Raw genomic sequence first — 228,983 nt, forward strand, 5'->3', positions numbered from 1 at the left:
GCGAAGGAAAAATTTGAGCGCAACAAGCCGCACGTTAACATTGGCACGATTGGCCATGTTGACCACGGCAAGACGACGCTGACCGCTGCGATCACCATGACGCTTGCAGAAGCAGGTGGCGCAGAAGCAAAAGCTTATGACGAGATTGACGGTGCCCCTGAAGAAAAGGCGCGCGGTATTACGATCTCCACGGCTCACGTTGAGTATGAGACGGAAGCCCGTCACTACGCACACGTTGACTGCCCTGGTCACGCCGACTACGTGAAGAACATGATCACCGGCGCTGCTCAGATGGACGGCGGGATCCTGGTTGTGTCTTCCGCAGACGGCCCGATGCCGCAGACCCGTGAGCACATCCTGCTTGCGCGTCAGGTTGGCGTTCCGGCTCTTGTTGTTTTCATGAACAAGGTTGACCAGGTCGACGACGAAGAGCTTCTTGAGCTTGTCGAGATGGAAATCCGTGAGCTTCTGTCTTCCTACGAGTTCCCGGGCGACGACATTCCGATCGTCAAGGGTTCTGCTCTTGCAGCTGTTGAGAACCGTGATGCGGCGATTGGCCGTGATGCGATCCGCGAGCTGATGAACCAGGTTGACGAATACATCCCGACGCCTGAGCGTCCGAAGGATCAGCCGTTCCTGATGCCGATCGAAGACGTGTTCTCGATCTCCGGCCGCGGTACTGTTGTGACCGGTCGTGTTGAGCGCGGTGTGATCAATGTGGGTGAAGAAGTCGAGATTGTCGGCATCAAGGACACCACCAAGACCACGGTTACCGGCGTTGAAATGTTCCGCAAGCTGCTGGACAGCGGTGAAGCAGGCGACAACATCGGTGCTCTGATCCGCGGTGTTGCCCGTGAAGACGTTGAGCGTGGCCAGGTTCTTTGCAAGCCGGGTTCAGTTACCCCGCACACGAAGTTCAAGGCAGAAGCCTACATCCTGACGAAGGAAGAGGGTGGCCGTCATACGCCGTTCTTCACCAACTACCGTCCCCAGTTCTACTTCCGTACGACTGATGTGACCGGTGTTGTTTCCCTTCCTGAAGGCACTGAAATGGTTATGCCCGGCGACAACGTTTCCGTTGACGTTGAGCTGATCGTGCCGATCGCCATGGAAGAAGGCCTGCGCTTCGCGATCCGCGAAGGTGGCCGTACCGTCGGCGCCGGCGTCGTCGCATCAATTACTGAATAATCGACAGCCGGGCCTGCCGGTGCATCAAATCGAAACGCGGGCAGGCCCGCAGTCTTATTGGGAACAATAACAATGAACGGTCAGAATATCCGGATCCGCCTCAAGGCGTTTGACCACCGTATTCTGGACGCCTCCACTAAGGAGATCGTCAATACGGCCAAGCGGACCGGTGCTCAGGTACGGGGTCCCGTACCGCTGCCGACGCGGATCGAGAAGTACACAGTGCTTCGCGGACCGCACATCGATAAGAAAAGCCGCGATCAGTTCGAGATGCGTACACACAAGCGCTTGCTCGATATCGTTGATCCGACGCCCCAGACGGTGGACGCGCTGATGAAGCTCGACCTTGCCGCTGGTGTCGACGTCGAGATCAAGCTTTAAGCCGGGTCGAAGGGGACACATCCATGCGTTCTGGAGTGATCGCTCAGAAAGTGGGCATGACCCGCATCTATAATGATGCAGGCGAGCATGTTCCGGTCACGGTTTTGCGGCTGGAAAACTGCCAGGTGGTTGCCCACCGTACTGAAGAAAAGAATGGTTACACTGCGCTGCAACTTGGCGCTGGTACCCGCAAAGTCAAAAACACGCCGAAGGCTCTGCGCGGTCATTTTGCCGTCGCAAAAGTCGAGCCGAAGCGGACTGTGGCTGAATTCCGCGTTTCCGCGGACAACATGATCGACGTCGGCGCTGAGCTGACCGCAGACCATTATGTTGAAGGCCAGTTCGTTGATGTGACGGGCACTTCCATTGGTAAAGGTTTTGCCGGTGCGATGAAGCGTCACAACTTCGGTGGTGGCCGTGCAACACACGGTAACTCGATCTCGCACCGCTCACACGGTTCTACCGGTCAGTGTCAGGATCCGGGCCGCGTGTTCAAGGGCAAGAAAATGGCCGGTCACATGGGTGATGCCCGCGTGACCACGCAGAACCTGAAGGTTGTGCGCACTGATGTTGAGCGTGGCTTGATCATGGTCGAGGGTTCTGTTCCGGGCGCCAAGGGCGGCTGGATCCAGGTCCGCGACGCGGTCAAAAAGGCGCTGCCGGAAAATGTTCCGGTTCCGGGTGCTTTCAAGGCAACCGAAGCGACTGAAGCTGCCGGGAAGGAGAGTGAGTGATGGAACTCCAGGTCAAGACCCTCGCAGGTGGGGCGGCCGGTTCGATCACGGTGTCTGACGAGATCTTCGGTCTCGAGCCACGCACCGATTTGATCCACCGTGTGGTGCGTTGGCAGCTGGCGAAGCGCCAGGCCGGCACCCACCAAACGCTGCAGCGCGCAGATATTTCTGGCACGACGAAGAAATTCGTTCGCCAGAAAGGTTCCGGCGGTGCCCGTCACGGCAACAAGAAAGCTCCGCAGTTCCGCGGTGGTGGCAAGGCGTTCGGTCCGAACGTTCGCGATCATAGCCATGATTTGCCGAAAAAGGTACGTGCGCTCGGTTTGAAGCATGCCCTGTCGGCAAAAGCCAAAACTGAGAGCATTGTCGTTGTCGAGGATGCCAAGGCAGCCGAGGCAAAAACCAAGGCCCTGAAAGACCAGCTGAGCAAGCTTGGTCTGACGAGTGCTCTGGTTATTGACGGCGCTGAAATCGACAACAACTTCGCACTGGCCTCACGCAACATTCCTCATGTGGATGTACTGCCGGTTCAGGGCATCAACGTATATGACATCCTGCGGGCCAACACTCTCGTGTTGACCAAGGCCGCGGTGTCCGCACTTGAGGAGCGCTTCAAATGAGCAATCTTCCTCACTACGACAAGATCGTCGGCCCGGTAATCACCGAAAAGTCGACGATGGCTTCTGAAGAGAACAAGGTTGTCTTCAAAGTTGCTAACGATGCAACGAAGCCGGAAATCAAGGCCGCAGTCGAAGCGCTGTTCGGTGTCAAGGTCACGGCAGTGAACACTCTCGTCCGCAAGGGCAAGGTCAAACGCTTCCGCGGACGTCTTGGCCGTCAGTCTGACTTCAAAAAGGCCGTCGTTACGCTGCAGGAAGGTCACGCAATCGACGTGACCACCGGGCTCTAAGACGGGGACTTAAGAAAAATGGCACTTAAGACATTCAACCCGACGTCCCCAGGTCGCCGTCAGCTTGTTCAGGTTGACCGCTCTGGTCTGTACAAAGGCAAGCCGGTCAAGACTTTGACCGAAGGCCTGTCCAAGAAGGGTGGTCGTAACAACACCGGTCGCCTGACCTCACCGAACCGTGGTGGCGGTCACAAGCGGTCCTACCGTCTTGTGGACTTCAAGCGCCGCAAGTGGGACGTACCGGCAACGGTTGAGCGCCTGGAATACGATCCGAACCGGACCGCATTCATCGCGCTGATCCGTTATGAAGACGGTGAGTTGAGCTACATCCTGGCGCCTCAGCGTCTGGCCGTTGGCGATACTGTTTCCGCTGGCGAAAACGTCGACGTCAAGCCGGGCAACGCAGCGCCGCTGTCGCGCATTCCGGTCGGTACGATCGTACACAACATCGAACTGAAGCCGGGCAAGGGTGCCCAGATCGCTCGCTCTGCCGGTGCGTTCGTTCAGATCGTTGGCCGTGACCAAGGCTACACAACGTTGCGCCTGATGTCAGGCGAGCAGCGCCGTGTGCTCGGTACATGCATGGCTTCGATTGGCGCGGTGTCCAACCCGGACCACGCCAACGTAAACCTCGGCAAGGCAGGCCGTTCCCGCTGGCTTGGTATTCGCCCGCATACGCGTGGTGTTGCCATGAACCCGATCGACCACCCGCACGGTGGTGGTGAAGGCCGGACCTCAGGCGGTCGTCATCCGGTTACCCCTTGGGGTAAACCGACCAAAGGTAAGCGCACCCGGCGTAATAAGCAGACTGATAAGTTTATCGTCCGCAGCCGTCACGCGCGTAAGAAGTAAAGGACAAGGATCGTGGCACGTTCGATCTGGAAAGGTCCGTTTGTCGACGGGTATCTGCTGAAGAAAGCTGACAAGGTTCGCGAGTCCGGCCGGAACGAGGTCATCAAGACCTGGAGCCGCCGCTCAACGATCCTGCCGCAATTCGTCGGTTTGACCTTCGGCGTCTACAACGGTCAAAAGCACGTTCCGGTGCTGGTGTCTGAAGAGATGATTGGTCACAAGTTCGGTGAATTTTCTCCGAGCCGGACCTACTACGGACACGGCGCCGACAAGAAGGCGAAGAGGAAGTAACGATGGGCAAGCCGAAGCGTGAGCGGACGCTCGCTGACAACGAGGCTCGGGCAATGACCCGCATGCTGCGCATCTCACCGCGCAAGCTCAACCTCGTTGCGGCTGCTATCCGCGGCAAAAAAGTCGGCTCCGCCATTGCGGATCTGACATTCTCCCGCAAGCGCATCGCGCAGGACGTCAAGAAGACCCTGATGTCTGCCGTTGCAAACGCGGAAAACAATCATGACCTGGATATCGACAACCTGGTGGTTGCCGAGGCTCATGTTGGCAAGGCTTTTGTCATCAAGCGCTTCCAGGCCCGTGCACGCGGACGCGTCGGCCGGATCGAGAAGCCTTTCTCGAACCTGACCATCGTTGTGCGCGAAGTTGAGGAGACTGCCTGATGGGACATAAAGTAAATCCGATCGGCATGCGCCTTGGGATCAACCGCACCTGGGATTCCCGCTGGTTCGCTAATAAAAACGAATATGGCGATCTTCTTCATGAAGATTTCCGCATCCGTGAGTTCCTGTTGAAGGAACTTAAGCAGGCAGCTGTTTCCAAAGTGGTTATCGAGCGCCCGCATAAAAAATGCCGTGTTTCCATTCACTCCGGTCGTCCGGGTGTGGTCATCGGTAAAAAGGGTGCTGATATCGAGCGTCTTCGCAAGAAGATTGCCGACATCACCAATTCGGAAGTGCACATCAACATTGTTGAAGTTCGCAAGCCGGAAATCGATGCGACCCTTGTTGCCGCTTCGATCGCTCAGCAGCTGGAACGCCGTGTTGCCTTCCGCCGCGCCATGAAGCGGGCCGTTCAGTCCGCCATGCGTCTCGGCGCCCAGGGCATCCGGATCAACTGCGGTGGTCGTCTCGGTGGCGCAGAAATCGCTCGTATCGAATGGTACCGTGAAGGCCGCGTGCCGCTCCACACTCTTCGTGCAGACATCGACTACGGTGTCGCCAGTGCACACACGGCTTATGGCGTGTGCGGTGTGAAGGTCTGGATCTTCAAGGGTGAAATTCTGGAACACGATCCAATGGCGTCTGAACGCCGTGCGAGCGCTGCGTCAGAGGGAAACCAGGGTGATCGCGGCGGACGCCGGGATCGGGGCCGCGAGCGCGCAGCTTAATTCAAGCTGCCTGCCACTCGTAAGACAAGAAAGACGAGAGAAGAACGATGCTGCAACCGAAGCGCACAAAGTTCCGCAAGCAGCACAAAGGCCGCATTCACGGCTTGTCGAAGGGAGGCACCGACCTCAACTTCGGCGCATTCGGTCTGAAGGCTTTGGAGCCAGAGCGTGTTACTGCACGTCAGATCGAAGCGGCCCGTCGTGCTATGACCCGCCACATGAAACGTGCGGGTCGTGTTTGGATCCGTATCTTCCCGGACGTTCCGGTTTCTTCGAAGCCTGCTGAAGTCCGCATGGGTAAGGGTAAGGGTTCTCCGGATTACTGGGCTTGCCGCGTCAAGCCGGGCCGGATCATGTTTGAAGTTGATGGTGTGTCGGAAGACATTGCGCGTGAAGCGATGCGTCTTGCTGCTGCCAAACTGCCGATCAAATGCCGGTTCGTTCAGCGTATCGGCGAGTAAGGCAGTCGAGGAGTTAATGCCATGAAGGCGACCGAAGTACGGGCAAAAACCGTTGATGAGCTCCGCACGGAACTCGAAGGTCTGAAGAAGGAGCAGTTTAACCTGCGTTTTCAGAAGGCGACGGGTCAGCTCGAAAACACTGCGCGTGTCCGGCAGATCCGCCGGGACATCGCGCGTATCCAGACGATCATGCGCGAAAAGCGTGTGACGGCGAACGCGTAAGGAGACGGCAATGCCGAAGCGTATCCTGCAGGGCACCGTTGTCAGCGACGCCAATGACAAGACGGTGACGGTGAATGTGGAGCGTCGCTTCACACACCCACTGCTGAAAAAGACTGTGCGCCGGACCAAAAAGTACCGCGCACACGATGAAGGCAACCAATACAAGGTTGGCGACTCTGTTCAGATCGAAGAGTGCGCGCCGATCTCGAAAAACAAACGTTGGACTGTGGTCGCTCAGTGACCACGCTCCGATCAAGTGAGCATCAGGCGCCCGTCATTCGAGCGCCAATAGAAGAACAAGGCAGCCAGTCATGATTCAGATGCAAACAAACCTCGACGTCGCCGACAATTCCGGCGCGCGTCGTGTCATGTGCATCAAAGTGCTCGGCGGCTCCAAGCGTAAATATGCCCAGGTCGGCGACATTATCGTTGTCTCCGTCAAAGAGGCTATTCCGCGGGGGCGCGTCAAAAAGGGCGACGTGATGAAGGCTGTCGTCGTGCGCACGGCAAAGGATATCCGCCGTCCCGATGGCAGCGTGATCCGGTTCGACCGCAATGCGGCCGTGCTGATCAACAACAATAAGGAGCCGGTCGGCACCCGTATCTTTGGTCCGGTGCCGCGCGAACTCCGTGCAAAAAACCATATGAAAATCATTTCGCTCGCGCCGGAGGTGCTCTGATGGCTGCGAAAATTAAAAAAGGCGACACGGTGGTCGTACTGACCGGCCGTGACAAGGGTAAGTCCGGCGAAGTCATCAAGATGCTTCTCGCCGATAACAAGGCCCTGGTCCGTGGCATCAACATGGTTCGCCGCCACCAGAAGCAGACCCAGACCCAGGAAGCTGGCATCGTTGCTAAGGAAGCACCGATTCATCTTTCCAACGTCTCCCTGGTTGATCCGAAGGACGGCAAGGCGACACGCGTCGGCTTCAAAGTGCAGGACGATGGCACCAAGGTTCGTGTGGCCAAGCGTTCGGGAGACCTGATCGATGGCTGAGTCCACTAATGTGCCGCGTCTCCGGACGCATTACGAAGAAGTCGTGCGCAAGCAGCTTCTTGAAAAGTTTCAGTACCAGAACGTTATGCAGGTACCGAAACTGGAAAAAATCGTCCTGAACATCGGTGTCGGTGAGGCAGTTGGCGATTCCAAGAAAGCGCGCATCGCAGCAGAAGACCTGGCAGCAATCGCCGGTCAGAAGCCGGTCATTACCAAGGCAAAGAAATCCATCGCGACTTTCAAAGTGCGTGAAGGCATGCCGCTTGGTTCCAAGGTGACCCTGCGCCGCCAGCAGATGTACGAGTTCATGGACCGTCTGATCACCATCGCGCTTCCGCGCGTTCGTGACTTCCGTGGTCTGAACCCGAAGAGCTTCGACGGTCGCGGAAACTATGCCATGGGCATCAAAGAGCACATCGTGTTCCCGGAAATCGAGTACGACAAGGTCGACCAGATTTGGGGCATGGACGTGATCGTTTGCACGACCGCATCGACGGATGACGAGGCGCGCGAGCTTCTGCGCGCGTTCAACTTCCCGTTCACGAAGTAACGGGCAAGGAAGGGAACGACGATGGCGAAGAAAAGCGCAATCGAGAAAAACAAGCGCCGCGAGAAGCTTGTCAAGAAATACGCTGAGAAGCGCACCGCTCTGAAGGCAATGGCTAAAGATGATAGCCTGTCTCTGGAAGAGCGTTACAACGCCCGCCTGAAGCTGGCAAAACTGCCGCGGAACTCCGCGCCGAACCGCGTTCGCAACCGTTGCGAAGTGTCCGGCCGTCCGCGCGGTTTTTACCGCAAGCTGAAGATGTCGCGTATTGCGCTTCGTGAACTGGGTTCCCTGGGTAAGATCCCGGGCCTGGTCAAGTCGAGCTGGTAAGGAGAAACTCCGATGGCAATTTCTGATCCGTTGGGGGATATGCTGACCCGCATCCGTAACGCGCAATTGCGCCGCAAGAGCAAGGTCAGCTCACCAAAATCCAAATTGCGTGCACACGTACTTGATGTGCTTGCAAAAGAGGGTTACATCCGTGGCTACACATCGGTTGACTACGAGGGCGGCAAGTCCGAGTTGGAAATCGAACTGAAGTATTTCGACGGTGAACCGGTTATCCGCACGATTGAACGTGTGTCCAAACCGGGCCGCCGTGTGTACTCCTCGGTGAAAAACATCCCGCATGTCTCTAATGGGCTGGGCGTGTCGATTATTTCGACTCCGCGCGGTGTCATGAGCGACCATCAGGCGCGGGAAGAAAACGTAGGTGGTGAGGTTCTTTGTCGCGTCTTCTGATGCGGCATCCTCATTGTTAAAACAACGACAAGGTTGGTCACATGTCTCGTATTGGCAAAAAGCCAGTCCCCGTGCCAAGCGGGGTAACGGCATCGATCGACGGTCAGATGGTTACGATCAAGGGCCCGAAAGGCGAAAAGTCTTTTGTGCTCAATGATCTTGTTCTGGCCGAAATGACAGATGACGGGATCAAAATCGATCCGCGTAACAACACCAAGCCGGCTCGCTCCATGTGGGGTATGAGCCGTACCATGGTGTCGAACCTGATTACCGGTGTAACCGATGGTTTCAAAAAGGACCTCGCGATTACCGGTGTCGGTTACCGTGCACAGGTCCAGGGTCAAAACCTTCAGCTGGCGCTTGGTTTCTCGCATGACGTCGTCTATCCGATCCCGGAAGGCATCGATATCAAATGCCCGAAACCGACGGAAATCAACATCACCGGAACCGACAAACAGCGTGTCGGCCAGGTGGCTGCTGAAATCCGTGAATTCCGCCCGCCGGAGCCTTACAAAGGCAAAGGCGTACGTTATGCAGACGAGTTCATCGTCCGCAAAGAAGGCAAGAAGAAGTAACGGACCTGGATCATGGCGAACAGCAAACAAGCTTTCGAGCGCCGCCGCGATCGCGTGCGTCGTTCGATCAGGAAAGCCGCCGGCGGACGTCCGCGCCTTTCTATCTTCCGCTCGTCGAAGCAGATCTACGCCCAGATCATTGACGACGCGAAGGGGCATACAATTGCCTCTGCATCAACGATCGAAACAGATCTCAAGGGCAGCCTGAAAACGGGCGCCGATGTCGCAGCAGCTGCTGCCGTCGGCAAGCTTGTGGCCGAGCGCGCAGTCGCCGCCGGCATCAAGCAGGTCGTGTTCGACCGGGGTGGGTACATGTATCATGGGCGTGTCAAAGCGCTTGCCGATGCGGCCCGCGAAGGTGGACTTGAATTCTGACCAGCGCCCGTTGGCGCTCTTAAGAACGGAAGACGTATAAAATGGCGAGACAAGAAAATCGCGATCGCGACGAGCGAGACAGCGAATTCGTCGACAAGCTCGTTCACATCAACCGCGTTGCCAAAGTGGTCAAGGGTGGCCGTCGTTTCGGCTTCGCCGCTCTGGTAGTGGTTGGTGATCAGAAGGGCCGTGTCGGCTTCGGTCATGGCAAGGCGCGTGAAGTGCCGGAAGCCATCCGGAAAGCAACTGAAGCTGCAAAGCGCACCATGATCCGTGTGCCGCTGCGCGAAGGCCGGACCCTTCACCACGATGTGGAAGGCCGTCACGGTGCGGGCAAGGTTCTGCTGCGCGCTGCACCGGCAGGTACGGGTATCATCGCAGGTGGCCCGATGCGTGCTGTCTTTGAAACGCTTGGCGTTCAGGACGTTGTGGCAAAGTCGCTGGGGACCTCCAACCCCTACAACATGGTTCGTGCAACTTTTGCTGCGCTGACCAAAGAAGACAGCCCGCGCTCCGTCGCAGCTCGCCGTGGCCTCAAGGTCTCTGTGCTGCAGTCGCGGCGTCGTGACAACAACGATGAGGCGGCTCCGGCTGCCGCTGAGGCTTGACCTTAGCGGCTCCGGTCCCCAGCTGAAAGAGGGTAGGTTCCATGGCGAACACCGAAAAGACTGTTACGGTCGAACAGATCGGCAGCCCGCTGCGCCGTCCTAAGGACCAGCGCGCGACGCTTGTCGGTCTTGGCCTGAACAAGATGCACCGCCGTTCCACGCTGAAGGATACTCCTGAAGTGCGCGGCATGATCAATAAGGTCCAGCATCTCGTTCGCGTCGTCGAAGACAACGCATAAGAACGGGGTGAGGAGAGAAAACATGAAGCTCAACGAACTTCGTGACAACGAAGGCGCAACACCAGAGCGCACCCGCGTTGGACGCGGTATCGGTTCTGGCAAGGGCAAGACCGGCGGCCGTGGTGTCAAAGGTCAGAAATCCCGTTCCGGCGTCGCTATCAAAGGCTTTGAAGGCGGTCAGATGCCGCTTCACCGCCGTTTGCCGAAACGCGGCTTCACGAACATTTTTGCCAAGGACTTCAATACTGTGTCCGTTGGCCGTGTTCAGAAGGCGATTGATGCCGGCAAATTGAACGCATCCGAAACCGTGACCGCCGAAGCCCTCAAAGCAGCTGGCGTCGTCAAACGGATCCGTGATGGCGTGCGCATCGTTGCAAACGGTGAACTCACCGTTGCAGTGACATTTGAAGTGGCCGGTGCCTCCAAGGGCGCTGTGGCTGCGATCGAAAAAGCGGGCGGCAAGGTTGCCGTTCTGGGAGCTCAGGCTTAACAGCCTGGGCTTTTCCCATTTTTGGGCAAGCATCTGACCGGAGTAGGGCATGGCATCGGCCGCCGAGCAACTGGCGTCAAATCTAAATTTCTCAGCTTTCGCCAAGGCTGAAGAGCTCAAAAAGCGCATCTGGTTCACGCTAGGGGCGCTTTTGGTTTATCGACTGGGCACTTACATTCCGATGCCCGGCATCAATCCGGTAGCCTTTGCGCAAGCCTTTGATCAGGCGCAGCAAGGCATTATCGGCATGTTCAACATGTTCGCCGGTGGTGCGGTCGAGCGGATGGCGATTTTCGCCCTCGGCATCATGCCGTATATTTCCGCTTCCATTATCATGCAGCTGATGACGACGGTCGTACCGACGCTTGAGCAGCTGAAGAAGGAAGGCGAGCAGGGCCGCAAGGTCATCAACCAGTACACCAGGTACGGAACCGTCATTCTGGCGGCGTTTCAGGCCTACGGCATTGCCGTTGGGCTTGAAGGCGCAACCAATGTGGTTACCGATCCGGGCTGGTTCTTCCGTGCATCCACCGTGATCACGCTTGTCGGCGGCACCATGTTCCTGATGTGGCTTGGTGAACAGATCACGTCGCGCGGCATCGGCAACGGTATTTCGCTGATCATCTTTGCCGGCATTGTCGCCGGTCTGCCTTCAGCGGTCGTACAGACACTTGAGCTTGGACGTCAGGGCTCCCTGGCAACCGGCATCATTCTGGCGGTCATCATCCTGGCCGTTGTGGTTATTGCGTTCATCGTCTTCATGGAGCGTGCGCAGCGTCGCCTTCTGATCCAGTATCCGAAGCGGCAGATGGGCAACCGCATGTTTGAGGGCAACACCTCGTTCCTGCCGTTGAAGTTGAACACCGCGGGTGTCATTCCGCCGATCTTCGCGTCGTCCCTGCTGCTCGTACCGGCAACCCTCTCCGGTTTTGGACAAGGCAGCGGCAATGAATGGCTGACATACATCACCGCGGCTCTTGGACACGGACAGCCGCTGTTCATGGTGTTTTATGCTGCCATGATCATTTTCTTCTGTTTCTTCTATACGGCGATCGTGTTCAACCCGAGTGACACGGCCGACAACCTGAAGAAACACGGCGGTTTCATCCCAGGTATTCGTCCTGGCGAACGCACTGCGCAATATATCGACCATGTGCTCACACGCATCACGGTTGTTGGTGCGCTCTACATCACCGTCGTTTGTCTATTACCCGAATTCCTAATATCGGCCACTGGCGTTCCGTTTTACTTCGGGGGCACCTCTTTGCTAATTGTTGTTAGCGTGACAATGGATACCGTATCGCAGATCCAGGGCCACTTGCTTGCACATCAGTACGAGGGGCTCGTGAAGAAAGCGAAACTCAGGGGGAAACGTAGATGAGGCTAATTCTGGTAGGACCGCCAGGAGCGGGGAAGGGAACGCAGGCCATTCGGCTTGTTGAAAAATACGGCATACCGCAGCTCTCCACGGGAGACATGCTTCGGGCCGCCGTAGCTGCCCAGACCCCGGTCGGCCTCAAAGCCAAGGAAGTGATGGATTCCGGCGGGCTCGTCTCTGACGAGATCGTCGTCGGAATTATCCGCGACCGGATCGCAGAAGACGATGCCAAGAATGGTTTCATTCTTGACGGCTTCCCGCGCACCGTCGCACAGGCTGAGGCGCTTGATGAAATGCTCCAGGCAGGCAGCTACAAAGTAGATGCCGTCATTGAGCTGCGTGTCGACCAGACCAAACTCGTTGATCGTATCGTGAAACGTGCTGAAGATGCCAAAGCAGCCGGCGAGCCGGTTCGCAAGGATGATGATCCGATTGTCTTCAAACAAAGGCTCGAAGCATATAACCGCGATACCGCCGTTGTTGTGCCTTATTACGAGAAGACAGGCCTGCTTCATGTCATCGATGGAATGCAATCCATTGAAGAAGTTGCAGCGTCTATAGATTCCGTACTTCAAGGTCTTGACGAAAGGGTTTAGAGCCGGTAAACGACGCGCTCTATCTTACAGTTGAGCCGGTTCCATGGACGTGGGACCGGCATTCTCTGTGCCGGGGCCACCCCGGCATTTTCATACCCGCAAGGGCCGGACTCCACCGGACGCGGGCACTACCCACTGCGGACGGCACCTCAGGTTCTGCCGCTTAACATGGAGACAAACGTGGCACGTATTGCTGGCGTTAACATCCCGACGAACAAGCGCGTTGTCATCGCGCTTCAGTACATTCACGGCATTGGCAAAAAATTTGCCCAGGAAATCGTTGAAAAAAACAACATCGACGCTTCCCGCCGTGTGAATGAACTCTCCGATGCAGAAGTTCTGCAGATCCGCGAAACCATCGACCGTGACTACATGGTTGAAGGTGACCTTCGCCGTGATACTGCAATGAACATCAAGCGTCTGATGGATCTTGGCTGCTACCGCGGCCTGCGTCACCGCCGCGGCCTGCCGGTTCGCGGTCAGCGGACGCATACAAACGCACGTACCCGCAAGGGTCCGGCGAAACCGATCGCAGGTAAGAAGAAATAATCAACACTCCGCGATTGGTGGTGGAGCTGCCGGCATTACGGCAGTGACGAGATCAAAACAAGGACAACAAAATGGCTAAAGATACGACGCGCGTGCGTCGCCGCGAACGCAAGAACATCTCGTCTGGCGTTGCGCATGTGAACTCGACATTCAACAACACGATGATCACGATCACGGACGCCCAGGGCAATGCTATTTCCTGGTCTTCCGCTGGTGCGCTTGGCTTCAAGGGCTCTCGTAAGTCCACGCCGTATGCGGCTCAGGTTGCTGCTGAAGATGCTGCGAAGAAAGCTGCCGAGCACGGCATGCGCACTCTCGAAGTTGAAGTGCGCGGTCCGGGTTCCGGCCGTGAATCCGCTCTGCGTGCACTGCAAGCCGCCGGTTTCCTGATCACGTCCATCCGTGACGTGACGCCGATACCGCACAATGGCTGCCGTCCGCGCAAGCGCCGCCGCGTCTAAGGCTTATTCAGTCTTAGGTACCTGTTTCTCCAAATGGCAAAGAATAGCCTGGCCGCAGAGCCGGGCGGGATAGCCGAAGGGACGCAAACGTGACCATTCAAAAAAATTGGCAGGAACTGATCAAGCCGACCAAACTCGAGATCAAGCCGGGTGATGATCCGCGCTTCTTGGCAACGGTTGTTGCCGAGCCGCTCGAGCGTGGCTACGGCCTGACACTGGGCAACGCCCTGCGCCGTATTCTTCTGTCTTCCCTGCAAGGGGCGGCGGTAACAGCGGTTCAGATCGACGGCGTTCTGCATGAGTTCTCGTCGATCCCGGGTGTCCGGGAAGATGTCACCGACATCGTACTCAACATCAAGGAAATCGCCATCCGCATGGAAGGCGAAGGTCCCAAGCGCATGGTTGTGCGCAAGCAGGGTCCAGGTGTTGTGACAGCTGGTGATATTCAGACAGTCGGCGACGTAGAAGTGCTCAACCCGGAACTGGTTCTCTGCACACTCGACGAAGGCGCTGAAATCCGCATGGAATTCACCGTCAACACCGGTAAAGGCTACCATTCTTCCGACCGCAACCGGCCGGAAGATGCTCCGATCGGATTGATCCCGGTCGACAGTCTTTACTCACCGGTCAAGAAGGTCTCCTACAAGGTGGAAAACACCCGTGAAGGCCAGGTTCTTGACTATGACAAGCTGACCCTGACCGTCGAAACCGATGGTTCCGTCAAGCCGGATGATGCCGTGGCTTTCGCAGCGCGTATTCTGCAGGATCAGCTTTCCATCTTCGTCAACTTCGAAGAGCCGCAACGCGAAGTCGCCGAGGACACTGTCCCGGAACTGGCTTTCAACCCGGCGCTATTGAAGAAAGTCGACGAGCTGGAGCTGTCTGTCCGGTCTGCAAACTGCCTGAAGAACGACAATATCGTGTATATTGGCGATCTCATTCAGAAGACCGAAGCGGAAATGCTGCGGACACCGAATTTCGGCCGCAAGTCGCTCAACGAAATCAAAGAAGTTCTCGCTCAGATGGGTCTCCATCTCGGCATGGAAGTTGCCAACTGGCCGCCTGAGAACATCGACGATCTCGCCAAGCGCTACGAAGACCATCAGTATTAAGGGCGCAAGCGTCCTTTAGGGAACCACCGGGCAAGTGCTCTTGACAGAAACAGAGCAGACTTCCCGATAGAAAAAGGAGAGGGCCATGCGCCACGGTAAAGCCGGCCGCAAGCTCAATCGGACTTCTAGCCACCGCAAGGCTATGTTCGCAAACATGGCAGCGTCGCTGATCAAGCACGAGCAGATCGTCACGACCCTGCCGAAGGCCAAAGAAATGAAGCCGATCATCGACAAGCTCATCACCCTGGGCAAGCGCGGTGATCTTCATGCACGCCGCCAGGCTATCTCGCAGATCCGCGATACAGCCATGGTTGCCAAGCTGTTTGAGACGCTTGGCGAGCGTTACAAGGATCGCAACGGGGGGTATTCCCGCGTCTTGAAAGCCGGTTTCCGCTATGGTGACAATGCTCCGATGGCAGTCATCGAGCTCGTCGACCGGGATCCGGAAGCGCGCGGTGCAGACGACCGCGCTCGCACTGAAGCAGAAGAAGCAACTGAAAACGCAGCGTAAGTTGGGTTTTCATGGCGAATACTGAAAGGCGGGCATTAGCCCGCCTTTTTCTTTAAATGAAACATCTTCAAATACTTTTCTGCAGCATACAAATAGTATAATTGCCGATTATCAATGATTTAAGAAACTCAAGCCTATCTTTCCTCAGCCTCCTGGAGATGGATTCGGGGCTGGGGAGAATTATTGTGATCGGCAACAAGAAATCGGGATCGAAGAAGGCTGGGCCTTCTCTTCGTCTTTCCTTTGTCATTCCTGCATTGATGATTGTGATCACTGTCGCTGCCTGTGCAGCGGTTGGTGTGATCGGTTATATGACCGGTAAAGACGGTCTGCAGAAAGCAGCTGAAGCTGAACTTGGAATGGTTATCACAGCCAGGTCAGCACTGCTCGACGCGAAGCTGGACACCGTCGAGGCGGAAATTGTCAATCTTGCCTCCAGTGTCGCTGACCCCATCAGCAACCTTGGCAATGCGACCATGAACCTTGAAAAGGAAAAAGAAGAGATTCTGAGCCTTTTCCACGCTCCGCAGTCAGCTGAAGAGCGTGCCCAGCTGACCGGTGCTGAGCAAAAGACCATGTATGCCTGGCGTCACTCGGAAGCGCATCCAGCCTTTTACAATGTCTGGAAAAACGGCGGATATGCAGATGTCTATCTGATTGATCCTTCAGGCCTCATTCTTTACTCCGTCACCAAAGGGGATGAATTCCTCTCAAAACTGGGCGAAGGAAGTGCTGCCGACGGAACGGGTCTTGAAGCTGTCTTCAACGCTGCAAAAGAGCTTGAAGAGGGCAAAGTCGCCGCAACGGGGTTTGAAGCTTATGGCCCTGCAGGTAGCGAAGGGACACTGTTTCTTGCTTCTCCGGTCTATATGAATTCCTTCGGGTCCGTCAGTCTGAACGGGGTGGCTGTCGTCCGGTTGAACACCAAGTTCTTGAACAAGATCGTTGCAGGGCGCGAAGATCTTGGCAACACAGGCCAGGTTTACGTCATCGATGAGGACGGGCTGGTTCTCAGTGATATGCCACTTGCCGGTTCGCCGACTGCTTTGAGCGCAACTGTGGATGCAGCTCCGGCTCGTGAAGCGGCAAACGGCTCGGAAGCTGCCGATATCGTAACCGGTGCTGACGGCGTTGCGGATCTTATGGTCGCACGTCCGCTGTCCTTCCAGGGCCAGAACTGGGCAATCGTTGCAGAAAAGAGCGTTGAAGAGACGCTTTCTGCAGTCACCAACATGCGCGATCAAATGTTCATTTGGTCCTTGGTGACCATTGCGGTTGCCGCCGTCATCGCACTGTTCTTCTCCCGTTCGATCACTGGACCGCTGACCACACTGGTTGGTGCTCTCAATGCGATTGCGTCCGGTGATCTTGGTGCTGAAATCAAGGCAGCGAAACGCAAAGACGAAATTGGCGATATCGGCAGAGCCGTCCTGCAAATCCGTCAGAATGCAGCAGACGAAAACGAACGGAGGGCTGCAGAAGAAGCCGACGAAGCTCAACGTCAGGCAGCGCAGCGCCAGGAAATGCTTGCAAGTCTGGCTGGTGACTTCGAAGCGACTGTCGGCACTGTGGTCGACAAGGTTGCCCGTTCTGCAACGAAGCTCCGTGAAAGTGCTAACAACATGCGCAGCATGACTGATAGCGCCGGAGAAACTTCCACCAATGCTGCGGAGATGTCAGAAGGCACGCTCGCCGAGGTGGAATCGATTGCAGCTGCATCCGATCAGCTTTCCAGTTCGATCCAGGAAATCTCCACTCTGATTGAACGGTCGTCCGGTGTGGCTGCTGAAGCGACAAAGCGCGCGGAGACCACCAACGAGACCGTTAGGTCGCTTGCTGAAGCTGCGAACCGGATTGGAGAAGTGGTCACGCTCATCTCTGACATCGCAGACCAAACCAACCTGCTGGCTCTGAACGCGACCATCGAGGCTGCGCGCGCCGGTGAGGCGGGCAAGGGCTTTGCGGTCGTGGCATCCGAAGTCAAGGACCTTGCCGCCCAGACAGGCAAGGCGACCGGTGAAATCCAGCAGCAGATCGATGCGATCCGCGGAGCGACGGACGATGCCGTTGGAGCAATTGGCGATATTCAAAAAACGATTGACGACATCACGCAATCAGTCAGTGAAGTCGCGGCTGCGGTGACCGAGCAAAGCTATGCGACGCAAGGCATTGCAGAGAATACGCAACGTGCAGCTGGTGGAACATCCAAGGTGGTTGAGGACATTCGAAACGTTGCCTCACTTTCCAACGACACAAACATGGCCGCTCAGAACTTCACAGATGAAGCTGGCGACATGGCCTCGGAGGCTGAGCAGCTGGACACCGAAGTCCGCAGCTTCCTTGATCAGGTTCGTTCTGCCTGATCAAACACCGTATTTTGATCGAAAGCCGCCGGATTTCCGGCGGCTTTTTGCTTTTGTATTTGCCTCTGTTCCACCCTATCTGCCATGTATCGGCATTCAACCTGACGAGATCTGAAATGAGGGCATGGCATGCGCCTGGCACAAACCTTTAAAACGACAAGACTGTTGTGCTTAGTTCTGACAGGGTTTTTGGGCCTTTGGTCTGTGAGCGCATTCGCCCAGACCACACCAACAACCCCCGCTGACCTCAGGCTGGTTCCACAAAGCGAAACGCAGATAAAGCTGTCTTTCGCACCGATTGTGAAAAACGTCGCTCCGGCCGTCGTCAACGTCTATGCCAGTCGCAAGGTCGTACAGCAGCGGCGTGTATCACCGTTCTTTGACGACCCTTTTTTCAGACGATTTTTCGGCCAGCCGGGCGGTGGTGGTTTTGATCGTCCGCGCGAGCGGGTGGAATCCTCCCTCGGGTCCGGCGTGATCATCAGCCGGGACGGAACCGTCATCACCAATCATCATGTCATCAAGGATGCAGATGAAGTCCGCGTCGCACTTAGTGACAGGCGCGAATTCGATGCGGAAATCGTTTTGCTGGATGAACGAACCGATCTTGCAGTTTTAAAGATAAAGGGCGAGGGCCCCTTTGATCATACGACCTTTGCCGAGTCCGACAGTCTCGAGGTTGGAGATATTGTGCTTGCCATCGGCAACCCTTTCGGGGTCGGGCAGACCGTGACACAGGGCATCGTGTCTGCGACGGCCCGCACCCAGGTCGGTGTTACAGATTTCCAGTTTTTCATCCAGACGGATGCCGCGATCAATCCGGGCAATTCCGGTGGAGCGCTGGTGGATATGGAGGGGAAGCTTGTCGGGATCAACACCGCTATTTTTTCCCGCTCTGGCGGTTCCAACGGAATTGGTTTTGCGATCCCTGCCCATATGGCAAGGTTCGTTGCGCGTGCAGCTGATCAAGGCGGCAAGGTCCAACGGCCCTGGCTCGGCGCGACCGTACAGATGGTCAATTCGGAGATTGCCGAAGCTCTGTCACTCGATCGTCCGCGCGGAGTATTGGTGACCGCCGTTTTCGACGAGTCGCCGGCACAGGATGCCGGGCTGCAAGTGAGCGACCTCGTTGTCGCCATTGGTGGCAAGGAGGTCACCGATCCGAATTCCTTCGGCTATCGCTTTGCGACCAAGATGATCGGTGATGAAACCGAGTTCATGATTATCCGTGGCGGCAAGGAAATAGCCTTGCCAATATCCCTGGTGCCGGCTCCGGAGACAGTGCCGCGGGATACGCGAGAGCTCGTCGAGTTTTCGCCGTTCGAAGGGGCAACAGTCATGAACCTTTCCCCAGCCGTCTCGACTGAAATCGGCTTGGAAGGTGTCTTTGAGGGTGTGGTGATCACCGCCGTGCGGCGGGGAAGCACAGCAAATCAGGTGGGCTTGCGTCCTGGAGATGTCGTTCGCGGTATCAACGAGCAGGTTGTTGAAAGCACGCGGATGCTGGAAACCGTGACCAAAACACCCCCGCGGGTTTGGCGGCTTGAGATCGAACGCGATGGCAAGGTGTCCCAGCTTATCTTGAGGTAGTCGTCCTTTTGAGCGATCTGTTCGAAGCTTCGGGCCTGGCACAGTCCGGCCCTCGCCCTTTAGCCGACAGAATGCGTCCGGCAAAGCTGGCAGATGTTGTCGGCCAGGATCACTTGTTGGGTTCTGAGGGCACATTGTCCAGGATGCTCAAGACGCGCACGCTTGGGTCACTGATATTTTGGGGACCTCCAGGGACAGGTAAAACCACAATTGCACGCCTGTTGGCCAACGAGACTGATCTTGCCTTTGAACAGATCTCTGCGATCTTCTCCGGTGTTTCTGAACTGAAGAAAGTCTTCGAGGCTGCCAGGGCACGGCGCATGGGCGGACGCGCGACGCTTTTGTTCGTGGACGAGATCCATCGCTTCAATCGTGCCCAACAGGACAGTTTTCTGCCTGTCATGGAAGACGGTACGATTACGCTGGTCGGAGCCACCACCGAGAACCCTTCATTTGAGTTGAACGCAGCGCTCCTGTCGCGCTCGCATGTCATGACGTTTCAGTCCCTGTCGGGCGATGCTATTGAAAAACTTCTGACCAGGGCGGAGGAGACTGAAGATAAGGACCTGCCGCTTGATGCAGAGGCCCGGCAAGTGCTCATCCGCATGGCCGATGGTGATGGCCGATCCGCACTGACGCTGGCTGAGGATGTATGGCGGGCCGCCGATATAGATGAAGTCTTCGACGCGGAACGTTTGCAGCAGATTGTGCAACGTCGCGCACCGATCTACGACAAGAGTGCGGACGGTCACTACAATCTGATCTCAGCGCTGCATAAATCGGTGCGCGGGTCGGATCCAGACGCCTCGCTTTACTGGTTCTGCCGCATGCTCGATGGTGGCGAAGATCCCATGTATCTTGCCCGACGCTTGATCCGCATGGCGGTGGAGGACATTGGTCTTGCAGACCCCAATGCGCTGGTACAGGCGAATGCGGCCCGCGATGCCTATCAGATGCTGGGATCTCCAGAAGGTGAACTGGCTCTCGCGCAGGCTGTCATCTACCTCGCCACAGCGCCAAAGTCCAACGGCGCGTATGTCGCCTATAAAGCTGCAATGCGTTCAGCCAAATCCAGCGGCTCGCTGCTTCCGCCCAAACACATCCTCAATGCACCCACCAAGCTGATGAAGGAAGAAGGCTACGGTGAGGGGTACAGCTACGATCATGACGCCCCAGATGGATTTTCCGGCCAGGACTACTTTCCTGAAAAAATTGGGCGGCAGACTTACTACGATCCGCCGCAACGTGGATTCGAACGTGAGCTCAAAAAGCGTTTGGAATACTGGGACAAATTGAGAAAAGACCGTGGTTGATTTGCCAACCTCCGTGGCCGTCAGATCATTCGCCAGATGACTTCAGCCGATCCACTGCGTTTTGCAGTGTCCTGATCAGTTTTTCCCGCTCGCCCGGCTCCAATTCCTTCGGCAGGTCAAATGCGAGCTCATTCAGCTTTTCGGAAATTTTCGAAAGATCTGCGCCAAGCGTGTCAGCTGATTTGTCTTTCAATCCCACCACCTGGAAAGTGTTCACCGGGTAGGCAATGCCTTTAACCGTGACGTCGCCATGGCCTGTACAGGCAACATGTTGTTTCACTTGCGAGTAGGTTTCAAAGGAAATCAGGATTGAACCTGGGTCAGACAGGGCTTCTAGTCTTGATGCAATGTTTACGCCTCTGCCAATGATCGTATAGTCCAGGCGATCATCGCTGCCGAAGTTGCCTACGGTACAGTAGTCGGTGTGGATACCCATCCGGCATTTGAGCGGATTGGAAATCCCGGCTTGCCGCCAGACATCCTGCAGCTCAGACATGCGTTCGCGCATCTCGATTGCCATCTTCACGCAGGCAAGCGCGTCTTCCGTCACCCCACGCGTTTCCGGATCACCGAAGAAGATAACGATGGCGTCACCTACATATTTGTCGATCGTCGCGCCATGCTTCAACGCGATCCTGGACATCTCGGTCAGGTATTGATTGAGGACACTTGTGAGCTCTTCGCTCTCCAATCGGTCAGCGGTTTCAGTAAAGTCTGCGATATCGGAGAAAAAGACAGTCAGTTTTTTGCGCGTGGAGGCGATTTTGACTTCCTGGCGACCCTCGAAAATGGACTGATAGACTTGAGGAGGCAAATATTTTGCCAGCTGTCTGGAGAGCTCTTCGAGTTTTTCTGACTGCTCGGAAAGCTGGTCTTCAATAGCCTCGCTATGCTCAATCGTCGCTTCATAAAGAACGCGAAGGTCTTCCAGTTCTGCACGCAAGTCCTTGTTTTCCTCTTCGAACGAGCGAAGGGGAAGGTCCTCTTTTTCGTTTTTGATCTCGGAGGAGGGCTGCGTTTCTTTTTCCAAGCTGAGTGCCATTTTGATCGAGTTGACGGAGGTCTCTGCTGTTGCTGTTTGGGCTTCCGCCCAAGAATCACCTTCGGCGGGTGTTTTATCTTAGCGTAAGAGGCCTTCAGCACGCGCTAAAAAGTGAAGCGCAGCTTTCCAGAACCAGGAGCGATGTCAAATCTTGATCACGCACCGAACGCCCAGACGTGAGTTGGTATGATCACATTGTAATTGCGAAGCTCTTCGGTATGGAGGGGCGATCGCCACATAAACATTTGAAACCTTTTATCGTGCTAGACTCGCGAATGGTTCGTTGAGTCCCAAACCGGAAGCTGGCGGCAGCCCATGAAGGAAATCGAACTCAGATTAGCTCTTGTGCTCTACGGGGGGTATCCCTGGCCATCTACATGCATGGCGTGAGCCGTGAAGTTCTGAACCTTGTCCGTGCTTCGAATTTTCGCTTGGATCGCAATGCGGGCAAGGCTGCTGGGAATGAGCCGTCAGAGCTGCCACCGGTTCAAACCGCGTTTCGTGACCTTCTCGATCTGATTTCTTCTGTCGCCGACATTAGAGTAGTCGTCGATGCAATCGCCGGCGCTTCGGCCGGTGGTGTAAACGGGATCATGCTGGCTCGAGCCATTGCCCATGACCTGCCGCTCGACAGCCATAGCGAGATGTGGCTTCAAAATGCGGATGTCACGCGGCTTGCAAGACCTCAGTCGGGTCTTTCTCGCTATTTGAAGCTTTCGGTTTCGCCAGTTTTGGACCGCCTCATTTCCTCAAGACTCAACAAGCAGATCGAGAGTTCTGAGACGCGTGAGAAGCTGCGTCAATTCATGCAGTCGCGCTGGTTTTCGCCGCCATTTTCAGGCGAACGTTTTATCGGCTGGATGCTCGATGCGTGCCAGAAAATGGAAAACGGGGACGGCACCGGACGGACGCTGATACCGCGGGGGCAGACGCTCGACCTATTCGTCACCATAACCGATTACAACGGTATGAAACGCCGAATACATCTGGATGACCCGGCCTTTGTGGAAGAGTGGGATCATCGCCGGATCCTGAATTTTCATGCGGTCCATCGGGCACCAGGTTTTGTCGACAGCCAACTCGACAAGGATAACATCCCGGACATTGTCTTTGCGGCCCGCGCAACCTCTTCTTTCCCGGGCGCCTTTCCTCCTGCCACCGTGGCGGAGATGGAGAGGGTGCTTTCAAGGAAGGAGCTGTCCTGGAGCAATCGAGATTCGTTTCTGGCTCAGGGGCTTGATCTAAGATCCGAAACCTTCGGCAATCACTGCTTCGTCGATGGCAGTGTCGTGATGAACAAGCCATTTGCGCCGGTAATTGAGGTCATTCAGGGTCGCCCGGCAGCTCGTGAAGTTGCAAGGCGTCTGATTTATGTCGATCCCGCACCGGTGGAACCGCAAGAATCGGGCAGCGGCCCCGTCGAGTTGCCCGGGTTCTTTCGGGTTATTCTGGCTTCACTTGCGCATATTCCTCGAAATGAACCGATTGGCGATGATCTGCGGGAACTGGAGCAGAACAACAGGCGAAGCCGGTGGTTGTCGCAGCTGATCGACGCAGCGGGACCCATGGTGGAGCAGGCGGTTTCGGGACTGCTTCCGAAGCGGCGCAAGGTGAATGCTGCGTTGCTGGCCAAGTGCCGCCAGGATGCGACGGTTGCCGCATTCCAGCAGGCAGGCTTTGCTTTCCTGAATTACCAATCGCTGAAACTACATGCACTTGCTGAACGGGTTGCCGGTTTAGCGGCGTTATTGAGTGAAGATGAGGGCGCACGGGCGCACGAAGAGGCCATGTTGGCCCTGTTTGCCAACCATTTCGCGGATCTCACGAAAAACAGCAAGGATGTTCTTGGCCGCACCGACCCGGAGATCGTCGCTCTGCTACGTGGTCTTGATGTCGACTATCGGGTGAGGCGGCTGCGCTTCGTCATTCGCAAGCTCAACGGGTTCTACCACTATCAGCCCGAAAGCAATTTGCCGCCGCCGGATACAGCTGCGCTCGATCGCCTGAAAGGTTTGCTTTATGAGCAAATCGACCATTTGAGCTGGCGCTGGACCCGCCGATTTTTTGGCGGCAGAAGCCAGTCAATAACACGGAAATTCGTTCAGGACGTTTCGGTTGGCGCGTCAACTGCAGGTGATCATGTTGCTACTCTCCTGGACAACCTCATCGGCATGATGGGGCTCGCAGATCTCGACAGATTGCAGGACGAGCTGTTTGCTGAAACGGCACTTGAGCTGCTCGACAAGGAACGACACGCTACCCTGATGCGAACCTATATTGGCTTTGCGTTTTACGACCTCATTACGTTTCCAGTCCTGCAACGAAACGATTTCTCAGAGGTCACCGAGATACTGGTCGACCGGATCAGCCCGCGGGACGCAACGAGCCTTTTCACACAAGGGTTTGACCTGAAGGGCAAACAGCTCAACACCTTTGGCGCTTTCTTCAATCGAGGCTGGAGGGAACATGATTATCTCTGGGGACGCTTGAACGCAGCTGACAGGCTGGTGAGCATAGTCTTGTCTGCGGCTCATGAGGGCACTTTGCCGCAGCCGCAGGTCAATCAGGCCCGCGCACGAATTTTTCTGGCAGTCTTGGAAGAAGAACGCGGAAAACTCACTGAAATACCTGATGAAATTGACCGTATCGACGCATTGGTCAGGTCCATTTATCCCGACTTTGCTCATGTTGAGGAAGAGGTCTAGGCCTTTCTGTCCATAAATTCTGCCCGTGTTTTCTTGACGCGGCGTTTCAACTTTCGCTACGCACTGCTATAGCGAAGGCCTCACGGATGGATATTGCTTTATGAGCTTCGTAACCGACACGTTTGGAACTGGGATTGGCGCGCTGGTGGCAATGTTTGCCGGACTGTATCTGGCGAGCCTTGTCGTGCTGTTCACCACAGGTCTTGCAATGACAGCGCTCAATGGCAGGCATCCTGACCGCAAGATTCAAAAGCGCCAGCCGACCCATGACGCAATCCGGGATATCAAGTCGTCGACAATCCAACTGCTGATCACCAGTTGCTGTCTGTCCGTCGGTCTTTATTTCCAGATGCGCGGGTGGACGCTTTTTGCACCGGTTGCGCTGTCCTGGTGGTCAGTGCCGTTGTTTTTTGTCATTTCACTGATGCTGCACGACACCTGGTTCTACTGGGGCCACCGGATCCTGCACACAAAACTGTTCTACCGGTTCCACAAGCCGCACCACATGACCGTGACGCCCACGGTCTGGTCAAACGATGCCGGTTCCAGCGTCGACACGTTTTTTGCTCATTCCTACTATGCACTGGTGCTTCTGGTCGTGCCGATGCCGCCACTTGTCTTCCTGGGCCATCGGCTGTTCGATCAGGTGTCTGCCGCCATCGGTCATTGTGGATATGAACATTTCGCCAGCCCGAGTGCGCGCAAACCCTGGCCGCTGCTGTGCACGCTCTATCACGACCAGCATCACCAGTACTTCGTCTATAATTACGCCAACTACTTCTCATTCTGGGATCGGCTGTGCGGAACCATTCATCCGACCTACGACAAGCGTGTGGAAGGCTTTGAGGCACTATATGCCGGCAAGCAGGATCAATCCCAATGACACTTCTGCTTGAGTACATCACTGTTTTTGCTGCCATCTACGCCGTCATGGTGGCTGTCTACTTTGCGACCGGTTTCGCCTTGATGGCGATCAACGCCCGTTTTCCCGATAGACGCATTCAAAAACACCGCGACGGATTGAAACGCCAGGCGGAAGAAATTCGCTCGTCTATGAAGGCGCTTGCAACCTCTTCAGTCTTGATGTCCGCCGGATACTTCGCTCAGACGCAGGGCTGGACCTTGTTTTCACCACTGACGCTTTCCTGGTGGTCGTTCCCGCTGATGTTTGCGGTCTGTTTCGTTCTGTTCGACGCCTGGTTCTATTGGGGGCACCGGCTGCTGCATGTTCCGGCACTCTACAAGTTCCATGTGCCACACCACCGCTCGATAGCCCCGACGGCCTGGAGTAACGACAGCTCCACCTTCGTTGATACGCTCATTGAGCATTTCTTCTATTTTATTGTGTGGTTTGTGCTGCCGGTTCCTGCACTGAGCGTTTTTGCACTGCGCCTGTTTGATCAGATTTCGGGAATGGTCGGGCATTCCGGGTTCGAGTATTTTGCTTCCAAATCGTCGCGCTACCCGTCGCCGCTGATTTGTACGACGTTCCATGATCTGCATCATTCGCAGTTTCACTACAACTACGGTAACTTCTTCTCATTCTGGGATCGTGTTTGTGGAACAGTTCATCCGAAATATGATGATCTGGTGCGCGCGATGGAAGAAACCGGTGAGATCCCGGACACTGAACAAACCAAAGTCAAGGCAACCGGATAAGCCCGCACACCAGATCAGCTGTGTCAGCCAACCGACAAACTGGATGAAATAGACGATATGCTCGATCAAGCGTTGACAGTATTGCTCGAATTTCTGCCGATCTATGCGGCTTGTTATGCCATCAATGTGTTTTTGTATTTCGCGACTGGCTGGGTGCTCATTCAGATTCAGAATCGTCACCCGGAGCGCCGGATTCAACAGAACCGTCGCGGCGAGAAACGCATGTGGAAGGAAATTCGCGCCAGCGTCTCCTCGCTGACCGTCACAGCCGGATGCCTTGCCGGTGGTATTTTCCTGTCAATGAAAGGCTGGACGCTGGTTGCACCGCTGGAGCTGACCTGGTGGTCCGCGATATTGATGTTTGTCGTCTCCATTATTGCCTTTGACACCTGGTTTTATTGGGGTCACAGGCTGATGCACACCAAGTGGCTTTACCGTTTTCACGCCGAACACCATCGGTCGGTCGCCCCGACGGTCTGGAGCACTTATTCCGATGACCTGGTCGATGCCTTCGTCATGCAGAGCTACTATTTGTGGGCAGTCATCTTGCTTCCAATCCCAATCCCTGTGTTGATCGTTCACAGGCTTTGGGATCACTTCAACGGCACGATCGGGCACTCGGGTTACGAATTTTGGGCATCCCCCATGTCCCGCATGCCGTCGCCCATGGTTTGCGTCACCTTCCACGATCAGCATCATTCGCGCTTCAAATACAATTACGCAAATTTCTTTTCCTTCTGGGACCGGGTGTGCGGAACCATCGACCCCAAATACGATGACCAGGTCAAGGTCTTTGAGAAACTGGGCCAGGAAGCTGAGCAAAAGCCAGTAGCCCCTGGTGAATAGTTGATTGACTAAAGCCCCCGAGTTCAGCGGTAAAGACGTGCGGCGTCTCATTCAGGTCCGGGCATTTATGTGATAAACGCAAGAAGACCGTTTCCTGCCTGCGAAAGCTTGGCAGGGAAGACATGTTCGCTGGGGCGAAAGAATTGAAACATCTTCTACTGGTTATGCTTGGTGGCGGACTTGGGGCGGGAGGCCGTCATCTTGTGTCGCTCGTGACATTGCGTCTCTTTGGACCGGGCTTTCCTGTCGGCACTCTGACCGTAAATGTCATCGGATCTCTGGCGATGGGGCTTCTCATCGGGTGGCTGGTCAAGCACGAAACAGCGAATATCCAGACGCTTCGCTACTTCTTTGCAACAGGCGTCCTTGGCGGTTTTACGACGTTTTCTGCCTTTTCCCTTGATACCTCAGTTCTTTGGGAACGGGGGGACACCCATCTGGCGTTGGTCTACATCCTCGCCTCTGTTGTTCTTTCCATTGGCGCTGTCTTCGCTGGTCTGATGATCATGCGCCAAATGGGATCTTAAGGTTTTTCTTCCTTTCCCTGACGATTCCGCCTATACGCACCGGAACGAATTATCGTCCGCTTGCAAAAAGGGCGACGACCGCGCGGGCTCTGAAAGCGCGCTGACCTTGAGAACAAAATGTCCGCAATTGAACAGAAACAAGTGACCGCCGATGAAGCGGGCATGCGCCTCGACCGTTGGTTCAAGACCCACTATCCGGGGCTGGGTTTTGGCCGCCTGCAAAAGCTGCTGCGCACCGGTCAGGTGCGGCTTGACGGAAAACGTGTAGAAGCCAGCACGCGGATAGCCAAGGGCCAGACGGTACGCATTCCGCCATTGGGCGTGGAACTGCCGGCCAACGACAAGAAGAATGCTAAGCCGAAGTCCACGAAATTGATCGCAGATGATCGCAAGGCGATCGAGGACATGCTCCTATTTGAGGACAATCAGGTGATGGTTCTCAACAAGCCGGCTGGGCTGGCCGTACAAGGAGGTTCCGGCCTGAAACGGCATCTGGATGGCATGCTGGACGCCTTCACTGACCGCAAGGGCAACAAGCCGCGGCTCGTGCACCGGCTGGACCGGGAAACGTCAGGGATCATTCTTGTGGCTCGCACCCGGCAGGCGGCACAGGAGCTTACCAAGGCCTTCCGGCATCGGAATACGCGCAAGATCTATTGGACGATGCTTGCCGGTGTTCCAAAGCCGCGTCAGGGCCGTATCTCAACCTTCCTGGCTCGCAATGAGGGGGAGGAGCGCATGCAGGTCGTGCGGCAGGGCGATGACGATGCGCAACATGCGGTGTCGCTTTATTCGGTGTTCGAGCAATCAGCGCAGAAGCTGTCCTGGGTCACAATGAAACCAGTGACAGGCCGAACGCACCAGTTGAGGGCTCACGCAGCTCATATCGGTCATCCGATCATCGGTGACGACAAGTATTTCAACATCGAGAACTGGGAACTTCCCGGCGGTATCCAGAACAGACTTCACCTTTTAGCCCGCAGGATCGTCATTCCGCATCCTTCCGGTCATGGCACGATTGACGTGTCCGCGCCTTTGCCTCCTCATATGCAGCAAACCTGGAACCTTTTGGGTTTTGATGCAACGGACTACGATCCGGAGGCAGACGACCCGGACGAAAGCGTTATCAAGCGCTAGAGTGCATCCAACAAATGTTGGATCATTTGACTGGTGTGCCTTCTTTTACCGGCAACCTGTCTTTGCCTATGTGTTCAAGTTTCGCATTCTCATTGCGCCTTCTGCATTAAGAACCTGCGCAATGCATGGTGCTACCGTCGAAAGGGCTCTGTCCTATCTGTAAGACATACGGAGGTCGCATTTTTGACTTCAAATCACTTTGCACAGGTTTGCTGTTCAGGAATAGTCGTCGCGTTGTTGAGTTCCATCCTGCTTTGCTTTCCAGCGATTTCACAGGATGGCGGTCTGCACAACAGTTCCAAGGTGTTCTCGGCACCCGCTGACCTCTCATGGCAGGACTGGGAAGCTCCGGAGGAACTGGAGCGAACATGGCGCGCGGCTATTGTTCGCGTGCCTGTCGGGCCTGGACACTCAAAACAAGTGACGACCGAAGATCTGCAACAGGGAACAATTGCGATCGAACGCAAACTCCCCACCGTCATCTATCTTCATGGCTGTAGCGGATTTTGGCCGGGTACCTTTGAACGAATTAAATTCCTTTCAGACAATGGATTTCTTGTTATTGCACCCGCGAGCTTGGCGAGAAAAACCTATCCTCGTTCCTGCAACGTGGAAACACGTGAGGGCGGCCTGTTTCGCGGCACTTTGGTGTTACGAAACAATGATGCCGGTTACGCCATTGAAAGGGCGCGTGAAATCAAGATTGTTGATGATGAGAAGATTGTTCTAATGGGGTTCAGCGAAGGCGCTCTGGCTGCGGTGACCTTTCAGGCACAAAACCCTCAACAGCATGTCAGAGCCAGGATTGCGGAAGGCTGGACTTGCCACGCGCCTTGGACCGAGTACCGAGGCGTTAACGCGGCGGCCGACGAACCGGTTTTGACCCTCCTTGGCGCAGCGGATCCGTGGCATCAAAATAAGTGGACCAAAGGGGAATGCGCACCGTTTCTGAATACGGAAAACGGCAGTAAATCAATTGTTTATGATACTGGCGAGTTGTCAAATAAGCACGGATTGCTGGAATTCCAATCCGCGCAACAGGATGTTCTTGAGTTCCTGCACGAGAGTTTATTCGATTGAGGACACAATTGCTTTTTGTATCCGCAAACCTCATCTGCAGATGCAGAAGAAAAATTTTCGGTTGGCAGCAACCAGTCCGTCCATACGGTAATTTGAAAGTCTAACTCCACGGGCGATATTGCGATTGGGCGCATGAGATCGTGCTGACGACCAATTTCAAAATCGCGGATTTTTATGGTGTTTTCTTGGTCGTAGGCGGCCTGCAGAGCTTTACCTAACGGGGCGAATTTCCAGATCAAAGGCCTCGTCTGGCTGAGGGGGCTGGAAGTAGCTGCTGATCTTGTCGAAGACGTCTTCACTTACCAAAAACGTGTGAGTTCCAGAGGCATTGCGCGCTTTCAGGCGTGCCTTGCAGACCTGGTCAGGAACGTCGAAATAATGCAGCTTGTGATGACAGCCAGCTTCCTCGAAAAGATGTCTCATCCATAGTCTCTGTTCCCGGGTATTGGCCGGAAAATCGAGCACGACAGAAAGACCTGACTTGAGAAGCGCGACGATATGGGGCGCGATTTTCTGCTTCAAACGCTCGGAACATCGTACATAGTCTGCAATGCTGACCAACTCGTCGCCGTAAAGACCGGACAGCCAGAGATCCTCGCTGATCATGATTGTATTCGGATCAGCCGACAAGGTTTTTGCAAAAGTTGATTTTCCGGAGGCGATCTTTCCGCAGAGCATGTGAAGCGTTGTTGCAACGGGCATGGACTGTCCCACCGTTCCCCTGGGTTTGTTGAATTTCTGACCGCGGCCTTTGGATCAGAGCCCCTGAAACAATGCACTCAAAATAACGGATGCCACAGTGACTGCTGCAACACCGGCAACAAGTTTCCAGGCATCAGAACGTTTTTTGAGACCAGGCCAGCCGAGCGGCTTTATCACCTGGATTGCAGCAATCAGGATCAAAAACAGCGCAAGTATTTTTGTCACGGGAGGCTCCTGGCCGGACGGGAGTGGCTATACTCTAGGGCATAGCCAATCGGGAAGACACTCGCAAGAGATCTCAGGCGCCGCTTTGCCTCTGAAGTTTCGCCATATAGGTCGGCAGCTTGTTCATGGATGGAACAACGATCAGAGTTTTGACCTTGCCGCTCTTATAGGCACGCAGAAACTTGTTGTAATCCTTGAAGGCGACACAGCCATGAGATCCGATGCTGTTCCTCAGGAGGCGGGTATGGGTCAGCATACCGTCCCGGCCTTTCATGGCAGACTTGTCGAGCGGCAGCATGCGTATTGCCTCTACACCGTGAAAACGGCGTTCGCGCATGCGCAATTTGTAGACATTCGGGGGTGTCGGCCCGAGGTTCTTCACATATGCGTATTTGGGATTGTCCATGCGATGACCGATCCCGGAATGTGCTTCAAGCTTCGTGCCGTCTGGCATATGAACTGTTGCGGCGCTGATGTCGTAAACGGCGATCCCGCTTCCTCGACCAGGCAATCCGCCTCGAGCGCCGTTGAAGAGTTTGCCAATTCCACTGAAAACACCGGCTTCCTCGTTTTTAGGATCGCCGGGCGCCGCATATGCAAGGGCGGGCGCAGTGTTACGTGGTTTCACATTGTCGTCCGCGGTAGCGCGAGAAGCCGGTTTTGCGCGTCGCGGCGGATTTGGCTTTACAGCTGGGGCAGGGGGAAGGATTGCGCCCGGTTTGATAGGGGAAGATGTGGCAATTGAGGCGACGACGCTAACTGGGGCCTCTGCACTTGCCGTCACCAATGCTTCGGCCAAAGTGCCGACGCTTTGGTTCGCCGCGACTGTGACTGTCGGTGCAGGCAACGCTTCTGCCAGTTGAGAAGCCTTTTGAGCGGCCAAAAGGCTGCGTGTCAGCTTCATGTGCGCGAGTTTTGCTGCCAAAGCTTCTTTGGCAATCTTTTTTGCGGACGCTTCACGTTCGGCTGCGACATCGAAAGAGGCCGTCGCCGATGAAACAGCGACCGTGCCAGCTTGCCCTGTCAGAGTGATGCCAATTGTTGTTTGATCTGAAATCTGCGCAACTGGGTGTTGAGCGTCTTTATCCAACGAAGCAAACCCTGAATGCTGCGCGGAGACCAGTTCGTCAACAGAACCGAGGAGTTTGGCAAATTGAGCGGGTGCCATTGCCGGGTTCATAAAGGCGGCAATGGTGGCAAATCCGGCGATAAGCAGTGTTGCACCACCAAGTGCCGTCAAAAAAGCGCGCTGGATTGTCTTGGGTGTCACATGCCTACGGCGGCTGGTGCATTGTTTGTTCTGAGGCATTCAGACAAAACCACTCTCGTTCGCGCAGCTTTTTCAAGCTGCGTCCCAAAATCCGTGTTCTTTGGTGACAAAGCTGCCCCAAATAGTCATGCCCACCCGGCCTGACGATTATTACCGTTCATGGTAACCAGGGCGTTTAGAAACGTGGTTAACCGAACGTTAAGTGCGTCCGGGTGTGCGATAACCAAGATAAAGAGGCAATTTTCAGGCGCTCAGCTAAATTCGGCGTTATCCAAAACAAGAAGTTGGAAAGAAGGGGATTGGGCAGCTTTTGCCGATCGGTATTTCTGCCAGCATGCGCGGTTCCCCGGTGCTGCTCTTGACCGCAAAGCCAAAACGCTGCACATGCGGGAGAGCAAACTCATCTTCGATTTCCGGTTCCCTCCGGCGCCGGCAAGTCTTCCTTTTGGGGCCCTATGTATCTGATCCTTTTTGATGTCGACGGCACATTGGTGGACAGTCAAAACACCATCTTTCATGGACTAAAGGTAGGTTTCGCCGCAGTTGACCTTCCTATGCCCGATCGAAAGACGGCGTTGTCAATTGTTGGTCGGTCGCTTGAAGAAGCGTTTCTGGATCTGGTTGGCACAACCCATGCTGACAAAGTTCCCGCGATGGCCGCAGCGTACAGAGAGGCGAAGGTTTCAAGACGCAGTCAAGGTCTGGATCTCGATCCACTCTATCCGGGCGCTCGCAAGGCGATTGACCAGCTTCATGCACGTGAAGACTTCTTGCTCGGGATTGCAACAGGAAAGGCGATGCGTGGCGTTCGGCATATGTTTGACAGTCATGACCTTCATGGACGGTTTGTGACGATCCAGACTGCCGATACATCTCCCTCAAAACCACATCCGGACATGGTGCTTCGCGCAATTGCAGAAACGGGAGTCGAGCCTGAGAACACCGTCATGCTTGGCGATACCGGATTCGACATGGCTATGGCCAAGGCGGCCGGTGCGCATGCCATTGGCGTCACATGGGGCTATCATGACCATTCCCGTCTCGTCGAAGAGGGGGCGGATCAAATTATTCAAAACTTTGAAGAGCTCAAATTCGCAGTGTCAGAGGTTATGAAAATTCACAAGGAAACAATGTGATGCGTGACTTTCTTGAAACCTTACAAGAAGAAGCGGTCAAGGATCCGGAGCAGCGTGCGCGTGAACTCTCCAGGCGGGAGTTGCCCAAGCGGTTTTACAAGGATGCAAAGCATATTGCGGGTGATAGCGGATTTGAAATTCACCTCGATGGCCGGCCGGTCAAAACACCGGGTCGTGAGACACTGGTCTTGCCGTCAGACGCCCTTGGCGCGGCTGTTGCCGCTGAATGGAACGCCCAGGAGAAGGAAATCAATCCTGCGAACATGCCTCTCACACGGATTGCCAATTCGGCGCAGGACGCAGTGCGTGTCCGGTTCGGTGAAGTTGCTGACGATATCACCCGGTTTGCAGGCAATGATGCGCTTTGCTATAGGGCAGACGAACCCGAAAGCCTTGTAGAAACGCAGCGGACCATCTGGGATCCGGTCGTCAATTGGGCAGGTGGGCTCCTAGGTGGCAGGTTTGTCTTGATCGAAGGCATTGTTCATTCACCACAAGCTGACAATCTGCTTTCGGCATATCGAAATCATATTGATGCAGTTACACCCTTGCAGCTTGCAGCCCTTCACACAATTACCAGTGTGACAGGGTCCGCGTTGTTGGCACTTGCCCTAAAAGAAGGGCAGCTGGATGCAGAAAGCGCATGGACTGCGGCGCATGTGGAAGAAGACTTTAATATCGAGCGTTGGGGCGAGGACGCGGAAGCTGCGCAAATTCGGACCTACAAGCGAGCAGAGTTTGATGCCGCCGTTTTAGTCCTCAAAGAGGGCTAGTCCTCAGGCCAGATAAAAAGTCGTTGCCATAAGGAAAAAGATCAACACTCCCAGCACATCGTTTGATGACGTAATGAAGACACCGATTGCCATGGCAGGATCAATGCCGATCTTGTCCAGCACAATGGGGACCGTTGCTCCGACCATTGCCGCAAGCGTGGTCACGCACAAGAGTGAAAGCGATGTGGCGAGCGCAAGTCGCACCGGATCTTCAAGAGGTACGATCATTGATGCGCCCAAGACCAGACAGCCGAGCAACGTTCCGGCAATGGCGCCGTTGAATAGCGCTGCAACAAATTCCTTCATGAGCCGGAAAAAGATGTCGCCGGACCAAAGTGCGCCGGTAGCGATGCCTTGAACCGCAACAGCCGATGCCTGTAGACCGGCATTTCCGGCCATGGACATTGTTACGGGGATGAAAGCTGCAAGAATGGCGGCTTCCGCCAGCTGATCTTCATATGAACCGACCACGGTTGCTGCAACGCTCGCACCGACAAGGCCGGCAAGAAGCCAGGGCAGGCGTCCCTTGACGATCCGCAAAACGGTATCATCCGAGCGGGCTTCACCTGACACACCACTCATAAGCAGCATATCCTCGTTGGCTTCGTCTGCCGCAATCCGGGTCAGCTGTTTCGGAGTAATCCGGCCAATCAGTTGACCATCCCCGGACACCACCGGGACGGTGCGCATGTCGCGTTTGCGCGCGAGTCTGAGGACTTCTTCCTGGTCCGTGTCGGCCGAAACAGCGATCACGTCCTTGTTCATGATCTTCTTGAGCTGCGTCTGGTTGGGGGCCAATAGCAGCTTGCCGATCTCGACAGTGCCCGTCAGCCGGCCTTTCGCATCTGTTACATAGACCGTGAACACCTTGCGGATCCTGCTTGCTTCTGCTCGCATCTGGGCGACGGCGTCGCCTGCAGTACACTCCTCCGGTAGGGCAACAAACTTTCTCGCCATCACGCGCCCGGCCGTGTCGTCGGCATAGGACCCGCGCGTCCCGATATCTTCGATGTCGGGCAATCTTGCGATCAGCTCTTCGGCGGCGTCATCTGGAAATTCGTTTAGAATTTCCACCGCGTCTTCCGGGTCAAGACCTGCAAGAATATCGCGAAACTGTTCGAGAGTGCTTTCCTCCATCAAAATGGAACGAAACTCGGGGCGAAGCTCTGCAACGACCTTGATCGATGGATTGGCCGGAAGCCATTGAAAGAGTTTTCGAGCGTGTTTAAGCCGGAGGCGAACGAGCAACTGCATCACGTCCAGTGGGTCCCATTTTTTCAGGAGATCCACCAATTGAATTCGCTCACCGGCTTTGATCATCTCGCGCACGGCTCTCAAGGCGTCGTCGTTTTCCTCAAGCGGCTCTTGCGCCGGTTCCCTGGTCCAGGAAACAGGTTTGAGATCCAATGTGGTGCTGGCATTGCTCATGGACATGAACTCCGGAATTTCCGGTACGCATCTACTGCGGATTTATGACGGCAGCCTGACAGGCTGAATGGAGGCTAGACCTCAAACTCATCGATATCGCTGAACGCTTCCCGCAACTTGTCTGACCAGCTTTGAGAAAGCTTCCGGAAATAAGGGTCGTTCTGCTCAATGCGAACCTGACGCTCGGTCGAGAAGGTATCGGTATTGTAGAGAAGCATGTCGATCGGCATGCCGACGGACAGGTTGGAACGCAAGGTTGAGTCGAAAGACAAAAGGACAAGCTTTGCCGCTTCGCCGAGGCGCATGTCAGAGCGGGTCACCCGGTCCAGAATAGGTTTTCCATACTTGTGCTCACCGATCTGCAAAAACGGCGTGTCCTCAGAGACTTCGATGAAGTTTCCGGCAGCATAGATCTGGAACATGCGCGGCTCTTCGCCCCTGATCTGCCCGCCCAGAATGAAGGTTACGAAAAAGCTTTCAGCACTGGTCGCCAGCGCTTCGCCGTCGATTTCCTTGACCTCGCGCACAGCACTGCCGACCAGGCGCGCAACCTGAAACATTGTCTTGGCCGTCATAAGCGTGGCCCGACTGTCTTCAACAGACGTGATGTGTTCGCTCAGCAGTGAGACGACAGCCTGAGTAATGGCCAGATTGCCAGCCGACAACAACGTTATGACGCGTTCGTTGGGTTCTTCCCAGGTGTGCAGCTTCTTGAACGTGGCTATGTTGTCGACACCGGCATTGGTTCGGGTGTCCGATGCAAACAGCAGCCCACGGTCCAATTTCAAACCGACACAATAGGTCATTCCAAAGCCCCGCCCATGCTTCAATTCCGGGCTTCAGAAACCCGGCTTAGGTCTTTGCCTTATGACAGCTATTGCTGCTGTTGCAAAGCAGCCTGTGCGACATCCACTTCTACTTGAAGATTTTCTTCAAGACCGCCGAAACGAAGTCCTTTGATGGGCGCTGCGGAGCGCGAGATCGAGCCCGGTCGTGAGGCGAATGTAGCGGTCGGTCGGGCACATGGCATTGGAGATGTCGAATCCGGTCCATCCCAGTCCATTGATCAGAACCTCGGCCCAGGCATGATGTGCTTCGGAGGCCTGTTCTTCTTCCAGAAGCAAATATCCCGAGACGTATCTGGCTGGAATGCCGATCGAGCGAGCGGCCGCTATGAATATATGCGCGTGATCCTGGCACACGCCTTCGCCAGCAGCCAGTGCAGCGGTGGCGGATGCATGGGTCTCGGTGACGCCGATCCTGTATTCCACCTTATCGCGAATGGCATGCATGAGGGCGTGAAAGCCTGCGATCTTGTCATGGCTTTCGGCAAGTGTTGCAAGTTTGCGGATCGCCTGATTGGTCTGGGTCAACGGTGTCACGCGCGTATAGAGGCGGGTGGGAGCCCCTGCATCCGGTTCGTGCCCGATGACACCATTCGTATCGATGGTGTCGACGGTGCCCGACGCCGTTATCTCGACCGTCTCCACCGGCTCGCTTCTGGAGACCATATGCACCCGGTTCTCGAAGGCGTCCTTGTAAGTGGTGGCACGCTCAATGCCGGGAGCGTCGATGGACCATTCCACGATCGTCTGTGAGGGACCATCTTCAGGTGTCAGCCTGAGTTGCTGCATGGCATTGGCCAATGGCGTGTCGTAGCGGTATCGGGTCGTGTGTCGGACAGTCAGTCTCATGGGGTCGGTCCGGGGCTCAGGTCAGGCAAAGTTGTAGTCTTCGGAAAGCTGTTGGGCGAACTGGTTGTTCTTGCCGATGAAATCGGTCAGGAATTCATGGAGGCCTTCCTGATAGATTTCCCGCATTTGCTTTTGCCGTAACTCTTTTGCGATGTCGGTTGCAAGCTGTAGGCTCGGCTCGCTTGAGCCATAGAATTGTTCCAGGTCTTCCGCGGTATCGCTTATCCAATCGTAACAGTGCGCCAGAGACCGTGGCATTTCTTTCCTGAGCACGAGAAACTCGGTGATATTGAAAGCCTTCAGGTGGCCATTTGAATAGGCGAATCGGTAGCTTCTGCGACCGGAAAGCGCCCTGAGGATCGCGGACCACTGGAAACGGTCCGTCGAACCGTCTTCGATAATATCGTTGTCCGGCAGAAGTACCCAATATTGTGTGTTCAAGATGCGGGCCGTGTTGTCGGCACGCTCGACGAAGTTGCCCATCTGGCTGAAGCAATAACCGTCATCCCGCAGTACTGTGTTCAGGAAGGCTCCCCGGCAGAGATGTTCGCGATGGATCACCCAGGCCATGAAGTCGGGGAGTTTTTCCTGCGTTATCGATTGCGGATTGACTTCGGCAAACTCGATCCAGGTTGTGTTGATTGCCTCCCAAAGCTCAGCCGTGATGCTGGTACGCACAGCGCGGGCATTATTGCGCGCATGTTCCAGGCTGTTCCTGACACTTGCCGGATTGTCTTTGGAAAAGATCAGATAGTTGGTGACATTTCGAAGAGCCAGTTCGTCGTATTTGGCCTGAAAACCGCTTTCACAGCCGGCGCAGGTAAGTGCGAAAGTCCAATGTGTGCCGTGCTCCTGGCCCATGTGAGACATGATGGCGCCACGGTAGCCCACTTCCAGCAGGCGTGTGACGTTTAGCGCGCGCTCTTGATAACGCGACATCCAAAACAGCGAAGAAGCGGTTCTTCCGAGCATCTAATCCTCAAGTACCCAGGTGTCTTTGGTGCCGCCGCCCTGACTGGAGTTCACGACAAGCGACCCCCTTTTCAGTGCAACTCGGGTCAGGCCGCCGGGAGTGATGCGAACCCTGTCTCCGATCAGGACAAACGGGCGCAGGTCCACATGGCGCGGGGCAACGCCCGATGCCACATGTGTCGGGCAGGCCGACAGGGCCAAGGTTGGCTGCGCAATGTAGTTGGACGGATTGGATTCCAAAACCTTCCGGAATTCAGCAATTTCCCGCTTCGACGCAGTTGGACCTATCAGCATCCCATAGCCGCCGGATCCGTGAACTTCCTTCACCACAATCTCTTCAAGATTGTCCAAAACATAGGCAAGGTCGTCGGGGCGGGAACAGTTCCAGGTCGGCACGTTGTTCAAAATAGGCTTTTGACCTGTATAGAACTCGATGATGTCGGGCACATATGCATAGATCGCCTTGTCGTCCGCGATGCCGGTTCCGGGTGCATTGCAGATCGTGACATTGCCGGCCCGATAGGCGTCAAACAATCCCGGTACGCCTAGCATGCTGTTCGGATTGAAGGTGAGGGGGTCCAGAAACGCATCGTCTATGCGCCGGTAAATGACATCGACCTGCTTCGGTTGACGCGTCGTACGCATGAACACCTTGCCTGCATCGACAAAGAGATCTCGGCCCTCGACAAGCTCAACGCCCATTGAATCTGCCAAAAACGCGTGTTCAAAATAAGCGGAATTATAAATGCCCGGTGTCAGGACGACCACAGTCTGGGTTGACTTGGACAAGTCCGGAGCGACGCTTTCCAAGGTGCGGCGAAGGCTTTCCGGATATTGCTCGACCGGGGCGACACGATGCATCTGGAAGAGTTCGGGAAACAGGCGCATCATGGTTTCCCGGTTCTCCATCATGTAGGAGACGCCGGACGGTGTGCGGGTGTTGTCTTCAAGAACGTAGAATTCGTTCTCTGACACCCTGACGAGGTCGGTACCAATGATGTGCGCGTAAACTTTGCGTGCGGGTGTGAACCCGGCCATTTCCGGTAGAAACGCCTCGTTCTGCAAGATCAGATCGGCAGGTATTCTGCCGGCTCTCAGGATCTCCTGCCGGTGATAGATATCATGCATGAACGCATTCAGCGCCCGTACACGCTGATCGATGCCGGCTGACAGGCGCCGCCATTCCCCAGCCGATATCACACGCGGGATCGGGTCGAAGGGAATCAGGCGCTCGGTTGCCTCTTCGGCACCATAGACCGCAAAAGTGATGCCGAGACGTCTAAAGATCGTTTCGGCATCTCGGCTCTTTTTGGAAAGGAAGTTGGCGGGCTTGTCTTCAAGCCAATTTGAGAGCCTGGCATATGGAGTGCGAGGGTTCCCGGTCTCGTCGAGCATTTCATTGAAGAAAGTGCGAGCGTCCGCCATTGCCTCCCCTTTGCGTGTGCTTCGTTGTTAAGCAATCATTGCAAATTTCTGAAGGCTGTCAAAGTACAAACTGGCGGCGCTCTTGCTCACTCTTTAGGCAACTTCACATTCTAGTCTCTATAGGAAGTCGTTCCATCCACCTTTGTGAAGCGTCCTTTACCGTCAACATGAACGGTCATGGTGTCATCTGCGGACCAGTAGGGATAGTTGGTGAATTTGAAGATGCGCGGGTAGATCTTGAGTTTGCCGTTTTTCGCGACTTCCTTGGTGTTGGAGACCGTCAGCATGCCGGCTTCACTTCGCCCTGCCGGCTGCAACTGACTGAGATTGATGCCAGGCTGCTCATTGCGGTTGAAGCTCTGATAAAGCTCACCACCATAAACTGCACAGTCAATATGCAGTTTGCTGCGACCGATCCGCGGCCCTGAAGAAGTCGGAGCCCACTTGATGTTGCCGTCGATCCCCCATTCGTCCACCCCAAAACCGAGATGAATAGTCGTACCGTCTTTGACCGGGATGTTTTTCATACGCATATAAACGTTTCCGGAACGGTTCTCGACTGAGTACTCCGGCGAAATGTAGTTCCAGCCGATTTCACCATCCAGAACGTGAAGTTTTTGCCATTCATAGAAGATCCCGGCACCGATGGATGCCGATATTGGTGTGGGAAGGAGGTTGAATTGTCGTCCCTGCTGAACAACCCCGAGGTCGCCAACAATATACTGTGCGAGACGTTTACCGGATTCATGCAGTGCCCATTCGCCGGTCTGCTTACCAGCGGCTTTCATGACTTCCTTGAAAACGCTTGCTCCGGACTTGACGACCGCATCGGCGTCACCGCCAAAGGACAGTTCCCAGTCAAGACCGGAAGATGTAATGCCGTCCATCTCTCTTGCGGTGCGGCACCCTGTGACCAGAAGAACCGCCATGGCAGTGCCGGCTTCCGCCATCAAACCTGCGCGTTTGCCGGTCACCAGTACCTGTATGGGTAGTTTCTTCGATCCCATATTCCAGAGATCAAACTGAAAAACGCTTCCACCGGCGAGTATCGAACCGGAGAAACCGCCGCCTAAGATGGCAATCCATGTTGTTTCGGGACTGTATAAAGTCATCGCAAATGCTCCCAGCCGGCTTGCACTATTAAGCCATAAAAATGCATTTTGATTTCAGGGCAAAATCCCTTCGGTGCCCGGACCCAAACAAAAAAAGCGGCCCGTTCACAATCGCCGAACTTAGTATGAAATAACGTTAGGGGATGTGTCGCAAATCATATTTTTGCCGTTTTGTGGGTGCCGTCCGCGTACTTCCCCATAATCCCAAGTGCTGACTATGCCGCGACTGGGGGGCATGTTAGAGCCTCAGCTGACGTATTTTTGGAGGACCGGATGAAAGAAGTTCTGGCCGAATTGGAAACCCGCCGGGAAACCGCCCGGCTTGGTGGCGGGCAGCGTCGCATCGATGCGCAGCACTCGAAAGGCAAGCTGACGGCGCGTGAGCGGATCGAGATCCTTTTGGACGAAGGCTCGTTTGAAGAGTTCGACATGTTCAAGCAGCATCGGTGCACCGATTTCGGCATGGAAGAGCAGCACATTCCCGGCGACGGTGTTGTGACCGGTTGGGGTACTGTCAACGGTCGAACAGTCTATGTGTTTTCGAAAGACTTCACGGTTTTCGGAGGCTCCCTGTCGGAAGCCCATGCTGAAAAAATAACCAAGCTGCAGGACATGGCACTGCAAAATCGCGCGCCAGTCATTGGTCTCTTCGACGCCGGTGGGGCCCGTATTCAGGAAGGTGTCGCCGCGCTGGGCGGATACGGCGAAGTGTTCAAGCGCAACGTGCTTGCATCAGGTGTTATTCCCCAAATATCGTTGATTATGGGACCTTGTGCCGGAGGAGATGTCTATTGTCCGGCCATGACCGATTTTATCTTCATGGTCAGGGACACGTCCTACATGTTCGTTACCGGACCTGATGTTGTGAAGACGGTCACCAACGAAACCGTGACAGCAGAAGAACTCGGCGGCGCGTCGATCCATACGACAAAGTCTTCCATCGCGGACGGGGCGTTCGACAACGATGTTGAGGCGCTGGATGAAATGCGGCGTCTGATCGATTTTCTACCCATGAACAATCAGGCCGATTTACCTGAACTGACGAATTACGACGATCCGGAGCGTATCGACAACAGCCTGGATACCCTCATTCCGGACAATCCGAACAAGCCTTACGACATGAAGGAACTCGTTCTTAAAACAGTCGATGAGGGCGACTTCTACGAACTGCAAGCCAGTTTTGCGGGAAACATTATTACCGGGCTCGGGCGTATCGAAGGGCGGACGGTTGGCATTATTGCCAATCAACCGATGGTGCTTGCCGGGGTTCTGGATTCTGATGCGAGCCGCAAGGCTGCACGGTTCGTGCGGTTTTGCGACTGTTTCGGCATTCCGATCGTCACCTTTGTCGATGTACCTGGTTTCTTGCCTGGGACGTCGCAGGAATATGGTGGCCTCATCAAACATGGAGCGAAGCTGTTGTTTGCCTACACGGAAGCGACAGTACCGAAAGTGACCGTGATTACGCGCAAAGCCTATGGCGGCGCTTATGACGTCATGAGTTCGAAGCATATCGGTGGCGACATCAACTATGCCTGGCCGTCTGCCGAAATTGCGGTCATGGGGGCAAAGGGTGCCGTTGAGATCCTTTATCGGTCAGAACTTGGCGATGCGGACAAGATTGCACAGCGCACCAAGGACTACGAAGACAGGTTTGCAAACCCGTTTGTTGCTGCCGAACGTGGGTATATCGACGATGTGATCCGACCTCATTCAACCCGTCGCAGGGTTGCCAAAGCACTTGCTTTGCTGCGGACGAAGAATGTTGAGATGCCATGGAAGAAGCACGACAACATCCCGCTGTGAACAGAGACGGAATGCTAGGTTGCGAGACGACAAAGGGCCGGTTTTCCGGCCCTTTCTTGGATCTGGAATTGGTGATCAATTCCAGCGATTAAAGCCGCCGCGTCCGAATAGTGGTTCTTTGCACTGGTAGGCCACAGGACATTTGCGGTTGTCGCGCGTCGGGCCGTACTGCACGAACAGCTCCTGGTTCCAATCGCAATAGCTTCTGTTTGAAACGAACATGGAATAGGTGTGCTGGCCTGTCGTGAAGACGACGGCGCCATGCCGAACCACCATGTTCTGTGCTTGTGCGCAGGTCATTTGACGAAGGTCCGGGCGCGCCTCTGCGGCGGTGGCCATGCAAATACCGGCAAGAGCGAGCGTTGCGCTGAAGAGTTTGCCTTTACGCATTGATATCTCCTTGCGATGCCGGAAAACTTTGTTGCGTTTGAAATCCGGCGAGAAGCAATAGTTTAAAGAGTGACTCTTGAACTTAACCTAGGGTAAGAGCTTGACGAAGTCTGTATCAATTCGCCTTGCGGAGATGTGACGCCGGACACTTAAATTCAGCTTAGCTCCCGTTTTGCGAATAGGTCCTATTTTAAGAAGTCGGGCCCAAGAAGAGCTTCGATCATAGAATTGTGTAGCGAATTTGCCTGAAGTTCCGGGTGCGAACGGCAGATTGCCTAAATTGCTTGAATGGCTGAAACGCACGCGTCGAAAGATTACCTGAAGCAACAATCAGCAGGCTGAGTTGGCTCAATCGCAATCCATGGGAAAATGGTGTTGAGGGACGGGCTCCCAAACACTGATCAGGAATGTATCTTCCCGAAATCCGTCGGGCAGACGGGGCCGGGCAGGATCTGTTGGACGCCTTTGAGCGAAAATCCAGCGTAACGGTTGTCTTCGAATTTGACCGCCAAAGTGCTGGCCGCCCGCAGGCGATGCCAGACATAGCTGAAACTGTCGGAACAAGCGGCGCAATCGCTGCCGATATATCCCTGTTTGTTGACCGGCAGATCAAGGATCTCACGGTCCAGGATCAGCTTAACGTGGCTGTTCGGCTTTGGTGTTTGACCATCGATTTCGATATGGAGAACGGTTCCGTTGACCTTGCGCGCCGGATGGCACCAAATGATGAAGTTGGCGCCGACATTGTTTGTGGTCCAGTAACGGGTGAAACCGTCGACGTCGCCTCGGTTCCACTTGGCGAACGTCTCTGCGTTCCCGGTCTGAGACAACAATGTGACTGCAACGAGTGCAAAAGCAAAAAGCTTTGCCATGGGTTCTCCTCCAAGCATTAGTATTTACTGCAGTAGTTTTCTTAAGATTGAGATAAAAGCGGCTTGCAATTTTCTGCCGGAACCGGCTGAAAAGCATCACATTTCTGTCAGGGGCATTCCGTTGATGTATCAGGAGCCAGATGGAGAGCGATGCAAGGTGTCCGCAATACTCCTCTCGCCCTTTGGATAAGTTGCGCAGGGCAGTGGCCCAGCCTACAACTCTGGAAACGATCCAGCTGGGTGGAATTCAATGTTCTCGAAAATTCTTGTCGCCAACCGGGGCGAGATCGCTTGCCGGGTTATCAAGACGGCACGCCGCATGGGCATCAAGACGGTTGCAGTCTATTCAGACGCAGACCGGGACGCGCTGCATGTTGAGATGGCTGACGAAGCGGTTCATATCGGACCGGCTGCCGCTGCTGAGTCCTATCTGCTGGCTGACAAGATCATAGCTGCGTGCAAGGAAACGGGTGCCGAGGCTGTTCACCCGGGATATGGGTTCTTGTCCGAACGCTCGAGCTTTCCAGAGGCACTGGCCAAAGAAGGAATTGTCTGGATCGGCCCAAACTCTCGCGCTATCGAGGCTATGGGTGACAAGATCGAATCCAAAAAGTTCGCAAACAACGCCAATGTCAGCACGGTTCCCGGGTATCTCGGTGTGATTGAATCGGCAGATCAGGCCGTTGAGATAGCAGGTGACATTGGCTACCCGGTGATGATCAAGGCCTCTGCCGGCGGCGGCGGCAAAGGAATGCGTATCGCCTGGAATGAGGAAGAGGCCAGGGACGGGTACACGCGTTCCAAGTCCGAAGCGGCATCTTCATTTGGCGACGACCGCGTCTTTATCGAAAAGTTTATCGAAAACCCCCGTCACATTGAAATTCAGGTTCTTGGTGACAAGCACGGAAACGCGATTTACCTGGGAGAGCGCGAATGCTCGATCCAGCGCCGCAATCAGAAGGTCATCGAAGAAGCTCCGTCGCCGCTGCTTGACGAGGAAACGCGTCGCAAGATGGGCGAGCAAGCCGTCGCACTTGCGCAAGCCGTCGATTATGACAGCGCGGGTACGGTTGAGTTCGTTGCCGGTCAGGACAAGAGCTTTTATTTTCTGGAAATGAACACCCGTCTTCAAGTCGAACACCCGGTCACGGAACTGATTACCGGTGTTGACCTGGTTGAGCAGATGATCCGCGTTGCAGCGGGTGAAAAACTGTCTCTTGAACAGGATGATGTGAAGTTGAAAGGCTGGTCGGTCGAAAGCCGGATCTATGCTGAAGATCCCTATCGGAATTTTCTGCCGTCGATCGGACGTTTGGTGCGCTATCAGCCGCCAGAAGAGGTCTCTGCTGACGGTTTGACGATCCGGAACGACACCGGTGTTGTCGAAGGGTCGGAGATCTCCATGTTCTACGATCCCATGATTGCCAAGCTGATTACCCATGCTCCAACCCGCGAACAAGCCATCGACGCAATGAGCACGGCGCTAGATGCATTTTATGTCGATGGGATCCAGCACAACGTTCCATTCCTGACCGCGCTGATGAACCATCCGCGTTGGCGATCCGGGGAATTGGCAACGAGTTTCATTGCCGACGAATACCCGGACGGGTTCTCACCTGCCGTTCCAGACGAAGCTGCCTATTCTGTGCTTGCGGCTGTCGCTCTTTCTATGGGAGCCCTGGAGCGTGAACGTCTGGACCATCTGCCAGGTCGCTTGCGGCCTCATTCAGGCGCTGTTCGGGAAGACTGGGTGGTCCGGCTCGACAAGACTTATGTGCCGATACGTCTTGCCGCAGGTTATCCCGGGACACCTGTCGAACTCGATGTTGCCGTCGGTGATGGCCCTTTGATGAATGTTGAATCGGACTGGGCCCCTGGAGCCCCGCTTTGGTCAGGTAAAGTCGGCGATCAGCCGGTAACAGTGCAAATCCGAAAGGTAACCGGTGGCCATCGACTGGACTGGCAAGGTTATTCCGTCGTTGCAAAAGTAATGACACCGAGGGTTGCCGAACTTGACGAACTGATGCCTGAAAAGCTGCCGCCGGACACGTCCAAGATGTTGTTGTGTCCAATGCCGGGGCTCGTTGTCTCGATAGCCGTTGACGAAGGGCAAGAGGTGAAGGCTGGTGAACAGCTTGCGGTAGTCGAAGCCATGAAGATGGAGAATGTCCTGAGAGCTGAGAGGGACTGCACGATTTCAGCCATCAAGGCAGCTCCAGGTGACAGCCTCGCCGTGGACGCGGTGATCATGGAGTTCTCGTGATTTGAAGCTTGATTGACACCTTGAGCGGACAAACGCTAGTGCTGCGGCCCATGGCATTTATGCCATGGGTCGTTTTGATTGTTTAACAGGAAAGCTGGATGTCCGTTACAACCGTATTGTTTGACCTGGATGGGACGCTTACAGACCCTTTTGAGGGCATTACTCGTTCGATCCAATACGCCCTTGAAGGGATGTCATCGAAGGTTCCAGACGCAAAAGATCTCCTTTGGTGTATCGGCCCCTCGCTTTGGGACAGCTTCCGCGTTCTTCTTGACACTGATGAAAAGGCAGAGCTCGACCGGGCCGTTGCTCTTTATAGAGAGCGTTTCACTGACGTTGGTCTTTACGAGAATACGTTGATCGAGGGGATACCCCAGGCGCTGAGTGAATTGCGCAGATTGGGTTTTGAATTGCATGTCTGCACGTCCAAACCTCATGCCTATGCGGGAAAAATAGTCGAGCACTTCGAACTGATGCCGTATTTCGGCAAGGTGTACGGTTCGGAACTTGACGGCAGACGTTCTGCGAAAGCCGACCTGATCTCTCATATTCTCGATGAAGAAGGCATCACATCCACGCAAGTCGTTATGATTGGCGATCGCGAACACGATCTGATTGGTGCAAAGGCGAATGGTGTTGACAGTATCGGGGTTCTTTGGGGATACGGCAGCCACGATGAGCTCCACAAGGAAGACCCGGTGCTGATTGCTCGAAAGCCTTCGGAAATTGTCCAGTTCCTTGAAAGCAGGTTCGTGCGCGTCTGAAGCGTTTTTTGCAGTCGGGTCGGCACTATTGACTTACAATCTTTCAGTGACACTGAATTTTTAGCCGCTAAGGCGTTGCCAAGGCCGAAAGCACCGGCTAGATAAACCGACAGAGAACAGTTCTCGGGGCGGGGTGCAATTCCCCACCGGCGGTATCAGGGAAACCTGGAGCCCGCGAGCGCCTTGAAACAACCGTTTCAAGGGTCAGCAGATCCGGTGAGAGGCCGGAGCCGACGGTTACAGTCCGGATGAGAGAGAACTTGAACGCTGGTCTGACACTCAGGCCTGCGGGCGCGTGTCTTTTGAGACTGTTCTGGATTGAACGAACCGGACAGGATCAAACGAAATGACTTCATCTTCCAGCGGAGCCTTTTCCGGCCCCTTGTTTGCCGCCCTTGCGATGGTTGGGGCAGGGGCATGTTTTGCCCTGGTCAATGGGGCCCTCCAGGCCTCTACAATGCAATTGGGTGTGCCTTCAACATCGGCTGCTTTCTGGCAATACGCCCTTGGCTTGCTCATTGCCTTGCCCTGGGTATTGCGGCGCGGACTGTCATCCCTGAAAACGCGCCAGCTCGGTTGGCATCTGTTACGCGCAGCGCTGGCTGTCGTCGGTATTCAGTTATGGGTGGCCGGTCTTGCCAGAGTGGAAATTTGGCAGGCGATTGCTCTCGTAATGACGTCGCCGTTCTTCGTCATCATCGGTGCGAAACTGTTTTTCTCCGAGAAAGTAGGCGCGGTCCGCTGGCTGGCGACCATCGCAGGTTTCTCGGGTGGTATGATTATCCTCCAGCCATGGACGGAGGCATTTCATTGGGGGGCTGTGTTGCCCGTTGCCGCTGCAGCTTTCTGGGCGGGTACGTCTCTCGTCACCAAGAAGCTGACCGCGACCGAACAAGCAGATTCCATTACGGTTTATCTGCTGCTGCTGCTGACACCGGTCAATGCCCTGCTTGCTCTTGGTGATGGTGGAATTGTGCCGTCTGGGATTGCTCTTTGGTTGTTGATCGGCGCCGGTGTTCTGACCGTCGTGGCAAACTATCTTCTGACGCTGGCTTATAAACATGCCGACGCCACCTTTGTGCAGCCGTTTGATCACTTGAAGCTGCCACTCAATATTGCCGTTGGTTTTCTGGCATTTGGATTTGCACCTTCCGGAGCCTTCTGGCCCGGTGCACTCGTTATTGTCGGTGCATCGCTGCTGGTCATGCTGGATGAACAAAAGCGAAGTGCGGCCATGTCCCGCGCAGCGTGAGTACGCGCTCACTCAAGGGTGCCAAATGAGTGCTGGTTCACAGAAGTATGCGGTGTTCAACCTGCCGAAGCGGTGAGATGGACATTTCCATGTGCTGGCAAGGTCGTGTTGCGTGCTTCGTCCGATTGGAGCAGCGCTTCAAAGGCAGCTTCTTCAATCGGACGGGAAAAATAGTATCCTTGAAGCAGCGTGCAGCCTTGCTCTGTGAGGATGTCTGCATGCTGGCTGGTTTCCACGCCCTCTGCTACCACTTCAATGGAAAGGGTTCGGGCGATATCGAGAATGCTGGCGACGAGGCTTCGTGCCTGCTCCGACTCGACAACCGGCGCTGTCAGATTTCTGTCGATTTTCAATCGGCGAGGTTTCATTTCCAAAAGGCTCAGGATAGAGGCGCGTCCGGACCCGAAATCATCGATCTCAACTTCAACACCAAGCCCTTCCAGGGCATCCAAATTGAATTTCGAAACGTCGTCGAGTTCTTCAAACGTCACCGCTTCGCTTATTTCAAAAATGATTGTGTTCGGTTGAACGCCCGCGGCTTGAACCGTACTCAGGAAACTTGGCGACTTTAGTCTCTCCGCTGAAATATTGACCGAAATGCGCGGCGGATTTTGCAGCATCCGCTCCCAGGTCTTTCTCTTCTTTACAGCTTCTTCGAACATGGCCTGGTCGATATCGGCAAGCACACCAAGAGTTTGAGCCAGATCCATGAAAACGGCAGGCGGCAGCACGCCGCGTGTTGGATGTCTCCATCGCACAAGCGCTTCAGCTCCAACGATTTTTTTCGTCGATGAGTCCACCAGCGGTTGGTAAACAGGAAAAAATTCTTTGTTTGCAATGGCCCGCAGCAGATCGTTGGAGAGAACCGTGTTCTTTTCGAAATCGGACCGGAAAGAAGGTTCAAACACTTCGATCCGGTTGCGCCCACCGACTTTGGCTCTATGGAGCGCGATATCGGCATTCATGAGCAGGGTTTCCGGGTCGGTATCATCGCCGCGCGAATTGATGTCGTGAACAGCCACACCAATGCTAACGCCGATCGTGCACTCGGTGTTTTGATAAATGAAGGACCTGTTGAGGGTTGTAGCGAGCTCTGTGGCGATCGCCTTGGCGTCGGCTTCTTGTTGCACGTCTGCGGCGATAACAAATTCGTCCCCGCCGATACGCGCGAGCATCCAGTCCTTCGAAGTGTTTTCAGCAAGTAGATGCGCAACTTGTTTGAGAATGTGATCACCGAAGGCAGGGCCCAACCTGTCATTGACGTGTTTGAAGCGATCCAGATCCACTTGAATGAGTGCAAACGGAAGGCTTGAACGTGTTTGCGGGTTTAATCGCTTTTGAAGCGCATCGAAGAAGAAATGGCGGTTCGGCAATCCTGTCAGCAAATCTGTCTGTGCAAGATGCCTCAAATCGGCTTCTGCGGTTACACGTCGTTTAATTTCTTTCTTAAGGTCATTTAGGCGCCGGAACGTGAAGACCAGCAAGATGACGGGAGACGCAAACAGCGCCGTAATGATCTCATCAAGTTCGTAGTCTTCATGTGCCCGCGAAAAACCGTAAATCCGCTCAAATGCATCCAGCTCCGCAAGAATGAGCGTCAAAGCTGCAAGACCAGCCAGTGTCATTGCAACTTCCGGCAATAGTCTTTTGCGTATGTTAGACGCGAAGGCTCTTTGTCTGAAAGGCATTTGGAAGGACTCGCCTAGAATTACTTGACAGTAAATCTTATTGGCAAATGTTACTAAATTATTAGTTGCATTGTAGGATCTAGCTAATTGATCAACTTTTCTATTTTATTTGGTTTTATTGGACGGGTTATGATGAACTATTTGTTTATGTCGAATAAAATACAACCGCACTTCAATTTAAGGTGGAGTGCGGCTTCGTCCGTTCGAATCAGTTTCAATTGCACCGGCTGTGGTCGTGGCCTTTGGATTGTCCACGAATACCTCGATCCTTCAGTGGAACCGCCGTCATGATTGTGCTTCATTCAACTGCGGGTGAAATGAGGTTCGAATGACGAGTGATCCATTGACCGTTCATGTTCTGGTCGAGGGAAGGGTGCAAGGTGTCGGCTATCGAGCGTGGTGCGCAGCCGAGGCTGAGCGACGTCAGCTTTCCGGTTGGGTGCGAAACTTGAGAACAGGCGCTGTAGAAGCCGTTTTTTCAGGCCCTTCGGATACGGTCGTCGATATGCTGGATGCGCTTTGGAAAGGTCCGTCCTTAGCGCGTGTTCGCTCCCTCAAGGACCTTGCGCCTGTCAGTCCCTGTAGCGGCGGTTTTGAAATGCGTGAAACAGCCTAACTGCCGTCAAACACGTTGCGAAGGTCACATTGGACCGTCTTCGCCCCCGTTTGGATCGGACGCATCCGAGAAACCCATGGCGCTGCGGTATAGTGTATCAATCTGTAAATTCACCGTTGAATTGTCACGGAAAAATCGCAATGATCTGATCTCTCATATAGCACAATTTGAGTGAAACACTCTTGTGCCGAATTGTGTAACTCGGGGAGATGACTTTTGAAAATTGCGATACTTGGCGGTGACGGTTTTGTCGGCTGGCCTACATCCTTGCATTTGTCGGATAAAGGCCACGAGGTTCACATTGTCGACAATCTCAGCCGTCGCTGGATCGACGCCGAGCTGGGCGTCCAGTCACTGACGCCGATGGATTCCATTCAGGAACGAACACGTATCTGGAAACAGGAAACCGGCAATACCATCAATTTTCATTTGATCGATATTGCCGAAGACTACGAGGTGTTCAAAGGCTGGCTTGCGGATTACCGGCCTGACGCAATCATTCATTTCGCCGAACAGCGCGCAGCGCCGTATTCGATGAAATCCGATCAGCACAAGAACTACACGGTCAACAACAACGTCAACGCCACTCATCACTTGCTCAACGCCATGGTGGAGCTGGATCTGGATGCGCACCTTGTTCATCTCGGCACAATGGGTGTTTACGGCTATTCCAATGTCGGTGCCGCAATCCCTGAAGGATATCTGTCGGTGGATGTGGACACCCTAGCCGGGCACAAGGCTAACCAGGAAATCCTTTATCCGGCAAACCCGGGCTCCATCTATCACATGACCAAGTGTCTGGATCAGTTACTCTTCCAGTTCTACGCAAAGAACGACGGCATGAGGATCACCGATCTGCATCAGGGGATCGTCTGGGGCACACACACGCAGCAGACACTGCGCCACAAACAGCTGATCAACCGGTTCGATTACGATGGTGATTACGGCACTGTCCTGAACAGGTTTCTGATCCAGGCGGCCATCGGCTACCCGCTCACGGTTCATGGTACGGGTGGACAGACAAGAGCTTTCATTCACATTCAAGATTCGGTTCGTTGTATCGAACTGGCTCTCAAGAACCCGCCTGTGCGTGGCGATCGGGTGAAGGTCTTCAACCAGATGACTGAAACCCACCGTGTGCGCGATCTTGCGGAAATGATCTCGCGCCAGACAGGGGCCAAGGTTGCCTATCTGCCAAATCCACGCAAGGAGGCGGCTGAGAACGATCTTGTTGTCGAGAACAAGCAGTTTCTCGAGCTGGGCCTGGATCCGATTACCCTGGAAGAGGGGTTGCTCGATGAAGTCGTCGATGTTGCCAAAGCTTACGCCTACCGGGTCGACCGCAGCCGTGTACCTGCCGTTTCTGCCTGGACAAAGGAGATTGCCGGTGAAGTCGAGCATGATCCTGAACATCCTCGGCTGAAGTCAGTTTCCTGACCAGAGCGATGAACGATGCTCCTGCGTTCAACCGGGCGCCCTCAGCCAGAGTTGCCTATGTCACTTTGGTGACCAATCAGGACTATATTCTGGGAGCGAGCGCCTTGTTGCGCTCGCTTCGCCGAACCGGGACCGAAGCCGACCTGGTGGTGCTTCACACACCTGGTGTCGACGAGGCGGATCTCGCCGTGCTTGAAAACTTCAAACCAAGGCTTGGCCGCTGTGAAAGGCTTGCAACCTCTGCAGCCTTCAACGAACGCCACGAAAGGGGACGCCTTCACAAGGCAGCACCGTTTTCAAAGGGCGGCAAACCCCAGTTTCACACGCCGCTGGACAATTTCGTCAAACTGCGGCTCTGGCAACTGCGCGACTATGAAAAGGTTGTTTTTATCGACGCGGATGCATTGGTCTTGAAAAACTGTGACAAGCTGTTCGAGTATCCGGAGTTCTGCGCCGGGCCAAATGTCTATGAGAGTCTTGCAGATTTTCATCGCCTGAACAGTGGGGTTTTCACGGCCACGCCGAGCGCCGCGACCTTTTCCGCAATGGCAGCTGCGCTGGACCGGCCGGATGTGTTTTGGCGGCGGACCGACCAGACGTTCCTGGAAAGCTATTTTCCTGACTGGCACGGCCTGCCGGTTTTCTACAACATGCTGCAATATGTCTGGTTCAACCTGCCTGAGCTATGGGACTGGAACCAAATTCACGTTCTGCATTTCCAGTATGAAAAACCGTGGCAAACCGATCATCCCAAGGCTGAGTTGTTGCGTCCGCTCATTGATCTGTGGCAGGCCTTTGCGAGCGGGACGGGAATACCGGAAGACATTGGGTGTTTGCGCGGGCCTGCGGTACTTGTAACCTGACAGGCTGTTTAAATGCACGTTCTGATAACCGGTGGAAGCGGTCTTGTCGGCCGTTTCATCGCTGATCGTCTTCACCGCGATGGCCACCAACTGACTGCGCTGGGCCGTCAGCCGCTAGATTGGCTTCAGGCAGGTTACCAATCCTGGAACCTTTCAGAGACGCAGTTTGTGGTGCCACAAGCCGATGTCCTGATCCATTGCGCCTTGTCACATGTACCCGGCAAGTACAGGGACGGTGAGGGTGATGACCCGCATGGCTTCATCGAACGCAACGCGGAAGGAACTGTGCGCCTGTTGGAAAGGTCAAAGGCGGCTGGAATTTCTCACTTTGTGTTCTTGTCGAGCAGGGCTGTCTACTCCGAGGTTGTCAACTGGGCTGTGCTTGGCGAAACAGCTGAAACAGAACCGAACACCCTCTATGGCCAGGTGAAACTGGTCTGTGAACAGGCGCTTCAATCTCTGTGCGATGACCGTTTCAAGGGCACATCCTTGCGAGCGACGGGTGTCTACGGGAAGGCGCCAGGAACCCAACGGCACAAATGGTCTGACCTTTTCGCGGCGTTTGAACGCGGCGAAAGCATCGGTCCAAGGCTAGGAACGGAAGTCCATGGTGAAGACCTTGCCGACGGCCTTGCCAGAATTCTGGACAATGGTTCTCAAAGGAAAAGACCCTTTGAGGTCTACAATGTTTCCGACTTGCTGCTCGACCGTCAGGACCTCATAAAACTCTATGCCGAGCACAAGGGAGTGAAAGGAGCAGCCTTGCCGCCGCGTGCTGAGGGACCCGTAGGTGTGATGGAGCCTGGCAAGCTGAAAGCACTCGGCTGGACACCGGGCGGCAAGGAGCGCCTTCAGGCGTTTATCGGTTCGCTCAGCTGAAAGGTTTCAAGTCAGCGCAGCTACCTGGTGTCACCGAAGATCTTTTCAAATTCCGCCCGCAACACGCTGTCGTTTTCTGCAAGGCCAACAGGGATACCGAGGTCTACGAGGCTGGTGACGCCATGCTCCTCCACGCCGCAGGGAATGATGCCGGAAAAATGCTCCAGGTCCGGCTCGACGTTGAAGCTGACGCCGTGAAAGGTCACCCATTTGCGCACGCGAATGCCAATGGCAGCGATCTTGTCCTCGACCTGCGCACCGCGGTCCGGCCGGCGCACCCAGACACCGACCCGGTCTTCGCGCCTTTCGCCGCGAATATGATAGTGCCACAGGCTGTTGATCAGCCAGGCTTCCAAGGCCGCGACAAAGGCTCTGACGTCCTGTTGCCGCCTTTTCAGGTCCAGCAAGACATAGGCGACCCTTTGGCCCGGCCCGTGATAAGTGTGCTGGCCGCCACGACCGGTGCGGTAAACAGGAAACCGGTCGGGCGAAACGAGGTCGCCGTCGTCCGCGCTGGTACCGGCGGTGTAAAGCGGCGGGTGTTCGAGCAGCCATACTTGTTCGGGCGCATCGCCTGAAATGATTCTCTCAACACGTTCGTTCATCGCGGCGAGCGCGGTTTCGTAGTCGACGAGCTTGTCGGAAATTGTCCATTCGACGGGTGCTGAGCCCGATTCTGGCAGAAATTTCAATGCGAGGCTGTCGCGGTCGGCAGGTGACATGTGGATGACACTTCTTTGTTTTTTGAGCTGGCTGGCCGAGCCGTGGTATGGTTAAGCGCTGGCGGCGTTCGCCCTATTTAAGGATCGATGTGTCTGATGACCACCTTTGATGAGATCAAAGTCGATATATCCGTTGTTCTCGGCGAGTCCGAGATGCCTGTCCATCAGCTGTTGCGCATGGGCCGTGGCGCGGTCATCGATCTCGACGTTGCTGAAGATGACGACGTCAAGATTTACGCCAACAACACGCTTGTCGCCAAGGGGCAGGTGGTGCTTTTGGGCGAAAGGATCGGGATCTCAATCACCGAGGTTCTGATGCGTCCGCCTGAAGTCCGTCCGATGAGGACCGACGGTCCGCTTTAGGCTTCCGGACAGGCCTCAAGAATATTTCCATGCCCTTGTGAATTAATGTCACTTCGGCCCTTGCGCGCCCAAAGCCCTTTTGCTACATGGAGCGCCTCGACGCTGACAGGCGCCGAAAACAATCGAATATGCGGTCGTGGCGGAATTGGTAGACGCGCAGCGTTGAGGTCGCTGTGGGGTAAAACCCGTGGAAGTTCGAGTCTTCTCGACCGCACCAAGATCACTTTACTAAGTGATTGTTTTTAAAGGCGTCCTTCGGGACGCCTTTTAAGTTTCAGCACCTTTTTCCAAAAAGATATAGCAAAAGACATAGCAAAAGACATAGCATTTGCCTAAAATGGGCATCGCTATGACCAAGCCTGACAGATATCTGCAGATGTTTCGCGGTCGCTGGCGCTATTGGCGCAGAGTGCCGAAATCCGTTGCCCATATCGACAAGCGCGGTGTCATTCAGGTGGCCCTGAAGACCGATTCCATCGAAACAGCCCGTATTCGGCGCGATGCCATGGAAGATGCCGATAACCTTTATTGGGCGTCTCTGGTGGCCGGTGGTGCGAAACAGGCCGAAGCCCGGTATGAAGCCGCCAGAGAGCGCGCGAAGGTGCTGGGGCACGCTTACAAGCGCCTGGACGATCTGGTGCAGGATGCGCCCCTTGAATAAATCATCGAAAGAATCATCGCCCTTAAAGGCAAATCGGACATGCAGGAGATCGTCGATGCCGAGGCGGTCCTGGGCGGGGCGCCGGCGCCGAAGATGAGCCTTTCAAAAGCCTGTGATGTTTTCATCGAAAAATGCGCTGCTGAAGAACTCACCGGCAAGAGCGCAAACCAGATCAAGGCCTACAAGAAGGTCAAACACCGGGCGGTCAACAATTTCATTAAGGTGGTTGGCGACAAGTACATCGATACGATCACGGTCGAAGATGCCGTCAGGTTTCATGACTGGTGGCAGGACCGGATCACCGGAAAGTCGTCAGAGAAGAAACTTTCAGGCAATTCCGGCAACCGGGATATCGGAAACCTGAGGCGGATCTATCGTGAGGTCTTTGCCCGTCTCGGAGAACGAAAGCGGCCGAACCCGTTTGACGGGCTGTCCTTCCAGGACCCGAAGCGCCTGCGCGAAACACCACCGCCGTTTCCAGTCACATGGATCAGGGATAAGCTGCTTGCTGCGGAAAGCTATGGCGCTGTTTCTGGTAAATTCCGGGCGCTGAATCCGCAGGCGATGATTATCTTCCTGACCTGCATTGAAACCGGCTGCAGACCTTCGGAGCTTTGCAATCTTGAACCCGGGCGGATCCATCTGGACTACAAGATCCCGCATATCGTTGTGGATTTCGATGACAACCGCGAAATCAAGACCGAGTCCAGCACGCGCCGGATTCCGCTGGTGGGGATCGCCCATGAAGCCATGAAACGCGCGCCGGACGGCTTTCCGAAATATCGGGACAAGGAAAACGCATTCTCGGCGGCAATGCTGAAGCACCTGCGCCGCCGCGGTTTGCTGCCGTCCGTCCGGCATGTTGTCTATTCCCTTATTCATTCCTTCGAGGACCGGATGAAAGCGACGCATGTCGATCCGGAAATGCGCCGCCTGTTCATGGGACACGCGATCAACCGGCCGGAATACGGCGAGGGCGGAGACCTGAAACTGCGGCTTGAGCTTCTGAAGAGGATCGAGCTGCCCTACGACAACGGCTTGCTGAGTCTTTTCTGACGCTTGGCGTTTTTTTCTAAAGTGCTTTCTCGCAAGAATTCACCGTGCTGACCGCTGGTTTCGTATGCGCCGAAGACGACTTTAAGCTCAAAGATTGAACAGCGCCGGATTGCGTTTTGCCGCCATGATGAGCAGGCGAGCCTGGTTCGGATCGGTCTCAAGCATCTTTGCCTGGCGAGCAAGGTCCGATTTTTTCAAATCGAAGGAGTTGGGACCTCTATTGGCCGTGGGCCTGCGTGCAGGCGTGGCGGTTTGGTCGTTTTCAGAATTGGTCAGCCGACACCTGCAGGGCGAGCGCGACGAAGACGAATTCCGCTCGGAAGCCGCTCCGCTGATCCTGGCAATCCTGAAAGACTTCACGACGCTGAAACAGCAAGCGCTGACCGTGCGGGGGGACGCCGAATGAGCCTGATCACAGAGATGGAAACGGGCGTTCAAGACGTCCGCGTTTATCGGCTCATTTTGGGGTCAATTCTAGGCGTACGCGATTTGCTTTCGTTCACCGACTTTCTGGTACTCGTGGCCATCGTAAGAAAAGAACCAGCCGAAGGCCTTGTGTGTCCAAGGAATGACGAGCCTTTCGTCGCGTGGCCATTCGACAGCGTCAATTGCATCGTTGTAGGACTTGGCGTCGATTGCCCGCAGAACAGGCGGTTCTTCTCCGCTTAATCATCAGGTTGAAAGCGGAATGCAGTCGCAAGACAGGTATCCGGATCCGCTTTGCCATGCGTGGCGGTTTCTAGGCTCTGGTTTTATGAAGTGATCTAAAACAGAGTTCGAGAAAATGTCTCAAACCGGCCCAAATTCGACGTTGAGACAACTGATTTCTGTTGCAGAGGACCCTTCGCAGAGCGGACCTTGGATGTCCAATAAATCGAATGCTCGTACGGTCTCTGCATTGCTTAGTTAAACCGAGTATCGGCAACTGGAAATTTCTTGCTGCTGGACGGAGTACAGGTTCAAGACGTATTTCAGACTTCTTTGATCGCACGACGAAGTTCTGTATCTGTCAGATAGCATTTCTCGGATCGAGCCCTGCTAACTGGCATTCTCAGCACAAAAAACAGACTTAAGATCGACCATTTTTCCAACATTTATTGAGTTGGAGGATTCGCATGTTCGGTTGCGGCACAGTTAGGCGTTTGGCTGAGACGGACCTTCATATCGTTCGTGAGTTGGTTTAGGACGTAATCGAACTTTTCGTCTGAGTCTTTGAACGTTCCGGTCTCGGATATCTGAGACATACTGTCAGCGATCATCCAGTTGCATTGCGTTCCAAAGATGGTGGCCACACGACAGAATGTTCGGTCATCTTTCCAAATGTCTGGCTTTGCGTATAAGGATCTGCAGAACTCAAGGTTTTCCGCCTTATTGTCTGTTATTGCTCGGTTGCCCGCACCTGTCGCATAACCGAGGCCGAGGGCCAGTGCGAACGCCGCAGCGCAGAAGGATGCGACGAGGCCTTGGGACCGGTCAACGCCGAACAGGTATGCGGCCACGCCGCCAACCAACGCGAGGGCCGCTGGAATAACGTCGCCTACGACGCCGTCACGGCTCGTACCGCCAGCGATGCCCGCGACCGCGCCGAGGGTCGCGAGCCCGAAGATTAGAATGATAAGGCTCTTCCGTTCCGACGGTCTCGAGAAAAAAGGCGACCACGCCTACCAGTGTCACTGACAAAGCAATGGAGATGATGATCAGTGGCAAGTCGAACATTAGACTTTGTAAAATCGTGTCGAAATTTATCATTGTTTCCCTGTAGCCGAAATCGGATCGAATTAGAGATGGTTAGATGGAAATAACACCTTCACTGAGCCGAGGGGATTGCAGTGAAGAACATTTCAGGTCCTTCGTATTTTGATGAAGGAACACCATCGCCACCAGACCGTTTGATCGGGAGACGGGCCCGAGGGCATTCACAGCTCGCAGCGTTCGAGCTACTGGCCTGCATGGCGTAGAGCGAAGAGGCGTAAAACCCAGGCTCTGCAACCCCAGAATCGCGATATAAATTCCGCAGGTTGCTCTCGTAAACAGTTTCATCTGCAGGGGCCGCGCTCCAATCCTCAAGGTTTACGTCGGCCATTCGAGCCAATACGTTGGCAGCCTTTTGCTCGGTTCCAAAGGGCGCCACCTTCCACATTTGCATATGATCGATGGCGTCTTTTATTTCGGCGAAGCCTTTGCTCCCCTCCGCAATCACTCCGCCGAGATTGAAGGTGACGTAAACGTCTAATGCTTCTTTTTTCTGTGGGCTGTTTGGGTCACCCGGCGATCTGGTAGGCACGGTTGTGGGACAGGTGCATTGGCGTCGCGATATCGCGGGAACAAAACCGCCGGCTATTGCCAATGATGTCGGAGGGGGCAAGTCGCCAATTTCGACGACGTTACTTTGGCCGAACAGACGGAAATGGGTCTTGTTTGACCAGTTCACGTAGTTTGATGGGGCTTGGTTAACAGCTACGTAAGCGTCGTCTGAGAGACAAAGCAACAACGTATGCCGTGTGACACTTATGTCGTCGTCGTTCGATGCTTGCTGGAAGTTTGCAATCTCTAACATGCACTTCTCGTTGTAGATTGCTGGGGTATCTGCACTGGCTATGCTAATGCTCAGCCCCACCCAGCAAACCGTCAGCGTCGACACCCTGTGACTTATCCGCATTTTCGCATTCCTCTTACCAAGCGAGGCTGGTTCATTCGTTGATGGTGTCACAAGTCCGCTCTTCCGTTTTGCTCAAGCCCATCAACGCCGCTCAGACTTTCAGAACTGGTAGTGCAAACCGATTTGAACTGGGTGCCACTATTCTGTTGGTCGGATCGATCGTGCCTATAGTGGTGTCGTCCACTCGAGCCTTCTCCACGTTACTTGCGTTAACGTTGTCCCCAATCGCCGCTTGAAAAATGAGGAAGTTGTGTCGGACTGCGCTGTCGCGTACTAAAAAATAGCTTCATGCTGACTACCAAAAACAGAATCTAATACCCAAAGTATTACCTAGCTAAGAGTGCATGTCTAGATTGAAACTCCATTTGTTCCCTTAGGCCGATCCGGTGGCAAATAGAAGAGCCCGCTTCTAACCTTTGATGCTAGCGAGTTCCCTCAGTGTTCGGCAACCAAAAGAAGATCCGATTCTCGCTCCCGTTAACGACGACTAGAAGGCTAGTTGGGTGCTTCGCGCAGTGCAGGTCCGGATCGAGCACGTTCGAGACTTTTCTTATAGTTGCAGTTGGCATTATGGGGTTGGAACTGTATGCGCCACCAAGAATGCTTCAAAGGCTTAGTTTCGGTCATCTGATAACATTTTCGGATGACGCGGTCGTCATTCTCCACCCGACGTTGAGCAGTTGATCACCCGCCTGAAAGCGGAGTGTGACCGCCAGGGTGGAAAGCGTCGCCGTTTTGCCGTGCGCGGTGGATTCTAATGATTGGATTTTCCATGCCAGAACTGAACGATCTTCAATACCTGCGAGCGGCCTCGCAGGTGTTCGACACACCCTTGTTGCTTTCAGAAACCCAAGGGCTTCTGATCGGTGAGTATCTTGCCGCGCGTATGCACGGACTGACGCCGCCTGAACCGCAGGGAAACCGTTTCCGGGGTGAAGAGGCGTTTGAACCGGGTAACGATGGACCTGAATGGCAGGGTTACGCCATGGTCGGAAGTGTTGCGAGGATCGGCCTCATGGGCGAGCTAGTCAATCGAGGCAGCTGGATGGGGTCGCACTCTGGCATGACCTCTTACGAGGGTTTTGCCGAACAGATGAACCGTGCCAGCGCTGACAGTGCCGTGGCTTGCTGTGAAAATGCGTTCGGTAACCGGTCGGTTTATCCATCAGGTTGTCGATCGCGTCGCAGACATCCCCGGATAGCGGTATTCCCTTGAGCAGATCTTGGCCTCACGCATGACCTGGACAGCGTCATTGCTGCGAAATGTCCGTAACCGTCTGGATGCTGTCGCGTATACCGACTCAGTCTTTCTTGCAAAAATAGAGGGCAATATATGGGGGCATGTTGTTGTGAGCCTGCCCACCGCCTGTCGGCGCGATAGCAAGATCTGCCACTTGTTTGGGATCGGGAGTTTCTCCTCCGAGGCTCAAAGTGGTGGTATAGTCGCCTTCACGTGACCCAACAGTAACTCGAGGATATGTGTTCTCATCAGGCACATTGCCTCGTAGTTGTTTGAATTCGTGATCATGATCCGGCAACTGATCGATAGTGAGCATGTGGTCTTCTGCACCCCCATGTTGTCCACGAATGTAGTACGTCAGGGGTTCGCCTTTGGCATCATATCTCATCTTGCCAGGAGCCTTTTGTGGATCTCCGGCACCAATGATCACACGCCCATGCGCACTTCTAAACGAATGCCAACCAGATGGGCATTGCACGCTATCACTTAAGTCAAATGCTACCACGATTCCTTGCGGAAGATTTGCGTCGCTACCCCGCGGGCCAACCTCACCCTGTTTTCCCGGAGGTCCAGGAACCGGAGCTTTCGCCTCCAGAACAGTAATTTTTTCCTGGAGTTGCTTATTCTCATTTTCCAATTGGACCAAGCAACTGATGATCGCTTTCGGTACATTGGTTGCCGTGTGAATTGAATTTGCGCATTCTGTAGCCTGTGCAGAAACAGAAAAACAGACACCAATAATTGCCGCCATGGACAGCGCTAATTGTTTGCGCAATCTCGCCACTCCTCTAGTGTCTCAGGATTGGAGCAATCAGAACTTGATTGCTGTGTAAACATCCAAGCAACGATTTGCTTTCCGAACGTAGATCCAGCGCTAAAAAGGATAACTAAGAATAGACCGGCGAGGACAAATAAGAATGTTCGACGAGGATTTTCCCTAGCTCCTTGCCACCAACTTTCGATGTCACCAAATTTCATTCATCCAACCCGATGCTCGACCAGAATCAAAAGCCTTATATGCTAACGCCGGTCCCAGAAAGCATTTCGGCCGCGGGTGTCGATATGAACAAAGTTACTGTAGATCCCGATTCCTCCCTTGAATTCTCCGCTGTCGCGCAGCCTTTTGGCAATTTTGTACCAGTCGAAAGAATTGCCCGCGTTGGGACCGAGGACCGTGAAATCTGCGGCGTCAAAATACATGTGCCGGCTGTCATCTGCGCCACCAACATCCCGGTTGTATGCAGGGCTGCGATAGATGCTCGTCAACTTGACTGGAGCACCAACTTCCTTACGGATTTTATCCAAGACCTCAACTAGAGGTACTACATTTTTGTAGAGGCTTGGGTCCGGGTCGGTGTTCGACTTGTGTGTCTTGTTCCCATTTCCCTTGAATAACAGTTCTTTCCAATTGAAATGGTCGATATGAGACAGGTTTTTAAGCCAAAACGCTTCAAAGGGGTGGCTGGCCTGGCCGCCGGGATTCGAGAAATCGTTTTGAAGGTTTGAAGTCGGTTCTTGGGTGGCGATATTTCCTGGGAACTTGGAAGGTGATGCCGCTCCTCGGGTGCCATAATAGCGTTGCATCTTGGTTTTTCTTTTGGATCCCGAAGAAGATCCGAAATGAAAGCCAACAACTGTTGCAAAAGCTGCAGCAAGGGCCCCGAAGGCAACCAGGAATACTTCTTTAGTATTGTTGTCTACGGTTTTGGTGTCATTGGCATTGGTTTTCGTCTTTCCGTTTGCTTGATCGGTTGGTTTCGGAGTCGCGTCGACAACAGGCGCACCCGGAACAGCCGGTTCAACGGGTGCTCCGGAATCTGTTGGATTGGGCTGTGCTCCCGCAGCAGCAAGATCTGGCTCTGCTCCTGCAGCAGCAGGATTTACTGGTGTTTCCTGAGCGTTGGAATCGGATTTTTCGTTAACAGTGACCTTATCGAGCGGTTTGGTAGCAATGATGAAAATGAAGCCGATAAATGCGGTGGTAATGATGACTGAAAGAGCCGGATTGAGCCACGAAACCCATGGAGATTCGGAAGTTGCAGCTTTGAGCGCATGAGCCCGTGCTGCGTTTGTGCTTTCGAGGTTTTTTTCTAGCAATTCAAGGTCATATTGGTGCTGCTTTTCATTTGAATCCAATTCTCTTTGCTTGGATTCAAGTGCATCGCGCATTCGTTTCTCTTGAGCCTGATTGTCTTTTTCGGCTTTCTGATTTGCAATTTCGGCGAGCTGTATCCTTAGCTCGGCAATCGCCTCCGGACTGTTTTCAATATTTGATTTAGCTTGCGCAGCGTCATCCACGCCGGCGATTTTTTTCACGAGCGTCACAACTTCGTTCGCCAATTCTTCGGATTTGTCGTCTTTTACCAGTGACCCAATAGCTGGAATAATGGAGGCGGCAAAATCGATCAGATCCAATAGTTTTTTGTCCATAAGAAATCTCCCAGTCTCAAACCGAATTGTTGCGGCTAGCCTTGAGCGCTTCTTGAGCCCATTTCAGACGGCTATCAAAGTGTTCAATTCCAGGACGTTCAAATTTTTTCATAAAACTCAGCGTTGAGTCTCTTAGGGACTGGGTCTGACGCAGGTGCGCAAGTGCACGCTTTTCTGTCGTGCGAAGTTCGTGGACCAGGAAGCCGTAGTTCGCTTCATCGCTGGTCCAATCTTCGATGTTTTTACTCTTGCACCACGCGTCGAACGCACGCCTACGGGGTCCGGTCCATTGGGCCCAACCCTTTCCACCTTTACTCCCTGCAACGATTGGATTTTCTTCCTGTAACTTGCGGAAGCCGAAACATTCTTGGCCTAAATTGCCTAAGATTCCAGCCGATTGATTAAGCGTTAAGCCAAACTCAGTCATCAGGTCTTGCATGATTTTGGGAGCTTTTTGCCTGAACAGTCCAAATGTCCCGCCGGGATCAGGCAAGTTTATCGCGGGTTTTGGCCGTGGGATCGGTTGTGTTTGGTTGGTCCCCTGGCTATCTGTAGAAGGTCGGTTGTATCCTGTCTCTGTTGCAACATTTACATCACCGGGGATTGCGCCGGTTTCAGGATTGGCTGGATCCGAAAGGATCATGTCATCTTTGTCACGGGAACCTGTCGACGACCCAAAATGAAACCCCACGACAGTTGCAAATGCTGTTCCGAGAGCGCCGATCGCGGTATAGAAGATTTCGATATTTTCGATCGGGCCTTGCGAATAAAAGATAAAAAGGAGTGTTCCTAGAAATCCAATTGTTATCCCGATGGACAGCACCGGATTAATTCCAGCAACCCACCACTTGTCAGACTTCGTCATCTCGAGCGCGTAGTCTCGTGCAGCTTGAACGCTTTTGAATTCAGAATTTAGAAGATCAAGTTGTTGTTTTTGTTTCTGCTCGCGTTCTGCGCTTTCTAGCTCCAGGAACGCTTTTTCAATCTGCTCTTGTTCCTTCTCAGCTCTTTCCTGTTCCTCACGCGCTCGAAGTTCCAGAGCGCTCAATTCGCTTCTGAGATTGGCAGCAATTGTCTTGTCGTTTTCAACTTTTTGAAGAGCTGCTTGTTCATCGTCGGTTTCAAGCAGACGTTTGACGATATCTTCCGCCGCTTCCCTGATGTCGCCGCCATCCCGGTCAGCGGCGAGAATCTTAAAAAGGCTGGGTACAACTGTAACGGCTACTCCAAGTAGCCCGGTAATCAGGACACTCACGAGACAATCTCCGAAAAAATAGATTTCGCGTTAAACGTTAAACTGTCAAAATTACGCTTACACTAAAAATTGCGTTAACTCAAACAAAGTATAGTTAGGGTTGCTTTTTACCTGTCACTTTTATCATGTGAAATTGAGCCAATGGTACTATGTTCAAAGTAATGCGTTCAGAGCGTTGACCCTCAAGTTTGAGAGGGACTGTGCATATTTTCTGGTGGCAAGGTTCTATTTGAGAAACTGGCTCTGAGCAATGAGATGCATCACAGTTTGAATTGGTGAAGCTAATTCAAGGTGTGCAGGTCTTTGGCTTTTGCCAAAACACCGAATTCGTCCACCTGCCTTGAACGCAAAACTCAGATTAGCTCACATCTCTACCGGTCAGCCGTTACCGAGTGCTGCACGTTTTTGCTCTTACGTTGTTTTATATCGAACACTAGGAATTCATTCGCGAAAAAGTCAAATTTTTCAAATTAAGTTCGATGCGGCCTATATGGCAAATGACATAGCAAATGAGATAGCTTTTCAAAGAGGATTCAAATTTTGGCATTGATTTCTTTGGAATTTTGCTACTCTTTGAGTCTTCTCGACCGCACCAAAAACAATCAGACTACTGATTGATGAATAGGCGTCCCTCGGGGCGCCTTTTTTGGTTGTTACGCAGGTTTCAGGCACACTATTTTCAGACCAAGTCTTTCAGAAGCAATGTCAGGACAATTATTGCCAGTCGCTGTGCAACAGCCGGTGATGTGCTGTCGCAGCGATCGGGCGAGCAGGCATTGGGAATGCGTCATGCTACGTGCAGGCTCCACCTAGTCTCCGATTGGGGTGCGACAGAGTTTTCTGGTTCCTCAATTGTGCACGGAAAGCGCGCCAACTCTCTCAGCCGATCCATATCCCAAGTGCCTACTTTGACCTGCATGCATTGCCTTGAATGGTCGGAAGCCAAGGAAGTGCGAAAACCCGTTTTTTTTAATTTTTACTTATAATATCGATTTTTTTGGATTCTTTGCTAAAATACCGTAATAATGGCTTCGGTACCAGGGAGGATTTCATGATCAAATCACTGAAGACAGTCGCAGCCGCTGCTGCGGTATCGCTCATAGGCTCGGCATCGGTGGCCGAAGAGTTGCGCATTGGCACTGCGTCGCTGGGCGGTGCGTTTTATCCTATGGGGCAAGCCATCTCCAACGTCGTCAACAAGCATGCCGGCGAGGGGATTTCGATGGTTCCGATCGTGACCGGCGGTTCGGTGCAGAACCCCAATCTGATCGCTTCCGGTGAAGTCGAGATTGCCATCACGAACAACAATCTGGCGGTCCTTGCGACGAAAGGGGCTGGACCCTACAAGGCGGCCGGACCGATCGACATCGGCGCGGTGGCTGCGCTTCACCCGTCTGTTCTGCACATGATGGTTCTTGCCGACAGCGACATTCAGACGCTTGAGGACCTGAAGGGCAAGCGCGTTGCAGTTGGTCCGGCCGGTGGCGGGACACTGGGATTTGTGAACTTTCTGTTCCCTCTGCATGGCATGTCCATCGATGACATCACGCCCAGCTTCGTCTCTTATTCCGACGGTTTCAGCCAACTCACCGATGGCACGGTAGATGCCACGCTGGCTCTTTCCGGCTTTCCGGCAGGCGCGGTAATGCAGGCTACAGCCGGTGCAGATCTCCGTTTCATTTCGTTCTCTGAAGGAATGCTCGACAAGGCGCTTGAAGCAAACGGAGCATTTGTGGAGGTTGAAGTGCCGACGGATGTCTACGGTACAGCTGAACCGGGAACCGTGATCGGTGTCAACAATATGCTGATCGCACCCAACGACATGGATGCCGCGACCGTTCAGGCAGTGACCTCGGCGATTTTCGAAAATCTTGATGAACTGAAGGCTGAAAACGCCAACGCACGTCAGATTGACCCGGCAATGTCGTTGAACCTGGCAATCCCGCTGCATCCGGGTGCCAAGGCTTATTTCGACAGCAAGTAGTCTCTCTTCAATGGTTGGGGGAAGCGCCCCCAACCAGTCAGGATCCAGCTTTGACTTGGCTATCCCGCTATTTGACCGTGCAGAACGGCGTCTTTGCCGCTGGCTTCGCGCTTGGGGCCTATCATTTGCTTGTCGTCTCGGGCGTGATTGCGATCTCGACCATGCCGATGCGCGTGACGCATGTGATGCTCGCCTTGTCATTGCTGTTCGTCATCAAACCAGCTAGCCGGAAACTGGCAGGGACCAAGGTCAATGCCGTTTTCACTGCGGTACTGGTTGTTGCAGCGATCGGGGCAAGTTTATGGATGTTGGCCCGCTGGAAAGCGATTGCTTTCAGCGGTGGCATAACCACCGACGCTGATTTTGCTGCCGGTGTGGTGCTTCTGATCATTGTCTTCGAGGCTGCCCGGCGCGGGATCGGGCTGATCCTGGCCGCGATCACTTTCCTTTTTTCCTTTATCCCTTTGCCGCGCCGTATTTGCCGGGAGTGCTGGAAGGGCGCGGGTCGACACTGGAACGGATCGTTGTGGTTCTGACGACCGATACGGCCGGCATCTATGGCATTCCAATCGGTGTGGCGGCGACCTATATCATCGTCTTCACGATCTTTGGTGCGCTTCTGTCGAATTTTGGCGCGGGCGACTTCTTCTTTCAATTGTCGGTGCGCTGCACACGCGGCCTTCGAGCAGCGTCCGCCAAGGCCGCTGTTCTGTTCTCGACGCTCATTGGCATGGTCAGCGGGTCGGCTGCGGGCAATGTTGCAGTGACGGGTACCGTAACGATCCCAATCATGAAACGCGAAGGCTATGCGCCCCATCAGGCAGCATCGATCGAAGCTGTTGCTTCCACGGGCGGGCAGATCATGCCACCGGTGATGGGGGCGGCGGCATTCATCATGGCTGAGATCGTGGGAGTGCCATACACCTCAGTGATGGCAGCTGCGATCTTGCCGGCGCTTTTGTTCTTTGGATCGGCCTTTGTAGTTGTACACCTACAGGCGGTAAAGTCCGGGATAGCACCGAACACGGGTACAACAGCGAGTGAAGAGCCACTGTTGAACGTGGTGTTGAAGGGCGCGCCGTTCATCGCAGCCTTTGGTACGCTGATCACAATGATGCTGATGGGCTTTTCGCCGTTCATGGCCTCTCTTTGGGCGATGCTTGTCCTGGTTACCGGCGATATCGTTCGCAATCGCCGGATCGACAAGGTCTTTGCCTGGAAGGTCGTCACCTCCATTTCCGAAGGCGCACGCTCGGTGGTCACCATTTCGGCTGCCTGTGCCGCTGCTGGAATCATTGCCGGAGTGCTGGGCGTGACAGGGCTTGGATCGAAGATCGCCACGCTGATCGATCTTGCGTCCGGCGGGTATCTCCTTCTGGCATTGTTCTTCACCATGGTGACGTCCATCATTCTCGGGATGGGGTTGCCGACGACGGCGGCATACCTGATCCTGGCGACGGTTGTCGCGCCAGCCCTGGTGAAACTTGGTGTGCCGGTCCTGACGGCCCATTTCTTTGTGTTCTACTACGGCTGCATTTCGACCATCACGCCACCTGTGGCCCTTGCTTCGTACGTGGCAGGCGGTATTGCCGGAGCGGACGTCAACAAGGTTGGCTGGACCGCGGCAAGCTACGCTGCGACTTCCTTTGTTCTGCCGTTTGCGTTTGTCTATGGCCCAGGGCTCCTGATGAACGGTTCCTTGGGTGCCAATGCAATCGCGGTCGTCACTGCTGCGATCGGAACCTTTGCTGTTGCGGTTGCCATCATAGGCACGCTCAGTCGGCCACTATCAGCTTCGGTTCGCGCATTGGCTGCCGTTGCAGGGCTTTGCCTTTTGTTCCAGGGGTGGCTCAGCGCCGCCATCGGTATTGTTCTGTTCCTTGCGGTTGTCGCAATAGACCGCGCTCATCCTGCAACCTCAAATCCGAAGAGAACCTGATGCAGCACAGAGAGTTTCGACGCGTTGTCACCGGGCATGATGCCAATGGTACTGCCGTCATTGAGAGCGACGAGATCGCCACACAGATCCTTGAGCGGCCAAATCGCCCTGGCGTGCGTCTGACCAACTTCTGGCTGACCGATCAGACACCGGCAGAATATGACGGGTCGACCGAGACGTGTACGGGACCGTTCATTCTGCACCCACCCAAGGACGGCACGGTTTTTCGTTGTGTCGAGTTCATGCCGGAAGACCCGGAGGTTATGGCAAGGCTCTCCAGCGAGGATGGTGCAGCGGCCTTTGCGGAGATGGGGGCAGGCGCCAATGTTGTGCAAGGAGGGCGTCATCCCTGGATGCATCGCACCGATTCAGTGGATTATGGGATTGTTCTGTCCGGTGAGATCTGGATGCTGATGGATGAGGAAAAAGAGGATGTTCTTCTCAAGGCCGGTGATGTCGTTGTGCAGCGTGGAACCAATCACGCCTGGGCCAACCGCGGGACGGAGCCGTGCACGATCATGTTCATCCTGATCGATGGTGTCACCAAAGCCGGTGAGGGAAAGGGTATTCCGCCGCGTTGAATGATCAAGATGCGAGTTGCCTTTCACTGGGAGAGGCCATTCTGGACGCTGATGTTTCCTTGAATGTCAGTTGCGGGAGCGATAGCCGTCAAGCACACAGCGTTGCTGACTTCCTCAATGATTTGCGCGGCCACCATCAAGTTTCAGCAAACTCAAGTTCCAATTCCAGTGCCGCTTTCCTAGAATTGAGATCACAAGATTCACGTTGTGAAAAGGACTGCCTGCTTAAGGCTTGAAACAGTCAAAATAACGAGGTGGGTTCTGTGAGCAAGAAATTGAAGCGGAGGCAGTCCCTGGAAGAAATCCTGGCGTCTTGTTCCGATACACTCTTTCCCGCGGATCTTGGCGCTGCACCGGTGACGGTCGACAGCCGCGATGCCGATGGGGATACACCCCTTCATGTACTGGCTCGGCGTGGAAACAACTATGGCCTTGAAAGGCTGATTGAGGCAGGTGCCGACGTCAATGCGATCGGTGACATGTCTGAGACGCCATTGCATGTCGCCTTGCATCAGAAAAACCTTGTTGCGGTTGAATTGCTTCTGAATGCAGGCGCAGTTGTCTCGTTGGTCTCGGAGTTCGACCAATCACCTCTGAGTATCGCAAATGATCTCGGTGGCGAGTTTAGAGCCTTGATGAGGCAAAAAGCCGGTGCCGGGTCTGTCAGCCAAGGGGAATAGTGGTTTGGCTCCTTTGGCATGCCACGCATTTCCGTCAATGCGAACGGGACGGTTGCCTTGAAAACGGCGACGTGGCGAATGACCAGTGCAGCTTCATTCTTACCGGGTTTTGGTGCGAGGCTTTCTTGTGTTTAGTATCGCCCTGCAATAGGGACTTCAAAGCCACTTGAAGGTGCGTTTTTTTAGGAGGTCGTTATGCCCAACTCTGTTTCTTGGACGGTTCTGTCCGTTGTGCTTGCTGTTTCCTCATTTGCGTTTGCTTCGCACGCTGGTGCTGAGACCGGGGCGATCGCTCCAAGTGCTGTTTCGGGCATGGAAACGGCTCCCGTGGACGGTGACATTTATCGCTACAAGGCAGTGCTGGCAGACAGTGAAGAGGGAGCTGATCTCTATATCTTCACGGATGCAGGGGATGGATGGACGCAGGATGTCTACGCAAAGGACATCGTATGGCGCGGTGGCATCGGGCAAGAACCCTGGATCGAGACGACCGAGAAAGGTGCACTCAAGGTCTATTCGGAGAACAGTTCAATTGGGCGCAACCGCTGGGAACAGATCCTGACCATCGCCTATCGCAAAGGCCGGTTTCTGGTCGCCGGCTACACCTATACGTATTACGATACGCTGGATCCGGAAAGTAACGGCATTTGCGATGTCAATTTGCTGACAGGCAAGGGCGAGTTGAATGACAAGACCTTTCGAACGAGTTTGAAAGCTCTGCCGGTTGAAGAGTGGACGATGGACACCAGGCCGCCTGAATGTAACGAAAACTAAGGTTCTGCTTCCATCGACAGATTGAGGTCCACAATCTTTGAAAGAACAAGCCCAATGCACGCAAAGCGGATGCGGCGGTCTCTGGCACTGTCCCTTGTCCTGTTGACAGGTCTCGCAGCAGGCTCGTCGGCGATTGCCCAGAGCCTGTCGACCAATCCAGGGCGTTTCGGTGCAATGACCTGTCAGCAGCTCTGGTACGTGGAGCAGGAAGTTCTGGCTGAAGGGCGCGTGTGTCTGAAAACGCAAAGGGCGCGACGCGCATTCAGCCGGGCCGAGCGTTGTATTTCAAATGACGAGGACATCTTGCCGACAAAAGCGCGAGACTATCTGGAGAACCTCAGAAGTGTGGCGCGAGGCAAGAGTTGCCGCGGCTTTTAAAACTGAAAAGATCTGTTGCTGAAAGTGCCGTTTCACGCCGAGCCGTTCATGAATTTCTGTCCAAGTCTGTGGACCGGTTGAGTTTTTGCGGTGGCGCTTCGTGCCGTCTGACGCTAGTTCTTGACGGCAGTGCGGCGCTGGGCGCTGCGGGCAGTTCGTCTAAGGAGTGGGAGGCGCCGGATGAGTGACGCAGCTGAGCTTGACGTTCGAACCTCACCCGTTCCTGCCATTCCTGTTCGCGACGGGGACGAGCGCCTTAATCCTGATTTTATCGTTGCCGTCGAAGCAGCCATCAAGGCGCATGATGCCAATGACCTGAGACAGCTTGCAGGCGATTTGCATGAGGCTGATACCGGCGACCTGCTGGAGACGCTAAACGGCGACGACCGGGCGGAATTCATTCAACTGCTCGGAGATAATTTCGACTACACGGCGCTGACGGAAACCGATGAAGCCGTGCGCTTGCAGGTATTGGAGGACCTGCCGCACGAGGTTATCGCAGAAGGTCTGGAAGATCTCGATTCAGATGACGCCGTCTACATTCTGGAAGACCTCGATGAGGACGATCAGGCGGCAATTCTGGAAGAACTGCCTTACGCCGACAGAGCCCAGCTGAAAAAGGCGCTGGATTATCCTGAAGACAGTGCGGGCCGACGCATGCAAAGCGAATTCATCGCGGTTGCACAGTTCTGGACCGTCGGCCAGACCATCGACTACATGCGCGAAGCCAGGGACCTTCCGGACAGCTTTTATGAAATCTATGTCGTTGATCCTGCTTTCAAAATGCTTGGATCGGTTCATCTGGACAAGATCCTGCGCACCAAACGGGCGCGGAAGGTGACAGATATCATGGAAGAGAACCGTCAGGCGGTTCTCGCGACAGAGGATCAGGAGGAAGTTGCCAGGCGGTTCGAGCGTTACAATCTTGTTTCCTCAGCTGTGGTGGATGAAAACGACCGCCTGGTCGGGGTGCTGACGGTCGATGACATTGTCGACGTCATTCAAGAGGAGGCAGAAGAAGACCTTCGAGCGCTCGCGGGTGTCGGTGATGAGGAAATATCCGACGACGTGGTCACGATTGCGCGCTCTCGCCTTGCCTGGCTGGTTGTCAATCTTGGAACAGCTGTCCTGGCGTCTGTGGTTATTGCGTTGTTTGAGGAAACGATCGAAGCCATGGTCGCTCTTGCCGTTCTGATGCCGATTGTGGCGTCCATGGGCGGGAACGCTGGAACGCAGACCATGACTGTCGCAGTGCGCGGTATTGCCACCCAGGAACTCAGCGCGCGAAATCTTCTGCGCGTTCTCAATCGCGAAATCCTTGTGAGCGCGGTCAATGGGCTGGCATTGGCCTTCCTCATTGGCATCACTGCATGGCTCTGGTTTGCCAGTCCCGGTCTTGGGGTCGTGATCGCCGGTGCCATCATCATAAATATGTTGTTTGCCGGTTTCTCCGGACTGTTGATCCCGATTGTGCTTGACCGGATAAAGGTCGATCCGGCAATTGCGTCCAGCGTTTTCGTCACCACCGTGACGGATGTTGTTGGCTTCTTTGCTTTTCTCGGAATTGCGGCGCTGTGGTTTGGATTGCCGCTTTAGCCATCATTCACGCTGCTTATGCACTGGTGCGATCAATGGAAAAGGCTGCGCTCTGGTGAACGCAGCCTTTCTTTCTCAGTCGCCGCACACCAGCACCTTTTGGCGTTCGCAGGCGGCTGTGCGGTGGTGAAACGCACTGCGGTAGGTTTCGTCGGAATATAGCGCGATCAACGCATCAAGGTTCGGATAGGACCCGATTGCGATCAGGTCCCAGTCTTCGTCTTCACCCATGAACATTCCCTGATAGGGGCCAACATAAAGGAAACTCCCGCCAGCCTGTTCCATGGCGGGCATGCTGACGGATGCATAGTCCGAGAAGGCCTCTTGGCCGGTCGGAGCGGCGTGGCCCTCGGAGTATTCGGCGTTCGCCCGCAACTTGAAGAAGTTGATCAGGGTTATTGGTTGATCAGCAGGCCTTTGCAGGAGTTGAGACCATTGGCTTTCGGTCGGGCAGGCACCATCGCTGCCGGATCCATACCAAGACGTGAATTGGGTAACCTGTTGGTTGACGTTCATGAGCAATCTCCATAACTTTACATGTGTCAAATTGCAGGAAACTTTACACGTGTCAAGTCAAGCTAGGTTGCAGCGAACACGCGCAGAAATTCTCGACAGTGCCTGGACCCTGATTTCAAAGAGGGGAACAGAGGTCTCAATTGCTGAAATTGCCAAGGCTTCAGGCATCAGTCGGCAGTCCGTCTACGACCATTTCGGATCGAGAGGAGGGTTGATTCTGGCATTGGTGCGCAGGGCCGATGAGCGGCTCGATATTGAAGCGAAACTGTTTTCAGCGTTTAAGACCGAGGATCCGGAAGATCGCCTGAAGGCAACCGTCAGTGTCTGGATCCACTTCGTTCAGGAGATTTTTCCCGTAGCGACCGATCTGATACGGCTGAGAGCGACCGACGAAGACGCCTCTCTTGCCTGGGAAGACAGAATGTCGGAACTGCGTGAATGGCTGCTTGAACTCACGCGAACCCTGGAAGAAGACAAGGCTTTGCAACCGGCATGGTCTTCGAAAGAAGCCTCAGAATATTTGTGGGCGTCTTTCAGCGTTCAGATGTGGGGACTGCTGACGCAGGATTGCGGCTGGCAAAGGGAGGCTGCTCAGGACGTTCTGACACGTACGATTTGTCAAGCCTTGTTGCGCCCAACAACAAGGCCTGACTAGTTTTCCGAAATCAGACTTTTTGAACGATGTCAGGTGCCTGCATCTTTATCCCTTAAATTGTCCCGAAGCCTCATGATCCTGGACTGGAGATCTGTAATTTCTTCAAGGTTCAATCCGGTTGATGCAAAAATGCAGGAGCCGAAATGTTCGGTTTTCTTCTCAAGGGCGCGTCCCTTGCGTGTCAGTTTGAGGATGACCTGACGTTCGTCTTTGACGTTACGTGTCCGGGTGACCAGCCCCATGACTTCCAGCCGTTTCAGCAGCGGGGTCAGCGTGTTGGTGTCTAGCTGAAGCTTGGCCGTGATGGCGCCGACCGGCACATTGTTGGTTTCCCAAAGCACTGTCATTGCAAGAAACTGCGGGTAGGTAAGACCGATTTCCTTCAGCAGTGACTTGTAGACGCCATGCATTGCGTGATTGGCAGAATAGAGCGCGAAGCAAATGTATTTGTCGAGCGTGATTGGCTCGCTTCCGACAAGATCGTCCGCGACTTGGACAGCTTCGGCAGAAGTGTTCAACGGGCCATTGCTTTTGCCCGTATCATGCAGGCTTTGAGCAGGCGCTTGCTCGCTACCGACTTGTTGAGGCTCGGCGGTCTCTTCCGCAATGTCTTCACGTTTCTTTTTTGATGCCTTGGCGTTTTTCGGCCGTGCTTTTTTCTTGGAAGAAGGCGATTTCTTTTTTGGTTTTTGGGTCTCTTCAGATGCAGTCATTCCGAATGCATCCAGAAGCGACATCTGGTCGGTCGTCTCGTTCATGCGCGTTTTATAAATCGTGCGCGATATGATCGCAAGACATTGACTGCGTATATCAATGCCTATATGTGCACAAATTATGTCGTGTACGATAAAAACGTATGCGATTTAAAATTTCAAATCTTGCTAGCCAAAGGAACGAGCAGATGACAGTGGAAGTTCTTTATGAAACCAGGGCACGGGCGACAGGCGGACGCGACGGGTCCGCAAAGACTTTGAGCGGATCCTTTGAAGTGAAGCTTGCAACACCGAAGGAGCTTGGCGGAGCAGGTGGTAAGGGAAACAATCCGGAAGAACTTTTTGCCGCAGGCTATGCCGCCTGTTTTATCGGCGCGATGAAGTTTGTCAGCGGGCAGGACAGGATTACGATCCCTACAGAGACGGCAATCACCTCAACAGTAGGCATCGGCCCGCGTTCAGAAGGCGGATTTGGCCTTGAAGTTGCGTTGGAAATTTCATTGCCAGGTCTGGAGCGGCAGGTTGCCGAAGATTTGGTTGCCAAGGCTCACCAGGTTTGTCCTTATTCGAACGCAACCCGAAACAACATTGAGGTCAAGTTGACGGTCGTCTGACGACAAAGCGTTTACTCCCACCCAAAGTCCACGTTCAAGAAGAGGCTATTGGGTGAGTTTTGGCCCGGCCTGGTACACAAATTTTTGCCAGGACGGGTCAAGCCCCTCAATAAACGGGTTGCTCAAGCGGAAAATCCTGCGGTTGTCCAGTTTTGCGAAATCAACGCTGGCTCGGTACTTTTGGTCCCAGAGTTCGAACAAGGACCCGTCCTCGTGAGCAAGCAGCAATCCTTCGTGCACCCGGGCGATCAATTCCTTGTTTTCGCTTGATGTCACGAGAAAGCGCGGCAAGGGATAGTAGATGCAAATTGCTTCATCATATGCGAGGCCGTCTATTTCGAGATGGGACTGCCATTCGTTGAGGAGTTCGTTTGCACCGCGTAGAAACAGATCCGACCGGCCCAACGCGACCATTGAGAACATGGCCTCGTATTCAGCACCGGTCCTGACTTTGAAGCCGTGATGTTCCAGAATTCGTGTGTCTAGCCAACCCAGCCCTTGAAGTACTTCGAACTTCTTGAGCTCCTCAAGCGTTCTGACTTTCGAAAGCGCCAATTTCGTCTTGTTGGATACGAGGGCGACACGGTAGCCGACGACGCCAAGATCCACGGGAAAGGGGATTGCGGTCAGGCTGTCCGGTAAATCGTTGTTCATCGAGAACTTGATGATGAAATTTGTGTATTTGTTGTTTGATGCGTCAATCAGGGCGCGCTTTGAGTTTTGACCGACGGGCGTGTCTTGTATTTTGAAGTCGCCGTATTTCGTCCGGGTCTTGGCCAGGGCGAGTTCGATGACCGCACGGTCGTATTCATATCGCTTGTCGGTTGGCGATTCCGGTCCCTGCACGGTGACAGTCATTGCCGCATGCGCCGATGCTATCCATGCTGCCAATGCACCGATGCTGGCAAAAAATTTCGCGAACAAATAGATTTCTTTTCTGATCGGCAAGGATGTCAGATCCGATGTTATTGAATTCAAGATAAGCATAACTTACTCTTGATTCCGCCCCGTTTAAGTAAACTCTGTCACGTGCAGTGTCCGAATTGCAATTGAAAATCGGTGTATAATCTTGCTTGATTGTTTATTATTTCTTGTGAATTGCATCTTGTAGTTGTTTCTAGGTTGAATATACTTGTGACCTGTTAATAATTCTACTGTCGAAATGTGCAGTGTTTGATGTCCCGAAAGGGTGTTTGTTGATGAAGAGACCCGCAATAGCAGGGATTTTGGAGACAGCGGTCTACGTTGACGACATGGATGCGGCGCATGCCTTTTATTCCGAAGTTCTTGGATTGAAGCGTATGGTTGCCGGTGAACGCCTCTGTGCTTACGACGCAGGTCCTGCCCAGGTCCTGCTTGTCTTTCATCGGGGGCACACAGGGGAAGACGTTGAAACCAGTGGTGGGACCGTACCTGGTCATGACACCAATGGGCATAGCCATTTCGCTTTCAAAATCGCTTCAGACGAAATGAGAGCCTGGCGCAGGTATTTGCAGGAAACGGGGACACCAATCATAAGTGAGGTCACGTGGCCGGCCGGTGGTCGCAGTCTCTATTTCAACGATCCGGACGGGAATGTTCTTGAATTGGCAAGCGCTCCGCTCTGGCCGAATTTCTTAGCATGAAATTAGGGTCTCAAGCGTATTGGTGCGCACGCAGGATTGAACCAATCGGATGACAAAATGAATTTCTTGCAAGCGATTTTGCGCACCTTGTTCTACGTTGTGGTCGGCGGTGTCATTTCGATTGTCGGAGCAGCGTTTTTCTTCATGAACTGGGAACCAGATCAGGATGACTTCCCCGTGCGCGGCATTGACGTGTCCCACCATCAGGGGACCATCGACTGGACAAAGGTCGCGGACGACAATGTCGCCTTTGCCTATATCAAGGCAAGCGAGGGCGGTGACTTCAAGGACAGTGCATTCACCAAAAACTGGGCGGCAGCCGGTGCTGCCGGGCTTGAAAGAGGTGGCTATCACTTTTTCAGTCTTTGCAAGCCTGGTAGGGAACAGGCTGAAAACTTCTTGAGTGTCTTGCCGGAAGCGCCGGATATGCTCGCGCCGATGGTTGATCTGGAGTTTACCGGCAATTGTGCCCGCCGTCCGCCCGTTGAAGAAGTGCTTCGTGAAGTCAGCGATTTCGCGAACACAGTTGAAGCCGTTGTCGGCAAGCAGGTGCTTTTTTACGCGCCGGAAGACTTCTATCGCACGTACCTGAAAGGGCAGGGGCTGAACCGCCGGCTATGGACGCGATCCATCTGGCACTCACCGGCCTATTCCCAGGACTGGACGATCTGGCAGTTTCACAACAGAGGATCTGTGGACGGGATATCCGGGGATGTCGATCTGAACGTACTGAACAGCGATCTGACACTTGATGCTCTCAAGTCATAGATATTATCTAATTGAAAAATATATAATAAAATAGATGAGTTGACTTTAACGTAAAAAGGCTGAACTGTGCGCTCCAACGAGGAGCAGCCATGCAGCGCTATTTCACGATCACGCAACTAACCCAGGAATTCGACATTACGACTCGAACTTTGCGCTTTTACGAGGCGCAAGGATTGGTGTCGCCCACAAGACGCGGGCGGCAACGTCTCTACACACCTGGCGATCGAACCCGCATCAAATTGATCCTGCGTGGAAAACGCCTCGGATTTTCGCTGAATGAAATCCGCGAAATGATTGAGATGTATGCCAGCGCGCCGGGCGAAACCGGACAGCTGCGATTGCTCCTGGACAAGATTGAAGCGCGGCGCGAAGAGCTCCTGGAAAAGCAGCGTGATATCGAGTTGACCTTGTTGGAGCTGGATGAGGTGGAAGCCGGGGCTCGAACAAGAATAAGCGAACTTGATGTCAATGCGACATCGGAGGATGCCTGAATGGACCTGACACCACGAGATCCCAATTGGGAAAGCCGAGTTCGTGACAGTTTCAGCGCTCAGAAGTTCATGGCCCTAATCGGTGCCAGGCTTGTTCATCTTGCACCGGGTGGTGTCGATCTGGAGCTGAACCTTAGGCCCGATCTGACGCAACAGCACGGTTATTTCCATGCGGGCGCGACGTCGTCGATCGCCGACAGTGCGGCAGGGTATGCAGCTCTAACGCTTTTTCCGCCGGAAGCCGGTGTTCTGACAAGCGAGTACAAGATCAATCTGCTCAACCCTGCGGACCAACCTGTGTTGCTCGCCAGAGGCCGAGTGATCAAACCGGGCCGAACCCTGACGATTGCGCGGTCCGATGTCTATGGGCTGGACGACGGCACACAGGTGCATGTCGCCACTGGACTTTTCACCCTGATGAGCGTCTCCGGCGTGAAAGACTGATATGATGCACAACCTGACGATCAGGCCGCTGCAGCCCGCGGACAAGCCTTTTTGGCGCGCACTTTGGCAGGCCTATCTTGAATTCTATCAGCAAGACCTTGCCGCGGAGATAACCGACCACTTATTTGAACGGCTGCTTTCCAGTGACGGCCACAGAGCACTGGTGGCTCTTGACGGCGAAGAGATGGTTGGCCTGGTTCATTACCTTTTCCACGACAGTACATGGTCGTCGCAGATGACCTGCTACCTGGAAGATCTTTTTGTCGTCTCGACACTTCGTGGAAGTGGCGCTGGCCGCAAACTGATTGAAGCCGTCTACGCTGCAGCTGATGCCGAACCGCTGGCAAGCGGCAATGTCTATTGGCACACACATCAACACAATGAACGCGCGCGTCTCCTCTACGACCGTATTGGCGACTTGAGCGAGTTTGTCCGTTATGACCGCTCTCGATAGCTCGGGAGCCAGGGAGGTAAAACAATGATCCGCAACGATTTTCCGGGGTTCAATTTTGACCTGGGCGAAACTGCCGACATGCTGCGCGATACAGTGCGTTCCTATAGCCAGGATCGTATTGCACCGATGGCTGAAAAAATTGATCGCGAAGACTGGTTTCCGCGGGAAATCTGGCCAGAGATGGGGGAGCTTGGTCTGCATGGCATTACGGTTGAAGAGGAATGGGGTGGCTCGGGGCTCGGCTATCTTGAGCACTGCATCGCCATGGAGGAAGTCAGCCGTGCTTCCGCCTCTATCGGCTTGAGCTATGGAGCGCATTCCAACCTTTGTGTGAACCAGCTGCGACGTTGGGGGCGCGACGACCAAAAAAAGCGGTATCTGGAGAAACTTGTCACTGGTGAGCATCTGGGAGCACTTGCAATGTCGGAGCCTGGGGCCGGCTCAGACGTGGTGTCCATGAAACTGCGCGCTGACAAGAAGGGCGACAGATACATCCTCAATGGATCCAAGATGTGGATCACAAACGGGCCCTCGGCCGAAACAATGATCATCTATGCCAAGACGGACGCAAGCGCTGGTCCGAAAGGCATTACGGCTTTTCTTGTCGAAAAAGATTTCCCGGGTTTTTCGGTTGCTCAAAAACTGGACAAGCTCGGCATGCGGGGCTCTGAAACCGGCGAATTGGTATTTCAGGACTGCGAAGTGCCGGAAGAAAACGTGCTTGGAGAAGTGGGCAAAGGTGTCAACGTCCTGATGTCTGGCCTTGACTACGAGCGCGCTGTGCTGGCCGCGGGCGCAGTCGGCATCATGCAGGCCGCGATGGATGTTGTTATCCCGTACGTTCATGAACGCGAGCAGTTCGGGCAACCGATTGGGACATTCCAGCTGGTTCAGGGCAAGGTCGCGGACATGTATGTGACAATGAACGCTACAAAGTCTTACGTTTACGCCGTCGCCAGAGCCTGCGACCGCGGCGAAACAACGCGAGAAGACGCCGCTGGTGCAATCCTTTATGCTGCGGAAAATGCAACGAAAATAGCTCTGGATGCCATCCAGTTACTTGGTGGAAACGGGTATATCAACGAATATCCGACCGGCCGCTTGCTGCGTGATGCCAAACTCTACGAAATTGGAGCCGGAACATCGGAAATTCGCCGCATGTTGATTGGCCGCGAGATCTTCAACAAAACGACCTAAGGCTTCGCCAAGGAGTGGATCAGTGAAATACACCAGGCTGCCGGAGACGGCGGATGCCAAGTCTCCTGCTGGAGCCGATATCCGCTTTATCATGGATGGACTGGCCGGCAACATGATCCACTCGACAGTCCCTGCCAGTCAAATCAACAGGGCAACCCAGCACAACACAGTCAGCGAATTCAGGCTCATTCTTGAGGGACAGGGACAGATCTGGCGAAAATCCGGTGCAACGGAGATCATTGTTGATCTGAAACCGGGTCAGTTTTGAACGCGCATTGACAACACTGAGCGGGATCGAGACGATAAGAACAATCAAACTCGGTCACATCCAGGACAGAAATCCAGGGGCCTGCGGCGAGATCCAGTTCATCAGCCAGCTCTTCGAAATAACATGGTCCAATGCGCCGCATCGACAATCGCGCACCCTAAAAAACTGACGCAACAATCCCGGAGGACAACATGACAAAGATGGCTAAACTGGCCCTGGCTGCCTTACCCTTTGTGGCCATGAGCGGGCCGAGCCTTGCGCAGGATGTCACAATCACCCTGCAATCGGCTTTTCCGACCAGCCTTCCGGTCATCAACACGATCCGGCAGTTCGAAGCAGAGGTCGAGGCAGCCTCCGGCGGGACGATCCAGATCGAGCTGGCGGAACCTGGCGCGATTGTCCCACCGTTCGACATTCAACATGCGGTCTCTGACGGCGAGATCGAAGCGGGCTATACCGCTGCGGCCTACCTTCATGGATCCTTGCCCGTTGCGTCGTTTTTCACGTCGATGCCGTTCGGGCCGCAAGCGCTCGATTATATGGCTTGGTTCTACGAAGGCGGCGGGCTCGAGCTCAATCAGCGCATGTATGACGATGCGGGCTTTGACCTCGTGACTATGCCACTAACCTTCACAGGCATGGAATCGGGCGGTTGGTTCAACTCACCCATCGAAGGGACCAACGATTTTGCCGGGCTCAAGTTGCGCTGGTCGGGGCTTGCCTCGGAAGTGCTGGCAAGCCTAGGTGCGGATACCGTGCTGATCGCAGGCGGAGAGATCTTTCCATCGCTTGAAGGTGGCGTCATCGACGGGACCGAGTTCAGCTTTCCACAAGTGGATCTTGCGCTGGGTTTTCCGGACGTGGCTTCTTTCAACTATTTCCCTGGCTGGCACCAACCCTCGACGATGATTGAGTTGGTCATCAACCGCGACGTTTGGAACGGCCTGACAGACAGCCAGCGCACGATCATCGACATGGCGGCCAGAACCAACGCGATGCGTTCGGTCCTGCGGATGGAATACTCACAAGCCGCCGCCGTCGCGCAAATGGCAGAACAGGGCGTGGACGTCCGCCTTTACAGCCCCGAGACCCTGGACAGCCTCCGGGTAGCCTGGGACACGCTTATCTCCGAGATGGCCGCGGCTGACCCCTTTGTGGCAGAGGTCTGGGACAGCTTGCAGGCCGCGCGAACGCAAGAAGACACCTGGGACGCGTTAACCGTAGCACCTATGCAGCGCCCATGATCGGCCGTCCCAGCGCGATCCTTGGGCCTCTGCGCCCGAGGGGCTGAGATGAGTCTATTGCACAACATGAACCGGGCCACAAAAGACCTGGCCAATGCCTGCTTGTGGATTGCAGCGCTCTTGAACGGGCTGGCCGTTTTCGTGGTTCTGGTGATAGCGCGTTACGGCTTTAATGCTTCCCAAGCGGCCCTCGACGAGCTGCAATGGCACTTCGTCGGCGCCGCGATCCTGTTCGCGATCGTCAGCTGCATCGACGAGGATAGCCATGTGCGGATCGACAACGTCTATGCACGGTTTTCTAACCGGCTGCAGCGAACGACCTAAGTCTTCGCCAAGGAGTGGATCAGTGAAATACACCAGGTTGCCGGAGACGGCGGATGCCAAATCTCCTGCTGGAGCCGATATCCGCTTTATCATGGATGGACCGACCGGCAACATGATCCACTCGACGGTCCCTGCCGGTCAAATCAACAGGGCAACGCAGCACAAGACTGTCAGCGAATTCTGGCACGTTTTGGAAGGGCAAGGGCAGATTTGGCGCAAATCCGGTTCAACCGAAATCATTGTTGACCTGGAACCGGGCGTGTCGATTGATATTCCGGCCGGGACTGCCTTTCAATATCGCGCGACTGGTACGGCTCCGCTGAAATTCATTTGTATTTCGATGCCACCCTGGCCGGGAGACGATGAAGCAGAATATGTCGAAGGGGCATGGCAGCCCACGGTTTGAGGACATAGAGTGCGCGAGGATTATCAGTCGGGCACGCTTTTTAGTTTTGGCACAGGTTGTTTTGTCCAGCAGACTTAACGAGCAGTTGGTCCACCCGAAGGCGGGCTTAACTTCAAAGGTGTAGCGGCCAATGCGTTGATAATCGTTATGATTGCATTTGTTTAATTCAGTTTCTTTTAATTGAATTTCGCGTATGGGTAGCATCTCAATTGCAGGGGTGCACTATGGATCGATTACTACGCTACAGCCTCGACTTATTTGCGGGTCTGATTGGGTGCGTTTTGGGCCTGATTTTGTTGTTTCAGGGAATGTCGAAACTGATTCAGGGCGTTGTAATGTATTTGACGCTCTCAGGAATTGGAGCGGATCCGCGGGCTGAGTTGGTTGGCAAGATCATCGAAAAGTCCGATCTCCAGCTACCAGGTCCGGGCGTCTTCGCATTGTTCCTTCTCATGTTCGTGGGGCAAGTCGTTGCTGGTGGTGGGCTTCTATTCTTTGGTGGCAGGGGAATTTACAGAAGAATTTCAATAGGTTTTCCAACCGAGGAAGAAGGGAAAGCAAATACACTTGTCGGAAAATTGGCTTCAATAGGCGTGTTTCTCTTCGGAATTGGTATTGCCGGAGCAGGTTTGGTTGGTGGCACGGGCAACATGCAAAAAAAGATTCCGATAGTATTCTGGGGAGTAGAGGTAACTGGCAAGATCGACAGTCTCGTCAAAGCGCAAGATTCTGCTTCAATGAGAACACCAAGCTATCTTGCAACGATCTCATTTCCTGGGCCGGATGGCGAAATACTTACAAGAACAGAGCGTGTCTCGTATACGACTTATACAATTTTGAGACGCAGTAACGAAGTTGACCTCAAGTATGATCCGGCAAATCCGGAAACATTTAAGTTGAAGCAATTTGTTGCCAGTCCACTCGAATACATCTGGTATTTTGTCTGGCGCATTGCATTTGTCTATGTCGGTGTTTGCGGCATACAGAGAAATCTGAGGCCTGGAGGCCCAACATTGCCTGGACTGCAAATAGCTGCAGGGCGAACTTCAACAGCCATAAACAGCCACTCCCAAAACATTGCTCAACGGAGCTACAGCAAACCAACGCAGTTTGGACGGCGAGGTGTCTAATACGGTGCTTGGTCACAGGTTCTGAACCTTGAGACAAATCCTTCTGCGGTTTTTTTTCGTAGGTCCTTTGGAAGAAAATCGAGAGGCCAGAAATGAAACAGGTTGCTGTTGTCATCGGATCAAGAGGAGGGATCGGTTCAGCGCTCCAAACGAAACTTCGCGACGGGCAGCAGTTTGATACCGTCCTTGGCTTAAACCGAGCGGACACGCCAAAACTGGATCTGTTGAACGAAGCATCCATCAAGTCTGCAGCCGGTTGGGTGAAGGACCTGAAAGGTGAAATTCGTCTTGTGGTCGACGCAACCGGTGGCTTGACGGTGTCCGGAAGTCGACCTGAAAAGAGCCTGCGAGAAATCGATCCGGTGCATCTGGCGGAAGCCTATGCGATCAATGCTATTGGCCCTGCTCTTCTCATGAAGCATTTTTTGCCTCTTCTGCCGCGGCAGGGGCGATCCGTATTTGCCACTTTATCGGCCCGCGTTGGCTCTATTGGTGACAATCAACTTGGTGGTTGGTACGCCTATCGGGCTTCAAAAGCGGCGCTTAATCAACTCGTCAAAACGGCAGCGATTGAAATGTCGCGCAAGGCACCGGACGCCATATGCGTTGCCTTGCACCCAGGTACAGTAAAAACGCCATTGACCGACAGTTTTGCGAAGTCGGGTCTCGACGTTCAAACTCCGCATGAAGCCGCAGTGAAGATCCTGACAGTCTTGAGAACACTTGAACCGCAGGCAAATGGAGGTTTCTTTGACCACAAGGGCGAGAGAATTCCCTGGTAGACCGCTGGTTTTCGAGCGTCGGCCCAATTGAAATCAAAAAAACTATGAACATTGCGGGGGACACGTGTTCCATGCTCTTCTTGCTATCCAACCGGTTGCAATCGAGATGCTCAACGACATGGAATTTCGCCCGCTCACCCCTGATCGCTGGGACGACCTCGTCGACTTATTCGGACCGGAAAGGGGCGCAAATTCCGGATGCTGGTGCATGTGGCCGCTTTTAAGAGCAAAAGACTGGCAGGCCATGGCCCGAGAAGAACGCCGGGATGCATTCCACAACAGGGTGTCGATTGGATCTGAACCCGGGTTGCTGGGATATCACGACAAACCGGCGATCTGCTGGGTCGCGGTGGGACCTCGCGAAAATTATGTTCGATTCCAGATGAGCCGAACAACGCGTCCTTTGGAAGAGGACACGCGGGACCAAATTCGAAAAACATATGCATTGACGTGTTTTTTTGTTCGAAAGGGTTTTCGGAACAGCAGTTTGATGTGGCAACTCATCAAGGCAGCGTCCATCCATGCCAAAAGCAAGGGAGCCCACTATCTGGATGCCTGCCCGATAGAGACTGACAAGCCTTTGCAATGGGGTGAGGGGTTTGTTGGAATTGCGTCCGTGTTCCGCCGCTGTGGTTTTGAAGAGGTCGCTCGCCGTAGCCCTCGCAGGCCTTTGATGCGGCTTCGTTTAACTTGAACTGGAGGCAGTATGCCGGGTGAAACTGATTTGAGCGCGCTTATTTCTCATATGCGTCCGATGCTTGATCCCGAACATTATGTGTTCTGCACGTTTGAAACCATGGCAGCCGGAGATCTTGCGCAGTATGAGCCAATTGGGCTCTTTTCCGAGACGGAAGGAACGACGGCGATTCTTCCCGTTGAACGCGCCCGCGAGCTGGGCTTGGCCGATGCAGAGTGGTACCGCAGGATCACGCTGACGGTCCATTCCTCGCTGGAGGCTGTTGGCCTGACAGCTGCTGTTGCTGCTGCATTGGCAGAAAAAGCAATACCGGCCAATGTTGTTGCCGCCTTTTTCCATGATCATGTTTTTGTCCCGGCGGAGCGCGCTCAAGATGCATTGGAAGTCTTGAGGAACCTTGCTGACGGCGATTAGGTAGCGGCAGTGTTGGTTGCGGCCAATAGCCTGCCAATTGGCACCTGAGTGGATTTGCCCTTGCAATTTGGTTCTGGGCTTACCATTCCTAAGCTTGAGCAATCAGGGGTAAAATGATGCAACGGGTGAAGCGGCGTCTGGCGGCAATCATGTGCGCAGACGTTGCACAATATTCGAAGCTGATGGCGCGTGACGAAGACGGCACGTTGGATCGGCTGAAGGCCTATAGGTCTGTAATGTCCTCTATGACAGGGCGTCACAACGGCCGGATCGTTAATACCTGGGGCGATGCCGTCATCATTGAGTTCACCTCGGTCCTGGAAGCCGTTCAATGCGCGGTCGACATCCAGAACGAACTTTTGCACCGCAATTCCGAACTTCCCGACTTGAACAAAATGGAATTCAGAATCGGCATCAATCTCGGTGATATCATGGTCGAGGGCGATGACATCTATGGGGACGGAGTGAATGTCGCTGCCCGCCTTCAGGAAATTGCGCCAACAGGCGGGATCATGTTGTCGCAGTCGGTTTACGATCAGGTCAAAACGAAAATGGCGCTTGGTTTCGAGCCGCTTGGGCCGCAACAGGTCAAGAATGTCGCTGACCCTGTTGAAACCTATTCCGTACGAATGGGAGGCCGGAACACACCGCAGGAAAGCACTGCGGCCCAAAATGAAGATGGGGCCGACATGCCCGGTTCAACATCGGACAGACCGAATTGGGATAAGGATACGCAAGCCGTTGCCAACGGCTTTGAGCAGGCGCGGCGCTGGTTGCGCGCACAGCCGCGAAAGGTGCGCAGTTGCGTGTTCATGATCGGTTTTTTCTTCGTCCTCAATCTTCTGACGTCAGGGTTGTCCACACTATGGTTCGTCTGGCCTTCCTTGCCGTTTGCGGTCATGCTTGTCTGGCACTTCATTGTCGGACGTAGGGAAAAGGCGATTGACAGCCAACTTCCTCCTGGAGACTGAGGCACTGATCTGGTCAGGCGTTGCCTTTCTGATAACTCTTTTCACGTTATTGAGGATCACATCATTTGCGAGTGCCCCAGACTTCGCATACACATGACTGAATGCCGGGATGATGGACTTTCAGCCATCGTCCGTTGAAAACGCCGGTTCAATCGGCCCAACAGCCAAGGGAGCTTAATCCTGCGCATGAAAAACTATTCGACCACGGTGCCTGCACGCCTCGACGATGATGACGAGGACAAAGCCAAAAGCCAGCAGTCGATCCAAGTCGACAAGCATCTGTTCGAAGCGCGCACAGTTCTGATCACCGGTGCGGTGACACAAGAAATGGCCCGCGACGTCTGTTCCCGTTTGCTTGCCCTTGCGCAGGTCTCAAACGATCCGATCACGGTAATTGTTTCTTCGCCTGGCGGTCACGTTGAGTCCGGCGACATGATCCATGACACCATCAAGTTTGTTGCGCCTGAAGTGCGGATTCTTGGAATGGGCTGGGTCGCCAGCGCGGGTGCCTTGATTTACGTGTCCGTGCCGAAGGACAAGCGGTTTTGTACCCCGAACACACGCTTTCTCTTGCATCAACCGTCCGGCGGTGCCGGCGGCATGGCAACGGATATCGAGATCCAGGCCAAGGAAATCATCAAGATGCGTGACCGGTTGAACAAGATCTTCGCCGATGCGACCGGTCAACCGATCGAACGGATCGAAAAGGACACGGATCGCGACTACTGGATGAGCCCGGAAGAAGGCATTGAGTATGGTCTTGTCGGAAAAGTCGTGACCAGCGTTGACGAACTGGGCTGATCGAAGCCTAAAAGAGACTGTCACAGAACGCCGGTGGTTGGTTCCACCGGCGTTTTGTTTTGTGGGGGGACCTTAGGCGCTCAGCGTTTCCGGTTCGACTGAATAGACCAGTACCGGAGCAACAGGTTTCGGGCTGAGAACTTGAGGACGTAAGCGGTCCAGCAGTCTCCGAAACTCTGTTTCGTCTCCGGTGCCGGCTCGACCGCCAAAGAATGCGCTGACCAAGTGATCGACAAAACGCGCATACAGGTCGGAACATGTGCAAATTGGTGACAGTAACTCACATACCGGCTTTCCATCATAGAACGGCGCGCCGCCTGACAGGAAAATCAGGAATTCAGTCAGGTCATCGGAACGCTCGAACTCTTCGCGGAAACCGGAGAGATCGAAGCATTCATCCTGTTCCAGACGTTGCTTCAGACGTGGCATGGCCTGCATGACTGCCTTGCGTCCACCAAGTTTCATATAGAGTGTCATCTGGCTATCCTCGATTAAGCCTTCGAAACGATGCCTAGAGATTGCCGCATTTGATTTCAAAACCCTGTGACTCCGATCACGATTATTCCCTTTGCAAAAATTCCGATGAAATTCTGCATGGCTGTATTGTCTATTGTCGGAAGTGAATATCGGCAAACGGGCTCATAGCGGGGCGCAGAATGTCGGGTTTGTGTGTCAGTCTTTTTACAATTCAAACGCCATCACAAGCTTTGTACCCAGCTGTGAGTTGCCGCGGTAAAAAGCGGCAAACCGTGATGACCGAGTTCCATAGTTCGATGAATTTTGCAGTCTATTTCCAGCCATAACTGCCATTTACTCTTGTGATGAATGTGAACACTTTTGGGCAGTTTCGTTGCACGGGCGTTCAGCTATCTGTCGCCATCCGAGCGAGGCACTCGGCAAGCCTTGACTTGTTGGACGATGCTGGTCGTTGTTCTTTAAGAAAATGATTTCCTTGGGGGGCGGATGTTCTTCTACATTTCAAAAATTGGTCAGTTTTTCATTCAGCCTTCGAACTTCCTGATTGCTCTGGTTCTGTTTGGCCTGCTGCTGATGGCTTTCACCAGCCGCAAACGTATCGCAAAGCTGATGACCTGGGCCGGGCTTGCTGGACTTGTCATTTGTGGATTTTCACCAGCCGCAAACTGGTTGATCCAACCACTGGAGGACCGTTTTCCTCGTCCTGCAAACATCAGCGGATTTGACGGCATTATCGTTCTTGGCGGCGCTGTCGATACTGTCGTGACCGGTGTTCGCGGAGACACAGCTTTGACCATGTCGGCCGAGCGCATAACGATTACTGCGCGGCTGGCAAGGATGCTGCCCGACGCAATTGTCGTCCACACTGGCGGACAGGGCGTCATTATTTCTTCGCAGGCGACGGAGGCGGAGGGGGCCGGCCGGCTTTTCGCCGATTTTGGTATTTCACCGGAGCGCGTTGTGCTGGAGGACGAGTCACGGAACACCTGGGAAAATGCCACCTTGAGCAAGGAAATCGTGGATCCGCAGCCGGGACAAAGGTGGCTGCTCGTTACCTCCGCCTATCATATGCCCAGGTCCATGGGTGTCTTTGAGAAGGCAGGGTGGACAGGGCTGACGGCTTATCCTGTGGACTATCGAACCAGGGGGAAGTGGACAGGGGACTGGGATTCGATGGCGCGTCAAAGGGGCTGCGTCGATTCGACATCGCGTTTAGGGAATGGCTCGGATTAGCGATCTATTGGGTGATCGGGCGAAGCACGGAATTTTTCCCGCAGCCCTGAAGACGGCAAATCACTTTTAACTTACATCTCAATTTTGGGTTCAACCTCTTTTACAGACGGTTGCGTCGCACCATATATTGAGCGAACTCAGGGAATTGAAAGGACGTGGGCTGATGGTCCTCGAAGCGCCGATCGTCGCGGCAGACGTTGTACAGTGGCTCTACAGCGACGCTTCGCATTTGAATGATACTTTGGAAATCGTTTCAGAGCTTGCTGAGCGCCTGCGCCGCGGCAAAGTGCCGGTCGACAGGGCGACAACGGGCATCTGGGTCGTGCACCCGAACGTGCGCGCAGAAGCATCCATTTGGGCAAGTGACGGGACGCGGGAGCTCAGGCTCTATACGTCTGACAACAGTTCGGAAGAGGATTACGAAGCCAGTCCGATCAAGCGTGTCCACGAAACGAGTGCTGCAGTGCGTGTCCGGATCGAGAAAGAACCTTCGATTGTGGAGGAGTTCCCGGTCACGGTTGAATTGCGGGATGAAGGCTACACCGACTACATAGCGCTGCCGCTGCCCTTTTCGGATGGCTCCGTAAAGGTTGCTACCTTCGCAACCAAGGCGCCTGGCGGGTTCGTCAGTTCTCACATAGGTGTTTTTGAATCGCTTGTGCGGCCACTGGCACTGGTCTGTGAGCTTAAAACCCTGAAAAGGACTGCGGAAACTGTTCTGGAGACTTACGTTGGTCCACGAGCCGGATCGCGGGTTCTTGATGGTACGACACGCCGCGGTGAAGGCGAATGGATCAAGGCCGTTGTGAGCTTTGCCGATATTCGCGGGTTCACCAGGATGTCCAACACTTTGCCTGCCGACAAGGTCATCTTGTTCCTGAACAAGTATTTCGGCGCGATGACGGCAGCTGTGGAGGCCCATGGTGGCGAAGTGCTGAAGTTTATCGGCGACGAAGTGATGGCCATTTTTCCGTATGAAACGGATGGTGAGGCACGTGACGCAGCCAAGCGGGCGTTGCTTGCTGCACGGGAGACACTGCAGCGGATCGAAACGATCAACAGTGCCAGAACGTGCGCTACGACCCCGGATATGAGCGTCGGGATTGCGTTGCATGCCGGCGATGTCTTCTATGGCAATGTCGGCAGTGAAACGCGGCTCGATTTCACCGTGGTGGGACCAGTTGTGAACCTGGCTGCGCGTATCGCCGAACTGGCGAAGGACCTTGAGCGTCAGGTCCTGGTCTCCGACGCACTTTCCGACATCATGGGATGCCGTTCTGGTCTTTATGGACGGTATCAGGTGAAGGGATTCGATGATCCGGTATCGGTCTATTCTCCGGATTTGACGGGTGATCCGAGGTTTGGATATTGCCCTGAAAACACGGCTGAGCGGGCTCTGGAAGCAAACTGACGTCGTGTGAGCACGATCAGCACAGCAAGCGTGGCCCCTGCGAAAACGTAGGGGCCGGCAAACCAGCCAAGAAATCCGATTGCAAAGAAAAACGCGCGTTGACCTCGGTTGAAATGGCGTCCGGCGAGTACATTCAGTTCGCCGGCCTGCATAGCCATCTTTCGTACCGTTTTGTCTTCAGCCTGCCCCAGGTCCGGAACGGCACCCATAATGATGCTTGCATAGTTGAACAGCCGGTACGCCCAGCCAAATTTGAAGAAGGCATAGGCGAAAATCAGCATCAGGCCGAGAACCTTTATTTCCCATAAGGCGCGACTGTCTGCGCCTGGTATTGCCAGATCTCCGGCGACTTGGAGTATCCTTTCCGTAGCGTCGAGAAGTGCAAAACAGCCCCCCATTGCCAGAAGAGCGGTTGAGGCAAAAAAGGCAGTGCCTTGCTGAAGGCCCGCCATGATGGAGGTGTCCATGATGCGGACTTCGCGCATGCACATGGAGATCATCCAGCCACGTCGAAAGTCGTCCATCGCATTTGACAGGGTTCTTTGTCTTAAAGGACTGACATCAATCAATAAATTAAAACCGAACCAGGCAAAGAGAAACCAGGCGGCAGCGGCGATATCAATATTTGAGAGGGCCTGCATCACGAACCTTTTGACGATGCCGGTGGGTGAACTCCGGCTTCGAATTGTCATAACAGAGTTTATACAACAGCACTAAGGAACACTGTGGGAAACCGTAAGGTGCTGAAAAATTGAAAGGATTTAAGCTCTGCAAAAAAGCGATACCAGTTGCTCCTTTTTTGCGCTTGCGAAAGGGTAAGGGATCGTTTACCTCATCGCCCCAATGGCGCCACATTTGAGGTCGGTGGGACCCGGCGCCGAATAACAAAGTGTAGGGATTTGATGGACGAAAACGTGCAGAAATCTTGTTGGAGCGTCACTCTTTGGACTGTCGCTGTCGTTGGCGTCGCGTTGACGATGGTTCTTTTGTTCAATGATGTGGAAAGTGCCAAACAAGCCGTCGCTGTTGCTCAATAAGAACAGCTGGACGTGTTCAGAACAAAGGCGCAGCCGGGAGCTGCGCCTTTTTGTGTTTCTAGCCGGCAATACCCGCACGACGCCTATCAGCTGATCCTGACGATACCGGGCGATTGGACGGCCCGGAGATCTTTCTAAATTCCATTTGACGCACCACGATCTGGTCCGCCGGCCGGCTGACCAAGAATCCGGTATATGCGTTTTGCCGAAGTGGCAGCAGCACCATTTGCACTGAACCTGCACCTGGCCAGGCCAGGCTAGCGCCCCATACGGGTATGTTTTGCGGCGTTTCCTCGCCCAGAAGCGCTTGAATATCGATGCCATGGAGCAAATTTGTCCCGCTTGCATCCCATTCTATCGATGCAAGGCCTTCTTCGATCCGGAATAGATGCAGCTGTGTGCTGCCGATTGTCACACTCAGGCCGCCTTCAATCGCTGCAATTTCGGCAGTGCCGGTATTTCGGTCGACGCCAATCGTCCTGCGTATGTCGCCCTCCTGAACAAATCCGGCCGTATTGCGGACTTCAAATGCGCCGAGTGGCCAATCGCCGGCAGCAAGTGAAGCCGTCAATTGAAGAAACGCAAAAATTGCGAAAAATGACCTGATCAAAGCGAAGCCCCAAGTTGCCCTTGGTTTCAATTTAAGGTGGGAAACTTTAGAAAGTCTTTGTTCGAATTGAGAAAATCCTTACCGTGGCCTTGTGGAATTGCCAGTGTTCATTTTGACAGGGCAACGACCAGATCTTCGATGGTGGAGTGCTCGGGCTGCCATCCGGTTGTGCGACGGGCGTGATTGACGTCCACTTTCTGCGACAGCGCGTAACCCGCGCTCCAATCGGTTTCCGGATCAGTCTCTTCGGGGGCGGGTGTTGTGTCGATTTCCAACGGTGCGCCGTGCCTTGCGGAAATGTGCGATGCAAGGTGCCCGACTGAAATACCGTCAATGCAGCTGGCAATCAGGGACATTCTGAAACGGGTCTGTTGCAATATGCGCGCGTAAAAGTCTGCAAGATCGTTGACTTCGACCAGTGGCCAGAGCGTATCGCGCGTCGCTCTTGTTTTGAATGCATGGCCCTTCTTCAGGGCATCGGTCATTTCTGCAATGGGTCCGAATTCCCGGCTGCACACCAGTGCCGGATGAACCACCGCAAGGTTCATGTCTGTGCCGTGTGACAGGGTTCTGATTGTCTCGGTCATGTAGCGAAAGGCGGGCAGAGGTGAAAACGGAGTCTTTTCCGTAATCACGTTCCGCGCAGTCGTTTGCGGAAACAGCCAGACCCCGCCGGTGTAGATCACCTTGAGTGGTTGTTGCCGATGTTGCGCGGCCTTCTTCAGTGCCAGCATGGATTGCCTGTCGACACGGCCCATGTCGGCAGAAAATGTCGCGCCGGTGTGGACCACGGCGTCACAGGCAGCAGCACGGCTCACCCAGCTATCGGGAGAGCAAAGGTCACCCGGGTAGGCATTGGCGCCCAGAGCACGGAGTTTTTCAGCTGACGCGTCGGATCTGGCGAGGCCGACAATCCGTGCGTTCTCGTCGAGAAGTCGCTTTAGAACCGCTGAACCGATGCTACCGGTTCCGCCTGTGAGAAACACTTCCATGGGACTATGAGACCCCCGTTAAGCGTTAACCGCAAGCGTTACGTCACTCTTGCTGTGCAAAATCCACCGCCGTTTCCAGAAGTCAGCTTGACGGAACCGGCAGGCCTGCTAGGTCAAGTCTATGACCTTGCATCTTGTTAAATTGTGTGTGGGAGCAGACAGCGCAGAATCTCTTCAGGCCTGGATTGATTTCCGCGTTGAACAGGCGCGCCTTGCTGGTACGGAAGAGGTGACGACACACACAACCCGCATGGTTCCGACCCGCAAGGATGAGCTGCTGGACGGCGGGTCGCTCTACTGGGTCATCAAGGGGAAGATCCAGGCGCGGCAACACCTATTGGACATTCGCCCGTTTACCGATGAAGCGGGTATAAAACGATGCGATCTTGTGCTGGAACCCCGTCTGATATTGACCCAATACCGACCCAGGCGACCGTTCCAGGGCTGGCGGTACCTAAAAGTGGATGAAGCCCCCGGTGATATCCGGCTTGCGGGCGAGGCAGTGGCCATGCCGGATGCGATGCGCCGCGACCTGACCGAGCTTTGTCTCCTTTAACGGCGGGCTTACTCGCGGGTTTTGTCGGCGGACTGGGCGGCCAGCGCATTCCGCAAGTGTGAAAGCAGTGCGTCAAGATCAGGCCAGCCGCGACCCAGCTTCGGGTTGTCCTTCTTTCGGGTCATGGCCAAATGGGCGTAGCCGTGAACGAGTGACCAGACAAGGATCTCGGTTTCTTCAATTTCTGTGCCTGGAGGAACCAAAGGTGCGCACGTTTCTCGCAAGATACCGTATGCCTCTGAAGAGGCCACGCAGAAGTCTTGGTCGTTCTCGTTGAATTTCTGCCCTGAAAAGATGAACAGAAACAATTCAGGATGCCCCGCTGCATAATCCAGATAGCCGTGACAGATCGCGCTGAGGCGTTCAAAAGGGGCCGGGCCTGCCTTGTCTCGTCTTGCAAGCATGGCATTGCAAAAGAGCCGATACCCTCTGGCGGCGATGGCCGTTGAGAGCCCCATCAGGTTTTTGAAATGATAGCCTGGTGCCGCATGAGAGACGCCCGCCATCGCAGCGCATTCCCTCAGTGACAAACCATCAGGTCCCCGGTCTCTCAACAGTTGGACGCCGGCATCAACCAGTTTGGTTCGAAGCGTGCCGTCCCTAGGGCGACTTTTGGGGGCATTCATCATGAAGGTTTCATCCGTGATTGGCTTGACACTGTCAAGTTCGATCTTATCTTGACACTGTCAAGTTATGAGGAGAGAGACGAGATGGAACGGATTTCAAGGCTTGCGGGCAGCTCAGGGTTTTGGCTGGCCACGATAACTTCGGTCTTGGTTGCTGTCGTGTCTTATCGCTTCATACCCTTGGGTGTTCAGCAGGGAATGGAGTTCGTTGCCCATAACCTGGACGGCAACGCCCTTGCACTTTATGCACACATCGGGGTCGCACCGATCGCGCTCGCCCTGATGCCGTTTCAATTCATGTCTGGCGTGCGGCGACGCTGGCCAGCTCTGCACCGTTGGAGTGGCCGGGTCTACGTGGCAGCCATCCTGGTGTCAGGTCTTGCAGGTCTTCAGCTTGCATTCCACACAACCACCGGAGCCTTTGCCACACTTGGGTTTGCCTTGTTGGCATTCATTTGGCTCGGAACGACAGGTGCGGCCTTCTATTTCGCGGTGTCCCGTCAGATCGAGCGGCACAGACGCTGGATGCTTCGGTCGGCGGCACTGACCTTTGCCGCTGTCACTTTAAGGGTTTATCTGGGGTCTTCTATGGCCTTGGGTGCAGACTTTGCCATTGCTTACCCCATCATAAGCTGGGCGTGCTGGGTGCCGAACGCGGTCTTGGTGGAGCTCTATCTTCGCCGGGTGCACTCCTTGAAACTTCGAACCACGTAAACAGGCTCGACAAGAATACCGCCTGCGGCACTCAACTCCCTTGAGCACCTGAACTTGCCAAAGTCATCCAAGCGCTCCAAGTTGATTGTCAGAGACAGCCACTAGGACGAGGCAAGCATGGGTAAGACCGACGAACGCATGAAGGAAGCGCTTGTCCGGCAAAAATCAGAACTTCCGTCAGCGGATGCCGATGTCTCGGCTTTTCTGGAAAAGGCGCGAAACATCAAGCCGCAACCGGGGAGTGACGGCCGTTTGATTTTTGCGCTTGATGCCACAATGAGCCGACAACCGACGTGGGACCAGGCCTGTCATATTCAAGCCGAAATGTTTCAGGAAGCCGGGAGCATTGGCGGGCTGAACATCAAGCTTGTCTATTTTCGGGGCTTCGGCGAATGCCGGGCGTCGCGATGGTTCAATTCCAGCGATGATTTGGCTCGTGCGATGAGCCGAATATCATGTCAGGGCGGCCGCACACAAATCCGCAAGGTTCTGACAGCCGCACTTGAAGCGGCCGACAGGGAAAAGATTGCAGCATTGGTCTATGTCGGAGACTGCATGGAAGAAGATGTCGACCTGCTCTGCGACAAGGCGGGCCAACTCGGATTGCTTGGGGTGCCGATGTTCTTGTTTCAGGAAGGCCGCGATTCGGTAGCGGAAAGAGCTTTCCGGGAAATGGCGCGCCTGACAAAGGGGGCCTATTGTCCATTTGATGCAGGAGCGGCGCGACAATTAGCGGAGCTTTTGAAGGCGGTCGCTGTATTTGCCAGTGGCGGCCGATCGGCCCTACAAGCGCTGGAAAGAAAGGGCGGGCAGGGAGCGCGGTTGCTTTTGCAGCAGCTTCCGCCAAAGTCGTGACATGAAGCCCCAAGAAGCCTGATAACGACGTTCCTTCAAAAGTGCTTTGGAAAGCCCCATTTTGATGGCAGGAAGTTCGTGGCGGTGTGGAGCCGCCCGATGTTGTTTTTGTCAATCCAGTCCCAAGGGACCGAATGTTCTACCTTCTGATCGGAATTGTTCTTCTTGTCGCCGTTTTGACGCTTGCCAGGCAATTTGTGCACGCCAACCCGGCCGCGCTCGCCAGGCAACTGCGTACTTTCGCCGGTGTCTTCATGATTGCACTTGCCGGGTTTTTCGCCGTCACGGGGCGCTTCGCGTTTGCGCTACCGGCATTTGGCCTTGGCGTGATGTTGCTTCGACAACATGTTTTTTCAGGCCTATCTGGTGGCTACAAGCCACAGAAGTCATCCGGGCAGAGATCCCGTGTGCGGACGGCAATGGTTGAAATGGAACTGGATCATGACAGCGGGGCCATGACCGGGACCATATTGGCCGGCGGCTTTCAGGGCCGCGGGCTTGACGAACTCAACGAGCAAGAACTTGAAGCATTCTGGCGCGAAGCTGGCCAGGATGAGCAAAGCCAGAAGCTAGTCGAAGCTTATCTCGACCGCCGGCTTGCCGGATGGCGTGAACACTTCCAGACGGATGGAACAGAGCGGCAGGGAAGCTCGCCGGGCGCGGGCCCCATGACAGATGAGGAGGCCTACCAGATCCTGGGGCTTACGCCCGAAGCCGGGGACGCGGAAATTCGAGCCGCGCATCGCAGGCTTATGATGCGGGTTCATCCCGACCAGGGAGGTTCCGGTTTCCTCGCGGCGAAAATCAACGAGGCTAAAGACACGCTTCTCAGAAGACATTGACGGCATCCGTTACGCGGTTACTGATAGATGGCGAAGCAAGCATATTTTGCTTTTTGAGTGTTCTGCAGGCCCTTTTGGCTGCAGATTTGTTGTCGAAGCCGACAAACCTTGCTCGGTAGAGGGTCTGTCCGCCGGAATCGACCGGTTCGGTATAGGGTGAGCGGCCACGCAGGGCGCTACCGGTTTTGGCCTTGGCGTTCTTCAGCATACGGATTGCCTGGCCTTCGGTTTCTGTTGCTGCAATCTGGACCTGCCAGCCCGGCTCGATATCCTTGCTGTCGCTGGTCGCCACAGTGACCGTATCGTCGGCTGTTTCAGGCTCGATCGGCGCCAAAGCTGCTATCCTGGTGTCCGGCTGTTGCGCGACTGCCTGCTTTGCACTGATCGTCGCTACGGGCACCGTATTCAGTTGGATTGTTTCAACTTGAACGGACCGGGTCGCGGGAGCATTCGAAAGAGCCAGTTGCTGTTGCGAGGTTCCGCCGGAACGGGCTTGAGCGGCCTGAAGCAGTGCAGTTTTGGAGATGGAATTCGTGCTCAACGAACCGTCCGGGCTTTCCGGCGGGATGGGTGGCAGCGCAGTTGCAACCGCAAAGGTACTGTCGAAACGCTGCTTCACAAGGCGCGGCGGCAATGGCACAGCTTCACCAAAACCTGGAACGGTGGCCGGCTGCGGGGCAGGGACGACGCCAGCCTGTTTGGGCGCAGAAAATGCCAGTACCATCGGAGCACCGCTTGCAGGTTCAGGTTTGCTGCCGGGTTTTGAATTCGGCAATGGCGGGTTTTTCAAGTTTGCTGCAACGAATGTCGGCTGAACATTGCTCTTTGCGATTGCCGGCACGGTTTTTGGTCCGCGGCTGGCTTTGCGAAGGTAACGGCTGATGAGGTTGGTCATATGGGCGTTTCTGGATTTTCCAGACCTGCCGCCCATGACAACTGCCACTATGTGGCGTCCGTCGCGATTAACGGAAGTGACCAGATTGAAGCCGGACGCGCGAATGTAGCCCGTCTTGATGCCATCTACGCCCTTGACCCGACCGAGCAGCTTGTTGTGGTTGCCGTAGGTACGGCCTTTGTACTTGTAAGAGCGGGTTTTGAAGTACCCGTAATACTGCGGAAAGCGCTCCTGAATTGCCCGTCCAAGCCGCGCCATGTCTCTTGCAGTTGTCCGTTGCTTGGAGTTTGGCAGACCGTGGGGATTGCGGAAGGTCGTTTTGGACATGCCGAGCTGACGCGCAGTCCTGGTCATGCGTTCCGCAAACCTTTTCTCAGAACCGCCGATATTTTCCGCTACGACTGTTGCAACATCATTGGCTGACTTGGTAACAAGCGCCAGGATGGCATCCTTGACCCTGATCGTACGACCTGCCTTGACGCCTATCTTCGAAGGTGGCCGGCCGGCGGCATACTTGGAAACGGTCAATTTGGAATCAAGTGAAAGCCGACCAGCCTCAAGCTCTTCAAAGACCACGTAAAGGGTCATGATCTTTGTCAGCGAAGCTGGAAAGCGATAGGCGTCTGCCGAAGATGCGTAAAGGGTCTTGCCGGTTTTTGCGTCGACAACGATGCCAGCATATTTCGGGTTGGCTATCGCTATAGACGGAACGCTCAGCAAGAGAGCGCCTAGGACCAAAATCTTGCCTGCACGGGCAACCATTCTCGCATTGCGAAGAAAACGCATACCAAACACAATAACTATCCCATTCAGGGTCACGCGGTCAGTGTTTGAAGTTGCCTGGACTGGATCTTGAACCCCCGTGCGATTCAATCCGGCTACCCCGTCGACTACGTGTGTATTTGATGGAAACACGGTTACGAATGTGTAAATAGTTTGCGCAAAAAACACTTAAAAAATTTGATTTTGAATAGAGTTAATCAATAGTTAATTACAATATTTCTTGATATTTCTATTGCGGGTTAAGTTAACAAGTGAGAATGGCAAGAATATTTTCTTAAAAATGTCTTTCTTTTTTGTGGAATGTTGTTGCATATTGGAATTTATAGAGAAATAACTTGAAATGCCTTTGGGGCATTCCTGGAGATCGAGTTTTTATTCAATTGCTATTTTCACCTCATCGGGCACGTGCCTTTTGGTTTTATCGCATTGTTAATTTCTCGTAATGGTTGTTGTTGCGGTGCAAAATCACCTTGACACTTTTTGTGCAGTGCATTATGTGATGTTCATTAGGTAACGCGATTAGCGCACCGGCTGCCGAATGGAGCAACCACGAGGCCACAAAGACCGGTTCGCCGGATGAGGGCAGTTAGATGATGAATAACTTAGATGAGATCCAGAAGATGAGCAAAGACAACATGGATATGGCCATGGAGTCGTTCGGCACGATGAGCAAAGGCATGCAGGCAATCGCAGCCGAAGTTGCTGACTATCAGAAAAAGTCCTTTGATGAAGGCACTGCTGCAGTCGAGAAGCTCGTTTCTTCCAAGTCTCTGGATAAAGCTTTTGAAGCTCAGGCTGACTACGCCAAGAGCGCTTACGAAGGCTTCGTCGGTGAGATGACCAAGCTCGGTGAAATGTTCACCGACATGTCCAAAGACGCTTACAAGCCTTACGAAGGCGTGATGAGCAAATTGGCCAAGTAATTACCAATTTCTGCCTCTTCGAGGCAATGAATTGATCGAAACCCGGCTTATCTGAGCCGGGTTTTTTCGTATATGCACAGTTTTGCCCAGTCCTTTGCCGGTGTTGAACACATCGTCTTCACGGATTGGAAATGCGCTACCTCCCCATCTTTTAATCTCTTTTGAGAGACCTACATTCAGCATCACCGGCTGCACTTTATGCCGATTTGTGCAGTTCACCGGTTTGTTGATGAAATCGACCATTGCGCAAGGGCGGCTTGCGCGGCAGGATTACCGTAGAAGCAAAGCGACCGTGAACTCTTTTCAAAGCGGCGGTCCAGGTTACGGGCAGGCTTTCCAGGGTTAGTCAATGCCCGTTAGTATGAAATGAGTGATGGCCGGAGTGAATAAGGCGATAGACTGGGCAATGTCGGCAGGCTCTGATTATGACAATGACGGTGACGACGCCGGAACAGTCGTTGTCACCCGGACAAAAACAGTTACCAAGCGGCCAAATCTGTATCGTGTGCTGCTGCTGAATGACGACTACACGCCGATGGAGTTCGTCATTCACGTTGTGGAGAACTTCTTCCAAAAAAACCGCGAAGAGGCGACTCGCATCATGCTTCATGTTCACCACCACGGCGTCGGAGAATGCGGGATATTTTCTTACGAAGTCGCGGAAACAAAAGTGACACAGGTGATGGATTTTGCGCGAAAGCACCAACATCCCTTGCAATGCGTCATGGAAAAAAGTGAGGACCAACGCACGTGCCTTCCTTCTCACGCAGTCTTGAAAAAGCCCTTCACCAGGCTCTGGCATTCGCGAACGAGCGCCAGCAGGAATATGCGACGCTCGAGCATCTCCTTCTGGCGTTGCTCGATGACCAGGATGCTGCGGCCGTCATGCGGGCCTGCAATGTCGACCTGGATACGATTCGCAGGAACCTCCTGGAATATATCGAAACTGAATTGGACAATCTCGTCACTGACAGTGACGATGATTCCAAACCGACCGCTGGTTTTCAGAGGGTCATTCAGCGTGCCGTGATACACGTGCAGTCTTCTGGACGCGAAGAAGTCACGGGCGCAAATGTGTTGGTCGCAATATTTGCGGAACGGGAAAGCCACGCGGCTTATTTCCTGCAAGATCAGGATATGACGCGTTACGATGCGGTGAATTATATCTCACATGGTATCGCGAAACGCCCCGGAATGTCCGAAGCCAGACCTGTGGAAGGTGCGGAAGAAGAAGATGTGTTGCCGGGCGCGGAAACGGACAAGAAATCGAGCCAGAAAACCGATGCGCTTGAAGCTTATTGCGTTAATCTCAATGACAAGGCAACCGGTGGCAAAATCGATCCGCTGATAGGACGAGACAGCGAAATTCAACGCACGATCCAGATATTGTGCCGGCGATCCAAGAACAATCCGCTGTTTGTGGGAGATCCCGGTGTCGGCAAAACCGCGATCGCGGAAGGATTGGCCCATCGTATCGTCAATGGTGATGTGCCCGATGTTCTTAAGGACGCGACTATCTTTTCACTGGATATGGGCTCGCTTCTTGCCGGAACGCGCTATCGCGGCGATTTCGAGGAACGCCTGAAGCAAGTGGTCAAGGAAATCGAGGATTATCCGGGCGCCGTCATGTTCATTGACGAAATCCATACGGTGATTGGGGCAGGTGCCACATCCGGAGGGGCCATGGATGCGTCCAACCTTCTCAAGCCGGCACTCGCATCCGGGGCGATCCGTTGCATTGGGTCAACGACCTATAAGGAGTATCGCCAGTTCTTCGAAAAGGACAGGGCACTTGTGCGGCGGTTCCAGAAGATCGATGTCAACGAACCGTCGATACCCGACGCAATCGATATTCTTAGGGGTTTGAAGCCTTATTTCGAGGATTTCCATAAGGTTCGCTACACCAACGATGCCATCAAGACGGCTGTTGAGCTTTCAGCAAAATACATCTCCGATCGCAAGCTTCCTGATAAGGCCATCGATGTTCTGGACGAGACAGGCGCGTCTCAAATGCTCGTGCCGGAAGCGCGGCGGCGCAAAACCATTGGTGTGAAGGAAATCGAAAACACCATCGCCACAATGGCAAGGATCCCGCCAAAGTCCGTTTCCAAGGATGATGCTGAAGTTCTTGAGAATCTCGGCAAGGACCTGAAACGCGTCGTCTATGGGCAGGATGATGCGATTGAAACCCTGGCTTCGGCGATCAAACTGGCTAGAGCGGGGCTTCGCGAACCGGACAAACCGATCGGAAGTTACTTGTTCTCCGGACCGACGGGTGTCGGCAAGACGGAAGTCGCTCGACAACTGGCATCATCGCTTGGGGTTGAGCTGATCCGTTTCGATATGTCGGAGTATATGGAACGGCATACGGTTTCCCGTTTGATCGGTGCACCGCCAGGCTATGTCGGTTTCGATCAGGGCGGTCTGCTGACCGATGGTGTCGATCAGCATCCGCATTGCGTGCTGCTGCTGGATGAGATCGAGAAAGCCCACCCGGATCTTTTCAACATTCTGCTGCAGGTCATGGACCACGGCAAATTGACCGACCACAATGGCAAACAGGTCGATTTCCGCAATGTCATCTTGATCATGACGACGAATGCGGGTGCCGCGGACATGGCCAAGATGCCTGTCGGCTTCAATCGCGTGAAGCGAGAAGGAGATGACACTGAGGCGATCAACAAGCTGTTCACGCCTGAGTTCCGAAATCGCCTGGACGCGATCATACCGTTTGGCAACTTGCCGATCGAGGTCGTCCACAAAGTTGTCGAAAAGTTCGTCATGCAGCTGGAAGTCCAGCTCGCAGATCGCAACGTGACGTTCGAGTTGACAGACGAGGCCGTGAAATGGCTGGCGACTAAAGGATATGACGACCGGATGGGAGCTCGACCTCTGGGTCGAATTATCCAGGAGCATATCAAACGACCGCTGGCCGATGAGGTGCTGTTCGGCAAATTGAAAAAAGGCGGCATGGTCAAAGTGTCGGTATCGGAAGACGGCAAGGGTCTGCTCCTTGAAAGCGTCGAGGAGCGAGCGACACCGCCGAAGAGCAAAGCCAAGACCGAGCCCAAGCCGCGCCCTAAGCGCAAGCGCAAAGCTCCGGCCAAATCGGCGGGTACCAGCAAGGACAGCAAGGCGTCGTCGTCCGGCAAAGGTGGTTCTTCGAAGAAGAGCCTGGTGCCCAAGGTGCCGTTGGCGGACTGATCAACCTTTTCCAAGCTTGAAGAGCCCCGGCAACTGCTGGGGCTCTCTTTTTGACCAAAGGCCATCGAACTCAAGATGCACGGCGTGTTGGATGCTGCGCTGGTCAGACTTCGGCAAACAAAGTCGGATCTGGGAACACAACATCCGGAAAGTCAGCGATCGGCTTCATCATGCGCGCCTTGATTTCCGGCGTGAAGCGCTGCTCAAAGTTGATTGATCTCATAGGCTTTGTCTGCCCGTGCGCATGCCATTCGATGAGGCATTTGACTGTGTGATAAACTAGGTGGTCGAGCCCGTCCGTGAGTTTGCTGTAAAAATCTATAGGATCGTCCGGAAACTCTCCGTCGCTTCGACGAATGTTGATTGGAGGAGAGGTGCCAATAATGTGCCCGGCATCGATTTCCTCGTTCATCAAATGGACCGTCCAACGTGTCGTGTGTGCATTTCGTTGTTTTACATCTTCATGTGGCGCTGGACCGGCACCGTGTCCGCTGGCGAGGTCAGACGGGTGAAAGTTGTAGACACCGAGGTTCGGTATGCGCAGGAAAGGTTTGTCGATCAACTGGCCGAAGCCGCAGCACAGAACCGCATCGGGCTTCAGGTCTCGCAGTGTTTCACGAAACCAGTCTTGTTTTATGTCGCCGGTATAAACAGGTATACCTGCTGTCAGGGCGGTTTTGATCGTAGCTCTCTCAAGCTCGCGTTGCAGGTCTTGAGGATATAGGTGCCAAATGCGCTTGCGTGCACTGATTCTGGCATCCTGGTTTAGTGGGTCATCCGTCAAAAGGCATGAAATGTGCAGCTGTGCTGGAAAATGGCGCGCATAGGTCAGCAGTGTCTTGAGCGTCAGAAAACCGACTGGCAAGCTTGCGATTACGGCGATGCGCAGAGTGTCGTTAAACGGATGCGGCCTTGGATCAACGCTGGGTTCAATCAACTCTCCCCATCTGATTGATGCGTCGTTGTAAACGTGGTCGGCGAGACGCAACCCTTTTAGCCACCGATTTAACCAGAAGTCTTTTGAGAGGTCTGACATCAAGCTCAGTCCAGACAAAGTAATTTGCCAATTGTTGAACCAGAGAAATTGCTTGTCAGGAACATGTCAATATCGAACAGAGCCGGTTGTGGCGGCGCGTTGACATTTCGCAGGAAGAGGATCAGAAAATAAGGTCTCCTTACGAATTTCGTTTTGGTCTACGTTCATGTCCTCGCCAAACGGCGCTTCTGAAAAACAGTCTGAGCAAAGTGAAGCCATATCCTCGAGGAAATGGTTTGCCCGTGGTGCGCGTGCAGCAATCTCCATACCTGCGTTCATATTGACGGCAGCATTTGTCGGATATGCCGGACTGGCCCGCGAGACGGGCCTCACATTGCTGGAAACCCTTGCAATGACTGGTTTTATCTGGGCGTTGCCATCTGTGGTGGTTTTGACCGGCGCCCTGTCTTCCGGCATGGGTATTGTCCCGGCAGGCATTGCCGTGGCGCTTGCTTCCGTTCGGCTGATGCCGATGACAATGGCGCTGATGCCGATCATCAAAGTCCAAGGTAAAACCAAGAACTGGCAGCTTCTGATCGCATCACACTTCGTTGCGGTCACGGCCTGGGTCTATGCCATGAAACACCTGCCGGAACTCCCAAGAGAGGCGAGACTGCCTTTCTTCGTTGGCTTCGGCAGCTCGATTTCCACCTTTGTCTTTGTGTTGACGGGCATTGCCTATTTGCTGGTCGAGCGGCTTCCGGACGTTGTGGCCGGGGCCTTGTTTTTATTGACGCCAGTCTACTTTCTGTGCTCGCTCTGGGGCGCTGCAAGATTGAACGCAGACAAGGCGGCCATGGTGGCCGGTCTGGTGCTCGGTCCGGTTTTTTCATATCCCTGCCAGGGCTTGATCTTCTTTGGACCGGATTGATGGGTGGCACGTTGGCGTATCTGGCCACACGTTTCTGGCGACGGGGACTGTCGTGATGGACGGTCTCATGAGCAGCGGAGCTTATGCGGATACCTGGTGGTGGCCTTTTCTCATGATCCTGGTCGCAGGTTGGCTTGCAACGGACGTGTGGCGCTGGCTCGGTGTTTTCGCCGGCGGACGATTGCGTGAAGATGGTGAGCTTCTGATTTGGGTGAGGTGTGTCGCGACGGCGCTCGTTGCCGGGCTCATCTCCAAACTGATCCTTTTTCCGCAAGGTATTCTCGCTGAGACTCCGATGTGGCTGCGCCTCGCGGCAACAGTTTTCGGCTTTACCGCCTTTCTCATTTCCCGTCATCGCGTGGTCGTGGGAGTTCTGGTGGCAGAGGCTTTTCTGCTCGTGGGGTGGACAGCACTCGATCTTTTCTAGCTACCGGTTTCGCACACTTTTTTGCTGTAGCTGCTCATGGAGCTTGATACCATAGGTTGGGCACACTCCGTGTTTCAGCAAGAAGGAGAACACCGGAATGGCCGACCAAGTGGAACTCTTCTATGCACCACAAACCCGGGCGACCGGGGTGCGTGTGCTCCTTGAGGAACTGGGCGCACCTTACAAGCTGAATGTTCTGAACTTCAAACTTGGTGAGAACCGCCAGCCCAGTTATCTGGCAGTGAATCCATCCGGCAAAGTCCCTGCTTTGCGCAGTGGTGACGCAGTGATCACAGAACAGGTTGCGATCTACATCTATGCGGCCGATCTGTTTCCGGAGAAGGGATTAACTCCGGCGCTGGATGATCGGCGCCGTGGTCCTTACTTAAGATGGTTCGTTCACATGGCTTCCTGTTTTGAGCCCGCCCTGGTGGACCGCGCACTCAAACGGGAAGAGCCGCCACAGGTCATGTCACCCTATGGCAGTTTCGATACGGTGATGGAGAACATGAGGGCGCAGCTCGCGAAAGGCCCATATGTGCTTGGCGAACGCATGACAGCGGTCGATGTGCTTTGGGCTGTGGGACTGCGCTGGGGAATGATGTTCGGTATTGTTCCTGAATTTGATGAATTCAAAGACTTCACGCAACGCTATTTCGAGCGTCCCGCACCCGTCAAGGTGCTTCAGGAGGATCAGAACCTCGCTAAAGAACAGGAAGATGCAGCGGTCCAGGCGGGCTTGGACTGATCGATGCCTGATTGGCAGAAACGAATTCGCTAATACATTTCCGGGTTGATTTCCAATGGTTCGACTTTTCTGATCCACTCTTTCCTGATGTGAGGGATCAACGTCTGGATGGAACCTGGTGATTGATCGTCTAGTTGCCCGTTCACACAAAGCCAGGAGCCGTCATCCTCGATCTGTCCCGTCTCTATGGATTGAAATAGAAGTTCGCACCAATGGCCATAGGAAGAACGTAGGAGCTGGTTCTCCGGGACAACCAGCTCCAACGTCACGTATTCAAATTCGTTGAACTCGTGCTCTGAGAGGAGGCTTGCCGCCAGCAACTCAAGATCGTCCTCCCGGGATTCAAAGGTCCAGACTGGTGGTGTCCGGCCGTCGCACAAGCCATGTTCTTTCATGTGCTTGGCTGCATACTCGTAGGCTAGCCTGTATTGGGGCGGCGTTTGAATTCCGGTCCAGGAGGGTACATAGGTACCATCCCTGTTGAGAAGAGGCAGAACTTCAGTGCGCTGAAAGGTGAAAAGGCGGGCAAAACCCGTTGAAGCCCCGTTGGCTGAGTGGGCAATCAGGAGAGCGCTGCCCTGATTTTCTCCGCCTGAGCAGCAAGAACGTCATTGTCCGCCATATCGCCGGTGTGGGGTCGTAAGGAGACGCCTTCGAAACGCGGGATTACGTGGACATGTGTGTGAAAGACTACTTGACCGCCTGCGGGTTCGGAAAATTGCTGGATTGTGGTTCCATCCGCACCAAATGCCTTGATCACAATGCGCGCCATTTTCTGAACCGTTGCCATGACAGCGTTCAGGTCTTCTTCTGCGATGTCGAAAATGTTGCGTGACGGGCTCTTCGGGATCACCAGAATATGGCCGTCACCACGGGGCATGATGTCCATGATCACCAGCGTCTTATCGTCCTCATAGACCTTGTGACTTGGCAATTCACCTCGAAGGATCTTTGCAAAGACGTTTTGATCGTCATAAGCGGGTGTGGACATGGCAATCTCATTCCTCAAATCGACAACAGCGCTCCGAACCTGGAGCAGACAGCTGCGAGACTAGTCGTTTGAACCGGATCGGAGCAAGGGCGAAATGATTTGAGTTTCCAGGAAGTAAGCGCGAACTTCCGGTAGGTCGGCAAGCATCCCGCCGTTTGACGGGATGCTGTATCGATCAGGCGGCCTTGGATGCGTTTGAACCGTCTGCAACGAGCTTTGAAACACCGGCAAAATCCAGTTTGCCTGACCCCAGAACCGGAACTCTCGATACCACACGAACTTCCGCCGGTATCATCAGATCCTGAGCTCCGTTTGACTTGGCAACTTCGATAAAAGCGGACCTAGTTGCGTCGGGGTTTTCGGTCACCAATATCAGCTTCTCTCCTTTGCGGGGATCCTTGATTGCTGCAACAGCCGACAGATGATCCGGCCAGATCTTTCCAGCCAGCGCTTCAACGGCGGCGAGAGAGACCATTTCACCGCCAATCTTGGCAAAGCGTTTTGCGCGTCCTTTGATGGTAATGAAACCGTCCTGATCGATGTCGACGATGTCTCCGGTGTCGTGCCATCCATCGACGAGCGGTTCGATCACGCCGGGGTTGTCAGATCTCAGATATCCAACCATCACGTTTGGGCCCGATACGAGCAGGCGCCCACCACTTTCAACACCTGGTACTGGCTCAAGCCTTGCAGTCATGCCCGGCATCAGCTTGCCAACCGTGCCCGGTTTGTTGAACATGGGCGTGTTGATCGCAATGACAGGTGCGGTTTCCGTAACACCATAGCCCTCCAGAACGCGCAAGCCGAAGCGCTCAAGATAGGTCTCGCGTGTCGATGGCTTGACTGGCTCCGCACCTGCAAAGCAATAGCGCAGCGAACGGAAGTCATAGGCGTGGGCAGTCCGGGCATAACCGTTCAGGAAGGTATCGGTCCCAAAGAGGATCGTTGCGTTTGAGCCGTAGATAAGCTCCGGAATGATGCGGTAGTGCAGGGGAGACGGGTAAAGATATGCCGGTACTCCCGAGATCAACGGCAGAATTGTGCCGGCGGTCAGGCCGAATGAGTGAAACATCGGCAAGACATTGAAAACCTTGTCGGACGGGGTGAAATCAATCCTGGCGGCAGCCTGTGTCGCATTGGCCAGAATGTTTCTGTGCGTCAGCACCACGCCCTTCGGTTCTCCTTCCGAACCGGATGTGAACAGAATAACGGCTGTATCGTTGGCGTGCCGTGTGACCACAGGACGGGTCTTCGTGACGAGACCTCTGACTTTGTCGAGGAGCGTGATCTCTTTCCTGACTTCGTCAAGCCAGATGAAGCGGACATGAGGAGAGAGCTGCTCAACGAGGTTTTCCAATCTCGCCTGAGTAACAAAAGTGCGCGAACAAAGAATGGTTTTGACGTTTGCTGTCCGGCACGCCGACAAAACGTTGCTCGGTCCAGCGGTGAAATTGATCATTGCCGGGACCTTGCCGGCCGATTGAGCAGCAAGAAAGGTCACGGCCGAACCGTTGGCATTTGGCAACATGATCCCGACTGTGGTCTCGCCTCGTGTCAGCTTTGCAATCTTTCGCGCCAGAACGGAAACGCCCGTCAGGAGTTTGCCGTAGCTGAGCTTGCCGCTCAGCGGATCCTCGACGGCAAGTTGAGAATATCCGCGCTCTCTGGCGGTTTCGATGACCCGGTCAAGGATCGTGCTGTCTTGCGACAGACTGGTTTCGAACATTAGACCTGACATCACCTGATAGAGTTCAGCACCTGCCGCTGCACGGCGTTTGCGGCCCTTCAGGTCTTCGGACAGTTCAAGGCGTTTCGGTTCCATGATCGTCACCTTCACTTTCGGAAACAGTCGTTTGCGGATCTGGTCGGGTTTCAGATAGGAGAAAGGAGTTTTCTCAAGGCCTTCTATGCGGATGGGCACAATCATCGCCCCCGTCTTGTCGGCTACCATTGCGGCTCCGTCGTAAACCTTCATCAGGGAGCCGGTGACCGTCAGGCGGCCTTCCGGAAAGATCACAAGTGGCTCGCCTGACTGAACGGTTCTGATCAGCGCCCGTGTCGCCATCGGTTTTGACGGGTTGATCGGCAATGCGTTGGCTAGCCGCAAGAAGGGCCGCACCCACCAGCGCTTGGCGATGTCGTAGTCGATAGCGAATGTTGGGGTCTTGTCGCTCAGGGTCAATGCAAGGCCGGCGTCGAGAAGGCTGACGTGATTGAGGGCAAGAACGGGAGCCGGCCCTGCTTTTTCAAGGTTCTCGAGGCCGGAAATCTCCACACGAAATACTGAACGATAGAGTATCGAAACCGCATCCCGCATCGGGTTGGTCGGCAGGAACATCAGCATAGCAATTGCGGCGAACAAGTTGAGCGCAGACAGGGAAAGAAGGATCGTCGGCACAGAGGCGCCAAAATACTGCGCACCGGCAAGCGTCAGGCCGCCAAGCGTCATGATCGCCGCGCCCAGCGCATTGGTACCTGCAATTCTGCGTGCCCGGCAGTCCGGATCAGACCAGGTCTGCAGTGCGGTGAAAGTTGGAACCGCAAGGAATGCTCCAGAGATGGCAAGGCCTGCCATATCAATGGACAGGCGCAAGACGCCTTCGCGAGCAATGAATTCGCCCAGTGTTGCGGCCGGCAGCGAATGAGACACTCCGTTCAAGGTAAGTGCCGTATCCAGGCAAAAAACAGCCAACAGGAGTGTGCCGACCGGAACCGGCAGCAGCACGACGCGTCCGGCAAGCAGCCAGGCGGCGATGGCTGAACCAATTCCGATGGAAACTGCAAATACGGCCAGAAAATAGGTGACCGCAACTTCACCGCCACCAAGCAAAGATTTTACCATCAGCGGCAGGATGGCCAGGATCAAGGCACCGATCAGCCAGAACCAGGCATTCATAAGTGCGACGCGGATAAGACGCTTGTCAGCGACAAGGTCTGCAAGGACACGCCAGGTAGACGTGGCAACGTTCCAGTCGATCTTGAGATCGGGAGCTGCTGCCGGTGTTGATGGTATCAGGCGGCTCAAACCATAACAGGCTACGGCCAATGCGATCATGACCGGTGCGAACAACATGACGGGCGCACCCGTTGCGAAGACAAGACCGGCCGATATGGTTCCGCCGAGAATGGCCAGAAAGGTTCCAGCTTCTATCCAGGCGTTTGCTCGTGGCAGCTCGGTTGCTGGAAGGTGATCCGGCAAAAGCCCGTACTTGACGGGGCTGAAGAGGGCGGACATTGCCCCGAAAACGAAGAGAGCTGAAAACAGGATCGGAAGAGAGCTCAGGGCCATGCCTGTGACGGCAAGTCCTGCGCCGCCAATTTCCACCAGCTTGGTGATGCGGGCGATCCTGGACTTGTCATATCGGTCGGCCAGTTCACCGCCAATTGCGGAGAACGCCAGAAACGGAGCGATGAAGACTGCGCCGGCCAAGGCAATCAGGGCACCCGAGTTGCCTGCAGACGAACCGGCGACATTGAACAGGATCAGAAACACGAGTGCGTTTTTTAGGAAGTTGTCGTTGAACGCTGCAACGAACTGGGTCCAAAAGAGCGGCGCAAACCGCCGGGAAGTCATCAATGGCTTTTGCATTATCTTCTCCTGCGGGGCGGCTGTTTGCGGCACCCCACTTGAACGAATGTTGGTTAGGATTGCTCGGGCTGATTGATGTTGATCAGCAGTTTTTCGGATTTTGCGTGTTCCAGCCGGTTGCGCAATTTTGCGGCTTCTTCGCGGTTGTTCAGGGTCAGAGCGACCTGAGCACTTGCCGTGAAGAGTGCTCTCATTTGCAATATTAGCGCCTCAAACATGCTGCCTCCATAAAAGTGAACATTGTTCATTATTTGACAAAGCCACAGAGACTCGGTTAAGTCAAGAAGAAAATGAACTAAGTTCACTTTTGCGGAGAAAACTCACAGTGGCCGGATTGCAAAAAGCAAAGAGCGAAGAAACGCATCGCCGCGTTTTGGAAGCTGCCATCAGCGCCGTCGAGGCTGGCGGCCTGGATGCTGTGAACATAAGGAAGATCGCCGCGGAAGCAGGCTATTCGGTTGGCTCGGTTTACAAACACTATGCCGATCAGGACGAACTCCTGCTCGCGGTCAATTCCGTTACGCTCGGACGCATTCGAGAGAGGATGTCGGAAGCGCTCGAGGGCTCGGTTGATCCGATGTTTCAAATGAAGGTTCTGGCGCAGACCTACCTCGATTTTGCGCGTGAGAACCGAAATCTATGGACGACGCTTTTTGCGCACCGGCTGCCGGAGGGCAAAGCGGTTCCGGAAGAGCATATTCTTGAAAACATCGCACTGCTGGAATTCATCGCTGTCCCGCTCAAGGCACTTAATCCGGAGCTTGAAGGCGATGTTCTTGCGGCAAGAACCCGTACCTGCTTCGCTGCAGTTCACGGGCTCGTCACCATCGGTCTGGAAGCTCGATTTGTCGGCCTCAGTGGAGAAGAGATGGACCGCGAGATGATGTATCTGGTTGAGCGCGTTTCTGGGATGTAATTTCTTCAGCGCTCATGAGACTACGTACCGCAAAATGTCTGGTAAGGACCAAAGTCCTCAGGTGCAGGCAACGCATTGGCTTCAAATCCCGGACGCTCCTCAAATGGTCTTGAGAGAAGGTCAAGCAACAGCTCAACCTGGTCATAGTTGCCGCTTTCGGCTGCCGAGAGAGCCGCTTCGACCATGTGGTTGCGAGCAATATAGATAGGATTGACCGCATTCATCCGGTCCTTGAGGCCGGCAGTTTGCGCGTCCTCCAACTGTAATCGCCTCAGCCATTTGTTGTGCCATGTGACAAACGCGCCGGTGTTTTCAAAAAGTGCCGCCGCTGGATCTGCCTTCCCCTCGGCGGTCTCGGCGAGCCGGCGGAAGAACACAGTGTAGTCGACGGATTGGTCTTTCATCAGGCTTAGCAGTTCTTCAATCAGGTCCTGATCGTCTTCCGCGTCCTTTACCAACCCAAGCTTTGACCGCATGCCTGAAAGCCATAATTTTCCGTAGATGTCCGGAAAGCGAGCGAGTTCGTCGGCTGCAAGCGTGACGGCCTTGTCGAGGTCATCGGGCTCAATCAGCGCCAGAATCGCCTCTGCCAGCCGGGCGAGGTTCCACTGGGCAATGACTGGTTGCCTTCCAAAGGCGTAGCGGCCGCCGTGGTCAATGGAACTGAACACCGCAGCGGGATCATAGGCATCGATAAAAGCGCATGGGCCGTAGTCGATGGTCTCACCGGAAATGGTGGTGTTGTCTGTGTTCATGACCCCATGCACGAATCCGACCAGAACCCAGTGCGCGATCAGGCTGGCTTGCCGTTCTACGACACGCCGGAAAAGCTTCAGGTACTTGTCCTCTGCATCCCTCAGATCCGGATCGTGTCGGGATATTGCATAGTCTGCGAGCTGACGAACCTTTTCGGTTTCGCCTCTTGCGGCAAAATACTGAAACGTGCCGACGCGCAAATGGCTGGCGGCAACGCGTGTTAAAACAGCGCCGGGTTTGGGACCATCGCGGAATATTGTTTCGCCTGTGGTTACGGCTGCAAGAGCGCGCGTCGTTGGAATGGCGAGTGCGTGCATTGCTTCGCCCATGATGTATTCTCTCAATACCGGGCCAATGACCGCCTTGCCGTCCCCCCGCGCGAGAAGGGTGTCGGGCCGGAGCCTTTCAACTGCATGTCCCGTCTTCTGCCTTCTCGGTCGACCAGTTCGCCCAGAAGCAGTGCGCGGCCGTCACCAAGTTGAGGAGAAAAGCCCCCAAACTGATGGCCTGCATAAACCTGAGCCAACGGGCTTGCGCCTTCGGGACTGTCGGCTCCCGCAAATATCGCGGCACCCGTAGGGCCCTTGAGCTCGTTGGGGCTGAGGCCGAGTTCGGTTGCCAGACGGTCATTGAACAAAACCAGCTTGGGTGAGGGGACCTGGGCTCCTTTCCAGGCTACGTAAAACCCTTCAAGTTCGCGGGCATAAGAGTTGTCAAAGTGGAAAAGCGGTGGTTTTGCAGTCATGATTGCCTGTTGATCAAGAAACGGCGGAAACTCTGAAACAAGCATATAGGCAAGGTGAGAGCGATTCCGAGAGCAGAGATCGAATGATCTGAGCCATTCAGCAAAATGACGCAAGGAACACAAGTCGGCCTGTGCTTTTGGCCAGGAGATGCCAAGGGAAACAAGGCTGGCGTTGTTGCCGGGTTCTTGCAAGGCGTTATATCGATAAAGCCTGGAGTATGAAATGAAGAAGCTTGCTGCCATCGCAATTGCCTTGACCACGATTGCAAATCCTGCATTTGCGGTCTTGCCTGAAGACGAAGAGAAGCCTCCGAAACCGACGCCGACTTCAACAAAATGTCCTGACGGGACTGCCTGGGACGAAGGGTCTGAAAGCTGCGCCGAGATGAAAGCAAGTCTCTTCAGCGACCTCGATCGGTTCAGGGCAGCGCGTGAATTGGCTTACGCAGGCAGACTTGAGAGCGCTCAAAGAGCACTGGATGCAATGACCGATCAGTCCGACGCAAGGGTGCTGACATATCGGGGATTTATCGCCCGCAAGACCGGAGACTGGAACAGCGCCAAGTCATACTATGCTGCTGCACTTGTTGCGGACCCGAACAATCTGCTTGCGCGCTCCTACTATGGAATGGGACTTGCAAAACGCGGCGACATTGAAGGCGCGCGTCAGCAACTGAAAGAGATAAGAGCCAGAGGCGGGCGGGAAACCTGGCCCGAAAGGGCTTTGCTCCTGTCGCTTCACTCGGGCGGCCTGAGCGCTTACTGATTGCACCGGACCGTCCAATTCAGGTTGCTCAGATTCACGATATCGTAAAGCCCTCAAACTTTTTTCTGAAGCACAATGAATAATTTCGATCGTCGTGTGTCTACGTGATGTAAATTTTCAAAGGGAGAAGCGCCATGAAGACTGTTTTTGCATCCGCTGCCATTGCCTTGAGCCTGGCTTGCACCCAAGCCCTTGCAGGAGAAACCCCGTCCAGTCCGGACGCGAAGGTTTATTTTGTAAACATTGAAGACGGCGCCACGATAGAGGGTCCTGTCAAAGTTGTGTTCGGATTGTCGGGCATGGGTATTGCGCCGGCCGGCATCGAAAAAGACAACACCGGTCACCATCATCTGCTGATCAACAGAGCACCGATTGGTCAGGGTGAAGATGGCGAAGACGAGTTCGTCTACAACATTCCAGCCGATGAGAACCATATTCACTATGGCGGTGGTCAGACTGAAACGGTGCTGGAACTCGCGCCGGGCGAACATACATTGCAACTCGTGCTTGGCGACCTCAATCACATTCCGCACAATCCTCCGGTCTATTCTGATGTCATCAAGATTACCGTAGAGTAGGGATCACCGACCTGCCGGCGGTCTCCAAACCGCCGGCGTGTTGGGAGAGCGGATGAAGCCAAAAGAAGTCAGGGACTTGTTGCCAAATGCACTGCCATCAATCTGGCGGTTTGCATTGAGTCTGACCGGTGACGTCGACATGACGAACGACCTTGCGCAGTCGACCTGTTTGCGTGCGGTGGAAAAGGCAGATCAGTTTCGATTTTCCGGAAGTTTCGAAGGCTGGTGTTTGCAAATCTGTCGTTCGATCTGGCTGAATGAATTGCGCAGTCGAGCGACACGGCAAGACAAGGTCTTTGCAACGATCGACGCGGATCTGATTCCTGATATTGCTCCGGGCGTTGAACACAATCTTTTCGCCAAGGAAATCATCGAGCGGGTGATGGCGCTGCCGGACGCTCAGCGCAGTGCGGTGGAATTGGTCTTTGTACAGGAATTCACCTATTCGGAAGCCGCGACGATCCTGGATGTTCCGATCGGCACGATCATGAGCCGTTTGCACGCCGCGCGCAAAGCCCTGAAAAAGTTCACGCAAACGCCGAGTTTTGATCAAAGGAAGGAGAAGCGATGACCTATTCAGATCAGGAATTGCTGGCCTTTCTGGATGGCCGGCTAGATGAAAAACGTTCTGCCGAGATCGAGCAAACCATGCGCATCGATCAGGATCTGGAGGCGCGTGTGATGGATCTGGACCCTGTCGCCACACCGGTTCGAAATGCCATGAAGGCTGTTCCTGGCGATCATGTTCTACTGGACTTGAAGCGATCTGCTCCCTTTACACTCCAGGCGAAGGCAAGCTCGTTGCAATGGTCCAGGTTGGCAGCTGTGCTCTTATTGGGCGTGCTTCTGGGAAGTGGCGTGATGTGGTTCGGCGGGCCGGCCCCTGAAGACTGGAGAAGCCGCATTGCGCAATACCAGTCACTTTATGTCGCCGAAACGGTGCGGCTCACCACCGCGTCTGCTGAAACGCTCAAACGACAACTCGATGCGGCTGTCGATACGCTCGGCCGCCCGTTGGAGCGGCAAGGCCTTGATGCACCTGCTTCGCTCAGTCTGGCACGCGTTCAGGTGCTTGGCCTTGACGAAGAACCCTTGATCCAGATTGTCTATCAGGCCGACGATGGACGACCGTTTGCGCTTTGCATTACGACGGGCACCGGGGCCGGCAGTCCGGATGTTGCCTCGTCTGAAATCCTTCATGGTCTGGCGACAACCGCCTGGCACGACGGATCCTTTCGCTACATCCTTGTGGGCGGGAAAGACTTGACCGAAACGGAACAGCTTGCGCTGCAGCTAAAGGCCTTTCTTTGATCGGGAAAGTCCCGTTTTTAGCCGCGCGATGAAGGCAGTATTTGGAAACACCCATTAATCTTCGATCGAGATGTTCGCTGCTGGGTTGCATGCTTTTCGTTTCGGGAAAATAATCCTGATGTCCTTTAGAATCGGGAGCATTTGTCATTCACGAAACGATCAAATCCGGCAATGGTCACGTCAGACACCTCAGGTCACTTTTTCTATCCGATATTCATTTAGGCACGCGCGGTTGCCAGGCAGAGTTGCTTCTCGACTTTCTAAATCACCACGATGCCCAGAGGATCTACCTGGTCGGTGATATTATCGACGGTTGGCGTCTTCGGAAAAAGCGCTTCTGGCCTGCGTCTCATCAAGAGGTCATGAACCAGATCCTGGAGCGCGGTCGCCGCGGTGTTGAACTCACTTACATTCCTGGAAATCATGATGAGTTTCTGAGAAAGCACACCAGAACCAGATTTGGCTGCATTCGGTTTGCCGACAGCGTAGAGCACCTGACAGCTGAGGGGCGACGATACCTGGTCATTCATGGCGACCAGTTCGATGTTGTCATGCAAAACGCCAAGTGGCTCGCATTTCTTGGAGATCGCTTTTATGCCACCGCTTTGGCGCTCAACACTTGGCTGAACATCATCAGGCACCGGCTGGGCTTGAACTATTGGTCGCTTGGGTCATTCGCGAAGCAGCATGTGAAGCAATTCGTCAATTTTATCGGCCAATTCGAAGACACTATTTTTGCCGAGATAGACAAAAGAGAGCTCGACGGCATCATTTGCGGTCATATCCATCATGCAGCGGACCGGGAGGTGAACGGTATTCACTATCTCAACACGGGTGATTGGGTAGAGAGCTGCACTGCGATTGGTGAAAACTTGGATGGATCGCTCGAGGTCATCCGGTGGCAAGGTGCTGAACAGATCTTTGCCCGGGCAGCCAAAGACACAGAGACGAATGTTGCTGCATGAAATCCGTGCTTTTTGTAACCGATGCTTGGTATCCGCAAATCAATGGTGTTGTCAGAACACTTGAATACACGGCACGCGAACTGGAACGACGCGGGGTGCGCGTCGAGTTCATGACCCCGCAGGGGTTTCGAACAGTGCCATGCCCGACCTATCCGGAAATTCGCCTTTCGCTGACAACAAGAGGCAGCGTTCGAAAAATGCTGAACGATGTTGGTTGCGATCATGTGCATATCGCGACGGAAGGGCCTCTTGGGTTGCTGGCCGCAAGCGCATGCAAACGCGAAAAACTGCCTTTTACGACAAGCTATCACACACGTTTTCCTGAATATGTAGCTGCCAGATTGCCGTTGCCGACCGCACCCTTTTATGCCTGGTTTCGCCGGTTCCACAATTCAGGGTCAGGCTGCATGGTCGCCACATCGCTTCTGGAAGACAGCCTGCGAAAGCGGAAATTCAAGAACCTGATGCGTTGGGCACGCGGCGTGGATACGGACCTGTTCAAGCCCTACGACGGCTCGATTTTTCCGGCGGAGTTGCCGCGGCCCATTTTCTTGAATATCGGACGAGTGGCAGTCGAAAAGAATATCAAGGCATTTCTGGACCTTGAGCTGCCCGGCTCAAAGGTTGTGGTTGGCGACGGCCCTCAGTTGGCAAGCCTCAAGAAGGCCTACCCGCAGGTTTTATTCACCGGCACGAAGAATGGTGAGGACCTTGCAAGACACTACGCGAGCGCGGATGTCTTTGTCTTTCCATCCAAGACGGACACATTCGGTCTCGTTCTTCTGGAAGCCCTGGCATGTGGCACACCCGTTGCCGCCTATCCCGTGATGGGGCCTCTTGACGTGATTGGAAACAGTGGTGTCGGGGTTCTATCCGACGATTTGAAAGAGGCCGCACTCGATGCACTCAAGGTCCCGCGGGAGAACTGTCGACGAGCCGCGCTTGAGCAGAGCTGGTCGAAATGCACCGAGCAGCTGTTGGCGAATATAGAGACCGCAGAAAAAGTCCATTCGGCAGCCCGATCCGGGAGAGCTGCCTGATATTCCATGAGCTGGCGTTTCTGATATCAAACTGCGAGCGAAGAGGGCGCGATGCGGGCCGATTGGAATTGATCCGTCAGCACGCCGTTTTCGTCTGTCACCTTCAGTGGTTCAAAATCATTTTTGAAGCGACTTGGAAGACGATGTTGAGGCCGGTAAGCCGATCTGAGCTTATCTGTCATGGCACAGTAGGTCAGCGAAGGCTCTTTGAAGGATTGATACATCTGGCGTGGGCTGCCGATGCCTGCGTTCCAGCCGAAGCGGTGTAATGGCCGGACGGCAGCAAGTATCGTCTGTTCAAGATCAAAGTGCTTACGCCAATGCCAGGCATGCCCGAAAGTGTGGCGTGTCAGAGCTTTTTTACGTCCTCGAAATTTCAAAAGGTCCCTGAGAAAAGGCACGACTTTTTCAATGGGCTCTTTTGGCCACTCGACAAGTTTTTGACCGTCCATATCACTGAGTAGGACATTCGGCATCAAGCGGCCTTCGCGCGCAGCCTTGTCGAAATATGGGGTTCCTGCAATCGGGATGGTCATCGACAAAAGACCGGGAAGTGGTACCCGGTGGTCCGACAGGAGGCCGGACAACTGGTCGTCGACTTCGGCGACAGTCTGCTGTGCAAAGTCGATGATCATGCCGTAGTCGAAGAAGATACCATTTTCCGCACAGGCTTGGGTCAAGGTAAGCGGATCGGAGGAAAGGCTTTGCTTCTTGTTGAAGGTCCGTAGAAGCGCCGGATCCAAAGTCTCGACACCTGAAAATATGCCCTTGCAGCCATTTTCAGCCAAAAGCTTGAGATTTTCGGGGCGTTTGAAAAAGTCCCCGGTAACCAGTGCACCCCATCCTCGAAATTGTCCCCGACGCCATCTCTCGCCGATCTTCTTTACCCGCCACTCAAAGCTGCCACGGTTGTTGCCATAGAAATTGTTGTCGAGGACCATGACACAGACAGCCTTGCCAATTGCATCAAGCTGACTGTCGATCGAGTGCTCGGAATGAGCTGTATATGCGCGACCCTCTCCGGAAAGAGAGCAAAAGGAACAGGCAAAATTGCAATTCTTTGTTGTTTCCAGATAGGCGATGCCCATGCTCGGCGATGTCAGGTCAAATCTGGGAGCGGCCGCGTCTGAAACATGATCTCTGGAAAGCACGGTTTCGATGACAGAGGCAACTTCTTCGACATCTCCCTGGCAGGTATAGTCAAATACCTCGTCGCAGATTGCAGGAAGTGCTCGCGCAATCGGGCCGCCAATCACGCCGACCACGCTCGGATTGAAATGCCTGCAATAAGCCAATAGTTGCCGCGCTCTGTCGAAGGCTGCCGTCAGGCCTGTGAAGACCACCATATCCGGCCATTCGAACTGACGCCGTTCGAGAAGTGCGCCGTGATACACTTCGTCCCACACGCGAACCTCGGCGAGAGCGGGGTTGAAGTAACCCGCAAGGTAGTAGGGCGCCATCGCCCGTGGCACGAACAGGCGTGTCGGCGTTGCCGATCTCCACGGGTCGAAGTAAGCATTGACGATCAGAATTCGGCTCTTGCGGCCCGCTTTCATGCTGTCTCCGATTGTCGCACTTCTGGCTTGTATTGGTCTTGTGGCAAGTTTGAGCGAAAGCCTTGCACATCGGCGTGGAATAGTCTTCCCACTCAAAGGACAAGTAGCATTTTATGAACATCTTGATGCTAACGATCCGGTTCAAAATGATCTGTTTTCACCCGTAAACGCAGCCGACCGCCATTTCATGGAAATGATCGAACACTTCAGGAAACACGATGCTTTTGCGCATCTGAACGACTCCATACTTGAGAGCATCTGTTCGGTCTCGAAGGCAATCGATGTTCCTGAGCATCAGTTCATTGTGCGGGAGGGCGAGGAGACCTCTGATCTTTATCTGCTGATTGAGGGGGAGGCGCGCGCCGTCAGGCGAGACCCGGGTGGTGGAGACATCAAACTGAACATCATCAGGACCGGTGAATGCGTCGGTGAACTGGCCTTCCTGGACGGGGCGCCCAGATCTGCCTCGGTTGTTGCGGAAACGCCTTGCCAACTCATCAAGATACCAGTCGATGCCTTAAGAGCCTTGCCTGACGGCGCGATGGTCACGGGAGAGTTGAAGGGCGCGCTGGCTGGTGTCGTCGTAAAACGGGCACGTAGCTTGAGTGACGAAATGCTGTCCGCGCTGCGAGAACAACTCGCAGCCAAGACCCTGCAGAACCAGTTCGGTTATTTCCTAGTTTTCACCATTGCGCTGTTTTTGATCTCGACTTCGCTCTTCTATCTCGTCGCCGAGCGTTACGTGAAGGATGTCTATGATCCCGGATTCTCCTGGCAAACGATCCTGCTGTTCGCGATTCCCTGCCTGATCATCATCAAGGCCATGAAGATACCGCCGGCTCAACTCGGGTTGCGCCGGGAGGGATTGGCAAAATCACTTGCGCAGTCGTTCGGTATCTGCCTGGTTCTGTCGATCCCTATCGGAATATACCTGATCTTCTTCAAGCAGGCAGAAGCGCCAACGGCAGGCGGCGTCAAGGTCGATCTGCTTTTTCTGACGCAATACCTGTTTCACACCGTGTTTCAGGAAATCGGATCAAGGGGCCTGATGCAGGGGCTCTTCCAGAAGTTCCTGGCCGATACCAAGGGCCACAGGGCAGTCCTGCTGACCAGTACGATATTTGCTTCGCTTCACCTGACTTTCGGCGTTGATGCTGTCGTCATAACCTTCTTTGCCAGCATCATTTTCGGCTATGTCTATCTCTATCAGAAGAACCTCGCTGGCGTGATCCTGATGCACTATTGGTTCGGCGTTCTGGCCGCACTGATGGTCGCAATCTGAGGTCTGCTGCAAAAATTCCTGGCAGAAAACAAACTGGAATACACTTTTGATGCGAACGCGGAAGGTTCGTCTACATTCCACAATGACCGTGGTGACCAAGAAAGCTTTGGCTTAAGCGGCAGATTGTTTGTCGCAGGGACCAGAGCGTCCAGCTGCCTAAGGCGTCCAGCTCAAAGCGGTCTTCTGCTCGGAGAGCGTCCAAAGCTTGGCAGCCTGGTCCGGTTCCAGAGCGAATGCCTCCAGGGCGCACTCGCCGACAGGTCCGACCATTTCAAACCTGGTCGGGCCGTAATATTTTTCGGCTTCCAGACCTTTCTCCGTGGCGCACATGACTTCGGGCCAGGAGCCTCGCGCGGCAGATTGCGCAAATGCCAGCAGCAGAGTGGCAAGAATGCGGGTCTTCAGGTCGGCCGTGTCCCGGATCAAACCGGTCCTTGATGCACCCGGGTGACAAACGTGGACCTGAACGGTCTTGCCGGCTTTCTGCACCCTGCGTTGAAGTTCATAGGCAAAAACCATTTGCGCCAGCTTGCTTTGAGCGTAGGCGTTCCATGCCGAATAGTTGTTGTCAAAGTTCAGATCCTCGAAACGAATGCGTTTGTCGCCCATCTTGTAGCCATTGCTTCCGACGACAACGATCCGTCCTGACGTTTCCTCGATACGTTCAAAGAGCAGTCCACACAGAAGGAAATGGCCGTAGTGGTTCACGCCGAGCTGGCTTTCGAAGCCGTCCACGGTGAGTTGCTGCGTGGCGATCTGCGCGATGGCGGCGTTGCAAATGAGGGCATCTATTTGGGGGACGGTTTCCAGAAGCTCTGCTGCAGCGTCCCGAACGCTTGCCAGTACAGCAAGGTCCATACGAACAAAACTGACGTCGGTTTGCGGCCCGAACTCTTGTTTCAAACTTTCGATCGCGACGGCTGACTTCTCAGCGCTGCGGTTCATCATCACCACACGTGCGCCTTTGGAGATTAGTATCCGCGCCGCCTCGAAACCTGCACCCCCGTTTGCCCCTGTAATGACGTAGGTTTTTCCTTTCAGGGAGCCGAGACGTTCCGGCGTCCATCCTCTTGGTCCAAATCTCATTTTCAACTCGCATTTCTTCCTGCGATGGCAGGGCATTTCGAGAAGTGTTTCCACCAACTTGAAATAAGAGATAACTCTCTTGTATGAGCTGAAACAGGCGAATTGATCGCAATTTTTTGCCTGATTGTATCAACCGTATTGTAAGTCTAGGCCTCTCGAGGCAGGTTGAAGGCATGAGCAAAGATCTGATCAGGCAAATTATCGACCGCCGATTGCCGGTTGCCGGAATGGCTGAGACCGGGGTCCGGGGTGTGCAGCTCTTTCGCGTCACCGAACCGGTGGCCTGTGCGCCTGCGGTTTATGAACCGACTGTTGTCGCCATCGTGAGCGGGACCAAGGAGGCCATTCTTGATGGTCAGCACTATGTCTACGATCGTGACCGGTATCTTTGTTGCCCCATGTCGATGCCGGTCGAGGCGGGCACGCCAACTGCCGGTCCGGACAACCCGCTCCTCGGTGTCATAATTTCCCTCGATACGCGCGCAATGACCGAGCTGTCTATCGAGCTGGAAAGTGCTGCGCCACTCCGCAGATCTGCAAGTGACACGCCCCAGGCAGGTCTGACATTGGCGCGGTGGGATGCTTCCTTTACCGACGCCTTGCACAGGCTCGTGCAACTTGGTGATGACCCCACAGCTACGGCAGTCCTTGGAGAGTGCCGGCTGCGAGAGGTCTACTATGCTGTCTTGAAGGGAGATGCCAGCGTCTCCGCGCGCCGTGCCTTTGGCATCGGCAACGAGATTGCCCGAACTATCCAGTTCCTGTCAGCGCACTTGAATGAACCGGTCACCATCGACGACATGGCGGCGCAAGCGGGCATGAGCCGGGCCGTGTTCCATCGCAAGTTCAAACAAGCGACCACACTGTCACCGATCCAATTCGCAAAATCCATGCGATTGAACCACGCTGCGATGAAGATCGCAGGCGGGATGAATGTGAGCGAAGCGGCCTGGGAAGTCGGTTACGTCAGTTCCTCGCAATTCAGCCGGGAGTTCAAACGCATGTATGGCCAGTCTCCCAAACGCTGGAGCCAAAAGGCACAACTCCCGGAGGGTGTGCTCTAGCAGGCAGCAATGCTTTTTCGCTGCGGGTTGAGGCTTGCTCTCTATTCCAGACCATCAAAACGGCGGTGGCAAATGACCGGTATGCGGACTAGATGCCAATTCGCTGCGGTAGCGCCAATGGCTCCTTTCCAGGACAGCCGCAGTCAAAAAGACCATTTATAAGAGCTTTGAGCGTCCCAGCTTTGACGCGCCGCATTGCGGCGTGTTAGCTATCGCGTGACGACGGTTTGACCGAAATATGGCGGCAGACCCGTGGAAATTGCGCACGGGAAACATCTTATGGCTAAATTGAAACATATTGGTCTGGGAGTGCTTGCCGGTTGGTTTCTGACGTTGCCAGTACTGGCGCAGGAGGGCTGGACGCCAGAGCGTAGTCTCACGGTCAAGCACCTGTCGGATGTCTCCTTCACCCCCGACGGTACCGGACTGCTCTTCGGAATCCAGAGCATCGACCTCGATAACGACCAGTATCTGACCGAATATGTGATCTCCGATCTGAACGGCGCCTCCGTCCGAACGCTTTTGCCTGCGTCGCCGGATAACTCTTGGCCGCAATGGTCGCCCGATGGGGCCCTGGTTGCCTATCTGTCCTCGGCCTCCGGGGTCAGCAACATATGGGTCATCCCAGCAGAGGGCGGCACCGGGCAGGCTCTCACCGACCAGACGACTGATGTACAGAGCTTCAAATGGGCACCTGACGGCAATGCCATCGCCTTCGTCATAGAAGATCCCAGCTATGTGCCGCCGCCGTTGAACAATGCTGACGACTATGCCAAGAACCAGCTTTGGATGGTGCGCCTCTCCGATGGTGCTCCGGACGGCGCTGCGATAAATCTGACCCCAGATGCCGACTTCTCCATCAGCGGCTGGACGGGCAACTGGACCTATGATTGGGCGCCGGATGGCTCGGCCATAGTCTTTGCCCATCAAGAACGCCCCGGGCTAGACTACATGACTGAAGCGCGCCTCTCCATCACCGAGGTCGCGACACAAACCGTGACTCCGATGGCGCTGGACAACGATCATTGGCAATACTTCCCGCGCTGGTCCCCGGACGGTAAATACATCGCCTTCCTGAACGCGCCGGGCGAGTTTATGTGGTCCTTCCTCTGGGACATCAAACTCTTGCCCGTCGAAGGCGGTGATCTGGTCGAGCTGGCACGGACCAAAAATCGGCTGCCTTTCATCTGGCAATGGGCAGCGGACAGTCAGAGTGTCTACTACCTCGAAAACGACCGGGTGAGCTATTCCTTCTATGAGATGCCCATTGATGGCAGCGACTTCACCAAGATCTTTGGCGCGCCCGAGGACATCGATGCCCCTGGCCTGAACACATATCTTACGTCGCCCTACATCCATGTCAGCCCGGACAATACCCAACTGGCCTATATCGGCCAAACCTCTAGCACGCCACCCGCGATCTATCTCAGCGACGTGGATGATTTCTCGCCGGAAAAAATCAGCACTGCCAACGATCCCTATCTGGAGGTGCCGCTTGGGACATCGGAACTTATTCAGTGGACATCGCTGGACGGCACCGAGGTTGAGGCCATCCTGAGCTATCCGCCGGACTACCAAGAGGGGCAGAGTTACCCGATGGTCGTGCAGATCCACGGCGGGCCGAATGCGGTCGATTTCAACGAATATCTGCCTGTGATTAAGTACTTCGCTACTGCGAATTACACTGCGGCGGGCTACGTCGTGCTTCGGGTGAACTATCGCGGTACCCTCGGCTATGGGCGCGCGTTCCGCGAGGATTTGATCGGCAATTTCGGCGGTCCAGACTACGAGGATATTATGACCGGGCTCGACCATGTCGTCGATCTGGGCATAGCCGATCCCGATCAGCTGTTTGTGGTCGGGCAGAGCAATGGTGGTACCCTGACGAACTGGATCGTGACCAAGACCGAACGCTTCAAATCCGCCTGCTCGATCGCGGGAGAGACGGATTATATCAGCCTCGAAGGCACCAACGGCTTTTTCCAGACCAGCTGGTATCTGGGCGGCAGTTTTATCGACAACCTGCAGATGTTCATCGAACGCTCGCCGATCTTTCATGTCAAGAACGTGACAACCCCGATCCTGATCCAGGGCGGGCTTTTGGACGACAACGTGCCCTATACTCAGCTTGAGGAGTTCTACCGCGCGCTCAAACGCGCAGGTGCCGAGGCCCATCTTGTCGGCTATCCCGGCGCGACTCACGAAAGCTACACGCCGAAGCAATACCTTCAGCTTCTGCGTTCCTGCCTTGACTGGACGAACAGCCACCGTGCAGCCGAGGCGAACTAAGACAGGGTACGGGCCGGCCTGCACACGCTCGCGCGACGCTAAAGTGTAAGTGAGATGCGGAAGACGACCGCACCAACGGTCTTGGGTCTGCTGTAAGAAGTCGACCTTACAGCAGAATTCTTCAACGCTCAGTCCACCAAAGGCCTGCCGCAGGACTAAAGCTATCTGTTGCTGCCTGAACCTGGTTTCTCGCTCAATTCTCTCGTCGTTGAACCGCTAGGGATACCGGCAATGACAGATGGTTACGTCGGGCAAGCGTCCTCCTTTTCACGCACAAGGTCGCCAAGTCAGGCTTATACAAAGACACCGCACTTCGATTCTGCAATGCATTGATCCATGATGATGAATACTTGGTACAAACTGGAGTTGGTTGGTGCCCGAGTGATCTCATAAGATGGCACAAAGAAGAGAGGTTTCCCTATGTCATTGATCTTCGACGTATGCGGCTAGCAGCAAGATCACGCATTACGCTCTGCGCGACGTCAAACGCAGCGCCGGGCCATTTTGCGACTGTAAAACTAATGCTGGCTGGCTGAAGCATCTGAAATGCCAGTATAGGTGCAAAGCACAACACTTGGAACTTTGGGATCAGAGTGGCTGTTTGCTGCAAATGATGCAAATGATGCAAACGCCCGCTTCAACGATGATACCGTCTTACTCGACCTTCATCGTGATCGGATCCTCGATCAGCAGTGTTTCACCCGTTCGAGATAGCGCACGAATGCTTCCAGGAAACCTTCGTAGAAAATATCTTCAACAATGTCCCAGACGTCGCGATTGTCCGTTACGATGCTATGGGTAAAGCCTCTCGAAAGAGAACTTCAACATTGTGCCCATCTGGGTCAAACACAAACGCGGCGTAGTAGCCAGGTGCATAGTGGTCCCGATAGCCGGGCTTACCGTTACAGATGCCGCCCGCGGCAATTGCGCCGTCATAGGCTTTCTGAACGGCTTCTTTATCCGGCGCTCTGAAACAAATATGAATTTTGGGTTGAGTCGGCGCGCCCTTAGTAATCAAAAAACGAACGATACCTTCACTTTCTATTCCAAGTTCGCCGATCTCCTCGTCGAGGAAGGCCACATGCGCACCGATTGCTTCGAAAATTGGAACATAGAACCGGTGGGCCGCTGAGAAATCGCCAACAGTGTACTCGACATGATCAAACATTGGGTCCTCCAGTAAAGTGCCAGTTCTCTTTTGATCGCTAAAATAGGCGGCTGTTAGGCTGCCATTGTGGGTTGGAAGCATTGGAGCAGCTACAATGATAATCAAGATTTGGGTTAACTGTCCTTCGGAAGACCTCGCGGACGAAATTGCGGAACAGCTTCTTGAGCGGCGCCTGATTGGCGCTGCGAACCGCTATGCCGCGATCACCAGCCGATATGTTTGGAAAGGAGAAATCATAACCGCACGGGAAATACCGCTGCTGCTGAAGTCGAGAAAAGATCTCTTTCCAAGAGTCGCCGACGCGATCTGCCGCATTCATCCATATGAAGCGCCGAGCATACTCTCGATCGAAATTGACCAAGCAAACGACGCGTATCTTGATTACATGATGGAAAACACGCATCGGGGTTGAGCTGGAAACGCTTCAGATAGTCGCTGTCGGACAGCTCTATCTAATCAAGGCGAATTGCAAATTCACTAATCTGATTGGTCTGTTACCGGGTTGGTCAACCTCAACTTGTCGACAAGTTCATCTATTCCCTTGGCATCAAAGACGTTTGTTGCTGCCACCAGAACAAGATCGTGTTCTGTAAGGATAACCAGTTTGGCATACCACATTGAATTTGAGCCGTTGTGCCAGATGTATGGTGTTTCTTTGTCGGTCCCAATGACCCAACCGAGACTGTAGTTTTCCGCCACGACCTTCCGCATTTCCTGGCAACTTGCGGCGGTCAAGAGGCTGTTGGGTTCTCCTTTGCACGCCGCGATTTGGGCTTGGCCCCAACGTAGCAGATCCTTCAGGTTCAGGTGGATTGTTCCTGCAGGACCAAGCCATGGAGGATTGTCCGTTATCTCCCCCTGTGGCGAGATCTTGCGCTTGAACAGAAAAAGATCGCGATGTCCCCAGGGTGCGCCTTCTTCGGAAGGAGCCCCAAACCCAAGCGACTTGAGACCGAGTGGTGACGCCAATTCCTCCAGCACAAGCTCTTCCCACGATCGTCCGCTCACTTCTTCCACGATGAAGCCTGCGAGCACGTATCCAAGATTGGAATAAAGATACGCATCCGATGGATTGGGAAGCGGACTGGTCCATAAGGGAGCAAGGACAGCCCGTCTCAGGCTGTGGAGGTTCTCATCTGATCGCTTGGTAAAGTCTGCCATCGGCGCATTTGCCTGCAAGCCGGATGTGTGCGACAGCAGTTGCCGAAGGGTGAGTCCTCTCCAATGCGCATGCATTTGCCCCTTATCTGTCGGCAGATAGGCCTCGATTGGTTCGTCAAGCGAGAGGATTTGGCGATCCACGAACCGCATTACCAGGGCGGCGGTGAAGGATTTCGTGATCGATCCGATATGCCACTGGGCATCAGCAGCCACAGGTCTACTGGTGTCTTTGTGAATGGGACCAAAGGTCATCGTGACTGGTGGCTCGCCAGTTTTCGCGTAGCCCACACCCAGAGCATAGCGCGGCGCTTCCGATGCGGCCTGCCTGGACAAGCTTTCAAAGTCATCTGCATGCGCACTGTCGATCCCAAAGGTGACAAGCAATGTCTTTGCTAGAGTGCGTAACATGTGATGCATTTGCGTACGGGACTGGGCGGTTGCAAGGTTGTCATGACGAAATTCGGCTGCGCCCTGATCAGGATGCACGACAAAAAAGGCAAATTGGGTTCTTTCTGCCAGTCCGCCCTCGGCTCCAGAACCGTCATCAACACCCTCGGATATAGTAAAACCCGCCCAATCGTCTCCGATGGGCGGGTTCCTTCGTCTGGGCGCCGGGAGCCGCGCTTGGCCAGTGGTAAAACCGGCCTGGGCCTGACGCGTCATTAATTCTCGCTCAGACCATTCAAAAAACGTCATTTATTCAATGGGTTAAAAATTGACGCGTCACGGGTGCTCATGAGTTGCGCGCACAAAGACTGCTCAGAATGCTGGTGTCTGGTTCTGGAATGATGGCAGACAAAAGAAAACCCCGGACCAGAAGGCCGGGGGCGATGAAACATCGAGCAGTTGATGGATTGGCTTAGGGAAGTTCGGACCTCCGGTAGAGCGATTGAAAGATGACGTCCGGATCAGCGACGGGTTGAACTCCAGCCTCCACCAGTCCTCTCTTAACATTGCGATGATGCTCTCCCGTTTCTTGAGATAGGGCGAACAGCGAAACATATTCGTTTTTGAAACGCCTGATTTCGTCGTTTCGAACGATCGGCTGCATCCATTTTGTGACCGGATTCTGAATGGTCTCGACTTTCAAGAAACCATGTTTGACAAGTGCCTTCACCGCCTTCGTGCTGGCGGGCAGAAGTCGTTCGACTTCTCTCAGGCTGTGGCCATCTTGGTTGGGCCCAGCTACCAGCGTTCGAACCTCTACGGTGTCAACCAGAATCGAAGCGAAGCCTTCTTTGCGGGGATCACGACTGACCCGTGCAAGCTTGCCTGCGAGAACCAGCTCAACGATGTCCATGACCGCACAACACGAGCGTTTGGCGGCTTTCGTGAACGGAACCATATTCGGCTCGTTTTGCAGCCCAGTATCCGCGTCCCGCATGAGCATCGCCAACAGCTCGTCGAGATCGCTTTTGAGGAACGCATGCGCACCCTTGCGCGTTCCTCCGGCTACGATTGGTTTGATGAGGCCTCTTTCAAGCAATCCGCGATCATGTGGACGCGGCACATTGAGGTATTCACGAGCCCTGACCAAGCTCATGGACTTTGAAAGGTCTGACAAGAAGGCATTGGCTTCTACGCTTGCGAATGTGACCTTATTGTCGGCAGGATTTTCAGCGCTCGGCTGAGTGATATTGGCCTGCTTCAAAACTCGGCGCATGCGTTTGGGATGGAGGCCGAACTCATTGGATGCGGAATACGCCGAGTGCATGCGTCTTTCTGGGAGTTCCTTGCCAAAAAGCACTTTTCCAGGTCCGAGCGGAAGCGTGTCCATGGCGTGCTCTGTAATAATCTCTCGAACCGGATCCAAGACCTCGTCTTTGGACCAATGAGCGAGCCATTCATACAGACGTCCATACATGGTCCGAAGACCTTGAGTGGAGCGTTTGTCCTTGAAGTTTGCCTGGAGTTCGTCAAGCAAGGCTCTGATACCTACGTCGCCCGTATCGACAATTGCAAAACCTTCAGCTTCACATTTCCAAGCCTCTTCATCGCTTAGTTGCTCAAGAAACACACGAGGGCCGTAAATCGCAACAGCGCCTGTTACAAATGCAAGTTGCAGGGCGGCATAGAGGGGTAAGGTATCGAGCCAGGAACCCGTTTCCTTTCCAGCCAACCGAGCTGCAATGTACAGTTCGAATTTTGACGGTGGACGAAGCACTGCCGTGTCTTGAAGCGACTGTAGAAGAGGCACTGCGTTGGCAATTACCCGTGAAGTGTCATGCAGATTTGAGGTTTCGTTGAGTTTACCGATCTCCGTCAGGGCCATACCGTGCCGGTCGCAGGTCCGTACCCCTCGAATTAGCCACATGCTGCGTCGATGTGGGCGGGCGTGAATGCGACAATCAAGTCGATCGATGTCCTCCGCCATGCATGCGGGGCACATTCGGATGCGGTTCCGTGTGAGGCTCTCTCTTCGCAAATCTTGCCCCTTGTGACGGAACCGCCGTTTGTGATCCGCACAAGTAAACGCCTCCCTCAAAAGGGGCCTGGAACTTACGCCGGCCAATTTTGAAAGAGCGCCGACAGCTTCAGCGCTGCCGTCGATGACACCTTGCGGATCGATGCTGAAATCTCGGCAAAATTCACGCAAGTCGTTTCTGAAGACCCTCGTGGCGAGCCTTGAGGTGAAGTCCGGTGGTGTTTCGTTTTCACCGACTTCCAATGTGAGAGACAGATTCAAGTTCATGCTCCTTTCGTGTGCCGCTTTTTCGGTTTGGTGACCCCGATTGGATTGCCGCTGTTGTCCAGCTCATCCTCATAAAGAGCGACCTCAACGGGGATAGCCGTCCAGTCTGATGCAAGAAACGGGTTCAGCTCATCGTCTGAAACTCCGGTTCGGATGGTATAGACATCCGCGAAGTGCCCAATGGTGAGTTCGCCTCCACCTTCCACCGCGAGACATTCTGCGATCGCGTCCTGGATGTATTCCACGATGATGCCGAATTGGTATGTTCCTGCGTGTAAGAGACGGTGTGCAAACGCTTCGCTCGTGAGGTTGCTGCATTCGACTGGCTTGCAGAGGTCGACCAACGTTTTCATCGTATCGAGTACCGCTGCGGCGTGATGCGCGAAAGACAGCGGTTCGAAATTAAGAACGCGGACACGGCGCCTCATGGATGCGTCGTCCTGGCAAAATCGTGCAAGGTTGGGCAGACCGGACAGGATCAGCCATACAGGCCAATCGACCTCTTGCATCATTCGCTTGAAGGTATTTTCGATCTCTTGCGCCATGGTGTCGTTGGCAATTTCGTCGCCATGCTGCGCTTCGTCGATATGGAGAATACGGATCCCGCTTTCTGCCATGAGCTCAAGCACCATGGGCCATACCTGGCTGTGCTTGATTTCCCGGTCTCCGACATAGCCTAGCGCCCTGACGATTACGTTTCCGAGCGCACCAAGAGTAAAAGGAGAAGGTGCAACGACCGAAAGCAAAGGGCACCATTCTCCTTCCTTCCCGAAGCCTTCAAATTCGGGCCTGTTTGTAAAGGCATGCGTCAGAGCACGGCTCTTGCCTGCTCCAGCCTTTCCGGTAACCAGCAGGGCACGACCACCACGGATCTGGGTTTTAGGGGCGGCCACACCGGGCTGACCACCAAGTTCCCGCAGCATTGAATCGAAAAGCCAGTTGATCTGCTCGTCGAGCTGTGCCTCGTAGGCCGTTGGGAGGTAAGCATCAAGCACGTCAGCCAATGCTTCGTTAGCCGCACAACGCTCGTCACTTTGGTTGGCAAGAATGCGGTCAATGAATGCGGCAGACTTGCTTGCCGCCAGTGAACTTTTCATCATTTTCATTTTTGATCCTTTCTCAAAAAGTCAGCACCCAGGGCTCGCCGCCGCCGTTTGGTCGAGGGTGGTTGGGTTGAGGGGGTTTCATCACTCCCCATTGATTGTTCGGGAGTGGATTCCGGCAGCTCCGACTCGTGCTTTTCGTCGTGATCTTCTGGTAATGTTGGAGCTACCATGCCTTCAAACGTTTGGCCTCGTTCCTCGGCGACGGTGTAGTTGAACTGCTCAGTCTGCTTTTGTTCGTAATTCTTGATTTCCTCATCAGAAACCGTCGAGGGACCAATGCCTTGGGCGGCCGCGGACAAACGTCCGGTTTCTCGCACGCGATTTAGAGCGCCGACAACAATATGCTTGCTGAATTTGGTCGCGTCAGCGTGGTGTCTCTTCAAAAGCGCCAGTGCTTCCATCCAAATGGCTGCCGGAACACCCTCCATGTCGATGTCACAATTCAGAGCAAACCATTTAGCTCCTGGATTATTCTCTGATACCCAGATCGTCCCGATGTTTTCGAGATCGGCCCGCATCCGAATGTCCTTCTGGTCGATTTTTCTGCGCAGCTTTGCAAGCTCCTCGGATCGATAAAACAAGCCAAGGAAACGAACACCACGATTCTGAATCCGCCTGTTGTCTGCAAAGCCGAATACCGTGCCCACGACCTCAGCCGGAGGAGGGGTAACACAAGGTCAATCTCGGAACGTTCGTTCCAGGCGTCGTTTGGCGTTTGATTGCCAAGGCCACCATGCCCAGTGTTGTGATAGATATCGACGATGTATTGCACCAATTGTCGACTAAGGGTCTCCACAAGGACATTCGCAACAGCGCCAGGGTCATAGTCACCCTTGTCTGAAATGTCGGAGAACGTGCGCCCCTGAAAGAACTGCATGAATTGGCTGTCGAGGGTACGGAAAAACCGTTCAATGACACCTCGTGCATCCGGATGACCTGCCGGGCCGATTTCGTTGCCGGAATTAATGTCACCAACAGCGCAGCGGAAGCGTTCGTTGATGAATTCAGAGCCGGAATCTGTTGCCACCGTTGTAGGCGTACAAGTGTGATTCCATGCGCGTTCGCAACCTGCTGCCTGGGAAATTTCCGTTTTGTCGCGGCAGACCAGCTCTAGAGTGTTTAGTGCGACTTGTGCACTCGCGTTCACCGACATCTTTGCGCCAAGAACGACCTTAGTTGCCTCATCGATAGCCACGCAGAGTGTCAAACGAAGCTTGCCGACCTTATCAATCAGCTTATCGTCCATCCCCACCCAGAATTCATGAGGGAGTTTCAGCGTCATGAGTTGGGTGCTCCAGCAGTCCACGACTACGCGTTGACCCGGATAGCGAGCCGATACAGAGCGCCCTCCCACTCGGTACTTGCGGCGAGCGTAGGCAGGGCCTTTACGGGCGTAATCAATCTCAAATTTGTCGAGTTTCCGAATTGCGCGCTCAAACGTGCTCTTGGAAGGGACTGGCAAGGGGGCAAGCCGTCTTTGGCACGTTGAGCATTGACGGCTGCAAAAGAAGGGCATTCTTTGGCTTGCAGCTGCACTTTACCTTGGTAATCGCGCTGTTTGTTTTCCTCTTCCAGCGTCCTGGAACCCACCATGAGCTGGTAGACAATAGCGATGGTGGGTCGGCTCCGATCAAGGTACTCGCGTACCCAGTCATTCATCAATGAAGCGGATTGGGGATTGGTGATCTTGGGCGCCCGAAAACCGACACGCCCTTTACGGTGATCCCGCAACGCGAGCACGTTCCACTCGTTTTGTTCAAGGAGGCGGATCCAACGTCGCACTGTTGACGGTGAAGGCACTTTGAAGCTGGATTTCTTCTTTCGCGCCAGAATTTTCCTGTCGCGGGGCTCCTTAGTTTTGGTTTGGTTGCGACCGCGTCCATAGGTTTCTTCTTCGTCGCCCACCCCAAAGACCAGTCGTGACATTACTTTCCGGATTGCACCCTCGAGCGCGCGGTCCGTAAGGCTGGTTTCGCCGTCAGCATGCATCTGAGTGATGTGTCGGCAGAGAAGCCAATAGAAGTCGAGTTCTTCCCTTTCATCGTCGGGAAGATCAATCGACGAAAGAAACTCCGGAAAACGGGAGAGACGCGGTTGGTTTTGCGCGCGGTTTTCCCGGAGACGGGGTTGAGTTTGCCGCCCTCAATCAGCTGTCGGAATTCGTCGTGCTCAAACGTCTGGAGCAATTCCGGATTTGCGATAGGCCTTGCAAATACCCATTCTTTATTTTGGCCTTCGTACTTGTAGAGAACTTCCTCTGGGTCGTTGATTGCGAAGACATAATTCTTTGGCAACCCAAACGTCGTGCGAACGGAGGTTCGGTAAAGTTCGCCATTAAAAATATTCATTTGTTTGTCCTTTCTAATTTGGTGTCAGGCGCGGGGGCGCCTGACGAAACACTGAAACGAGATCCGGGCGTCATCTCGAACTTCGAGCGCACCCTCGCGGATCAGTCTGACCGCGGCGTAGTATCCGTTTGCCCCCATACCCGCCGCCGCAACGAGATCGCGTACGCGGCACAATCCGTGGAGGCTGGCAATAAGCCCTGCGATCACTGCGTCTGAAGTTGCGCAGCTGAACTGAAGGGCGCGCAGGGCAAGTTCGGCATCGGCCACGTCGTCCTCGTGAATGTGCTCCTCAGTCCGGATCACATAAACGTCGGCGAAGTCGGTTCCGACCTGCTCTTTGATCAGCTGCTGAACCTCTTCAATTCCGGAGCTGACGACCCGATTTTTCAGCTTCACGTCGATGGCAACGCGCAGCCCATTTTTGTCCACTCGAAGCGCATCAAATGTGTGCCTTCCAATGCGCCCATCGGGCCAAAGGAACTCCACGGCGTGTGGTTGCTCGTGGTATTCAGCTGTCTCCTTGTCAGCCAAGGAGATGAGAGTTAGCCCGTACTCAGGCTTGCTCTCGTAGTTGAACAACCTGTTGCGAATGGGGTCCCAAACCGAGCCCCGATATGACCAAAGCGAACGCAGAGCGAACGATCTTGATGCACGGCTTGGCTCGGGCGGTGTCCAGGATTTGTCACCGCTCGAGTGCCCGTTATGTGTGAGCTCCTTTCGGCGGTCTCGCCGTTGCCCTCCCGTGGACGGGTAACTACTGCGTTCCTGAGCCAGCCTGGTCGGCATTCGTCCGGCAAAGTGAACCGGGGAATGGAGCAGTCGATTTTTACTTTCTTGCGCATGTCGAAATCCTTCTTGCTTGCCGTCAGGGACCGTTCCCGGTCTGAATGCGGCGGATATTCGACTGGCGAGTTGGCCTTCTGCGACGACGACTGCGCAGGCAGGCAATGGGCGTTTAACAATGTCATTCCACATGGCACAGGTCTCCCGTTCCCGCGCAAAGGCGGGTTAAATTCCAAACACTTGAGGCAGCGAGGTGCGGCAGCTGCAACAACGATCACGTTGCGAAGCAGATGACGCGAAACCCCATCGAAAATCGCAATGACCAGTCAGGGCATCACGAAAACGATTTTGAGCTCTAGAACGCGAGCGACACGCAAAATGCCGCGCACAGTTACTGTGTGCTCAACTCAGGCGTTTTGTATTGGGAGATCTTGAGCGGCTTCGCGGAGAGCCGATTTGATTTGCAAGTATGTCATGGTCGGCTGCCTCCTTTTTTTCCTGCCAGCCAGAGCTGGGGGTGAAGCCGAATTCGATCTTCAAAGGGCGAGTGCACCTCCGAAAATCGAGAGCCCGGTGTCTAACAAAAACATTCCGAATTGGGAAGCTGTGATGGGCCGCGGGATCTAAACTTGGGTAATGTCCGGTCAAGACTGTCCGCTCCATTTTAATAGTGTTGAATCTACGGATGGCGCTTTTCCTGGCGTTTCCCCTTTTAAGCGGGCAATCAGGTCGTCTTGATCAAGTCGGCCGAAATTTCGAAGATCCTCTGCGATTGTTTGCACCAGTTTCTTGTTTTGCTCCAAAACATCCCGCACTCGGCTCATCTGTGTCTTCAAAATGAGGTCGCAGGCATTGGCGAATTGGGTGTCGGACTGCACCAGCCTTTTCAGTTTGGACACGGTCAGCTCAGATCTAAAAACCAATTCTCCTGACAGGCCGGAGGACGCAATCAGTCGTGCCGCATCTAACGTTGCGTGTTCCAAATCCGATCCGGATACCAATCCAGAACTATCAGACGCTTCACCAAAGATGAGCCTTTCCGCCGCATATCCAGCAAGGAGGACCGCGATTTTGTCCTGATAGTCGCTTAAGACCCGGCAACCAGACTGATCGGCTGGAAACGCCGTGTGACCACCACTTTCGAACTGTTCGTCCTTGTCTGTCTGAAAACAGTCCCGAACAACGACTTCCGTGGCAATGATACCTTGGAACGCGTAGGCGGCCACGACGTGCCCTGTCTCGTGCACCGCAAATCGTTCCAATTCTGAAGGAGGAACATTTGCGAATTTCTCAGAAAGCATGTCGAGAACATGCCTTCCTTCCAGGGTGCCGCCTGTTCGCCTAGCTGCTCGTCGGCAATCGCGCGCTAACTTTTCCAGGTCTGCGCCGCTCCAGCCGTCAGTCAGGTGCCCAACCTCCCTAAGTACAGTCCCGGGGAGATCGGAATTCACGTGTTGGCTGAAAATGGTCTTCCTTGCCTGCTGATCTGGTAGAGGGATTTCGATGATCCGTTCCAGCCTCCCGGGTCTCAGGAAAGCTGGGTCAATGGTCTCCAGCCAATTGCATGCGGCTACAATGACGACTCCATCACGGTTTTCTGTGCCGTCCATCAACTGCAAGAGCCCGGTGATTACTTTGGTTGCATATTCGGGCGCGTGTGATGAAAGTGTCGCACGATTTCCAACGTCATCGAATTCATCGATAAACAAAATTGTCGGTGAGTTTTTGCGCGCTTCTCGGAAAACTCGACCAATTCCCTTCAACATGTCGCCGAGGTGTCCCAGGCCCTGCATTTTTGAGAGCGAGCACTCGACAAAATGCGCATTGCAGGTTTTTGCGAGCGAGCGGGCGTAGACAGTTTTTCCGGTTCCGGGTTTGCCAACCAAAAGGATGCCACGGTCTACATCTGACCAGGAAATTTTGGCTTGTTTCCAGTCTTTGAGATCGCGCGCCAGCTCCAATCCCCAACACTTGGCTTTCCCATAGCCAACCATGTCGCTCAAAGGAGTGATTTGGTTCCCGCTCGTTGATGCATGGATAACCGTGTCCTCGGTGTTCCTCAGAGCTTCAAGCACATTGATCGCGGCAGTAAACGATCGGTCACCACGAAACGCGGTGTTCAGATTGACGAGTTTGTCTGAAAGCAGTTCGCTGGCTTGCTGTTTGGTGACAACAAAACCTCGGGCCAGATACAACGCGGCAGCGATGTGTTCCGGTTCAGGTTGAATTCCTAAGACTACTTCCGCAATCCCTTCGAAGGGTGAGCTCATTGGATGTTTTGGGGTGCCTACGCCGATCAGGCGCTGGTGGTCAGCAACATCCCTGGCCAGTGAGTAAGCCTCAAACGGCCTTTTCCTGCGATAATTTGAACTGCCGTCATCATCGATAAAATAGTGGAAGTTCGGCAAGTCTTCCGGTTTCCAACGGGCGGGCACCTGCCAGCCTAATTCTTTTGCCAAAGCATCTTCATAGATGTCTGTATCAGTGTCATCGGGAATGTTGGCACCAATAATGTAAGAGGAGCGGGACCAATACTCGGGAGATTGCCGAAGTGCCTTGCGGACAGCCATGCGTGCAACCAATGTGCCGACTGAGTTAAGGGCCTTTGGTGAAAGATTCGAACGTTTCATTTGCATTCTCATAGACAAACGCATCCTGTCCGCGCGGGAGCGTTTTCCGCACGTTGACAATGTTGATGCTGGGATTGTGAGGCCGTCTTGGGCCGATGATCAGCGAAGTCGAGGACCGGGCATAACCCGGCGATCAGTTCTTGGGACTTCAGCCTCGTATTCGCCGACCTGACGAAAGGTGCATGTCGACGTGGCCGTCGAGCCGAAACCAGCCGCCAGGAAGAAGGGCCATCGAATGATCTTCGGAGAATGCAAAGGCGGGTTCGAGAATTGACCTGGAGTCAATCGACCCGATGATCGCGGGGAAGGGGACAAGCGTCTTGCTCCAGTCCCTTACAAGCGGAAATTCGGAATGTTCCAGCTCCGCGTTTTTACCGCTGGGTTTTAATGCTGTGAGGTTTTGAGCAATGACCGTAAGGGTTTCTGAGCTGAAGGCGAGATTACAAGTGGCAGTGTGACGTTGTTGAAATGTCATGACGATGGGTTTTCCGTAATGTCAGCTGATTGAGCCTGAGTGCCGAAGCAGGGCTGCCTGGCCTTGCTGGATCGAAGAAAGAGCAGTGATGTCTGGCTATTATCAGCCCTTCTATCTTCGATATTTCGGCTGAACTTATTGCGTGATGGCGGGTCATTTCGTTTTCCTTTCTCGTCAGTGGATTGTTGTTGCTGAAAGAGACGATGTGGGTGGTTCGTGGTCGATCGGATTGATCAGACCGGGGAGGGGGAAATGCCGATCGATCTGTTCGTAGGTCGACGTGTTCCGGGTAACCAAACACGATCCAGAAGCGATTGCCGAAGCAGCAATAGCCAGAGCCTGGCGGGGTCCAGGGGTCTTTGTTCGTGGATCGTTGATCCAAAGGTTTTTCAACGCGCTCTCGGATGTCATCTTGGCATGTATCCGGGAAGCCTCGAGAGTCATCGGAATGAACGGGAGTTTCGATTGCAAATCATCGAACCAGAGATCCAGATGATGGGCTTTTGAAGGATTTGTCCGGTGCAATCGGACGATGCCCCGCTGGATCTCCAGCGCGGCCCCGTACGGCAGGTGCAGGGTATGTTCCGGAACACGAGTTAACCAATTTCGGAGGCCTGCGTGCTGCTCGCACGAGTCCTTTGCGAATTCGCTTATTATAGATGTATCAAGAAGATAGCGTATTTTTGACGTGCTCATTCCGGTCTCCTGCGACTCGACGGGACCGGTTTTTCCGGATTAATCCGGACAAAAGGTTAACGAGATCGATGAAATTGTAAAAAATTACAATTGAGCGGATCGCTGACATGGAAAAAAGAGCCTCCAGAAAGAAGAAACAACAATCTCGTCGCACAATTTTAGCTGGAAACTGGCTGGGTGAGATTGTCGGTATCGGCTCCGTCCACTTCGGGCAGGAAGTTCAGGATGGACCACCCAGGCAATCAGTAGAGTTTTCATACGTCATCTTGTCTGCCTCGGTGAAACGCGAAGGCGACGATATTCTTTGGCCAGCTACGATTATGCTTATTGCACCAACCGTCATGAAGACTGCTGAATGCGATGCTGGCTACTTACATGAAGTAGATGGCATCCCCATGGTGAACATGTCCCTGAATGTCACGCGACCTCAGTTTTCTGACATGCTGTTAGCATTCGACCGAGGTCTGCCAAAGGACTTTCATTTCACCGTTGAGGTTGGGGATGAAGGAGTTTGGCCAATTCGGTCTTGGGGCATGACCACAAGGGACATTGGAGAGCCGCAACGGTTGTAGTTTACAGCGAAAGAGGATTTGGGAAGTATGGCAGCAGAGTGTTGAAAATTTTGATACTTCGCTGCGCGACAGTTGTATTGGTAGTTGCTCAAGCGTGTTGACTCATGCAACTCTTGATATTCAATAAATTGAGTCTCGTCTTGCATGTCAACGCCATCGTTTTACGAACAACCGATCCTCAACTCTCCGTATGAAGAACCCATGCTTCATCACGCACTTGATGAGGACGGGCAACCTTTGGATCAGCCCCCGATAAATGGGCGCCGCCGTTCTGAATTTCTGACCCCTGTTCCAAAGCCCAGGAAGAAAAGGCAACGGAAAGCTGCTGAACAGCAGACGATGACGTTTGAGGATGATACCGGGACTTCTTCCGAAGCCCAGGAATACAATCCGTCGCCGATCATCAATGAGATACGGCAGCACGTTGCCTCGTGGCGGAACCTTCCAAACGAACGCGACTGGAAGGTGGAGCCGCCAACCGCGCGTCTCCTGAACCATTGGCGGCACCATCAATTTCAGGGAATTCGGCCGTTCTTCTGTCAGGTTGAGGCCGTTGAAACCGTCATCTGGCTTATGGAAGTCGCCCGGAAAAATCCAGCTTACAAGAAGTACTGGGATCATATCCTTGGGGCTAACGAGCAGGCCAATCCCGAGCTACTTCGGCTTGCCATGAAGATGGCGACTGGCGCAGGCAAGACCACCGTAATGGCCATGCTGATCGCCTGGCAAACGATCAATGCGGTACGGAATCCGAACAGCAAGCTGTTCACACGCGGATTTCTCATTGTCGCCCCCGGGATAACCATCAGGGACAGACTTCGTGTCCTCCTGCCCAGCGACACGGAAAGCTATTACAAATCGCGGGAAATCGTGCCTGCGGACATGTTGGATGACATCAACAAGGCCAAGATCGTCATCACCAACTATCACGCCTTCCAACTCAAGGAGACGCTGGAAACCAATAAGGTCGGGAGATCCTTGTTGCAGGGGCGCGGTGAGGAAGTTCGAACCAAGGAAACTGAGGGGCAGATGGTCCGCCGCGTAGCGAAGGACCTCATGGGATTCAAGAATGTCGTCGTTATCAACGATGAAGCCCACCATTGTTATCGCGAAAAGCCTGGGAACGACGATCTTGATGACCTTAAAGGTGACGCAAAAAAAGAAGCCAAGCAGCAAAATGAATACGCGCGGCTCTGGATCAATGGCCTGGAGGCAGTCAAACGAAAATTGGGCGTGAGCGCCGTCTACGATTTGTCTGCAACACCGTTCTTCCTCGCTGGCTCAGGATATGCGGAAGGAACGTTGTTTCCCTGGGTGGTCAGCGACTTCTCTCTGATGGACGCGATCGAATGCGGCATCGTGAAGCTTCCGCGTGTTCCAGTCGCCGATAATATCCCGGGAGCTGATGTGCCAATCTTCCGAGATCTATGGACCCACATCGGCAAGGAAATGCCCAAAAAGGGGCGCGGCGCAGGCGGCGCGGATGCGGATCCGGAAGACCTGCCGGACAAGCTCAAGACCGCTCTGAATGCTCTCTACAAGCACTACGTCGAAACGGACGATGCTTGGAAACGGGCTGGTATCACGGTTCCCCCGGTTTTCATTGTTGTTTGCAACAACACGGCTACGTCTAAGCTTGTTTATGAATGGATTGCGGGCTGGGAACGGGTCAACGAAGACGGCGACAGTGTCTTCGAGCATCAGGGGTTTCTGGAACTCTTCCGCAATTATGATGAGCACGGCAACCGCCTGCCACGCCCCAACACGCTTCTGATCGATAGTGCTCAGCTTGAATCGGGTGAGGCGCTCGACAAGGACTTCCGCAAGATGGCGGAAGCGGAAATCGAGCAGTTCAAGCGGGAATTGGCGCAACGGTCCGGCGCTGGTGATGTTGGTGACATTTCAGATTCCGATCTGCTCCGCGAAGTGATGAATACGGTCGGCAAGAAGGACAAGCTTGGCGAGAAAGTGCGCTGCGTGGTTTCCGTTTCCATGTTGACTGAAGGCTGGGATACCAACACCGTTACCCATATTCTTGGCGTGCGTGCTTTTGGTACGCAGTTGCTCTGCGAACAGGTCGTTGGCCGCGGTCTTCGCCGTTACTCGTACGATCTGAATTCGGAAGGCCTGTTCGATGTCGAATATTCCGACATCATGGGCATCCCGTTCGATTTTACGGCCAAGCCTGTCGTGGCATCGCCGAAGGCGCCCAAAAAGACCACGCATGTCCATGCTGTGAAGGAGCGCGCTGATCTGGAGATCCAGTTCCCTCGAGTTGCTGGATACCGGATCGAACTCCCCGAGGAACGCCTCACCGCCAACTTTACAGACGATTCCAGCCTTGTCCTGACACCGGATATGGTCGGCCCCGGGGAAACACGTCTGGAAGGTATTGTCGGCGAAGGGGTGACCATTACTGTCGCTGATGCCAAGGCGAAGCGCCCAAGCACCATCGCCTTCGACCTTGCTGCCTATTTGATGCGGAAGTACTTCCGGGACGAAAATGGGGAGCCGAAGCTCCATCTCTTTGGCCAGCTCAAGAAGATTTCCCGGCAGTGGATCGATGGCGGATATCTCGTCTGCAAGGGAGAAACTGGCAAATGGATGCTGGAATATCGCAGCATTGCCGACCAGGCCTCCGAGCGGATCTACAACGCCATAGTCAGTTCCATCGGCGACAGGAACCTCGTCAAGGCAGTATTGGACCCCTACAATCCGAAAGGTTCAACACGGCATGTTTCCTTCAATTCCACCAAGGATCTCTGGACCACCGATGCGCGCAGGTGCCACATCAACCATGTGGTGCTCGACAGCGATTGGGAAGCGGAGTTTGCCCGGGTTGTTGAGGATCACCCCAAGGTTCTGTCCTACGTCAAGAACCAGGGCCTGAACCTGGAAGTGCCCTACAAGGACGGCTCTAACGCGCGAACGTATCTCCCCGATTTCATCGTGGTCATGGACGACGGCCGCGGTGCAGATGATCCCCTGTATCTGGTAGGTGAGGTAAAGGGGTACCGGGCGGAAAACGTGAAGCTGAAATCTGAGACCATGAAGACCCAGTGGATTCCGGGGGTGAACAATCTCGGGGCTTATGGCCGCTGGGCTTTCCGTGAATTTCAGGGTGTCTTCGATTTTGGCAAGGACCTGCAACAGGTGCTGGATGAGCATGCTGCGGCCGAGGCAGCCGAGTGATTCAGATGCAACTTTATATGATGACAGTGAAGCCACCGTTTGAGGAAACAAACTAATGGCAAAAAAGCCCAAATCCCCCAAACTGGTCGAAACACTCACCCACGATGAGGCGACGCGGAAGAACATCCCGACGGCGGAGCTCCAGTCGGTGGCCCAGAGGATGGAGGAACAGGATCCGTTTGCGCCTGTCCATTATCCTCGAGCAAGACCATTGGCCGAAGGGGCCATGCGCGAACGCGACGGGGATCTGGATCCGCAAATCGTCTGGAACGGAGTGACGATTTCCCTGACCAAGGAGCAGGTGGAACAGCTGGCGGAGACTGGCAAGATAGAACTGGGCGATTCTCAGCTCGTCTGGCGCGGCAAGGACACTCAGGACTGGTCCGATCTCGTCGTCACTGCTCCGCCGCTTTACATCCAGGAGAAGGTTCACCCCAAGGCGATCATTGATGATCTGAAGCGGCAGACCAAGGAACGGACGGACGCGCAATCGGACACGTTCGATCTCTTCGGCGATTTCAACGGCATCGATCCGGAGGCAAAGACAGAATTCTACCAGCACGACCAGCACTGGTCGAACCGGATGATCTTGGGGGACAGTCTTCAGGTTATGGCTAGTCTGGCCGAACGCGAACAATTGCGTGGCCAAGTGCAATGCATCTATTTCGACCCGCCCTACGGCATCAAGTTCAATTCCAACTGGCAGGTGTCCACCCAGTCGCGGGACGTGAAGGACGGCAAGCAGGACCAGATCACCCGGGAACCGGAACAAGTCAAAGCTTTCCGCGATACCTGGAAGGACGGCATCCACTCCTATCTGACCTACCTGCGGGATCGCCTGACTGTGATGCGGGACCTGTTAACTGAGTCGGGGTCAATTTTTGTCCAGATTGGCGATGAGAACGTTCACCGCGTTCGGGCCTTGTTAGATGAAGTGTTTGGTGAGGAGAATGCCGTATCACAAATCATATTCTTAAAAACTACTGGGACTGGGAGTGGATTGCTCGACAATTCATGTGACTACATACTTTGGTACTCAAAACAAAAAACCAAAGTTAAGTATCGACAGCAATTAGAAGCGAGGAAGCCCGAAGAAGAGGTCAATCTTCGATTCATCGAATTGGACGATGGGACCCGTCGAGCAATGTCGAGGGATGAATTTCTTAGAAAAACAGATCTACCTGACGGAGCTAAGATTTATCGTCCAAATCCTCTTACAAGCGCGCGAATAGCGCAAGGTGCAGACCTTCGCGAATACACTTTCGCGGGGCAAAAATTCACCCCCGGTGCAGGCACTTTCAAGACTAACAAGCACGGTTTAGACCAACTCCGAAAAGCAGATCGATTGCTAAAAGTTGGAAAGTCGCTCAATTTTTTGAGGTACTTTGATGACTTCCCCGTACGCCCACATTTCAATGTTTGGGACGATACCAGGACGGGCGGATTTGGCGATGATCGCTACTATGTCGTTCAAACCGTTCAAAAGGTTATTCAACGCTGCATCTTGATGGCCACCGACCCTGGCGACCTTGTTCTCGACCCCACCTGCGGTTCCGGCACGACCGCAACGGTCGCCGAACAATGGGGGCGCCGCTGGATTACCATTGACACATCGCGCGTGGCGCTGGCGCTTGCTCGCACGCGACTGATGTCCGCCCGATATCCCTATTACCATCTGGCTGACAGCGCCGAAGGCCGGGCGCAGGAACAAAAGGTCTCCGGTAAGATCCAGCCAGATGCGCCGACCAATAGCGATATTCGCCAAGGGTTTGTCTATGAACGTGCGCCGCATATCACCCTGAAATCCATCGCCAACAATGCTGAGATCGAAGTGATTTGGGAGAAATGGCAGGAAACCCTTGAGCCATTACGGCTGGAGTTGAACGACGCTCTTGGGACCAGTTTCGAGGAATGGGAGATCCCGCGCGAAGTAGCGGAAACCTGGTCGGAAAACATCAAGGGCTTGCATATAGCATGGTGGGATGCTCGCTTCGCTCGGCAGAAGGAAATCGACACGTCGATCGCCCAGAAGGCCGACGTGGAGATGCTGTACGACCGTCCATACGAGGATAAATCCAAGGTGCGCGTGGCAGGACCTTTCACCGTCGAAAGTCTGTCGCCGCACCGGGTGATCCCCGCCGACGAGGATGATGGTCAGCTACAGGCATTGCTGGACGTAAACGATCCGCAAGCCGTGCCACGTCATGCTCGCGACATACCCGCCCCGGAGCAAGACTTCGCCCAGATGATCTTGGAGAACCTCAAGTCGGCGGGTGTCCACCAGACGGCCAAGGAAGATCGGATTACTTTCGCTGCGATTGACCCATGGCCGGGCAACTATATCTGTGCCGATGGTCGCTACATGGAGGGCGAAACCCAGAAACGCGCTGGTATTTTTATCGGTCCCGAATTCGGGTCGATCACTCGTGCCGATCTGACCGCCGCTGCTCGGGAAGCCTATGATGCCCGCTTCGACGTGCTGATTGCCTGCGGCTTCAACTTCGACGCCCATACCTCCGAGTTCAACAAGCTGGGGCCCTTGCCGATCCTGAAGGCGAAGATGAACCCGGACCTGCACATGTCCGAGGAACTGAAGAACACTGGGGCGGGCAACCTCTTCGTCGTCTTCGGTGAGCCGGACATCGAATGGAAGTTCGACTACAATGGCGAGATTGTTGTCGAGGTGCTCGGCATCGACGTTTTCGATCCCAAGACGGGCGAAGTCCGCGCCTCCGGAAAGAATGACATTGCCGCCTGGTTCATCGACACGGATTACGACGAGGAGAGCTTCTTCGTCCGCCATGCCTATTTCATGGGCGCAAATGATCCCTACAAGTCCCTGAAAACAGCGCTCAAGGCCGAGATCGACCAGGAAGCCTGGGCGACCCTTTACCGGGATACGTCACGACCATTCAAACGCCCGGCATCGGGACGGTTCGCCGTCAAGGTGATCAATCACTTCGGGGACGAAGTGATGAAAGTGTTTGGGGTGTAGGTGGCTCAAATGTTCAATCTTCTTATCAGCGGAAATGAAGACAGATTTCATGGAGAGCCGTGGGTGCTTCAACGAAACCGGGCATTCGAATACACAGATCCTGTACATAGGCAAAGGTTGGAAGAGCTTGGTCAACAGCAGTTGGACGAGCTTTATGGAATGCCGACGGTGTTTGGATATGAAAATCCTGTCGGCCGGAATGCCAGGTTGGGAAAAATTGATCGAGTCAGGCTTCGGGGCAATGAGATTCGTATCGAATATACAATCATCCACGGGCTCCCGGAGATAAGTCCTGAACAACTTGCTGCTCTCTCGTGGGAATTAGACATCGAAGAATGGGAGCTCAATAGAACACATTGGGCAGTAAAAGATGTTGACCTTGCCAGTGAATCGCTGCGTGCTGGTTTGTTAACTGGAGAACAAATTCGCCAGCTACCACAAGAGTATAGAGGGCTGTTTGACGAAGCCCCTCCCGGTCTTCCAATTGCGGTTCAACCGACAATTTTCCGGATTCCAGATCAGCCAATCCAAGCCAACTTGGTCTCGGTTATGATTCCTTTTTCACCCCAATTTATGACAGTTTATGAAACGATCTCCAACACTGGAGAAGGCTTGGGATTACAGGTGCTTAATGCAAATCAAGTCTGGGAAGATTCGGAAATTATCCAAGATATTTTCTCGCTTATATATCGATCGGCCATAGTAATATGTGACTTCAGCGATCGAAATCCAAATGTGTTCTATGAAGCGGGGATTGCACACACTCTTGGTAAGCCTGTGGTGCCAATCGTTCAGCGAGTTAATGATGTTCCGTTTGACCTCCGTCATCATCGTCACATCCCATACCTCAACAATGAAGAGGGGCGACGAGCTCTTTCTGAGCAATTGAGGGGGCGTCTGCAAACCTTGATGGAGCGGGGAATGTAATGCAGTTCCTCATTGCCGATAGTTTTTCCAATGCCCTTTCCAAGCTGACGGCCCAGGAACAGAAGGCGGTGAAGATCACCGTTTTCGACCTTCAACAAGACCCGGCTTCTCCCGGGCTCAAGTTTCACCGGGTCGACAAATCGAAGGACCAGAATTTCTGGTCGATCCGGGTCAACCGGGATATCCGCATCATCGTTCACAAGACGGCGGGGAGCTTCCTGGTTTGCTATGTCGACCATCACGACGATGCCTATGCCTGGGCTGAGCGGCGCCGAATCGACACCCATCCGCGAACCGGAGCGGCACAGATCGTCGAGGTTCGCGAACGGGTCGAAGAAATTCCGGTGTTCGAATCCGTGCCTGGGTTTGCTGAAGAGCAAGTGTCACTGCCGCTTCCGGGCAAACCCGCGACTTTCCCTTTCGAATCTCTGAATGTCGAAGACATCCTCCAACTTGGCGTGCCTCAGGACTGGGTTGAAGACATCAAAGGGGCGACTGAGGATCGCTTCCTGGAGCTGGCTGTTCATCTACCTGGTGAAGCTTCTGAAGCACTCCTGGAGTACATTTCAACGGGTCTTGTGCCTCAGCTTGAAAGAGCTTCGTTTACCGGGACACCTTTCGAGCACCCTGATGCGCAACGACGTTTCCGGATCATGGAAAATGTCGAGGAGCTGCAAAGGGCACTGGAATACCCCTGGGAGAAATGGATCCTTTATCTCCATCCGGCTCAGCAAGGTGTTGTTGACCGGGACTTCAATGGCCCTGCAAGGGTGTCCGGATCCGCGGGTACTGGCAAGACCGTGGTCGCACTCCATCGAGCAATGCGGGTATTGCAAGAAGACGACGGCGCTCGTCTGTTGCTGACTACGTTTTCTGAGCCGCTTTCAAACAGCCTGGAACACAAGCTTGGAATGCTTATGAGTGGGCAGGATACAACCTCCCACCATGCGACCACACTCTCCTTCAAAGGTGTCGCAAAAGACCTCTTCACCTTGATCAAAGGACATGACCCGCGGCCGGCATCGCAAGATCATGTCAGGGCAGCCCTGAAAGCGGCAGCAGACGGGGTTGAAGGTGGACCCTATACCGAGCGGTTCCTGATGTCGGAATGGAACAATGTGATCGATGCCTGGCAGTTGGCGAGCCTTGAAGACTACAAGACGGTTCCGAGGCTTGGTCGAAAGAACCGTCTCGGATCAAAACAGCGGGAGAGGCTGTGGCCGATTTTTGAAGCGACACGAAGACAGCTGGAGACCCAGGGGCGTCTGACCTGGCCAATGGTGTTTGGCATGGTGGAAAGCCACTACGCCAAACAGGACAGAAAGCCGTTCACGCACATCGTTGTCGATGAAGCCCAGGATCTTGGTGTGCCGGAATTGAGAATGCTCGCCGCAATCTCCGAACAGGGTGCCAACCGTTTGTTTTTTGCAGGTGATCTTGGTCAGCGGATCTTCCAGGAGCCTTTTTCCTGGATGAAACTTGGGATCGATATACGGGGGCGCTCGAATACCCTGAAGGTGAATTATCGTACGTCCCATCAAATCCGGGAGACTGTCGACAGGCTCCTGCCAACATCTTTGCGCGATGTGGATGGCAATGAGGAAGAACGGACTGGAACTGTATCTGTCTTCAACGGCCCTCTCCCAGAAGTCCAGCTTGTACATACTACTGAAGCCGAGAAGAACGTCATATCCAGTTGGCTTCAGTCGCTGATTTCAGATGGAACTGCCCCGGAGGAAATAGGCGTGTTTGTCCGCAGTGAAGCCGAACTTCACCGAGCGAGAGCCGCTGTGCAATCTGCCGGATTGGAGGCTTTGGAGCTTTCCGAACGGGTTGAAGATCCAGCGGGTCGTGTTTCCATCGGAACAATGCACCTCGCAAAAGGGCTTGAGTTCAAAGGCGTTGCGGTCATGGCATGTGACGATGAAATTCTACCGCAACAGGCCCGAATTGAGACGGTTGGCGATGAAACGGAACTAGAAGAGGTCTTCGATACCGAACGCCATCTGTTTTATGTGGCTTGCACCCGGGCGAGAGATCGTTTGCTAGTAACCGGAGTGGAACCTGGGTCGGAGTTTCTGGAGGATTTGGAGTACTCCTCCACGAACCTGATTTAGGGCTCAATTACAGAATTCTGAATATTCGCTAGCGCAAGTCGCCACCTTTCTCCTTTGGAAGGTTCTGCAAGCAGATAGGTGAACTTACACGAGAGCTTTTCTAAATCGGCATTCGGGGATGATTTTTATGGGAGGCCTGGAAAAAATGCTTGAGTTGTTGGGCCTTGGCGACCCTGCTTCTGGTCGAGGGTATAAGATTGCAATTTTGGTTGGACCGAATGGTTCTGGCAAAAGCAATTTTCTGCGCGATCTCGCTTTGGAATGTCGAAATACCCGAAATATTGCTGTTATCTGTAATACTTCCCATGATCGTTTTTCCGGGATGCGCGGCGTTAAACGTCTCTCTGCGAGCCAAGGTGCACAGTCGCCAAAAAACACGGTCAAACTTGCTGTTGCGCATACGCTGGATGGCGATGACAGTCGCTTTTACCAAATGGCCAAGATCCTTGAGTATTGCGGCTACCAGGGGACTATTGGCTTTAAGGTTGGCATGAAGAGCCAACGCAAATTTTTTGAACCGGAAATGTTTTCTGAAGAAGGCGCAGATCCACGGGACATCGAGCTGGCTATCGGTTTCCTGCGTCGATTTGATACGCGGGAAATATTATGGGTAAATGAGCGGGGGAGTTTGCTTGATTACACACAAGGCCTTGAGTTCGCCAGCGTCCTCCGACTGGAAAAAGCACTGAGGAAGAGTGGGTTCTTAGGGGATATCCAAGTTTATCTCAAACGGTCAGAAGGACCCGTCATCGAGTTATTGAAGGCAAGCTCGGGTGAGCTTGCTTTGATTTCGTCTTTGTTATTCCTCATCGCAAACCATGACCAGGATCCTCTAGTCTTGGTCGATGAGCCAGAAAACAGTCTTCATCCCCGGTGGCAGCGTGAATATGTAGACAGGTTATTGAGTGCACTCGAATATCGAGGCGCTCAAGTGATTATAGCTACTCATGCACCATTGATTGTGACGGGTGCTCTCGCTGAAACGCACGATCTAGTATCTGTGTTCCAGGTAGCCCGGGGCGAAGTTGAACAAATCGAACTAAGAGGTTCCAAAAGTTCGTCCGAAAGTATTGAAGAGATACTTTGGCGGGCGTTCGACGTGATTACCCCGGCCAACCACTTCATCAGCGAAGAACTCGTCGGCATCGTCAGTCAATTGGAAAAAGGTGCAATTGGTGTCGATGCGGCGCTCGCGCGCGTCGAGGAGATGGATGAAAAGAGCTTTGATTCGCAGCAGCGAGAGTTTTTTGACGGGGTGCGCAAGCTTATCGTCAAAGTAGAAGCGGAGCGCGGCAGGCAGAGAAGCTATGACTGATCCGTATGTGCCCCCACTAGCTGAGTTTGCGTTTGATGCAGCGGAAATGGCAGTGATCGAAAAAGCGCTCGCCAACGATAAACCTTGGGATTTTGTGCCAGAAAGCCAAGAGGAGAAAGAGCTGCTCAAGAGCGCAAAAGAAAAGATACTGAACTTTCATTTAGAGCGCCATGGCTGGAACTGTTGTTATTGCCGAACCAACCTCACGGGGGCTGGTCCCTTTATGACCGACCGAGAACACATTCTACCGAAAGGCAAAGCGGCTTATAAGGCTCTGAGTTACACGCTTTGGAATCTTGCCGCTGCCTGCAAGCGCTGCAACATGCAGTTCAAGCGGAGCGGCGACGGCTTCGTGATTAACGGTGACGATCCCGACGCACTCCTTTCAAGCGACAACTACCGCTTCGTCCATCCTAATTTTGATTTGTGGGATGATCACTTGACCCGGATTGCATATCAGGTGAATGCAAAAAACTTAGTCAAGATAATGAGTAGTGGCAGCGAGAAAGCCGCATATGCGTACGAGTTTTTTAACCTTCAGGAGTTGGAGGTCGACAGTTTCGATGCTGTTCAGGGTCTCGGAAATAAGGCTGAAGAAAGCGTAGCTGTGAGTGAGCTCCGCAAATTGGCCGAAGAATACGGTCAATGATCAGATAGTCCACGTAATAAATCCCGATTTTCTTGTCTGACTTTCTGTCATGTAGCTTTAATTGATCTGTTAATTTTTCGGGGAGTTACTCCTCGGACGATGTTTTTTCTTTAAGTCGAAGAATGTTTCTTTCGATGTGACTTTCCGGCGGCAATGTGTGTAGAACTCAGTCTCCACCTTGCGCAGCGACATGTAGAGGTCGTGCACGTTTTGGCGGGTGGGACGTTCAATTTTCGTATATTTGGCTACCAAATTGTTGAGAACTTGTGCGGACCAGATCAATTGGTAGGTCGAGTACGCGAACACCGCGCGAGTGAATGCTTTTGTTGAAACGTTTTCGATAGGACCGGTCGTCACTGTCATTTTATTTCGACGTTTGGTGACCGGAAATGCCAGGTCCGAAAAAAGCGGGTTGCCGTGTTTGATGCCGGAAAGGATACGAAAAATCTCGTACATTCGATTTGCGCGTGCTTCGGAGAAAAGGCGCATGAGACTCGGCTTCATTCCCTCAAGTTTTCGTTTTGGGTTGTCATGCTCGACCCAAGCGGTAGCCCGTTTGATGTCACTTGCAGTATCTAGTAGATCGATGCGGAGCTCAAATACTGTAAGCGAAAGGATGGCCGCTTCGGAGATATACCCTTCTTTGAGCAGCGTCGCGATCGCTTCGTGTAACCTTATGATTCGGGCCGTAATCGCCATCGGTACAAAAATGATCTCATTCATTTGCTCATCGCCTTCCGAGAAATAAGATCCGATACCAAGCATCAACTCGAGAGTTGCACGGTGGGCTTTGGTCGAAGTGCCGTCATCAACCACTGTGCGTTTTGGCATTTCATCCCCCTGGAATTAGATGGCTATGGACTTTCTTTTTTGGGGCTCGAGCGGAGACCCTGAAACTTTCAGCTGCCTTGTTCCGCGGCCTTCGAAGGTGCGTCGCCGATAAACTTCCATCAGCGTTCGACCAAGTTTAATCACTGTTTAGACACGCGGCGACAGTTCTCAGAGGATCAAGAGCTTACATTGGTGGCTTCGTGAAAAGAAAACCCGCCCGATCGTCTCCGATGGGCGGGTTCTCTTGCTTCAATGGCCATGGCACCAAATTTCAGCACTTTAACGGCAGGTGAGCAGCTTTCGAGCGCCGTTTGAGCTATTTGTCCGGACGCAGAGCGAGAAACGCTGACGCGTCAGGCGAACTCCCGGCTAAGCGCTTAGCTGCAGCCGCTTGTGCTGCCGCATGTGTCGCATTTCAGGCAGGTGCCGTTGCGCACCATGGTGAAGTTGCCGCATTCGGCGCAGCTTTCGCCTTCATAGCCCTTCATGCGGGCCTGAGCGATCTGCTGTGATGCGGTGCTGGCCTGAGGGGCAGGGGCTGTTGTGACCTCAACAGCCGCAGCAACGCTTTCGCCGCGGGCAAAGGCAGTCGCCACAGCCGACGCCTGCGCAGCGACGGTTCCCGCGAGTTCCACTTTCACCGTTTCGGTGATTTCGCCTGCAGGTTCAGAGCCGGAGACAAGGCGGAAACGTTCCGTCTGGCCACGGACAAGGCCGTGCGACACGACGCCAGGGTCGCTCTTATCCATATTCTTGACCGCGCCTGCGTCAACCGGGCCGCTGAAGGCTTCCGGCGGGACATGGGCAAGGTCGTGACGGCCGAGATAGGAAACCGCCAGTTCGCGGAACACGTAGTCCAGGATAGACGTTGCGTTTTTGATCGCATCGTTGCCCTGAACCATGCCGGCCGGCTCGAACTTGGTGAAGGTAAAGGCGTCGACATACTCCTCAAGCGGCACGCCGTATTGCAGGCCGAGCGAAACGGAGATCGCGAAGTTGTTGATGAAGGCCCGAAGAGCCGAGCCTTCCTTGTTCATGTCAAGGAAGATCTCACCAAGACGGCCGTCGTCATATTCGCCGGTTCGCAGGAACACGGTGTGGCCGCCGATCTTGGCCTTCTGGGTGTAGCCCTTGCGACGGGCCGGCAGCTTTTCCTGCTCACGGACAACACGCTCAACGATCCGCTCGACAATCCGCTCTGCAACCATTTCGGCCTTGGCGGCCTGCGGCTTGGCAGCGAGTTCCTCGATGGCATCTTCCTGGTCGTCTTCATCGTCAGCCAGAAGCTGAGAATTGAGAGGCTGAGACAGTTTGGAGCCGTCGCGATAAAGCGCATTGGCTTTAAGGGCCAGTTTCCAGGACAGCATGTAGGCTTCCATGCAGTCTTCGACCGTTGCATCGTTCGGCATGTTGATCGTCTTGGAGATCGCGCCGGAGATGAAGGGCTGAGCTGCCGCCATCATGCGGATGTGGCTTTCCACCGACAGGAAGCGCTTGCCGATACGGCCACACGGGTTGGCGCAGTCAAACACCGGATAGTGCTCTTCCTTCAGGAAAGGAGCGCCTTCGAGCGTCATGGCACCGCAGACATGAGTGTTGGCAGCCTCGATGTCGGCCTTGGAAAAGCCAAGGAAAGACAGCAGTTCGAATTCCGGATCTTCAAGCTGTTCGTCAGAAACACCAAGCGCCTTCAATTGTTCGTCGCCGAGAGTCCAGCGATTGAAGACGAACTTGATGTCGAAGGCCGACTTCATGCCGTCTTTCAGCTTCGCCAGGCTTTCATCACTGAAACCCTTGGTTTTCAGGGAGGAGGGATTGATCCCCGGCGCCTGATCGATCGTGCCGTGGCCGACGGCATAAGCTTCGATCTCGCCGATCTCGCTTTCGGAGTAACCGAGTGCACGCAATGCTTCAGGAACGGCACGGTTGATAATCTTGAAGTAGCCGCCACCGGCGAGCTTTTGAATTTCACCAATGCGAAATCCGGTTCGATGCCGGTGGTGTCGCAGTCCATGACGAGACCGATAGTCCCGGTCGGTGCAATCACCGTCGACTGGGCGTTGCGGTAGCCGTTTTTCTCGCCAAGTTCCAGCGCGCGGTCCCAGGCCTTCTTGGCACGGTCGATCAGGATCGGCTCCGGGCAGGAAGCATGGTCGAGCGGGACCGGGTTGGTCTGAAGGCCTTCATAGCCGTCGGCTTCGCCATAGGCCGCGCGGCGATGGTTGCGCATCACCTTGAGCATATGCTTGGCGTTTTTCTTGTATCCCGGGAAAGAACCGAGCTCTCCGGCCATTTCGGCTGAAGTCGCATAGGATACCCCGGTCATGACAGCAGTAAGCGCACCGCAGATCGCGCGGCCTTCGACGCTGTCATAGGGGATGCCGGAGGTCATCAGCAGACCACCAATGTTGGCATAGCCAAGGCCGAGCGTACGGAATTTGTAGGAAAGTTCCGCGATTTCCTTCGACGGAAACTGCGCCATCAACACGGACACTTCGAGGACAATGGTCCACAGCCGCACGGCGTGTTCGTAGTTGTCGATGGCAAACGAACCGTCTTCCTTGCGGAACTGCATCAGGTTCAGGGATGCCAGGTTACAGGCGGTGTCATCCAGGAACATATATTCCGAGCAGGGGTTGGAGGCCCGGATTTCACCATCGGCCAGGCAGGTGTGCCAATCGTTGATGGTCGTGTGATATTGCAGGCCCGGATCGGCAGACGCCCAGGCGGCATAACCGATCTGTTCCCACAATTCCTTGGCTTTTACCGTCTTCAGAACGCCGCCGGACTTGCGCGCGGTCAGGTCCCATTCGCCTTCTTCGATAACAGCGTTCAGGAAGCCATCGGTCACGCGGACGGAGTTGTTCGAGTTCTGGCCGGCAACTGTCAGATAGGCTTCTGAATCCCAATCTGTGTTGTAGGTTGGAAACTCGACTTTCGTGAAGCCCTGACGTGCAAACTGGATGACGCGCTGGATGTAGTTTTCCGGCACCATCATTTTCTTCGCTGCACGGATTTCGCGTTTCAATGCCGGGTTCTTGGCCGGGTCGAAGCAGTCGCCATTGTCCGCTTCGCAGTTGATGCAGGCGCGCATGATGGCGGAAAGGTGCTTCTGGCAGATCTTGGATCCGGTGACGAGAGCGGCCACTTTCTGTTCTTCGCGAACCTTCCAGTTGACGTATTCCTCAATGTCGGGATGGTCGACATCCACAACAACCATCTTTGCTGCACGGCGCGTCGTGCCGCCGGACTTGATTGCGCCCGCTGCACGGTCGCCGATTTTCAGGAAGCTCATCAGGCCGGAGGACTTGCCGCCACCTGACAGCTTTTCGCCAGCTGCCCGGACATGCGAGAAGTTGGAGCCGGTGCCGGAGCCGTATTTGAAAAGGCGGGCTTCGCGGACCCAGAGGTCCATGATGCCACCTTCATTCACAAGGTCGTCGCCAACCGACTGAATGAAGCAAGCGTGGGGCTGAGGATGCTCATAAGCGGTTTTAGATTTGGTCAGGCGGCCTGTCTGGAAGTCTACATAGAAATGGCCCTGGCTCGGTCCGTCGATGCCATAGGCCCAATGCAGGCCGGTGTTGAACCACTGCGGAGAGTTCGGTGCGACCTTCTGGGTGGCCAGCATGTAGCGCAGCTCGTCGTAGAACGCCTGCGCGTCTGATTCCTTGTCGAAATAGCCGCCTTTCCAGCCCCAATAGGTCCACGTACCGGCAAGACGGTCGAAAACCTGACGCCCGTCGGTTTCAGAGCCGTAGCGGTCGTCTTCGTCAATTTTTTCAAGCGCGGTTTCGTCGGCCTCGTGACGCCACAGCCAGGATGGGACGGTGTTTTCTTCAACAGGTTTCAGTTTGGCGGGCACACCAGCCTTGCGGAAATATTTCTGCGCCAGAATGTCGGAGGCAACCTGGGAGAACTGAGTCGGTACCTGGATGTTTTCCAGACGGAATACCACCGATCCGTCCGGATTGCGGATCTCACTGTTAGCTGTCCGAAAGTCTATGCCGGCGTAAGGCGATTGGCCTTCCTTGGTGTAGCGCCGCTCGATCCGCATTCTCAGTTACCCCTTTTAATCCCTTGCCGGTTCATGAAACCAGCCTTGTCCCGCATTTCATCCGGAATTGGCGTTTCGCCTGCCTCTCGTCCCGGATGTTGTCCTGCCTACACTAGGTCTGTGTCTGTATGTAGCGTATAGAGGTTAACGATCCACTATATATAGTGTTCATCAACAGCTTTGTCACGATATGCGCCAATGGATTAGGCACACAAAATCCCTTCCTCCGGTTTTGAAAGAAAACCTGAGACGCAAACGCGGATACTGGTGGTTTTGGATGACCGGGTTGCCTGGAAAAGCTCCCGACTACGCACATCGCAATGATAGGAAATCTAAGGTAAATGAAATCTTAAGGTCAAGGCGTGAGTGACAACAGCTAGTGCTCAAAAAACGTACAAACGCAAAATCTTGTGTGTCCATGTGGATATTGGGGAGGGGAGTGGGGAGCGCGCAAACTCAAGGAAAAAGCGCTTGCTTTCCCGGCGAAGAAGTGCCGGTAGCGCTCGATCAACGAAGCTGTGGATGAGTATGGGCACGTTTTTTATGAAAATTTGAAGTAAATGGCGCGTGTCACCTTCAACCGGGTTTAAGCCGCGTCTGCTTTAGTGTGGGAACGACAGGGATAGGGACCCGCACAATATGAAGCATCATGCCGCTTTCGGGCTCGCAATGGAGGACATCGACGCTGTTGTCGTGGAAGACAGCAAGCCGATGCAAACGATTCTCAGATCGATTCTCCTCAGTTTTAAAGTGTCGCGTGTGCGCGTTTTCGATTCGGTCGATGAAGCGCTCGAGGCCAGTCTTGCAGAGCCACCCAATGTGATTCTCACCGACTGGCGGATGGCGCCGACCTCCGGATACCAGTTCTTGCGGCTCGTTCGACATCGCCACATGGAACCGCTCTGCTATGTACCGATTCTCTTCATTACGGCTCACGGAACCCGCCCGTTGGTCGACAAGGCACTGAGAGCCGGCGCGCATCATGTTCTGGTGAAGCCCGTTTCACCCTCGACACTCTTCAAACGGCTGCATTGGCTGTTGAACGATGACCGGCCCATGATTCTCGAGCACTCGGGCTTCTACAATATCTATGGCATCCAAAAGACAATGGATGAACAGGCGGAGAAAATGCAGTCATTGGCCGGGGCCAGACTGCATCACCGGACTGCTGTGAAGAAGCGGGCTGAGGTCGAAGACGCCGTTGAAGAAGCATTTGAGAAGCCTGAAGTGCCCAAACCGATCTTTGCTGGTGTCAAGAAACGGAGCGTCAGCAAGGACAAGGATATCAAAAAGAAGTTTTCTGCAGCGGCAAGACACATCCGCACCGCGGGCTTTACCGGCCTCAAGGGTTTCAAGCCGCACTGATCTCGTGCGGAGGTCCAGCGGCATTTGATACTGCATCTGCGGCATGATTGCCGGAACGGTGCGAATGCCGATATTTTGTATCTGCGACCTATAGACAGACGCGAGCGTTGCCGCCATAGTCCGCCAAAATCCGGTAGTTGTCCGAATACAGCTGCGCGGAACACAGGCGAATTGACTTTGAGGGACCCCAGAGGGCCATGAAAACTCTGCTGCTTGAACTCTTCACATGGTGGAACGGCCAGACAATGGGCACCCGTTTCTTCACCTGGCGCAAGGGTGAGTTTGTCGGCGAAGACGAACTCGGCAACAAATACTATAAGGAACGTGCGGGCAAGAAGCGCTGGGTGATCTACAACGGCCTGGCAGAAGCCTCAACGATACCACCAGGCTGGCACGGCTGGATGCACCACCGGGTCGACACACCACCGTCTGACGAAACCTATCACCCGAAGCATTGGCAGCAGTCGCATCGCGCCAATGGTACCGGGACACCCGACGCCTATCGACCGCACGGTTCTATCCTGACGCCGGAAAAACGGCCTGAAGTGAGCGGTGACTATGAAGCCTGGACACCGGGCAGCTGAACCCCTCAGGACCAAAAAAGGCCCCGCTGAAAAGCGGGGCTTTTTTGTTTCGACTGTCTGCCGGGCGAGCCGCCCGTTCAACCGGGTTTCTGGCTTGCCTTTGCAGATGCCTGCTGTGCGCCAAACAATGTGCTGGCGGAAGAAATCAGCCTGTTGAGGACCAGAATAACCAGGGATGTGCTGTAGCCCAGCACAAACGGCATGATCAGCAGCATGGACTGGTTGGTGAAGGCAAGTTCCGACTTCGTAGGCACGGTTGTCTTGTTCAGTGCAGCAGAACTCAGGCTTTTCACGAAACTCAGAAATTCATGAAACCCGAAGGGCAACGTGAAAAACAAAGCAAATAGGGCTCCCAGAACGATTCTTTGAACGATCAGGCGCGAATCTGAAATATCGAAAGTTATGTCGCTTGTGACCGAAATGGCATTGAAGCCGATAAATGCAGCCGATCCGATTGCTCCCAGGGACATCAGCCAGACAAGGAAAAAGAGGACCATTGCGGCACCGTTCATTCCTGTGCCGAATATCGGCACTTCTGACAGGACCACGGACATGATCATGGAGCCGATCGAGACAACAACCAGCCAAACTGCCAGCTTCGGCAGAAAGTTTGGCATTTGAGATGCCAGAAACCTTTTGCGATTGGCGTCTGACAACTGACTGAAGAGAGCTTGGGTCTTTTGTTCAATCGCCTGCCACTCCGCATCTGTGGGAGTGCGACCTTTGTCGCCAGGCCCCCCGGCTTGCAGGTGATTGAGAATACCAAGCGAGAAGTTCTCCGGAAGCGATGTCGCCTCGCGTATCAAAAACGAGTGCAAGCCCCGCAGTGTTTCCAGATCCTTGTTGAACTTGGTATCCAGGATTGTGTTGCTCGGATCCGTGGCTCCGCTGTTCCAGACCGAGGCGGCAAAATCCGTCATGGTCTGCTTGGCCTTTTGGAGTTCCGTACTCAAGTGGGCGGCCGTGCCGGGCTTGGTCGATGTTGACGATGAAAGAGTGTCCGGCTTCAAGGATGAGGGCGTCGTTGGTGCCGGTGGAGCCGAGCCCTGTGAAAAGGCCTCGTCACCCAGTTCCTTGCGTTTGCGGACTGCTTGCTCACGCATCAGTCGTGCGTCGGTCTTGTCTTTGACATCCCCAGCCATGCAACTTCCTGACTTTTCTTTGTTACGCAACGGAATGCTAGCAAAGATAGGTGATGGCGGCAATTGCAACCGATATGCGCGTCAGGGTTGCTGCACGTTTGGGCGTTGGCAGATACAGGCCACTTCGCGCCTGGCGTTGGCCTTCAAAGAGAATTCAGGTGTCCAGCACACTCAAGACGTCTTGTCCCGAGGCTTGCGGAGACAAGGCGTAATAGTCGGTCTCAAGTTTGAGAGCGTCGGCAAGGCGTTGATTGTAGTCGGCCTGCGATACTTCCTGCGTACCAAATTTGTTCAGATGGTCGGTTACAAACTGTGTGTCGAGCAGAGAGTAGCCGCCAACAATCAGACGGGCGACCAAATGCGCGAGACAGACCTTTGAAGCGTCAGACTTGAAGGTAAACATGCTCTCGCCGAAAAAAGCACCGTTCAGGCTTACGCCATAGAGCCCGCCAACGAGTTTGCCTTCCTGCCAGGCCTCGACCGTGTGGCAATACCCCATTTCAAACAGTTCGCCGTAAAGTCTTCGAATTTCCCGATTGATCCAGGTCTTGTCTCGGTTTGGCTGAGGTGTTGCACAGCCGTCAATAATGCCTTGGAAATCCGTACTGACGCGAATTTCGAAAACGTCGTTTCGGATGGTTCTGCGCAAGCGTTTCGGCAGATGGAAACTGTCCAGGGGCAAGATTCCACGCCGCTCCGGCTCGAGCCAGAAGAGGCCGGGATCATCAGCCGATTCAGCCATGGGAAACAGACCGCAGGCATATGCCTTCAGCAACACCTGCGGCGTAATTTCCATAACGATGTCGTCTTTGTAACCTGCCATAAGACCTCACTGTCCCTGTGGCGGCGATGCTGGCTCGCCGCCTGGTCGGTCAGCTGGACTTATTCTCCAGGTGCTTCTCGAGCCAGTGAATGTCGTACTGACCGTTGGCTATGTCCTGATTGTCCACCAAATCGCGGAAAAGCGGAATAGTCGACTTGATTTCGTCAACGACAAATTCATCAAGGCACCGGCGCAGGCGCATCATGCATTCCACTCGATTACGTCCGTGCACGATCAGTTTGCCAATCAGACTGTCGTAGTAGGGCGGGATCTTGTAGCCCTGATAGACGCCTGAATCGACGCGAACGCCCAAGCCGCCAGGTGGATGATAATAGGTAATCGTCCCCGGGGACGGCGTGAAGTTGACCGGGTCTTCGGCATTGATACGGCACTCGATTGCGTGCCCTTCAAAGCGAATGTCTTCCTGGGTCATGTCAAGCGAGCCACCGGCTGCAATCCGGATCTGTTCGTTCACCAGATCGATGCCGGTGATCATTTCAGTCACCGGGTGCTCCACCTGAAGGCGCGTGTTCATTTCAATGAAATAGAACTCGCCATTTTCATAAAGGAATTCGACGGTCCCGACACCGCGATACTTGAGCTTGCGCATGGCACTGGCAACAATTTCGCCGATCTGGCTGCGCTGCTCTGCATTGAGGCTCGGGGAGGGAGCCTCCTCCAAAACCTTTTGATGTCGGCGCTGAAGAGAACAGTCGCGCTCCCCAAGATGGACCGCATTTCCCTTGCCATCACCCAGAACCTGGATTTCGATATGCCTCGGCTTTCCGAGATACTTTTCCATGTAGAGGGCGTCGTCACCAAAGGCTGCGGCAGCCTCGCTCCGCGCCGTTGAAAGTGCTGTGTCCAGATCAGCCTCGGATTTTGCGACCTTCATGCCTCGGCCACCGCCGCCGGAAGCGGCCTTGACCAGCACTGGATAGCCAATTTCACGCGCTATCGCATGGGCGTCATCGGAAGACGTGACTGCTCCGTCAGATCCCGGCACAACAGGAATGCCCAAATCCCTGGCTGTTTGCTTGGCCTGGATCTTGTCGCCCATAATGCGGATATGTTCAGCGGTTGGACCGATAAACTCGATATTGTGTGCTTCGAGTATTTCGGCAAACCGTGCGTTTTCCGAAAGAAAACCATAGCCGGGGTGAACTGCGTCGGCCCCGGTAATTTCACAGGCTGCCAAAAGCTGCGGAATGTTGAGATAACTCTCACGCGCTGCCGGAGGTCCGATACAAACACTTTCATCGGCAAGACGCACATGCATTGCATCAGCGTCTGCGGTTGAGTGAACGGCAACTGTTGGAATGCCAAGCTCTTTGCATGCGCGCAGAATGCGCAGGGCGATTTCGCCTCGGTTGGCAATTAGGATTTTCGAGAACATAGCCAAAGAGGCTCCTTATTCGACGATAATGAGCGGTTCGCCGAATTCCACCGGCTGAGCATCTTCCACAAGGATTTCCTTGACGACACCGGTTTTGGTGGAGGGAATGTGGTTCATTGTCTTCATGGCTTCGATGATCAGGATCGACTGACCCTCCGTTACCTTGTCACCGACCTGGATAAAGGCGGCAGCTCCTGGTTCTGGAGACAAATAAGCGGTTCCGACCATCGGAGAGGTTACTGTTGAACCGGCGCTCGCAGCCGTCTCAGCAGCGGGTGCGGACGGTGCGGCTGGCGCTGCGGTTGCGACAGGTGCGACTGCAGGTGCGGCAGCCATGCTTACCGGGGCGCTGATCGACATCTGACGGGCAACGCGAATGCGGGTGTCGCCCTGTTCCAGCTCGATCTCGGAAAGATTGGTCTCGTCAAGTAAAACTGCGAGATCCCGGATCAGGGCAGTGTCGAATTTCTTGTTATCGTTACGCATCATGTGGTTTGGCTCTCGTACTCGGTCCGCAATTGGCACAAACATATTCCGGCCACTGTCAGCTCCACCTCTGTCGGTGGCTGGTCCAATACCTGCCGGTTTTCGGGGATTTGAATTCCGTCAACTCCGCTTCGTTCTGTGCAATTTGCCCCGCATTATCAAAGCATTTTAGGTCGTATCCCGCTTCCGATCAGAAAGCGGATTACGACCCTTATAGGCATTCAATTGTAACAGGAAAACCCCGACAGATCATCGAAATCGAGGAAAAGTCGTGTCGTATGAAGGTTTTTTAGCAGGTCGTTTGACCACAGTTCTTCATCGCATCCAGTTTGTTGCGCAATTGGTCGTAACCAACAGCCCCCATTACGACTTCGTTGCCGACCACATAGGACGGCGTTCCGGTAAGGCCCAGACGGTTGGCGATGGTATAGACTTCTTCAATCGTCAGCCCGGCTTCCTCGGTTTCCATGGCTGCGAGAAGCTTGTCTTCTTCGATACCAGTCTCCAAAGCTGCCTTGAGTGCGCTTGCCCGATTTGCCTGACCACGGCTGAGAAGCAGGGTCTCGTGGAATTCACCGTATTTGTCCGGCGCAACGGAATTGACCGCGACCGCGACTTGTGCCGCTTCAACGGAACCCTGACCCAGAACAGGAAATTCCTTCAGTACGACCTTCAGGTCCGGGTCGCCCTCGATGAGTTTCATCATGTCACCGTAGGCCCGTTTGCAGTAGCCGCAATTGTAGTCGAAGAATTCGACCAGCGTCACCGAGCCTTCGGGATTGCCCATGACAACCTGACGCGTGGAATTGAACAGGACGTCGGCGCTGTCATTGAGTGCCTGCAAGCGCGCAGCCTCTGCAGCTTCCCGTTCACGTCGATCCAATTCGGTCAGCGCTTCTGCGATGATCTCCGGGTTCTGCAAGATATACTCGCGCACGATCTTCTCGATCTCGCCGCGGTCAATATCCTGAGCTGTTGCGGACCCTGCGATTAGCGCAAGACACAACGCGCTCGCGGAGAAGATCCTCAACAGCACAGGCGGGCACAGGCGCCGGGAGAATTGGAATACGTGGGTCATTCAGGGCTCCTTTGGCGGCAGATCCGGATCTTGGCCGGTCTCCCCGCCTTATGTGTCACAGGTCAGCGGTTTCGCGGTAGTTTGGGTGTCTTGTACGCTACTATATCGTCCGCTTGAAGCCATGCCGGCGATCCGCGCTTCAAACTTTTTGAGCACGCGCCGCATAGCGCTTTGCTGCCTCGAAATCTCCGCGAACCATCAAACCCTTCGCAGTGGCCAAATCAGCCTCTGCGCGTTCGCCCTGGCGGCCATGTGCAATGGCAAGCTGGCTATAGGCAATGCCTGAATTTTCGTCCATTTGAATGGCCCGTTTCAAGACTTTCTCGGCCTCAGGCAGATAGGACTGCTCATTGGCACCGACAAGCGCGTAGCCGAGCCAAACCAGAAACTGTGGTTCGTTTGGTTTGAAGGAGAGTGCCTTTCGAAACGGCGCAATGGCGCGTTTTGGGTCGCCACCTTCCAGGAGAGCCTGACCCTTCAATTCGTAGTAGTAGGGATTGTTGGGCTGTGTGCGGATCAGGGCATCGATTTCCTTGACGGCGCCTTTGCCGCGGCTTTGCATGGCTGCGATGGCTCTGGCATATTGTGCAGCCGGGCTTTTATCGCTCCTGGGATAGGCTCTCAGCGTCGCTGATGGATGACTGGTAAAGGCAAAGAGTTTGGCGCGCGCCTGATCGTGCCTGTACTGCAGCACATAGTCTTCCGGTTGATTGAAGTATTTGGATTTTTGAGCCTCATTTAAAAGGCCGTTGAAGCGCTCCTGCGCCATTGGATGACTTTGCGCGTATGGGTCGGCAAATTTCCGCGAGAACATTTGCTGTTCCGACATGCGCTGAAAGGTTTTCAACATGCCGCGCGCGCTCTGTCCCGTTGCATTCAGGTATCTGAGTGCGGCTCTGTCAGCTGCGGCTTCTTCGCCGCGCTGATAGTTCAACAACGTTCGTTTGCCGACGGAGCCTGCGCCAAGAGCAGCAGCGGCACCTCCCGATGCGGCATCCCCTGAACCTGCGGCTGCACCGGCTGCGGCAGCTCCAGCCCCCAGTATCAGTCCGATCACGGAAACGATTTGAGCGTTTGCAGCTGCAGATCTCAGACGCACCAGATGCCGTCCGGCGATATGACCCGTTTCATGCGCTATTACGCCGATAACTTCGCCTGGCGCCTCAGCTTCCATGATGACGCCGATATTGATGAACATGCGCCGGGAATCTGGAACGAAGGCGTTGAAACTCTTGTCGTTGACGAGAATGATCTGCGGTTCTGAATTGGAAATGCCAGCCACCTTGTAGATGGGCTTGGCGTAGTCCTTCAGCAGCGCTTCCACTTCAGCGTCGCGGACCAGCGGCAGTTTTCCGCGTTGCGCCTGTGCGGGGACAATCGCCATTGGCAAAAGGATTGCAGCCGAGCAGGCGATGGCAACGGCTTTTTTTATCAATCGACTACCGGACTTCAGCGTCGGCAAGGCTTGAACGGGCACGAAGGTCTTCTCGCTCTTTGATGTGTTTTGGGGCAGCACACCCATTCCACGCACATATTTGTGTGGCGAAGGTATGGAGGTGTCGCGTCAGGGTCAAGAAAAGCCGAATGACAAATAAGTAAGGATTGAGACTGTCCGCTGCTGGAATTCTGGTGGATGCGTTGCATCACTTCCTAAAATCCGCGATACCGGGTGCCTTCGAAGCACGACCGGAAACGCTACCCTTATGAACACACCAGTCTTTTCGCCTTCCAAGCGAAGCGAGGTTGCCCCCTTTATCGCCATGGACGTTTTGTCCGAGGCAGCCAAACTGGAAGCACAGGGGCGATCAATCGTTCATATGGAAGTTGGTCAACCTTCAGCGCCAGCACCAAAGCCAGCGCTTGCAGCCGCTGCAGAGGCGCTGAAGCATGGCCGTCTCGGCTATACTGAAGCGCTCGGCATCAAGTCGCTGAGGACTGCGCTTTCTGCGCACTACCGGCACACTTATGGCGTGAACGTACCCGCGGAGCGGATCATGGCGACAACCGGTTCTTCTGCAGGTTTCAATCTGGCGTTCCTGTCAGCATTCGATCCTGGTGACCGTGTCGTGTTGACCGCACCTGGATACCCGGCATACCGCAACATCATGAAAGCGCTCGGGTTAATCCCCATTGAAGTGGAAGTCGGTTCAGACACCCGCTGGTGCCTGACGCCGGACCATCTGGAAGCTGCCAGGCGTGAAGGTCCAATCAGAGGTGTTCTGGTTGCCAGCCCCGCCAATCCGACTGGCACCATGATGAGTGCTGAAGCGTTGGACAACCTCATAAACTATTGCGACCATGAGGGGATCTGGTTCATTTCCGATGAAATCTACCATGGCCTCGACTATGCCGGGGAGCAGAAGACCGCCCTGCAAACTTCTGAAAACGCTATAATTATCAATAGTTTTTCAAAATACTATTGTATGACTGGCTGGCGGATCGGCTGGATGGTCTTGCCAGAGCAACTCATCCGTCCGACCGAACGTATTGCGCAAAGCCTATACATCTCACCGCCCGAACTCTCCCAGATCGCGGCCGCGTCCGCACTTGACGCGGTTCAGGAACTTGAAGCAGTCAAGGCGGGTTATGCAGCCAATCGGACTTTGCTGCTGGATGGATTGCCGGCAATCGGTTTCGACAAGTTGTTGCCGGTGGACGGAGCGTTTTACATCTACGCCGACATCAGCAGATTCAGTTCAAACAGTCTCGAGTTTGCCAAGCGTATACTCCATGAAGCGGGGGTCGCAGCGACACCCGGTGTCGATTTCGACCCGGTCCACGGTCATGAATTTCTGCGTTTTTCCTTTGCCGGAGCCCATGAGGATATGAAATCTGCATTGGAACGGCTTTCAGGTTTTCTAGGAAAGATTTGAAGACCGCATCATAAAGAAAAGGCGGCCAAATTGGCCGCCTTGTAGCTACAACTGCAATTTGAAATCAGAAGAACGATCGTCCTCGCTGCCACCAGCCGACACGTTTTGGTTTGTCTTCCTTTTCGTCCTGCGACGTTTCGCTTGTGACCACCGGTTCAGCTGGAGCGGCAGGTTTGACCTCTGCGTCCTCTTCAGGCGCGTCTGCAGCAACGGGCTGTTCGGAGGTTGGAGTTTCCACCACGATTGTTTCTTCCGAGACAACTGTCTCGACAACTTCGGCAGCAACAACACCATCGGATTCGGGCGTGTCTTGCGTTGAAGTGCCTTCCGTTTCTGGGGCAACGTTTTCGTCAATTGCCTCAACAACCGTATCGGTTTCTGACACTTCTACAGGTGCTGCGTCGCTGTCATCACTGTTCGCGGCCTCAGCGGCTTCCTCAGATGTCGCAGCTGTCTCTGAGCTCTCCTGAGCGTCAAAGCCGTCCTGAGCTTCACCGTTCGCACTGTTCGGCGCTTCAGTGTTCTCGTCATCGTCTCCGTCAGCACGCAATTCATCGCCGTTGCGACGCCCTCTACGTCCTCCGCGACGACCACGGCGGCGTTTGCGCCGAGGCTCATCTTCACCGTCACTGTCTTCCGAACGTGCCTCCTGAGACGCATCTTCGTCTTCAGTCTGCTCGTCACTTTCTCCCGAGGTCTGGCGAGTTTCGTTTTCGTCACCCTGCTGATCGGACCCGCCTCTGCGGCGCTTGCGCCGACGTTTGCGACGACGACCTTCGCCGTCTTCTTCCTGCGCTTCCTCTTCGACAACCGGCTGTTCAGTTGACTCGTCGATGATCTCGACGGTATCGGGCTGAACGATCGGAACCGGTGCCGGAATTCGATCCCTGTCAACCGGGGCTCCACGCTCAAGCACGTAGAGTTGACCATTGACCATGTCGTCAGCGTGCACCTCGATTTCGACACCGAAGCGGGTCTCTAAATCAAAGAGGTTGGAGCGCTTCTGGTTCAGAATATAGAGCGCGACTTGTGTGGTCGTGCGAATGATCAGGTTGTGTGAGGCACCCTTGAGCAGGTTGTCCTCGATAGACCTGAGCACGTGAAGCGCAACCGATTCCACGGACCGGATCATGCCTGTGCCCTGGCAGTGAGGGCAGGGTGTTGTCGAACTTTCCAGAACGCCTGTCCGGATCCGCTGACGGGACATTTCCAGCAGGCCGAAATGGGAGATGCGTCCAACCTGGATACGCGCCCGATCGTTTTTCAAGCAATCTTTCAGCTTTCGTTCGACGGCACGGTTGTTTTTCGATTCCTCCATATCGATGAAGTCGATAACAACGAGACCGGCGAGGTCTCTGAGCCTTAGCTGACGTGTAACCTCTTCGGCTGCCTCCAGGTTGGTTTGGAGAGCTGTGTCTTCGATATTGTGTTCGCGCGTGGATTTGCCTGAGTTCACATCGATAGACACCAGAGCTTCGGTCTGGTTGATGACGATGTATCCCCCCGATTTCAAGGTCACTTGCGGTGAGAACATCGCATCAAGCTGCGGTTCCACTCCGTACCTTATGAAAAGCGGCGAGGGGTCGCGATAGGGCTGAACATTCTTTGCGTGGCTCGGCATGAGCATGCGCATGAAATCCTTGGCTTCCCGGTAGCCCTCGTCACCGGAAACCAGAACTTCGTTTATGTCCTTGTTGTATAGATCACGAATTGAGCGCTTTACGAGACTGCCTTCCTCGTAAACGAGGCTGGGCGCACTGGATTTCAGTGTTAACTCCCGGACATTTTCCCAAAGCCGCATGAGATATTCAAAGTCGCGCTTGATCTCGGCCTTGGTCCTGCTTGCGCCGGCTGTGCGCAAGATTACGCCCATGCCTTCCGGCACATCGAGCTCGGACGCAATCTTTTTCAGGCGCTTGCGGTCAGTTGGCTGCGTGATCTTGCGAGAGATACCGCCACCTCGTGCCGTGTTAGGCATAAGAACCGAATACCGGCCAGCCAACGACAAGTAAGTGGTCAGGGCAGCGCCCTTGTTGCCGCGTTCTTCCTTGACGACCTGGACCAGGATGATTTGGCGGCGCTTGATAACTTCCTGGATCTTGTACTGCTTGCGTACCGGAACGGACCGCTCAGGAACTTCCTCCATAGCGTCTTCCGCGCCAACGGATTCAATGGCGTCTTCATCCGAATCGGCATCGTCGTCGTCGTCATTCCGACGGCGGCGGCCGCGACGTCCGCGGGCCGGTCTTTTTCTTCTTCTTCGTCCGTTTCGGCGGTGTCGGTAACGTCTTCTTCGGATTCCTCGGAGTCGTCTTCTCCAGTATCTGCCTCGGGAGCTTCTCTGTCAGACGTCTCGTCCTCAGAGTCCTGCTGTGGCGCCTTGGCCGATACTTCCTCAGAAGCTGTGTCGCCTGCGTCCGTTCCAGGTGCCTCGTCCAGAGCTGCATCCTGTTCGGAGGCAGCTACAGTCAGCTCTTCATCTCCCTCAGGAGCCTGGCTTGGGCTCTCCTCGACGGTTTCGCCGTCTTCTGCCGCGCTCGCCTCGTCTTCGGATTGAGCTGCCACTTTCTCACTGGCGACTGTCTCGCTCGCCTCGTTCTTGGCTGCTCGAGATTTCCGACGGCGCTTTGGCTTTTCTTCGTTTTCTGTGTCGTCACGCTGGCGCTCGGCAGCTTCGGCTGCAAGCAACGCCTCACGGTCCGCAACGGGAATTTGATAGTAGTCCGGGTGAATTTCACTGAAAGCGAGGAAACCGTGACGGTTTCCTCCATATTCCACGAAGGCCGCCTGAAGCGAGGGTTCGACCCTTGTTACCTTTGCTAAGTAAATATTCCCGCGAAGCTGCTTTCTGTTTGCCGCTTCAAAGTCGAATTCTTCAACCCGATTGCCACGCACGACGACGACCCGGGTCTCTTCCGGGTGGCCCGCGTCGATCAGCATTTTGTTTGCCATTATGAAACTTCTCCACGGCAGCGCTCATGGGCGCGTATGCAAAACGCGCATCGCCCGAAAGGAGGATGGCTGCCGTATTTGTTTTGCTAAGATGAGAAAGGGCGTCTGCGCCCGGCGCGGTCGGGTCATCAACACAAGCGGCCGCAAATGCGGGGCCTTGCTGTATGTTGTTCTCCATGTGCATCGCGCGGGTCCTTCGGGGCAACGCAAGCCCTTTAGTTAAGTCGTTGTACCTTTTCCGGTTTACAGCTTGGCGTGAACGCTCGGTCTGCACCGGTTCCGGACTGTGTTCGTCTAGAAGAGCCGCCGCGGTCCTCGCCGGAAAATCTGCCATTGGTTATGGGCATCACATTGCGAGGCGGGGCGGTTTCAAAGATGTGCCAATACCTTATCCGCTGACTGCCAAGTGGAACTTTTCACTGGTAGAACGGCCTCTGTTCTGCCATTTCCATGTCCTGGCGGGTGATGACGTTGTGGATAGAAACCCTTGTTCGTCACCAGGGAAGGTATCGGTCTTGAACCGAAATCCGTAAGGTACTTTTACGATCCGATGCTTCGCTTTGCAAGCAATGTGAAATGCATAAGGCATTTTCCTTGAGTACCGGATCGCGTATGACAGGGTTGGCTGGGGCCCGTGTGCAGGCAAATTGCAAGCAAAATGGCCGGAATAATTGAAGTGAAACACTGGATAAAACCGTTGGTAGGCATCGTGCCGACTGTCATAGCTCAGATGCTGACGACCGTTGGTATCGTATTGTGCCTTTTGCTGTTTGGACTCAATACGGTATCGGTTGACGCGCACGCGGAAGCCCAAAAGCCGACGGTTTTGGGCGCCAGAGTGGCGGGCGACGACGCTCGAACGCGAATCGTTTTGGACATGGACCGGCAAGTGACGCCGGCGATTTCCGGCTTGCGCAATCCCTATCGACTGATCATCGATCTCCCAGAGATGGTCTTCAAGGTGCCCGAGGATGCCGGCGAGAGCGGGCGAGGTCTCGTTTCCGACTGGCGATTCGGTTTGTTCGCCGTCGGTAAATCCCGGATTGTTCTGGACCTGACCGGCCCAGTAAGTGTGGATAAGACTTTCTTTTTGCCCGCAATTGATGACCAGCCGGCACGCCTTGTTGTGGATCTGGTCAGCACGTCGGCGGAAGAATTCTCGGCCTTTGTGGAAGCCTCGCGCCCCAATCGGTCCACTGCAGACAAGAAAACAGATACCAAGAGCGACCGGCTTGCGACCGGAAGTGACAGCGACAAGCCTCTTATTGTTCTGGACCCGGGCCATGGTGGCATCGACACCGGCGCAACAGGCGTTGCCGGTACGCTGGAGAAGGCCATTGTTTTGGATTTCGCCAAGCTGCTGAAGGAAAAACTGGAGGAAAGCGGTCTCTATAATGTGCATATGACGCGCGAGGAAGACACGTTTATTCCGCTCGCGAAGCGGGTCCAGATCGGACACGATCTCGAAGCGGACCTGTTCATTTCCATTCATGCTGATTCGGTCAGAAGAGGTCAGAAATACGCAAGGGGAGCAACGGTTTATACTCTTTCAGACAAAGCCTCTGACCAACTTGCAGAAGACTTGGCGGAAACCGAAAATATGTCCGACATTATCGCCGGTGTGGAATTGCAGGACGAGCCGACTGAGGTGACCGATATTCTGCTGGATCTGGCTCGGCGGGAAACAAGGTCGTTTTCAGTCTATTTCGCCAGAACGCTCGTAAGCGAGCTTAAAAGCGCTGTTCGACTGATCAACAATCCGCACAGGTCTGCGGGTTTTCGAGTATTGAAAGCGCATGATGTGCCCTCAGTTCTGGTCGAGCTGGGCTATCTCTCGAACGAGCATGACGAAAAGCTCCTGATATCTGCGGAATGGCGTGAGCGCATGGCCGGCGCAATGAGCGAAGCTATTCACGGGTTTTTCCGGCCAAGGTTGGCCCGGCAGCAGGCAACGCCATCTCAGTAAAAGGCCTGAATTGTCTCGAAAATTGAAGGTCTTGTCAGGCCGTTGCCTCAGCATCGCCATATTGGTGCACGAGGAAGGCTGACAAGTGTGTGTGACAGTCGGCACCAAAGGGTGCTGTATTAAGGTTTCCGTGTTAAAAAGCCTGACGCGTTAATGACGGGGAAAGACGAGCCCGCAGTATGAAATTTTTGGTGAAGTTTTTTGGCTATCTTTTCGGGATCGGTGCAGTATTTGCGCTGTTGATAGCGGCAGGTGTCTGGATGTATCTGGAGTCCCTGTCGGAAGATCTGCCTGACTATACAGCGTTGCAGAACTACGAACCGCCTGTGATGACACGCGTTCACGCGGCGGATGGTAGCCTTATGGCTGAATACGCCACGCAGCGCCGCATGTTCTTGCCGATCCAGGCCATTCCGGATCGTGTGAAACAGGCTTTTATCGCCGCGGAAGACAAGAATTTCTATTCCCATATCGGCGTCGACCCGGAAGGCATCGCCCGCGCCGGCGTGCGTTTCGTTCAAAATTACGGTTCCGGCCGGCGCCCGGAAGGGGCCTCAACGATCACGCAACAGGTGGCAAAGAACTTTCTGTTGTCCGATCTTGTCAGCGAAGAACGCCGTCGCCGCTCGGCAGCCTATGAGCGCAAAGTCAAGGAAGCCATCCTCTCACTGCGCATTGAACAGGCCTTTACCAAGGACGAGATTCTCGAGCTCTATCTCAACGAGATCTATTTTGGGTTTGGAGCGTACGGTGTCGCTGCAGCCTCACTGATCTATTTCGACAAATCCGTGCACGAGCTCAATTTGGAAGAGATCGCCTATATGGCCGCACTTCCGAAGGGGCCCAGCAACTATCATCCGTATCGCAAGACAGAAGCGGCCATCGCCCGCCGCAACTATGTGCTCGATCGCATGATGGCTGATGGCTACATTTCGACCGCGGAAGGCGAAGAAGCCAAGAAGAAATCGATTGTTGTCAAACCCCGCGAACGTGGATCTTTCCTGTTTGCCGCAGAGTATTTCACAGAAGAAGTCAGGCGAGAAGTCGCGGAAATATTCGGAGACAAGCGTCTTTACGAGGGCGGGCTCTCGGTCAGATCCACACTGGATCCCGAGCTTCAGAAGATGGCGCGCAAGTCTCTCATGGATGGTTTGATCGACTTTGACCGCAAGCGAGGCAGTTGGGGCGGACCGGTTGAGAAGATCGCGCTTGATGCCGATTGGGGTGTCGACCTGTCCAAGGTGGAAGCTTTGAGCGACATTCCGGAATGGCAGCTCGCAGTCGTTCTGGAAAGCGGTGGCGATGAAGCGCGAGTCGGCCTCCAGCCAAAGCGGCTGGTAAGTGGCAGTCTCGACGAAGAACGCCAAACCGGACAGCTTTTCCTGGAAACGATGAAATGGGCACGGGTATCCGGCCGGGCACCAGCCGCGGTTTCGGATGTGCTGACGCCTGGGGATGTCGTCTACGTTCAGGAAAGCCCGGTTGCACCGGGAACTTTTGAGCTTCGTCAGATCCCGAAGGTATCCGGTGCACTTGTGGCCATGGACCCCTATACGGGTCGTGTTCTTGCCATGGTGGGCGGGTTCAGCTTCGCACAAAGTGAATTTAACAGGGCAACTCAGGCTTATCGCCAGCCTGGATCCTCGTTCAAGCCGTTCCTATACGCCGCGGCGCTCGACAATGGCTACACACCGTCATCCGTGATCATGGATGCCCCGCTGGAGATCAGCCAGGGACCGGGGCTCGGCACATGGCGGCCACAAAACTACGGTGGTAAATTCTACGGCCCGTCTACTTTGCGTACGGGTATTGAACTGTCCAGAAACGTCATGACCGTGCGTTTGGCGCAAGACATGGGCATGCCCCTCGTTGCCGAATACTCCAAGCGGTTTGGCATCTATGACAACATGCTTCCGGTTCTGTCGATGTCATTGGGCGCCGGGGAAACCACCGTGTTGCGCCTGACGACCGCCTACGCAACGATTGCAAATGGTGGACGGAAAGTGCGTCCGACCCTTATTGACCGCATTCAGGACCGCTACGGCCGTACCATCTACAAACACGACAGCCGGATCTGTGATGGCTGCACGCAGGACAATTGGGAAGGGCAGGGTGAACCGGCACTTATCGATGATCGCGAGCAGGTTCTGGACCCAATGACCGCTTTCCAGATAACTTCCATGATGGAAGGTGTTGTTCAACGTGGTACAGCAACTTCTGTACGCGCTGTCGGTCGTCCGGTTGCCGGAAAAACAGGGACGACAAACGACGAAAAAGACGCCTGGTTCATGGGCTTCACGCCCGACCTCGCGGTCGGCGTCTTTGTCGGATTCGACAATCCGAAACCCATGGGCCGCGGAGCGACAGGTGGCCAGGTTTCGGCACCGATCTTCACGGATTTCGTGAAAAAGGCGCTAGCCGACAAACCGCCAGTAGAATTCAGGGTGCCCAAAGGACTGCAACTGATCGCAATCAACCGCAGGACGGGGTTGAGTGCGGCGGCAGGAACACCAGGCGCAATCCTGGAAGCCTTCAAACCGGGTATGGCACCAAATGACAGCTTCTCCGTGATCGATTTCCAGGACTCCATGGGCGTTCCGGCCAATGTTTCGCAGGAAGCTCTGGATGCGGTTGCCGGCGGCACGGGTGGCCTCTACTAACCGGCCAAAAACTCCTTTGGTCGCGATAGGACAACTGAGACCAGTCAGTGCGGTTTACAGCAGCTGGTCTCGCGGGTAATGTCCCGCTCCAATTCCCGGCCCGTGTCTCCTCGTGGAGACCGGGCCGCTTCACATAAAATGACGCGAGGTACCCGATGCGCGCCGAAATGGAAGCGATCGTCGATGAAATCAAGCAGGCCATAAGCCTGCTGAGGAGGCATCTTTGACTGGGACAATGCACTTGTCCGCCTGGAAGAACTGAACGCTCTTTCTGAAGACCCGGAACTGTGGAACGATCCGAGCCGGGCGCAAAAGCTCATGCGGGAAAGGCAGCAGCTCGACGACGGTATCAACGGCGTCAAGGGACTTGAGCAGGATCTGGCCGACAATGTCGAGTTCATCGAACTCGGAGAGATGGAAGAAGACAAGTCCGTCGTTGAGGATGCCGAGGACGCGCTGCGTGGCCTGAAAGACAAGGTCAACGAACTGCAGCTGCAATCATTGCTGTCCGGTGAAGCTGACGCCAACGACACCTATCTGGAGATCAATTCCGGGGCAGGTGGCACGGAAAGCCAGGACTGGGCGTCCATGTTGCTGAGGATGTACAGACGATGGGCGGAAAAACACGGTTTCAAGGTTGAAGTACTTGAATACCATGATGGTGAGGAGGCCGGCATCAAATCCGCGACGCTCCTCATCAAGGGTGAGAATGCCTATGGCTGGATGAAGACGGAGTCTGGTGTTCACCGACTGGTTCGTATCTCGCCCTATGACAGCAATGCGCGTCGCCACACAAGCTTTTCGAGTGCCTGGGTCTACCCGGTGATCGATGATTCCATCGAAATCGATGTAAATGAAAGCGATTGCCGCATCGATACCTACCGGGCTTCAGGTGCGGGTGGACAGCACGTCAACACAACAGACTCGGCTGTCCGCATTACGCACCAGCCGACCGGGATTGTCGTTCAATGCCAGTCAGAGCGTTCGCAGCACAAGAACCGGGCAACGGCTTGGGGCATGCTCAAGGCACGCCTTTATGAGGCAGAGCTGAAAAAACGCGAAGAAGCGGCGAGTGCCGAAGCTGCGTCCAAGACGGACATTGGCTGGGGTCACCAGATCAGATCCTACGTTCTTCAGCCCTATCAGCTGGTGAAGGATCTTCGCACTGGTGTTGAAAGCACTTCACCTGGCGATGTCTTGGATGGAGACCTTGACCGGTTTATGGAAGCGGCATTGGCGCAGCGTGTCTTCGGTGGCGAACCGGTTGAGGTAGAGGACGTAGAATAGTCTCAAAACACTGTCGAAACAGACGGGGCCTCACTGGCCCCGTTTTTCTTAGAGTGACAGCGCGGCGAGTTTTTCGCCTGCGGCCAGGAAAGAAGCCGGATTGCTGGGCTTTTCATTGCGACGGATCTCGTAATGAAGATGAGGGCCAGTTGATCGGCCAGTGGAACCGACATTTCCAATCAGGTCACCTGCCAGCACATGATCGCCAACAGATACGCGAATGCGGCTGAGATGTGCGTAACGCGTTACAAACCCATTGGCGTGGCGGATCTCCACCATCTTGCCGTATCCACCTTGCCATTTGGCGCTCAGGATCGTTCCGGGAGCAGTCGAATAGACACGTGCTCCATATGGCGCCTTGAAGTCTGTGCCGGTGTGCATGGCAAGACGGCCAAGGAACGGATCGACACGAGGTCCATAACTGCTGGAAACCGACCCGTTTTTGATCGGGCGTTTGACGGGGAGCCGCAAGGCAGTGAATTTTATTCGCCGTAACGCATTGAGCGCATTGCTGGCGCGTTCGATTCTCTGAGGGAAGTTTTCATCGGTTATCGGCAGAAATGGGCCGCCGACGGATGTCTTCTTGCGCAGCGCCGTATTAACAGACGGTGCTATCTTTCGGGTGATGTCAAGGATATCGTCAATCCGGCCCTCAGTTGCCACCGTGATGGCATCAATGGCTGCGGTACTTTCGACGTCCATCGCCGAAATGTCGGCCTTCACCGCATCGAGAGCAGTTTGTTTCTTAGAGTTTTTTTGTCGAGCAGGTCGGCGTTAGCGTCATCGGCCGGTTGTTGCAGGATTGTGAGCGGATCGACGCTCCTGCTTGTGCCATCGCGAAGACCGAGTGCTTTGACCGGCTCGTGAATCAGCTCCGTTTCGCCACCAATCGCTGATTTGTCCTGCCTATCAATCGCTGCAAGTCCACGGCCATCCAGGCTGGGTTTTTGTGGAGGCAGTGGCTTGTCGCTGCTGAGATAGATGCCTGCGTTTTCCGCCCGTGCAACAAGGTCGGCGACAATAGCATGACGCTGGTTGAGGTCCTGCTGCCTGCGCAGCACGTCCATGACCTGGATTTCGACAGACTCCCGATCAACCATCTGGCGGCTGTTCAGGTTTTCAATTTCGGCACGCAGGCGATCGATGTGATCCTGATACTCCAAAACCAGTTCGGTGCGCTCAGCGCTTGCTTCCGCCATCATATCGTTGCGCATGAGATAGTACCCGACAGTCCCAACCACTGCGAGTGTGGCGGTCACACAGGCGATGGCGCCGCAGACAAGGTGAGCGGGACGCACAGTATATGTGGTTGTTTTGGCGTTTTTCCCCAAGGGCGCATGATGTGCTGCCACCCTTTGATTTGGGTATATCCGCGTCTTTTCTCGGCGCTGTTGCATGTTCACTCAGTCACTGCCTGCATTCTGCAAAGGAACTGAGTGTGATTAGAATTTGGTAAGGTTAATAAATCGTCTTCAAAGGGGGTGAAATTACCCGACAAGAGGAGCCAATGGCTTGTAAAACCCAGGGGTTAGGCCAGCTTCAGAGCGTGCACGATCGTTAAAGGGCGGCTTCAGAGCTCCGCGGAAGTGTCGCCGGACATAGGCGTGGAAAGCCGGTTCAGCTCTGATTCCCTGTCGATCGCACAAGAATCGGAACCATTTGGCACCAAATGCGACGTGATTCTTTTCGTCCCGGTAAATGATATCCAGGCACTTTGCCGTTTCTTTGTCATCGATCTGACGGGCCTTTTCTATCATTGGGGGCGTGATATCGAGGCCCCGAGCCTCCAGGACAAGGGGAATAATGGCGAGCCTGGCTGCCAGATCGTGTCCTGTGTCCTGCGCGGCCTGCCAAAGACCATCGTGAGCCGGCAAGTCGCCGTAAGTAGCGCCCAACTGTGAAAGCCTGTCTTGTAGCATTGCAAAATGCTTGGCTTCTTCCAGCCCGACGCGAACCCAGTCGTCATAGTAGGATCTTGGCAATCGGACGTAAGCAAAACGTCCGATAAGGTCCCAGGTCAGATCAACGGCATTCAACTCGATATGCGCAAGCGAATGGATGAGCGCAAGTCTACCCGCTTTGCCGGTGAGGCTTCGTTTGGGCATGTCGCGCGGCGCGAGAAGCGTGGGCTTCGGCGGGCGGCCCGGCCGATCCGGCATGTGACCGTTTTTTGATAGCGAGCCCAAAGCCAGGCTTCTTTGAAACCATGCTTTGGAAACGCCGTAAGCGAGCCGAACCTTTTCGCTGGTCTCGGGAGCCGCGACAATTGCGCGTGCACCGGCAACCAGGCTTTCGGGGATCTCTGATTTTTCCGTCGTCAGCATGCGCGCCTTGTATTCAAGTGGGCTAGAGTGCACCTGCTGCTTCAAACACTGCTTCGGCATGCCCGGGAACTTTCACTTTTCGCCAGATTTGGGCGATTTTCCCTTCCGCGTCTATCAAAAATGTAGCGCGCTCCACACCCATGTATTTCTTGCCGTACATGGATTTCTCCACCCAGACACCATAGCTTTCCGCTGTTTGTGTATCCGTATCAGCACCAAGTCTGACCGCGAGATTGTGTTTGGCAATGAAGTTGTCGTGTTTTTTGGCAGAATCGGGAGAAATTCCGACGATGGTGATTCCGAGTTTCTTGAAAGCCTCCATGTTCTCAGAGAAGGCAATTGCTTCTTTCGTGCAGCCTGGTGTGTTGTCCTTGGGATAAAAATAGACCACCACGGGTTTCCCTCTAAGGGAACTCAGCGAGACCCGACCGCCACCATCGCTCTCCAGATCAAACTCAGGTGCTGCATCGCCAATGGTCAAATCACCCATATTGCCTTCCTTCCGTCAAAGTTTGTGCGTTAATGCCCGAATCCGCCAGTTCGCGGGATCGCGACTGTCGCTTTTGTCAAAGAGTTCGCAGTATCATAGGTCGCTCGGCGACTCGTTCAATGCTGCGCGGGAACAAGCGAAGTCTTGTTTCAGGAAAATCGGATTGCCTGACAGATACGCACAGGCTTTAGAATGGATTTGTGGAGTTGCCAACCAAAGGCGGAGCAACAGAGCAGAAGGAGCCGGGCAAAGCCAGGCCCAAGCGAAAGCGGTTACGATACTTCGTCGCTTTCCTTCTCGTCTGTTTGATCGCGGCGACAATCGCTGTATTTGCCTCCGGGCCAGTTCGCGTGCCTATGCTGGGAAGTCTTCTGGCAATGCAAGGAACCCGCGGCCCGGTCACCCTTTCCGTAGACGGCGCAAGCCTTGACTTTACTGCGCGTGACGGCATCAACATCATACTTGAAGGTGCGAAGGCCAATATCAGTGGCCCCTCGGCAGTCACTTTGCGCCTTCCCAAGCTGACCGCACCTCTTAACAGGGACGCGCTTTTCTCTGGCAAAGTCCATTTCTCCTCGCTCATTCTTGATCAACCGCACGTCGAAATCGAGCTGAAAGGCGGCCCGACCAAGATCCCTGAAATTGGCCCGCTTATGGAAGCAGTCGATCGGGTCAGCGATGTAGTCGATGATCAATTTGCACGCAGAGCTCTGAAGTTTGTCAGCGTCAAGGATGCTTCGGTTGAATTGTCCGGAGCAACCGAGCGACGGTTTGCGGGCATAGACGCTAATGTCTTCAGGGGAAGCAAACGTGCGATCCGCGCTTTTGCAAAAATATCGGGCGGTGTTTCCACCTGGCGGGTGGAGCTTGCACGCAGCGCACCCGAAGGCGGCGCTGAGAAAAGCATTGGCGTTGTGGTCAACGGTATCACTCTCGCCGAATTGCTTGGCCCCGAGGCCACGCCGCAATACGGCAAGGGCTTTGGGTTGCCGGCTTCGGCAAAAATTGAAAGCAGGCTGGATGCGGAAGGTGTGTTTCTTTCAGCAAACGCAGTTGCCCGGGTCCGAAATGGCTGGTTTCAAATGGGAAGGACATTGGTTGCATTTGACGATGCAGCTTTGTCTCTTCTCTTTAAAAAAACCGGTCAACCTATTGAAATAACGAAATCTCATATCATTCGAGGTAACAGCCGAATCTTCTTCACAGGAGCTTTGGAGCCCGGTCTCGACGGTGGACGAGAATGGGGCATCAAGCTGGACGCGGAATATCCGCAATTCGGTTCGGCCGATATTCGAGAAGCGCCCCATATGCTTGATGGGGTCCAGGTTAGAGCGCGTTTTGACACGCAAGATCGGCTTTTGTCGATCGATCGTTTTACCGCGCGTTCCGGCAAAGCGGTTGTTCACGGTGTGGCCGAACTCGAGTTAACGTCCGATGGCCCTTATCTGGCTCTTGCCGCGGAGGGGGAGAAGATCCCGATCGCCGTGGCCAAACAGCTTTGGCCAATAACACTCGTTCCACCTGCGCGGCGATGGATCATCGACAGAATAACAGGTGGAACAATAGAAACGGTTTCCTACACCGGTGCTATCCGTCCACCGGCATTCAATCATCGTGATCCGGATCCGGGGTGGTCCGGCGACGACATGCGTCTGGACATGACCTTTTCTGATGGATCCGTCACGCCCATCGGAGAAGTACCAGAGATAAAGGGGTTGTCTGGGACGCTGACTGTTCAAGACGAAACGCTCACCGTCTCGGCAACCGACGGCTATGTGACGGCCCCTGATGGTGGCGAGATCGTTTTGCCAGTGGGGGTCTTCAATATATTCAACTTGCCGCACCGGCATGGAAAGACTGCCCAGATCACGACGAAGTTGCAAGGCGAGGCAAAGGATCTGGGAGAGGTCGTCGACAGCGCTCCCTTCAGAGTACTTGAGCGCGCCGGATTGAAAAACGACGGTGTCAGCGGTCAGGGCGAACTCGATGTAACGGCAACCTTTCCGCTCGGAGAACCTGTCGACATTGTCGATCTCGATTGGCGGGCAACTGGCGAATTGCAGAATTTTACCGATGCAAACCCGATTTTGGGACACACCGTTGCAGATGCAGATGTCTCAATAGATGCGAACAAGCAGCAGGTCGCGATAACGGGACGGGGCAAACTGGACGGCTTGCAGGCTGATATCGATCTTGTCGTTCCTCTTGGTGAAAACGGAGTTGCCGGCAAGCAAGACGTTATTGTCACCACCACTGCCGCACAGCTGAGAGACAAGGGGATCGATCTGACGGCGTTTCTGGACGGGCCCATGACGCTGAACGTCACACGGGCAGAGGATGCACAGGACTTTGTTATCGATCTGAAACCTACAGATGTGCGCTTGCTGGCCCTTGGATGGCACAAGGCCAATGGGGTTCCGGCAACTGCCTCCTTCAGGCTCGTGGAGACGGATACTTCACGCAAGATCGAGAACTTCAAGCTTACGTCGGAAGGTGTCAATGTCGCCGGGAGAATGAACCTGTCGGCTGATGGTGACCTTGTCACAGCTTCGTTTGATACTTTTCAGCTTCGTCCGGGAGACGATGTAGAAGTCGACATACAGCGCGCTTTAGGTGGTCGATACGACATTATTTTTGCAGGAGCTGCGTTCGACGGTCGTGGACTAATTCGCAGCATTCGCAGTCCCGGTGGAAGCAAGGGAGCGGGCGACTTTGAAGACGGAGCGAGAATTTCAGCTACGATTGATCGTGTCACGGGCTTCAACGGGCAAAGTATCTCAGATTTCGCCGGGCAGATCGAGACCGGCAGCAAAGGTCTGATGTCGGCTGATCTGGGTGGGTTGATGAATGGAAATTCCAGTTTCGAATTCTCCGTGACACCGCAGAACGGATCGCAGTCAGCCATCGGGAACTTTGCCGATACCGGGGCAACACTTCGCTTTCTGGACCTTTACGAACGTATGCAAGGCGGCAAGGGAACCGTGAATGTTGCCATGGCCGACGAAGACAGTTGGGTTGGGGACTTTAATGTCCGAAAGCTGAAGATCACCGAAGACCCCGCTATCAAACGAATCCGGGAGCGTGACCGAAACGGATTGAATCCAGATGGTTCGGTTGCCAATCGGCGGGAAGTTGATGGTACGGCAAGTTTCGACACACTTGACATCAGTTTCAAGCGTGATGGTGACTTGATGACAATCACCAAAGGGGCCCTGCAGGGGGCTGCGCTTGGTGGCACGGTCAGCGGCACTGTCGATTTGGATCAGCAGACACTCAACCTGACCGGAACATTCGTACCGATTTATGCGCTGAACAATTTCTTTGCAAAAATACCGTTGCTTGGGTTTGCGCTTGGTGGCAATTCCGGGGAAGGGCTGATTGGCGTCACCTACAAACTGTCCGGGTCGGTTTCGGATCCGGTGCTGTCCGTCAATCCGATTTCAGCAATTGCGCCTGGCATCTTCCGAAAGATGTTTGAGTTTCAGGCAAATTGACCAACAAAAAAGGCCGGTCAAAATAAACCGGCCTTTTGACAGATTTTCGCGATTGTTCAGACAGGCTTCAAGAGCACGTGCTTTTTCTTTCCAAGTGACAGTTTGACGATTCCGTCTTCGGTGACATCGTCCAGGGACAGTTGCCGGCGGTCATTCTGCTCGCCCTTGTCGTTGATCTTGACCGCGCCGCCCTTGATGTTGCGCCGGACATCACCGTTAGAGGCACACAGTCCGGCGGTAACAAACGCAGACAATACGCCAAGGCCTGCTTCAAGGTCGGCCTTGGAGATTTCGACTGTGGGCAAGCCCTCGGCAGACTGGCCTTCCTCGAAGGCCTTGCGGGCCGTTTCAGCTGCGGTCTCGGCTTTATCGCGACCGTGGATCAGTGCAGTTGCCTCAGTTGCGAGAATTTTCTTGGCTTCGTTGACTTCCGCTCCCTGAAGCCCAGCCAGTCTCGCGACTTCATCCATAGGCAGCACGGTGAAGAGTTTCAGAAAACGCTCGACATCGGCATCTTCTGTGTTGCGCCAATATTGCCAATAGTCATAGGCGGAAAGCTGTTCCTCATTCAGCCAGACGGCTCCGGCTGCGGTCTTGCCCATCTTGGCGCCTGAGGCAGTGGTCAACAACGGGGACGTCAGAGCATATGCTTCCGCTTCACCAAGGCGGCGTACAAGGTCTGTTCCGGAAAGGATATTGCCCCATTGGTCCGAGCCACCCATCTGCAGCCGGCAACCGGTCCTGCGGAAAAGCTCCAGATAGTCATACCCCTGCAAGAGCATGTAGTTGAATTCCAGGAAAGACAGATGCTGTTCACGCTCAAGGCGAAGACGGACCGAGTCACGTTGGATCATCTGATTGACCGAGAAATGCCGGCCAATATCCCTCAGGAAGTCGACATAATTCAACTTAAGGAGCCAGTCGGCATTGTCCAGCATGAGTGCATCGGTCGGACCGTTTCCAAAAGTCAGAAGCTTTTCGAAGACTTTTTTGATGCCGGCCTTGTTCTCTTCAATATCTTGCTCGGTCAGCATCCGGCGGGTTTCGTCCTTGCCAGATGGATCGCCGACACGGGTTGTGCCGCCGCCCATCAAGGCGATCGGACGGTGCCCGGTCTTTTGAAACCAGTGGAGCATCATGATCGGGACAAGTGAGCCCGCATGTAGGCTCGGCGCAGTGCAATCAAAACCGATATAGGCGGTTACGGTCTCTTTGGCACAGAGCGCGTCGAGCCCGTCTGGATCGGAGATCTGGTGAATAAAACCGCGTTCTGAAAGAACGTTTAGAAAGTCCGATTTGAACTCGCTCATGCCTGCCTGTCCGTCCGTAGTCATCTTCTGCGCCCTTAAGCGCACTGTTGGACGTGCTCTAGCGCGTGCTGCCTGCGATGTAAATTGCAGCACAAGGGAAAACGGGACGTAGTTGCAGCTTGACCGGTAAAGATCAGTTGGGAGTGCGTCCCAAAGGACGAACCTTCAGGCACACATACTTCAATTGGCCTTCTTCCCAGGCGATGCGTAACTCTTCGCTCAAGGTTCGAGGTACTAGTTCATCCAACACTGCCTGGCATTCAGCCTCGGTTTCAAAAGTGCCTTCGTCACTTACGGGCCACACATTCGGACCGGTCAGCATTTGGATGGAAACTGCAAGAATAGCCCACATACAGAATCACCTTTCTTTTGTGATTTACATCATAAAATGTAACAAAGCCGCCGCTGATCATGTCAAACTAACCCGACGTGATGACAGTCACAGTCAAACAATTGCGGCAAGTCTATGTTCTTCTCATCGGCGCAGCGAATTGCGCCAGGATCAAAAGAGAGGACCTGACATGTTTCGTAAGTTCGCAATCGCCGCCGTTACTGTTGCCACCGTCGCAACTGCCGCCGTTTCCATGACACCGAGCGAAGCTCATGCAAAGAACCGTGCCGGTGCCGTTGCCGCCGGAGCGATCTTCGGCCTTGCAGCAGGTGCAATTATCGCATCCCAGGCTCGCCCGCGTTACCAGCCGCCGGTTCGCTGCAGCTATCGGCCGATTACCCGCTGGGATGCTTATTATGGCCGTTACGTTGTCGTAGGTCATCGTCAAGTTTGCTACTAAGATTTTTCAAGATCTTTCCGCTTGCGAATTGCCTCCTCCGGGAGGCTTTTTCGTGTTGTGAAGTGTGTCGTTTCACTTTCAAATACGGAACCCGCGAATCTTGCCCGGTGTTCCATGTCTTCTTACCCGCTTTCACCGTCACGCCGCTTTGGTCTGATCTGTGGCTCGCTTGAGCCGGGACCCACCAATTCGATCTCTGATGTCAACGGCGTGTCCGTTGGACACAAGACAATGCGGCGCGGGGAGGTGAACACAGGGTTCACTGCCCTGTTGCCGCATCCCGGGAATGTCTTCCAAGAGAAGCTTTCTGCAGGTGTCGAAATTATAAATGGCTTTGGAAAAAGCGCGGGACTGATTCAGGTTGACGAGCTCGGGACGCTTGAGACGCCGATCCTCCTGACAAACACATTTGCGGTTGGCAGTGGCGTCAACGCATTGATCCGCCAAACAATCATGAAAAATCCGGAGGTGGGTCGCACGACAGGCACAGTGAACCCGGTGGTTCTGGAATGCAATGACGGGTATTTGAGCGACATTCAGGCCATGTCTCTTACCGAATCCGATGCAATTGCAGCGCTCGACGCGGCTTCGCCGGAAGTCGAACAAGGCAGTGTCGGCGCAGGGGCAGGCATGAGCGCATTTGGCTTCAAAGGCGGTCTTGGATCGGCTTCCAGGGTGTTCGAACTGGATGGCGGTCGATTTGTGCTGGGGTCTCTTGTTCTGGCCAATTTTGGCCGCTCAGGTGACCTGATCTTGCCGGACGGTCGACGTCCGGATCCGAAGGAACTCCAGTCTTCGGAAGAACGCGGTTCGGTTATTGTGGTGCTTGCGACCGACGTGCCGCTTGAGAGCCGGCAGTTGAAACGTGTTGCGAAGCGGGCAGGGGCGGGCCTTGCCCGTCTCGGTGCGTTTTATGGAAATGGCAGCGGAGATATCGCGCTGGCATTTTCCACTGCTCAAAAAGTTCTTCATCAGGAAGAGAGAGATTTTGTTGATCGCCGGTGCCTGAACGAAGACCGGATTGATATCCTCTTCAGAGCGGCTGCGGAAACAACACAAGAGGCTGTCTTGAATGCGATGATCGCGTCGCCTGCGATGAAGGGCAGAAATCGGCATGAGAGGCCATCACTGGCTGATTGGCTTCAAGACACATTGAACGAGCTTTAAGGCACGGATCCAATAAAAAACCCCGGCGGTACCGCCGGGGTTTTCCATGTTGCAAGGTACGATCCGATCAGACGGAGTAGTACAGGTCGAATTCGACCGGATGCGGCGTCATTTCGTAACGCTCGACTTCTTCCATCTTCAGTTCGATGTAAGCGTCGATCTGGTCGTCATCGAATACACCGCCGGCTTTCAGGAACTCACGGTCAGCATCGACAGCTTCCAGAGCCTCACGCAGCGAGCCACAAACTGTCGGGATTTCTGCAAGCTCTTCTGCAGGCAGATCGTAGAGGTTCTTGTCCATCGCATCACCGGGATGGATCTTGTTCTTGATGCCGTCGAGACCAGCCATCAGCAGTGCGGAGAAGCAAAGGTACGGGTTGGCAGTCGGATCCGGGAAACGGACTTCGACGCGCTTGGCCTTCGGAGACGCCGTGAATGGAATACGGCAAGATGCGGACCGGTTGCGCGAGGAATATGCCAGCAGAACAGGAGCCTCATAACCCGGAACCAGACGCTTGTAGGAGTTGGTGGACGGGTTGGTGAAGGCGTTGAGGGCCTTGGCGTGCTTCAGAATACCGCCAATGAAGTAGAGGCAGGTTTCGGAAAGGTCTGCGTACTGGTTGCCGGCGAATGTTGGCTCACCGTCTTTCCAGATTGACAGGTGACAGTGCATGCCGGTGCCGTTGTCGCCGAAGACCGGCTTCGGCATGAAGGTTGCGGACTTGCCGTAAGCATGTGCAACCTGATGGACAACGTATTTGTAGACCTGCATGTTGTCGGCGCAAGTGGTCAGAGCGTCGAACTTCATGCCGAGTTCGTGCTGAGCTGCAGCCACTTCGTGGTGATGCTTCTCAGTCGGAACACCCATTTCGCCCATCACGGACAGCATTTCGGAGCGGATGTCCTGTGCGCTGTCAACTGGCGGGACCGGAAAGTAGCCACCCTTGGTGCGCGGGCGGTGTCCGAGGTTGCCTGTCTCGTATTCGGAACCCATGTTGGACGGCAGTTCTGTGCTGTCCAGAATAAAGCCGGTGTTGTAAGGGTCGGCATTGAAACGGACGTCGTCGAACATGAAGAATTCGGCTTCCGGACCAACATAGATCGTGTCACCGAAACCGCCGGACTTGACGTATGCTTCTGCCTTTTTGGCGGTCATGCGCGGGTCGCGGTTGTAACCTTCACCGGTGATCGGGTCGACGATGTCGCAGAAGATCGCCATTGTGGACTGTGCGAAGAACGGATCGATGTGAGCTGATTCCGGATCCAGGATCAGCATCATGTCAGACTCGTTGATGGCCTTCCAGCCAGCAATGGACGATCCGTCGAAAGCAACGCCTTCGGCAAACATGTCTTCATCGACAAGAGCAACATCCATCGTGACGTGCTGCATTTTACCGCGCGGGTCGGTAAAACGCAGGTCGACGAATTTCACGTCCTTTTCCTGAATTTCCTTCAGGACTTCAGCGGCAGTGGTCATAGTGTCCATCCCTTAATTATCATGTGAACGGTTGGGTATTGTTCCGGCCCTGCTGAGGTTCAGATCGAGCTCTTTCAGACGCTGGACCGGAATTCGGATAGCCGGCGAATGCCGGAATTAGGTGGGTTAGATGGCGTCAGTGCCGGACTCGCCGGTTCTGATGCGAACAGCTTCCTCGATGTTAGACACGAAAATCTTGCCGTCACCAATGCGACCTGTTTGCGCGGCGGATCGGATCGCGTCAACGGCTTTCTCGACCATTTCGTCACCAAGCACGATTTCGACTTTCACCTTGGGGAGAAAATCCACGACATACTCAGCGCCGCGATAAAGCTCCGTGTGGCCCTTCTGGCGACCAAAGCCCTTGGCCTCGGTCACAGTGATGCCCTGAAGGCCGACTTCCTGCAGAGCTTCTTTAACCTCGTCCAATTTGAAGGGCTTGATGATCGCTTCGATCTTTTTCATCACCTTGTGTCTCTCTCCACTTGTCAGGCCGTGAGTGCTCGGCTGGTCGTTAGTTTTCCGGTTCTCGTAGAGACAAGCAGACCCTACGGGCCCGGAGGGACCGTTGACCGCATCAAAGCATGATGTGTGCCAACCCAAGTTGTGCATGTGCAAAATTTTGAAGGGCCGGGAATTCCGCCAAAAAAAACAGCAATTCAAGCAGTGCAGTTTCGGAGAACACACGCGGCCCATCATGGGATTGACTACATACTAGGCAAATCGCCTAATTAATAGGCGGAAATTGTGTTGCTTCCATCATCAAAAGGTTGGATCTCGACAAAACTGATCCTCGCTTGCAAAGGTGGGGTGGCAGGATATCGAGGTTCGAACCAATGACAACAGACTTGCGCTCAACACTTCCTATATTGCTGTCGCCCACCGAAATGGGACAGGCCGACAGGCTGACTATCGAAAGTGGTGTCGCAGGCATTGAGCTGATGGAGCGGGCTGGGCAGGCGGTGGCGCGTGCCGCCTTCGAAATGGTATCCGCGGGAGCGCGGATCGTGATCCTTTGCGGGCCCGGAAACAATGGTGGTGACGGTTTTATTGCAGCACGATGCCTTGCCGCGATGGGGTACGGTATCGACGTGCTTTTGACCCACACGGCTGACAGGCTCAAAGGAGACGCTCTTATGGCCTTTGAGAGGATGGGTTCGCCTGCCGAACTCATCGATGAAGGCAAAGAGGGGCAAAAACTTCTGTCCACGCGTTTGGGCAGAGCGGACCTGATCATCGACGGTCTATTCGGCGCCGGACTCGACCGGCCGCTTGAGGGAAAGATCAGGCATGTTGTTGATGCGGTGAATGGCAGCGGCATGCCAGTGCTGGCCATTGACCTTCCGTCTGGTGTCAACGGTGTCAGCGGCGAGGAACTCGGATCTGCTGTCAGAGCGCAAAAGACAGTCACCTTTTTTCGCGAAAAACCCGGCCATATACTTTTTCCTGGGCGGGCACTTTGTGGGGCCGTTGTTGTGGCACAAATCGGCATCCGGCCAGAAGTGCTTGATGGCATCAAGCCGCAAGTCTTTGAAAATTCGCCGGAGCTTTGGAGACATGCCTGGCCGATGGCAGGTCGGCAGGGCCACAAATACACCAGAGGGCACGCCGTCGTATTCAGCGGCCCGGTGTCTTCAACCGGCGCTGCCAGACTGGGCGCTGCCGCAGCACTGCGTGCCGGGGCCGGGCTTGTAACGCTGGCATCGCCACCAGATGCGATGATGGTCAACGCCTGCCATTTGACCGCTGTCATGCTGAAAAAACTGGTTGGCGAAACGGCTGTCCAGAATTTGCTTTCTGACAAGCGGTTTTCATCGGTTCTGATTGGTCCCGGATTTGGCATTGATGCTGAGACTTGCTCTTCAGTCGAGGCCATTCTTTGCGCCAGTCGAGCAACCGTTCTTGATGCGGACGCCTTGACCAGTTTCTCTGAAAGCCCCGACACTCTTTTTTCCCTTATAAGGCTAAGTGACGCGCCGGTTGTTCTGACACCTCACGAGGGCGAGTTCGCCAGGCTTTTCCCACAGGCCGAAGGTGACAAGCTCGCGCGTGCACGTTTGGCAGCAAGGCTTTCAGGCGCGACGCTCATATTGAAGGGGGCGGATACCGTCATCGCTTCACCTGATGGCCGGGCTGCGATCAACCGCAATGCACCGCCATGGCTCGCCACTGCGGGTTCCGGTGACGTTCTTGCAGGTATCTTGACCGGTCTGCTTGCACAAGGCGTGTCAGGCTTTGAAGCTGCCTGTCAGGCGGTTTGGCTCCATGGAGAAGCTGGGAACATTGTCGGGCCAGGACTGATTGCTGAAGACCTTGCCCCGGCGCTCAAAGATGTGCTGCCAGCGCTTGTGGACAAATTGGGTGAGGGGTAGGGCGACAGCCTCGTTTTTCCTTTGACGGAAAAGTCAGTGGTGCTATAGAGGCCCCGCTTCATCGGCAGAGCGACAAGGCTTCTGCAGTGCGGATGTGGTGAAATTGGCAGACACGCCAGATTTAGGTTCTGGTGCCGCAAGGCGTGGGGGTTCAAGTCCCTCCATCCGCACCATTAAAATCTTATAAATTATTGATTTTATTGAGTTATTTTTTGTGTCAGACTCAAAAATGTACATCAGTATGTACAAATTGATGTACATCGTTGCCTGAGATTACAGTTTTTACGCGTGAGAAAGTGACCTTTTTTCAAAAGAAGCTTCTCATGTTTTCTTTCTTTTCGAGCAAACAGTCTTGTTGCGTCTGACCGGTTGCATTCAGTGTTTCAACCAGAATAAATTTGACCACTGATTCACGAGCGGTTCAGAGCATGAGCAACACAACGCAAAAGTATCTGCGATTTATTATCCCGGGATTGTTCGGATATTTGGCAATTTACTTTATTTGCCTTGGTTGCGATTTTTGTAATATTGGTCTTCCAACAAATTTCGATGAAGTATTGAAGCTAACAATAGTATTTCTATTGTCTTTTTTTACCATATATCGCCGTTCAGGCGTATATCGAATAAACCACATCTGTTTAGCGTAAATGTCGGTATAAAAGATACGCTGACTAATCCATTCGTTGGAGATTACAAAGAACTAAAGAACATTAGCTGGAACAGCTTTAAGGATGTTTTTTATCCTTTGATAGACAACGATCAGACACTAAAACTTCGATCGGAAAACATAAGGTTCAACGGAACTCTTTGGACGAGTGCAGCAGACTTGAGAGCTGTATCGTTAATTGGGTTTCTTGTTTCGGTTGCGTTCGCGGTGGCGTCAAATCTTGACGTGTATAGTGGTTTCGACCAAGGTAGCTTGAAAATTAGTGCGCTAGTATTCGCGTTAGGGTTCGTAATCTCCTTGCCAATCTCATGGGTGCTTACAAATAAGCAACGAGAATTGGTGTTGGATCAATGTGATTACATCCTGATGCACAAAAAAGCCGATTTGGAACAAGGACTCTTAGAGATTGTCCGGAGTAGAAATTGATCACTTTAAGCGCGTTGAACAAATTTCAGATTTGCTCTTAGAAATTGGCTCGCCGATTACTATTGGGTTCAGCGGTGGAAAAGACAGTAGCGCAGTAGTTAAAATATTATGGGCATGCGCTCAAAGACTCGGGAGTGACTGCCCCCATTTGAGTGTTGTTTACTGCGATACCGAAGTAGAAAACCCAATCATAGACATTCACGTGAAATCCACCCTTGGCGAGCTTCGGCGTGAGGCAAACACGGTAGGAATAAATCTAGACTGTCAAATAATTAGGCCTGAAATCCATCGTGGCTACTTTGTAAGAGTTATTGGGAGGGGCTACCCAACTCCAACCAATAGCTTTCGCTGGTGTACGAAAGATATTCGAATAAGGCCCTTTCAATCATATCTACGAAATCGCAATTCGGAACCCTGGGTCGCGATTGGCACAAGGTTTGGAGAAAGCGCGCAGCGGGACCGTTCATTAAACAGGCATCAAGATCAACACAGCTCTCATCAATTTGTCCAAAAACAACGCGATGGCGGGAGAGACACGAAGCTGTTAACGCCCATTATTGATTACAGTACTAGCGATGTGTGGGAATTACTTTGTGACTTCCCCGGCCCAGAGTCGATCGATGCTTTTAGGTTATCAAGCCTCTACAAAGATGGTGGCGGTGAGTGTCCCGCAATTCGTGACTTTCAGGACAAACCTTGTAGTAAGGCGAGATTTGGTTGTTGGACATGCACCGTGGTTCGAAGAGACAAATCAGCGGAGAACCTCGTTAACTCCGGACATCAGGAGCTGTTGCCTTACCTTGAATTCCGAAGCTGGCTAGCCGATTTCAGAAGTCAGCCCGAGAACCGTTGTGAATTTAGGCGCAACGGGAAACGCGGACCAGGACCATTCACAATTGCTGCACGTCACGAGATTTTTCGCAGGCTCAAAGAGTTGGAAACGATAGTCGAAAGACGGATTGTCAACAGACACCAGGAACGGGAAATCGTCTCGCTTGTTAAGGCAGACCTTGCTGATGAGAAATACCGTCAGGGAGATCGTTCCCTAAATGTTGGAACAAAATTTCCCTTGTTTGCATAGATCGAAAATTGTCAGGCGATCCTGCACCTCACCCTGGATGTTGGGTAGAGATTTTGAAACAGTAGGCTTCTTGAATTACGACAAATTACGGAAAACTGCCGCACCGTTTTGGTGTACATTTTGATGTACAGAATGATGTACATCTTAAATTTGAAAATCTTATAAGGTATTGAAAAATATAGATTTTGTGTTCAGCTTCAGTCCCTCCATCCGCACCAAAAATTCTACGCGTTCCTGTCCTTTGACCTGGCTGAATGCAGCGTAGATCGAATGAGGCCCCACCAAATGCAATCGAATACGGCGATCTGCTCAATCGGCCCCGTTTTGCTGTGGCTTTTGGCGGAACAGGTGATTGGCGGCTTTACCAAAATTCGGCGTTTCCACAATGAGATAACGCTTGTTTGCAACCTCGATTGACGGTGGCATGCCTGTCTTTTCAAAGGCGTCATGCCCCTCTTTCAAATTCTGCCAAAAGTCAGACCACTCAGAGGATTTGTGCAGGTTAATACTTTCGTCTGTCATTCGGAATGGAAATACATGCACATCAAAGGCTTCCTCTCCGCCTTTGAAAGCTTCATTTGCAGCCAAATAGATCTCTTCAATGCCCGCGTCCGTTATCGCATAGCAGCCGATTGAGACACAGCTTCCATGAATCATCAAGAAGCTGCCGGTCCGGTCAAGAGCGCGGTCATAAGCGTTGGGAAATCCCAAATTGAAGGAAAGGTGATAGCGGCTGTTCGGGTTCATGAGCTCGCGCGTGACCTTGTAGAAACCCTCTGGGCTTTGCCTGTCACCTTCCTTTAGCTTTGGTCCGAGCTCACCTGAATAGTTGCAAATGGGATATGTTCTGAAGCGCTTGTAGCCACTGATGGTTGCCACCCAGAGCTCAAGCTCGCTGGTAGCCTTGAAGACCCGGACAAAGACGGGTGCGCCAAGCCTCAGACCCTTTTCAGCAAACTCTTCTTCCAGCCTTGGCAGCACTTTTGCCTCGACGTTTTCCAGGCGTTCAGAATTCGGTAGCTTGCCTTGCGCGAAGACAGAGGTCATCAAAAGCGAAAAAACAGCGGTCGAAAACAAACCTGAGAGCAGTAGCAAGAGGTGTTTTCGAGCAGGTTGCTTCAAGCAAAATCTCCAGAACGCTGGGTGTTTGCGACCATGCGGAGGCAAATCTAGCCTGCCAAGTTTGTGTGAGTTTGGGCGGTATGCCCAGTCAAGTGGCTGAGCCTACTTGAAAGTATCGACCAACTACGGCCGAATTGGCGTTGCAGTCAGTTTAATGATTAGAGGACACAACGATCAGAGTGGCAAAACCTTTATGATGCAACGGATAAGCAGACGGCACTTGTTGATGCTTTCAGCCGGGTCTGTGATGGCAACGTCCACTTTGATGCCGCGCTATGCGCAGGCCGCACAGACGAGTTTCGACGTGATTGTGATTGGGGCGGGAATTGCGGGCCTTGCTGCGGCAGGCAAGCTCACCGAACTCGGATATTCCGTCGTCGTTTTGGAGGCAACGAACAAGGTTGGTGGCCGGATCAGAACTGACTGGCGGTTGGGCGCACCCTTTGAAGTTGGTGCCGGTTGGATACATGGCCCGCACAGGAACCCGATATCAGGTCTCGCAGCCAGCATAGGGGCACCCACCTTTGTGACTAAAGATGACAGTTTCGAGGTCTATTCACAAACGGGAGAACGGCAAGCAAGTCAGCGAATTTATGATGCCTATGAAGACCTTACGGAGCTCTATCAGATAATTGATGCGCGTGTAGGTGCCGGTCAATCACTTGAAGCTGCACTTCGTTCGTTGCCTGGCAACGGCTTGGAAGACCCTATTTTGAACTGGATGGCGAGCGCCTACACAGAGTTCTCGAACGGAAGTTCCCTTGAAACATTGTCTGCCTACTATTTTGATGAAGACGATGTCCTCGAAGGTGACGATGTCATCCTCCCTGAAGGCTATGATAAAATACCCAAGACATTGGCGGAAGGATTGGACATTCGTTTCAATGCTCCCGTGGAAGCTGTCGAATATGAAGAAGGCGAGGGAGCTACCGTTCTGAGCGCCGGCGGAGTGTTCGAAGCCGATTACGTGGTTTGTTCCGTTCCACTTGGCATGCTCAAGCAGCAACGTATTAGCTTTGATCCACCCTTGCCAAAAAAGCATCTGACACATATCGGCAATCTGGGCTTTGGAAATGTCACAAAGCTCGCTCTCAAGTTTGAAGACCCATTTTGGCCGCTGGACATTCAGTATTTTGGCTATATGGGCGAACCAAGAGGGCGATGGAATTACTTCCTGAACTACTGCACGTTCAGTAACGAAAACATCCTTTTGGGCGTTAGTGTCGGCGCTTATCCTCTGGCGGTTGAAAAGCTTCCAAACACCGAAATGGTGGCCGACTGCATGGCAGCCATCCGTGCCATGTTCGGAACCAGAGCGCCGGAGCCTGTCGCGCATATTGCGACCAGATGGTCGCAAGACCCTTGGACCGGCGGCGCTTATTCCTATTCGAAAGTGGGCAGTTCACCGCGGGATTTTGACGGACTACAGGAGCCTGTCGCCGATACACTTCTTTTCGCAGGCGAACATACGGACTTTGCCTTTCACGGTACAACGCATGGTGCTTACCTGAGCGGTTTACGTGCCGCAGAAACGATTGACGAGAAATTGGCGGACTGAGGAAACTTTCACCGATTGAGGAAATTCGACCCAAAGTCGAAACATGTGTCTAGAGGTCAGTGATTTGCTGACGGTCTGAGAGATCCGGAACCTTCTTACTCCCAGAACGAAATTCCGCATGTCATATCGCTGCGATTTCCCTGTATCCCCTTGACACTTCGGACCCCAAGCAGTATCGCGCTCCCATCGTGCGTCTCGGACTCCGTCCAAGGCGATGCGCTGCTGTTTGAACGCTTCCGGAAAAAGGGAAGTACCGGCAGTGCGGCACACGGAATTTTAAAACAAAACCTCCGGGGCGGATTGCCGCTCGGGATTGAGGACGACTAAACCCATGCAGGTAACCGAAACCCTCTCTGAGGGCCTCAAGCGAGAGCTGAAAATCGACATTCCGGCTGGTGATCTTGCCGCCAAGCTGGAAGACTACATGGCCGATATGAAATCCAAGGCCAACATCAAGGGCTTTCGTCCGGGCAAAGTGCCGCTTGGACACCTGAAGAAAATGTATGGCCGTCAGGCCATGGCGGAAATCCTGTCCAACACCATTCAGGAAACCACGCAGAAAGCCGTAGAGGAGCGCTCCGAGCGCCCGGCACTGACACCGGAAATTGATCTTCCGGAAGAAGATGCTGAAAAGATTATGGCTGGCGACGCCGATCTGTCATTCAAAATGACCTACGACGTTCTGCCCGATTTTGACATTGTCGATTTTGCCGGCATCGAAATCGAGCGCCCGGTCGTTGAGATCGAAAACGGTGAAGTCGACGAACAGATTGCCGAAATCGCAAAGAACAACACTCCGTTCGATACCAAGGACGGTGCTGCTGAAAATGGCGACCGGGTCACAATGTCTTACCTCGGCAAGATCGACGGTGAGCCGTTTGAAGGCGGTGCAGACGAGAACGGTCAGCTGGTACTGGGTTCCGGTCAGTTTATTCCAGGCTTTGAAGATCAATTGATCGGCGCCAAGGCTGGCGATGAAAAGGTTGTTGAAGTGTCCTTCCCAGAGGACTACCCAGCAGCCCACCTTGCCGGAAAAGCTGCGGCTTTCGACGTAACCGTCAAGGAAGTTGGTGCGCCGGGTGAAGCAGCCATCGACGATGAGTTTGCCAAGGGCCTTGGTCTCGAATCACTTGAGAACCTGAAAGAAATTGTTCGTGGTCAGATTGAAGGTCAGTTCGGCCAGATGACCCGTCAGCGCGTGAAGCGTCAGCTTCTCGACAAGCTTGACGAGCACTATTCTTTCGAACTCCCGGAAAAACTGCTCGACAGTGAATTCGATGTCGTCTGGCGCCAGGTCGAAGAAGACATGAAGCGCAACGAAAAGACCTTCGAAGACGAAGACACGACGGAAGAAGAGGCGAAGGCTGAGTATCGCAAGATCGCCGAGCGCCGCGTGCGCCTAGGTCTGGTCCTGTCCGAGATTGGCGAAAAGAACGGCATTCAGGTCACTGACGAAGAGCTGCAGCGCGCGCTCTATGACCGCGTGCGCCAGTTCCCGGGTCAAGAACAGCAGGTGTTTGAGTTCTACAAGAACAACCAGCAGGCCCTGGCAAGCCTTCGTGCTCCAATCTACGAAGAAAAAGTCGTCGACTACATGCTGGAGCTTGCCAAGGTAAGCGACAAAACGGTGACCAAGGAAGAGCTCGAAAAGCTTGTCGCCGACGACGAGGAAGACGCGTAAGCTTTTTCCCCCATATCCCCAGATGCGGCAGCGGTTTTAACTTTGCTTTCATGCCGCATCTGTCATGACTTTGCGTTGAGGGCGACATCTCATATATACGGGATGTCGCTTTTTTCGAGTCAGGCCATGAATCGATGCGCTTCACGGCCTGTTTCAAGCCAGGAATCATCCCGGCATCATCTCAAGCATATGGATGAGGTATGAAGGATCCTGTCGATATCTACATGAACACACTCGTGCCAATGGTTGTCGAGCAGACAAACCGGGGCGAGCGGGCCTTCGATATCTTCTCGCGCCTGCTCAAAGAGCGCATCATATTCCTGACCGGCCCGGTCGAGGATCACATGGCAACCCTGGTCAGTGCGCAGCTTCTTTATCTGGAAGCGGAGAATCCGAGTAAGGAAATCGCAATTTACATCAACTCACCAGGTGGCCTGGTGACATCTGGTCTTGCGATTTACGACACAATGCAGTTTATCCGCCCTGCGGTATCGACCCTTTGCATTGGCCAAGCGGCCTCTATGGGGTCTTTGCTGTTGGCAGCCGGCCACAAGGACTTGCGTTCTATTCTGCCCAATGCCCGCGTGATGGTTCATCAGCCTTCAGGCGGTTTCCGTGGGCAGGCGGCGGATATCATGCTTCATGCACAGGAAATCCTGGCTATGAAGCACCGGTTGAATGAAATCTACGTGAAGCACACCGGACAAAGCCTCGATCAGGTTGAAGAAGCGCTTGAGCGTGACAACTTCATGACTGCTGAAAAGGCTAAAGAATTCGGTATCGTAGATAATGTCATCACGGACCGTTCAGGTCTTGGTGGCGAAGAGACCGAATAATGGGCTTACCTGGTCTTAAGCAAAGATTGAATTTCTTTGATTGAGACCGGGAAAACCCCAATTGATGCCGGGTTTTCATCTTCGCCTTAAACCTATATTGATTTTTAATGGCGAAGCATGGTGACATCGGACTTAAAGAAGGGGTGCTTCGGCGTCTCTTCGGTACCGGTAGGTCCGGTTGGACCTGACCGGCTGAATAGGGGAAACGCCCCACAAACGCGAGGTTGACTACATGACCAAGGCCAGCGGCAGCGATTCCAAGAATACGCTTTACTGCTCCTTTTGCGGCAAAAGCCAGCATGAGGTTCGCAAGCTGATCGCCGGCCCGACTGTTTTCATTTGCGATGAATGTGTCGAGCTGTGCATGGATATCATCCGTGAGGAGAACAAATCCTCGCTGGTGAAGTCTCGGGACGGGATCCCGACCCCTCAAGAGATCCGCGACGTTCTGGATGACTATGTCATCGGACAGGGCAGTGCCAAAAAGGTACTGTCGGTCGCCGTTCACAATCACTACAAGCGCCTGAATCACGCATCCAAAAGCAATGATGTGGAACTGGCGAAATCAAATATCCTTCTGGTTGGCCCGACTGGGTGCGGCAAGACGCTGCTAGCGCAAACGCTTGCCCGTATTCTGGACGTGCCGTTCACCATGGCGGATGCAACGACACTTACCGAAGCCGGCTATGTCGGTGAAGATGTTGAAAACATCATTCTGAAGTTGCTGCAGTCTGCTGACTACAACGTCGAGCGTGCGCAGCGCGGCATTGTCTATATCGATGAAGTCGACAAGATAAGCCGGAAAGCGGACAATCCTTCGATTACGCGGGACGTGTCAGGCGAAGGTGTCCAGCAGGCGCTTTTGAAGATCATGGAAGGCACGGTGGCTTCCGTTCCGCCGCAAGGTGGGCGCAAACATCCGCAGCAGGAATTCCTGCAAGTGGATACCACCAACATCCTGTTCATCTGCGGTGGTGCGTTCGCTGGTCTCGACAAGATTATCTCCGACAGGGGCACCCAGTCGTCGATAGGTTTCCAGGCGCAGGTTCACGCACCTGAAGACCGTCGTATCGGTGAGCTCTTTGCCGAGCTGGAACCGGAAGACCTGTTGAAATTCGGTCTCATTCCGGAATTTGTCGGTCGCTTGCCGGTGATCGCAACGCTGGAAGATCTGGACGAAGATGCGCTGGTGACGATCCTGACGGAGCCTAAGAACGCTCTGGTCAAGCAGTATCAGCGCCTGTTCGAAATGGAGCAGGTCGAGCTGTCTTTCCACGAAGACGCGCTCAAGGCGATTGCCCGCAAGGCGATCGACCGCAAGACCGGTGCGCGTGGTCTGAGATCAATTCTGGAGTCGATCCTGCTCGACACGATGTACGAGCTGCCGGGTCTCAAAGGGGTCAAGGAAGTGGTGATTTCACCGGAAGTCGTAAAAGGAGAGGCGCGTCCGCTCTATATCTACGAGGACCGTGAAGAAAGCTCCGCCACAAGCGCCTGATACCTTTGACGGTCAGTTGAAAATAAAAGTGAATAAATGCCGCTCCATTGGGGCGGCATTTTGATTTTTCTCACCGAATTTGTTGGCGAAACGTGTTTTCCACCGTAGGTGTGAGTCGTCAACAGACAAGGCTTCTGCAATCGGCCTGATTGCCTTGACACCGGCGGGTCTGGTGTCCACCTAATAGGGCTAAAGAATGGCTCGCGCTGACCATCGGTGCGCCCAGCAGGGGTGCCGGGGTCAGGCCACTCGGTTCTTGTTGGATCCGAAAGCCGTTTTCCAGTGTTTTGGCTGCCTTTTAATGAGTGGGGCCGGGACACGCTGAGAAAGGAAAAAATGAGCGACGCAGAAATCCGCGCTACAGATCCGGACAGCACGGCTGTCTATCCAGTCCTGCCCCTGCGCGACATTGTCGTCTTCCCGCATATGATCGTGCCGCTGTTTGTCGGCCGCGAGAAGTCGATCAAGGCGCTCGAAGAGGTTATGACCACCGACAAGCACATTCTGCTGGCGACCCAGATGAATGCAGCTGATGACGATCCGAATCCGGATCAGATCTACAATGTCGGTACGCTCGCAACCGTGCTCCAATTGCTGAAACTGCCTGACAACACCGTCAAGGTGCTTGTTGAAGGCGGTGCTCGCGCGCAGATCGGAGACTATTCTGATCGCACGGACTATTTCGAGGCAACCGCAACAGTGCTGCCGGAGCGCGATGGCGAGAACATCGAAGTCGAAGCTCTTGCTCGTTCAGTTGTTTCCGAGTTCGAGAACTATGTGAAGCTGAACAAAAAGGTTTCGCCGGAAGTGCTGGGTGCGGTCAATCAGATCGACGACTATTCAAAGCTGGCCGACACCATTGCGTCGCATCTGGCTATCAAGATTCCTGAAAAGCAGGAAATTCTCGCTGTTGTTTCCGTCGCAGAGCGCCTTGAACGCGTTCTTGGCATGATGGAAAGCGAAATTTCCGTTCTTCAGGTCGAAAAGCGCATCCGTTCGCGGGTCAAGCGGCAGATGGAGAAGACACAGCGCGAGTACTATCTGAATGAGCAGATGAAAGCCATTCAGAAGGAACTTGGCGACAGCGAGGACGGCCGCGACGAGGTTGCCGAACTTGAGGAAAAGATCAAGAAGACGAAGCTCACCAAGGAAGCGCGTGAGCGGGCTGCTGCCGAGATCAAGAAACTCAAGCAGATGAGCCCGATGTCCGCTGAAGCGACGGTCGTGCGCAACTATCTCGACTGGCTGATCGGCATTCCCTGGAACAAGAAATCCAAGGTCAAACACGACCTGGCGCTTGCCGAAAAGGTGCTCGACACCGACCACTACGGTCTCGACAAGGTCAAAGAGCGGATCGTTGAATATCTTGCGGTACAGAGCCGGGCCAACAAGTTGCGTGGTCCGATCTTGTGCCTGGTGGGTCCTCCAGGCGTTGGTAAAACGTCTCTGGGCAAGTCTATTGCCAAGGCAACTGGACGTGAATTCGTTCGCATGTCGCTTGGTGGCGTTCGTGATGAAGCCGAAATTCGGGGTCACCGTCGCACCTATATCGGCTCGATGCCCGGCAAGGTCATCCAGTCGATGAAGAAGGCAAAGAAGTCCAATCCACTGTTCCTTCTCGACGAGATCGACAAGATGGGTATGGACTTCCGCGGCGACCCGTCTTCAGCTTTGCTCGAGGTTCTTGATCCGGAGCAAAACTCTTCGTTCATGGATCACTATCTTGAGGTTGAATACGATCTTTCTGATGTGATGTTCGTGACCACGGCCAATACGCTGAACATTCCCGGTCCGCTGATGGACCGTATGGAGATCATCCGTATTGCCGGCTACACGGAAGAGGAGAAGGTGGAAATCTGCCGCCGTCACCTCATTCCTAAGGCGGAAAAGGATCACGGCCTGAGGGACGGTGAGTTCTCCATCGAGGACGATGCTTTGCAGTTCGTCGTGCGTCGTTATACGCGGGAAGCTGGTGTACGTAACCTTGAGCGCGAAATGGCGACCCTTGCCCGTAAGGCGGTCAAGGACATCCTGATGAGTGACAAGGAAAGCGTCACCGTTACGCCTGAGGTCGTCGAAGACTATCTCGGTGTTCCACGGTTCCGCTATGGCGAAGTCGAACTGGAAGATCAGGTTGGTGTTGTCACTGGTCTGGCCTGGACAGAAGTCGGCGGTGAGCTGCTTACCATCGAAGGCGTGATGATGCCGGGCAAAGGCAAGATGACCGTAACCGGCAATCTGAAAGAGGTGATGAAGGAATCGATTTCAGCGGCGGCGTCCTATGTCCGTTCCCGTGCGATCGATTACGGTATTGAACCGCCGACCTTCGACAAGAAGGACATTCACGTTCACGTGCCTGAAGGTGCGACACCGAAAGATGGTCCTTCCGCCGGCATCGGGATGGCGACAGCCGTAATTTCCACAATGACTGGAATTCCGGTTCGCCGCGATGTTGCCATGACCGGTGAGATCACGCTTCGTGGACGGATCCTGCCGATCGGCGGCCTGAAGGAAAAACTGCTCGCTGCACTGCGTGGCGGTATCAAGCTTGTCATGATCCCGGAAGACAACGCCAAAGACTTGGCTGACATTCCAGACTCGGTCAAAAACTCGCTTGAAATCATCCCGGTTTCCGGAATGGAGGAAGTGTTGAAAAATGCTCTGACTCGACTTCCGGAGCCCATCGAATGGGATGAGACAGCTGCAAACGCTGCAGCCAAGGCGAGTGAAAAAGAAGAAGACGCGTCCGGAATTTTGGCTCACTAAGAGCCATTTTGCACCGCACAAAACGTCTAGCCCCGGGTCAACCGGGGCTTTTCTTTTGAATAATCGGTAGAAATGGCTGTTTTCTGCGAAAAAACCTCTTGCGTTTCGCGTCAAATCGCACGAATTTCGCGCAACGGCGCTGACAGGAATCGTCGGCACTCTGCCGTTTCTTAGAAAGGTATCTGCTATGAATAAGAACGATCTGATCGCAGCTGTTGCAGAAAAGACTGGCCTCACCAAAGCGCAGGCAGGCGAAGCAGTTGACGCAACTTTTGATGCAGTCACAGAAACGCTGAAAAGCGGTGACGAAGTCCGCATCATCGGCTTTGGTAACTTCACGGTTTCTGCTCGTGCTGCAACCGAAGGCCGGAACCCGCGGACTGGCGAAACGATCCAGATCCCGGCTTCTAAGACGCCGAAGTTCAAGGCTGGTAAAGGCCTGAAAGACGCTGTGAACTCCTAGTCGTTCCAGACCGATTTCAATTGACCCCGGGCTTGCGATTGCAGGGCCGGGGTTTTTTGTGGCAATAATATCAATCTATGAGTGTTTCTCTTTGAATTGCCTGTTTAGATCTACCATTTCCCCGGCGAAGCGGAACTCCTCACACGGAGGGAGCCATGACACTCCAAGCACTGATAAGCCGCCGTCAACGTGCATTATTTGATGCCTGGGTTCGCAATCCGCTTGTCCAGGTGCAGGTGGAGCATCCTGAATGGTTAGGTCGCCTTGTCTTTCTTGATGAATATGATGACAGCATCGAACCTGAGCGGGCAGGGCGCAGGAGCCTGAAGAATGTGGCCATCGTCCGCAAGCCGGGAAACCCGGATGAAAACGCATGTGTCTGGGTCAGGGCTGGATATTCTTCCTATCAGAAGGCATGGCTGGCATTCGTGAATCAGGTCTACGGTATCAAAGCCACCAGCGCCGACCTTGCGGGTTACAACATCGATCATTTGCTGAACAAGGCGCGAAGCCCCAACAAGGCAGGGTTCATTCGTATTGAGGCAATCAACGATGCGGTCAATCAGGCCTGGGGAGGTCTGTTTGAGCGCGCAGCGAGCAACCCGGAGTTTTCGGCAAATCAAAACAGGCTCAGGCGGACAATGTCGTGGATCATTGCCGCCAAACTAATGAATCAACCACCGCCAAAGGGTCCGAACGATCAACAGGGAATCGCGAGGCTTGTGCAATTCTTCAATCGAAACGGCCTTGCTGCCGACAATCCTCAGCGCGGCCTGACGGATATGTTGCAGTTTGCCTACCGGTTTCGTTAGCCGATCTTCATCCCGTTCAGTTGAGACGCTGCGTCTGCCGGAACTCAAAACTCCTGAAACCGCTTGCCTTGTCTGGCGGTTTAGCGCCTCTGGTGTCGTGATATCTGCACAGGTTCGACAAAGCGGGGTTGAAGCGGTCATCCACAAGTATGGCGGGGATTGCGAATTTCTTAGAATTAGGACTTGCCAAGAAAGTGGCGACAACCTAAAAGGCGTCTCACCTCGTTGAGGGCGATTAGCTCAGTTGGTAGAGCGCTTCGTTTACACCGAAGATGTCGGGAGTTCGAGTCTCTCATCGCCCACCATTTTCTTTCCCAAATTCAAAGACTTTGCCTTGTGCCGTGATGCTTCGCGTTTCGGTTCTTCATTCGTTTTTTGTTCAGTGACCCAATTTCTGGTCGGGGCAGGGACTGCCTGATTTTTCGCGAACAGATGCGATCTTGTAAAACTGCGCTAACAAAAAAATTGAATGAGACTCGATTGAGCTTCTGATTGCAGCTTCAAGGACTTGGCTGCAGTCCAGCACCTACTTCGGATGCAATATAAGCACTGAGTGCACTTTTTTGCTTGTTTTTCGCCGTGTTTGGTTTCTATAAATTTTACCGGCTAACAAAAAAAACATCGAAAAATTAGAAGTTTAATTAGATGGCGATAGTCCTTTTTATCAAGATTTTGGGATCAGTTATGCTGCTCCTTTATGCGGTGCGCATGGTGAGGACCGGTTTTGAACGGGTGTCTGGCCCCGCACTCAAGCGCACCATTATCAAAGCCGCATCTGGCCGGGCAGCCGGGGCCCTGTCCGGGATGGCGGTGGCAATCCTGCTGCAAAGTGCAACGGCGGTTGCGGTACTCGCGGCGAGCTTTGCAACTTCCGGCATCCTTTCTACGGCTGCAGGGCTAGCGGTCCTGCTTGGTGCCGATCTCGGATCGTCTCTCGTCGTGCAGTTCCTGGTATTTGACCTCAGCTGGCTGGTTCCACTGCTATTGGCGATCGGGGGGTGGTTGTTCCTGAAAGTTGAGTCTCGAACCACAAAACATGCAGGACGGATCCTGATCGGCATAGCACTTGTGTTGATCTCGCTTCAGATGATTGGGGAATCGACGGCGCCTTTGAAAGAAGCTCAGTTCATGCCGCATGTTGCCGAATATCTGGCCGGTGATGCTTCAACAGCATTGGTGCTTGGAGCGGTGCTTGCGTTTCTGATTCATTCCAGTGTGGCTGCGGTATTGATGATTGCCGCCTTCGTTCAAAATGCAGGTTTGCCGTTGGAGGCGGCCGTACCGCTGGTTCTTGGCGCGAACGTCGGAGCAGGGGGTGTGGCACTCTGGTTGACGCGCGGTATGGATCGAAAAGCCCTGCTGATTCCGCTTGGAAATCTGATCTTCAGGGCCGGCGGCGCCTTGATTGCCATGCTGTTGGTCGCATCCATCCCCCTGCCTTTGGAAACGCTGAGCAGTGATCCAGCGCAACAGATCGTAGCGGTGCATATCTTGTTCAATCTCCTACTGGTTCTGACCTGTCTGCCGTTGACCGGGCCAGTTGCCAGACTGACCGAGCGGTTGATGCTCTCGAAAGAGCTGGGAGCCGGCACCAACGAGACCGTCGTCAAAAGTGCTCTGGATCAGCGGGTTGTCCATGTCCCCAGGCTGGCACTTGCCAGTGCGACCCGGGAGCTGTTGCGCATGGGGGAGCTGGTTGAGTTCATGACCCGGCCAGTGATGATGATGCTTGAAAATGGCGATCAACAGGAAATCAAGCGTCTTCAGGCGATGGATGAGAACGTCAACAGGATACACTCCGACATCAAGCTCTATATTGCGGAGGTTAACCGCGGTGCATTGACCTCGGAGGAGGCGGAGCGGAGCATGGAGCTGGCAAGTTTTGCTATTAATTTGGAACGTGCCGGCGACCTGGTGTCAAAAAACCTTTTGGAACGGGCGGTTGAGCTGAAGGAAAAAGGGATCAAATTTTCCAGGGATGGGCGGGTTGAGCTTGAAAACTTGCATGACCGTGTCTTGGCCAACATGCAGCTGGCGCTTAACGTGCTTGTTTCCAGTGATGTTGCTTCAGCGCGCGAACTGATCGCCGAGAAAGACAGGATGCGTCAATTGGAGCGGGAATGTCATGATCGACATCTGGGCAGGTTGAAATCGAGGACGCCGGAAAGCATCGATTCAAGCAACGTCCACATGGAAGTCGTGCGCAGCCTCAAGGAAATCAATTCGCTCTATGCCACTGTGGCAGTACCGATCCTGGCTTTGGAGGGACAATTGAGGGACAGCCGTCTAGTCCCTGCGGAATAAAGCCACCTTGTTGATAAGACTGGTTCAATTCGCGCTAGTTGCCGACGCAGCATGGCGAAGGCGTCAGGTTCCAAATTCATTTTGCCGGTGTAGTTCCTATACCGTGTCGACTTGTTGATCGGGGACGAGTTATCCACACTGAAGGACGGCTTCTTTGATGCGGAAAAACCGAGTTGTCTGCGGCTTTGTCAAAAAAGGCAATTTGGATGCGTCAGTGCGCTTGACTTCGCTTTCCAGCCGCCGTACATCAGCGCCACTTCACGGCAACACTGCGTTGCCGCGCGAAGCGGGTGTAGCTCAGTTGGTTAGAGTGCCGGCCTGTCACGCCGGAGGTCGCGGGTTCGAGCCCCGTCACTCGCGCCACTTCTCACTAAGATGCAAGAGTGTATCTTGAAAGAAGAGGCGCAAATATACCGTGATTGTGCGGGTGTAGCTCAGTTGGTTAGAGTGCCGGCCTGTCACGCCGGAGGTCGCGGGTTCGAGCCCCGTCACTCGCGCCACTCACGGTTCCCGAACTTGTTCCCAAGTTGATAAATGACGAATGGATTGACCGCGCATGCGGCCAACCGGACACGGCCCGATTTTTGTCGGTTGGGCCTGAATGTTGCGTATAGGTTCGCATAAAAGTAATCGACAGCGTCAGCTTCTTCAAATTGTTACGGTTTTGGGTCTTCCCTTGTTTTTGAATTGCGATTCTATTCAAGGGGTGGAAATCCGGCTCGGGTGCGTCATAATCCCGCGCAGCCTGTGTAAAGATTTTGCGGTTGCACAAACTGGCTGAAACAAAGGAGTTGGCAGGGGTCGTTTGGAAATTGGCTCATATGTGGCAAGAGTTTGACCCGCAGGGGGTCTTGCGTTGCACCAAGCCGTAAGTTAAGCGTGCGCTCGCATGTTGGTTTCATTAAGCTGACGGGCTCTGCGCGACCAGCCGGCTTTATGAGGCCAAGAGGTGCAGCCCCGGCTCCGGATCGCCTCTCGATCCGCCTCCATATGCAAGGACGCGAAAGACATGGAAGAACTCTTGCGGGAATATGTCCCGATCGTCGTGTTCATCGGCATTGCACTGGTGATCGGCCTTGCCTTGCTGATTTCACCGTTTCTACTGGCCTACAAAAACCCGGATCCGGAAAAATTGTCGGCCTATGAGTGCGGTTTCAACGCGTTCGACGATGCGCGCATGAAATTCGACGTGCGTTTCTATCTGGTCTCGATCCTCTTCATCATTTTCGATCTTGAAGTTGCCTTCCTGTTTCCCTGGGCTGTCGTATTCGGTGACCTCGGCTGGTACGGGTTTTGGTCGATGATGGTCTTTCTCGGCGTCCTGACTGTCGGATTTATCTACGAATGGAAAAAAGGAGCGCTGGAATGGGATTGACCACTACCGATCCGCTCGTCGCTCCCAAACCCAAGGGCATTATTGACCCGAACACCGGTAAACCGATCGGTGAGGACGACGCGTTTTTCCTTGAGGTCAACAATGAGCTGGCCGACAAGGGCTTCCTCGTAACGTCGACGGACAACCTTATTCAGTGGGCCCGCACGGGCTCTTTGATGTGGATGACCTTTGGTCTTGCGTGCTGCGCTGTTGAAATGATGCAGATGTCCATGCCGCGCTACGACGCGGAACGTTTCGGATTTGCTCCGCGTGCTTCTCCGCGCCAGTCAGACGTGATGATTGTGGCCGGAACGTTGACCAACAAAATGGCTCCTGCGCTTCGCAAGGTCTACGATCAGATGCCTGAGCCGCGATACGTGATTTCGATGGGCTCATGTGCGAACGGTGGCGGCTACTACCACTATTCCTATTCAGTGGTTCGCGGATGTGACCGGGTCGTGCCGGTCGACATTTACGTTCCAGGGTGCCCGCCGACGGCAGAAGCGCTTCTTTACGGTGTGATGCTGCTGCAAAAGAAAATTCGCCGTACGGGCACTATCGAGAGATAAGGGTTTTACCGCCTGAAACGGCGGAGAATTCAAAGGATTGGCGCTTGCGGGCGCGTTAAAAGGAAGGCTCCGAGGGAGTGAGGGCGAACACCATGGACGAGACTTTGAAGGAACTCGCTGAGCACGTTGAGCTTGGTCTTGGCGAGTCTCTCGTGTCCTGGAAGGCGGAATTCGGTGAATTGACGCTGAGCGTGAATGCGACCGACATTCTGGATGTGGTTCGCTTTTTGCGTGACAACGCCTCGTGCAAATTCGTCAATCTGACCGACATTTGCGGCGTCGACTATCCGGAGCGTGAGAAACGCTTTGATGTTGTCTATCACTTCCTGTCACCGGTTCAGAACCAGCGCATCCGCGTGAAAATCGCGACCGACGAGACAACAGCCGTGGCTTCACTGACATCGCTTTTTCCAGGAGCGGAATGGTTCGAGCGCGAAGCTTACGACATGTATGGAATTCTTTTCTCTGGCCATCCGGATCTGCGGCGCATCCTAACCGATTACGGCTTTGACGGGCATCCGCTACGCAAGGATTTCCCTGTGACCGGCTTCGTTGAAGTTCGCTATGACGACCAGAAAAAACGTGTCGTCTATGAACCTGTTCGACTGAACCAGGAAATGCGTTCCTTTGATTTTCTCTCGCCTTGGGAAGGTACCGACTATGTGCTGCCCGGCGATGAGAAAGCGACAACCAACTGATCGGCGGGGCGGGGATGAGCGAGCGGCTTTCTGGTGGATGTCTTTGCGGGGCAGTGCGGTTCAGTGCGCAGCCCGACAACGGCGAAATGGGCGTTTGCCATTGCGGCATGTGTCGGCGCTGGACAGGCGGGTCATTCATGGCCGTTGGCTGCGGCCCCATGAGCAGCGTTGAAATTGAAGGCGGAGACGCTCTCAGCATCTATAAAGCGTCAGACTATGCTGAACGGGTGTTTTGCTCGAAATGTGGTTCGACATTGATGTGGCGCATGGCGGATGGCTCCCATGTCAGTTTTTCTGCGCAAGCCTTTGACGACCCGTCTCAATTCAAATTCACCACGGAGATCTTCGTGGACGAACAGCCGGCCAACTACGCGTTTGCAAACGAGACGCGCAAAATGACCGGCCCTGAAGTATTTGCGTACTACACGCAGCAAATGCAGGAACCTCAAAATGGCTGAGGCTCAGGTCCGTAACTTCAACATCAATTTCGGGCCCCAGCACCCGGCAGCCCACGGCGTTTTGCGTCTGGTTCTGGAGCTGGACGGCGAGGTTGTGACACGTGTCGATCCGCATATCGGGCTTCTCCACCGGGGCACCGAAAAGCTGATCGAACAGAAGACCTATCTGCAGGCAATTCCGTATTTCGACCGTCTCGACTACGTAGCGCCGATGAACCAGGAGCACGCCTTTGCATTGGGTGTCGAGAAGCTTCTTGGCATCGAGGTTCCAAAACGCGGACAGCTTATCCGGGTTCTTTATTCGGAAATCGGACGCTTGCTGTCCCACCTTTTGAACGTTACGACGCAAGCTCTCGATGTCGGCGCTCTGACGCCGCCACTTTGGGGATTTGAACCGCGCGAAGAGCTTATGGTTTTTTACGAGCGTGCCTGCGGGGCCCGCATGCATGCAGCCTATGTGCGGCCTGGCGGTGTTCACCAGGACCTGCCACGGGATCTGCTGGATGATATCTGGGACTTTTGCGATCCGTTTTTGCAGACCTGCGATGACATCGAAGGACTGTTGACCGACAACCGTATTTTCAAGCAACGGAACGTTGACATTGGTGTCGTGGATCTGGACGACGCGTGGGCCTGGGGGTTCTCCGGTGTCATGGTGCGGGGCTCGGGTGCTCCTTGGGATTTGCGCAAATCTCAACCTTATGAGTGCTATTCCGAACTCGACTTCGATATCCCCATCGGAAAGAACGGCGATTGCTATGACCGCTATCTGATCCGCATGGAAGAAATGCGCCAGTCGGTTCGCATCATGAAGCAGTGTCTTGAGAAGCTGACCGTTGAAACAGGTCCCGTGTCGTCGACCGACGGTAAGATCGTTCCTCCTAAACGGGGGGAAATGAAGCGGTCGATGGAAGCGCTCATACACCACTTCAAGCTCTATACCGAAGGTTACCACGTTCCCGCCGGCGAAGTTTACGCCGCCGTGGAAGCGCCCAAGGGTGAATTCGGTGTCTATCTTGTCGCTGATGGAACGAACAAACCTTACCGCTGCAAGATCAAGGCGCCGGGATATGCGCACTTGCAGGCGATGGATTTCCTTTGCAAGGGCCATATGCTTGCCGACGTTTCTGCGGTTCTCGGTTCCATGGACATCGTGTTCGGCGAGGTAGACCGCTAGATCATGACCCTGACCGGAAACTCCATTGTTGTTGATTGGCGCACCGGTGCGATTTCAAACGCATCGTCGGTCGAGCGCGCCGGCCTTACTGCGATGAGCATTGCGGCCAGGGCACTTGCGCCTCTTAACAGTCGTGGCATTTCCTATGTGGCCAAACTGGTCAGCAAAGCTCTGCCCAGTCAAAAAGACATCCGCCTCGTGCTGGACGAGGACCTAGAGTTCGCGTTCCCTTATGGGGATGCTTATTGGAGCCGCCTTTTGAAGCCCTTGAGCCTCTATGAAGAGGAAATCGAAGCGCTCCTGCTGACATTTAGCGATCTTGACTACGCGTTCATCGATTGCGGTGCGAACTACGGGTATTGGTCGGCAAAGGTTACCAGCAGACGGTTTGGCAAGCGCCAGACTGCTGCTGTTGAGCTCGATCCGGTTAATTTTGAACGGCTGTGCGAGAATGCCGTTCTGAACGATAACCGGTTCATTTGCATCAATCGGGCGGTGTTCGACAAGGACGGAGAAGTCCTGAATTTCTTCGGCCGCAAGCATGAGGCCAGATCGCTGGTCGATCAGCAGGTTTCAGGACACGCGCTTGGTGACGTCGAGACGATAACTCTGGACAAAATACTTGAAGAAGCCGGGCTTGAGGATCACTCGACGATAGTCTTGAAGCTCGACGTTGAAGGAAGCGAGATTGAAGCTCTGAAAGGAGCAAGCAATCTGCTGCAGAAAGACGTTCTGATAATCTACGAAGACCATGGCGCCGATCGGAGTCATTCGGTTTCCAAGTACCTTTCCGAGGAATGTGGCATGCGGCTGTTTGGCTACAATGCTGATCGTTTCTTCGAATTGGGCGCGGTTTTGGAGCTTGACGGCCTGAAGCGCGACCGCCGTAAAGGTTATGATTTTTTCGCGACACAAAGCCGATTCTGGATGGATCGTCTCGCCGGCCTGGTGGCCGGTCAGGCGCAAACCGGAGACGGTAGTGTGGCCATCGCGCAGTAAACGGGGATAACACCATGGCAGTTCGCCGACTTGCCGCGGAACAACCAGAAAGCTTTGTGTTCACCGAGAAAAATCTCGCGTGGGCCAATAAGCTTATCGACCGCTACCCGGCCGGACGTCAGGCCTCCGCGGTCATTCCGGTTTTGTGGCGTGCACAGGAGCAAAATGACGGTTGGGTGAGTGAGCCGGCTATTCGCTATATTGCGGAGCTGCTCGACATGCCCAAGATCCGTGTTCTGGAAGTCGCCACATTCTACACGATGTTCCAGCTGCAGCCGGTCGGAAAGAAAGCCCATATCCAGGTTTGCGGTACCACGCCCTGTCAGCTGCGCGGTTCAGAAGACTTAATCAAGATTTGCAAGTCCCGCATTGCCAAGCATATGCACGAGATTTCAGAGGACGGCATGTTCTCTTGGGAAGAAGTCGAGTGTCTTGGTGCTTGCGTAAACGCCCCCATGGTTCAGATCTTCAAGGACACTTATGAGGATCTGACGCCCGACAGTTTCAACAAGTTGCTTGATGATATTTCCGAAGGGCATGAAGTCACGCCCGGACCGCAGAACGGCCGGCGTTTTGCAATGGCTGAAGGTGAGCAGACGTCTCTAACCGACATTGAGGACACGAGTAAGGGGGCATTGCCCGTTGCTCATGTCGTTGATGGAGCTGAGAAGGCATCCCACGACTTCGCCGGCGCTGCGATCAACGTCGGCGGAAACGACTATGATGGCGTGCCAACGCCTGCTGAAGATGCGGTTGCCAAAGTGAGGGCAGCATTTGCCGCTAAGGCAGAGAAAAAGCCTGACACACCGGCAGCGGCTCCCGAGGCAAAGAAATCAGCAGCTCCTGCTGAGAAGAAAGCCGAAACGAAAGAAATTGAGAAGGCAGAGAAGCCGGCCAGCAAAGCAGCTGCACCAAAGTCCGCCGTAAAACCGAAGGCGGAGAAGGAGGCGGCTGCGGTTGAAGAGAAAGCGCCGGAGACGCTGACCGAGGCCCGTGGCGGTAAACCTGACGATCTGAAGAAATTGAAGGGCGTCGGACCGAAACTGGAAGCAACGCTGCATGATCTCGGGTTCTTCCATTTCGACCAGGTTGCGAACTGGGGACCTGCTGAAGTCGCATGGGTGGATAGCAGATTGAAGTTCAAGGGGCGTATCGAACGCGACGGCTGGATTGAACAGGCCAAGATCCTGGCGTCCGGTGAAGACACAGAATTTTCCAAGCGCGTGGAAGCCGGTGATGTGGCCTCCTCCAAGAGCGAAGACTAGGGGGTCGAGATGCTGAAAGATCAGGATCGGATCTTCACCAATATCTACGGTTTGCACGACTGGGGCCTGCAAGGTGCGAAAAAGCGGGGCCAATGGGACAATACCAAGGCTCTGCTCGACAAGGGTCGTGACTGGATCGTGCAGGAAATGAAAGATTCGGGTCTGCGCGGTCGTGGCGGTGCGGGTTTCCCAACCGGATTGAAGTGGTCCTTCATGCCGAAGGAGTCCGATGGACGTCCGGCTTATCTTGTTGTGAACGCAGACGAATCGGAACCTGGAACCTGCAAAGACCGCGAAATACTCCGGCATGATCCGCATACTCTTGTTGAGGGCTGCCTTGTTGCCGGTTTCGCAATGGGTGCCATTGCCGCTTACATCTATGTGCGCGGTGAGTTCATCCGGGAACGTGAGCGTCTACAGGCCGCCATCGATCAGGCGTATGACGATGGCCTGATCGGCAAAAACAACAAGAACGGATATGATTTTGATATCTACGTTCACCATGGGGCCGGCGCCTATATTTGTGGTGAAGAGACTGCTCTGCTGGAGAGCCTTGAGGGCAAGAAAGGCCAACCAAGGCTGAAACCGCCATTTCCGGCCAATGTTGGGCTCTATGGCTGCCCGACAACGGTGAACAATGTGGAATCGATAGCAGTTGCCCCGACGATCCTGCGTCGCGGCGCCGCCTGGTTTTCAGCACTCGGACGTCCGAACAACACTGGCACCAAGCTTTTCTGTGTGTCCGGTCACGTCAATAAACCGGCGACTTTCGAAGAAGAACTTGGCGTTCCCTTTGACGAGATGATCGACAAGCATTGCGGAGGCATTCGCGGCGGCTGGGATAATCTGTTGGCAGTCATTCCGGGCGGGTCTTCGGTGCCGTGCTGTACGGCTGAACAGATCAAGGAAGCGCCCATGGACTTCGATACCTTGCGTGGCATGGGATCGGGGCTTGGCACTGCCGCAGTGATCGTCATGGACAAGTCCACCGACATCATCAAGGCGATCGCAAGGCTGTCCTACTTCTACAAGCATGAGAGTTGCGGACAGTGCACTCCGTGCCGTGAAGGAACGGGGTGGATGTGGCGCGTCATGGAACGCATGGTGAAGGGCGAATCTTCCTATGAGGAGATCGACATGCTGTTCAAAGTGACCAAGCAGGTCGAAGGCCACACCATTTGTGCCCTCGGGGATGCGGCCGCGTGGCCGATCCAGGGTTTGATCAAGAATTTCCGGCCGGTCATCGAACAGCGTATCGACGACTATGTCGCCAAGTCGACGTCGTCTTCGACCATGGTGGCGGCTGAGTAAGCGGAACGGGATTTGGAGAGCAACGGATGACGAAGCTCATCATCGACGGCAAGGAAGTGGAAGTCCCGGCGGACTACACGCTGCTTCAGGCCTGTGAAGAGGCGGGCGCCGAGGTTCCGCGCTTTTGTTACCATGATCGATTGTCGATCGCGGGCAACTGCCGCATGTGCCTGGTGGAAGTGAAGGGTGGACCGCCCAAGCCGACAGCATCCTGCGCCATGGGCGTGAAGGATCTGCGCCCCGGTCCGAACGGCGAGCCCCCTGTGGTCGACACCAAATCGGAAATGGTCAAGAAGGCACGCGAAGGGGTGATGGAGTTTCTCCTTATCAATCACCCACTCGATTGCCCGATCTGCGACCAGGGCGGTGAGTGCGACTTGCAGGATCAGGCGATGGCCTACGGGGTCGATGGCTCCCGTTTCCATGAAAACAAACGCGCAGTTGAGAACAAGGAAATCGGGCCACTGATCAAGACGATCATGACCCGGTGCATCCATTGCACTCGCTGCGTTCGTTACACGACCGAGGTGTGCGGCGTAACGGATATGGGCCTGATTGGCCGCGGCGAGGATGCGGAAATCACCACATATCTCGAAGCGGCCCTTTCGTCTGAGATGCAGGGCAATGTTGCCGATCTCTGTCCGGTTGGAGCGCTTACGCACAAGCCTTACGAGTTTCATGCCCGTCCGTGGGAATTGACGAAGACGGAAAGTGTCGACGTCATGGACGCGGTCGGCTCGGCCATTCGGGTCGACACCCGGGGCAAGGAAGTCATGCGGGTGATGCCGCGCCTGAACGAAGAGATCAACGAAGAGTGGATTTCCGACAAGGCGCGCTACATCTGGGACGGCTTGAAAACACAACGTCTCGACCGGCCCTACGCCAAGGTGGACGGCAAACTGCAGCCGGTTTCCTGGAATGAAGCTTTCCAGATCATTGCTGAAAAGGTGAAGGCAACCTCAGCCGACAGGATTGGATCGCTGGCTGGGCAGCTGGCAGGCGTTGAAGACATGTTTGCCCTGAAAAGCCTGATGGAAAAGCTTGGTGTAGCCAATATCGACAGCCGTTTCCCGGGGTCACCGCTGCATCCAAAGAACGGACGAGCCAGCTATATTTTCAATTCCACGATTCAGGGGATTGAAGAAGCTGATGCGATCATGCTGATCGGCACCAATCCGCGTCAGGAAGCACCGGTTCTGAACGCCCGCATCCGCAAGCGTTGGTCCCAGGGCAACGTCAATATCGGGTTGATCGGCGAAAATGCGGATCTGACCTACCCGGTGACCTATCTTGGTGCGGGACCCGAAAGCCTGAAACAATTCGTCGATCATGCGCCAGCAAATGCTGAACGCCCGATTTTCATTGTTGGACAGGGCGCTCTCAATCGGCCGGACGGCGAGGCTGTCTTTGCCAACATCGTTGCTGCCGCCAAGTCGCTCGGTGTGATCAAGGACGGCTGGAACGGCCTCAATATCTTGCACACTGAAGCCTCCCAGGTCGGCGCATTGGATCTTGGTTTTGTTCCTGGAGAAGGTGGCAAGGATACGGGTGGAATGCTCGAGCAGGACGCGATGGATGTTCTGTTCCTGCTGGGTGTCGACGAAGTTGAAGTTCCCGAAGGTGCATTCGTTGTCTATCAGGGCACACATGGCGACCGCGGAGCGCATCGTGCGGACGTGATCCTGCCTGGCGCGGCCTATACTGAAAAGTCCGCGATCTATGTGAATACCGAAGGACGTGTTCAGCTCGCCGATAGAGCCGCATTCCCTCCCGGTGATGCACGAGAAGACTGGGCGATACTGCGGGCGCTTTCCGGGCATCTTGGCCAGACGCTTGAGTTCGATTCGCTGAGCGAATTGCGCGCAAAACTGTTTGAGGCTGTGCCGCATATGGCGAGTATCGACACGATTGAAGAAGGCGATGCCGCCGGTCTTCAGAAGCTGGCCAACGCCAAGGCCAAAATGGATGGTGCCGGATTTGCCAATCAGATCCGGGACTTTTATCTGACCAACCCGATCGCGCGTGCCTCCAAGGTGATGGCCGAGTGTTCGGCGCTCGCAATAACGCGAGCGGCAGAAGCTGCTGAATAAGGGGCAGGGGACCGATATGGCTGAGTTCATGACGACCTACGGTTGGCCGTTCCTCTGGATGGCATTCCAGAGCGTTCTGCTGATGGTCGTGCTTCTGGTGATTGTTGCCTACGTTCTATACGCGGACCGGAAAATCTGGGCAGCCGTGCAAATTCGCCGCGGTCCGAATGTTGTCGGACCCTGGGGACTGTTTCAGAGTTTCGCCGACCTTCTCAAATTCGTGCTGAAGGAGCCGGTTATTCCGGCAGGATCGAACAAGATTCTGTTTCTGCTGGCACCGCTCGTTTCCGTACTTCTGGCACTTGCCGCCTGGTCGGTGATACCGGTGGCCGATGGGTGGGTAATCGCCAACATCAATATTGGCGTGCTATTCGTCTTTGCCGTGTCTTCACTTGAGGTTTACGGCGTTATCATTGGCGGGTGGGCATCCAACTCCAAGTATCCATTCCTGTCTGCGCTGCGCTCGGCCGCGCAAATGGTCTCATACGAAGTTTCTATCGGCTTTGTCATTGTCACCGTCCTCTTGTGCGCCGGAACGTTGAACCTGTCTGGTATCGTTCATGCACAGGAGACTGGCCTGGCGACCATGCTGGGCGTGCCTTGGCTGTCTTTCCTGAACTGGTATTGGCTGCCGCTGTTCCCGATGTTCGTCGTCTTCTTCATCTCCGCCCTTGCTGAAACCAACCGGCCTCCGTTCGATCTTGCTGAAGCAGAATCGGAGCTTGTTGCCGGCTTCATGGTTGAATATGGCTCCACCCCGTACATGATGTTCATGCTTGGTGAATATGTCGCGATCTGTCTGATGTGCGCTTTGATGACCATCTTCTTCATGGGGGGCTGGCTTCCGCCGTTGGATTTTGCCCCGTTCACGTGGGTACCAGGCGTCGTCTGGTTCATTTTGAAGTGTCTGCTGGGCTTCTTCATGTTCGCTATGGTGAAGGCAATGGTGCCGCGTTACCGCTATGACCAGTTGATGCGTCTGGGTTGGAAAGTGTTCCTGCCGCTGTCTTTGGCGATGGTTGTTGTTGTCGCCGCTGTATTGATGGTCATGGGCTGGGCACCGGGCGCAGCGTGAGTATCTCGATCGCCGGCCTTGTCGGTGCCGCTGTTGGACTTTACATCGGCTGGCTCGATTGGAAGATCCTGAAGGGCATACTTCAGGCGAGCGAGACGAAAAACAGACAAGCCGGCGGCGACGGTGGCGCTGTTGCAAAGTACAAGGCGCTTTTGGGCGCTCTGATTTTTGGTGTTCCGGTGATCGGCTTCCCGATCGTCGGGTATTGGGCCGCCAGCGCGCTGGCAGGTTGAGGAAAGAGAGGCAAAAAGCGATGGGACTTAGTCAATCCGTCAAATCGCTGTTTCTGCAGGAGTTCGTGTCTGCCTTCATTCTGGCAATGCGTTACTTCTTCAAGCCGAAGCCGACGATCAATTACCCTTTCGAGAAGGGGCCAATCAGCCCGCGTTTCCGAGGGGAGCACGCTCTGCGCCGATATCCGAATGGCGAGGAACGGTGCATTGCCTGCAAACTTTGTGAAGCGATCTGCCCGGCTCAGGCCATAACGATCGAAGCGGGTCCGCGTCGCAACGACGGAACGCGCCGGACGACGCGTTACGACATCGACATGGTCAAGTGTATCTATTGTGGCTTCTGCCAGGAAGCCTGTCCGGTGGATGCGATCGTCGAAGGACCGAATTTCGAATTCGCAACGGAAACGCGCGAAGAGCTCTACTATGACAAGGAAAAGCTTCTCGCCAACGGTGACCGTTGGGAGCGCGAAATCGCTCGCAACATTGAAATGGACGCTCCTTACCGCTAGGAGCTAACCGCACATACCGTTATTCGCCCGGCAATCCGGCCGGGCTCCGCATTTCCGGCCGAAAGGCCACACCACAGGCAGGTCTTTGAAATGATCCTGAAAGCCCTCTTTTTCTACCTGTTTGCCGGCGTCACAGTGGCGTCAGCATTCATGGTGATCGCGTCCCGAAATCCGGTGACGTCGGTTCTGTTTCTGATCCTGGCCTTTGTGAATTCTGCTGGTCTGTTCATTTTGCTGGGCGCTGAATATCTGGCGTTGCTGCTGGTGGTTGTCTATGTGGGGGCGGTCGCAGTTCTGTTCCTCTTCGTTGTGATGATGCTCGATGTCGACTTCGTCGAGTTGCGCCAGGGTTTCCTGCAGTATCTGCCCGTCGGGGCGCTGGTCGGACTTATCCTGATGGTTGAGCTTCTGATGGGTGTGGGTGCATGGATCATCGCGCCCGAGATTTTGGGGCACGGATCCGAGCCGACCCCTGCCTTGAGCCAAATGAGCAATATCGAAGCACTCGGCTCGGTGCTTTACACGAAGTACATCTATTTCTTCCAGGTCGCGGGCCTGGTCCTGCTTGTGGCAATGATCGGGGCAATCGTTCTGACATTGCGTCACAAGCCAAATGTCAAACGCCAGAGCATTCCGGATCAGGTGGCGCGGAACCGAGAAACCGCCATTGAGGTACGGAAAGTTGAGCCTGGCAAAGGCATCTGACGCGTAACTCGCGTCACAAGAGAATGTCCGGAAACCAGCACGCTCCTCCGTGCGGTTTCTGGTTGGGGTAATCGAGGGGAGCACGGCGAGGCGCCCATGGAAATCGGTCTGTCGCACTATCTGTCGGTCGCGGCGATCCTGTTCACAATCGGGATTTTCGGGATCTTCCTGAACAGGAAAAACGTGATTGTCATCTTGATGTCCATCGAGCTGCTGCTGCTGTCGGTGAACATCAACTTTGTCGCCTTTTCGTCGTTCCTCGGCGACATGATGGGGCAGGTCTTTACTATGCTGGTTCTCACCGTGGCTGCTGCCGAAGCGGCAATCGGTCTGGCGATCCTGGTGGTCTTCCACCGGAACCGCGGCTCTATCGCCGTGGAAGACGTCAACGTGATGAAAGGTTAGGAACCGATGTATTCCGCAATTCTGTTCCTGCCGCTGCTCGGCTTCCTGATCGCCGGTCTCTTCGGCCGCGCAATCGGCGCAAAAGCCAGCGAGTACATTACCAGCGGTTTTCTGATAATCGCGGCACTGCTGTCATGGATCGTCTTTTTCGGTTTTTGGCTTGGCGGCGCGCAACTGGAAATCGTCGAGCTTTTCCGCTGGATCAACGCCGGTGATCTGAAAGTATCCTGGTCCATCAGAGTGGATACGCTGACTGCGGTCATGTTGGTTGTGGTGACCACGGTCTCGGCCCTGGTGCATGTCTATTCCATCGGCTACATGCATCATGATCCGCATCGGCCGCGGTTTTTCGCCTACTTGTCGCTCTTTACCTTTGCCATGCTGTCGCTGGTGACAGCGGACAATCTGCTGCAGATGTTCTTCGGTTGGGAAGGCGTGGGTCTTGCATCTTATCTGCTGATTGGGTTCTGGTACAAAAAACCTTCTGCCAATGCTGCCGCCATCAAGGCTTTCGTCGTCAACCGTGTCGGCGACTTCGGTTTTGCGCTTGGTATCTTCGGTGTCTTCTACATTTTTCAGAGCATCGACTTCACAACGATCTTCAATGACGCGCCGTCCTTTATCGAGGGGCAAGGCGAGGTCATGTCATTCCTCGGTTATCATCTTGATGCGCAAGCTGCGATGACCGTGATCTGCCTGCTGCTGTTCATGGGCGCTATGGGCAAGTCCGCGCAGTTTCTGCTTCACACATGGCTACCGGATGCGATGGAAGGCCCGACACCGGTTTCCGCGCTTATTCACGCTGCGACCATGGTAACGGCAGGTGTCTTCATGGTGGCGCGCCTGTCTCCACTGATGGAACTGTCTGACACCGCGTTGATGGTGATTGTGTTCTTCGGCGCGACGACGGCTTTCTTTGCCGCAACGGTTGGTCTTGTCCAGAACGATATCAAGCGCGTGATTGCCTATTCGACCTGTTCGCAACTTGGATACATGTTTGTTGCGCTTGGTGTCGGGGCTTATTCCATCGGTATCTTCCATCTGTTCACACACGCTTTTTTCAAGGCGCTATTGTTCCTTTGCGCCGGTTCGGTGATCCACGCCGTCAGCGATGAGCAGGATATGCGCAAGATGGGCGGACTTCGGAAGCACATTCCGATCACCTATTGGACGATGATGATTGGAACTCTGGCGCTCACGGGTGTCGGAATTCCCTTCACCCATCTGGGTTTTGCCGGGTTTGTCTCCAAGGATGGCATCATCGAGGCTGCATTTGCAGCGTCCGGCGGGGAACATGCCAATCCGATGGCGCTTTACGGCTTTTGGCTGACCGTGATCGCTGCAGCGCTCACATCATTCTATTCCTGGCGTCTGACGTTCATGACATTCCATGGCAAGCCGCGCGCGCCTGTCGATGTGATGAAGCACGTTCATGAATCGCCGCTCGTGATGACTGTTCCGCTGTTCATCCTGTCGATTGGTGCCGTTCTGGCCGGCATGGTCTTCTACGGATCGTTCTTCTATTCAGAAGAAGCCTACAACGCCTTCTGGGACGGTTCGCTGCCGGCCTTTGCCGACAGCCATGTTCTGCATGCCATGCATGAAGTGCCTGCCTGGGTGCGTGTTTCACCGTTCGTGATGATGGTGCTCGGCCTGCTGGTTGCCTATCAGTTCTATATCCGCAAGCCGGAGATGCCGAAGCAGCTGGCGGAACGTCATTCCGGCCTCTACAAGTTCCTGCTGAACAAGTGGTACTTCGACGAGCTTTACGATTTTCTCTTTGTCCGTCCTGCGATGTGGCTTGGCCGCGTTCTGTGGAAGAAGGGTGATGGCACCGTGATTGACGGGTTTGGCCCGAACGGTGTTGCCTCCCGGGTTCAGAACGTGACCGCATGGGTCGTCAGACTGCAGACCGGATATCTCTATCACTATGCATTTGCGATGCTGATCGGGGTGGCTGCACTGATCACCTGGTCGATGTTCACCGGTGCTGGCACCGGCGGGGGTGCACACTAATGATTGACTGGCCAATTCTGTCACTCACAACATTCTTGCCGCTGCTTGGCGTGCTTTTCATCCTGCTGGTTTCTGGCGATGATGAAGGCAGCAAGAAAAACATCCGCATGGTCGCGCTGGTAACGACAGGTGTCACCTTCCTGTTGTCTCTCTTCATCTGGGCGAATTTCGATTACGACAATCCCGGTTTCCAGTTTGTGGAACACCGTGACTGGTTGGGCGGTGGCATCAACTACCGGATGGGTGTTGACGGCATCTCCGTGCTTTTCGTAATCCTGACCACCTTCCTGATGCCATTTTGTGTTCTGGCCTCCTGGGAAAGCATTCAAAAGCGCGTCAAGGAATACATGATCGCCTTCCTGGTGCTGGAAACACTTATGATCGGCGTTTTCTGTGCGTTGGATCTGGTGGTTTTCTACGTGTTCTTCGAAGCTGGTCTTATCCCGATGTTCCTGATCATCGGGGTCTGGGGCGGCGCGCGCAGGGTCTACGCTTCCTACAAGTTCTTCCTCTACACATTGCTCGGATCTGTCCTGATGCTGGTCGCGATCATGGCGATGTACTGGACGGCCGGCACGTCGAGCATCGAGGAACTGCTCACAACGTCCAAGTTCCCCGCACATATGCAGACCTGGCTCTGGTTGGCATTCTTTGCAAGTTTTGCCGTGAAGATGCCGATGTGGCCGGTGCATACCTGGTTGCCCGACGCACACGTGGAGGCCCCGACGGCCGGGTCCGTGATCCTGGCCGGCATTCTGCTGAAGCTTGGCGGTTACGGCTTTCTGCGCTTCTCGCTGCCGATGTTCCCGATCGCCTCGGACATGTTTGCACCGATGATCTACACGCTTTCAGTGGTCGCGATCATTTATACGTCGCTGGTGGCCTTGGCCCAGGAAGACATCAAGAAGCTGATTGCCTATTCGTCCGTCGCTCACATGGGCTACGTGACCATGGGAATTTTCACGATGACTGAGCAAGGCGTTCAAGGCGGCATCTTCCAGATGCTTTCGCACGGCATTGTCTCGGGCGCGCTTTTCCTGTGCGTCGGCGTGATCTACGACCGGATGCACACGCGTGAGATCTCCGCCTATGGCGGTCTGGTCAACCGGATGCCGAAATATGCGGTCGCTTTCCTGATCTTCACGATGGCCAATGTGGGCCTTCCCGGAACATCGGGCTTTGTCGGTGAGATACTGACCTTGATGGGAGCCTTCCAGGTCAACACCTGGGTAGCGATGTTTGCCACAACAGGCGTGATCCTGTCGGCGGTCTATGCGCTTTACCTCTATCGGCGCGTTGTGTTCGGCGCGCTCGAGAAGGAGAGCCTCAAGTCGATGCTTGATCTCAACCTTCGGGAAAAGGCAATCCTGATCCCGATGGTTGTCCTGACGATCTTCTTCGGCTTCTACCCGATGGCCATCCTGGATGTTACCCAGGGCGCGGTCGATAATCTCATCAATCAGTATAGCGCTGCACTTGATGCTGCCGGCGTCACCCAGCACGCAGCGGCCGCTGCGGTTGCCCACTAAGGTTTCGAGGACGAGACAGAGCTATGTCAGACGTGACCCAACTGCCAGATCTCATGCCGGTCCTGCCGGAGATCATCCTGGCCCTCGGAGCAATGGTGCTTTTGATGATCGGTGCCTTTGGCGGCAAAGGTGTCAGCTACGCCATATTCGGCGGTGCCATGGGCTTGCTCGGCGGTGCCTTCCTGGTGCTTTTGCTGGTGCCGTCCTTCGGAGAAACCTTCGGCGGCTCATTCGTTCTGGACGAATTCGCGCATCTGCTCAAGCTTCTGGTCATGGCGGGATCGTTCTTTGCAATTGCGATGTCCTGGGCTTATGCCAAAAGCCAGTCGTTCGACCATTTCGAGTATCCAATCCTGATCGTCATGGCGACGCTCGGCATGATGCTGATGCTGTCGGCAAACGACATGATCGCACTTTACCTCGGCCTCGAGCTTCAGAGTTTGTCGCTCTATGTCGTCGCAGCGATCAATCGTGACAGCGTTCGCTCCACGGAAGCCGGTCTTAAGTATTTTGTCCTCGGCGCGTTGTCCTCCGGCATGTTGCTTTACGGGATGTCGCTCGTTTACGGTTTCACCGGGCAAGTGTCGTTCGCAGGCATTGCGGAAGCCTTGACCCATGAAGGCGCATCCATCGGCCTTGTCATCGGTCTGACGTTTATTCTTGCTGGACTCGCGTTCAAGATTTCAGCCGTTCCGTTCCACATGTGGACGCCGGACGTCTACGAAGGTGCGCCGACGCCGGTCACCGCTTTCCTTGCCGCAGCTCCCAAGGTTGCTGCCATGGGTATGCTGGTGCGGATCGTGATCGAGGCATTCCATCCGGTCACCAGCGACTGGCAACAAGTGATCGTCTTCGTATCGATTGCGTCGATGGCGCTCGGGGCATTTGCGGCGATCGGGCAACGCAACCTGAAACGACTGATGGCATATTCCTCAATCGGCCATATGGGCTATGCCCTTGTGGGACTGGCAGCAGGTACACAGACCGGCGTAGAGGGTGTGATCTTCTATATGATGGCCTACCTTGGCATGACCCTTGGTGTTTTTGCCTGCATCTTGTCCATGCGCCGCAGGGACGGCATGGTTGAAGAAATCGATGATCTTTCGGGTCTTTCCCAGACCAATCTGCCAATGGCGATCTTGCTTGGCTTGCTAATGTTCTCCCTGGCAGGGATTCCCCCGCTCGTCGGGTTTTTCGGCAAGTGGTATGTCTTCGTGGCTGCCGTTGAAGCAGGGCTTTATCCTTTGGCGGTGATCGGCGTTCTGATGTCGGTTGTCGGTGCTTACTATTACCTTCGTATCGTCAAAGTTATGTTCTTTGACGAACCCGTGGAACGCTTTGAAGCGATGCCGATGGAGCTTCGTGTGGTGCTTGGTCTGTCCAGCATCTTCGTTATCTTCTTCTGGCTGGCACCAGGTCAGGTCGTCAACGCGGCAAGTGCTGCGGCACAGTCGCTGTTCTGATCGGACATATGAGCAATTCGAGAATGGAACATCCGGCGCCAGGTGTGCCGGATTTTCGCTTTGAAGCCCATGAAAGCGTCGGGTCGACAAACAGTCTTTGTTTTGAGCGGGCACGTTCAGGAAGTCCTGGAAACCTTTGGATCAGATCGGAAATCCAGACGGAAGGCAGAGGCCGACGCGGACGGGATTGGGCATCACCGGGCGGCAACCTATTTGCCAGTCTTTTGCTGATAAATCCTGAGCCTGCAGCAAGGATTGGAGAATTGCCACTCGCAGCAGCGGTTGCTCTGGCGGAAGCCGTTGACAAAGCTGCCGGTACGCTGCAACTGGTAAAACTGAAATGGCCAAATGATCTCTTGGTCGAAGGGGCAAAACTATCTGGCATTCTGCTGGAGGCGGAAACACTAAGCGACGGTCGACAGGCAGTTGTACTCGGCTTTGGTGTGAACTGTGTTTCCCATCCGCCACTATCGCTATATCAGGCGACGGATTTGCGAAGTCTGGGCTTTCAAGTCTCAGCTGAGAGGCTGTTTGAAACGCTGACGAGCGCCATGGCGGATCAATTGGCGCATTGGCGGCAGACTGGCGGTTTTGAAACCATTCGCAGGGCGTGGCTGAAGCGCGCTGCGCATCTGGGCAATCGGATCACGGTCAAACTGGGCCAGGAAGAAATTACCGGCATTTTTGCCGATTTGGATGCGCGCGGTCACCTGGTTCTTCGCCAGGATGATGGTCGCCAGCGCACCATTTTTGCGGGTGACGTGTTTTTACCCGGCTGAGAGCCGAATGACGTCAGCCGGCAGCAAGTTCTGAAGGAGCACTCAATGGCTTCGGCCAATTTGAATGAAAATGAAATCGTTTTTCTGCCACTTGGTGGTGTCGGCGAAATTGGAATGAATCTCGGCCTTTACGGCTTTGGTCCGGATGGTGACCGGACGTGGCTGATTGTCGACTGCGGCGTCAGTTTTGCCGGGCCTGATTTGCCTGGAATTGACGTTGTCGTACCGGATATCAAATTCCTGGAGGACGAGGTCGACAACATTGCCGGCATGGTGATCACCCATGCGCACGAAGATCACTATGGAGCTATCCTGCACCTTTGGCCCTACCTGAAGGTGCCGGTCTATGCGACGGCCTTCACCGCGGGGTTGCTTGCTGCCAAGTCGGAAAGCGAAACGCTTGAAGAAGAAGTTCCGGTGACCGTCGTCAAACAAGGTGAGCGGCACAAGATCGGACCGTTCGACGTTGAATTCGTCGCGATGGCGCACTCAATCCCTGAGCCGTGTGCTCTGGCAATCCGAACACCTGCCGGCCTCGTTCTACATACAGGCGATTGGAAAATAGACCCGACGCCCGGCGTTGGACTTCCGATCGACATGGATCGGTTGGCTGAGCTTGGACGTGAGGGGGTCATGGCTATTGTCTGTGACAGCACAAATGCGGTCCGGGACGGGGTCAGCCCAAGCGAAGCCGATGTCGCTGAAGAATTGAAAACGGTGATGGCGAAGGCTGGCAAGCGGATTGCGGTCACTACATTCGCTTCGAATGTTGCCCGTATTCGTGCAGTTTCCGAAGCAGCAGCTGCAAACGATCGCGATGTCGTCGTTGTCGGCCGTTCCATGCACCGGGTGATCGATGTTGCCGGTGAACTGGGATATCTGGAAGGCCTGAAACCCTTTCATGATGAGGAAGCATATGGCTATTTGCCGCGTGAAAAAGTCGTGCTTCTGTGCACCGGCTCACAAGGGGAGAGCCGAGCTGCGCTTGCCCGGATTGCCTCAGGTGATCATCGCAATATTGCCTTGTCCAAGGGAGACACGGTGATCTTTTCTTCACGAACGATACCAGGCAACGAGAAGGCGGTCGGCGAGGTAATGAACAATCTTGCAGACAAGGATGTCGAGATCGTCACCGACAGAGACGCGCTTGTGCATGTCTCGGGACATCCGCGACGTGGTGAGCTTGAGCAACTCTACAAGATGATAAAGCCGAAAGTCGTGCTTCCCGTGCATGGTGAACCGTTGCATCTTGCAGCGCATGCCGCGTTTGCAAAGGAACAGGGCGTTCCGGAAGTCGTGCGCGGCAAGAACGGGGACATCATCCGCCTTGTTGCAGGAAAAGCAGCGGTAATCGACGAAGCACCATCCGGTATCCTGGTGAAGGACGGTACCATACTGGATGATCCGGAAGTTACCGGTGTGCGCGAGAGGCGCAAACTGTCTTACGCTGGCGCTGCCGTTATTGCCCTTGTTGTGAACCGATCAGGTGACCTCTTGGACGATCCGCATATCACCCTTCTGGGGTTGCCGGACACGGATGACGACGGAGAGCCGATGGAGGACATCGTCGCCAAGGCGATCATTGGTGCCGTGACGAGCATCCCGAAGGGAAGGCGCAAAGACAAGGATCTGGTAGGCGAGGCAGCTCGAAAAGCCGCACGCTCTCAGATCCTGGATGTCTGGGGCAAAAAGACGCTCTGCAAGGTGGTGGTGACCCAACTATAGTCATTGGCGGCCATACAGGGCCGTTTCTATTTGGGAAGGAATTCGAATGATTGGTCGGCTCAACCATGTCGCCATCGCGGTTTCGGACATTGATGCCGCGACTGCGGTTTATCGGGACACGCTTGGTGCTGAGGTCTCTGCGAAAGAAGAACAGCCTGATCATGGTGTCAGCACGGTGTTCATCAACCTGCCGAACACGAAGATCGAACTGCTCGAACCGCTCGGGGACAATTCTCCGATTGCGAAATTTCTCGAAAAGAATGCGTCCGGTGGCATTCATCATGTTTGCTACGAGGTGGACGACATCATTGCAGCGCGTGACAAGCTGTTGGCGGACGGGGCCCGTGTACTGGGTGATGGGGAACCAAAGATTGGGGCCCACGGGAAGCCTGTGTTGTTTCTGCACCCAAAGGACTTCCTTGGAACTTTAACGGAACTGGAAGAGGCGTAAGGCGATGTCCGTGGCGTTTGGCATGGCAGTGTTTTTCATGCTGTGGTGGATCATTCTGTTTGCAATCCTGCCTTTTGGATTGCACCGCACGCAAGAAGAAGCAGGGGATGTGGTTCCAGGTTCTGAGCCAAGTGCCCCGGACAGACCGAAGTTCCTCAAGGTGATCGTTCTAACGACGGTTATCACCACGCTTGTATTTTCGGCTTACGTCTCATTGCGGGCCCAAGGTTTCGGATTGGACGATATTCCGTTTTTCAAGCCACCGGGAGCCAGCTACAGCCAGCCGGGCAGCTGATCAGCGCCTTATACCAACCTCAACAAATGTGAACCCATTCGAAAAGGTTCTTATCTGTTGAGGTTGGTATTAGTTCTACCTAATTTGGAGCTAGGCAATTTGATGACAAAACCTTGGCCGCTGAAAATTTGGAAATGGCCTGAATAAAAGAAAAAAGGCAGAGCCAAGCTCTGCCTTAAAAAAGTTCCGCGTCTAAACTGACCCTTTTCCCTTACCGGTTGGGATAACAACCTGGTTGGGTGGCTGCGTACCGAATGGCGCGCCTGAGGGTCCTTCCTCCCAAGACTCAGACCGCGATGTCCTTGAGCTTCTTAGCATTTCTGCCGAGGCATCTTTTTGTTATGGGAACGGAACGTAGCCCATTGTTTGCAGTTTGTCACCTATTTGTCGTGCGGAGATGAATATTTTTGCTTGTCTATTTTTGAACCTTGTATTTGAACATTTGGTCAGGATTTTCAAGGCGCAAAACTAAGCCGGCAAAACTGCTGGTATTCAGTCAATTTTGATGATTTTCGGGCGAAAAAATGCGAAAGCCGTCGGTGCCCAAGTAAAGGGCTTGTTTTTGCCTTCCGCATGCGCTTTGACTGCGCACCAAACAGGCACTGCCAGAAATTGAGAGAACTTTCATGCGTCTTTCCCGTTATTTCCTGCCCATCCTGAAGGAAACGCCCAAGGAAGCAGAAATCGTGTCCCACAGGCTGATGTTGCGCGCGGGCATGATTCGACAGCAATCCGCAGGGATCTATTCCTGGCTGCCACTCGGCCACAAGGTTTTGCGCAAGATTGAGCGAATTGTCGAAGAAGAACAGGCGCGGGCCGGGGCGGTTCAACTGCTGATGCCGACAATCCAGTCCGCTGATCTGTGGCGCGAAAGCGGGCGCTATGACGCCTATGGCAAGGAAATGCTGCGCATTACCGACCGTCACGAGCGGGATATGCTTTTCGGGCCAACCAATGAGGAAATGATTACCGATATCTTCCGCGGATACGTGCGTTCCTACAAGGATCTGCCGCTGAACCTCTACCATATTCAGTGGAAATTCCGTGACGAGGTTCGTCCGCGATTTGGCGTGATGCGCGGCCGTGAATTTCTGATGAAAGATGCTTATTCCTTTGATCTGGACAAGGAAGGGGCCCGGCACGCCTATAACCGCATGTTCGTCGCTTATTTGCGCACATTCGATCGCATGGGCCTGAAGGCGATCCCGATGAAAGCGGACACGGGGCCGATCGGTGGCGATATGAGCCACGAATTCATCATTCTGGCAGACACCGGCGAAAGCGAAGTCTTCTGCGACAAGTCGCTGCTTGAAATGCCGATACCCTCAGAAGACACGGACTTCTATTCAGACCTGACCCCCTTGGTAACCGGTTGGACGACACCTTACGCGGCAACCGACGAAATGCATGATGCTGCCGCTTTCGATGCATTGCCCGACGACGCGAAAGTATCAGCACGCGGGATTGAAGTCGGTCACATCTTCTATTTCGGCACCAAGTATTCCGAGGCGATGGGGGCGAAGGTTGCCACTGCGGAAGGGACGGAAGTTCCCGTGCATATGGGATCCTATGGTGTTGGCGTTTCCCGCCTTCTTGGCGCCTTGATCGAAGCCAATCATGACGAGAATGGAATCATTTGGCCAAAGTCTGTCGCGCCGTTCCATGTCGGGCTGGTGAACCTTAAGCCGGGCGATTCAGTGACGGACACGGCGTCGGAAGATCTCTATGCCAAGCTTGAGGCGGCTGGCATTGAAGTTCTCTACGACGATAGGGACACGCGCGCTGGTGCGAAATTCGCAACCATGGATTTGATCGGCTTACCGTATCAGGTCGTTGCCGGTCCTCGTGGCCTGAAAGACGGTCTTTTGGAGGTCAAGGACCGCGCAACTGGGGAAAAGGAGATGCTTTCCCCCGAAGCGGCCTTGAACAAGCTGACGGCGGCATTGACGGACTGATTAAGTCCGGTGATCCTCCGTGGTGGGGATTCGGCTGCGGTTCGCTGCGGCTAGACGGGCTTTTTCGATAGCTCTGGGGCGTTGCTGAAGTGGATGGACAATGACAGCGGCAGACACTGCGGACATTGAGCGTGACGAGAAACAAGCCGCCTCCACACGCCCGTTTTCCCCCTTCGAATGGATGATTGCCGGCCGCTACTTGCGTTCACGCCGGCGCGAGACATTTATTTCCGTTATTGCCGGCTTTTCCTTTGCGGGCATCATGCTTGGCGTGGCGACGTTGATTATCGTCATGGCTGTAATGAACGGATTTCGCACCGAACTCCTGGGCAAAATCCTGGGTATCAATGGGCATATGCTTGTCCAGCCAATCGATCTTCCTTTGACTGATTATGATGCAGTTGCATCGCGGCTTGAGGGTGTGCCTGAAGTTGTTAGCGCAATTCCCTTTACCGAAGGCCAGGCACTTGTGTCCGGTCCTGCCGGTAACTTCGGAGCGCTGGTGCGCGGTATCTACGAAAGTGATCTGAGACGCGTTCCGCTTATCGCAAACACGGTACGTGGCGGTACCTTGGATGGATTTGACGAAGGTGAGGGCGTTGCCATCGGTTCGCGGATGGCGCAGCAGCTCGGCATTACGGTCGGCGACAATGTCACCATTATTTCACCACGCGGGAGCGTCACACCGATGGGCGTGACGCCAAGGGTCAAGGCTTATCCGGTTTCGGCAATTTTTGAAATCGGGATGAGCGAATACGATGCTACGTTCCTATTCATGCCGTTGAATGAAGCTCAGGCCTATTTCAACATGGACAACAAAGCGACAGGTGTTGAGGTTTATGTGCTTGACCCGGATCGGGTCGGGACCATGAAGGCTGCGATCGAAGAGGCGGCAGATCGACCGGCATTCGTAACGGACTGGCGTCAACGCAACATCACTTTTTTCTCCGCACTGGAAGTGGAGCGCAACGTGATGTTCATTATCTTGACGCTGATTGTTCTGGTCGCTGCGCTGAACATTATTTCCGGCATGATCATGCTGGTGAAAGACAAGGGCAAGGATATTGCCATCTTGCGTACGATGGGCGCTTCACGCGGCGCAATCATGCGCATCTTTCTGATAACAGGAGCAAGTATCGGCTGTGTGGGAACGCTTGCGGGGTTTGTTCTGGGATTGGTCGTGTGTCTGAACATTGAAAGCATTCGTCAATTCGTATCCTGGCTGACGACCACCGAACTGTTCTCGCCCGAGCTCTATTTCCTGTCGAAGCTGCCTGCCGAGATCGATAGCGGAGAGACGACGACAGTTTTGTTGATGGCGTTGCTCCTGTCCCTGCTGGCAACAGTTTATCCGGCATGGCGTGCAGCTCGCCTCGATCCGGTTGAAGCGCTCAGGTATGAGTAGGAGCGGGGAGATGAACATGGCGGTCGACCCACGTCAGACGCCCGGCATTGCTCCGGCCGCGCTTGAACTGTCCGGGATCACGCGCAGCTTCGAAGAAGGCGATCGGCAATTGCACATCCTTCGGGGCGCTAATCTTAGGATTGAACCCGGAGAAATGGTGGCACTTGTCGCCGCGTCGGGAACAGGCAAATCGACACTGTTGCACATCGCGGGACTTCTGGAGCGTCCAGATGAGGGCGACGTCTTTCTCGGTCCCGTCAACTGCTCCGAACTCTCCGACGTGGAGAGAACGGCAATCCGACGGAACGACATCGGATTCGTCTACCAGTTTCATCATCTGCTGCCTGAATTCACCGCCCTTGAAAATGTGATGATGCCGCAAATGATACGCGGTTTGCCTCGCAAAGAGGCTGCCAAGAGAGCCGACGAACTGCTCAAATATATGAGGTTGGGTGATCGCGGCAGTCACCGACCGTCAGAACTCTCAGGGGGAACAACAGCGTGTTGCTGTCGCCCGGGCTGTGGCGAATGCTCCGCGCATTCTTCTTCTTGATGAGCCGACCGGGAACCTTGACCCAAAAACGGCCAGTTATGTATTCGAGGCGCTTTCCGCACTGGTCCGTGCGTCGGGTGTCGCCACGCTCTTTGCCACGCATAATCTTGAGCTTGCCGGACGTATGGATCGGGCTATCACGCTGGCGGATGGTCAGGTAAAAAGCCTTTAGCCGGTTCAGTTCTTCAAAACCAGCATAGTCAACTTATTAGGACGCGACGGGAACTGACGCTATCGGTGTTGCTTCACCGTGTTTGGAACAAAGCAAAAACCTTGGGTTTTAAGCGAATTTGATTTGCCTGCTGACAAGAGGAACAAAAAGGGCTTGCATGAGGAACAAAAATGGAACATTATCTCTTCAACGTTAGGTCAGGTTTGGAGAATGAAATGTTCTATATCGCTCGTGACTTTGCAGCTTTTGGTTCGCTTGTTTGCTTCTGCACGACACTTGCTGTTTGGGGTGATGTTCTTTTCTCTGCAGGTTAAAATCAGCAAATGCGCGCGGTTGTCCGTTCGCGCAAAAATTTCAAAGTCTCGGACAATGACGTCCAGTTGAGGCTTGTGCCTTTCGCAAACTGAAAGAACAGCGGTAACAACCAGGTTGATGGCTCGACAGAGCTGTCCCGAAGCGTTTCACTTGTGTGCTGATTCTGAACGGGCGTGCGAGTGCATCAATGACGGATTACGGAACCTCACCTCAGGGCTCAAAATCGAGTGTTGGAGTAGCCTCTGGCCCAGGGTTTGTGCACCTAAGGGTTCACTCCGCGCTTTCCCTTCTTGAAGGGGCTCTGCCTATCAAGAAGCTTCTGGATCTTGCGAAGGCAGACGAGCAGCCGGCATTGGCTGTAGCGGACACCAACAATCTCTTTGGTGCGCAGGAGTTCTCCTCAAAGGCATGGGGAGCCGGTATTCAGCCGATTACCGCCTGCCAATTGTCAATTGCATTTGAAGACGGGCTTGAGAGCGGCAGACGCGGAGAGCCAGCCCTTGCGGATCTTGTTCTGATTGCCATGACGGAGACCGGATATGGCAATCTCATGGAATTGTCGTCGCGGGCCTTTCTTGATACGGAAACCGGTTTGCGGCCGCATGTTTCGCTAGAGTATCTCCTTGCAAAATCCGATGACCTCATAGTCCTTACAGGCGGTGCATTTGGGCCGATTGGAGCCGCGCTTCTCGCAGGCCGCAAGGACCTGGCGAAAGCGCGGCTGAGGCAAGTGTCTGATGGCTTTCCCGGACGTTGTTACGTCGAGTTGCAACGGCATGGCATGGAAGTTGAGCGCAAGACTGAAGATGCGTTTTTGGATCTTGCTTATGAGCTGGATCTTCCTCTGGTCGCGACAAACGAGGCTTTTTTTCCGAAACGGGAAGACTATGAAGCTCATGATGCGCTGATCTGCATTTCCGAAGGGCGCGTGCTTATCGAGGACGACCGCAGACGCCTGACACCCGAACACTATTTCAAAAGCCGCACAGAAATGTGGGCGCTGTTTGCCGATCTACCCGAGGCGCTCTCATCGACAGTCGAAATTGCGCGTCGCTGCAGTTTCCGGCCGATGAAACGGGACCCGATCCTGCCGCGATTTGCCGGTGCGGATGCAGACCCGGAAGAAGCAGAACACGCAGAAGCGGAAGAGCTCAAAAGGCAGGCCCGGGAAGGCCTGCAGGCTCGGCTTGATGCCCACGGCCTTGCCCCCGGTCTTGAGGAGAAAGACTATTGGGACCGGCTCGATTACGAGACCGGAATCATTGAGCGTATGAAGTTTCCCGGTTACTTCCTCATCGTCGCCGACTTCATCAAATGGGCCAAAGGCAATGACATTCCCGTCGGGCCCGGCCGTGGGTCCGGTGCCGGTTCGCTTGTTGCCTGGTCGCTGACGATTACCGACCTCGACCCGATGCGCTTTTCGCTTCTCTTTGAGCGGTTCCTCAATCCGGAACGTGTCTCGATGCCGGATTTTGACATCGACTTTTGCCAGACGCGCCGTGAAGAGGTCATTCGCTACGTTCAGGAAAAATACGGCCGCAAACAGGTCGCGCAGATCATCACCTTTGGTTCGCTGCAGGCACGCGCGGTCTTGCGGGATGTCGGGCGGGTGCTGCAGATGCCATACGGTCAGGTTGACCGCCTTTGCAAGCTTGTGCCTGCCAACCCGGCCAATCCGGTAACGCTCGCCCAGGCAATCGAAGACGAGCCACGTCTTCGGGAAGCCGCAAAGGAAGAAGAGATTGTCGAGCGCCTGCTGGGCATGGCGCAGAAGCTTGAGGGACTTTACCGGCATGCATCCACACATGCTGCTGGTGTGGTGATCGGCGACAGACCACTTGAAAAGCTGGTGCCGCTCTACCGTGACCCTCGTTCCGACATGCCGGTTGCTCAGTTCAACATGAAGATGGTTGAAGACGCCGGCCTCGTTAAGTTCGACTTTCTGGGTCTGAAAACGCTTACCGTTATCGACACTGCCGTAGAGTTGATTGGCCGGCGCGGGGTGAACGTGGACGTGGCCGGACTGCCGATTGATGACATCAAGACTTACGAAATGCTTGCCCGCGGCGAAACATTCGGCGTGTTCCAGCTTGAAAGTCAGGGCATGCGCCGTGCAATCGCCGGCATGAAGCCAGACCGGTTTGAAGACATTATTGCACTGGTGGCGCTTTACCGGCCGGGGCCCATGGAAAACATTCCGGTCTATAACGCGGTAAAACACGGCGAGCAGGACCCGGACTGCCTGCACCCGTTGCTTGAACCGATCCTGATGGAAACCAACGGCATCATCGTCTACCAGGAGCAGGTGATGCAGATTGCGCAGGTGCTTTCGGGGTACTCACTCGGCGAGGCGGACCTTCTGCGACGGGCAATGGGTAAGAAAATTGCTGCCGAGATGGAAGTTCAACGTGCGCGTTTTGTCGACGGTGCAGTCGAACGCGGCATCAACAAATCGCAGGCCGGAACGATATTCGATCTGGTGGCGAAGTTTGCGAACTACGGATTTAACAAATCCCACGCTGCAGCCTATGCGCTGGTCTCCTACCATACCGCCTGGCTGAAAGCGAACCACCCTGTCGAGTTTATGGCGGCTTCCATGACACTGGATATGGGCAACACCGACAAGCTTGGAGATTTCCGTCAGGAAGCGCGCCGCATGGGTATCGAAATTGTGCAGCCGTCCATCAACCGGTCACAGGTCTTTTTCGATGTTGCCGATGGTAGAATTCTTTATGCGATGGGAGCGATCAAGGGTGTAGGTGAGCAAGCCGTTGAGCACATTGTGAAAGTGCGTGGCGAAGCTCCGTTCAGGAGTGTTGGCGACTTCGCCAGACGAATTTCACCACGAGCACTTAACAAACGGACGCTTGAGAACCTTGTTGCAGCTGGCGCGTTCGATGAACTTGAGCCGAACCGGGCAAAGGTTTTTGAAGGGCTGGATCGTGTCATGGGCTTGGCGCAACGAACCGAAGAAAACAAGACGCTTGGACAGGATGAACTTTTTGGCGCCAGCGACAGCGAAGAGCCTTTGCAACTGGACGAAGTGCATGGATGGGCCAACGAAGAAAAACTTCAGCGGGAACACTCCGCCATCGGGTTTTACCTTTCAGCGCATCCCATCGACGAATATGCATCAATCCTGGAGAAAATGAGGGTTCAGCCTTGGACACAATTCGCTGAAGCAGTCAAAAAGGGCGCTTCGGCGGGTCGACTTGCGGGCACGGTTGTCTCGATGCAGGAGCGCAAAACAAAAACCGGAACACGCATGGGTATCGCAAGGTTGTCAGATGCAACCGGTCAATATGAAGCCTTGCTGTTCAGGGAAAA

Annotated in this window: 211 protein-coding genes, 5 tRNA genes, 8 pseudogenes and 1 riboswitch (1 of these 225 running past the window's edge); of the genes and pseudogenes, 160 read left to right on the forward strand and 64 right to left on the reverse strand. The window is 54.3% G+C overall.

Annotation, left to right across the window (positions count from 1 at the left end; genetic code table 11):
- Positions 1 to 96: 96 nt before the first annotated feature.
- From tuf to ACZ1HV_RS00155, 31 genes are all read left to right on the forward strand, one after another.
- On the forward strand, positions 97 to 1,188 hold the full coding sequence (gene tuf, locus ACZ1HV_RS00005; RefSeq protein WP_472716948.1) for an elongation factor Tu: 1,092 nt from the start codon (positions 97 to 99) through the stop codon (positions 1,186 to 1,188).
- A 72-nt stretch (positions 1,189 to 1,260) separates the two neighbouring features.
- Positions 1,261 to 1,569, forward strand: coding sequence for a 30S ribosomal protein S10 (gene rpsJ / locus ACZ1HV_RS00010; protein WP_006936455.1), 309 nt, complete (start codon positions 1,261 to 1,263; stop codon positions 1,567 to 1,569).
- Positions 1,570 to 1,592: 23 nt separating this feature from the next.
- Positions 1,593 to 2,303 (forward strand): 50S ribosomal protein L3, encoded by a 711-nt coding sequence (gene rplC / locus ACZ1HV_RS00015; protein ID WP_298820193.1) that lies wholly within the window; start codon positions 1,593 to 1,595, stop codon positions 2,301 to 2,303.
- Positions 2,303 to 2,923, forward strand: a complete 621-nt coding sequence (gene rplD, locus ACZ1HV_RS00020; protein ID WP_298820195.1) for a 50S ribosomal protein L4 — start codon at positions 2,303 to 2,305, stop codon at positions 2,921 to 2,923. The genes rplC and rplD overlap by 1 nt, the downstream gene beginning before the upstream one ends.
- A complete protein-coding gene (locus tag ACZ1HV_RS00025) occupies positions 2,920 to 3,213 on the forward strand; it encodes a 50S ribosomal protein L23 (RefSeq protein ID WP_298820197.1) in 294 nt (97 codons plus the stop codon). The genes rplD and ACZ1HV_RS00025 overlap by 4 nt, the downstream gene beginning before the upstream one ends.
- An 18-nt stretch (positions 3,214 to 3,231) precedes the next feature.
- The gene (gene rplB / locus ACZ1HV_RS00030) at positions 3,232 to 4,065 is read left to right on the forward strand and encodes a 50S ribosomal protein L2 (protein WP_298820198.1); all 834 of its coding nucleotides are present in this window, start codon (positions 3,232 to 3,234) and stop codon (positions 4,063 to 4,065) included.
- 12 nt (positions 4,066 to 4,077) lie between these two features.
- Positions 4,078 to 4,356 (forward strand): 30S ribosomal protein S19, encoded by a 279-nt coding sequence (gene rpsS / locus ACZ1HV_RS00035; protein WP_022998243.1) that lies wholly within the window; start codon positions 4,078 to 4,080, stop codon positions 4,354 to 4,356.
- A gap of 2 nt (positions 4,357 to 4,358) precedes the next feature.
- On the forward strand, positions 4,359 to 4,739 hold the full coding sequence (rplV, locus tag ACZ1HV_RS00040; RefSeq protein WP_152501372.1) for a 50S ribosomal protein L22: 381 nt from the start codon (positions 4,359 to 4,361) through the stop codon (positions 4,737 to 4,739).
- On the forward strand, positions 4,739 to 5,467 hold the full coding sequence (gene rpsC, locus ACZ1HV_RS00045; RefSeq protein WP_298820202.1) for a 30S ribosomal protein S3: 729 nt from the start codon (positions 4,739 to 4,741) through the stop codon (positions 5,465 to 5,467). Before rplV ends, rpsC begins: the two co-directional genes overlap by 1 nt.
- 47 nt (positions 5,468 to 5,514) lie before the next feature.
- Complete coding sequence (rplP, locus tag ACZ1HV_RS00050) at positions 5,515 to 5,928, forward strand: 50S ribosomal protein L16 (RefSeq protein WP_298820203.1); 414 nt, start codon at positions 5,515 to 5,517, stop codon at positions 5,926 to 5,928.
- 21 nt (positions 5,929 to 5,949) lie between these two features.
- The gene (rpmC, locus tag ACZ1HV_RS00055; RefSeq protein ID WP_152501374.1) at positions 5,950 to 6,150 is read left to right on the forward strand and encodes a 50S ribosomal protein L29; all 201 of its coding nucleotides are present in this window, start codon (positions 5,950 to 5,952) and stop codon (positions 6,148 to 6,150) included.
- A gap of 10 nt (positions 6,151 to 6,160) precedes the next feature.
- Positions 6,161 to 6,391 (forward strand): 30S ribosomal protein S17, encoded by a 231-nt coding sequence (gene rpsQ, locus ACZ1HV_RS00060; RefSeq protein ID WP_298820206.1) that lies wholly within the window; start codon positions 6,161 to 6,163, stop codon positions 6,389 to 6,391.
- Between the two features lie 70 nt (positions 6,392 to 6,461).
- Positions 6,462 to 6,830: a 50S ribosomal protein L14 gene (rplN, locus tag ACZ1HV_RS00065; RefSeq protein WP_298820207.1), complete on the forward strand. Its 369-nt coding sequence runs from the start codon at positions 6,462 to 6,464 to the stop codon at positions 6,828 to 6,830.
- Positions 6,830 to 7,147 (forward strand): 50S ribosomal protein L24, encoded by a 318-nt coding sequence (gene rplX / locus ACZ1HV_RS00070; protein ID WP_298820209.1) that lies wholly within the window; start codon positions 6,830 to 6,832, stop codon positions 7,145 to 7,147. Before rplN ends, rplX begins: the two co-directional genes overlap by 1 nt.
- A complete protein-coding gene (gene rplE, locus ACZ1HV_RS00075; protein ID WP_298820211.1) occupies positions 7,140 to 7,697 on the forward strand; it encodes a 50S ribosomal protein L5 in 558 nt (185 codons plus the stop codon). Before rplX ends, rplE begins: the two co-directional genes overlap by 8 nt.
- A gap of 21 nt (positions 7,698 to 7,718) precedes the next feature.
- Positions 7,719 to 8,024, forward strand: coding sequence for a 30S ribosomal protein S14 (gene rpsN / locus ACZ1HV_RS00080; RefSeq protein ID WP_298820213.1), 306 nt, complete (start codon positions 7,719 to 7,721; stop codon positions 8,022 to 8,024).
- A gap of 12 nt (positions 8,025 to 8,036) precedes the next feature.
- Positions 8,037 to 8,435 (forward strand): 30S ribosomal protein S8, encoded by a 399-nt coding sequence (rpsH, locus tag ACZ1HV_RS00085; RefSeq protein ID WP_152501379.1) that lies wholly within the window; start codon positions 8,037 to 8,039, stop codon positions 8,433 to 8,435.
- Positions 8,436 to 8,476: 41 nt separating this feature from the next.
- A complete protein-coding gene (gene rplF / locus ACZ1HV_RS00090; protein WP_298820216.1) occupies positions 8,477 to 9,010 on the forward strand; it encodes a 50S ribosomal protein L6 in 534 nt (177 codons plus the stop codon).
- A 12-nt stretch (positions 9,011 to 9,022) separates the two neighbouring features.
- Positions 9,023 to 9,385 carry a 50S ribosomal protein L18 gene (gene rplR, locus ACZ1HV_RS00095; protein ID WP_152501381.1) on the forward strand — a complete coding sequence of 121 codons (363 nt, stop codon included), beginning with the start codon at positions 9,023 to 9,025 and terminating at the stop codon, positions 9,383 to 9,385.
- Between the two features lie 41 nt (positions 9,386 to 9,426).
- Positions 9,427 to 9,993, forward strand: coding sequence for a 30S ribosomal protein S5 (rpsE, locus tag ACZ1HV_RS00100; protein WP_298820219.1), 567 nt, complete (start codon positions 9,427 to 9,429; stop codon positions 9,991 to 9,993).
- Positions 9,994 to 10,034: 41 nt separating this feature from the next.
- The gene (rpmD, locus tag ACZ1HV_RS00105) at positions 10,035 to 10,232 is read left to right on the forward strand and encodes a 50S ribosomal protein L30 (protein WP_006936433.1); all 198 of its coding nucleotides are present in this window, start codon (positions 10,035 to 10,037) and stop codon (positions 10,230 to 10,232) included.
- Between the two features lie 22 nt (positions 10,233 to 10,254).
- Positions 10,255 to 10,722, forward strand: coding sequence for a 50S ribosomal protein L15 (rplO, locus tag ACZ1HV_RS00110; RefSeq protein ID WP_298820221.1), 468 nt, complete (start codon positions 10,255 to 10,257; stop codon positions 10,720 to 10,722).
- A gap of 49 nt (positions 10,723 to 10,771) precedes the next feature.
- A complete protein-coding gene (gene secY / locus ACZ1HV_RS00115) occupies positions 10,772 to 12,103 on the forward strand; it encodes a preprotein translocase subunit SecY (protein WP_298820223.1) in 1,332 nt (443 codons plus the stop codon).
- Positions 12,100 to 12,696: an adenylate kinase gene (locus tag ACZ1HV_RS00120; protein ID WP_298820225.1), complete on the forward strand. Its 597-nt coding sequence runs from the start codon at positions 12,100 to 12,102 to the stop codon at positions 12,694 to 12,696. Before secY ends, ACZ1HV_RS00120 begins: the two co-directional genes overlap by 4 nt.
- A 180-nt stretch (positions 12,697 to 12,876) precedes the next feature.
- Positions 12,877 to 13,245, forward strand: a complete 369-nt coding sequence (gene rpsM, locus ACZ1HV_RS00125; RefSeq protein WP_152501386.1) for a 30S ribosomal protein S13 — start codon at positions 12,877 to 12,879, stop codon at positions 13,243 to 13,245.
- 71 nt (positions 13,246 to 13,316) lie between these two features.
- Positions 13,317 to 13,706, forward strand: coding sequence for a 30S ribosomal protein S11 (gene rpsK / locus ACZ1HV_RS00130; RefSeq protein ID WP_006936427.1), 390 nt, complete (start codon positions 13,317 to 13,319; stop codon positions 13,704 to 13,706).
- An 89-nt stretch (positions 13,707 to 13,795) separates the two neighbouring features.
- Positions 13,796 to 14,818: a DNA-directed RNA polymerase subunit alpha gene (locus ACZ1HV_RS00135; protein ID WP_148632511.1), complete on the forward strand. Its 1,023-nt coding sequence runs from the start codon at positions 13,796 to 13,798 to the stop codon at positions 14,816 to 14,818.
- Between the two features lie 85 nt (positions 14,819 to 14,903).
- Entirely contained in the window at positions 14,904 to 15,329 is a 426-nt protein-coding gene (gene rplQ, locus ACZ1HV_RS00140; RefSeq protein WP_472716949.1) for a 50S ribosomal protein L17, read from the forward strand.
- A gap of 185 nt (positions 15,330 to 15,514) precedes the next feature.
- Positions 15,515 to 17,692, forward strand: coding sequence for a methyl-accepting chemotaxis protein (locus ACZ1HV_RS00145; RefSeq protein WP_472716950.1), 2,178 nt, complete (start codon positions 15,515 to 15,517; stop codon positions 17,690 to 17,692).
- Between the two features lie 129 nt (positions 17,693 to 17,821).
- Positions 17,822 to 19,282 (forward strand): Do family serine endopeptidase, encoded by a 1,461-nt coding sequence (locus tag ACZ1HV_RS00150; protein WP_298820237.1) that lies wholly within the window; start codon positions 17,822 to 17,824, stop codon positions 19,280 to 19,282.
- 8 nt (positions 19,283 to 19,290) lie between these two features.
- Entirely contained in the window at positions 19,291 to 20,595 is a 1,305-nt protein-coding gene (locus ACZ1HV_RS00155; RefSeq protein ID WP_472716951.1) for a replication-associated recombination protein A, read from the forward strand.
- A gap of 25 nt (positions 20,596 to 20,620) precedes the next feature.
- Here the strand turns inward: ACZ1HV_RS00155 and ACZ1HV_RS00160 are convergent.
- A pseudogene (locus ACZ1HV_RS00160) lies at positions 20,621 to 21,472 on the reverse strand (adenylate/guanylate cyclase domain-containing protein); the annotation flags it as partial.
- Between the two features lie 542 nt (positions 21,473 to 22,014).
- Here ACZ1HV_RS00160 and ACZ1HV_RS00165 point away from each other — a divergent pair.
- The 7 genes from ACZ1HV_RS00165 to ACZ1HV_RS00195 all read left to right on the forward strand — a co-directional run bounded on the left by ACZ1HV_RS00165 (position 22,015) and on the right by ACZ1HV_RS00195 (position 29,591).
- Positions 22,015 to 24,342: a patatin-like protein gene (locus tag ACZ1HV_RS00165; RefSeq protein ID WP_472716952.1), complete on the forward strand. Its 2,328-nt coding sequence runs from the start codon at positions 22,015 to 22,017 to the stop codon at positions 24,340 to 24,342.
- 100 nt (positions 24,343 to 24,442) lie between these two features.
- Positions 24,443 to 25,225, forward strand: coding sequence for a sterol desaturase family protein (locus ACZ1HV_RS00170; protein WP_472716953.1), 783 nt, complete (start codon positions 24,443 to 24,445; stop codon positions 25,223 to 25,225).
- Positions 25,222 to 26,001 (forward strand): sterol desaturase family protein, encoded by a 780-nt coding sequence (locus ACZ1HV_RS00175; RefSeq protein WP_298961969.1) that lies wholly within the window; start codon positions 25,222 to 25,224, stop codon positions 25,999 to 26,001. Before ACZ1HV_RS00170 ends, ACZ1HV_RS00175 begins: the two co-directional genes overlap by 4 nt.
- A 57-nt stretch (positions 26,002 to 26,058) precedes the next feature.
- Positions 26,059 to 26,847, forward strand: a complete 789-nt coding sequence (locus ACZ1HV_RS00180) for a sterol desaturase family protein (RefSeq protein ID WP_298820245.1) — start codon at positions 26,059 to 26,061, stop codon at positions 26,845 to 26,847.
- Between the two features lie 143 nt (positions 26,848 to 26,990).
- Positions 26,991 to 27,374, forward strand: coding sequence for a fluoride efflux transporter CrcB (gene crcB, locus ACZ1HV_RS00185; protein WP_298820247.1), 384 nt, complete (start codon positions 26,991 to 26,993; stop codon positions 27,372 to 27,374).
- A 117-nt stretch (positions 27,375 to 27,491) separates the two neighbouring features.
- Positions 27,492 to 28,511 (forward strand): RluA family pseudouridine synthase, encoded by a 1,020-nt coding sequence (locus tag ACZ1HV_RS00190; RefSeq protein WP_472716954.1) that lies wholly within the window; start codon positions 27,492 to 27,494, stop codon positions 28,509 to 28,511.
- 183 nt (positions 28,512 to 28,694) lie between these two features.
- A complete protein-coding gene (locus tag ACZ1HV_RS00195; protein WP_472716955.1) occupies positions 28,695 to 29,591 on the forward strand; it encodes a dienelactone hydrolase family protein in 897 nt (298 codons plus the stop codon).
- A gap of 210 nt (positions 29,592 to 29,801) precedes the next feature.
- Here ACZ1HV_RS00195 and ACZ1HV_RS00200 read toward each other — a convergent pair whose 3' ends face one another.
- The 3 genes from ACZ1HV_RS00200 to ACZ1HV_RS00210 all read right to left on the reverse strand — a co-directional run bounded on the left by ACZ1HV_RS00200 (position 29,802) and on the right by ACZ1HV_RS00210 (position 31,827).
- Positions 29,802 to 30,293 (reverse strand): P-loop nucleotide/nucleoside kinase family protein, encoded by a 492-nt coding sequence (locus tag ACZ1HV_RS00200; RefSeq protein WP_472716956.1) that lies wholly within the window; start codon positions 30,291 to 30,293, stop codon positions 29,802 to 29,804.
- 54 nt (positions 30,294 to 30,347) lie between these two features.
- Positions 30,348 to 30,518: a hypothetical protein gene (locus tag ACZ1HV_RS00205; RefSeq protein ID WP_298820255.1), complete on the reverse strand. Its 171-nt coding sequence runs from the start codon at positions 30,516 to 30,518 to the stop codon at positions 30,348 to 30,350.
- A 73-nt stretch (positions 30,519 to 30,591) separates the two neighbouring features.
- Positions 30,592 to 31,827 carry a DUF2778 domain-containing protein gene (locus ACZ1HV_RS00210; protein ID WP_472716957.1) on the reverse strand — a complete coding sequence of 412 codons (1,236 nt, stop codon included), beginning with the start codon at positions 31,825 to 31,827 and terminating at the stop codon, positions 30,592 to 30,594.
- A gap of 416 nt (positions 31,828 to 32,243) precedes the next feature.
- On the opposite strand from ACZ1HV_RS00210, the gene ACZ1HV_RS00215 reads away from it, so the two are divergent.
- Positions 32,244 to 32,924, forward strand: a complete 681-nt coding sequence (locus tag ACZ1HV_RS00215) for an HAD-IA family hydrolase (protein ID WP_298961956.1) — start codon at positions 32,244 to 32,246, stop codon at positions 32,922 to 32,924.
- A complete protein-coding gene (locus ACZ1HV_RS00220; RefSeq protein ID WP_472716958.1) occupies positions 32,924 to 33,697 on the forward strand; it encodes an ATP12 family chaperone protein in 774 nt (257 codons plus the stop codon). Before ACZ1HV_RS00215 ends, ACZ1HV_RS00220 begins: the two co-directional genes overlap by 1 nt.
- Positions 33,698 to 33,700: 3 nt before the next feature.
- On the opposite strand, the gene mgtE (ACZ1HV_RS00225) is transcribed toward ACZ1HV_RS00220, so the two are convergent.
- The 6 genes from mgtE (ACZ1HV_RS00225) to ACZ1HV_RS00250 form a co-directional block, all read right to left on the reverse strand.
- Positions 33,701 to 35,125 carry a magnesium transporter gene (gene mgtE / locus ACZ1HV_RS00225; RefSeq protein ID WP_472716959.1) on the reverse strand — a complete coding sequence of 475 codons (1,425 nt, stop codon included), beginning with the start codon at positions 35,123 to 35,125 and terminating at the stop codon, positions 33,701 to 33,703.
- A gap of 74 nt (positions 35,126 to 35,199) precedes the next feature.
- On the reverse strand, positions 35,200 to 35,931 hold the full coding sequence (locus ACZ1HV_RS00230) for a proteasome-type protease (RefSeq protein ID WP_298820265.1): 732 nt from the start codon (positions 35,929 to 35,931) through the stop codon (positions 35,200 to 35,202).
- Positions 35,932 to 36,057: 126 nt separating this feature from the next.
- A complete protein-coding gene (locus ACZ1HV_RS00235) occupies positions 36,058 to 36,819 on the reverse strand; it encodes a transglutaminase family protein (RefSeq protein ID WP_472716960.1) in 762 nt (253 codons plus the stop codon).
- 21 nt (positions 36,820 to 36,840) lie between these two features.
- Complete coding sequence (locus tag ACZ1HV_RS00240) at positions 36,841 to 37,791, reverse strand: alpha-E domain-containing protein (protein ID WP_298820269.1); 951 nt, start codon at positions 37,789 to 37,791, stop codon at positions 36,841 to 36,843.
- Positions 37,792 to 39,216 (reverse strand): circularly permuted type 2 ATP-grasp protein, encoded by a 1,425-nt coding sequence (locus ACZ1HV_RS00245; protein WP_298820270.1) that lies wholly within the window; start codon positions 39,214 to 39,216, stop codon positions 37,792 to 37,794.
- 110 nt (positions 39,217 to 39,326) lie between these two features.
- Positions 39,327 to 40,328: a hypothetical protein gene (locus ACZ1HV_RS00250; protein WP_298820272.1), complete on the reverse strand. Its 1,002-nt coding sequence runs from the start codon at positions 40,326 to 40,328 to the stop codon at positions 39,327 to 39,329.
- Between the two features lie 273 nt (positions 40,329 to 40,601).
- Between ACZ1HV_RS00250 and ACZ1HV_RS00255 the strand changes: the two genes are divergently transcribed.
- On the forward strand, positions 40,602 to 42,134 hold the full coding sequence (locus tag ACZ1HV_RS00255) for an acyl-CoA carboxylase subunit beta (RefSeq protein WP_298820274.1): 1,533 nt from the start codon (positions 40,602 to 40,604) through the stop codon (positions 42,132 to 42,134).
- Between the two features lie 75 nt (positions 42,135 to 42,209).
- Here the strand turns inward: ACZ1HV_RS00255 and ACZ1HV_RS00260 are convergent, their stop codons facing one another.
- Both ACZ1HV_RS00260 and ACZ1HV_RS00265 read right to left on the reverse strand, forming a co-directional pair.
- A complete protein-coding gene (locus tag ACZ1HV_RS00260) occupies positions 42,210 to 42,524 on the reverse strand; it encodes a hypothetical protein (RefSeq protein ID WP_298961937.1) in 315 nt (104 codons plus the stop codon).
- A gap of 401 nt (positions 42,525 to 42,925) precedes the next feature.
- Positions 42,926 to 43,396, reverse strand: coding sequence for a hypothetical protein (locus ACZ1HV_RS00265; protein ID WP_298820278.1), 471 nt, complete (start codon positions 43,394 to 43,396; stop codon positions 42,926 to 42,928).
- Between the two features lie 250 nt (positions 43,397 to 43,646).
- On the opposite strand from ACZ1HV_RS00265, the gene ACZ1HV_RS00270 reads away from it, so the two are divergent.
- The 3 genes from ACZ1HV_RS00270 (at position 43,647) to ACZ1HV_RS00280 (ending at position 47,675) form a co-directional block, all read left to right on the forward strand.
- Positions 43,647 to 45,659, forward strand: coding sequence for an acetyl-CoA carboxylase biotin carboxylase subunit (locus ACZ1HV_RS00270; protein WP_472716961.1), 2,013 nt, complete (start codon positions 43,647 to 43,649; stop codon positions 45,657 to 45,659).
- Positions 45,660 to 45,757: 98 nt separating this feature from the next.
- A complete protein-coding gene (locus ACZ1HV_RS00275) occupies positions 45,758 to 46,423 on the forward strand; it encodes an HAD hydrolase-like protein (protein WP_472716962.1) in 666 nt (221 codons plus the stop codon).
- A 115-nt stretch (positions 46,424 to 46,538) separates the two neighbouring features.
- Positions 46,539 to 46,687: riboswitch (FMN riboswitch) on the forward strand.
- 82 nt (positions 46,688 to 46,769) lie between these two features.
- The gene (locus ACZ1HV_RS00280) at positions 46,770 to 47,675 is read left to right on the forward strand and encodes a DMT family transporter (protein ID WP_472716963.1); all 906 of its coding nucleotides are present in this window, start codon (positions 46,770 to 46,772) and stop codon (positions 47,673 to 47,675) included.
- A 56-nt stretch (positions 47,676 to 47,731) separates the two neighbouring features.
- Here ACZ1HV_RS00280 and ACZ1HV_RS00285 read toward each other — a convergent pair whose 3' ends face one another.
- On the reverse strand, positions 47,732 to 49,300 hold the full coding sequence (locus tag ACZ1HV_RS00285; protein WP_472716964.1) for a putative bifunctional diguanylate cyclase/phosphodiesterase: 1,569 nt from the start codon (positions 49,298 to 49,300) through the stop codon (positions 47,732 to 47,734).
- Between the two features lie 391 nt (positions 49,301 to 49,691).
- Between ACZ1HV_RS00285 and ACZ1HV_RS00290 the strand changes: the two genes are divergently transcribed.
- The 4 genes from ACZ1HV_RS00290 (at position 49,692) to ACZ1HV_RS00305 (ending at position 53,158) form a co-directional block, all read left to right on the forward strand.
- Positions 49,692 to 49,979 carry an acylphosphatase gene (locus tag ACZ1HV_RS00290; protein WP_298820289.1) on the forward strand — a complete coding sequence of 96 codons (288 nt, stop codon included), beginning with the start codon at positions 49,692 to 49,694 and terminating at the stop codon, positions 49,977 to 49,979.
- A gap of 216 nt (positions 49,980 to 50,195) precedes the next feature.
- Entirely contained in the window at positions 50,196 to 51,416 is a 1,221-nt protein-coding gene (locus ACZ1HV_RS00295; protein WP_472716965.1) for an NAD-dependent epimerase/dehydratase family protein, read from the forward strand.
- 8 nt (positions 51,417 to 51,424) lie between these two features.
- The gene (locus ACZ1HV_RS00300) at positions 51,425 to 52,279 is read left to right on the forward strand and encodes a glycosyltransferase (RefSeq protein ID WP_472716966.1); all 855 of its coding nucleotides are present in this window, start codon (positions 51,425 to 51,427) and stop codon (positions 52,277 to 52,279) included.
- Between the two features lie 12 nt (positions 52,280 to 52,291).
- Positions 52,292 to 53,158 (forward strand): NAD-dependent epimerase/dehydratase family protein, encoded by an 867-nt coding sequence (locus tag ACZ1HV_RS00305; protein WP_472716967.1) that lies wholly within the window; start codon positions 52,292 to 52,294, stop codon positions 53,156 to 53,158.
- A gap of 20 nt (positions 53,159 to 53,178) precedes the next feature.
- Here the strand turns inward: ACZ1HV_RS00305 and lipB are convergent, their stop codons facing one another.
- The gene (lipB, locus tag ACZ1HV_RS00310; RefSeq protein ID WP_298961920.1) at positions 53,179 to 53,880 is read right to left on the reverse strand and encodes a lipoyl(octanoyl) transferase LipB; all 702 of its coding nucleotides are present in this window, start codon (positions 53,878 to 53,880) and stop codon (positions 53,179 to 53,181) included.
- A gap of 96 nt (positions 53,881 to 53,976) precedes the next feature.
- Between lipB and ACZ1HV_RS00315 the strand changes: the two genes are divergently transcribed.
- The 6 genes from ACZ1HV_RS00315 (at position 53,977) to ACZ1HV_RS00340 (ending at position 56,629) form a co-directional block, all read left to right on the forward strand.
- Positions 53,977 to 54,243: a FliM/FliN family flagellar motor switch protein gene (locus tag ACZ1HV_RS00315; RefSeq protein WP_152501420.1), complete on the forward strand. Its 267-nt coding sequence runs from the start codon at positions 53,977 to 53,979 to the stop codon at positions 54,241 to 54,243.
- A 130-nt stretch (positions 54,244 to 54,373) separates the two neighbouring features.
- Positions 54,374 to 54,460 (forward strand) — tRNA-Leu (locus tag ACZ1HV_RS00320).
- A gap of 132 nt (positions 54,461 to 54,592) precedes the next feature.
- Complete coding sequence (locus ACZ1HV_RS00325; protein WP_472716968.1) at positions 54,593 to 54,904, forward strand: DUF6538 domain-containing protein; 312 nt, start codon at positions 54,593 to 54,595, stop codon at positions 54,902 to 54,904.
- 39 nt (positions 54,905 to 54,943) lie between these two features.
- Positions 54,944 to 55,960: a tyrosine-type recombinase/integrase gene (locus tag ACZ1HV_RS00330; RefSeq protein WP_472716969.1), complete on the forward strand. Its 1,017-nt coding sequence runs from the start codon at positions 54,944 to 54,946 to the stop codon at positions 55,958 to 55,960.
- Between the two features lie 124 nt (positions 55,961 to 56,084).
- Positions 56,085 to 56,366, forward strand: coding sequence for a hypothetical protein (locus ACZ1HV_RS00335; protein WP_472716970.1), 282 nt, complete (start codon positions 56,085 to 56,087; stop codon positions 56,364 to 56,366).
- Positions 56,363 to 56,629, forward strand: coding sequence for a hypothetical protein (locus tag ACZ1HV_RS00340; protein ID WP_472716971.1), 267 nt, complete (start codon positions 56,363 to 56,365; stop codon positions 56,627 to 56,629). Before ACZ1HV_RS00335 ends, ACZ1HV_RS00340 begins: the two co-directional genes overlap by 4 nt.
- Positions 56,630 to 57,767: 1,138 nt before the next feature.
- Here ACZ1HV_RS00340 and ACZ1HV_RS00345 read toward each other — a convergent pair.
- The gene (locus ACZ1HV_RS00345; RefSeq protein WP_472716972.1) at positions 57,768 to 58,601 is read right to left on the reverse strand and encodes a hypothetical protein; all 834 of its coding nucleotides are present in this window, start codon (positions 58,599 to 58,601) and stop codon (positions 57,768 to 57,770) included.
- Between the two features lie 790 nt (positions 58,602 to 59,391).
- Here ACZ1HV_RS00345 and ACZ1HV_RS00350 point away from each other — a divergent pair.
- Entirely contained in the window at positions 59,392 to 59,835 is a 444-nt protein-coding gene (locus ACZ1HV_RS00350; RefSeq protein WP_472716973.1) for a hypothetical protein, read from the forward strand.
- Between the two features lie 85 nt (positions 59,836 to 59,920).
- Here ACZ1HV_RS00350 and ACZ1HV_RS00355 read toward each other — a convergent pair whose 3' ends face one another.
- From ACZ1HV_RS00355 to ACZ1HV_RS00365, 3 genes are all read right to left on the reverse strand, one after another.
- Positions 59,921 to 60,634, reverse strand: a complete 714-nt coding sequence (locus ACZ1HV_RS00355; RefSeq protein ID WP_472716974.1) for a phage tail protein — start codon at positions 60,632 to 60,634, stop codon at positions 59,921 to 59,923.
- 245 nt (positions 60,635 to 60,879) lie between these two features.
- Positions 60,880 to 62,289: a D-Ala-D-Ala carboxypeptidase family metallohydrolase gene (locus ACZ1HV_RS00360; RefSeq protein ID WP_472716975.1), complete on the reverse strand. Its 1,410-nt coding sequence runs from the start codon at positions 62,287 to 62,289 to the stop codon at positions 60,880 to 60,882.
- Between the two features lie 16 nt (positions 62,290 to 62,305).
- Positions 62,306 to 63,544 (reverse strand): phage tail tip lysozyme, encoded by a 1,239-nt coding sequence (locus ACZ1HV_RS00365; protein ID WP_472716976.1) that lies wholly within the window; start codon positions 63,542 to 63,544, stop codon positions 62,306 to 62,308.
- A 1,051-nt stretch (positions 63,545 to 64,595) separates the two neighbouring features.
- On the opposite strand from ACZ1HV_RS00365, the gene ACZ1HV_RS00370 reads away from it, so the two are divergent.
- The 8 genes from ACZ1HV_RS00370 to mgtE (ACZ1HV_RS00405) all read left to right on the forward strand — a co-directional run bounded on the left by ACZ1HV_RS00370 (position 64,596) and on the right by mgtE (ACZ1HV_RS00405) (position 71,476).
- Positions 64,596 to 65,528, forward strand: coding sequence for a TAXI family TRAP transporter solute-binding subunit (locus ACZ1HV_RS00370; RefSeq protein ID WP_298961917.1), 933 nt, complete (start codon positions 64,596 to 64,598; stop codon positions 65,526 to 65,528).
- Between the two features lie 50 nt (positions 65,529 to 65,578).
- Complete coding sequence (locus ACZ1HV_RS00375; protein ID WP_472716977.1) at positions 65,579 to 66,064, forward strand: hypothetical protein; 486 nt, start codon at positions 65,579 to 65,581, stop codon at positions 66,062 to 66,064.
- Positions 66,016 to 67,467, forward strand: a complete 1,452-nt coding sequence (locus ACZ1HV_RS00380; protein WP_472718381.1) for a TRAP transporter permease — start codon at positions 66,016 to 66,018, stop codon at positions 67,465 to 67,467. The genes ACZ1HV_RS00375 and ACZ1HV_RS00380 overlap by 49 nt, the downstream gene beginning before the upstream one ends.
- Complete coding sequence (locus ACZ1HV_RS00385) at positions 67,467 to 68,048, forward strand: cupin domain-containing protein (RefSeq protein ID WP_298820302.1); 582 nt, start codon at positions 67,467 to 67,469, stop codon at positions 68,046 to 68,048. The genes ACZ1HV_RS00380 and ACZ1HV_RS00385 overlap by 1 nt, the downstream gene beginning before the upstream one ends.
- 263 nt (positions 68,049 to 68,311) lie before the next feature.
- The gene (locus ACZ1HV_RS00390) at positions 68,312 to 68,728 is read left to right on the forward strand and encodes an ankyrin repeat domain-containing protein (protein WP_472716978.1); all 417 of its coding nucleotides are present in this window, start codon (positions 68,312 to 68,314) and stop codon (positions 68,726 to 68,728) included.
- A 195-nt stretch (positions 68,729 to 68,923) separates the two neighbouring features.
- Positions 68,924 to 69,502, forward strand: a complete 579-nt coding sequence (locus ACZ1HV_RS00395; protein WP_298961910.1) for a hypothetical protein — start codon at positions 68,924 to 68,926, stop codon at positions 69,500 to 69,502.
- A 54-nt stretch (positions 69,503 to 69,556) separates the two neighbouring features.
- Positions 69,557 to 69,880: a hypothetical protein gene (locus tag ACZ1HV_RS00400; RefSeq protein WP_472716979.1), complete on the forward strand. Its 324-nt coding sequence runs from the start codon at positions 69,557 to 69,559 to the stop codon at positions 69,878 to 69,880.
- A 180-nt stretch (positions 69,881 to 70,060) separates the two neighbouring features.
- Positions 70,061 to 71,476 carry a magnesium transporter gene (gene mgtE, locus ACZ1HV_RS00405; RefSeq protein WP_472716980.1) on the forward strand — a complete coding sequence of 472 codons (1,416 nt, stop codon included), beginning with the start codon at positions 70,061 to 70,063 and terminating at the stop codon, positions 71,474 to 71,476.
- A gap of 75 nt (positions 71,477 to 71,551) precedes the next feature.
- Here mgtE (ACZ1HV_RS00405) and ACZ1HV_RS00410 read toward each other — a convergent pair whose 3' ends face one another.
- On the reverse strand, positions 71,552 to 71,992 hold the full coding sequence (locus tag ACZ1HV_RS00410) for a DUF1330 domain-containing protein (protein ID WP_472716981.1): 441 nt from the start codon (positions 71,990 to 71,992) through the stop codon (positions 71,552 to 71,554).
- A gap of 49 nt (positions 71,993 to 72,041) precedes the next feature.
- Here ACZ1HV_RS00410 and ACZ1HV_RS00415 point away from each other — a divergent pair, with 49 nt between their 5' ends.
- Positions 72,042 to 72,647: a TetR/AcrR family transcriptional regulator gene (locus tag ACZ1HV_RS00415; protein WP_298986993.1), complete on the forward strand. Its 606-nt coding sequence runs from the start codon at positions 72,042 to 72,044 to the stop codon at positions 72,645 to 72,647.
- Between the two features lie 29 nt (positions 72,648 to 72,676).
- Here ACZ1HV_RS00415 and ACZ1HV_RS00420 read toward each other — a convergent pair whose 3' ends face one another.
- Positions 72,677 to 73,405 carry a MarR family winged helix-turn-helix transcriptional regulator gene (locus ACZ1HV_RS00420; RefSeq protein WP_472716982.1) on the reverse strand — a complete coding sequence of 243 codons (729 nt, stop codon included), beginning with the start codon at positions 73,403 to 73,405 and terminating at the stop codon, positions 72,677 to 72,679.
- A 143-nt stretch (positions 73,406 to 73,548) separates the two neighbouring features.
- Between ACZ1HV_RS00420 and ACZ1HV_RS00425 the strand changes: the two genes are divergently transcribed.
- Positions 73,549 to 73,974 carry an organic hydroperoxide resistance protein gene (locus tag ACZ1HV_RS00425; RefSeq protein WP_472716983.1) on the forward strand — a complete coding sequence of 142 codons (426 nt, stop codon included), beginning with the start codon at positions 73,549 to 73,551 and terminating at the stop codon, positions 73,972 to 73,974.
- Positions 73,975 to 74,019: 45 nt separating this feature from the next.
- On the opposite strand, the gene ACZ1HV_RS00430 is transcribed toward ACZ1HV_RS00425, so the two are convergent.
- Positions 74,020 to 74,898, reverse strand: a complete 879-nt coding sequence (locus ACZ1HV_RS00430) for a hypothetical protein (protein ID WP_472716984.1) — start codon at positions 74,896 to 74,898, stop codon at positions 74,020 to 74,022.
- Positions 74,899 to 75,173: 275 nt separating this feature from the next.
- On the opposite strand from ACZ1HV_RS00430, the gene ACZ1HV_RS00435 reads away from it, so the two are divergent.
- The 16 genes from ACZ1HV_RS00435 to ACZ1HV_RS00510 all read left to right on the forward strand — a co-directional run bounded on the left by ACZ1HV_RS00435 (position 75,174) and on the right by ACZ1HV_RS00510 (position 85,990).
- Positions 75,174 to 75,599, forward strand: coding sequence for a VOC family protein (locus ACZ1HV_RS00435; protein WP_472716985.1), 426 nt, complete (start codon positions 75,174 to 75,176; stop codon positions 75,597 to 75,599).
- 57 nt (positions 75,600 to 75,656) lie between these two features.
- Positions 75,657 to 76,367, forward strand: coding sequence for a glycoside hydrolase family 25 protein (locus ACZ1HV_RS00440; protein ID WP_298820318.1), 711 nt, complete (start codon positions 75,657 to 75,659; stop codon positions 76,365 to 76,367).
- Between the two features lie 89 nt (positions 76,368 to 76,456).
- The gene (locus ACZ1HV_RS00445; RefSeq protein ID WP_298820319.1) at positions 76,457 to 76,858 is read left to right on the forward strand and encodes a MerR family transcriptional regulator; all 402 of its coding nucleotides are present in this window, start codon (positions 76,457 to 76,459) and stop codon (positions 76,856 to 76,858) included.
- On the forward strand, positions 76,859 to 77,302 hold the full coding sequence (locus ACZ1HV_RS00450) for a PaaI family thioesterase (protein ID WP_298820320.1): 444 nt from the start codon (positions 76,859 to 76,861) through the stop codon (positions 77,300 to 77,302). It abuts the gene before it with no gap.
- 1 nt (position 77,303) lies between these two features.
- A complete protein-coding gene (locus ACZ1HV_RS00455) occupies positions 77,304 to 77,756 on the forward strand; it encodes a GNAT family N-acetyltransferase (protein ID WP_472716986.1) in 453 nt (150 codons plus the stop codon).
- A gap of 24 nt (positions 77,757 to 77,780) precedes the next feature.
- A complete protein-coding gene (locus ACZ1HV_RS00460; protein WP_298820322.1) occupies positions 77,781 to 78,953 on the forward strand; it encodes an isovaleryl-CoA dehydrogenase in 1,173 nt (390 codons plus the stop codon).
- Between the two features lie 22 nt (positions 78,954 to 78,975).
- Positions 78,976 to 79,221, forward strand: a complete 246-nt coding sequence (locus ACZ1HV_RS00465; RefSeq protein ID WP_472716987.1) for a hypothetical protein — start codon at positions 78,976 to 78,978, stop codon at positions 79,219 to 79,221.
- Between the two features lie 191 nt (positions 79,222 to 79,412).
- Positions 79,413 to 80,465 carry a TRAP transporter substrate-binding protein gene (locus ACZ1HV_RS00470; RefSeq protein WP_472716988.1) on the forward strand — a complete coding sequence of 351 codons (1,053 nt, stop codon included), beginning with the start codon at positions 79,413 to 79,415 and terminating at the stop codon, positions 80,463 to 80,465.
- Between the two features lie 48 nt (positions 80,466 to 80,513).
- Positions 80,514 to 80,789 carry a TRAP transporter small permease subunit gene (locus ACZ1HV_RS00475; protein WP_472716989.1) on the forward strand — a complete coding sequence of 92 codons (276 nt, stop codon included), beginning with the start codon at positions 80,514 to 80,516 and terminating at the stop codon, positions 80,787 to 80,789.
- 22 nt (positions 80,790 to 80,811) lie between these two features.
- A complete protein-coding gene (locus tag ACZ1HV_RS00480) occupies positions 80,812 to 81,195 on the forward strand; it encodes a cupin domain-containing protein (protein ID WP_298961868.1) in 384 nt (127 codons plus the stop codon).
- A 224-nt stretch (positions 81,196 to 81,419) separates the two neighbouring features.
- Positions 81,420 to 82,325, forward strand: coding sequence for a hypothetical protein (locus tag ACZ1HV_RS00485; RefSeq protein WP_472716990.1), 906 nt, complete (start codon positions 81,420 to 81,422; stop codon positions 82,323 to 82,325).
- Between the two features lie 92 nt (positions 82,326 to 82,417).
- A complete protein-coding gene (locus tag ACZ1HV_RS00490) occupies positions 82,418 to 83,107 on the forward strand; it encodes an SDR family NAD(P)-dependent oxidoreductase (RefSeq protein ID WP_298820331.1) in 690 nt (229 codons plus the stop codon).
- Positions 83,108 to 83,171: 64 nt separating this feature from the next.
- Positions 83,172 to 83,801 (forward strand): GNAT family N-acetyltransferase, encoded by a 630-nt coding sequence (locus tag ACZ1HV_RS00495; RefSeq protein WP_298820333.1) that lies wholly within the window; start codon positions 83,172 to 83,174, stop codon positions 83,799 to 83,801.
- Positions 83,802 to 83,813: 12 nt separating this feature from the next.
- On the forward strand, positions 83,814 to 84,218 hold the full coding sequence (locus ACZ1HV_RS00500) for an ACT domain-containing protein (protein ID WP_472716991.1): 405 nt from the start codon (positions 83,814 to 83,816) through the stop codon (positions 84,216 to 84,218).
- 116 nt (positions 84,219 to 84,334) lie between these two features.
- Positions 84,335 to 85,189, forward strand: a complete 855-nt coding sequence (locus ACZ1HV_RS00505; protein ID WP_472716992.1) for an adenylate/guanylate cyclase domain-containing protein — start codon at positions 84,335 to 84,337, stop codon at positions 85,187 to 85,189.
- 186 nt (positions 85,190 to 85,375) lie between these two features.
- The gene (locus ACZ1HV_RS00510) at positions 85,376 to 85,990 is read left to right on the forward strand and encodes an ATP-dependent Clp protease proteolytic subunit (protein WP_298820339.1); all 615 of its coding nucleotides are present in this window, start codon (positions 85,376 to 85,378) and stop codon (positions 85,988 to 85,990) included.
- Between the two features lie 72 nt (positions 85,991 to 86,062).
- On the opposite strand, the gene ACZ1HV_RS00515 is transcribed toward ACZ1HV_RS00510, so the two are convergent.
- Positions 86,063 to 86,467 carry a globin family protein gene (locus tag ACZ1HV_RS00515; protein WP_298820341.1) on the reverse strand — a complete coding sequence of 135 codons (405 nt, stop codon included), beginning with the start codon at positions 86,465 to 86,467 and terminating at the stop codon, positions 86,063 to 86,065.
- Positions 86,468 to 86,953: 486 nt separating this feature from the next.
- On the opposite strand from ACZ1HV_RS00515, the gene ACZ1HV_RS00520 reads away from it, so the two are divergent.
- Positions 86,954 to 87,700, forward strand: coding sequence for a YdcF family protein (locus ACZ1HV_RS00520; protein WP_472716993.1), 747 nt, complete (start codon positions 86,954 to 86,956; stop codon positions 87,698 to 87,700).
- A gap of 163 nt (positions 87,701 to 87,863) precedes the next feature.
- The gene (locus ACZ1HV_RS00525) at positions 87,864 to 89,111 is read left to right on the forward strand and encodes an adenylate/guanylate cyclase domain-containing protein (protein WP_298820345.1); all 1,248 of its coding nucleotides are present in this window, start codon (positions 87,864 to 87,866) and stop codon (positions 89,109 to 89,111) included.
- On the opposite strand, the gene ACZ1HV_RS00530 is transcribed toward ACZ1HV_RS00525, so the two are convergent.
- The 3 genes from ACZ1HV_RS00530 to ACZ1HV_RS00540 all read right to left on the reverse strand — a co-directional run bounded on the left by ACZ1HV_RS00530 (position 89,030) and on the right by ACZ1HV_RS00540 (position 91,750).
- Entirely contained in the window at positions 89,030 to 89,803 is a 774-nt protein-coding gene (locus tag ACZ1HV_RS00530; protein ID WP_298986000.1) for a DUF599 domain-containing protein, read from the reverse strand. The genes ACZ1HV_RS00525 and ACZ1HV_RS00530 overlap by 82 nt on opposite strands.
- Before the next feature lie 403 nt (positions 89,804 to 90,206).
- Positions 90,207 to 90,758, reverse strand: coding sequence for a hypothetical protein (locus ACZ1HV_RS00535; protein ID WP_472716994.1), 552 nt, complete (start codon positions 90,756 to 90,758; stop codon positions 90,207 to 90,209).
- Positions 90,759 to 90,865: 107 nt separating this feature from the next.
- Positions 90,866 to 91,750 (reverse strand): SDR family oxidoreductase, encoded by an 885-nt coding sequence (locus ACZ1HV_RS00540; RefSeq protein ID WP_472716995.1) that lies wholly within the window; start codon positions 91,748 to 91,750, stop codon positions 90,866 to 90,868.
- A gap of 121 nt (positions 91,751 to 91,871) precedes the next feature.
- On the opposite strand from ACZ1HV_RS00540, the gene ACZ1HV_RS00545 reads away from it, so the two are divergent.
- Positions 91,872 to 92,306, forward strand: coding sequence for a DUF1489 family protein (locus ACZ1HV_RS00545; RefSeq protein ID WP_298820352.1), 435 nt, complete (start codon positions 91,872 to 91,874; stop codon positions 92,304 to 92,306).
- An 8-nt stretch (positions 92,307 to 92,314) separates the two neighbouring features.
- On the opposite strand, the gene ACZ1HV_RS00550 is transcribed toward ACZ1HV_RS00545, so the two are convergent.
- Positions 92,315 to 92,935 (reverse strand): TetR/AcrR family transcriptional regulator, encoded by a 621-nt coding sequence (locus tag ACZ1HV_RS00550; protein ID WP_298820354.1) that lies wholly within the window; start codon positions 92,933 to 92,935, stop codon positions 92,315 to 92,317.
- 81 nt (positions 92,936 to 93,016) lie between these two features.
- Between ACZ1HV_RS00550 and ACZ1HV_RS00555 the strand changes: the two genes are divergently transcribed.
- The 3 genes from ACZ1HV_RS00555 (at position 93,017) to ACZ1HV_RS00565 (ending at position 95,343) form a co-directional block, all read left to right on the forward strand.
- Positions 93,017 to 93,646, forward strand: a complete 630-nt coding sequence (locus ACZ1HV_RS00555; protein WP_472716996.1) for a DUF2306 domain-containing protein — start codon at positions 93,017 to 93,019, stop codon at positions 93,644 to 93,646.
- A gap of 117 nt (positions 93,647 to 93,763) precedes the next feature.
- Positions 93,764 to 94,501, forward strand: a complete 738-nt coding sequence (locus ACZ1HV_RS00560) for a vWA domain-containing protein (RefSeq protein ID WP_472716997.1) — start codon at positions 93,764 to 93,766, stop codon at positions 94,499 to 94,501.
- 134 nt (positions 94,502 to 94,635) lie between these two features.
- Positions 94,636 to 95,343 carry a DnaJ domain-containing protein gene (locus ACZ1HV_RS00565; RefSeq protein WP_472716998.1) on the forward strand — a complete coding sequence of 236 codons (708 nt, stop codon included), beginning with the start codon at positions 94,636 to 94,638 and terminating at the stop codon, positions 95,341 to 95,343.
- Here the strand turns inward: ACZ1HV_RS00565 and ACZ1HV_RS00570 are convergent.
- Entirely contained in the window at positions 95,330 to 97,024 is a 1,695-nt protein-coding gene (locus tag ACZ1HV_RS00570; RefSeq protein ID WP_472716999.1) for a serine hydrolase, read from the reverse strand. The two genes, ACZ1HV_RS00565 and ACZ1HV_RS00570, sit on opposite strands and share 14 nt — an antisense overlap.
- Before the next feature lie 587 nt (positions 97,025 to 97,611).
- Here ACZ1HV_RS00570 and ACZ1HV_RS00575 point away from each other — a divergent pair.
- The 3 genes and pseudogenes from ACZ1HV_RS00575 to clpA all read left to right on the forward strand — a co-directional run bounded on the left by ACZ1HV_RS00575 (position 97,612) and on the right by clpA (position 101,148).
- Positions 97,612 to 97,944, forward strand: a complete 333-nt coding sequence (locus tag ACZ1HV_RS00575) for a phasin family protein (RefSeq protein ID WP_298820362.1) — start codon at positions 97,612 to 97,614, stop codon at positions 97,942 to 97,944.
- A gap of 406 nt (positions 97,945 to 98,350) precedes the next feature.
- Positions 98,351 to 98,677, forward strand: a pseudogene (gene clpS / locus ACZ1HV_RS00580) (ATP-dependent Clp protease adapter ClpS); the annotation flags it as partial.
- A gap of 17 nt (positions 98,678 to 98,694) precedes the next feature.
- Positions 98,695 to 101,148 carry an ATP-dependent Clp protease ATP-binding subunit ClpA gene (gene clpA / locus ACZ1HV_RS00585; RefSeq protein ID WP_472717000.1) on the forward strand — a complete coding sequence of 818 codons (2,454 nt, stop codon included), beginning with the start codon at positions 98,695 to 98,697 and terminating at the stop codon, positions 101,146 to 101,148.
- A gap of 103 nt (positions 101,149 to 101,251) precedes the next feature.
- On the opposite strand, the gene ACZ1HV_RS00590 is transcribed toward clpA, so the two are convergent.
- Positions 101,252 to 102,184: a formyltransferase family protein gene (locus ACZ1HV_RS00590; RefSeq protein ID WP_472717001.1), complete on the reverse strand. Its 933-nt coding sequence runs from the start codon at positions 102,182 to 102,184 to the stop codon at positions 101,252 to 101,254.
- A gap of 166 nt (positions 102,185 to 102,350) precedes the next feature.
- On the opposite strand from ACZ1HV_RS00590, the gene ACZ1HV_RS00595 reads away from it, so the two are divergent.
- The 3 genes from ACZ1HV_RS00595 (at position 102,351) to ACZ1HV_RS00605 (ending at position 104,230) form a co-directional block, all read left to right on the forward strand.
- The gene (locus tag ACZ1HV_RS00595) at positions 102,351 to 103,055 is read left to right on the forward strand and encodes an AzlC family ABC transporter permease (RefSeq protein ID WP_472717002.1); all 705 of its coding nucleotides are present in this window, start codon (positions 102,351 to 102,353) and stop codon (positions 103,053 to 103,055) included.
- Between the two features lie 67 nt (positions 103,056 to 103,122).
- Entirely contained in the window at positions 103,123 to 103,482 is a 360-nt protein-coding gene (locus ACZ1HV_RS00600; RefSeq protein ID WP_472717003.1) for an AzlD domain-containing protein, read from the forward strand.
- A 97-nt stretch (positions 103,483 to 103,579) separates the two neighbouring features.
- The gene (locus ACZ1HV_RS00605; protein WP_298961827.1) at positions 103,580 to 104,230 is read left to right on the forward strand and encodes a glutathione S-transferase family protein; all 651 of its coding nucleotides are present in this window, start codon (positions 103,580 to 103,582) and stop codon (positions 104,228 to 104,230) included.
- A 29-nt stretch (positions 104,231 to 104,259) separates the two neighbouring features.
- On the opposite strand, the gene ACZ1HV_RS00610 is transcribed toward ACZ1HV_RS00605, so the two are convergent.
- From ACZ1HV_RS00610 to ACZ1HV_RS00625, 4 genes are all read right to left on the reverse strand, one after another.
- On the reverse strand, positions 104,260 to 104,625 hold the full coding sequence (locus tag ACZ1HV_RS00610; protein ID WP_298820374.1) for a hypothetical protein: 366 nt from the start codon (positions 104,623 to 104,625) through the stop codon (positions 104,260 to 104,262).
- Between the two features lie 167 nt (positions 104,626 to 104,792).
- Positions 104,793 to 105,221 (reverse strand): HIT family protein, encoded by a 429-nt coding sequence (locus ACZ1HV_RS00615; RefSeq protein WP_298820375.1) that lies wholly within the window; start codon positions 105,219 to 105,221, stop codon positions 104,793 to 104,795.
- Between the two features lie 175 nt (positions 105,222 to 105,396).
- Positions 105,397 to 108,810, reverse strand: a complete 3,414-nt coding sequence (locus ACZ1HV_RS00620) for an acyl-[ACP]--phospholipid O-acyltransferase (protein WP_298961818.1) — start codon at positions 108,808 to 108,810, stop codon at positions 105,397 to 105,399.
- A 53-nt stretch (positions 108,811 to 108,863) separates the two neighbouring features.
- Positions 108,864 to 109,028 carry a hypothetical protein gene (locus tag ACZ1HV_RS00625; protein WP_472717004.1) on the reverse strand — a complete coding sequence of 55 codons (165 nt, stop codon included), beginning with the start codon at positions 109,026 to 109,028 and terminating at the stop codon, positions 108,864 to 108,866.
- Positions 109,029 to 109,135: 107 nt separating this feature from the next.
- Between ACZ1HV_RS00625 and ACZ1HV_RS00630 the strand changes: the two genes are divergently transcribed.
- Positions 109,136 to 109,726, forward strand: a complete 591-nt coding sequence (locus tag ACZ1HV_RS00630) for a TetR/AcrR family transcriptional regulator (RefSeq protein WP_298820379.1) — start codon at positions 109,136 to 109,138, stop codon at positions 109,724 to 109,726.
- 20 nt (positions 109,727 to 109,746) lie between these two features.
- Here ACZ1HV_RS00630 and ACZ1HV_RS00635 read toward each other — a convergent pair.
- Positions 109,747 to 111,227, reverse strand: a pseudogene (locus ACZ1HV_RS00635) (protein adenylyltransferase SelO).
- A gap of 223 nt (positions 111,228 to 111,450) precedes the next feature.
- On the opposite strand from ACZ1HV_RS00635, the gene ACZ1HV_RS00640 reads away from it, so the two are divergent.
- From ACZ1HV_RS00640 to ACZ1HV_RS00665, 6 genes are all read left to right on the forward strand, one after another.
- Positions 111,451 to 111,993 carry a tetratricopeptide repeat protein gene (locus ACZ1HV_RS00640; protein ID WP_298961809.1) on the forward strand — a complete coding sequence of 181 codons (543 nt, stop codon included), beginning with the start codon at positions 111,451 to 111,453 and terminating at the stop codon, positions 111,991 to 111,993.
- Between the two features lie 134 nt (positions 111,994 to 112,127).
- Positions 112,128 to 112,571, forward strand: coding sequence for a DUF4399 domain-containing protein (locus ACZ1HV_RS00645; RefSeq protein ID WP_472717005.1), 444 nt, complete (start codon positions 112,128 to 112,130; stop codon positions 112,569 to 112,571).
- A gap of 52 nt (positions 112,572 to 112,623) precedes the next feature.
- Positions 112,624 to 113,142, forward strand: coding sequence for an RNA polymerase sigma factor (locus ACZ1HV_RS00650; RefSeq protein ID WP_298820387.1), 519 nt, complete (start codon positions 112,624 to 112,626; stop codon positions 113,140 to 113,142).
- The gene (locus tag ACZ1HV_RS00655) at positions 113,139 to 113,882 is read left to right on the forward strand and encodes a hypothetical protein (RefSeq protein ID WP_472717006.1); all 744 of its coding nucleotides are present in this window, start codon (positions 113,139 to 113,141) and stop codon (positions 113,880 to 113,882) included. Before ACZ1HV_RS00650 ends, ACZ1HV_RS00655 begins: the two co-directional genes overlap by 4 nt.
- Before the next feature lie 158 nt (positions 113,883 to 114,040).
- Positions 114,041 to 114,847 carry a UDP-2,3-diacylglucosamine diphosphatase gene (locus tag ACZ1HV_RS00660; RefSeq protein ID WP_472718382.1) on the forward strand — a complete coding sequence of 269 codons (807 nt, stop codon included), beginning with the start codon at positions 114,041 to 114,043 and terminating at the stop codon, positions 114,845 to 114,847.
- Complete coding sequence (locus ACZ1HV_RS00665) at positions 114,844 to 115,887, forward strand: glycosyltransferase family 4 protein (RefSeq protein ID WP_472717007.1); 1,044 nt, start codon at positions 114,844 to 114,846, stop codon at positions 115,885 to 115,887. Before ACZ1HV_RS00660 ends, ACZ1HV_RS00665 begins: the two co-directional genes overlap by 4 nt.
- 26 nt (positions 115,888 to 115,913) lie before the next feature.
- On the opposite strand, the gene ACZ1HV_RS00670 is transcribed toward ACZ1HV_RS00665, so the two are convergent.
- A complete protein-coding gene (locus ACZ1HV_RS00670; RefSeq protein ID WP_472717008.1) occupies positions 115,914 to 117,443 on the reverse strand; it encodes a B12-binding domain-containing radical SAM protein in 1,530 nt (509 codons plus the stop codon).
- Here ACZ1HV_RS00670 and ACZ1HV_RS00675 point away from each other — a divergent pair.
- On the forward strand, positions 117,442 to 118,725 hold the full coding sequence (locus tag ACZ1HV_RS00675) for a cyclic nucleotide-binding domain-containing protein (RefSeq protein ID WP_472717009.1): 1,284 nt from the start codon (positions 117,442 to 117,444) through the stop codon (positions 118,723 to 118,725). The two genes, ACZ1HV_RS00670 and ACZ1HV_RS00675, sit on opposite strands and share 2 nt — an antisense overlap.
- 156 nt (positions 118,726 to 118,881) lie before the next feature.
- Here the strand turns inward: ACZ1HV_RS00675 and ACZ1HV_RS00680 are convergent, their stop codons facing one another.
- Entirely contained in the window at positions 118,882 to 119,811 is a 930-nt protein-coding gene (locus tag ACZ1HV_RS00680) for an SDR family oxidoreductase (protein ID WP_472717010.1), read from the reverse strand.
- Positions 119,812 to 119,984: 173 nt separating this feature from the next.
- On the opposite strand from ACZ1HV_RS00680, the gene ACZ1HV_RS00685 reads away from it, so the two are divergent.
- The 3 genes and pseudogenes from ACZ1HV_RS00685 to ACZ1HV_RS00695 all read left to right on the forward strand — a co-directional run.
- A complete protein-coding gene (locus tag ACZ1HV_RS00685) occupies positions 119,985 to 120,875 on the forward strand; it encodes an AraC family transcriptional regulator (RefSeq protein ID WP_472717011.1) in 891 nt (296 codons plus the stop codon).
- Between the two features lie 279 nt (positions 120,876 to 121,154).
- On the forward strand, positions 121,155 to 123,164 hold the full coding sequence (locus tag ACZ1HV_RS00690) for a S9 family peptidase (RefSeq protein ID WP_472717012.1): 2,010 nt from the start codon (positions 121,155 to 121,157) through the stop codon (positions 123,162 to 123,164).
- 242 nt (positions 123,165 to 123,406) lie between these two features.
- Positions 123,407 to 123,700, forward strand: a pseudogene (locus ACZ1HV_RS00695) (DNA alkylation repair protein); the annotation flags it as partial.
- A 248-nt stretch (positions 123,701 to 123,948) separates the two neighbouring features.
- Here ACZ1HV_RS00695 and ACZ1HV_RS00700 read toward each other — a convergent pair.
- On the reverse strand, positions 123,949 to 124,332 hold the full coding sequence (locus ACZ1HV_RS00700) for a VOC family protein (RefSeq protein ID WP_472717013.1): 384 nt from the start codon (positions 124,330 to 124,332) through the stop codon (positions 123,949 to 123,951).
- Between the two features lie 94 nt (positions 124,333 to 124,426).
- Here ACZ1HV_RS00700 and cutA point away from each other — a divergent pair, with 94 nt between their 5' ends.
- The gene (cutA, locus tag ACZ1HV_RS00705; RefSeq protein WP_472717014.1) at positions 124,427 to 124,744 is read left to right on the forward strand and encodes a divalent-cation tolerance protein CutA; all 318 of its coding nucleotides are present in this window, start codon (positions 124,427 to 124,429) and stop codon (positions 124,742 to 124,744) included.
- 65 nt (positions 124,745 to 124,809) lie between these two features.
- On the opposite strand, the gene ACZ1HV_RS00710 is transcribed toward cutA, so the two are convergent.
- The 10 genes and pseudogenes from ACZ1HV_RS00710 to ACZ1HV_RS00755 all read right to left on the reverse strand — a co-directional run bounded on the left by ACZ1HV_RS00710 (position 124,810) and on the right by ACZ1HV_RS00755 (position 136,223).
- Positions 124,810 to 126,156 carry a serine hydrolase domain-containing protein gene (locus ACZ1HV_RS00710; RefSeq protein WP_472717015.1) on the reverse strand — a complete coding sequence of 449 codons (1,347 nt, stop codon included), beginning with the start codon at positions 126,154 to 126,156 and terminating at the stop codon, positions 124,810 to 124,812.
- A gap of 196 nt (positions 126,157 to 126,352) precedes the next feature.
- Positions 126,353 to 128,185: a TniQ family protein gene (locus tag ACZ1HV_RS00715; RefSeq protein WP_472717016.1), complete on the reverse strand. Its 1,833-nt coding sequence runs from the start codon at positions 128,183 to 128,185 to the stop codon at positions 126,353 to 126,355.
- Positions 128,182 to 129,291 (reverse strand): ATP-binding protein, encoded by a 1,110-nt coding sequence (locus ACZ1HV_RS00720; RefSeq protein WP_472717017.1) that lies wholly within the window; start codon positions 129,289 to 129,291, stop codon positions 128,182 to 128,184. The genes ACZ1HV_RS00715 and ACZ1HV_RS00720 overlap by 4 nt, the downstream gene beginning before the upstream one ends.
- Positions 129,288 to 129,809 carry a hypothetical protein gene (locus ACZ1HV_RS00725; RefSeq protein ID WP_472718512.1) on the reverse strand — a complete coding sequence of 174 codons (522 nt, stop codon included), beginning with the start codon at positions 129,807 to 129,809 and terminating at the stop codon, positions 129,288 to 129,290. Before ACZ1HV_RS00725 ends, ACZ1HV_RS00720 begins: the two co-directional genes overlap by 4 nt.
- A gap of 12 nt (positions 129,810 to 129,821) precedes the next feature.
- Positions 129,822 to 129,938 (reverse strand): annotated as a pseudogene (locus tag ACZ1HV_RS00730) (Mu transposase C-terminal domain-containing protein); the annotation flags it as partial.
- 661 nt (positions 129,939 to 130,599) lie between these two features.
- Positions 130,600 to 131,217, reverse strand: a complete 618-nt coding sequence (locus tag ACZ1HV_RS00735; protein WP_472717018.1) for a hypothetical protein — start codon at positions 131,215 to 131,217, stop codon at positions 130,600 to 130,602.
- 446 nt (positions 131,218 to 131,663) lie between these two features.
- A complete protein-coding gene (locus tag ACZ1HV_RS00740; protein ID WP_472717019.1) occupies positions 131,664 to 132,614 on the reverse strand; it encodes a hypothetical protein in 951 nt (316 codons plus the stop codon).
- 452 nt (positions 132,615 to 133,066) lie between these two features.
- Positions 133,067 to 135,052 carry an AAA family ATPase gene (locus tag ACZ1HV_RS00745; protein ID WP_472717020.1) on the reverse strand — a complete coding sequence of 662 codons (1,986 nt, stop codon included), beginning with the start codon at positions 135,050 to 135,052 and terminating at the stop codon, positions 133,067 to 133,069.
- A gap of 148 nt (positions 135,053 to 135,200) precedes the next feature.
- A complete protein-coding gene (locus tag ACZ1HV_RS00750; protein ID WP_472717021.1) occupies positions 135,201 to 135,527 on the reverse strand; it encodes a hypothetical protein in 327 nt (108 codons plus the stop codon).
- 174 nt (positions 135,528 to 135,701) lie between these two features.
- A complete protein-coding gene (locus tag ACZ1HV_RS00755; RefSeq protein ID WP_472717022.1) occupies positions 135,702 to 136,223 on the reverse strand; it encodes a PIN domain-containing protein in 522 nt (173 codons plus the stop codon).
- A 107-nt stretch (positions 136,224 to 136,330) separates the two neighbouring features.
- Here ACZ1HV_RS00755 and ACZ1HV_RS00760 point away from each other — a divergent pair, with 107 nt between their 5' ends.
- The 7 genes from ACZ1HV_RS00760 (at position 136,331) to ACZ1HV_RS00790 (ending at position 147,990) form a co-directional block, all read left to right on the forward strand.
- Complete coding sequence (locus ACZ1HV_RS00760) at positions 136,331 to 136,795, forward strand: hypothetical protein (RefSeq protein ID WP_472717023.1); 465 nt, start codon at positions 136,331 to 136,333, stop codon at positions 136,793 to 136,795.
- 144 nt (positions 136,796 to 136,939) lie between these two features.
- Complete coding sequence (locus tag ACZ1HV_RS00765; RefSeq protein WP_472717024.1) at positions 136,940 to 139,987, forward strand: BPTD_3080 family restriction endonuclease; 3,048 nt, start codon at positions 136,940 to 136,942, stop codon at positions 139,985 to 139,987.
- 55 nt (positions 139,988 to 140,042) lie between these two features.
- Positions 140,043 to 142,982: a site-specific DNA-methyltransferase gene (locus ACZ1HV_RS00770; protein ID WP_472717025.1), complete on the forward strand. Its 2,940-nt coding sequence runs from the start codon at positions 140,043 to 140,045 to the stop codon at positions 142,980 to 142,982.
- 9 nt (positions 142,983 to 142,991) lie between these two features.
- The gene (locus ACZ1HV_RS00775; RefSeq protein ID WP_472717026.1) at positions 142,992 to 143,909 is read left to right on the forward strand and encodes a type 1 periplasmic-binding domain-containing protein; all 918 of its coding nucleotides are present in this window, start codon (positions 142,992 to 142,994) and stop codon (positions 143,907 to 143,909) included.
- Entirely contained in the window at positions 143,909 to 146,026 is a 2,118-nt protein-coding gene (locus ACZ1HV_RS00780; protein WP_472717027.1) for a 3'-5' exonuclease, read from the forward strand. The genes ACZ1HV_RS00775 and ACZ1HV_RS00780 overlap by 1 nt, the downstream gene beginning before the upstream one ends.
- 127 nt (positions 146,027 to 146,153) lie before the next feature.
- Complete coding sequence (locus ACZ1HV_RS00785; protein ID WP_472717028.1) at positions 146,154 to 147,341, forward strand: AAA family ATPase; 1,188 nt, start codon at positions 146,154 to 146,156, stop codon at positions 147,339 to 147,341.
- A complete protein-coding gene (locus tag ACZ1HV_RS00790; RefSeq protein ID WP_472717029.1) occupies positions 147,334 to 147,990 on the forward strand; it encodes an HNH endonuclease in 657 nt (218 codons plus the stop codon). Before ACZ1HV_RS00785 ends, ACZ1HV_RS00790 begins: the two co-directional genes overlap by 8 nt.
- A gap of 69 nt (positions 147,991 to 148,059) precedes the next feature.
- Here ACZ1HV_RS00790 and ACZ1HV_RS00795 read toward each other — a convergent pair whose 3' ends face one another.
- On the reverse strand, positions 148,060 to 148,821 hold the full coding sequence (locus tag ACZ1HV_RS00795; RefSeq protein WP_472717030.1) for a hypothetical protein: 762 nt from the start codon (positions 148,819 to 148,821) through the stop codon (positions 148,060 to 148,062).
- 377 nt (positions 148,822 to 149,198) lie between these two features.
- Positions 149,199 to 152,878, reverse strand: a pseudogene (locus tag ACZ1HV_RS00800) (vitamin B12-dependent ribonucleotide reductase).
- A gap of 639 nt (positions 152,879 to 153,517) precedes the next feature.
- Between ACZ1HV_RS00800 and ACZ1HV_RS00805 the strand changes: the two are divergent.
- Positions 153,518 to 154,243, forward strand: coding sequence for a response regulator (locus tag ACZ1HV_RS00805; RefSeq protein WP_298820434.1), 726 nt, complete (start codon positions 153,518 to 153,520; stop codon positions 154,241 to 154,243).
- A 197-nt stretch (positions 154,244 to 154,440) separates the two neighbouring features.
- On the forward strand, positions 154,441 to 154,827 hold the full coding sequence (locus ACZ1HV_RS00810; RefSeq protein WP_298961769.1) for an NADH:ubiquinone oxidoreductase subunit NDUFA12: 387 nt from the start codon (positions 154,441 to 154,443) through the stop codon (positions 154,825 to 154,827).
- 77 nt (positions 154,828 to 154,904) lie between these two features.
- On the opposite strand, the gene ACZ1HV_RS00815 is transcribed toward ACZ1HV_RS00810, so the two are convergent.
- The 6 genes from ACZ1HV_RS00815 to ACZ1HV_RS00840 form a co-directional block, all read right to left on the reverse strand.
- Entirely contained in the window at positions 154,905 to 155,969 is a 1,065-nt protein-coding gene (locus tag ACZ1HV_RS00815) for a hypothetical protein (RefSeq protein WP_298820438.1), read from the reverse strand.
- 154 nt (positions 155,970 to 156,123) lie between these two features.
- A complete protein-coding gene (aat, locus tag ACZ1HV_RS00820; RefSeq protein WP_298820440.1) occupies positions 156,124 to 156,792 on the reverse strand; it encodes a leucyl/phenylalanyl-tRNA--protein transferase in 669 nt (222 codons plus the stop codon).
- A gap of 49 nt (positions 156,793 to 156,841) precedes the next feature.
- Positions 156,842 to 158,188: an acetyl-CoA carboxylase biotin carboxylase subunit gene (gene accC, locus ACZ1HV_RS00825; RefSeq protein ID WP_472717031.1), complete on the reverse strand. Its 1,347-nt coding sequence runs from the start codon at positions 158,186 to 158,188 to the stop codon at positions 156,842 to 156,844.
- Positions 158,189 to 158,203: 15 nt separating this feature from the next.
- Positions 158,204 to 158,674 (reverse strand): acetyl-CoA carboxylase biotin carboxyl carrier protein, encoded by a 471-nt coding sequence (gene accB / locus ACZ1HV_RS00830; protein WP_298820608.1) that lies wholly within the window; start codon positions 158,672 to 158,674, stop codon positions 158,204 to 158,206.
- 289 nt (positions 158,675 to 158,963) lie between these two features.
- Complete coding sequence (locus ACZ1HV_RS00835) at positions 158,964 to 159,752, reverse strand: DsbA family protein (RefSeq protein ID WP_298820444.1); 789 nt, start codon at positions 159,750 to 159,752, stop codon at positions 158,964 to 158,966.
- Between the two features lie 139 nt (positions 159,753 to 159,891).
- Positions 159,892 to 161,229, reverse strand: a complete 1,338-nt coding sequence (locus ACZ1HV_RS00840; protein ID WP_472717032.1) for a M48 family metalloprotease — start codon at positions 161,227 to 161,229, stop codon at positions 159,892 to 159,894.
- A 226-nt stretch (positions 161,230 to 161,455) separates the two neighbouring features.
- Between ACZ1HV_RS00840 and ACZ1HV_RS00845 the strand changes: the two genes are divergently transcribed.
- Entirely contained in the window at positions 161,456 to 162,625 is a 1,170-nt protein-coding gene (locus ACZ1HV_RS00845; RefSeq protein ID WP_298820448.1) for a pyridoxal phosphate-dependent aminotransferase, read from the forward strand.
- A 64-nt stretch (positions 162,626 to 162,689) separates the two neighbouring features.
- Here the strand turns inward: ACZ1HV_RS00845 and ACZ1HV_RS00850 are convergent.
- Positions 162,690 to 165,577, reverse strand: a pseudogene (locus ACZ1HV_RS00850) (Rne/Rng family ribonuclease).
- 676 nt (positions 165,578 to 166,253) lie between these two features.
- On the opposite strand from ACZ1HV_RS00850, the gene ACZ1HV_RS00855 reads away from it, so the two are divergent.
- The 3 genes from ACZ1HV_RS00855 to prfB all read left to right on the forward strand — a co-directional run bounded on the left by ACZ1HV_RS00855 (position 166,254) and on the right by prfB (position 171,490).
- Positions 166,254 to 167,543, forward strand: coding sequence for an N-acetylmuramoyl-L-alanine amidase (locus ACZ1HV_RS00855; protein WP_472717033.1), 1,290 nt, complete (start codon positions 166,254 to 166,256; stop codon positions 167,541 to 167,543).
- A 188-nt stretch (positions 167,544 to 167,731) separates the two neighbouring features.
- Entirely contained in the window at positions 167,732 to 170,203 is a 2,472-nt protein-coding gene (locus tag ACZ1HV_RS00860) for a penicillin-binding protein 1A (RefSeq protein WP_298820610.1), read from the forward strand.
- Positions 170,204 to 170,358: 155 nt separating this feature from the next.
- Positions 170,359 to 171,490 (forward strand): peptide chain release factor 2 gene (gene prfB, locus ACZ1HV_RS00865; protein WP_472717034.1). Its coding sequence is split into 2 segments (ribosomal slippage): positions 170,359 to 170,427 and positions 170,429 to 171,490, totalling 1,131 coding nucleotides; the frame shifts between segments, so codons are not numbered across the junction.
- 48 nt (positions 171,491 to 171,538) lie between these two features.
- On the opposite strand, the gene ACZ1HV_RS00870 is transcribed toward prfB, so the two are convergent.
- From ACZ1HV_RS00870 to bcp, 4 genes are all read right to left on the reverse strand, one after another.
- Positions 171,539 to 172,192 carry a M23 family metallopeptidase gene (locus tag ACZ1HV_RS00870; RefSeq protein WP_298820455.1) on the reverse strand — a complete coding sequence of 218 codons (654 nt, stop codon included), beginning with the start codon at positions 172,190 to 172,192 and terminating at the stop codon, positions 171,539 to 171,541.
- 17 nt (positions 172,193 to 172,209) lie between these two features.
- Positions 172,210 to 172,749, reverse strand: coding sequence for a hypothetical protein (locus ACZ1HV_RS00875; RefSeq protein WP_472717035.1), 540 nt, complete (start codon positions 172,747 to 172,749; stop codon positions 172,210 to 172,212).
- A 228-nt stretch (positions 172,750 to 172,977) separates the two neighbouring features.
- Entirely contained in the window at positions 172,978 to 173,814 is an 837-nt protein-coding gene (locus tag ACZ1HV_RS00880; protein WP_472718383.1) for a ferritin-like domain-containing protein, read from the reverse strand.
- A gap of 22 nt (positions 173,815 to 173,836) precedes the next feature.
- Positions 173,837 to 174,304 (reverse strand): thioredoxin-dependent thiol peroxidase, encoded by a 468-nt coding sequence (gene bcp / locus ACZ1HV_RS00885; RefSeq protein WP_298820458.1) that lies wholly within the window; start codon positions 174,302 to 174,304, stop codon positions 173,837 to 173,839.
- A 377-nt stretch (positions 174,305 to 174,681) separates the two neighbouring features.
- Between bcp and ACZ1HV_RS00890 the strand changes: the two genes are divergently transcribed.
- The gene (locus ACZ1HV_RS00890) at positions 174,682 to 177,798 is read left to right on the forward strand and encodes an AsmA-like C-terminal domain-containing protein (RefSeq protein ID WP_472717036.1); all 3,117 of its coding nucleotides are present in this window, start codon (positions 174,682 to 174,684) and stop codon (positions 177,796 to 177,798) included.
- A gap of 56 nt (positions 177,799 to 177,854) precedes the next feature.
- Here the strand turns inward: ACZ1HV_RS00890 and tyrS are convergent, their stop codons facing one another.
- Positions 177,855 to 179,108: a tyrosine--tRNA ligase gene (gene tyrS, locus ACZ1HV_RS00895; RefSeq protein WP_472718384.1), complete on the reverse strand. Its 1,254-nt coding sequence runs from the start codon at positions 179,106 to 179,108 to the stop codon at positions 177,855 to 177,857.
- Between the two features lie 133 nt (positions 179,109 to 179,241).
- A complete protein-coding gene (locus ACZ1HV_RS00900; RefSeq protein ID WP_298820461.1) occupies positions 179,242 to 179,460 on the reverse strand; it encodes a hypothetical protein in 219 nt (72 codons plus the stop codon).
- 169 nt (positions 179,461 to 179,629) lie between these two features.
- On the opposite strand from ACZ1HV_RS00900, the gene ACZ1HV_RS00905 reads away from it, so the two are divergent.
- Both ACZ1HV_RS00905 and ACZ1HV_RS00910 read left to right on the forward strand, forming a co-directional pair.
- Entirely contained in the window at positions 179,630 to 179,899 is a 270-nt protein-coding gene (locus ACZ1HV_RS00905; RefSeq protein ID WP_152501562.1) for a tyrosyl-tRNA synthetase, read from the forward strand.
- 114 nt (positions 179,900 to 180,013) lie between these two features.
- Complete coding sequence (locus ACZ1HV_RS00910; protein WP_472717037.1) at positions 180,014 to 181,066, forward strand: DmpA family aminopeptidase; 1,053 nt, start codon at positions 180,014 to 180,016, stop codon at positions 181,064 to 181,066.
- Between the two features lie 67 nt (positions 181,067 to 181,133).
- Here the strand turns inward: ACZ1HV_RS00910 and glnA are convergent, their stop codons facing one another.
- A complete protein-coding gene (gene glnA, locus ACZ1HV_RS00915) occupies positions 181,134 to 182,543 on the reverse strand; it encodes a type I glutamate--ammonia ligase (RefSeq protein ID WP_298820466.1) in 1,410 nt (469 codons plus the stop codon).
- Positions 182,544 to 182,669: 126 nt separating this feature from the next.
- Positions 182,670 to 183,008 (reverse strand): P-II family nitrogen regulator, encoded by a 339-nt coding sequence (locus ACZ1HV_RS00920; RefSeq protein ID WP_298820467.1) that lies wholly within the window; start codon positions 183,006 to 183,008, stop codon positions 182,670 to 182,672.
- A 371-nt stretch (positions 183,009 to 183,379) separates the two neighbouring features.
- On the opposite strand from ACZ1HV_RS00920, the gene ACZ1HV_RS00925 reads away from it, so the two are divergent.
- The 3 genes from ACZ1HV_RS00925 to ACZ1HV_RS00935 all read left to right on the forward strand — a co-directional run bounded on the left by ACZ1HV_RS00925 (position 183,380) and on the right by ACZ1HV_RS00935 (position 187,089).
- On the forward strand, positions 183,380 to 184,915 hold the full coding sequence (locus ACZ1HV_RS00925; protein ID WP_472717038.1) for an NAD(P)H-hydrate dehydratase: 1,536 nt from the start codon (positions 183,380 to 183,382) through the stop codon (positions 184,913 to 184,915).
- An 88-nt stretch (positions 184,916 to 185,003) separates the two neighbouring features.
- Positions 185,004 to 185,088 (forward strand) — tRNA-Leu (locus ACZ1HV_RS00930).
- Positions 185,089 to 186,039: 951 nt separating this feature from the next.
- The gene (locus tag ACZ1HV_RS00935; RefSeq protein ID WP_472718385.1) at positions 186,040 to 187,089 is read left to right on the forward strand and encodes a phosphoadenosine phosphosulfate reductase domain-containing protein; all 1,050 of its coding nucleotides are present in this window, start codon (positions 186,040 to 186,042) and stop codon (positions 187,087 to 187,089) included.
- A 309-nt stretch (positions 187,090 to 187,398) separates the two neighbouring features.
- On the opposite strand, the gene ACZ1HV_RS00940 is transcribed toward ACZ1HV_RS00935, so the two are convergent.
- Positions 187,399 to 188,211, reverse strand: coding sequence for a L,D-transpeptidase family protein (locus tag ACZ1HV_RS00940; protein WP_472717039.1), 813 nt, complete (start codon positions 188,209 to 188,211; stop codon positions 187,399 to 187,401).
- Positions 188,212 to 188,437: 226 nt separating this feature from the next.
- Here ACZ1HV_RS00940 and ACZ1HV_RS00945 point away from each other — a divergent pair, with 226 nt between their 5' ends.
- The 36 genes and pseudogenes from ACZ1HV_RS00945 to dnaE all read left to right on the forward strand — a co-directional run.
- Positions 188,438 to 189,769, forward strand: coding sequence for a flavin monoamine oxidase family protein (locus tag ACZ1HV_RS00945; RefSeq protein WP_472718386.1), 1,332 nt, complete (start codon positions 188,438 to 188,440; stop codon positions 189,767 to 189,769).
- A 331-nt stretch (positions 189,770 to 190,100) separates the two neighbouring features.
- Entirely contained in the window at positions 190,101 to 191,450 is a 1,350-nt protein-coding gene (gene tig, locus ACZ1HV_RS00950) for a trigger factor (protein ID WP_472717040.1), read from the forward strand.
- Positions 191,451 to 191,650: 200 nt separating this feature from the next.
- A complete protein-coding gene (locus ACZ1HV_RS00955) occupies positions 191,651 to 192,286 on the forward strand; it encodes an ATP-dependent Clp protease proteolytic subunit (RefSeq protein ID WP_298820477.1) in 636 nt (211 codons plus the stop codon).
- Positions 192,287 to 192,518: 232 nt separating this feature from the next.
- Positions 192,519 to 193,784, forward strand: a complete 1,266-nt coding sequence (clpX, locus tag ACZ1HV_RS00960) for an ATP-dependent Clp protease ATP-binding subunit ClpX (RefSeq protein ID WP_298820479.1) — start codon at positions 192,519 to 192,521, stop codon at positions 193,782 to 193,784.
- Between the two features lie 336 nt (positions 193,785 to 194,120).
- Positions 194,121 to 196,550, forward strand: coding sequence for an endopeptidase La (gene lon, locus ACZ1HV_RS00965; protein WP_472717041.1), 2,430 nt, complete (start codon positions 194,121 to 194,123; stop codon positions 196,548 to 196,550).
- Between the two features lie 187 nt (positions 196,551 to 196,737).
- A complete protein-coding gene (locus ACZ1HV_RS00970; RefSeq protein ID WP_152501572.1) occupies positions 196,738 to 197,013 on the forward strand; it encodes an HU family DNA-binding protein in 276 nt (91 codons plus the stop codon).
- Between the two features lie 155 nt (positions 197,014 to 197,168).
- Positions 197,169 to 197,825, forward strand: a complete 657-nt coding sequence (locus ACZ1HV_RS00975) for a hypothetical protein (protein ID WP_472717042.1) — start codon at positions 197,169 to 197,171, stop codon at positions 197,823 to 197,825.
- Positions 197,826 to 198,054: 229 nt separating this feature from the next.
- Positions 198,055 to 198,130 (forward strand) — tRNA-Val (locus ACZ1HV_RS00980).
- 340 nt (positions 198,131 to 198,470) lie between these two features.
- Positions 198,471 to 200,129, forward strand: a complete 1,659-nt coding sequence (locus ACZ1HV_RS00985; RefSeq protein WP_472717043.1) for a Na/Pi cotransporter family protein — start codon at positions 198,471 to 198,473, stop codon at positions 200,127 to 200,129.
- Positions 200,130 to 200,415: 286 nt separating this feature from the next.
- A tRNA-Asp gene (locus ACZ1HV_RS00990) sits at positions 200,416 to 200,492 on the forward strand.
- A gap of 60 nt (positions 200,493 to 200,552) precedes the next feature.
- Positions 200,553 to 200,629: transfer RNA gene (locus tag ACZ1HV_RS00995), tRNA-Asp, on the forward strand.
- Positions 200,630 to 201,138: 509 nt separating this feature from the next.
- A complete protein-coding gene (locus tag ACZ1HV_RS01000; protein WP_152501575.1) occupies positions 201,139 to 201,504 on the forward strand; it encodes an NADH-quinone oxidoreductase subunit A in 366 nt (121 codons plus the stop codon).
- Complete coding sequence (locus tag ACZ1HV_RS01005; RefSeq protein ID WP_298820487.1) at positions 201,495 to 202,073, forward strand: NuoB/complex I 20 kDa subunit family protein; 579 nt, start codon at positions 201,495 to 201,497, stop codon at positions 202,071 to 202,073. The genes ACZ1HV_RS01000 and ACZ1HV_RS01005 overlap by 10 nt, the downstream gene beginning before the upstream one ends.
- A gap of 92 nt (positions 202,074 to 202,165) precedes the next feature.
- A complete protein-coding gene (locus ACZ1HV_RS01010; protein WP_298820489.1) occupies positions 202,166 to 202,771 on the forward strand; it encodes an NADH-quinone oxidoreductase subunit C in 606 nt (201 codons plus the stop codon).
- Between the two features lie 14 nt (positions 202,772 to 202,785).
- Positions 202,786 to 203,229 (forward strand): GFA family protein, encoded by a 444-nt coding sequence (locus ACZ1HV_RS01015; RefSeq protein ID WP_298820491.1) that lies wholly within the window; start codon positions 202,786 to 202,788, stop codon positions 203,227 to 203,229.
- The gene (locus ACZ1HV_RS01020) at positions 203,222 to 204,406 is read left to right on the forward strand and encodes an NADH-quinone oxidoreductase subunit D (protein WP_472717044.1); all 1,185 of its coding nucleotides are present in this window, start codon (positions 203,222 to 203,224) and stop codon (positions 204,404 to 204,406) included. The genes ACZ1HV_RS01015 and ACZ1HV_RS01020 overlap by 8 nt, the downstream gene beginning before the upstream one ends.
- Positions 204,407 to 204,409: 3 nt before the next feature.
- A complete protein-coding gene (locus ACZ1HV_RS01025) occupies positions 204,410 to 205,405 on the forward strand; it encodes an FkbM family methyltransferase (RefSeq protein ID WP_472717045.1) in 996 nt (331 codons plus the stop codon).
- A gap of 14 nt (positions 205,406 to 205,419) precedes the next feature.
- Complete coding sequence (locus ACZ1HV_RS01030) at positions 205,420 to 206,670, forward strand: NADH-quinone oxidoreductase subunit E (protein WP_472717046.1); 1,251 nt, start codon at positions 205,420 to 205,422, stop codon at positions 206,668 to 206,670.
- Positions 206,671 to 206,679: 9 nt separating this feature from the next.
- Positions 206,680 to 207,981 carry an NADH-quinone oxidoreductase subunit NuoF gene (gene nuoF, locus ACZ1HV_RS01035; protein WP_472717047.1) on the forward strand — a complete coding sequence of 434 codons (1,302 nt, stop codon included), beginning with the start codon at positions 206,680 to 206,682 and terminating at the stop codon, positions 207,979 to 207,981.
- Positions 207,982 to 208,007: 26 nt separating this feature from the next.
- On the forward strand, positions 208,008 to 210,071 hold the full coding sequence (nuoG, locus tag ACZ1HV_RS01040) for an NADH-quinone oxidoreductase subunit NuoG (protein ID WP_298820499.1): 2,064 nt from the start codon (positions 208,008 to 208,010) through the stop codon (positions 210,069 to 210,071).
- Positions 210,072 to 210,087: 16 nt separating this feature from the next.
- Positions 210,088 to 211,146, forward strand: coding sequence for an NADH-quinone oxidoreductase subunit NuoH (nuoH, locus tag ACZ1HV_RS01045; protein ID WP_298820501.1), 1,059 nt, complete (start codon positions 210,088 to 210,090; stop codon positions 211,144 to 211,146).
- Positions 211,143 to 211,379, forward strand: a complete 237-nt coding sequence (locus ACZ1HV_RS01050) for a hypothetical protein (RefSeq protein WP_298820503.1) — start codon at positions 211,143 to 211,145, stop codon at positions 211,377 to 211,379. The genes nuoH and ACZ1HV_RS01050 overlap by 4 nt, the downstream gene beginning before the upstream one ends.
- 20 nt (positions 211,380 to 211,399) lie before the next feature.
- Complete coding sequence (gene nuoI, locus ACZ1HV_RS01055; RefSeq protein WP_298820505.1) at positions 211,400 to 211,888, forward strand: NADH-quinone oxidoreductase subunit NuoI; 489 nt, start codon at positions 211,400 to 211,402, stop codon at positions 211,886 to 211,888.
- Positions 211,889 to 211,978: 90 nt separating this feature from the next.
- Positions 211,979 to 212,593, forward strand: coding sequence for an NADH-quinone oxidoreductase subunit J (locus ACZ1HV_RS01060; protein ID WP_298820506.1), 615 nt, complete (start codon positions 211,979 to 211,981; stop codon positions 212,591 to 212,593).
- 96 nt (positions 212,594 to 212,689) lie between these two features.
- Positions 212,690 to 212,998 (forward strand): NADH-quinone oxidoreductase subunit NuoK, encoded by a 309-nt coding sequence (gene nuoK, locus ACZ1HV_RS01065; RefSeq protein WP_094070939.1) that lies wholly within the window; start codon positions 212,690 to 212,692, stop codon positions 212,996 to 212,998.
- 6 nt (positions 212,999 to 213,004) lie between these two features.
- The gene (gene nuoL / locus ACZ1HV_RS01070) at positions 213,005 to 215,014 is read left to right on the forward strand and encodes an NADH-quinone oxidoreductase subunit L (RefSeq protein ID WP_472717048.1); all 2,010 of its coding nucleotides are present in this window, start codon (positions 213,005 to 213,007) and stop codon (positions 215,012 to 215,014) included.
- A complete protein-coding gene (locus tag ACZ1HV_RS01075) occupies positions 215,014 to 216,543 on the forward strand; it encodes an NADH-quinone oxidoreductase subunit M (RefSeq protein ID WP_298985940.1) in 1,530 nt (509 codons plus the stop codon). The genes nuoL and ACZ1HV_RS01075 overlap by 1 nt, the downstream gene beginning before the upstream one ends.
- Positions 216,544 to 216,566: 23 nt before the next feature.
- Positions 216,567 to 218,006: an NADH-quinone oxidoreductase subunit NuoN gene (gene nuoN / locus ACZ1HV_RS01080; protein ID WP_298820515.1), complete on the forward strand. Its 1,440-nt coding sequence runs from the start codon at positions 216,567 to 216,569 to the stop codon at positions 218,004 to 218,006.
- 23 nt (positions 218,007 to 218,029) lie between these two features.
- Positions 218,030 to 218,785 carry a biotin--[acetyl-CoA-carboxylase] ligase gene (locus ACZ1HV_RS01085; RefSeq protein ID WP_472717049.1) on the forward strand — a complete coding sequence of 252 codons (756 nt, stop codon included), beginning with the start codon at positions 218,030 to 218,032 and terminating at the stop codon, positions 218,783 to 218,785.
- A 45-nt stretch (positions 218,786 to 218,830) separates the two neighbouring features.
- A complete protein-coding gene (locus tag ACZ1HV_RS01090) occupies positions 218,831 to 220,510 on the forward strand; it encodes a ribonuclease J (RefSeq protein ID WP_472717050.1) in 1,680 nt (559 codons plus the stop codon).
- 46 nt (positions 220,511 to 220,556) lie between these two features.
- The gene (gene mce, locus ACZ1HV_RS01095; RefSeq protein WP_152504287.1) at positions 220,557 to 220,961 is read left to right on the forward strand and encodes a methylmalonyl-CoA epimerase; all 405 of its coding nucleotides are present in this window, start codon (positions 220,557 to 220,559) and stop codon (positions 220,959 to 220,961) included.
- A gap of 4 nt (positions 220,962 to 220,965) precedes the next feature.
- Positions 220,966 to 221,256, forward strand: a complete 291-nt coding sequence (locus ACZ1HV_RS01100; RefSeq protein ID WP_298820523.1) for a DUF1467 family protein — start codon at positions 220,966 to 220,968, stop codon at positions 221,254 to 221,256.
- A 626-nt stretch (positions 221,257 to 221,882) separates the two neighbouring features.
- Complete coding sequence (gene proS / locus ACZ1HV_RS01105) at positions 221,883 to 223,211, forward strand: proline--tRNA ligase (RefSeq protein ID WP_298961697.1); 1,329 nt, start codon at positions 221,883 to 221,885, stop codon at positions 223,209 to 223,211.
- A 100-nt stretch (positions 223,212 to 223,311) separates the two neighbouring features.
- Entirely contained in the window at positions 223,312 to 224,616 is a 1,305-nt protein-coding gene (locus tag ACZ1HV_RS01110) for a lipoprotein-releasing ABC transporter permease subunit (protein ID WP_298820528.1), read from the forward strand.
- Positions 224,617 to 224,770: 154 nt separating this feature from the next.
- Positions 224,771 to 225,341 (forward strand): annotated as a pseudogene (locus tag ACZ1HV_RS01115) (ABC transporter ATP-binding protein).
- A 502-nt stretch (positions 225,342 to 225,843) separates the two neighbouring features.
- Positions 225,844 to 228,983, forward strand: partial view of a DNA polymerase III subunit alpha gene (gene dnaE, locus ACZ1HV_RS01120; RefSeq protein ID WP_472717051.1) — the 5' portion only. Its footprint extends 352 nt past the window's final position; the window shows 3,140 of its 3,492 coding nt (coding positions 1-3,140); it begins with the start codon at positions 225,844 to 225,846; its stop codon lies beyond the right edge, outside the window.

The sequence above is a fragment of the Roseibium sp. JB4-4 genome (assembly GCF_055693425.1).

Bases quoted from the DNA above. Each gene is read 5' to 3' on its own strand.
- nuoG (WP_298820499.1), top strand. From the start codon at position 208,008: ATGACGAAGCTCATCATCGACGGCAAGGAAGTGGAAGTCCCGGCGGAC.
- ACZ1HV_RS01005 (WP_298820487.1), top strand. From the start codon at position 201,495: ATGGGATTGACCACTACCGATCCGCTCGTCGCTCCCAAACCCAAGGGC.
- ACZ1HV_RS00425 (WP_472716983.1), top strand. From the start codon at position 73,549: ATGACAGTGGAAGTTCTTTATGAAACCAGGGCACGGGCGACAGGCGGA.
- ACZ1HV_RS00795 (WP_472717030.1), bottom strand. From the start codon at position 148,821: ATGCCAAAACGCACAGTGGTTGATGACGGCACTTCGACCAAAGCCCAC.
- ACZ1HV_RS00360 (WP_472716975.1), bottom strand. From the start codon at position 62,289: ATGGACAAAAAACTATTGGATCTGATCGATTTTGCCGCCTCCATTATT.
- rpsH (WP_152501379.1), top strand. From the start codon at position 8,037: ATGGCAATTTCTGATCCGTTGGGGGATATGCTGACCCGCATCCGTAAC.
- ACZ1HV_RS00985 (WP_472717043.1), top strand. From the start codon at position 198,471: ATGGCGATAGTCCTTTTTATCAAGATTTTGGGATCAGTTATGCTGCTC.
- ACZ1HV_RS00450 (WP_298820320.1), top strand. From the start codon at position 76,859: ATGGACCTGACACCACGAGATCCCAATTGGGAAAGCCGAGTTCGTGAC.
- cutA (WP_472717014.1), top strand. From the start codon at position 124,427: ATGATAATCAAGATTTGGGTTAACTGTCCTTCGGAAGACCTCGCGGAC.
- ACZ1HV_RS00785 (WP_472717028.1), top strand. From the start codon at position 146,154: ATGGGAGGCCTGGAAAAAATGCTTGAGTTGTTGGGCCTTGGCGACCCT.
- ACZ1HV_RS00410 (WP_472716981.1), bottom strand. From the start codon at position 71,992: ATGAACGTCAACCAACAGGTTACCCAATTCACGTCTTGGTATGGATCC.
- ACZ1HV_RS01060 (WP_298820506.1), top strand. From the start codon at position 211,979: ATGATCCTGAAAGCCCTCTTTTTCTACCTGTTTGCCGGCGTCACAGTG.
- ACZ1HV_RS00605 (WP_298961827.1), top strand. From the start codon at position 103,580: ATGGCCGACCAAGTGGAACTCTTCTATGCACCACAAACCCGGGCGACC.
- mgtE (WP_472716980.1), top strand. From the start codon at position 70,061: ATGAGTGACGCAGCTGAGCTTGACGTTCGAACCTCACCCGTTCCTGCC.
- ACZ1HV_RS00460 (WP_298820322.1), top strand. From the start codon at position 77,781: ATGATCCGCAACGATTTTCCGGGGTTCAATTTTGACCTGGGCGAAACT.
- ACZ1HV_RS01015 (WP_298820491.1), top strand. From the start codon at position 202,786: ATGAGCGAGCGGCTTTCTGGTGGATGTCTTTGCGGGGCAGTGCGGTTC.
- ACZ1HV_RS00565 (WP_472716998.1), top strand. From the start codon at position 94,636: ATGTTCTACCTTCTGATCGGAATTGTTCTTCTTGTCGCCGTTTTGACG.
- ACZ1HV_RS00340 (WP_472716971.1), top strand. From the start codon at position 56,363: ATGAGCCTGATCACAGAGATGGAAACGGGCGTTCAAGACGTCCGCGTT.
- ACZ1HV_RS01000 (WP_152501575.1), top strand. From the start codon at position 201,139: ATGGAAGAACTCTTGCGGGAATATGTCCCGATCGTCGTGTTCATCGGC.
- ACZ1HV_RS00250 (WP_298820272.1), bottom strand. From the start codon at position 40,328: ATGACTTTATACAGTCCCGAAACAACATGGATTGCCATCTTAGGCGGC.
- ACZ1HV_RS01085 (WP_472717049.1), top strand. From the start codon at position 218,030: ATGGAACATCCGGCGCCAGGTGTGCCGGATTTTCGCTTTGAAGCCCAT.
- ACZ1HV_RS00240 (WP_298820269.1), bottom strand. From the start codon at position 37,791: ATGCTCGGAAGAACCGCTTCTTCGCTGTTTTGGATGTCGCGTTATCAA.
- ACZ1HV_RS00445 (WP_298820319.1), top strand. From the start codon at position 76,457: ATGCAGCGCTATTTCACGATCACGCAACTAACCCAGGAATTCGACATT.
- ACZ1HV_RS00870 (WP_298820455.1), bottom strand. From the start codon at position 172,192: ATGGACGTCGAAAGTACCGCAGCCATTGATGCCATCACGGTGGCAACT.
- ACZ1HV_RS00165 (WP_472716952.1), top strand. From the start codon at position 22,015: ATGCATGGCGTGAGCCGTGAAGTTCTGAACCTTGTCCGTGCTTCGAAT.
- ACZ1HV_RS00210 (WP_472716957.1), bottom strand. From the start codon at position 31,827: ATGCCTCAGAACAAACAATGCACCAGCCGCCGTAGGCATGTGACACCC.
- ACZ1HV_RS00270 (WP_472716961.1), top strand. From the start codon at position 43,647: ATGTTCTCGAAAATTCTTGTCGCCAACCGGGGCGAGATCGCTTGCCGG.
- ACZ1HV_RS00150 (WP_298820237.1), top strand. From the start codon at position 17,822: ATGCGCCTGGCACAAACCTTTAAAACGACAAGACTGTTGTGCTTAGTT.
- ACZ1HV_RS00790 (WP_472717029.1), top strand. From the start codon at position 147,334: ATGACTGATCCGTATGTGCCCCCACTAGCTGAGTTTGCGTTTGATGCA.
- lon (WP_472717041.1), top strand. From the start codon at position 194,121: ATGAGCGACGCAGAAATCCGCGCTACAGATCCGGACAGCACGGCTGTC.
- ACZ1HV_RS00720 (WP_472717017.1), bottom strand. From the start codon at position 129,291: ATGAAAATGATGAAAAGTTCACTGGCGGCAAGCAAGTCTGCCGCATTC.
- nuoN (WP_298820515.1), top strand. From the start codon at position 216,567: ATGTCAGACGTGACCCAACTGCCAGATCTCATGCCGGTCCTGCCGGAG.
- ACZ1HV_RS00025 (WP_298820197.1), top strand. From the start codon at position 2,920: ATGAGCAATCTTCCTCACTACGACAAGATCGTCGGCCCGGTAATCACC.
- proS (WP_298961697.1), top strand. From the start codon at position 221,883: ATGCGTCTTTCCCGTTATTTCCTGCCCATCCTGAAGGAAACGCCCAAG.
- ACZ1HV_RS00255 (WP_298820274.1), top strand. From the start codon at position 40,602: ATGAAAGAAGTTCTGGCCGAATTGGAAACCCGCCGGGAAACCGCCCGG.
- ACZ1HV_RS00545 (WP_298820352.1), top strand. From the start codon at position 91,872: ATGACCTTGCATCTTGTTAAATTGTGTGTGGGAGCAGACAGCGCAGAA.
- ACZ1HV_RS00740 (WP_472717019.1), bottom strand. From the start codon at position 132,614: ATGTGGAATGACATTGTTAAACGCCCATTGCCTGCCTGCGCAGTCGTC.
- nuoH (WP_298820501.1), top strand. From the start codon at position 210,088: ATGGCTGAGTTCATGACGACCTACGGTTGGCCGTTCCTCTGGATGGCA.
- rplQ (WP_472716949.1), top strand. From the start codon at position 14,904: ATGCGCCACGGTAAAGCCGGCCGCAAGCTCAATCGGACTTCTAGCCAC.
- ACZ1HV_RS00485 (WP_472716990.1), top strand. From the start codon at position 81,420: ATGGATCGATTACTACGCTACAGCCTCGACTTATTTGCGGGTCTGATT.
- rpsJ (WP_006936455.1), top strand. From the start codon at position 1,261: ATGAACGGTCAGAATATCCGGATCCGCCTCAAGGCGTTTGACCACCGT.
- rplV (WP_152501372.1), top strand. From the start codon at position 4,359: ATGGGCAAGCCGAAGCGTGAGCGGACGCTCGCTGACAACGAGGCTCGG.
- nuoL (WP_472717048.1), top strand. From the start codon at position 213,005: ATGTATTCCGCAATTCTGTTCCTGCCGCTGCTCGGCTTCCTGATCGCC.
- ACZ1HV_RS00555 (WP_472716996.1), top strand. From the start codon at position 93,017: ATGGAACGGATTTCAAGGCTTGCGGGCAGCTCAGGGTTTTGGCTGGCC.
- tyrS (WP_472718384.1), bottom strand. From the start codon at position 179,108: ATGAGCGAGTTCAAATCGGACTTTCTAAACGTTCTTTCAGAACGCGGT.
- ACZ1HV_RS00640 (WP_298961809.1), top strand. From the start codon at position 111,451: ATGAAGAAGCTTGCTGCCATCGCAATTGCCTTGACCACGATTGCAAAT.
- ACZ1HV_RS00570 (WP_472716999.1), bottom strand. From the start codon at position 97,024: ATGCGTTTTCTTCGCAATGCGAGAATGGTTGCCCGTGCAGGCAAGATT.
- ACZ1HV_RS00525 (WP_298820345.1), top strand. From the start codon at position 87,864: ATGGTCCTCGAAGCGCCGATCGTCGCGGCAGACGTTGTACAGTGGCTC.
- ACZ1HV_RS00665 (WP_472717007.1), top strand. From the start codon at position 114,844: ATGAAATCCGTGCTTTTTGTAACCGATGCTTGGTATCCGCAAATCAAT.
- ACZ1HV_RS00575 (WP_298820362.1), top strand. From the start codon at position 97,612: ATGATGAATAACTTAGATGAGATCCAGAAGATGAGCAAAGACAACATG.
- ACZ1HV_RS00335 (WP_472716970.1), top strand. From the start codon at position 56,085: ATGATGAGCAGGCGAGCCTGGTTCGGATCGGTCTCAAGCATCTTTGCC.
- rpsQ (WP_298820206.1), top strand. From the start codon at position 6,161: ATGCCGAAGCGTATCCTGCAGGGCACCGTTGTCAGCGACGCCAATGAC.
- ACZ1HV_RS00220 (WP_472716958.1), top strand. From the start codon at position 32,924: ATGCGTGACTTTCTTGAAACCTTACAAGAAGAAGCGGTCAAGGATCCG.
- ACZ1HV_RS00675 (WP_472717009.1), top strand. From the start codon at position 117,442: ATGCTGTCTCCGATTGTCGCACTTCTGGCTTGTATTGGTCTTGTGGCA.
- ACZ1HV_RS00120 (WP_298820225.1), top strand. From the start codon at position 12,100: ATGAGGCTAATTCTGGTAGGACCGCCAGGAGCGGGGAAGGGAACGCAG.
- nuoK (WP_094070939.1), top strand. From the start codon at position 212,690: ATGGAAATCGGTCTGTCGCACTATCTGTCGGTCGCGGCGATCCTGTTC.
- ACZ1HV_RS00685 (WP_472717011.1), top strand. From the start codon at position 119,985: ATGAGCAAAGATCTGATCAGGCAAATTATCGACCGCCGATTGCCGGTT.
- ACZ1HV_RS01090 (WP_472717050.1), top strand. From the start codon at position 218,831: ATGGCTTCGGCCAATTTGAATGAAAATGAAATCGTTTTTCTGCCACTT.
- ACZ1HV_RS00490 (WP_298820331.1), top strand. From the start codon at position 82,418: ATGAAACAGGTTGCTGTTGTCATCGGATCAAGAGGAGGGATCGGTTCA.
- ACZ1HV_RS00760 (WP_472717023.1), top strand. From the start codon at position 136,331: ATGGAAAAAAGAGCCTCCAGAAAGAAGAAACAACAATCTCGTCGCACA.
- ACZ1HV_RS00300 (WP_472716966.1), top strand. From the start codon at position 51,425: ATGAACGATGCTCCTGCGTTCAACCGGGCGCCCTCAGCCAGAGTTGCC.
- ACZ1HV_RS00180 (WP_298820245.1), top strand. From the start codon at position 26,059: ATGCTCGATCAAGCGTTGACAGTATTGCTCGAATTTCTGCCGATCTAT.
- ACZ1HV_RS00815 (WP_298820438.1), bottom strand. From the start codon at position 155,969: ATGGCTGGGGATGTCAAAGACAAGACCGACGCACGACTGATGCGTGAG.
- ACZ1HV_RS00350 (WP_472716973.1), top strand. From the start codon at position 59,392: ATGCCAGAACTGAACGATCTTCAATACCTGCGAGCGGCCTCGCAGGTG.
- ACZ1HV_RS00280 (WP_472716963.1), top strand. From the start codon at position 46,770: ATGACTTCATCTTCCAGCGGAGCCTTTTCCGGCCCCTTGTTTGCCGCC.
- tuf (WP_472716948.1), top strand. From the start codon at position 97: ATGACGCTTGCAGAAGCAGGTGGCGCAGAAGCAAAAGCTTATGACGAG.
- ACZ1HV_RS00690 (WP_472717012.1), top strand. From the start codon at position 121,155: ATGGCTAAATTGAAACATATTGGTCTGGGAGTGCTTGCCGGTTGGTTT.
- ACZ1HV_RS00470 (WP_472716988.1), top strand. From the start codon at position 79,413: ATGACAAAGATGGCTAAACTGGCCCTGGCTGCCTTACCCTTTGTGGCC.
- rpsE (WP_298820219.1), top strand. From the start codon at position 9,427: ATGGCGAGACAAGAAAATCGCGATCGCGACGAGCGAGACAGCGAATTC.
- ACZ1HV_RS00835 (WP_298820444.1), bottom strand. From the start codon at position 159,752: ATGACCCACGTATTCCAATTCTCCCGGCGCCTGTGCCCGCCTGTGCTG.
- ACZ1HV_RS00230 (WP_298820265.1), bottom strand. From the start codon at position 35,931: ATGACCTATTGTGTCGGTTTGAAATTGGACCGTGGGCTGCTGTTTGCA.
- ACZ1HV_RS00750 (WP_472717021.1), bottom strand. From the start codon at position 135,527: ATGACATTTCAACAACGTCACACTGCCACTTGTAATCTCGCCTTCAGC.
- accB (WP_298820608.1), bottom strand. From the start codon at position 158,674: ATGCGTAACGATAACAAGAAATTCGACACTGCCCTGATCCGGGATCTC.
- clpX (WP_298820479.1), top strand. From the start codon at position 192,519: ATGACCAAGGCCAGCGGCAGCGATTCCAAGAATACGCTTTACTGCTCC.
- ACZ1HV_RS00420 (WP_472716982.1), bottom strand. From the start codon at position 73,405: ATGAACGAGACGACCGACCAGATGTCGCTTCTGGATGCATTCGGAATG.
- ACZ1HV_RS00215 (WP_298961956.1), top strand. From the start codon at position 32,244: ATGTATCTGATCCTTTTTGATGTCGACGGCACATTGGTGGACAGTCAA.
- ACZ1HV_RS00170 (WP_472716953.1), top strand. From the start codon at position 24,443: ATGAGCTTCGTAACCGACACGTTTGGAACTGGGATTGGCGCGCTGGTG.
- aat (WP_298820440.1), bottom strand. From the start codon at position 156,792: ATGGCAGGTTACAAAGACGACATCGTTATGGAAATTACGCCGCAGGTG.
- ACZ1HV_RS00655 (WP_472717006.1), top strand. From the start codon at position 113,139: ATGACCTATTCAGATCAGGAATTGCTGGCCTTTCTGGATGGCCGGCTA.
- ACZ1HV_RS01020 (WP_472717044.1), top strand. From the start codon at position 203,222: ATGGCTGAGGCTCAGGTCCGTAACTTCAACATCAATTTCGGGCCCCAG.
- ACZ1HV_RS00305 (WP_472716967.1), top strand. From the start codon at position 52,292: ATGCACGTTCTGATAACCGGTGGAAGCGGTCTTGTCGGCCGTTTCATC.
- ACZ1HV_RS00670 (WP_472717008.1), bottom strand. From the start codon at position 117,443: ATGAAAGCGGGCCGCAAGAGCCGAATTCTGATCGTCAATGCTTACTTC.
- ACZ1HV_RS00385 (WP_298820302.1), top strand. From the start codon at position 67,467: ATGCAGCACAGAGAGTTTCGACGCGTTGTCACCGGGCATGATGCCAAT.
- ACZ1HV_RS01110 (WP_298820528.1), top strand. From the start codon at position 223,312: ATGACAGCGGCAGACACTGCGGACATTGAGCGTGACGAGAAACAAGCC.
- ACZ1HV_RS00765 (WP_472717024.1), top strand. From the start codon at position 136,940: ATGTCAACGCCATCGTTTTACGAACAACCGATCCTCAACTCTCCGTAT.
- ACZ1HV_RS00175 (WP_298961969.1), top strand. From the start codon at position 25,222: ATGACACTTCTGCTTGAGTACATCACTGTTTTTGCTGCCATCTACGCC.
- ACZ1HV_RS00620 (WP_298961818.1), bottom strand. From the start codon at position 108,810: ATGCAAAAGCCATTGATGACTTCCCGGCGGTTTGCGCCGCTCTTTTGG.
- ACZ1HV_RS00625 (WP_472717004.1), bottom strand. From the start codon at position 109,028: ATGTTTGAGGCGCTAATATTGCAAATGAGAGCACTCTTCACGGCAAGT.
- ACZ1HV_RS00725 (WP_472718512.1), bottom strand. From the start codon at position 129,809: ATGCGGGCCGATCTCGAAAACATCGGGACGATCTGGGTATCAGAGAAT.
- ACZ1HV_RS00260 (WP_298961937.1), bottom strand. From the start codon at position 42,524: ATGCGTAAAGGCAAACTCTTCAGCGCAACGCTCGCTCTTGCCGGTATT.
- secY (WP_298820223.1), top strand. From the start codon at position 10,772: ATGGCATCGGCCGCCGAGCAACTGGCGTCAAATCTAAATTTCTCAGCT.
- ACZ1HV_RS00700 (WP_472717013.1), bottom strand. From the start codon at position 124,332: ATGTTTGATCATGTCGAGTACACTGTTGGCGATTTCTCAGCGGCCCAC.
- rpmC (WP_152501374.1), top strand. From the start codon at position 5,950: ATGAAGGCGACCGAAGTACGGGCAAAAACCGTTGATGAGCTCCGCACG.
- tig (WP_472717040.1), top strand. From the start codon at position 190,101: ATGCAGGTAACCGAAACCCTCTCTGAGGGCCTCAAGCGAGAGCTGAAA.
- ACZ1HV_RS00845 (WP_298820448.1), top strand. From the start codon at position 161,456: ATGAACACACCAGTCTTTTCGCCTTCCAAGCGAAGCGAGGTTGCCCCC.
- ACZ1HV_RS00325 (WP_472716968.1), top strand. From the start codon at position 54,593: ATGACCAAGCCTGACAGATATCTGCAGATGTTTCGCGGTCGCTGGCGC.
- ACZ1HV_RS00970 (WP_152501572.1), top strand. From the start codon at position 196,738: ATGAATAAGAACGATCTGATCGCAGCTGTTGCAGAAAAGACTGGCCTC.
- glnA (WP_298820466.1), bottom strand. From the start codon at position 182,543: ATGACCACTGCCGCTGAAGTCCTGAAGGAAATTCAGGAAAAGGACGTG.
- ACZ1HV_RS00925 (WP_472717038.1), top strand. From the start codon at position 183,380: ATGACAACAGACTTGCGCTCAACACTTCCTATATTGCTGTCGCCCACC.
- ACZ1HV_RS00650 (WP_298820387.1), top strand. From the start codon at position 112,624: ATGAAGCCAAAAGAAGTCAGGGACTTGTTGCCAAATGCACTGCCATCA.
- ACZ1HV_RS00505 (WP_472716992.1), top strand. From the start codon at position 84,335: ATGCAACGGGTGAAGCGGCGTCTGGCGGCAATCATGTGCGCAGACGTT.
- nuoF (WP_472717047.1), top strand. From the start codon at position 206,680: ATGCTGAAAGATCAGGATCGGATCTTCACCAATATCTACGGTTTGCAC.
- rplD (WP_298820195.1), top strand. From the start codon at position 2,303: ATGGAACTCCAGGTCAAGACCCTCGCAGGTGGGGCGGCCGGTTCGATC.
- ACZ1HV_RS00775 (WP_472717026.1), top strand. From the start codon at position 142,992: ATGTTCAATCTTCTTATCAGCGGAAATGAAGACAGATTTCATGGAGAG.
- ACZ1HV_RS00190 (WP_472716954.1), top strand. From the start codon at position 27,492: ATGTCCGCAATTGAACAGAAACAAGTGACCGCCGATGAAGCGGGCATG.
- ACZ1HV_RS00550 (WP_298820354.1), bottom strand. From the start codon at position 92,935: ATGATGAATGCCCCCAAAAGTCGCCCTAGGGACGGCACGCTTCGAACC.
- ACZ1HV_RS00910 (WP_472717037.1), top strand. From the start codon at position 180,014: ATGTCTTCTTACCCGCTTTCACCGTCACGCCGCTTTGGTCTGATCTGT.
- accC (WP_472717031.1), bottom strand. From the start codon at position 158,188: ATGTTCTCGAAAATCCTAATTGCCAACCGAGGCGAAATCGCCCTGCGC.
- rplN (WP_298820207.1), top strand. From the start codon at position 6,462: ATGATTCAGATGCAAACAAACCTCGACGTCGCCGACAATTCCGGCGCG.
- ACZ1HV_RS01030 (WP_472717046.1), top strand. From the start codon at position 205,420: ATGGCAGTTCGCCGACTTGCCGCGGAACAACCAGAAAGCTTTGTGTTC.
- mce (WP_152504287.1), top strand. From the start codon at position 220,557: ATGATTGGTCGGCTCAACCATGTCGCCATCGCGGTTTCGGACATTGAT.
- ACZ1HV_RS00890 (WP_472717036.1), top strand. From the start codon at position 174,682: ATGCAAGGAACCCGCGGCCCGGTCACCCTTTCCGTAGACGGCGCAAGC.
- ACZ1HV_RS00610 (WP_298820374.1), bottom strand. From the start codon at position 104,625: ATGAAAGAACATGGCTTGTGCGACGGCCGGACACCACCAGTCTGGACC.
- ACZ1HV_RS00235 (WP_472716960.1), bottom strand. From the start codon at position 36,819: ATGAGACTGACTGTCCGACACACGACCCGATACCGCTACGACACGCCA.
- ACZ1HV_RS00710 (WP_472717015.1), bottom strand. From the start codon at position 126,156: ATGACGCGTCAGGCCCAGGCCGGTTTTACCACTGGCCAAGCGCGGCTC.
- rpmD (WP_006936433.1), top strand. From the start codon at position 10,035: ATGGCGAACACCGAAAAGACTGTTACGGTCGAACAGATCGGCAGCCCG.
- rpsN (WP_298820213.1), top strand. From the start codon at position 7,719: ATGGCGAAGAAAAGCGCAATCGAGAAAAACAAGCGCCGCGAGAAGCTT.
- ACZ1HV_RS01025 (WP_472717045.1), top strand. From the start codon at position 204,410: ATGACCCTGACCGGAAACTCCATTGTTGTTGATTGGCGCACCGGTGCG.
- ACZ1HV_RS00770 (WP_472717025.1), top strand. From the start codon at position 140,043: ATGGCAAAAAAGCCCAAATCCCCCAAACTGGTCGAAACACTCACCCAC.
- ACZ1HV_RS00560 (WP_472716997.1), top strand. From the start codon at position 93,764: ATGGGTAAGACCGACGAACGCATGAAGGAAGCGCTTGTCCGGCAAAAA.
- ACZ1HV_RS00475 (WP_472716989.1), top strand. From the start codon at position 80,514: ATGAGTCTATTGCACAACATGAACCGGGCCACAAAAGACCTGGCCAAT.
- ACZ1HV_RS00440 (WP_298820318.1), top strand. From the start codon at position 75,657: ATGAATTTCTTGCAAGCGATTTTGCGCACCTTGTTCTACGTTGTGGTC.
- ACZ1HV_RS00330 (WP_472716969.1), top strand. From the start codon at position 54,944: ATGCAGGAGATCGTCGATGCCGAGGCGGTCCTGGGCGGGGCGCCGGCG.
- mgtE (WP_472716959.1), bottom strand. From the start codon at position 35,125: ATGAGCAATGCCAGCACCACATTGGATCTCAAACCTGTTTCCTGGACC.
- ACZ1HV_RS00920 (WP_298820467.1), bottom strand. From the start codon at position 183,008: ATGAAAAAGATCGAAGCGATCATCAAGCCCTTCAAATTGGACGAGGTT.
- ACZ1HV_RS00455 (WP_472716986.1), top strand. From the start codon at position 77,304: ATGATGCACAACCTGACGATCAGGCCGCTGCAGCCCGCGGACAAGCCT.
- ACZ1HV_RS00510 (WP_298820339.1), top strand. From the start codon at position 85,376: ATGAAAAACTATTCGACCACGGTGCCTGCACGCCTCGACGATGATGAC.
- ACZ1HV_RS00745 (WP_472717020.1), bottom strand. From the start codon at position 135,052: ATGAAACGTTCGAATCTTTCACCAAAGGCCCTTAACTCAGTCGGCACA.
- ACZ1HV_RS00805 (WP_298820434.1), top strand. From the start codon at position 153,518: ATGAAGCATCATGCCGCTTTCGGGCTCGCAATGGAGGACATCGACGCT.
- ACZ1HV_RS00645 (WP_472717005.1), top strand. From the start codon at position 112,128: ATGAAGACTGTTTTTGCATCCGCTGCCATTGCCTTGAGCCTGGCTTGC.
- ACZ1HV_RS00400 (WP_472716979.1), top strand. From the start codon at position 69,557: ATGCACGCAAAGCGGATGCGGCGGTCTCTGGCACTGTCCCTTGTCCTG.
- ACZ1HV_RS00395 (WP_298961910.1), top strand. From the start codon at position 68,924: ATGCCCAACTCTGTTTCTTGGACGGTTCTGTCCGTTGTGCTTGCTGTT.
- ACZ1HV_RS00370 (WP_298961917.1), top strand. From the start codon at position 64,596: ATGATCAAATCACTGAAGACAGTCGCAGCCGCTGCTGCGGTATCGCTC.
- rplO (WP_298820221.1), top strand. From the start codon at position 10,255: ATGAAGCTCAACGAACTTCGTGACAACGAAGGCGCAACACCAGAGCGC.
- rplF (WP_298820216.1), top strand. From the start codon at position 8,477: ATGTCTCGTATTGGCAAAAAGCCAGTCCCCGTGCCAAGCGGGGTAACG.
- ACZ1HV_RS00315 (WP_152501420.1), top strand. From the start codon at position 53,977: ATGACCACCTTTGATGAGATCAAAGTCGATATATCCGTTGTTCTCGGC.
- rplE (WP_298820211.1), top strand. From the start codon at position 7,140: ATGGCTGAGTCCACTAATGTGCCGCGTCTCCGGACGCATTACGAAGAA.
- ACZ1HV_RS01075 (WP_298985940.1), top strand. From the start codon at position 215,014: ATGATTGACTGGCCAATTCTGTCACTCACAACATTCTTGCCGCTGCTT.
- rpsK (WP_006936427.1), top strand. From the start codon at position 13,317: ATGGCTAAAGATACGACGCGCGTGCGTCGCCGCGAACGCAAGAACATC.
- ACZ1HV_RS00500 (WP_472716991.1), top strand. From the start codon at position 83,814: ATGCCGGGTGAAACTGATTTGAGCGCGCTTATTTCTCATATGCGTCCG.
- ACZ1HV_RS01100 (WP_298820523.1), top strand. From the start codon at position 220,966: ATGTCCGTGGCGTTTGGCATGGCAGTGTTTTTCATGCTGTGGTGGATC.
- ACZ1HV_RS00905 (WP_152501562.1), top strand. From the start codon at position 179,630: ATGTTTCGTAAGTTCGCAATCGCCGCCGTTACTGTTGCCACCGTCGCA.
- rpsC (WP_298820202.1), top strand. From the start codon at position 4,739: ATGGGACATAAAGTAAATCCGATCGGCATGCGCCTTGGGATCAACCGC.
- ACZ1HV_RS00245 (WP_298820270.1), bottom strand. From the start codon at position 39,216: ATGGCGGACGCTCGCACTTTCTTCAATGAAATGCTCGACGAGACCGGG.
- ACZ1HV_RS00515 (WP_298820341.1), bottom strand. From the start codon at position 86,467: ATGACACTCTATATGAAACTTGGTGGACGCAAGGCAGTCATGCAGGCC.
- ACZ1HV_RS00275 (WP_472716962.1), top strand. From the start codon at position 45,758: ATGTCCGTTACAACCGTATTGTTTGACCTGGATGGGACGCTTACAGAC.
- ACZ1HV_RS00540 (WP_472716995.1), bottom strand. From the start codon at position 91,750: ATGGAAGTGTTTCTCACAGGCGGAACCGGTAGCATCGGTTCAGCGGTT.
- ACZ1HV_RS00290 (WP_298820289.1), top strand. From the start codon at position 49,692: ATGACGAGTGATCCATTGACCGTTCATGTTCTGGTCGAGGGAAGGGTG.
- ACZ1HV_RS00900 (WP_298820461.1), bottom strand. From the start codon at position 179,460: ATGTGGGCTATTCTTGCAGTTTCCATCCAAATGCTGACCGGTCCGAAT.
- ACZ1HV_RS00975 (WP_472717042.1), top strand. From the start codon at position 197,169: ATGACACTCCAAGCACTGATAAGCCGCCGTCAACGTGCATTATTTGAT.
- ACZ1HV_RS00880 (WP_472718383.1), bottom strand. From the start codon at position 173,814: ATGCTGACGACGGAAAAATCAGAGATCCCCGAAAGCCTGGTTGCCGGT.
- ACZ1HV_RS00600 (WP_472717003.1), top strand. From the start codon at position 103,123: ATGAGCAGCGGAGCTTATGCGGATACCTGGTGGTGGCCTTTTCTCATG.
- bcp (WP_298820458.1), bottom strand. From the start codon at position 174,304: ATGGGTGATTTGACCATTGGCGATGCAGCACCTGAGTTTGATCTGGAG.
- ACZ1HV_RS00285 (WP_472716964.1), bottom strand. From the start codon at position 49,300: ATGACACTGGCTGGTCTTGCAGCTTTGACGCTCATTCTTGCGGAGCTG.
- ACZ1HV_RS00780 (WP_472717027.1), top strand. From the start codon at position 143,909: ATGCAGTTCCTCATTGCCGATAGTTTTTCCAATGCCCTTTCCAAGCTG.
- lipB (WP_298961920.1), bottom strand. From the start codon at position 53,880: ATGTCACCTGCCGACCGCGACAGCCTCGCATTGAAATTTCTGCCAGAA.
- ACZ1HV_RS00595 (WP_472717002.1), top strand. From the start codon at position 102,351: ATGTCCTCGCCAAACGGCGCTTCTGAAAAACAGTCTGAGCAAAGTGAA.
- nuoI (WP_298820505.1), top strand. From the start codon at position 211,400: ATGGGACTTAGTCAATCCGTCAAATCGCTGTTTCTGCAGGAGTTCGTG.
- ACZ1HV_RS00265 (WP_298820278.1), bottom strand. From the start codon at position 43,396: ATGGCAAAGCTTTTTGCTTTTGCACTCGTTGCAGTCACATTGTTGTCT.
- ACZ1HV_RS00735 (WP_472717018.1), bottom strand. From the start codon at position 131,217: ATGTCACGACTGGTCTTTGGGGTGGGCGACGAAGAAGAAACCTATGGA.
- ACZ1HV_RS00200 (WP_472716956.1), bottom strand. From the start codon at position 30,293: ATGCCCGTTGCAACAACGCTTCACATGCTCTGCGGAAAGATCGCCTCC.
- rplC (WP_298820193.1), top strand. From the start codon at position 1,593: ATGCGTTCTGGAGTGATCGCTCAGAAAGTGGGCATGACCCGCATCTAT.
- ACZ1HV_RS00955 (WP_298820477.1), top strand. From the start codon at position 191,651: ATGAAGGATCCTGTCGATATCTACATGAACACACTCGTGCCAATGGTT.
- ACZ1HV_RS00715 (WP_472717016.1), bottom strand. From the start codon at position 128,185: ATGAACTTGAATCTGTCTCTCACATTGGAAGTCGGTGAAAACGAAACA.
- ACZ1HV_RS00530 (WP_298986000.1), bottom strand. From the start codon at position 89,803: ATGACAATTCGAAGCCGGAGTTCACCCACCGGCATCGTCAAAAGGTTC.
- ACZ1HV_RS01010 (WP_298820489.1), top strand. From the start codon at position 202,166: ATGGACGAGACTTTGAAGGAACTCGCTGAGCACGTTGAGCTTGGTCTT.
- rplP (WP_298820203.1), top strand. From the start codon at position 5,515: ATGCTGCAACCGAAGCGCACAAAGTTCCGCAAGCAGCACAAAGGCCGC.
- ACZ1HV_RS00755 (WP_472717022.1), bottom strand. From the start codon at position 136,223: ATGAGCACGTCAAAAATACGCTATCTTCTTGATACATCTATAATAAGC.
- ACZ1HV_RS00590 (WP_472717001.1), bottom strand. From the start codon at position 102,184: ATGTCAGACCTCTCAAAAGACTTCTGGTTAAATCGGTGGCTAAAAGGG.
- ACZ1HV_RS00810 (WP_298961769.1), top strand. From the start codon at position 154,441: ATGAAAACTCTGCTGCTTGAACTCTTCACATGGTGGAACGGCCAGACA.
- ACZ1HV_RS00615 (WP_298820375.1), bottom strand. From the start codon at position 105,221: ATGTCCACACCCGCTTATGACGATCAAAACGTCTTTGCAAAGATCCTT.
- ACZ1HV_RS00945 (WP_472718386.1), top strand. From the start codon at position 188,438: ATGCTTTCAGCCGGGTCTGTGATGGCAACGTCCACTTTGATGCCGCGC.
- ACZ1HV_RS00680 (WP_472717010.1), bottom strand. From the start codon at position 119,811: ATGAGATTTGGACCAAGAGGATGGACGCCGGAACGTCTCGGCTCCCTG.
- rplX (WP_298820209.1), top strand. From the start codon at position 6,830: ATGGCTGCGAAAATTAAAAAAGGCGACACGGTGGTCGTACTGACCGGC.
- rplB (WP_298820198.1), top strand. From the start codon at position 3,232: ATGGCACTTAAGACATTCAACCCGACGTCCCCAGGTCGCCGTCAGCTT.
- rplR (WP_152501381.1), top strand. From the start codon at position 9,023: ATGGCGAACAGCAAACAAGCTTTCGAGCGCCGCCGCGATCGCGTGCGT.
- ACZ1HV_RS00435 (WP_472716985.1), top strand. From the start codon at position 75,174: ATGAAGAGACCCGCAATAGCAGGGATTTTGGAGACAGCGGTCTACGTT.
- ACZ1HV_RS00520 (WP_472716993.1), top strand. From the start codon at position 86,954: ATGTTCTTCTACATTTCAAAAATTGGTCAGTTTTTCATTCAGCCTTCG.